Here is a 228,752-nt window from a genome sequence, read left to right on the forward strand (position 1 = left end):
ATCTCAAGCGTATTGGTGCGGCCCTGCGCGTCGATCTGGGCGGTGCCCACGATCTCGCTGGTGACGAAACCGCCCTGGTATGCGTTCCAATAGGTATCTTCGCCACCGGTCAGCTGGACGGCAGAGTCGGCATCCATCGCCTCGACCATGGTAAGCGACATGGGCCCGGCGGCGATGTCCACATGCCCGCCGCTGAGCGTGGTGATGATCATGTCCGGCGCATGGGTCATCTTCGCCAGCCGGTAGGCCACGTTGCCCAGGGGCGAAACGGCCCCGGCGCTGGCATAGCTGTCGTTGTCCAGCGTTCGGGCGATGCGCACCGCCATGATCTCGTCCACCGTGGCCGGGGTGTCGTCGGCCACCGCCAGTGGGCGGAACCGGTCGGCCCGCATGGCGGCGCGGGGGGCCTTCGCGGCCAGCCGCAGGCGGCGGGGCACCGTGCTACCGATTTCCTCGGCCGTGGCGCGAAGATCGCGGCTTTCGGCCAGACGGCGCAGGGCGGGCCAGTCGTTGGCGTAATGGGGCAGGCAGGAACAGGGATAGGCACCGCCCGGCACATGGGCGATGGCGCTGATCTTGTTGCGCCCGATCACCACGCCGCGCCCGTCGCGGTTGAGCGTTCCCACCGGCACGATCTCTTCGACCGTCACCAGAACCTTTGCCGCCGCGCCCGCCTGCACCTTGTCCAGAGCATGGGCGCCCACGATTTCCACGTTGCCCTGCGTATCGGCGCGGGCCGCGTGCATCAGGAACACGTCGATCTCGCGCGCTTCGACCAGCGCCATGTCGCGCCCCGAGACGGGATCGGTGAAGGGGTGCATCGCAGGGCAACGCTCCATCACCGAGGCGCCCTCGGGCACCTGCATGGGCAGGAAGGGCAGGTTCTGTTCACGGGCGCGGAAGGCATTGATCAGGGCCAGCGCGGGCCAGTCGTTCATCGGCACCTCGCCAGATTCCACCGCGCGGCGGAAACGGGGGGCCAGCCCGAAGATGTCGAGGCTGGAAAAACAGATGTCGATGCTGCCCACGGCGCCCGACTCCAGCAGGAATTCCAGCGGCAGGCCACCCGCCCAGCTTAGATACCGCAGGTCGCGCAAATCGCGCCCCGCCAACTCGCGGATCAGGGCCATGGGCAGGCGGGCAAAGTGGTGCCCGCCGATGGAAATGGAGCTGCCCGAGGTGACCTGATCGGCCAGTTCGCTCAGCGTCAGGAACGGGGGGCGGTTGGGTTTGACGAGGGTCTTCATGAACGCTCCAGTTCCGCCACCGAGATGCGATAGCGGATCGTGAGGGGGGTATCGAGTGTCAGCGGCACACAGGTGGGCGTGCCGGTCGCGTTGATGGGGTTTTCGGCGCGGGCCATGTCGGGCGACATGCCGAAGGGCGAACACAGCGGCTCCAACCCCACGCAGAGGTGCCGGCTCTTCCAGGGCGCGGCACTGCGGCCCCGGTTGGAATACCAGATCAGCAGGCTGGGCAGAACGTCGCGGTCCCAGTCAAAGGTCATGCGATAGCCGGCGTCGTGATTGGCCAGGGCGATTGGCCCCGCCATCCCGTCAAGCTCCAACAGGTCTTCGCCCGGCGCATCGAAGGGTAGCAGCGCGGCGTCGATCATGCCGCCGCTGCGCCCCGGCACGGCATTCAGGCTGTCGAACGCCTTGGCGCTGGCAAAGATCGGCGCCTCGGGTTCTACGGTGGCCGGGTGCGTCCAGCCGCGCATGAAGCGGCCCGGTTCGATCACCGCCCGCCCCACCGCGCGGGGCAAGGCGAAACAGCCATGCAGCGCCAGGGGTTCGCAGGACGCGCGGCGCATGGTCACGGTCAGTTCGAAATCCAGCGCGGCGGCATCCGGGTCGGGCCGCACCACCCGGCGCAGGCACTTCACCGCGTGATCCTCGGGGTAATCGACGCGCAGGGCGATGTGGTCTTCGGCCGCCGCCTCGAAGGTCCAATCGACGTTCGAGGCATAGCCGTGAGGGTGTTCCACCTCTGCCCGCGCCTCGATCTCGCCGGGCCAGTCGGCGGGATAGTCGTCGGAGGGAAAGGGATAGCCGAAGGGCACGCAGGGCCATTCACCGCGCAAGCCCGCCGTCAGCCCGCCCTGGGCCGTCACCTCGGGTTCGTCGAACCACGGGGCGATGTGGAACGGGCTGACCTGCCGCCCGTCCCCCAGAACGAAGGAGGTCGGCCCGATCATTCCGCCCAGGGCATTGACGCTGACGACGCCATGCCGCCAGGCAAGGGTGCGGGCCTTGTCCATCACGCCTCTTCCACGGTCAGGTCGCCCGCCTGTTCCAGCGCGGCGATCTCATCGGAATCGATGCCGTATTCGGCCAGTATCTCGCGCCCGTGTTCGCCGATCATCGGGGCCGGGCGGCGGATTTCAGGCTGCGTCGCGCTCATCCGCACGATGGGGCCGATGCCCTTCACTTCGCCCGCCTTGGGGTGGTGATAGCTTTGGATGATGCCCAGGTGTTCCACCTGCGGGTCCTGCGTTGCGCCGCGGAAATCCTTGACCTCGGCAGTCCAGACATCGGCGTCGAGAAGAATCTGCAACAGCTCTTCGCAGTCAAAGCCCTTCGTCACCTCGTTCACCGCCTCCCAGATCTCGTCGCGCTTGGCGTAAAGCTGATCGCGGGTGTCGTAGTGCAGCAGGTGCTCGGCCCCCAGCGTTTCCATCAGGTGCCGGAACGGGCTCATGGCGATGGAGACATATTTGCCGTCACGGGTGGCATAGATGCCGAAGGGCGCTTCGGCGCCCGGGTGGCCGATGCCGGAATTGGGGCGTTCGAAATCGCGGCCCAGGTTCATCACGGACACATATTCCTGGTTCAGATGCGCCATGAGCGAGGCCATGAGGTTCACCTCGATCTTCTGGCCCTTGCCCGACCGTTCGCGCCAGACCAGCGCGGCCAGGATGCCATAGACCATGTTCATCGCGCCCAACTGGTCGGGAAGGCCCGCGCCCAGCGGCACCGGCGGCTGATCGCCGCGCCCGGTGGCGGCGGCCACCCCCGTCAGCCCCTGAATTAGCATGTCCTGCCCGGGGCGTGACACGTAGGGCCCGCTTTCGCCATAGCCGGAACCGGAGCAATAGATGATCCTCTCGTTCACCTTGCGGAAATCCTCATAGCCATAGCCCAACCGCTCCAGCACGCCGGGGCGGAAGTTCTGCACCACCACGTCGGCGGACTTTGCCATGTCCATGATGATCTCATGCACCCGGGGCGATTTGAGGTTCAGGGCGATCGACCGCTTGTTGCGGTTCCACGACAGGAAGCTGGGGCTTTCACTGCCGCCGACCCATTCGTTGAAGAAGGTCATGCCGCGGAACATGTCGCCCTTGCCCGCGCGTTCGATCTTGATGATGTCGGCGCCCATGTCCCCCAGCATCTGCGTGGCCAGCGGCCCCTGCAACAGATGGCTGAAATCCAGGACCTTGATGCCGTCCAGTGCCTTTTCCATTTCGTTTCCTTCAACTTTCCCTTGGCATGAAGAATTCGGGCACGAAACGCGGTGCGCCCGACAATCCTCCGTCGACCTTCAGATCGACGCCTGTTGTGAATCCTGCGGCGTCCGAGGCCAGATAGATCGCGGCCTCGGCCACCTCTTGCGGTTTGCCGATCCGTCCGATGGGGTGCATCTTCACCCAGGTATCGGTCAGATGGGTGCCCAGCTCGGCCACCACCTGCTGGTTCATCGGCGTGTCGATCGTCCCCGGCGAGATCGAGTTGACGCGGATGCCCTTCGGCCCGAACTCAACCGCCATCTGGCGCGTCATCGACATGATCGCCCCCTTGGCGCCGGAATAGGCCGTCCAGCCATCAAGCCCGACATGCCCCTGGGCCGAGGCCATGTTGACGATGGCCCCCTTCCCCGCCGCGATCATGTGCGGCAGGGCGGCCTTCACGCCATAAAAGACCGAGCTGAGGTTGGTCGCGATCAGCTTGTCCCACTGCTCCAGCGTCATGTCATGCACCGGCATGCCGCCGATGGGCACGGCGGCGTTGTTGACCAGAACATCGATCCGGCCATGTTTCTGCACGGTGGCTTCGATCAGTGCGCTTACATCGTCAAAGGACGACACGTCGCAATGCCGGAAGGTGCCGCCGATGGCGCTGGCCACCGCTTCGCCTGCCGCGTCGTCGATATCGCCCAGCACGACCTGCGCGCCTTCCTGCGCCATGCCTTGGGCGATGGCATGTCCGATCCCGGCCGCGCCGCCGGTGACGACGACGACCTTGTCCTGCACTCTGCCCATGTCCGTTACCTCCATCGCTTCTTCAGGGAATCCAACGCCACGGCGGCGATGATGACAAGCCCGGTGATGACCAGTTGCCATTCCGTGGGCGCGTTGATCATGCCCAGCCCGTTCGACACGAAGGCCAGGATCAGCACCCCCAGCACGACGCCAAGAATATTGCCAACCCCGCCCGCCAGGCTGACGCCCCCCAGAACCACCGCCGCGATGGCCTGGAATTCGTATCCGTCGCCCGCCGTATGCACCGCCGCGCCAAGACGCGAGGCCAGAAGGATGCTGGCCAGCGTCGCCATCAGTGCGCTGATGATGAAACAGGCGAACTTGATGCGTGCCACGTCGAAGCCGGCCAGGCGCGCCACCTCGGCGCTGCCGCCCGCGGCATAGATGCGCCGCCCGAACCGCAGGTGCCGCATGGCCCAGATCACCGCGATCACAACCACCCCGGCGATCACGGCGGGATAGGGGAGGATGCCGAAAAGCCGCCCGTTGCCGATGGCAAAGAAACTGTCCAGATAGGCGGTATCGGCGGTGGCCCTTTTCCCGGTATAAAGATAGACGCCGCCGCGGATCAGGAACAGCGTGCCCAGCGTCACGATCAGCGAGTTGATCCGCATGTAGGCGGAAAGGTATCCGTTCACCGCCCCGATCAGCAGCCCCAGCGCCAGCGCCCCGGCAATGCCAAGGGTCAGCGATCCGGTGGCATTCATGATCCCGATCAGGGGAATGGCCACCGCCGCGACGGTGGAACCCACCGACAGATCAACCTCGCCCCCGATCAGCGCCACCGCAACGCCGGTGGCGATCAGCAGGATGATCGAGGCCTGGCCCAGCACATTGGTCAGGTTGCGCAGGGTGAAGAAATACTCGGACAGCCCGGAAAACACGGCGATCACCACGGCCAGCGTGACGATCAGCGCCACTTCGCCATTGGCGGCGACAATGCGCAGGGCCTTATTTGATTGCGGCATCCAGTACCCCTTCCTGCGTTGCCCCGGCACGGTCGAACGATCCGGTGATCCGCCCGCCCGACAGAACGAAAATCCGGTCCGACAGGCCCAGAAGCTCGGGCATTTCCGATGTCATCAGGATCACGGCAAAGCCCTCGGCCGCCAGTTCGTCGATCAGCGCGAAGATTTCCGCCTTGGCGCCCACGTCGATGCCGCGGGTCGGTTCATCAAGCACGATCACCTTCAGCCCGTGCATCAGCCAGCGTGACAGAAGCACCTTCTGCTGGTTGCCCCCCGATAGGGTGCGGATCGCCTGGTCCAGCCGCGCCATCTTGATGCGGAACCGGTCGGTATAACCCTGCGCCGCCTTCGTTTCGGCGGCGGTATCGACGAACCCGGCCTTTGTGAACCGGTCAAGCGTTGCCAGGGTCATGTTGCGGGTGACGCTGGTGTCCAGCATCAGCCCCTCTTCCTTGCGGTCCTCGGAGAGCAGCCCGATTCCCAGCGCTTTGCCGGTGCGGGTGTCGTGGGGCGACAGGGGCTTGTCGGCAATTCGGATCGTGCCTTCGGAAATCGGATCATATCCCACCAGCGCCTTGGCCAGTTCGGTACGCCCCGCCCCCATCAGGCCGAAGAACCCCACAACCTCGCCCGCGCGCACATCGAAGGACAGGTCTTTCAGAAGCCGGCGGGTCGAAAGCCCTTCGACCTTTACCAGCGTTTCGCCCGGCGTGCGGTCGGTGCGGGGGAACATGTCGGTGATCTCGCGGCCCACCATGTCGGTGACAAGGCTGGCGTTGGTGTGTTCGGCCGTCGGCTTGCTCGACACCCAGCGCCCGTCGCGCAGGACGGTGCAATGGTCGGCAATCTCGAAGATTTCCTCAAGTTTGTGACTGACGTAGATGATGGCGATGCCCAGGGATTTCAGCCGTTCGATCACCTGGAACAGGTGGCGCACCTCGGCCGGGGTCAGCGACGAGGTGGGTTCGTCCATGATGACGATCTCGGCCTCGTGGGCCAGGGCGCGCGAGATTTCGACAAGCTGCTGCTGGCTGATGGGCAGGTCGCGCACCTTGGCGTCGGGGTCGATGTCAAAGCCCGCGCGCTCGAATATCTCGGCGGCGCGGCGGCGGATTTCGCGCCAGCCCACCTTGCCGAAGCGCCCGGCCAGGTGATCTTCGAGGAAGATGTTCTCGGCCACGGTAAATTCGGGCACCAGCGCGATTTCCTGGAACACCACCTTGATACCGGCGGCCAGCGCATCGGCGGGCGAGGTGAAGTGGCGTTCCTGCCCCTTGGTTTCGATGGTGCCGCCATCGGGCACATAGACCCCGGCCAGCATCTTGATGAGGGTGGATTTACCGGCGCCGTTTTCGCCCAGCAGGGCCAGAACCTCGCCGCTGTGCACCTCAAGGCTCACGTCGTCCAGCGCCAGCACACCGGGAAAGCGCTTGGTCAGCCCGCTGACGCGCAGCGCGGGGGCCTGTTTCGTCTTATCCGGCATGATGCCCCCTCTTCCGCTGGTCCATGTAAAGCGCGAGGATCAGCACGATGCCGGGCACGATGATCTGAAGATCCTGGTTCCAGCGCAAAAGGATGATGCCGTTGTCGATCACCTTGAGGATCAGCACCGCAAGGATCGTGCCCAGCACCGTGCCGCGCCCGCCCATCAGGCTGGTTCCGCCCAGAAGGACGGCGGCGATCACGGTCAGTTCAAACCCCTGCCCCGCCGTCGGCTGCCCCGCGTTCAGAAGCGAGGCCAGGACGACCGCCGCCAGCCCCACCAACGCGCCGGTGACAACGAAGGCCACCGTCTTGAACCGTTCGGGAGAATATCCCGACAGGCGCGTGGCGCGGGGGTTGGCGCCGGTGGCCAGGAAGAGTCGCCCGATGCGGGTGCGCGACAGGGCGATCCAGCCCACGGCCGCCACCACGGCGGCAATCAGCACCGGCACCGGGATACCGGCGATGAAGCCGGTCGCGATCTTGGGAAAGAGCGGCAGTTGGTGATGGTTCTGCACCGCCTCGCGGGTGAACAGGTAGACCCCGCCGTTCAGCATCATCATCATGGCAATGGTGCCGATCAGCGAATTCACCCGCAGCACCGTGGTGACAAGGGCATTGATCAGGCCGATCCCCGCCCCGAAGGCCACCCCGGCCAGCGCCCCCAGTGCGATACTGCCCGTTGCGTTGATCGTGGCCATCACGATGCACGAGGCAAAGGCAAGGCTGGCCCCCACCGAGATGTCGACCTCGGCGGTGATCAGAAGCAGTGTCATCCCCACCGCCACGATCAACACCAGCGAGGATTGATGCAGGATCGCCACGGCGTTGCTGCCGGTCAGGAAACGGTCGGTCGCCAGGCCCAGCCCGACCACCAGAACGATCAGCACCAGCGCAAGAAAGCCATGTTCGGATTCCATCACACGGCGGAAAAGGCCGGGGGTATCGTGGGTTTCGGTGCTGGCCATGGGCAAACCCCTTGCAGTTCGGTGGTTCGGCGCGCCGGACTGCCCGGCGCGCCGTCACTTGGACAGATCAGAGATCCGAGGCGTATTTCATGCAGGCCTCGGGCACGGGCAGGGCATTGATGCCATCCCACTGGATCTGGCGCGATGTGCCGTCATAGCTGTAGAACTGGCCCACCTCGTCGAAGGTGACGGCGGTTGTCGGGCTGACCACATGCTCGGGCAAGTCTTCGCCCTGGAACAGCGACACGGCGGTATCGACAAGGGTATAGCCGATCTTTTCCGGGAACATCGCCGCCTCGATCTTGAAGGGGCCTTCGGTCTGCATCTCGTTCAGGAAGGCCAGGCCCTCGCTGCCGGTGCCCACCACCAGAAGATCGTCCTCGGGCAGGCCGGCGGCGCGCCAGGCCTGCAAGCCGCCAAGGGCCGAGGAATCGTTGATGCCATAGATCACGTCGATGTCGGAATCCGCGGCCAGGGCGGCCGAAGACACCTCTTGCGCGCGGTCCGGGTTGCCGCCGCCGTCAAGATCATGAACCATCTCGGCCTCGGGATAGATGGTCTGAATGCCATCCATGAAGCCCTGGCTGCGCAGGATCGTGGCCGAAAGCAGCGGGAGGCCCACGTTCATCACGCGCGGCGCGTCGTCGCCTTCACCCTTCAGCATCTCGCCCGCCACCACGCCGGCGGAATAGCCGGTATCGTAATCACAGATCGCAACCATGGTCTGCATGCCCGGAACGGGGTTGCCCTCGATCACCAGGGGCACGCCGTCGGCCTTGGCGCGCCGCACGATGGGCACGACACCCTGTTCGTTCACCGGCGTCATCACCAGCACGTCGATCTGACGCGCCATGAAATCCTCGGCGGCGGCCACCTGTTTCGCAATGTCGAGATTGGCGTCGATCACCTCGACCTCGATGCCCAGTTCGTCGGCACGGGCCTCCATGCCCTTGATGACGTTCTGATACCATTCGTGGGTGGCATAGTTCACGATATAGCCGATGCGCTTGGGCGTCTCCTGCGCCCAGGCGCCGCTGGCCGTCACGCCCACTGCAATCGCAAGGGCCGAAATCCGTCTTGTCGTCGCTTTCATGGGTCTTCCTCCTCCAGGGTTCACCGGCCCTCCCGCCGGCACTTTCGTCATGGGTGCCGCTAGCGGGCGGCGACCTTGCGCTTGTCGCGCAGGGCGTCATGGGTTTCTGTCTGCCAGTTCCAGTAATCGTCGTGGGACGCGCCATCGTTCACCACGGCGGCCAGGCGTTCGGTCGCGTCGTGAAAGAAGGGCACGAAACCGGGCAGGTTGGGCCGCAGGAAGGCATCGTCCATCGCCTTGAGGCAGCTTGAGAAAAAGCCGTTGGTCATGCGATCGCAGTCTTCCGATTGCCAGGCCGCGCGCATGCCGGGCTGCCCGCCGTTGGCAACATAGGGCCCGGCCTGGAATTCGGGGGCAACCAGCCGCATGGCATAGTCGAAGGCGCGCTTGGGATCGCCCGAGCGGGTGCTGATCCCGATACCGGCCCCACCCAGAAGCCCGCGCCCCGGCCCCGCCCCATGGCGCGGCGGCGCACCAAAGCTGAGCGGCCGTGTGGGATGGCTGGCGTAATTCACATAGTTGAAGGCATAGGGCGTATAGAGAACGTCGTCGGCGCTGGTCATGTGATCGAAAAGGCGGATCGGGTTCCAGCCCACCGATTCAGGGTGGATCACCTTTCTCAGGGCCACCAGCCGCGCAATCAGATCCTCGCTCAGATCCCGTGGCACGAAGGGGCCATCGCCGCTGCCCGGTTCATGGCCCAGGCTGACAGCCATGGCGATGTATCCGCACATCAGGTCGGTGGGTTTGGCGGGCCAGGCGATCCACTTGTCGTGGCGGCGCGCCTCGGCGCCCAGGGCCAGAACCTCTTCGAAGGTCACGGGCACTTTCTGCCCCATGTCGGCCAGTAGGTCGGCGCGCCAGGCGGCGGTGGTGGCCGCCGCATCCACCGGCAGGCCATAGATCCCGCCTTCAAACTTGTAGGAATCGAACGATCCGCCCACGGCGTTCCGTTCGAACACCGCGATATCATCGGGCGTCAGCCATTCGGTCAGGTCGTGCATCAGCCCGCGCCGGGCGACATCACCGGTGAAGGGATGGTCGAAGATCACCATGTCGGCGGCATCGCAGAAGGGCTCAAGATCGCCCTCGCCGAAGCTGAAAAGCGAGCGTCTTTCCCAGTTTACCGTCAGCCCACCCGACCGGGCCAGGCTGTTGGCATCGGCATCCAGAGGACCCCAGCAGCGTCGGTGGTCCCAGGCCACGCCCTTGACAGGTGAATCCGGCATCAATCGTTCCTCCCTGCCGCGATCCAAGCAGACAATTTTCTCAAATGCAAATTCTTTTTCGTTTGCGAAAAATGGAAGGGTAGAGAACCAGCCCTTCGAGGTGCCGGATTTGTGTCCGCGCGGCCCCACGGACGGGCACGCGAGTTGAAGCAAAACCCTTGCTGGCGGGGGATTTATGGCACTGCCAGGCGTGAATGCGAGCGGGATGGAGGGCGACAAGGCGGCACAACCGAGGCGCGCGGACTTTTACGAAGGGGGATGTCGGGCGGGCGGCCTGTTTCGAAAGGGTCGGCAATGGGGCGCCGGCCCGGGCGCGCGATCGGTGCATGGGTGCGCAGCCCCGGGGGATGCGCGCCACATGTTGATTCTCGGTGTTACCAGTCGGGGGCGGTTCCGAAGGCGCAGATGCCCGTCAGTTCATCGAAGACACCCGGACCGGCGCCCAGAACGGGGGCCGGGCGCACCAGGGCGTCGCCATCCGGGAAGGGCATCACCTTGCCCCCTGCCTCAAGGATCAGGCAATAGGCGGCCATGCAGTCCCAGGCGCTCATCCTTGGTTCGGCATAGCCCACCAGACGGCCCGCCGCGACCCAGGCCAGCATCAGCGCCCCCGAGCCATAGCGCACCCAGGCCGATTGCGCCGTCATCAGGTCGGTCAACATGCGGCCTACCTTTTCGGCCGGAATCCTGTCGTTCGCCCCGATGCCCAGAAGCCCCGAGCGCAGATCGCCTCCGGTCACGCGGATCGGCGCGCCGTTCAGGTTTGCCCCCTGCCCGCGCCGCGCGCTGAAGGTTTCGTCCAGAACCGGGGCCACGATCACGCCCAGGGCGGGGCCTTCGCTGTCGCAGCCGCCGATGGACACGCACCAGCCGGGCAGCCCGTTCAGGTAGGGCGCGGTGCCGTCGATCGGGTCGATCACCCAGGTGAAGCCGCTGGTCCCTTCGCTCAGCCCGTGTTCCTCGCCCAGTTGCGCATCGTCGGGAAAGGCGCGGGTCAGGGCATCGCGGATCAGGGTTTCGACCTCGCGGTCGGCCTCGGAGACCAGATCGGTGATATGGCGCTTGGTTTCGATCACCAGGGCATCGCGGCGGCGGAAGTAATCCAGCGCCAGGGCGCCCGCCTCCTGCGCAATGCGCTCCGCCACGCGCTGCCGTTCGGCCATCAATTCGGTATCGTTCATGTCCCCTCCGGGATCAGCGCCAGCCCCCGCGGGCGCAGTTCAAGTACCACCGCCGATCCGGGGCGCAATGGCGTTTCGCTTTCGTCGTCCACCACGAAGATGCGGCCAAGGGGGCCGTCGATCTCGTATTCGACGTGATCGCCCAGGTAGGCCGAAGTTGCAATCGTGCCCGCGATCCCCTGCCCTCCGGTGGTGACCCGCACGGCATTGGCGCGAAACGACACCCGCGCCGGGCCCGGTTGCAACCCGCGCGCCGGAAGCGCCACGGTTGCACCCCCGAGTTCAACTTGCGCCACATCGCCCTCGACCGAAACGACCTGGCCATCCACCACGTTCGCCTCGCCGATGAAATCGGCGATGAATTCCGAGGCGGGGGATTCGTACAATTCGCGCGGGCTGCCCATCTGCGCCACCCGGCCTTCCTTCATCACCACGATACGGTCGGAAACGGCCAGCGCTTCTTCCTGGTCGTGGGTGACATAGACGGCGGTGAAGCCCAGCCTTTGCTGCAACTCGCGAATCTCGGTCCGGACGCGGCGGCGCAGGCGTGCGTCGAGGTTGGACAGCGGTTCGTCCAGCAACAGGACCTGCGGTTCAAGAACCAGCGCCCGCGCCACGGCAACCCGCTGCTGCTGCCCGCCCGAAAGCTCGGCCGGGAGACGTTTTTCAAGGCCCGCAAGGCCCACCAGATCAAGGGTTTCGGTGGCGCGTTCGCGTGCGGGGCCGGGTTTCATGCCGCCGGATTCCAGCCCGTAGGCCACGTTCTGACCCACGGTCATATGCGGAAACAGGGCATAGCTTTGAAACACCATGGACACGTCGCGCCGGTCGGCCGGCAGCCGGGTGACATCCTGCCCGCCGATCAGGATCTGCCCGTCGCTGGGGCTTTCCAGCCCGGCCAGCATCCGAAGGGTCGTTGTCTTGCCACAGCCCGAGGGGCCCAGAAGCGTCACCAACTCGCCCGGTTCGATGGCCAGCGACAGGTCGGGAATGGCGGTGAAGGCGCCGAAGTTCTTGCGCACGGCGCGGAATTCGACCGCACCTCGTTTCTGGGTCATGTGGCTGCATCCTTTGCAAGGGGGGGCGCGGCTGAGGTATCGCCGGGGCGGCGCAGGCGGCGTTCGCCCACCAGCAACTGGAACCCGCCGATCACCGTGATCATCACCAGGATCAGGACCGAGGAATAGGCGATGGCGATGCCGTATTCCCCGTTCTCGACCAGCCCGACGATATAGGCCGTCGCCATGTTGTATTTCGCGCTGACCAGGAAGATCACCGCGGAAATCGAGGTGATCGCCCGCACGAAACTGTAGACCAGCGCGGCCAGGATCGCGGGGCGCATCAGCGGCAGGATCACCTTGCGCATGGTGCGGGCCGATCCCGCGCCAAGGGTCAGCGATGCCTCGTCCAGCGAACCGTCAAGCTGGGCCATGGCCGCCACCCCGCCGCGCACGCCCACCGGCATGTTGCGGAAGACGAAACAGGCAATCAGGATCACGGCGGTGCCGGTCATCTGCAACGGCGGCAGGTTGAACGCCATGATATAACTGATGCCGATGACGGTGCCGGGGATTGCAAAGCTCATCATCAGGGCGAATTCGAAGACCGAGCGGCCCGGAAATCGCTGGCGCACGATCAGCCAGGCGGTCAGCAACCCGACGGCGGCGGTCAGCGGCGCGGCGATCAGGGCGATTTCCATGGTGGTCCAGAAACTGTCCCAGGCCACGCCGGTCCAGCGGATGCCGCCGTCCCAGGCCACGCCGAAGGCGCGGATGTAGTGATCGAAGGTCAGCGAATGATCCAGCCCCCAGACCTTCACGAAGCCGCCAAAGACGATCATGCCGTAGACGGTGATGGTGAAGGCGGCCCAGGCCACGGCGACGGAAATCACCGGCCAGGCCACGCGGCGGGGCAGCGCGATATGTCGGCCGCCATCCCCCTTGCCGGTCACGGTCGAATAATTCTTGCCCGCCAGCCAAAGCCGTTGCGCCAGGAAGGCGGAAAGGGTGAAGACCAGAAGAACGCTGGCCAGAACGGCGGCGCGCGCCGGGTCGTTCTGGGCGCCGACGACGGCAAAGAAGATCTCGGTCGACAACACGCCGCCCGATCCGCCCAGAACCAGCGGGTTGCCGAAATCGGCCATGGATTCGATGAACCCGATGAGAAAGGCATTGGCCAGCCCGGGCGCCATCAGCGGCAGCGATACCTTGCGGAAGGTGCGCCAGCGGTCCGAGCGCAGGGTCTGGCTGGCCTCTTCCATGCTGGGGGAAATGCCTTCGACCACGCCGATCAGCACCAGAAAGGAAATCGGCGTGAAGCTGAGCATCTGGGCAATCCAGATACCGGTGAGCCCGTAAAGCCAGCGACCCAGCTCCCACCCGGTGGCGGATTCGATCACCTGGGTCAGGCTGCCCGAGCGGCCCAGAAGCATGGTCAGCGCCAGCCCCACCACGAAAGGCGGTGTGATGATCGGCAGCACCGTCAGCAGGCGCAGGGATTTCTTGAACCGGAACCCGGTGCGCGTGGCCACCAGCGCAAAGACCAGACCCAGCAGGGTTGTACCCGTCGCTGTGCAGATGGCCAGAAAGAAGGTGCGCCAGGCAATCCCGCAGTTGCCCCCCGCAAGACAGGCCAGCGACCAGATCTTGGGGTCGACGATGTTGTTGCGTACCCCCTCCGAGGTGAACGACCCGTCGAAATTCTGGAAGGCCCCGGTGAACATCGACACCAGCGGGTAGAAGACGAAGACCGCCACCAGCAGCACCAGCAGGGTGATCGACGCAAGGACGAAGGCATCCCCCTTCAGCGCCCCCCGCTCGGCCGCGCCGAAGGCGATCAGCAGGGCAAAGACGACGCCCACGATCACCGCGCCCGCCCCGAAGGCGGGCTGGCCCGCGACATCGCCGAAGGTCGCCTCAAGCAGGCCCCAGTTCCAGCCGCGCAGCCCGACCGACAGCCCCTCGGCCAGCATCCAGGCGATGCCGATGGCCCCGACCCAGGCCAGCGCCTTGCCGCGGGGCGGCCCCGCCGGGCGCATGAACCGCAGGCCCGCCGCCACGGCGATCAGCGCGATGACCGGCCAAAGCTGCCAACGCCCGGTCAGGGCCTGAACCGCGCCGGGTCGCACCTTGGCGGCACTGTACAACTCGCCCAGCCATTCCAGGCCGAAGAAGCCGCCGTTGAAGCGATACCAGGGCAATGCGACAAGCGCGATCAGCCCGGCCGCAAGGATCAGGTCAAGCCTGCGGTTGTCTTTCGATGTCATGGGATGTCCGGTGGTTCGCGGGCAGGATGGGGCGCGCGCAGGACACGCGCGCCCCGGTCACGATCATTGCAGCGGCAGGCTGCCGATTTCGTCATCCCAGCGCGACAACAGCGCCTTGCGCCGCTCGGCGCTGCCATATTCGCCGAAGTCATAGTCGATCAGCTTGATCGTCGACAGATCGGGTGCCTCCTTGGGGGCCGTGGCCGATGCGTTCGACGGGATCTGGAACGATCCGGCCTCGGGCATCAGGCCCTGCACTTCGGGGGTCAGCACCCAGTCGTAGAACACCTTGGCCTCGTCGGGGTTCTGGCCGCCCTCGACCAGCGACATCGAGCCGATTTCGTAACCGGTGCCTTCGCAGGGCGCCACGACGCCGATCGGGAAGCCGGCAACCGCCTGGGACACGGCATCATGCTGGAATACGATGCCCAGCCCGGTTTCGCCACGCGCCGCTGCCTTCACCGGGGCCGAGCCCGACTTGGTGTATTGCGACACGTTGGCATGCATCTTCTTGAGGAAGTCGAACGCCTCGTCCTCGCCCATCAGCTGAACCAGGGTGGCCAGCGCGGTATAGGCCGTGCCCGACGAGTTGGGGTCGGCGATCTGGATTTCGCCCTTCAGCGCCGGGTTCAGAAGATCGGCCCAGCACATCGGCGGCTCGATCCCCTTTTCCTTGAGGATATCGGTATTGTAACCCCAGCCAAGCGCGCCGGAATAGACACCCACGGTGCGGTATTCCGAGGTTTCGGCCTGGCCCTGCGCCCAGGGCTGCAACTGCTCCAGCATGGGTGACTTGTACTCGGCGGTCAGCCCGTCCTGCCCGGCCTGAAGGTGCGGATCGCCGGTGCCGCCCCACCACAGATCGGTCTGGGGGTTGCGCGCTTCGGCGCGGATCTTGGCATAGGCCTCACCCGAGGAGAGGCGCACCATGTTCACGTCGATGTCGGCATGGCTTTCCTCGAACGCGCTGACCAGCTTTTCGCAGATCACCACGTCGGCCGAGCAGATCAGGTTCATCTCTGCCGCCATCGCACTTGCGGGCAAAAAGGCCACTCCGCCCAGAAGGGCAACTTTCAATGTCTTCATTCTATCCTCCCATTTGCCCGCTTTGTGGGGCAGACTGCTTTGCACAGCTGTGCATCACGCTGCACATCGAATCGAATGTTGTCAACAAAACTTCATCCCCATATGACTGGAAGTCGGGAAATGGGATATGCACAGGAGTGCGCCGCACCATGGTCAAGCGACAGGTCAGCGCCCGTGACGTGGCCGAGGCGGCCGGCGTGTCGCGCACGGCAGTGTCGCGCGCCTTCACCCCCGGCGCTTCCGTTTCACCCGAAACCCGCGCCAAGATCGAGGCGGCGGCCGAACGGCTGGGCTATCAGGTCAACCACCTGGCGCGTGGGCTGATCACGGCGCGCACCGGGCTGGTGGCGCTGATCGCCGCCGAGATGAGCACACCCTATCGCGCTTCCCTGCTGGCCGCCCTGACCGAAAGGTTGCAGGCGGCGGGGAAGGTGGGGTTGCTGATCAACACCGACCGTTCCGACGACAGCGTCACCCTGGCCCTGCGCCAGGCCATCGCCTATCGCACCGACGCGGCCATCGTCCTGTCGGGGATGCCCAACATCTCGCTTACCGAAACCTGCCTGCGCAACGGCATGCATCTCGTGCTGATCAACCGTGACGAGGCGCGCAGCGGCACGCTGCTGATCCGGGTCGATGACGATCTGGCCGGGCGGCAGGCCTTCGCGGCGCTGCATGCGGCGGGGTGCAAGCGGCTGGCGTTGGCCAATTCGGGCGCCGGCACGCCCAGCCTGACCGACCGCGCGAACGGGTTTCTGGGTGCGGCACGAGAGGCCGGCATTCCGGTTCTGCAGGAACAGGGCGGGCCGACGTCATATCAGACGGGGCTTGATCTTGGCACCCGCCTGCTGGCCCGCCCCGACCGGCCCGACGGCATCTTCTGCGTGACCGACCTGATGGCCTGCGGGGTCATGGATGCGGCGCGGCAACGCTTTCACCTGGAGGTGCCGCGCGATCTTTCGGTGCTGGGCTTTGACGACATCGAACAGGCCGGCTGGGAAGGTTATGCCCTGACGACCTTTCGCCAACCGGTCGAAGAGATCGCCCGCACCGCCATTTCCTCGCTGGGGCAAGAGGGCGACACGCCGGGGCGCGTCACCCTGCCCACGCGGATGATCTGGCGCAACTCGGTCGGGCGCTGACGGGCCCTTACGCCGCGCTTTCGCTGGCGATCCTGTCACCGGTTCCGGCGTGGAACAGGTGCAGCTTGGCCCGGTCGAACCGCAGCGGCAGCGCCATGTCGCGCGCGACCGGCGTTTCCGGGGTCAGCCGGACAACCGCCATGGCACCGGCGATGCGGGCCGATACCATGGTGTCGGACCCTAACGGCTCGAACACCTCGACCCGCGCCACGAGGTCGGCCTCGCTTTCGGCGCAGGGGCAGATTGCCTCGGGGCGGGCGCCAAGATGCACCTTTTCGCCGTCCTGCGCCGCGATGCGGCCGAAGGGCAGGTTGACACCGTCAATCTCGACCCTCGGGGTGTCGCCCGCGTGTCGCACGACGCCTTCGAAAAGGTTCATCTGGGGCGATCCGATGAATTCGGCGACAAAGCGTGTTGCCGGAGATTCATAAAGGGTCAGCGGCGGGCCTTCCTGAAGGATGCGCCCTTCCTTCAGGATCACGACCCGGTCGGCCAGGGTCAGCGCCTCGACCTGGTCGTGGGTGACATAGATCGTGGTGCGCCCCAGCAGGCCGTGCAGGCGCTTGATTTCGGTGCGCATCTCGACCCGCAGCTTGGCGTCGAGGTTCGAAAGCGGTTCGTCGAACAGAAACGCCGAAGGGCGGCGCACGATGGCACGGCCCATGGCGACACGCTGGCGCTGACCGCCCGAAAGCTCGGCAGGGCGGCGCGCCAGAAGCTGCTCGATCTGAAGCATCTTGGCGGCCTCGGCAATGCGCGCCTTGCGGTCGGCGGCATCCGTCTTGCGCATCTTCAGCCCGAAACCGATGTTGTCGGCCACGCTCATGTGCGGGTAAAGCGCGTAGTCCTGAAACACCATGGCAATGTCGCGGTCGCGCGGTTCGACCGAATTCACGACCTTGTCACCGATCAGAAGCCGCCCGCCGGTGATGTCCTCCAACCCGGCGACCATCCGCAAAAGCGTTGACTTGCCACAGCCCGACGGCCCGACAAGGGCGACGAATTCGCCATCCTCGATGTTCAGGTCGATCCCGTGGATCGCCCGCGCCGCACCGTAATTCTTGACGATCTTGTCCAGCGTGATCGTGGCCATCCGCCGCTTCTCCCATCCTGCCCCGCATGATTGGGGCTTGCCAGTTTCCGGTTTCTTGTATTATCGTTATTGATAATGATAACGGAAAGCAAGTGAGCCGTCATGGCCGTCGAGAATTTTACCAGATCAGCGACAGCCGGCCCCGCAGCCCCGGCGGCGGGCAAGGCGCCGGCATCACGCCGGTCGTTCCTGATCTACACCAGCCTGCAACGCGAAATCGTGCTGGGCATGCTGGCGCCCCAGTCGGCCCTTCTGGAACTGGACCTGGCCCACCGGTTCGAGGTGAGCCAGGGCACCGTGCGCGAAGCACTGTTGCTGTTGCAGGAGGAAGGGCTGGTCCACCGCCAGCCCCATCGCGGCACCACCGTGGCCGATTGCCGGGCCGATGACGCCGAAGAACTGATCCGCCTGCGCCATGACATCGAATGCCGCGGCGTGCGTCGGGCCATCGCCCATCAGGGCAAGGCGCTGGCCGATGCCATGGGCGTTCACCTTGCGGCGATGCAAGCGGCGGCGAAAGACGGTGACGAATACCTGCTGTCGGTGCACGACCGGGCCTTCCATGCCGAACTTTTCGCCCATGCCGACCTGCCGCCGGTGCAGCCCGTTCTGGCCCGCGCCTTGGTCCACGCGCACCGCTACAAGATCCTGCACCCCGACCAAAACCGCGACCTGACCGAAACCGCGAATCGCCATGTCGTCATCATCGAGGCCCTGGCCGCCGAAGATCCCGACCGGGCGGCGCAGGCCCTGTCGCACCACATCACCACCATCGTAGATTTCGGCCCCAACATCCTGAACGGTGACACATGAGCGCTCTTCGTCCCTCGGCGGAAATGTCCGCCATCCTGACCCGGCTCGAGATCGAGGATGCCCACCTGCCCGATCCCACCCTTCTGCCGCCCGAAAAGGGGCGCGCGCAGGCCGCCGCCGGCACCGACCGCTGGAACGTCGATCTGCCGGAAATGCAGGCGGTGCGCGATGTGGTTGTGTCGGGTCCGGGCGGAGAAATTGCCTGCCGCATCCTGACCCCGAAAGGCGCGCCGCGCGGGACGATCCTGTTCATTCACGGCGGGGGCTGGGCCTTCGGGTCGCTCACCAGCCACGAACGCTGCGCCCGCGTTCTCGCCGATGAGGCGCAGGCCAATGTCATCCTGTTCGACTATCGCCTGGCCCCCGAACTCCCCCACCCCGCGGGGCTGGACGATTGCGGCGCGGTACTGGCTGCCCTTGCGGCGGGCGATGCGCCCTTCGACGGCCTGACGGGCCCCATTGCCCTTGCCGGTGACAGTGCCGGGGCGAACCTGGCCATGGGGCTGATGCTGTCCGACGCGCCCCGGGTGGCCTGCGGGCTGTTGTTTTACGGCGTCTATGGCACCGACTTCAATTCGCCGTCCTATGTGGAATGTGCCGATGGCCCGGGCCTGACGCGCGACAAGATGCGCCGCTACTGGGATTGGTACGCCGCCGACGCGCAGCGCGGCGATCCGCGCGTCGCGCCCCTGGCCGCCGGGGATGACGCGCTGGCCGCCCTGCCGCCGCTCTATCTCAACGCGGCCGAGATCGACCCGCTGCGTTCGGACACCGAAGCGATGTTCCGGCGCCTCTCGGGCCTTGGCCGGCGCGACCGGTTCCGCCTGCACCCGGGGGTGATCCACGGGTTCCTGCAAATGACGCTGGCCCTGGAAGAGGCACGCCAGGCGCTGGCCGATGCCGGCGCCGCCTTTCGCGAGATGACCGCACCGCGCGCGCAACGCGAAACATGAGTTAAATGGGAGGAGAGAAGATGAAACCTGAGACGCACAAGACCAGAACCCTGCTTGCGGGCCTTCTGACGGCTACGGCGCTGACCGGCACCGCACAGGCCCAGGAGGTGAACTTCTGGTATCACTTCGACAATGCCGACAACCCGATGTCGTCCCTTGTCGAGAAGTTCGAGGCCGAGAACCCCGGCATCACCGTGAACGCGGAAAACGTGCCCTGGAACAGCTATTACGATCAGCTTTATACCTCGATCGTGGCCGGCACCGGGCCGGATGCGGCGCTGGTCAAGCTGAACGCGCAGCCCCGCCTGATGGAAATGGGCGCGCTTGAACCGCTGGACGCCTGGCTTGAGGGCTGGGAGGGCACCTCGGAAATTCAGGACGACCTGCTGAAACTGACCGCCGCCTCGGATGGCAAGCAGTACTACCTGCCGGTGCAATATGTGATCCTCTACCTCTATTATCGCACCGACATGTTTCAGGAACTGGGCCTGACCCCGCCCACCACCTGCGATGAATTCCGCGACGCCGCCAAGGCGCTGACCCGCGATACCGACGGCGACGGGCAGACCGACGTTTACGGCTTTGGCTTTCGCGGCGGCAAGGGCGGCCACGATCACTGGGCCAGCCTGACCCTGTCGCGCGAAGGCGTGGGCTTTGGCCCCGGTGAGCTGACCTCGGAGGCCGGGGTGGCTGGCACGCAGTTCGTGCTGGACCTGTTCCAGAAGGACAAGGTGTTCCCGCCCTCGGCGCCCAACGACGGCTTCAAGGAAATCATCGGCGCCTTTCAGGGCGGCAACACGGCCATGACCATTCACCACATCGGTTCGTCCGCCGGCATGGTCGAGGCCCTGGGCGACAAGGTGTCGGCGGTGCCGGTGCCCGAATGCGGCGGCGACCACTGGACATCCTTCGGCGACGAAAGCACCGCCGTCTTCGCCGATGCCCAGGACAAGGAAGCCGCCTGGAAATGGATCGCGTTCCTGTCCAGCCCCGGCAACAACACCGAGTTCAACAAGGCCACCGGCCAGTTGCCGGTGACGAAAACCGACAGCGCGGGCTGGGACGTGCACGAAAAGCGCTTCGTGGATGCGACGGTTGCCTCGCTGCCCTTTGCGCAGCTGCTGCCCAACACCAGCGAAACGGCCGATTTCGCCAATACCGTCTGGCCCGTCGCCATGCAGCGCGCCCTGATCGGTGAAATCACCGCAGCGGAAATGAACGCCGAGATCGAGGCATTGTACAACGACTGATGCCCCTTGGCGGGCCCCTTGCCGGGCCCGCCGAACCGCGCAACCGAAAGCCCCGCCATGTCCGCCACGACCGCCCCGCCGGTGCCCCTGTCGCGCCGCGTGCTGCCCCTTGTCATGCTGTCGCCTGCCGTTCTGGTGACGCTGGCCATTGTCTTCCTGCCCATGGTGCAGGCCGTCTGGATGAGCCTGCATGACTATGTCCTGTTCCGCCCCAAGAATTTTGACTGGGTGGGGCTGAAGAATTTCACCGCCGCCCTTCAGGACCCGGTGTTCTGGACCTCGCTGCGCCACACCGTCCTTTGGATTGCCATCACCGTGCCCGCGCAGATGCTGCTGGGTCTGGCCACGGCGCTGTTGCTGAACCAGGAGTTCCCCTGGCGCGGACTGGCGCGGGCGCTGGTCATCATTCCCTGGGCCCTGCCGTCGGTGGTGATCGCGCTGATGTGGGTCTGGATCTACGATTCCAACTACGGCGTACTGAACGACCTCCTGTTGCGGCTGAACGTGATCGAAAGCTCGATTCCCTGGCTCGCCAATCCCGACACCGCCCTTTATGCCATCATCCTGACGCTGACCTGGCAGGGGTTTCCCTTCTTCGCGGTGATGATCCTGGCCGGGCTGCAATCCATCCCGAAAAGCTATTACGAGGCCGCCTCGATCGACGGCGCGTCGCAGTTCCGCCAGTTCTGGCACATCACCCTGCCCGGCCTGGCGGGGGTGCTGATGACGGCCACGCTCTTGCGGGTGATCTGGGTGGCCAATTCCATCGACGTGATCTTCGTGATGACGGGCGGCGGGCCGGGATATTCCACCTATACCCTGCCGCTCTATGCCTTCGTGAAGGCGCGCACCGGGCTTGATTACGGCTATGGCTCGGCCCTTGCGGTCAGCTTCACGATCCTGCTTCTGGGCTTCGTGATCCTGTACCTGCGCCGCGCCGGGAGGAACATCGGATGATGGTACGCAACCGTTCGCTTCTGCGGCGCATCCTGACCGTGGATCTGCCTGTCGCGCTGATCCTGGTCTTCACCCTCTCGCCCTATCTCTGGATGGCGCTTACCTCGGTGACGCTGGAAAGCAACCTCTTCACCCAGGGGCCATCGCTGGTGGGGGCGACGCTGGAAAACTACTGGCGGCTTTTCTCGACCGTGGGGTTCGGTGCCAACCTGCTGGACAGCTTCATCGTTGCCGGCGGCACCGTGATTGTCGGCCTGGCCCTGGCTGTGCCTGCCGCCTATGCTTTTTCGCGGTTCCGCTTCCGGGGGCGGCGCCTGCTGATGCTGCAATTCCTGGTCATCAACATGTTTCCGCTGGTGCTGCTGATCCTGCCGCTGTTCATCCTGATGAAGAACCTCGGGCTGGTCGATACCTATGCCGCGCTGATCGTCGCCAATTCCACCGTGGCGATCCCCTTCTCGGTCTGGATGATGACCAGCTATATCGACGGCATTCCACGTTCGCTGGACGAGGCGGCGATGACCGACGGCTGCACCCGCTTCGGAGCGCTGTTCAAGGTGGTGCTGCCGCTTTGCACACCCGGCATCATCGCCACCGGCGTCTACATCTTCATCACCGCATGGAACGAATACCTCTACGCGCTGACCCTGGGCGGGCGCAGCGTGAAACCCATCACCGTCGCCATCCAGACGCTGATCGGGGAATACCAGGTCGAATGGGGGCTGCTGACGGCGGGGGGGATCGTCGGCGCGATGCCCGCAACGCTGCTGTTCCTCGTCATACAGAAACGCCTGATCGCAGGCATGACCGCCGGCGCGGTCAAAGGATAAGGATAGGTCACTTGAAGAACCCCATAGGCATCATCTCCATGCAGTTCGTGCGCCCCTTCACCGGCGCCCACCTGCACCTGTTCCACGACATCAAGGCGATGGGTTTCGATTTCATCGAACTTCTGGTCCCCGAACCCGAAGACGGCATCGACCTGGCCAAGGCCAAGGGCGCGCTGGCCGAGGCGGGGCTGGGCGTGGTGCTGGCCGCGCGGGTGAACCCCGCACGCTCGATCTCGTCCGAAGACGCGGCGGCGCGGCAGGGTGGGCTCGATTACCTCAAGTCCTGCATCGACAGCGCCGCGGCACTGGGCGCCACCATCATTGGCGGCCCGCTTTACGGTGAACCCATGGTCTTTGCCGGCCGCCCGCCCCTGCCCCGCACGGCGGACGAGATGAAGGCCCGCGCCGACCGGATGATCGCAGGTCTGGCCGAAGTCGCGCCGCTGGCCCGCGCCGCCGGACAGGTGTTTGCGCTGGAACCGCTGAACCGGTTCGAAACCGACATGCTGAACACCACGCAGCAGGGCATTGCCGTGGTCGATGCCGTGGGCGACACCGGCCTCGGGCTGATGCTGGATACTTTCCACATGAACATGGAGGACCAGTCGATCCCCGACGCGATCCGCCTTGCCGGGTCGCGGACCGTCCATTTCCAGGCCAACGAGAACCACCGCGGCTTTCCCGGCACCGGCAACATGGACTGGCCCGCCATCATGCGCGCCCTGCACCAGGTGGGATATGACGGCCCGATCTCGCTTGAACCGTTCCGCCGCGACGATCAGCGCCTGGCACTGCCCATCGCCCAGTGGCGCGCCCCGGCCGAGGATGAAACCGCCAAGCTGAAGGCGGGCTGCGCCCTGATCCGGGCTGCCCGCGATTTCGCGGAGTTTGCCCAATGACCCTGAACATCGGATGGATCGGCTGCGGCCGCCACGCCACCTGGATGCTTCTGCCCCAGATCGGCCGCGCCGGGATGCGCATCGCCGCCCTGTGCGACCGCGACGAAACCGCGCTGGCGGCGACGGCGGGGCATTACGGCGTCACCGACACCTATACCGACTGGCGCGCGATGCTGGATCACCCCGGGCTTGATGCCGTCTGCATGGCGGTCGGCCCCGGTGTCCACCACGCGGCGACCCTTGCCGCGCTGGACAAGGGGCTGCCGGTCTTCATGGAGAAACCCCCCGCAGCCACCCACGCCCAGGCGCTGGAGCTGCAACAGGCATCCGAGCAGACGGGCGTGCCGGTCTTTGTCGGCTTCATGAAGCGTTATTCCACCGGCAACCGCATCGCGCAGAACATCCTGCGGGGGGCCGAATTCGGCCCGGTCCTGGGCATCACCGGCAGCTACATGACCGCCCCCACCTATTTCGAGGGAGAAGTGGATTATTCCGGCTTCTACCTGCATCACTGTGTCCACTACATGGACCTGATGCCATGGCTGGCCGGCAGTCCGATCGCGGAAATGTCGTTGCGCGCCAATACCCCCGCTGCGGGGCGCATCCTGTTCCACATGGGGTTCACCTGCGAAAACGGCGTGATCGGCAACGTGGTGATGGGCACCGTGCAATCGCGCGGCACCCCGATGGAGCAGATCACCGTCATGGGCGATCATAACCGGATCGAGGTGGACAACGTGATCAACGTCGCCTGGCACCGCGATCCGCCCTTCAAGGCCGAAGACCCCGCCGCAACGCTGGATGGCACCTGTGACAGCCTTGTCTGGCAGCCGAATTTCACCGCCGCCGCGAACGAGGATCACAAGGGCTATGCCGCCCTCATGGCCGATGTGGCGAAGGGGCTGGCCGGGAAGCCGACGCAGGCGCCGCAGATCGGCGATGGCGTCACGGCCATGGCCAATCTCGAACGGATGATCGCCGGGATCGAGCGCCGCTAGCGCCCCGCCAAGCTCAGGCGTGGTGGCACGATACGAACCGGCCCGGTGCAACCTCGCGCAGGGCCGGGGCCTCGGTGGCGCAGATCTCGGTGCGGCGCGGGCAACGGTCGCGGAAGGGGCAGCCTTCAAGTTGCGCGAAACGGCTGGGCGGTTCGTCGGCCTCGATGGCGCCGGTGATCCGCGTTGACGGGTCGGGGCGCGGAATCGCCGTGATCAGCAGTTCGGTATAGGGATGGCGCGGATCGCGGAACAGGGCCCGGGCGGGCGAGATTTCGACGATCCGCCCCATGTAAAGCACGGCAACCCGGTCGGAAATCTTGGCCACCACGCTCAGGTCGTGGCTGATGAACATCAGCGTCAGGCCAAGCCGCCCCTTCAGTTCGGCCAAGAGGTTCAGCACCTGCGCCTGAATCGACACGTCCAGCGCCGACACCGGTTCATCCGCGATCACCAGTTCCGGTTCGGGCAGGATCGCACGGGCGATGCCCACGCGCTGACGCTGCCCGCCCGAAAGCTCGTGAGGGAAACGGTCGGCGTATTGCGCGCCAAGGCCCACGCGGTCCAGCGCCTCACCCACCAGCCTTCTGCGTTCTTCGCCGGATTTGAAGATGCCGTGAATATCCCCCGCTTCGGCCACGGACTCTCCGACCGACCGGCGCGGGTTGAGCGAGGCATAGGGGTCCTGAAACACCATGCGGATGCGCAGCCGGGCCTGTGCCAGCGCCTGCCGCTCCATGGTCAGAAGATCGGTGCCGCCCAGCATGACCTGCCCGCCGTCGGCCTTGCTCAGCCCCATCACCGCCCGCGCGAGCGAGGATTTTCCACAGCCGCTTTCGCCCACGATGCCAAGGGTTTCGCCCGATTGCACCGCCAGCGAAATATCATCGACCGCGCGCACCTCGTGGCTCTTGCCGGCGCGGCGCACATGGTAGGTCTTGCGCAGGTTGCGAATGTCGAGAACGGGGTCGCTCATGGCGCCACCTCGCGGTTCAGGGGAAAGTGACAGCGCGCGGCCTGCCCGGTTTCAGTGTGGATCACGGGCACCACGCCGCGACGGCAGACATCCTGCACCCGCGGACAACGCGGCGCGAAGGGGCAGCCATCGGGCACCCCCCCGGGGCGCGGTGCGCTACCGGGAATGGTGGCAAGAAGCGGATCGTCGGATTCGGGGTCGGGCAGACACCCCATGAGACCGGCGGTATAGGGGTGCAGCGGTTGCCCGAACAGCGGCACGACGTCGCCGGTTTCCACCAGCCCGCCCGCATACATCACCGCCACCCGGTCGGCCAGCTGCGCCACGACGCCAAGATCGTGGGTGATGAACAGAACCCCCATGTCCAGCGTGTCGCAAAGTTCGCGGATCAGGCCCAGAACCTGGCGTTGCACGGTGACGTCCAAGGCGGTGGTGGGTTCGTCCGCAATCAGGACCGAGGGGCGGCAGGCCAGCGCAATGGCGATCATCACCCTCTGGCGCATCCCCCCGGACAGTTCGTGGGGAAAGGCCGAAAGCTGATGTTCGGCATCCGGAATACGCACGAGATCAAGCAGTTCGCGCGCCCTTTCCGCCGGGACGACATCGGGGTCGTGGACGCGGATCGCCTCTTCGATCTGGTCGCCGATGCGCAACACCGGGTTCAGCGATGTCATCGGCTCCTGAAACACCATGGCGATGCGCCCGCAGCCCTGTTCGACCCGCTCATGGGGGGCCAGGCGTGTCACGTCGGTTTCGCCCAGCCGGATACTGCCCCGCGACACGGCAAGCGCCGGGGGCAGAAGCCCCATGGCGGCCAGGGAGGTCATGCTCTTGCCGCAGCCGGATTCACCCACAAGCCCCAGGATTTCGCCTGGCGCGATATCGAAGGACACGCCGCGCACGATATCCACCGTGCGGGCCACGGAAACGACAAGGTCGTCGACGGAAAGGATCGGCGCGCTCATTTGCCCACCATCTCGCGGAACCGCGGGTCCATCCGGTCGCGCAGCCAGTCGCCGACCAGGTTCAGGGAAAAGGCCGTCAGCACGATCATCAGCCCGGGCCAGAGCAGAAGCCAGGACGCCCGCGTGATGTAGATGCGGGATTCGGCCAGCATGTTGCCCCAGGAGGGTACGTCAGGCGGTGCGCCAAGCCCCAGGAAATCCAGCGCGGCGGCACCAAGCTGGGCAAAAGCGAAGACAAAGCTGGCCTGCACCATCAGCGGCGAAATCATGTTGGGCAGGATATGGCGCGTCACCACCCACCAGGTGCCCGCGCCCATGCTCCGCGCCGCCTCGACGTAAGGTTCGGCACGCAGGCGCAGGGCCACGCCATAGACGATGCGCGCCGTGGTGGTCAGGTAGATCAGTCCGATGGCCAGGATCGCGTTGAACACCCCCTGCCCCAGGATCACGATCAGCCCCAGCGCCAGCAGAAGCGACGGAAAGGACATCAGAACATCCACCATGCGCATCAGCACCGTTCCCAGCTTGGGATAAAGCGCCGAAAGCACGCCGATGGGCACCCCCGAGGCCAGGGCGAAGGCCACCACCCCCACCCCGATCAGCAGCGCCAGCCGCGATCCGTAAACCACGCGGCTGAAGGTATCGCGCCCGAAATGGTCGGTTCCCATCAGGTGGCCGTCACCCGGCGGCAAGAGGCGGTTGACGGGGTCAATCTCGTCCGGGCCGAAGGGCGCGATCCACGGCGCGAAGATGGCGAACATCACGATCACGGCCAGAAAGGCCGCACCGATGCTGACCAGCGGGCGCGCGGCGATGGGTCGGGTCCAGTGTCGCAGGATATCGATCATTCCAGTTCCACCCGCGGGTCCAGCATCCGGTAGGACAGGTCCACCAGAAGGTTGATGACAAGGTATAGGCACACGATGATCAGGATCACGCCCTGGATCACCGGATAGTCCCGTCGCAGGATCGACTGCACCACCGTGCGCCCCACGCCCGGCAGGGCAAAGACGGTTTCGGTGACGACCGCCTCGGAGATCAGCGCGGCGAAGGTAAAGCCGAAGGCCGACACCACCGCCAGCAGCGCGTTGCGCAGGATATGGCGCACCACAACGCGCGACGGACGGATGCCCTTGGCCCGCGCCGTGCGCACGTAATCCTCGCGCGAGACATCCAGCATCGAGGCGCGGGTCAGCCGCAGGATCAGCGCCGCGTTGGGCGCGGCAAGCGCCAGGCTGGGCAAGACCAGGTAGCGCAGGTTCGAAAGGCCGCCCTCTTCGAAGATCGAGGGATAGCCCGAGGAGGGAAACCAGCCAAGGCCGACGGCGAAGATTAGGATCAGGTAAAGCCCCACCCAGAAGGTCGGCACCGAGGCCAGCAGCATCGCCAGCCCCGACAGGCCCTGATCCACCCATTTGCCCTGCCGGATCGCGGCCAGCACGCCCACGGGAATCCCGAAGGCGATGATCCAGACCATGGTGATCAGCGCAAGCAGGATCGAGGTTTCGGCCCCGTCGGCGATCACCTGGGTGACGGGGGTCTCGAAGAACACCGATTGCCCCAGGTCGCCCTGCAGGGCATTTCCGGCCCAGATGAAATACTGCGCGATCACCGGTTCATCCAGCCCCAGACGCTGGCGCAGGGCGGCCACCTGCTCGGGGGTGGCGCCGTCGCCCAGCATCACATAGACCGGATCGCCGGGGATCAGGTGGATGAAGGCGAAGATCACGATGGAGGCGGCGATCAGTGTCGCGATCGCCGCCCCCGTGCGCCGTATGATGTAACGGCCCATCTAGGGGGTTGTCCTGTGCGGGCTGTTCATCGACAGGCTCATTACTTCGACGCGCCGTAGAAGTGCGGGAAGGCCGGAGCGGCATCCCAGGGCGTGTTCAGATTGGGCGAGGCGATGTCGAAGGAATAGACGTTGCCCACCTTCACCGCCGGCACCTGTTCGTAGATCAGCGCCTGAAGCTCGGCCCAGGCGGCCTGGCGCTTTTCCAGGTCCGAGGTGCCGGTGAACTTCGCCGCCAGCTCGTGCTTTTCGTCGGTCTGCCACCAGCCGGGATAGCTGTCGTTCATCAGGGTCAGCAGCACCGGATCGGGGGCCGGGCCGTGGTGCGTCATGAACATGTCCCATTCGGCCGGTTGGCCACGAAGGGTCAGCAGGGTGGCCCAATCGACGACGACCATCTGCACGTTGATGCCCGCATCGGCCAGTTGCCGGGTAAAGACGGTGGCCTGGTCGTAATGCTCCTTGTAGTTGGTCGAAACCAGAAGCTTGATCGGCGTGCCGTCATAGCCCGCCTCGGCCGCCATCGCCTTGGCCTTTTCCGCGTCGCCCTGGTTATAGGCCTCGGTGCCCGCATCGGTGTTCCAGATGTTGCCTTCCGGGAAGAAGGCCCCTTCGGCCTTGAACAACTGGGGTTCGCCCACGGAAACCTGCAGGGCCTGTTCGTTATTCAGTGCGGTCGCGATCGCGCGGCGCAGGGCGTAGTTGTCTTTCAGCGGGCCTTCAGACGAGTTCATGAACATCAGGCCGAAGATCGGCGCGGCGCTGATGCGCACCTCGACCGCCGGATCGCCCTCGATCACGCCGAACAGGTCGCCCGAGATGTATTCGGCATAGTCGTAATCGCCGGCCTGCACGCCGCTGACACGGGTGCCGACGTCGGGAACGGGGATGAACTGCATCTTTTCGAAGTTGGCGTCGCGCCCGCCCGCCTCGCCGTCAAGCGGCGCGTCAAGCTTGGAGTAGTCGTCAAAGCGCACCAGTTCGACATAGCGGTTGGGGCGGATTTCGCCAAAGCGGTAGGGCCCCGTGCCGATATAGTTCTCGGGCGAAATCGTATCGCCCCCCGCCGCCGATACCACATCGGCCGGATAGATGACCGGGCCGCCGTTGTGATGGGCCAGCATGGATTTCCACGCGCCGTTGGGGGCGGCAAGGTTCAGCGTCACCTCAAGCGGGCCGGTCGCCTCGGCGCTTTCCAGGCCCAGGATCTTGCCGCGCGATCCGAATTCCGACCAGCGGTTCAGCGAGGCCGCCACGTCTTCGGCAGTCAGGTCGTCGCCATCGTGAAACTTGACCCCTTCGCGCAGCGTCAGGGTGATGGTCTTCTCATCCTCCGAGATCGTCTCGCCGCTAACCAGGAAGGGCTGAGGCTTGTTCGCCTCATCGAAGGCGTAAAGCGTTTCGAACATGTGCTGGCCGATGGTGGTCGCCAGCGTCGCCGTGCCCATCTGGATATCCAGGCTGGGCGGTTCGCTGACCGTGGCATAGCGCAGCGTCTGTGCCGAAATGGGCGAGGCCAGCAAGGCAGCGACCGCGACACCCCCAAGAATTCTTGCGTATTTCATTGTTATTCCTCCCTTTTTTCGCGCCTGTTGATCAGACGCAAGTATAACCGCCATCAATGACAAGGCTTGCGCCCGTCATGAAGCTGGCGGAATCCGATGCAAGGTAGACCGCCAGCGCGCCCATATCCTTGGGGTCGCCGGTCTTGCCCACCGGAATGTCGGCGATCCGTGCCTCGATCATGTCCGGGTATTCCCTCTGCCACCTCTGGTTCGGCTCGGTCATGAAGAAGCCCGGGCAGATGACATTGGCCGTTATCCCGTGCGGTGCCCAGTCCACGGCCAGCGTGCGGGTGAACTGCTGAACCGCCGCCTTGGCGGTTTCATAGTGCCGCCCGCCGATGCCCTTGCCCGCCACCATCGCATTGATCGAGGCGACATTGATGATCCGCCCGCCCTTGCCGGCCTTGATCATGGCACCGCCGATGATGCGCGAACACAGGAAGGTCGACGTCAGGTTGAGATGCATCATCTCGCGCCAGGTCAGCAGATCCAGATCCTCGGTCGCGACATTCACCCGCCGCCCGCCGACATTGTTGATCAGGATGTCGAAGGGCCCGATCTCCTCCAGCGCGCGCTGGCAAAGCGCGTCGGCGGACTCGGGGTCGCCCACGTCGCCCTCGACGGTCCAGGCGGTGCGCCCCAGGGCGCGGATATCGTTGGCCGTCGCGTTCAGCGCATCGGAAGGCCGCGCCACCAGCGCGATGTCGGCCCCCGCACCGGCCAGGCCCAGGGCCATTTCACGGCCCAGGCCTCGGCTTGCTCCGGTGATGAAGGCGCGTTTGCCGCTCAGGTCGAACAGGTCGTTCATGGTCCCTCCAGTTCCGCGATGGCGCGGTGCATCCAGTCAAGCCGGGCGCGTGGCACCAGACCAAGGTTGTAGAAGTTCAGGCCGTCCACCAAAGGCCCCGCCGCGCCGGTCCGCGCGACAAGATCGTCGGCATCGGCCACTTCGGGGTGAAACAGCTGATAGCCCGCGATCAGCGTCGCGCCCGGTTGCAGGGCGGCGCGGGCCGCCTCGATCTCGGGGCGCACCTTGTCGGCGGGCGTGAAATAGGCGCAGTAGAGCAGCCCGTCACAGGCGGCGGCGGCCTTTGCGCGGTCAACCCCGCCCTGCCAGCTGTCCTTCGCGTCGATCAGCAGGACCTGGGTGTCGGGGTGCGCCGCGTCACGAATGCGCGCGATCAGCGAGGTGACGGGTTCGCTGCGCCAATCCAGGTAGGCGGCAAGTGCCGGAAGGCCATCGAATGCCGCCAGCCCCTTCGCCGGAAAATCGGGAAACTGCGCTTCGGGCAGGGCGCGGGCAAAGGCGGCTTGCAGGTGATCGGCCACCACCTTGCGGGCCGCCGCGCCATCCACTCCGGCCGCCGAAGCCCGCGTCAGGCAGTGATCGCAGAAACAGAGGCCCATCAGGAACATGTCTTCGGGCAAAAGGCCCAGCCCGTCCTTTTCGTGGTGATAGCCGTGATCGAAGCCCAGGAAGTCGGGGCTTTCCAGTTCCACCCGGTCGGGGCGACTGGCCGTCGTGAATTCGGCCACCATGCCCGCCACATAGTCGCGCGCCGCCTCGCTGGACGGGCAGAGGCCATAGAAGGCCGGATCGCCGAAGGCATCGCGCAGCGCGTGGCCCGGGTGGGCCATGCCCAGCCGCGTGTTGTGCAGGCAGACCGTCCAGCACGACACGGCAGGCCCGCCCGCCTCGCGCGCCCGGACGGCATGGGCCAGCATGTCGCCCTCGGCCTCGACGATCGCGGCCTGTTTCGGCGCGATCTCGGCATCGGCCCAGCGGCCCGGATCGACGCTGTAATAGACGGTGCCATCCTCGGGGAAATAGCTGCGCCGTTTCGGGTTGCCCGGCTGAAGGAACCGCCCCGCATGGTAAGAGGTGGCAAGGCTGACGCAATTCGCCCCCGCATCGGTGATCGCGGCAAGGGCGGCGTCGGGGCCCAGGTCGTGCATGTCCCAGGGATATGTCCAGACCGAATGGCGCATCACGCCGCCTTCCACACGCCATCGACGGCAATGCCCACCGGTTCCAGCCGGCTGTCGTGCTGCACCACTTCGCCGCGCACGTCATCCAGCGCGAAATCGCCCGAAACCTCGCGGAAGACGCTGACATCCCCGGTCGCACCCTTGCCCAGGTGCCCCAGATCGTCGCGCCGGATGGCCCGGGCGGGGGCGATGCTGGCGGCTTCCACCACCTCGGGCAGGGTCCAGCCGAGGGCGCGGAACTTGTCCATCACGCGCAGGTTGTCGTGGGCGGGGCCATTGATGCAGAAGGCATGCACATCCGAGGATATGACATCGGGGCGGAACCCCTCGGCCAGCATGGCGCGGGCCGATTTCCAGGCGAATGACCCCTGACCATGGCCGATGTCGAACAGCACGCCGCGTTCGCGGGCGGCGCGCACCTCGTCCCGCACCCGACCATCGCCGTGCATCGGGGCGTTCGGGAAGGGGCGGAAGCAATGGGTCAGCACATCGCCCTTGCGCAGGCGCGACACCACCTCGCCGTAGCTGGGGGGCGGTTCGTCGATATGCACCATCAGCGGCAGGCCCGTGTCGTCGGCCACGTCCAGCGCCACGTCCAGCGGCATGATCCCCGAAGCCCCCGAAGCATGGCGCCCGATCCGCACCTTTATCCCGATCACCGTGTCGGGGTTGGCGCGGGCCACCGTCGCGGCCTCGCGCGCGGCCAGAAGGCGCATGTTGTCGCTTTCGCCCACCCGCATGCCATCGCCGAAGGCATAGATGCCCGCAAAGCTGACGTGGATATAGGCCAGCACCCGCGAATAGGCCGGTTCGATGATGTGCTTGGCAAAGCCGGGATAGTTGCCCGGCCCGGCGCTGCCCGCATCGACAAGCGTGGTGCAGGCCGATTTCAGCGCGTATTGATCCGGGTCCACGCCAAGCGAGGTCCCGCCCCAATAGACATGGGTGTGCAGGTCGATCAGGCCGGGTGTGACGATGGCCCCTTCCGCCTCGACCACCTGGGCGCCAGCGGGTGCCTCGGTGTCCAGGCCCGCGACCTTGCCGCCCGAGACGACCAGGTCGGCCACCTTGTCGATGCCGTTCGCGGGGTCGATCACGCGCCCGCCGCGAATGATGAGGGTGTCGGTCATGCGTAAACTCCTGGTCGGCGATGGCGCCATGGCATTTCGGTTTCAAGAAGGGCGGCGGCCTGCAGGATGTCCTGCTCGTGGCCATAGCGCCCGATAAGCTGCACACCTACCGGCAGGCCCGATCCCGTCTGCCCAAGGGGCAGGGACATGGCCGGTTGGCCGGAGATGTTGAAGGGAAAGGTGAAGGCCGCATCGGTCCAGAGCGCGTTGTAGGCATCCAGATCGGTCATCGACATATCATAGTATCCCACCGGGCGCGGCGGCTGGGTCAGCGTGGGGGTCAGCACGATGTCATAGGGCGCAAGCTCGGTCGCGATGTCGCGCCCGGCCTGGCGAAGCTGTTCGATCCGGCCGGCATGGGCGATGGCATCGGTGGCGCGGCCCCTCTGGATGATCGCCCAGGTGATCGGCTCTACCTCGTCCTCGCGCACCTCGTGGCCGACAAGACCCGCCAGGGCGCCATACATGCCCGCCGTTTCGACACAGGTCATGTCGGTATAGGTGCGCCACAGGGCGTCGAAATCCAGCTTCATCGCGTAGGGTTCGACGTGATGGCCCTGGGCCTCGAGCGTCCTGCCCGTGGCCCTGACCGCCGCCGCGACATCCGCATCGACCGCGCGGCCATGGGGCGCCTCGGTGATCACCGCCACCCGCAGGGGGCGGGGCGGTCTGGCGATCAGGCTGGCATAGGCTTCGCCCGGCTCGGGCGGCGTATAGGGTTCGCCCGGCAGCCCCCCCGACAGCGCGTCGAGATAGGTTGCCGTATCGCGCACCGTGCGCGATACGCAAAGGAAGTAGGCCCCACCGCACCAGTAATCGACGAAGGGCGCCAGGCTGACCCGCCCGCGCGACGGTTTCAGCCCGACCAGCCCGCAGCACGAGGCCGGCACCCGGATCGACCCAGCCCCGTCGCTGGCCTCGGCGATGGGCACGATCCCTGCGGCCACGGCGGCGGCCGACCCGCCCGAAGACCCGCCCGGCGTGACCGAGGCATCCCAGGGGTTCACCGTGGCGCCATAGAGTTTCGGTTCGGTCGCGATCGACCAGCCGTTTTCCGGCGCGTTCGACTTGCCGATCAACGAAAGCCCCGCCGCCTTGATCCGCTTCACCGGACCGCTGTCGGCATCGGCCACCACATCCTTGAGGAAGGCCGAGGAATTGGTGAGCGGCACCCCCGCCCAGGACGAGGCCAGTTCCTTCAGCAGAAAGGGCACCCCGGCCAGGGGCGCGGCGCCATCGCCCGCATCCGTCGCGCGGGCGGCGGCAAGGGCGATGTCGTCGGTACGGTGGATCACCGCGTTCAGCTTCGGGTTCAGGTCCTCGACAAGGGCGATGGCGGTTTCGGCCAGTTCCACCGCCGACACCTCGCGCTGGCGCACCAAAGCGGCCAGCCCGACGCCGTCGGTTTCCTTGTAGAGCGTTCTGAGATCCTGATCGGCCATGGCGCTATCCTCCGCCTCAATCCAACGTGATCGTTCGTTCCTCCTGGATGCTCTGCTCGGCCGCCAGGACGATCCGCAGGGAATTCACCGCCGCCTCCATCGAGTCGGTCAGGTCCAGATCCTCGGTGATGGCGCGCAGGAACAGCGCCTGTTCGCGGTCGCACAGCTCCTGGTGGCCCGGCTCGTCCTCCATCGACAGCATCTCGTCGGGCTTGGTGAAGTTCTTGTCGGGGCCGACGGCGGCATGGTGAATGCGGATCGCATCGGTCTTGGTGTGCTTGTCGATATCGGCACTGTCGGACAGGTCGATGTCATCGCCGCGGGTTTCGTTGTTGGCGACGATGGAAACCGCGCCCTTCGGCCCGATCACGTCCTTCACGAAGAAGGCTTCCTCGCTCATCATCGGGCCCCAACCCGCCTCGTACCAGCCGACCGATCCGTCATCGAAGGTGACATGCAGGTGGCCATAGTTCTGCTTTGCCGCCTCGTCCCACAGCTTGGCCCCGATACCGTGCACCCGCACAGGCTTGGCTCCCGTGAGCTGGCACATCACGTCGACGTAATGCACACCGCAATCGACGATGGGAATCAGGCTGTCGATCAGGTTCTTGTGCCAGTGCCAGGCATCGCCCGAGCTTTGCTGGTTCAGGTTCAGGCGCATGACCAGCGGCTTGCCCAGGGTCTGGCCCACCTCGATGAACTTCATCCAGCTTGGGTGCACCCGCAGGATATAGCCCAGCACCAGCTTGCGGTTACTGGCCTTCGCGGCATCCACTACCTTCTGCGCATCCGCGATATTGGTGGCGATGGGTTTTTCCATGAAGACATGGCACCCGGCATCGAAGGCGCGCAGGGCGTAATCGGCATGGGTATCAGGGTAGGAGTTGATCGAGACAGCGTCGGGTTGCGCCTCGGCCAGGGCCGTGTCGTAGTCTTCGAACAGGGGATAGCCCTGCAATTCATCGGGCATCTTCTTTGACTTGATCGACCGGCTCATGATGCCGACAATCTCGAACCCGTCATTGCGGTGATAGGCGCTGGCATGAGAGGCCCCCATGTTGCCCAGCCCCACGATCAATACACGCACCTTGTCGGCCATTTCACTTTCCCCTTTTCCAGATGTCACGCGCCGGGACGTGCCCCGGCGCGTGGAGTGGTCATATTGCCTGTGCGAACAGGTTGGCGCGGATCGCCTCGACATCGACGGCGGCCATGTCCTCGCTCAGCTCGGCGGCTTCGGCATCGGCCTTGACCTTGTCATGGTCGAAATCGTTGGCGGCGGCGATGAACTTGTTGGTCAGCACATCCTCGGCCTTGATCTCCTCGGTGCCGTTGATCTCGGCCATGAGACGGAACAGCGTCTGCCAGCTTTCCATGTCGTGATCGCCCCAACCGCCGCGATTGTCCATGTCACCACGGAAAACGTTGATCTGCTGGAGGATCGACATGGTGCCCAGCTCGGGGCCCAGGTTCGCGGCCAGCGACGGGAACTGTTCGAACACCGCCTGCACCGCCGCCCGCGGGTTGTGATGGGCAAATTCCATGCCCATGGCCCAACCGCGCAGGTATTTTTCCAGGAAGGCGGCCTTGTCGGGGTCTTCCACATCGGCGCTGCGCACCACGAAGGTGTTGGCCGGCAGGGGCGAATTCTGCACGCCCAGCCAGTATTCGAACTCAAGTCCGGTCGAAACCCACTCGGCACGCAGGCCTTCCCACGATAGGGCAGCGTCGCCCTGCCCGGCCGCCAGCGCGGTGCCCCAGGTGGGCCAGCCCGCTTCGACATAGGTGATCTTGCTCACGTCGACGCCCTGTGCGGCCAGCATCGGATCGACGATGCTTTGCCAGGCGGCCGAGCCCAGGAGGATCGTCTTGCCCTCAAGCTGTTTCAGGTCATTCACGCCCTCGCCCTTGCGGAAGGCGATGCTGAAGGTATCGAGCGCGCCCATGTGGAACACGCTGGTCAGGTCCATGCCGTTCTGCAGGCCAAAGGCAAAGACGCCGGGCGAGGGAAAGCCCATGTCGGCCTGGCCCACATCGACAAATTTCACCGTTGCCGTGCCGTCCGAGGGCCCCGGCTGCATCTCGATGTCGAGCCCGTCGAAATAGCCCATCTTCTTGCCGATCCAGTAGCCGTAATCGTCAAGCACCTCAAGCGTGCCGCGCGGGCTGATCCAGGTGAAGGTGCCGTCGTAGGGCTCGGCGTGGGCCAGGCGCGGCATGGCGCCCATGCTCACGATACCCGCGGCAGAGACCTGCAAAAGCCGGCGGCGGTTCAGTTTCGGTCCGTTCATCATCTCACTTCTCCCTGTTGTTGTTCGTTCACGCATCCCAGCTTGCCCACTTCTTGCCGATCAGGAAGAAGGTGACGTAGATGGCAATGCCCAGCAAAGACAGGATCAGCACCACCGCGAAGAACTGCGGCATCTGGATCATCGACGAATAACTGGTCAGCCGGTTGCCAAGGCCGAAACCGCCGCCCACCATCTCGGCCCCGACGGCGGTCAGCAGCCCGAAGATCGACCCGATCATCAGGCCCACCAGGATCATCGGCAGGGCCATGGGCGCGCGGATCTTCCAGAAGATCTGAAGCGTGCTGGCGCCATAGCTGCGCGCCAGGGCGATCTTGGCGGAATCCACCCGCCGAAACCCGGTGGCGGCGTTGATCATCACCATCGGACCGCTGGCCAGCGCCACCGCGATGATGCGCGGGGTATAGCCAAAGCCGAAGCGCAGGATCAGCAGCGGCACCAAGGCCAGCATCGGCGTGGTCACCAGCAGCAGGATATAGGGCGCGATGATCTTTTCGCTGAAGGGAAACTGGGTGATGACAGCGGCCAGAATCAGCCCGATGGACGCCCCGATGGCAAAGCCGGCGAAGAGTTCGACCAGGGTATGCCCCAGGTGCGGCGCGATGAAGGGAAAATCCTTGATCAGCGCCATGGCAATGGCCGAGGGCGGGGGCATGATGTAAAGCGGCACCTCGAACAGGCGCAGCGCCAGTTCCAGCCCGCCGATCACGATAATGGCCGTGGCGATGATCGCCACGATCTCGGCCTGGGTCCGGCTGGCCCCGCCGGCGGCAAAGGCCGACAGGTTGGTGACATCCACGCCACCGCCGCCGCGCTTCTTCTGGAACTCGGGGGTTATGTCGCCCATGAAACTCTACTCCGCCGCCTTTGTCCGGGCGCCCGCAATGCCGCCCTTGATCGCGTTCATCAGGTCGAACACCTGCCTGCTTGCCATCACCTCGTCCGTGCGCGGGCGCGGCAGGTCGATATCGTGAATCGCGGCCACCGAACCGGGCCGCCCGCTGAGAACCACCACCCTGTCCGAAAGGAACACCGCCTCTTCGATGGAATGGGTGATGAAAACGATGGTCGTCTTGCTTTCCAGCCAGATCTCCTCGACCAGGCGGTTCATGTCCTCGCGGGTGAAACTGTCCAGCGCGCCGAAGGGTTCATCCATCAGCAGCACGCTTGGATGCTGCGACAGGGCGCGCACGATCGACGCGCGTTGCTGCATTCCGCCCGACAGTGCGCCGGGCATGGCATCCTCGAACCCCTTCAGCCCGACCCGCTCCAGCAGGTGGGCGATCCAGTCGTGATCGGGGGTTTCGCCGGTGATCTCGTAGGGAAACAGGATATTGCCCCTGAGATTGCGCCAGGGCAGCAGGTTGGATTCCTGGAACACCAGCCCGATGTCGCGGTGCGGCTTGGTGATCGGCACGCCGTCCAGCCGAATTTCCCCGCCGCTGACCCCGTGCAGCCCCGACATCGACCACAACAGCGTTGTCTTGCCGCAACCCGAGGGGCCGACAATCGACACGATCTCGTTCCGGGCGACCGAGAAGTCACATTCGCGCAGCGCCAGGAAATCTCCGTAGGCCTTCGATACCTTGTCGATTTCCAGCTTCGGACGCTGATCGTCTGCCTTGGGTTCGCTCAAGTCTCGGCCTCCATTCACGGGGCGGCGCGGCCTTTCCGCTTACCCCTGCGTAAACTGTGTAAGTCACTTACAATTCTGTCAAGAGATTCTAATGGAAACCGCGAAACTGCCTGAAAACAGGGAAAAACACGCAATGGTTTCGTGATATTCCTACAAAATCGCTTGACCCAGGGTCATCTCTTGGCAACGATAGGCGCAAGAATGAGAGGTGCGCATGGACGTGAAGCCCCGGAAATCACCGCCCCGCGCGCCCCAGCCGCCTGCCTCTGCCCCACCGGGGTTGCAGGCCCGGGTTCCCGATATCGTCGGCCGCATAAAGGACAACCTCACCACGCTCAGCCCGGCGGAACGCAAGGTCGGTGCAGTGGTCCTGTCCGATGTCCGCCAGGCGGTCGAAGACAGCAATGCCACCCTTGCCCAACGCGCCGGCGTCAGCGAACCCAGCGTGACCCGCTTCTGCCGTGCCATCGGGTGCGACGGGGTGCGCGATTTCAAGCTGAAGCTGGCGCAGAGCCTGGTGGTGGGCGAATTGTACCTGAACGCCGACGCGGCCCCCGATGCACCCGACCGCGACGCCCCGGCCTTCTGGGCGCCGGTTCTGGGCGATGCCCGCGACGCCCTGCGCGAGGTTGAGCGACAGGTCTCGGCCTCGGCCGTCCTGGCCGCCGCCGAGGCGATCGCAGCCGCCGCGCAGGTGGTGACCTTCGGTCTGGGCGGCAGTGCGGCAACCCTGGCCCAGGAAACCCAGCACCGGCTGTTCCGCTATGGGGTGCGGGTGGCCTGCTGCACCGATCCCTACCTGATGCGGATGACGGCAGCGACCCTGCGGCGCGGCGACGTGGTGATCGCCGTTTCCGCCTCGGGCAAGACGGCCGAACTGATCGAAGCAGCGGCGCTGGCCCGGGGCTATGGCGCCACGACCATCGCCGTGACGGCCACCGCCAGCCCCCTTGCCGATACCGTGGAACACCCGCTGAGCGTGGCGATTCCCGAAAACGCCGATACCCTGACACCCACCGCGGCCCGCTTTGCCTATCTTGCGATCATTGACCTGATGTCGGCGGCGACGGGTTACGCCCTTGGCCCCTCGGCGCGTGAAAGCCTGCGGCGGATCAAATATACCGCGCTGAACCACCGCACGGGCAACGTACTGGAACCTCTGGGAGATTAGACATGGACGAGAAGAAGGCCCGGGAATGGCTGGACCGGTTCGCGCAGGCGCTGGCGGGCGGTGACGCCGGGGCGCTGTTTCACGACGATTGCCATTGGCGCGACCTGCTGGCCTTCACCTTCACCCTCGTCACGCTTGAAGGGTGCGACCGCGTGCAGGCCATGCTGCGCGACCGTGCCGATACGGTGCGCCCGGAAAACTGGCGCCTGACCGCCCCCCCCGAGGTGGACGAGGACGGGATGACCGAGGCCTGGTTCACCTTCGATACCGCCCTTGGCCCGGCCATCGGCGCGCTGCGGCTGGACGGAGGGCAATGCCGCCATTTCTATACCGCGCTTCTTGACCTGACCGGCTTCGAGGAAGCCGCCGGGCGCAACCGCCCCCTTGGCGTGCGCCACGGCGCCACCCGCGACCGCCAGACATGGGCCGAAACGCGCGCCGGCGAAACCGCCGCCATGGGGCGCGAGGTGCAGCCCCATACCCTGATCATCGGCGGCGGTCAGGGCGGGCTGGCGCTGGCGGCGCGGCTGCGCGCGCTGGGGGTGCCGGCGCTGGTGATCGAAAAGAATCCCCGCGCCGGGGACAGCTGGCGCAACCGCTATCGCACGCTGGTGCTGCATGATCCGGTCTGGTTCGACCACATGCCCTACATGCCCTTTCCCGGCAACTGGCCGGTGTTCACCCCGAAAGACAAGATGGGCGATTGGCTTGAGTCCTACGCGCAACTGATGGAACTGGCGATCTGGACCTCGACCAGTTGCGAAAGCGCCGAGTGGACCGGCGAGGGCTGGACCGTGCGCGTCAACCGCGAGGGCGAGGAACTGACGCTGCACCCCAGGCACCTTGTCTTTGCCACCGGCGCCTATGGCCCGCCCCGCCCGATCCCGTTTGACGGCGCCGGTGATTTCGCCGGAACCCTGATCCATTCGCGTGACTACAAGGGCGCGGAAGACTGGAAAGGGCGCAACTGCGTGGTGATCGGCGCGGCCAGTTCGGCCCACGACGTGGCCGTCGACCTGTGGGAGGCGGGGGCGCATGTCACCATGATCCAGCGCTCGCCCACCACTGTGGTCAAGTCGGCCACCCTGATGGACCTGGGGTTCGACACCTATTCCGAGGCGGCGCTGGAACGGGGCATCGACACCGACCGCGCCGATCACATGGCGGCCTCCCTGCCCTTCGGCCCCATGGCCGCGCGGCAGCGGCGGATGTACGACACGATCCGCACCCGCGACGCCGACTTCTACGACCGCCTGGCGAAGGCGGGCTTCGCGCTGGATTTCGGCGAGGACGACTCGGGCCTGATGATGAAGGCGCTGCGCACCGGGGCGGGATATTACATCGACGTGGGCGGGTCCGAACTGATCGCGTCGGGGCAGATCGGGGTGATTTCCGGCGTCGGGGTCGACCGCATGAACCGCGACGGCCTGACGTTGAGCGATGGGCGCGACGTGAAGGCCGATCTTGTGGTGGCCTGCCTTGGCTATCAGTCCATGCATGAAACCGTCGCCACCATCGTCGACCGCCCCACCGCCGACAGCGTCGGCCCCTGCTGGGGGCTTGGGTCGGGGGTGCGAGGCGATCCGGGGCCATGGGTGGGCGAACCGCGCAACATGTGGAAACCCGTGGCCCACGAAAACCTGTGGTTTCACGGCGGCAACCTGGCCATGTCGCGGTTCTATTCGAAATACCTGGCCATGCAGATCAAGGCCCGCAAGGAAGGCATCGCCCCCCCGGTCTGGCCGGGCGCCGCGCCGAAGGATCAGCGCAGCGCCTGAACCGCTCAGCGTGGCGGCGGCACACTGCGCCAGGGATGCACGGCACAGACCGCGCGGTCCAGCACCGACCCGAGCCCGGGGGCAGTGTGGGCCGAAAGGCATCCCCCTTCGGGCCGGACATGGCCACGCGACAGGATGCCATCGAAAAGCGGCGTTTCGCCGTGCTGCAATTCCAGCAGGTCGATGGCCGGATGCGCCGCCAGGTGAACCGAATGCGCCGCCGAGACCGGGCCGCTGGGGTTGTGGGGCGCAATCCGCGTGCCATGTTCCGCCGCCGCATCGGCGATGCGCAACATTTCCGCCGGGCCGCCGCAATATTTCACGTCGGGCATGATCACGTCGTTTAGCGCGATGAAAGGCGCGAAGGCCTCAAGCCCCATGCCCATCTCGGCCCCCGCCAGCAACATTCCGGCGTGATTGGCAGCCTTGCGCAGATCGGCCAGATTGGCGAATTGCGCCGGGATTTCCGCGATCGGGCATTCGATCCAGTAAAGGCCGGATGGCCGCAATTCATCCATCAGGGCGCGGGCGCGATCATGGCCAAAGCGCCAGTGGCAATCCACCATCAGCCCGGTCTGCCCCCCGATGGCATCGCGCACGGCGCGTATGCGGTCCATCCCCGCCTGCACCAGCGCCTCGTTCGCGGCGCCGTCGCCTGCCTTTGGCGCCACCCCGTCGAAGGGGGCAATCTTGATCCGGGCGAACCCGGCCGCCGCAACCTCGGCGGCGCGGGCGGCGAAGGTTTCGGGCCTGCGGTCCGGCAGCCCGCGGTTGATGTTGGCATAGACCGGCACCTTGGCCCCGGCTCGCCCGTAAAGCGCGCAAAGCGGCTTGCCCGCGGCCTGCGCCACCAGGTCGAGCCGCGCCTGTTCTAGCGCACTGATGGCCGAATGCCCGACCAGGCCCGCCGGCGTCACCTTGCCCGGGGTCAGCCGCGCGGCCAGCGCATCAAGCGTCAGCCCGCAGAGCGCCGGGCGATAGGTGTCGAACCAGCCCGTGACCAGCGGCTCATAGCCATGCAGCGTTGCCTCGCCGGTGCCGGTGGCGCCGTCCTCCAGCACCAGTTCGACGAAGATCCAGTTGGATTTCTCCGAGATGTTGGCCACCGTGACACGGATATCCCCGATCCGGCGGTCATCGCCGGTCAGATGCATGTGATCGGTCATGTCGGGCGCACCCTGTGTTGCGGGGCGAACCCGAAGGCATCGCGCGCCTTGGCGCAGTTCATGGGCGAGCCGTGGCCTGTGGGCGCGTCCGAAACGTCAAGGTCGGGGCAATGGCGGGCCAGCACGGTTCTGGTGTCCTCCTCGGTCAGCACCTCGGCGCCGGTTATGTTGTATTCGCCGGGCGGGGCCTGGTCGGCTTCGATGGCGGCCCGGCAGGCACCGGCCACGTCGCGCGCGTCGATCCGGGTCCAGAGCAGGAACCGCGCCGCCACCGGATCGCGCCGGACCATGGCGATCTGCGCTTCCATATCTTCGGCCAGGCGCGCGCCCATGATGCGAAAACTCAGAACATCGGTGTCGCTGTGGGTGCTGAAATAGCGCCCCGCCGTCTCGTTCGCGACCTTGGACAGGGCGTAGGAATTCAGCGGCCGCAGGGGGTGATCCTCGGTCACGGGAACGGTCAGGGGCGCGTGGCGTTCAAACCCGTAGACCTGGGCGCTGGACCCCTGGATCACCCGCCGCACGCCACAATCGCTGGCCGCCGTCAGCACATTGAAGGCGCCCGCGGTATTGTCGCGGTAGGTGCGGTGGTCGGCCACGATGCCGGGGTTGATCCAGGCGGCCATGTGAACCACCGCTTCGGGGCGAAAGCCCTGCATCGCGCCCCAGACATCGCCGATGTCGGTGACATTGCCGATGCGGTAATCGACCCCCGGCAGCCGGCTTTCGGGCAGGGCCAGATCAAGGCTGCGCACCTCGTGCCCTGCCCTTGCCATCTCGTCCACGATATGGCGGCCGATCTTGCCGTTGCCGCCTGTCACCAGAACCCGCATGTCAGGAGGCCGCCGCGATCTCGGGCTGGGCTGCGGCGGGGTCGCGCCGGGCAAGGCCGGTTTCATCGAACAGATGGCAGCCTTCGGGCGCGATCATCATGGTCACCCCGGTGCCGCTGCGCAGCTTCACCTGGCCGCGCACCTGGGCCACGATGGCGCCTTCGCTGCCCTTGACGGACAGGTGAACGTGGGTTTCATCGCCCAGCTGTTCGGTCAGAAGTACCGTGGCGGCGACGCCTTCATCCGCTGCACCGCCCAGGCTGACATGTTCGGGGCGCACGCCGATGGTGACGGGGGCGCCCACGGCGGGGGCATCGCGCAGCGGCAGGGCGACATGCCCGCCACAGGCCAGCGCCACGCAGCATTGACCGTTGCCCGCACCTTCGACCGTTCCGTCGAGAAAGTTCATCCCCGGCGATCCGATGAAGCCCGCCACGAACCGGTTGGCCGGCGCATTGTATAGATCGAGAGGCGAGCCGACCTGTTCGATCCGCCCGTCCTTCAGCACCACGATCTTGTCGGCCAGGGTCATCGCCTCGACCTGGTCGTGGGTGACATAGATCATCGTCGCGCCCAGGGTTTCGTGCAGGCGGGCGATTTCGATCCGCATCTGCACCCGCAATTCTGCATCGAGGTTGGACAACGGTTCGTCGAACAGGAAGATCTTGGGGTCGCGCACGATCGACCGCCCGATGGCGACGCGCTGGCGCTGCCCACCCGAAAGCGTCTTGGGGTAACGATCCAGCATGTGTTCGATCTTCAGGATCGCGGCGGCCTTGTTCACCCGGCGCGTCACCTCGTCCTTCGGGGTCTTGGCGATGCGCAGCCCGAAGGCCATGTTTTCGAAGATCGTCATATGCGGATAAAGCGCATAGTTCTGGAACACCATCGACAAGCCGCGCTCGGAACTGTCGGTGTCGTTCACTCGCGCGCCATCAATCAGGATGTCGCCCCCGCTCGATTCCTCCAGCCCCGCGATGGTGCGCAGCAGCGTGGACTTGCCACAGCCCGAGGGCCCCACGAAGACCGCGAATTCGCCGTCGGTAATTTCAAGATCCATCGGCTTGAGCACTTCGACGGGGCCGAAGGATTTGGACAGTTGGTTCAGGTTCAGTTTTGCCATTGCTTGGTTCTTGTCCTTTGAAATCAGCCTTTGACGGCGCCCGCCACGAAGCCACCGATCACCCGGCGTTGCGTGAACAGGAACAGCACGATGATCGGCACGGTCGTTATGGCGGCCAGGGCCATCGTGGCCTGGAAATCGATGCCCAGTTCGGTGTTCATCGACAAAAGCGCCACGGGCAGGGTGTATTGGTCGGGCGAGGTGGCGATGACCAGGATCGGCAGCCACTGCTTCCAGTTCAGCAGGAACCCGATCAGGAAAACGGTCGCCAGAATGGGCTTGGAGATCGGCAGCACGATCTTGCGGAAGATCTGCATCTCGGACGCGCCGTCCATCTTGGCGCTTTCGATCAGTTCCTTCGGGATCGAGCGGAAGAACTGGACCAGCATCAGGAACAGGATCGGCATCAGCGACAAAAACAGGATGATCCCCGCATAGGTGCCCAGAAGGCCCAGCTGGAACACCACGAGGTAGACGGGAATGACCAGCAGCATCGCGGGATACATCATCGTCATGAGGAACCCGAACTGGATGAACCTGAACCCCGGCAGATCGGGCTTGCGATAAAGCGCATAGGCCCCCAACGCCGTGACCCCGACGGCGATCAGCGTGGCCGCCACCGTGATGAAGACCGAGTTGAAGGTGTAAAGCCACAGCTTCACCCCGCCCAGGGTCTGGATGTCGCCATAGGCGCGGGTGTTGAAGGATTCAGGCAGCAGGCGGGTGGGCTCCAGCAGCATCGCCTCCTGGCTGCGGAAGGAACTGACGATCATCCACCAGAAGGGATAGAGGAAAAGGAAGGTCACACCGGCCATGAAGACCCAGGCCAGGAGGGCAACGGAGCGATCTTTCACGGATCGGGTTTTCATCGGTAATCCGCCTTTTCGTTATAGCGATAGACCACCACGGCCAGGCCGATGACGATGGCGAAAAGAACCGTCGCCATGGCCAGCGCCTGACCGTAATCGGCAAGGTTGAACTTGGAATAGGCGTAGAACGACAGGAAGTTCGTCGCATAGTTCGGCCCGCCGTTCGTCATGATCACGACCACGGCGAAGGTTTTCAGGAACTGGATCACGGCATAGATCGAATTGATGGCGATGGCCGGGCGCAGCTGCGGGATCCAGACGTTCCAGACCCGCTGCATGGTGCGCGCGCCGTCCATGCGGGCGGCTTCGTCCAGCGTCGGATCAAGCAGTTTCAGGTTGGTCAGGAAGATGATGGTGTAAAAGCCGACATGGTGCCACCATTCGACGAAGACCAGCGTAAAGAAGGCCTGAAGCGGCTTTGTCGTACCGGCGAAATCGGGCAGGCCCATGTCTTCGAGAAAGGCGTTCACGGCGCCGAAATCGATGCTGAACATCCATTTCCAGACGATGAACGTCGCCGCCTCGGGTGTGACCACCGGCAGGAACAGCGCCAGCCCGCAGATCGGCGCGGCCAGCTTCAGCGACCGGCTGGACAGGATCAGCGCCAGTGCCAGCGCCGTCGTGACGTTCAGCACCACCGACAGCACGGTGAACAGCAGCGTGCGCCAGAGCGAACTGAGGAACAGGTCGTCGCTGAAGATGTCGATGTAGTTCTGGAACCACACGTAGGTGGGTTCGGGGGTCAGCGCGGTATAGCTGTCGGTGAACGACACGATGATGCCCAGCACGATGGGCCAGACGCCCATCACCAGGGTCAGCGCCGCAAAGGGGGCGATCAGGATGTAGAAGATCCTGTTGCGCCAGATGTTGCTGCCCGCATGGCGCCAGCGGGCCGGGCGCAGGGCGGCAAGGAAAGGGATCGGTACTGCCGTGTCGGTTTGCATGTCGGTCTTCCGTTCAGGTGTCGTTCCCCCGGGGCCATCGCTCCGGGGGAACCTGTGTCACGGGGCGCGGATCAGTCTTTGAGATCGGCCACCTTGTCCTGCATCTTTTCCGCCGTCGCCTTGATCCAGGCGTCGAAATCGGCGGGCGGGTTGGCGATGGCGTCGGAAATCTCGCGATAGAACGCCTCCTGCAACTCGGGATACCAGGCGAATTTCGCCGACAGGAAATCGTTCGGATTCACCGGATATTGCGGCTTGGCAAAGAAGGCCTGGGTGTCGCTCAGACCGTCCAGCGGGATGTCGCCGCGCACGCCGCTGCCCTTGTTCTTCAGCATGATCGCCTGGGATTCGGGTTGCAGCGCGAAGGCGGCATATTGCGCCGCCAGCTCGGGATTGTCGGAACTGGGCGTCACCACGATGGACCGGACCGAGTGCATTTCCACCGCCGGCGGCTCATCCTCGAACAGCGACGGGATGGGGCCGATGGTGTAATCGCCCGCCAGCCCCTCGATGCCGTCCCATTTCACCACGTTGGCGTCCAGTACCCGAAACATGCCCGCGCGCCCGCCTTCGATCAGCTGGTACATGTCGGTGAAGACGTGGTTGATGGTGTCGGGCGACACCAGGCCTTCCTCCTGGAAGATGCGCAGGAAGGTCTGGATCAGCTTGGCATTGCGCGGATCGTCCAGCACGACGTTGCCTTCATCGTCGATGATCAGGTGATCCAGCCCGGCGCCAAAGCCGAACAGCTCCAGCATCTGGTGCGTGACCGACGGATTGCCCGCCTGAAGCGCCATGCCGAAGGTATCGTCGCTGCCGTTGCCGTCGGGATCTTCGGTGGCGAACTTCTTGCCGATGCGGAACACGTCTTCCCAGGTCTCGGGGTATTCCTCGCCCACCGCCTCAAGCCAGCTTGTGCGCACGCCGAAGGCACCGGTGGCCTGTTGCAGCGGCAGCATCAGCAGCGTGCCATCCAGCGTCGAGGCATCCAGCGCCCCTTCGGGAAGGGCGGCGCGGGTGGCGTCGTCCAGCCCGTCGACCATGTCCTGCACACCCGAAAGCTTGCCCGAGCTTTGCTGGATCACGTTGATGCGGAAGTTGTCGTTGAACAGCAGGTCGGGCGCGGTGTTGGTGTTCAGCGCGGCAATGCTTTTCGACAGCCACTGGTCGGTGGGAAACGACAGGGCGCGCACGGTGACGCCCGGGTGTTCCTCGGCGAACAGCTTGCCGATGTCCTCGAACATCACGGTGCCCAGGTCGCCCTTGTCGTGCCAGATCAGCAGTTCCTGCGCCGATGCCCCCACCGGCAGCGCCAGCAGGGCCGCCGCGGCAGCGCATTGTTTCAGTCCGTTTCTCATTTCTATTCCTCCCTTTTTCGTTTCTCAGCCGGATGACCGGCTGCCCGTCGTCTTCATTTCCTCGGCCCAGCGGCGATAGCGCGTGGCGCCGTCCACCAGGTGGCGGCGCATGGCGGCGCGCGCCTCGACCACGTCACCGACGCGGATCGCCTGTTCGATTTCCCCGTGTTCGCGTTGCAGCATCCGCAGGTATCCCGCATGGCCCACGGCCGGATCGGCCTGAAGGCGGATGCGCTGGCGCGGGATCAGCAGATCGCGCAGATAGCCCAGAAACTCCTCGAACCGCGGATTGTCCGAGGCCCGCGCCACCGTCAGGTGAAAATCGCGGTCGGCGGCGATCGAGGCTTCGGGATCGTCGATGGCATCCTCGATCCTGACCCATGCCGCGCGGATCATGTCGGCCTGTTCGCCGGTGCGCCGGGCAGCGGCCAGCCCGGCTGCCTCGATCTCGACCGCGGCGCGCAGCTCCAGCAGGTTCACGATGCCCGGGATCTGGTCCAGGTCATCCTCGGACAGGCGGAAGGCCGACGACGACAGCTTGGCCACGAAGACGCCTGCCCCCTGCCGGCTGGTCAAAAGCCCCTCGGCCTTCAGGGTTGCCACCGCCTCGCGCAGGACCGAGCGGCTGATGCCCAGCGTTTCGGCCAGGTTGCTTTGCGGCGGCAGCTTGTCACCCACGTTCCAGCGCCCGTTCGCAACGTAGCCGCGCAGCTTTTCGGCGGCGTTGGCCATGGTTCCGGCCGGGGTGGTCTGGTCTGGGTCGATGTGCATGACGGGGCCTAACTTGTCTGACTACTTATCCATATCGCTGCGATATAATCTGTCAACCCGCTCAATTTCGCTTTTTTCGCGCCAGCATTCCTGCTAACCCGTAAATTAGTAGGACAAGTTGGATCGGAGAAACGCATGATTGACCCCAGGGGATTTTACGTCGTCGCCCAGACGCCCTTTGCCGATGACGGCACGCTGGATGAAACCAGCATCGACAGCCTGTGCGATTTCTACATCCGCGGCGGCGTAAACGGCTTCACCGTCCTTGGCGTCAGCGGCGAGGCCTTTCGTCTGACGGTGTCCGAATCGCTGGCGGTGGCGAAACGCTATGTGGCGCGACGCGAAGGCCGGCCGGTGATCGTGGGTACCAGCAACGCCTCAATCGCGCATCTGGTCGAGATGTCGCAAAGGGTGATGGACCTGGGCGCCGAGGGGGTGATGATCGCCCCTGCCGCCGGATTGAAAACCGAAGCCGACCTGAAGAACTATTTCGATCAGGTGATGGGCGGCCTTGGCGACATTCCCGTGGTCTTGCAGGATTTCCCGTCGTCCACCGGGGTGAACATGTCGGTGGCTTCGATGGTGCAACTGGTGGCCGATCACCCGACGATATGCGCCATCAAGCATGAAGATGCGCCCAGCCTGCCGAAACTGTCGCGCCTGATCGATGCCATGACCCGCACCGTTCCCATCCTGACCGGATCGAACGCGCAATACCTGCCCGAGGAATTGCGCCGGGGCGCCACCGGCCCCATGGCGGGCTTCTCCTTCCCCGAGGTTCTGGCCCGCATCGAGGAATTGCACCGCAAGGGCGACGAAGACGGCGTGGACGAGATTTTCGCCACCTTCCTGCCGCTGATCCGGCACGAGGCGCAGGGCGTCTGGGGCCTTGCCGTCAGGAAAGAGATCATGCGGCGGCGCGGGGCCATGGCCTCGGCCTTCATGCGCGCCCCTGCCCCGCGGCTGGACGCCCGCGACATGGAGGAAATCGACCGCCTGCTGACCATGCTGGCGCGGCGAACCGACATGGTCAGCACCGATCTGGTGGGCCTTGGCCATGCATGATTGCCACGCCCACATCATCGGCCCCGCCCCACACGACCCCGATTGGCCCCATGACACCGAAGAGGCGACGCTGGCCGACTACATGGCGATGCTGGATGCCAACGACATCGAAAAGGGCGTGCTGGTTCAGCCCCGCGCCCATGGCACCGACAACAGCCTGATCCTGGATGCGATCCGCCGGTATCCCGACCGGTTGCGCGGGGTGGCCGTGGTGGCGCCCGACATGGGCGTCGAAGGGCTGCGCGATCTGCACCGCGCGGGCATTCGCGGCGTCCGGCTGGGTGGCAAGGTGCCGGTTTCTGCCCTGCCCGCGATGGCGCCCGACCTGGCGCGGGCCGGGCTGCATGTTCAGCTGCTGATGCGGGGCGATGACATCGTGACACACCGCGACGCCATCGCCGATTGCCCCGTCCCCGTGGTGATCGACCATCTGGCCCACCCCGATCCGGCCCCGGGCACCGATGGTGCGCCCTACCGCACGCTTTCCGACCTGCTGGACCTTGGCCATGTCTTCGCGAAGCTGTCGGCGATCTATCGCTATTCCGAACGCGCCGATTGGTCGGATGCCCTGCCCCTGCAACGCGACCTGGCCCGCCGCCATCCCGAGCGGTTGGTCTGGGGGTCGGATTGGCCCTTCCTGAACCAGCCCGCCCCGGGGCCGACACCCCCCCGCCTGCTGGCGGCGCTGCGCGATGCGGTGGCGCCCGAGGCCCTGGCGCGGATCACCGAAACCACCCCCCGCGTGCTTTACGGGTTCTGAAAGGGCCGGAACCTTGCAAGGGGGCCGGAATAGCGCTTGCTCGAAGGCATCATGCCGGTCGGGTGCGGCGCGGATGCAGGGCTGGCCTTGAACGACCTTGAAACCAAGAAACTGCGCTATTTCATCGCGATTGCCGAATGCGGTAGTTTCGCTGCGGCCTCGCGCCGGTTGAACGTGGCCCAACCCGGGCTCAGCCACCAGATGACGAATTTCGAATCCGACATCGGCGCGCCGATCGTCCTGCGCAGCAGCCAGGGGTGTCGCAGACCAAAACCGGCCAGCTTCTCATGAAGCACGCCCTGGCCATCACCGATCATCGCGCAGATGGTGGCCAGCGGCGAATGGCAGGGGGCGGGCGGCCAGAAGCGCCACCCTGTCGCGGGTGCTGCGATCGCGCCCAGACCATGGGAAATCATCAGGATCGTGATGCCGAAGCGCTGCCGCAGATCGTCCATCAGCGCCAGAACCTGCGCCTCGATCGTCACACCCAGCGCCGTCGTCGGTTCATCGGGCGCGGCTCGCAGGCCATGGCGATGACGACCTGCTGGCGCATCCCGCGAGAAAGCTGGTTGGGAAATTCATTCATCCGAAGGGCCGCATCGGGCACCTTCACCGCTTCCACCAACACCAGCGCTTCGGCCACTCGTCCCGCGCTGGCCAGCGTTCCGAACAACAGACCCAGGATCGCGCGACTGGGCACATCGCGCCCGAAACCGTGGGTTGCCGGCGGAGGGCGGATTCAGCCGATTGGCGGGGTCCAGTGCAAGGGGATCGTACGGCACGATCCAGGGCGCCAGAAGGGCGGCCAGCGTCAGCCGCCCCAGCCCCGGCATGGCAATGCCAGGGCCGATGGTGGTGGCGATGGGAATGGCCGCATTGCGCATGGCGTGAACCTTCAGCACATGGCGCGCCGGAACGCTCTTGGCCCGGGCGGTGCGGATGAAATCGGCCACCAGCGTTTCAATCACGGGTGAGCGCGTCATCTGCTGTTTCAACACGCAACAGGGCGCCCCTGAGCCAAGGAACAAAAGCGCCGCACGCTTTCCGATCTGGAAAATAGAAGTCTGTCATAGAGGATTGCGAAAACCCTGTTTCAACGTCCCCCGCTCCGCCGCCAGGCCTGGCCCGATCCAATGCCAGGGGAGAGCAGGCAGATGCCGGCGATTCATCCGAGTTCGAACCTGTCGTCGCCACGGCCGGACATTTCCCCGTCTGGCGGAAGGGCACGACGCCGTTCTATGCCGCGCCGGGCTTTCCCGGCACGTCCTGTTGCGCGGATATCCCCGGGGCGATGACACCGGGGCGGATCATCGTGGCCGTGCATGGCAGCGAACGTTCGTCCGAACTGATGCGCAATGCCTTTGCCGATGCCGCCGGGACCACCGGCAGCGTGCTGATCTGCCCGCTGTTTCCCATCGGCATCCACGGCAAGGGCGACGAACCGGCCGACAAGTTCATCCTCTGGAACGGGCTGCGCTATGACCACGCGCTTGAGGCAATGCTGGTTGACGCGGCACAGCGGTTCGGCTTTGCCCCGGCGCCGGTTCACATCTCCGGCTTCTCCGGCGACGCGCAGTTTGCTCAACGCTATCTGCTGGTGCGGCCCGAGAATGTCGCTTCGGCCTCGGTAAAGGGGCCGGGATATGTCTCCGCGCGCCCCTGGTGGACCGGCACCGCCGACATGGAGACGCATTTCGCCGCCCCCTGCCACCTTGCGGCCCTGCGAAAGGTGCCGGTTCAGGTGATCGTGGGCGCGCAGGACACCGGACAGGCCTTCATGACCATCGCGCGCGAGTCACCGATCCGGGCCGGGGGCGCGAACGACATGGGTGGCACCGGCATCGAAACGACGCGCCTGCTGACCATGAACCTGCAAAGCCAGGCCATCGCGGTGCGGTTCGACATGGCGGACCAGACGCGCCACGAGATGACCGCAAACGTCATCGCCGCCGTCACCGAACTCTGGCGCGAAGTCCTGGGGCCGACAGACCGCGACAGCGGCTGAAACCGCACCCGGCCCGGGCAAAGGCCACGGTTTCAGCCAGCCGAAAGGCCCCAGCATCATGAGCGAGCGGCGACAGGCGATGCCCCCGCGCAGCGCGGGCCTGGCCGGTCAGTCGTTCAGAATCGCCATGCTGTCGGCGTCCCAGCCGATCCACACGGGGCCGTCGCCCAGGCTGGTGCCGGTGGTGGTATCGACATAGGCCTTCAGCGTGGCATCCGCCGCGCCTTCGACCTGCAGGTCCAGCGCCATACGGCTGCCCAGGAAGGTCGCGCCGATCACCCGGCCCTGCACCGCGTTCTGGGTCGCAGGGCGCTCCTTGCCGAAACCCAGCCGCTCCAGCCGGATCGAGGCCGTGACGGGCCCCTGCGCCACCTTGCGCCCGGGCGCGACGTGGCCACGCAGGGTCTGGCCGTGCCAGTCCATGATCACGTCATCGCCCTCCATCCCGCGCACCTGCCCGTTCAGAAGGTTGGTTTCGCCGATGAATTCGGCCACGAAGCGGCTTGCGGGGTGGAAGTACAGCTCTTCCGGGGTGCCGTCCTGTTCCACCCGGCCCTTGTTCATCACCACGATCCGGTCGGACATGGTCAGCGCCTCTTCCTGGTCGTGGGTGACGAAGAAGAAGGTCTTGTCGGTGCGCCGCTGGATCGACTTCAGCTCTTTCTGGACCTGGCCGCGCAGCTTTGCATCCAGCGCACCCAGCGGTTCGTCCAGCAGAAGAAGGGCCGGATCGGGGGCAAGGGCGCGGGCCAGCGCGACACGCTGGCGCTGACCGCCCGAAAGTTGCGCCGGATAACGATCGCCGAAACCGTCCAGTTCGAGGAAGGACATGATTTCATCCAGCCGCGCCTTGATCGCCGACTTGCCCATGCCCTTCAGCTCCAGCCCGAAGGCGATGTTGCGGGCCACGGTCATGTGGGGAAACAGCGCATAGTCCTGGAACACCATGTTCACGTTGCGCCGGTCGGGGGGCAGCTTTGTCACGTCCTGGCCATCCAGGATGACGCGGCCCTTGTCGGGGGTTTCGAACCCGCCAAGGATGCGCAGGGTCGTCGACTTGCCACAGCCCGAGGGGCCGAGGAAGGTCACGAACTCACCCTGCGCGATGTCCAGGTCAAGGGCCTCAAGCGCCACGGTCTTGCCGAAGCTCTTGGAAATGCCGTCGATGCGAACAAGGGGGGTGGTGTCGGTCATGATTGGGAATCCTTGTTCATGCGGCGGGTGAAACGCTCGGCCCAGATGCCGATGGCTGCGGTGACGACAAGCGCGACCGTCGCGATTGCATTGATCTCGGGCGACATGCCCGAACGGAGTTTGGCAAAGATCAGCACCGGCAGCGTCGGATCGTACCCCCCAAGGAAGAACGAGCGGACGAAATCGTCAAAGGACAGCAGCAGGCAGAAGATGCTGGCGCCGACGATGGCCGGGATCAGGTAGGGCAGCGTGATGCGCAGGAAGACGACCATGGGATCGGCGCCCAGGTCGCGCGCCGCCTCAAGCTGGCTTTTGGGCAGGGTCGACAGGCGCGCCATGACGACCAGCACCACGAAGGGCACGTTGTGAACCGCGTGGGCCCAGATGATGGCGCCCATGCCCGGTTCGATCCCGAGACCCCGCGCATAGATGCGAAAGGCAATGGCCGAGATGATGCCGGGCACCAGCGCCGGCATGACCGCCAGCCCGAAGATCACGGCCCGGCCCACGAACTTGCGCCCCTCGAGCAGGACGGCGATCCAGGTGCCCACCAGGATCGACACCAGCGTGGACAGCACCGCGATGGCGATGGAGTAGCCAAAGGCCGACACAACGGCGCCGTCGTTGAACACCCCGGTGTACCAGTCCAGCGTCCAGGACCGGATCGGAAAGCCGATGAACTTGCTGTCCTTGAACCCCATCAGGATCATCAGGATCAGCGGCACGAAGACATAGAGAACGAAGGCCCAATAGATGCAGGCCATGAAGATGCGGTTGCCGCGGGTCATCGTGCGTCTCCCTTCCGCATCGCCTTGATGATGCGCTGGAACATGGCGGTCAGGGCCAGGGCGGCCAGGAACATGATCGTGGCAAAGGCGGCACCGGTGGGCCACTGGTCGCCCGCGACATGGAAGAACCCGGCGATGGTTTCGGCGAAAACCGTGGTCGAGGGGCCGCCCAGAAGAACGGGCGTGGCGTAAAAGCCGGTGGAGATCAGGAAGACCAGCGTACAGCCCGATCCGATGCCCTCAAGCGTCAGGGGCAGGGTGATCCGTCGGAACCGGGTCCAGGCCCCGGCGCCCAGGTCGGCGCCCGCCTCGTTATAGCTTTTGGGCAGTTTTTCCAGCGCCGAATACAGCGGCAGGAGCATGTAGAGCGCCGTCAGGTAAACCGTGCCGACCCCCATGGAAAAGCTGGTGTACATGAAGGGAATGGGCCGGTCGATCAGGCCCAGCGTCTTCAGCACTAGGTTCACGGCACCGGTATTGCCCAGCAGGATCATGATGGCATAGGTGCGCACGATCTCGCCCACCCAGAAGGGGATGAGCAGCAACAGAAGCATCAGCATCTGGTTGCGGCGGCTGACATGGCGGGCCAGGAAATAGGCCACCGGATAGGTGATGATCAGCGTGCAGAAGGTGAAGACGAAGGCAAAGGCCAGCGTGCGGAAGAACGGCTGCCAGAAGATGCTGTCCCCGAAGAACTTCATGTAGTGTTCGAGGGTGAAGAAGGTTTCGGTATCGGGGGCGACGGGATAGGCGCTGGTCAGGCTGACGCGCGCCATCTGCATCATCGGGCCCAGGTGCTGGGTCAGCACCCAGATCAGCGGAAAGATGGCCAGGATCAGGAACTGCCGGCGGGGCGAGCCATAGATGACATCGACCAGCGCACGGTACGGCGTCCAGCGCGTCATCCGACCCCAGAACGTCGGTGTCTCGGATGTGCCCGGTCGCTGGTGGATCTGGGCGGTGTCGCTTGGCATGACAGCCCCTTCTGTAGGAAAGCGTTGCGTCATCCGCCCCCGGATCACCGGGGGCGGGCTGTGACGGGTGGTGATCAGGCGGCCTTGATCGCCTCGACGGCCGGGTCCATCAGGCCGTACTTCAGTTCGTTCTCCTCGGCGCGGAAGAACTGGAGATTGGCCAGCTGCTCCTCGGGGAACGAGGTGGACTTGCGCTCAAGTTCGTTCAGGAACTTGTCGGCACCCTTGTAGGTCGAGATGAAGCCCGACGCCTTGGTCATCGAGGCACCGATCTCGGGCGAGGACAGCAGCGCATCAAGGAAGGTATAGGCGTTGTCGGCGTTCGGCGCGTTCTTGGCGATGTTGAACGTGTAGACAAAACCGTAGGACCCTTCCTGCGGGATGCTCATCGCCAGCGGGAAGCCATCGTTGATCAGGGCCGCGGCCGGGCCGTTCCAGCTGTGGCCCAGGAGGATGTCCTGGTTCACCATCATCTGCTGGAATTCGGCGCCGCCGTCATAGTACTTGCGCACCAGGGGCTTCTTCTCGATCATGAATTCCTGGATCTCGGCCATGATTTCGGCAGCGCGTTCGTGATCATCGGCATATTCGATGAAGTTGCCGTCATAGCCCTTCATCAGCATCACGATCGACAGCATGTCCTGGATGATATAGGCGGTCTGGCCCTTGTACTTCTCGGAAAACAGCGTGTCCCAGGTCTGGGCTTCCTCGGCGGTCACATAGTCGGTGTTGTAGGACAGAACTTCCATGCCCGACAGGATCGGCGCGCCCCATTTCTCGCCGTTGATCGTCGCCCAGTCGGACTCCGAGAAGGTGGGGTTGATCTTGTCCCAGTTGTTCAGGCGGCCCGTGTCCATCGGCGCCAGAAGGTCGCTTTCGATGAACTGAAGGAAGCGGTGGCCCGCAACCGTCATGATGTCGACGGTGGGGTTCGGCTGTTCGGCGGCCAGCAGATTGAACTGCTTGCCCTGGTCATCCACCAGGCGCACGTTCACCTTGATGCCGGTTTCGGATTCGAACTGTTCCTTGAAGGCCTGGGGCACGAAATCGTTGTAGGTCCAGATGTTCACCTCGCCGCTGCCCTGCGCCATCGAACGGCGCAGATAGGCGGGGCTGGCCAGAAGGCCGCCAGCGGCAACGGTGGTGCCGATGAAACGGCGGCGGTTCAGTTTCAGATTGGTCATCTTGTCTCTCCTTGTTGAGGAAGGTTCTTGTTCACGACGCCTTGCCGGCGCCTTCGGATGGCAACAGGCCGGTGCGGGCGGCCTGTTGCAGGTCGTCGAGGGAAAAGCGCGACAGATCAAGCGCGTTCAGAAGTTCGTTCTCGGCCATGAAATCACGTCCGTACATGGCCGAAAAGATGCGCACGCCCGCCTCGTGCAGCTTTGCCGGAATGCCGGACATTTCGCCCAGAACCACGGTCAGTGCCAGGCCATAGGGCACGTCTTCGGTCACATAGCGGCTGTCGGCGGTGGCCGGGCCGGTGCCGCCGTTGCCCTGGGCGTGCATCTGCTGGTTCATCTCGGAAATCGACGCGACCGGAACATGGAACGACAGGTGGAAGTGTTCGAAGATCGTGCGCACCTCCAGCCCCAGCGCCTTGGCGATGGCCAGGCGTTCGGCGTCCAGTTCCTCCAGCAGGCGGCCCACCTTGGGGGTGACGTTCTGCCCCTGGCTCCAGGTTTCGCCGCGCTCCATCCGGGTCATGTTGGCCAGGGCGATGCCCATGTGGTTCTGCGGGTTCAGGTTGGACAGGGAAATCGCCAGAAGCCCGTCGCGCACCATGAACCGGTCGCCGAACAGATCGCGGCACAGGTCCAGCCCGGCATCCGAGGCGGACTCGGGGACGGTGCAGATATCCACCCGGCTGCGGATGGTGTTCACCATGGTCACGGTACCCGACTGGCGCCGCCCGGTCACGATGGTGGTGCCCCATGCGGTAACCGGCGCATCCACGCCGCGCGCCGCCAGCGCCTGACGCAGGTAGACCGCCCCGAAGGACGCATGAGAGGAGATGATCACCGGCTGCCCCTCGCGGATATGGGGGATCAGCGCATCCAGCGCCGTCTTGTGGCCATAGCCGGGCAGCACGATCATCAGGACATCGTTCTGTTCGGCCAGTGTTCTGGCGCTGTCGGCAATGCGCGGCGTGAGGGTCGATTCGATGGCGCCGGTCGCGGTCAGTTCGCCCGCCTGCGCCAGTTCGGCCGTTCCGGCGCCCGAGGGCGACCACAGCATCGGATCATGTCCGTTCTGTGCCAGCAATGCCGCCGTGCCGAAGGCGATCGAGCCTGCCCCGGCAAGTCCTACCGTCCGTGTCATGTTATCGCTCCCCACATGCGCCGTTCATCATCCGGCGCACAAAACCCAAATCGTCCCCGTCTTTCAAGGCGGAAAGGCCCCTGCCCTTCACCCACCATCCCCCGTGCGCACCGGATCGCCCAGAACGTGCATCAGCCGGTTGGCCCAGCCGAACAGCGCGGTCGAAAGGATCAGGTCCAGGATCTCGGCCTCGTCCAGCCCGGCCTCTTTCAGCGCGGCCATGTCCTCGGGCCCGGCTTCGGAGGGGGCCTTTGACAGCTTCAGCGCGAAGGCGAAAATGGCGCTGTCGCGGAGCGACAGTTCGGCCTTGGCCCCGGCGGCAAAGATCTTGTCCGTCACCTCTTCGCTTTTCTCGATCTGGGCATGACGCGAGGCATGGACCGCCGCGCAATAGATGCAGTGGTTGACCATCGAAGCCCCGATGGCGCCCAGTTCGCGTTCCGCCCGCGACAGCCCGCCCGCATCGTACATGATGCCGTTGAACAGCGGCGAACGCACCTTGAGCGTTTCCACGTCATGGGCCAGCACCAGAACGTAATCCGACACCTTGGTGTTCGACGGCGTGACCTGAAGCGCCTCAAGCTGGGCCTCGCTGGCCTCTTGCAGGTTGACCGGTGTCACCCGCGGGCGCCAGCCCGGAACATTGCGGGTCCACTTGGTCACGACTTTGGCGTCGGGGCGGCTCATTGCGTTTCTCCCATCAGGCGAAGGCCCGCGATCAGGCGGATCTGGTAGGCCAGGAAGGCATTCAGCTCGGCCAGGCGGACGATATCGGCGTCGCCGATACCGGCGGATTTCAGGGTTTCCACGTCCTCGGCGCGCACCTCGGCGGTGCGGCCGGCGACCTTGTCCATGAAGGCAACCACGGCGCCCATGTCCTGGGCCGTGCCGTCATTGGCCGGATCGGCCAGCGCCGCGTCACCGCCGATGCGCCCGGCATAGCGTTCGGCCAGGTCGGCCTCGCCGTTCAGCCGGGCGATGCGCGCCGCCAGGGCCGCGCGCAGATCGTGCGAAAGACCGCCCGCTTCGGCCGGGGCCAAAACCGCATCCTCGGCGGCCTGGGTCATCTCGAATATCTTCGCGCGCCCCTCCACGGCAGCACCGATCGCGCTGTCGGCTGCAACGCCGCCCATGGTGAAGGCGGTGGTGTCCTGAAATCCGCTCATGCCACTTTTCCTGCCTTGATGTTGCTTTCCAGAACGCTGGGTTCCCATTCGTCGCCCTTCAGTTCGGGGGTGTCATAATCGACGAAACCCTGCCAGTGCTGTTCGACATCCTCGGCGTAAAGGGTGGCCGCGATTTCACGGGTCAGCCAGGCCGCCCCTTCCGACACGCCGGGAATGTCGCCGCTGACCTTGCCCAGGCTGGCGGTCGCGCCGTAGTTGAAGCAATAGACGTTCGACAGCCAGGGCGCCTTGCCGGCCACCTTTTCGCGAAAGCTGAAATCGGGGTTCAGATAGGGAAAGCGGCCCAGGTCGCGGTGCTCTTCGCCCTTGGGCGGTGCATAGACATCCTGCCACAGCAGGATATCGTCGGCGGCCTCGGCGAATTCGCTGCGCGCCATGGGATCGACGGTAAACCCGGTGCCCAGGATCAGGAAATCGGTTTCATAGGCGGTGCCGTCGGCAAAGCCGATCCGCAGGGCACCGTCGCGTTCCTCGGTGGTGGTGACGGCCTTGCCGAAGTGGAAATAGGCGTTGGGGTGGCGCGACACCCGCTTGGTGGAGCCATGGGGCGGCGGCGTTTGCGTCACAAAGCTGTAGCGCATGAACTGCCAGCGCCAGGCATCGGTCAGCCCGGCATATCCGGCGGTAAAGCCATAGCTGCCGATGCCCATCATCTTGTTGATGGTCGGCATTTCCTTGCGCCGGATCAGGTGGCGCACCTCGGCGGCACCATGCTCCAGCGCTTCGGCGGCGTTGTCCACCGCCGAGGCCCCGACCCCCACGACCGCGACGCGCTTGCCCTTCAGGGCGTCAAAGTCGATGTCGTCGGACGAATGCGCCCAAAGGGTCTTTGGCAGGTCTGCGACGAAACCGGGGATGTTCGGCTCGCCCGTGCCATCGCGGCCGGTGGCGAAGATCAGCTTGCGGGTCAGGATGCTGCTCTCGTCGGCCCCCGACAGGTGCAGACGCAGAAGGTCGCCCTCGGGTTCCACCCGGTCGACCGAAACGCCGTTTTCAACCGGTACCCCCAGCGCCTTGCGATACCAGCGCAGGTATTCCATCCACATCGGGCGCGGAATCTTGTCAAGGTTCTCCCAGGCCTCGGCCCCGTGCTGGGCGCGATACCAGGCCTGGAAGGTCAGCGCGCCATGGCCGAAGGCCGGACCGGTCAGCGTTTTCGGCGAACGCAGCGTCTCCATCCGGGCATAGGTCAGCCAGGGGCCCTCGCGGCCCTCGGGGTTGCGGTCGAGGATGCGGATATTGTCGATGCCCCCGGTGCGCAGGCCCAGCCAGGCCACCAGCCCGCACATCCCGCCCCCGATGATCACCACGTCGCGCACGCCCTCGCGGCGCGGCACCCAGGATTTGCCGGGATAGCACAGGCATTCGAGATCGGATTTCAGACGGGCTTCCAGCGCGGGAAGGCCGGTATCGTCGATGGTATGGGCGATGTCTTTGGGCATATCAGGCTTTCTGACGGGGCGAATGGAAGGGGCGGTCGGACAAGGCGCTCAGGCCCACCTTGGGTGAAGCTCGTCGATGTGGAACGCGTGACGATGGCTGTTGTCGTGACCGGGGTGATTGCGCAGATGCGGGTGATCCGGGGGCAGTTCGGGGTGCGAATGTTCGCGCTCCAGCGGGTCGTCGGCGGGCCAGATGCGCAGGCCGGCAAGGGCAACCGCCAGGGCAAGGGCACAGAGCACCACCAGCGCGGTTTCCAGTGACAGCGCGCCCCCCAGCCAGCCCGCCAGGGGATAGGCGATCAGCCAGCCGAAATGGCTGAGCGAGAACTGTGCGGCAAAAAGCGCGGCCCGGTCGCTTTTCCCTGCCGAGCGCACGATCACCAGACCGCCGGGCGTCATCACCAGAGACGAGGCAAGCCCGAAGCCGGCCCAAAGCGCCAGCAGCGCGGGATAGGACAGCGGCAGCAGGATCAGCGCACCAAGGGCGGCGAAGGCAAAAACGCCAAGGGCCATGACCCGCCGTTCGCTGAACCGGGCCAGGGCGCGCGGCACGATCAGGGCGCCCATGGCCGCCCCGGCCCCGTAAAAGGCCATGAGGATCGGGTATTTCCCCGCCGCATCGCCCAGCCGCAGCCCGGCAAAGCCGACAGTATTCACCAGAACCCAGGCCAGCATCAGCGACAGCGCCAGGTTCAGCAGGAACAGCCCCCGCAGGCGCGGCGTCTTGTGAAAGATGCGAAGCCCCGTCACCGCCCGCGCCAGGAACGGCCGCTTGCGCGCGTCCTGCTGTGCCGCCGGAAACCCGGTGATCGCAAGGGCCGCGACCGACCCCACGAAGGCCAGCGCCGAGATCAGGAACAGCGTCGAGGGCGCAATCAGTTGCAGCGCCACCGCCGCGATCACGGGGCTGAGCACGGATTCAAGCGTATAGGCAATGCGCGAGATGACCAGCGCCCGGGTATAGGTGCCCTCGTCGGTCAGAAGATCGGGAATCACCGTCTGGAACAGTGGCGTAAACCCCGAGGACACCACGAAGAAGGCAAAGGCCAGGGCGCCGATCTCCCAGGTCTGGGTGACGAAGGCCATGGGCAGCAGCAGGGCCAGGCGCGCCAGGTCCAGCGCCACCATCACCCGCTTGCGCGGCCAGCGCGACAGCAGGGGTTCGGCCAGGGGCGCAAAGCCGACATAGGCCACCATCTTCAGCGCGAAAAGCAGCCCCAGGATCTGACCCGCCGCAGCCGCCCCGCCGATCCGATAGGCGGCCATGGACAGCCCGACCGTCAGCAGGCCGACCGCCACCAGCGAACAGACCTGCGCCGCGAAAAGCGACCGGAAGGCGGGATATGCGAAGGGAGATTTCAAACTGCCGAACGCTCCTTGATATTGTCGAGCGGTGTATAACGCGCCGTTGCGGTATCGGCCACATAGAACGACCGGTAACCGGCAGCCTCGCGCGCCAGGCTGTCGACCGCGGCGATGATCGTGTCGACCTTGGCGTCGCTCATCAGGGCCGACAGGTTCAGGCGCACCCAGCCGGGCTTGTCGGTTTCGGCACCTGCCGCGATGGCCGCGAAGGTGGCGTCGGAGCTGGCCCGGTCCAGCCCCAGAAGGCGGTGCGCGTAAGACCCGGCACAGGCACAGCCGCCCCGCGCCTGCACGCCGTGCAGATCTGACAGCAGGCGGGTGAAGAACTGGTGGTGCACCCTCTCGCCTGCGTCATCGCTGAGCATGAACGAGAAGATCGGCAGGGCGGGGGCCGATCTTTCGCGCCCAAGGATCGTCATGTTCGGGTTCTTCGACCAGACCGCCAGCGCCCGTGCGCGCAGCTCGTCCTGCCGCCGGATCAGCCAGTCGGCCCCCAGCGCCTCTTTCACCATCAGGCACAGGGCGGCGCGGATGTCGCCGGTGACATTGGGCGTGCCGCCCTCTTCGCGGTGCGACAGGTCGGTGGAATAGGCATGGCCCCAGGGCGAAACGAAGCTGACCGTACCGCCCCCCGCCAGCGTCGGGCTTTGGCGCGTCGCGATGGCATCGCGGATCACCGTGACGCCCGACGCGCCGGGGCCGCCCGGAAACTTGTGGCTGGAATAGACGATGGCATCCTTGGCGGCGTCGGTTCCGGCGCGCATGTCCATGGGCAGGTAGGGGCCCGCACAGCCGTAGTCCCAGATCGCCAATGCACCGTGGCGCTTCAGCAGGCGGGTGACGGCATCGGTATCGGTGATGATCCCTGTCACGTTCGAGGCCGCCGAAAAGGCCCCCACGATCAGCGCCGCGCCCTGCGCCGCCTTCAGCGCCGCCGTCAGGTCGTCGGTGCAGGGGCCACCCTCGGGCGCCTCGGCGATCTCGATCACCTCGGCGCCGCTTTCGCGCCAGGGCAGCAGGTTGGAGTGATGTTCGTAAGGGCCGATCAGCACGACGGCACGTTCCCCCCGGCGGGTGATCGCGTCGATTTCCAGCAGGCCGACGATGCGGTTGATCCCGGCGGTCGATCCGGCGCCGGTAAAGATGACGCTGGTGTCCGGCCCGGCGCCGGTCAGCCGCGCGATGGTGGCGCGCGATGCCTCGCGCAGCTTCGTCATGAAGGCGCCGCAATAGGACGCCTGGTTGTGGCTGTTGGCGTAATAGGGCAGAACGCGGTCGCGCATGAAATCCTCGACCTGGGCCAGGGCACGGCCCGAGGCAACGTAATCGGCATAGATCAGCGGCTTGTCTCCGAAGGGGCCTTCGATCCGGGCATCGTCACCGATCAGCCCGCCGCGAATCCACGCGTGGACATCTTCGCGTTGCAGCGACCTGGCAAATTCGTCGAGGGGGGACATCGGGATTCCTCACACCTAGTTCAGCTTGGGGCAGTATGACACCTGATTGAAGATAATCTTCACATATTTCACCCTTGCAACACCCACAATTCTATCAAATGATAGGATATGGAACATAAGACCGATCATATTGACCGCCGCATCCTGGAAGAGCTTCAGCGTGACTCGGCACAGTCGCAACGTGACCTGGCCGACAGGATCGGGCTGTCGCAGAACGCCTGCTGGCGGCGGCTGAAGGCGCTTGAGGCATCGGGCATCATCCGCAACCGCACCGTAGTTCTTGACCGCGACCGCCTGGGCGCGGGCATGGTGGTTTTCGTGCTGGTGCGCACCCGCCACCACTCCACCACCTGGCTGAAGACCTTCCGCGCGCATGTCTCCTCGATCCCCGAGGTGATCGATTTCTTCCGCATCGGCGGCGATTACGATTACATGCTGAAGGTCATCACCCGCGACATGGCCAGCTATGACGAAGTGTACAAGCGGCTGATCGGCGAGATCGAGCTTGAGACCGTCACCTCCCTTTTCGCCATGGAAGCCATCGCCGAACAGCGGCCCATTCCGCTGCGCTGACACCGGCGCGGCGGCGCATTTCTGCGGTCCCGGACATCAGAACTGTTGACGTGACGGCCCCACGCGCCGTATTCATCCTACCAAAGCATTCGCAGAGACCTGGGAGGAGGGACTGTGAAACAGGCGCGTGACAACGGCTGGATGTCCGGCTCGGCCCTTGTGGCCGAACGGATCGGCAGCGCCATCGTCGGAGGCACCTATCCCGCGGGTGGACGCCTGCCGCTTGAGGCCGACCTGGCACGCCAATACGGCGCCTCGCGCAATACGGTCCGCGAGGCGATGCGCCTGCTGGCCGCCAAGAACCTGGTCGAAATCGCGCCCCGCCGTGGCACCACCGTTCAGCCGCGCGACACCTGGAACATCCTGGACCGCGACGTTCTGGCATGGTCGGCCTCCGAGTTGCGCGAAGACCCCGGCTTCATGGAAGAACTGGTGCGCATGCGGTTCGCCATCGAACCCTCGACCGCGCAAGAGGCGGCGCGCAACGCCACTGACGCCGAGATTGCCACGATCCGCGCGCGCTATGCCGCGATGGAGCAGCTTGTCGACCACCAGCACCAGCCCGAAAGCCTTGAGGCCGATCTGGCCTTTCACCTGGCCGTGGCCCAGGCCACGCACAACCGGTTTCTGAAGTCGGTCGCGGATTCGATCATCCACGCCATGCGGCTGAACTTCCAGCGGCTGTTCGAACAGCCCAACACCTTTGCCGACAACCTGGGCAATCACCGCCTGGTCATGGAGGCCATCTCGGCGCGCAACCCCGAGGCGGCCTTTTCGGCCAGCCTGCGGTTGCTGGAGCGCAGCCACGACGAAACCCGACGCCTTTTCCAAACCCCGCCCCAAGCGGGGAAAACCCCAACTGTCCAACATGGTGAAAGAGGAGATACCCCATGAAGAAAGCAGTCCTGATACCGGTCGTTGCCGCGCTGGCCGCCATTGCCGGCCCTGCTTTGGCCGATTATCCCGAACGCCCGATCACGCTGATCGTGCCGTGGTCGGCCGGTGGCGGCACCGATGCCGTGGGCCGGATGATCGCCGAGGGCCTGAGCCAGGAGCTCAACACCCCCGTCAACGTGGTGAACCGCACCGGCGCGGGCGGCATCGTCGGCCACACCGCGATGATCGAGGCCGATCCCGACGGGTACACCCTGGGCCTGGCCACCGCCGAGATCACGACCTATGCCGCCATCGGCACATCGCAGATCACCGCCGAAGACATGACACCCATCGGGCTGGTCAATTTCGACGCCTCGGCCTTCAACGTGCGCGCCGACAGCGCATGGGAAGATGCCAAACAGGCCCTGGACGACATCAAGGCCAACCCCGGCAAATACAAGGCCTCGGGCTTTCCCGTGGGCGCCGCCTATCACCTGGCCTTCGCCGGTTTCCTGAACCAGAACGGCATCGACCCGACGACGGTGCCCGTGGTGCCCAGCCAGGGCGCGGCGCCGGGGTTCCAGGAACTGGTGGCAGATGGCGTGGCGATCGTGCCCTCGTCGCTGCCCGAGGCGGCCTCGATGCGCGATGCGGGCCTGGTCAAGACGCTGGCAGTGCTGTCGGCCGACCGGCTTGACGCCTATCCCGACGTTCCCACCGCGGAAGAGGCCGTGGGCACCGCATCGGTGGGCGGCACCTGGCGCGGCGTCGTCGGGCCAAAGGGCCTGGGCGATGACGTGACCGGCACCGTGGGCGATGCGCTGGCCAAGGTCTATGAAAGCGACGCCTTCCAGGAGTTCATGGCAAACCGGGGCTTCGGCGTCCAATGGCTCCCGGCCGCGGAATTCGCGACCTTCATGGCCGATGCCACGGCCAGCAACGCCGACGTGATCGAAAAACTCGGCCTTAAGCAGTAACCCAAGGGAAAGGTCCGCCGATGAAACTGAATGATGCCATATTGGGCGCGGTATTCGCCCTGATCGCCGTGGTGGTCCTGTTTCAGGTGCGGACCTTTCCGACCCTGCCCAACCAGCCCTACGGGCCGGGCACCTTTCCCGGCATCATCGCGGTGATCATGCTGATCTGCGGTGGCGGCCTGATCCTGGGCGGGGTCAGATCGCGGGCGCCGGTACTGGTCCTGTCGGACTGGATACGCACACCGGGCGCGCCCCTGCGGATGGCGGCCATGGTGGGCTTTGTCGTTGTCTACATCTTCCTCAGCAAACCGGTGGGCTTTCCGCTGCTGGTGCCGGTCCTGATGACGGCGCTTCTGTGCATCATGAAGGTGCGCCCCGTCATGGCGGTGCCCATCGCGCTGCTGACCACCGGGGCCATCTGGCTGCTGTTCTCGAAACTCCTGCTGGTGCCGCTGCCACTGGGCCTGCTGACCGAGGTGATCTACTGATGGACGGAACCCTTCTTGCCGGTTTTGCCCAGGTTCTTCAGCCGGGCGTTTTCCTGATCATCCTGGGAGCGGCGGCCTATGGTCTGCTGATCGGGTCGATCCCCGGGCTGACGGCCACCATGGGCACCGCCCTTCTGGTGCCGCTGACCTTCTTTCTCGATCCGATCCCGGCCATCGGCGCCATCGTTGCCGCCACCACCACCGCCATCTTCGCCGGTGACATCCCCGGTGCCCTGCTGCGCATTCCGGGCACGCCGGCCTCGGCCGCCTACACGGATGAGGCCTACAAGATGCGCCAGAACGGCCAGGTCGAGCTGGCCCTTGGGGTGAACCTTGTCTGTTCCACCATCGGCGGGCTGGTGGGGGTTGCGATCCTGATCATTGCCGCGCCGCAGGTGGCGCGTTTCTCGCTGGGCTTTTCCAGCTATGAATACTTCTTCCTTGCCCTGCTGGGCCTGTCCTGCGCGATCCTGGTCAGCAACGGACCGCGCAGCAAGGGCGTGCTGTCGCTTTGTGCGGGGCTGATGCTGTCCACCATCGGCATTGACGTGGTCATGGGCATCCGCCGCTTCACCTTTGGAGATACCGAGTTGATCGGCGGCATTTCCATCATTCCGGTGCTGATCGGAATGTTCGCCATAACCGAGATTCTGCGCAAGGCGGCCGCGCCCGCCGATCTGCCCCCCACCCCGCCTTTGCAACTGCGCCGGGCCATTTCGGGCGTGGGCGCGACCCTGTGGAAATACAAGGGCGGCGTCGCGCGATCCTCGCTTCTGGGCAGTGGCATCGGCGCCCTGCCCGGCGCGGGCGCCGACATCGCATCGTGGATCGCCTTTGCCCTGGCGCGCAAATTCTCGCGCACGCCCGAGAAGTTCGGCACCGGCCACCCCGAGGGCATCGTCAGCGCCTCAAGCGCCAACAACGCCGCCCTGTCGGGGGCCTATGTGCCCAGCCTTGTCTTCGGCATTCCCGGCGATACGATCACCGCCATCCTGATCGGGGTGCTGCTGATGAAGGGGATCACGCCGGGGCCCATGGTCTTTGTCATGGATACCGGGTTGGTCAACGCCATCTTTGCCGTGTTCATCCTGGCCAACATTCTGATGCTGCCCCTGGGGCTGGGCGCGATCATGGTGTCGCGCCAGCTTTTGTCGGTGCGCCAGAACATCCTGTTCCCGATCATCCTGCTGTTCTGCGTGATCGGCGCCTTTGCGGCCAACAACACGCTGTTCGATGTCTGGGTGCTGCTGGTGCTGGGCCTCATCGCCTTCGTGATGGAGGAGAACGACTTTCCCCTGGCGCCGATGATCCTGGCGCTGATCCTCGGCCCGCTGATCGAGGAGAATTTCATGAAGTCGGTCATCAAGGCCGATGGCAACCTTCTGGAATTCTTCTCGCGCCCGATTGCCGGCACCCTCGGGTTCATCATGTTCGCCATCTGGGGCCTGATGATCGCGCTGTCCGTGGCGCGCCATTTTCGCAACCGCAAGACCGAAGGAGCACAGCAATGACGCGCAATGTCATCGTGATCGGCGGCACCAGCGGGATCGGCCGCGCCATCGCCGAGGGCTTTCTTGAGGCCGGCGACAGCGTGACGGTCTCGGGCCACGAGGCCGCCTGCGATCTGCCGGGCGGCATGGCGCAGGCCGTGCTGGACGTGCGCGATGGCGCGGCGGTGGCCGATTTCCTTTCCGGGGTCGCGGCGCTGGATGTGCTGGTCAACTGCGCAGGGGTGATCCGACGCGGCGGGGCCGAGTTCACCGCCGAGGGCTTTGCCGATGTCATCGACATCAACCTGAACGGCACGCAGCGCTGTTGCATCGCCGCCCACGGGGCGCTGAAGGCGGCGGGGGGCTGTGTCATCAACACCGCCTCGATGCTCACCTATTTCGGTTCGGCTGTCGCGCCGGGCTATGCGGCATCGAAGGGCGGCATCGGGCAGTTGACCCGCTCGCTGGCCATGGCCTGGGCGCCCGATGGCATCCGGGTGAACGCGCTGGCGCCGGGCTGGATCTCCACGGCGCTGACGCAACCGTTGGGCGACAATGCAGAACGTTCAGCCGCCATCACCGGGCGCACGCCGATGAACCGCTGGGGCAGGCCCGAAGACCTGGTTGGCCCGGCGCTGTTCCTGGCATCGCCCGCCGCGGGTTTCGTGACCGGGGCAATCCTCCCGGTCGATGGCGGCTATTCCGCCGCATGAAGAAGGAGAATACCCCATGAGCAAACCCTACGAGTCCGACGCCGACCTGTTCAAACTGATGCGCGAGCGGCTTTTCACCGCCGTTGTCGGCGACGTGATGGACCAGATGGGCCTGCGCCGCCAGTTCCTGCCCGCCGGGATCGCGCCCCTGCAACAGAACAGCAAGCTGGCCGGTCGCGCCATGCCGGTGCTTGAGGCCGACATCTTCGACGATGGCACCGACGATTCCCGCGGCCCGCTGGCGCGCATGCCTTTCGGCCTGATGCTGCACGCGCTGGACGATCTGAAGCAGGACGAGGTCTATATCGCCTCGGGCGCCTCGCCCCGCTATGCCCTTTGGGGAGAGCTGATGACGACGCGAGCGAAATACCTCAAGGCCGCCGGCGTGATCGTCGATGGATATGTCCGCGATGCCGAGGGCATCGAGGCGCAGAACTTCCCCACCTTCTGCCGCGGCGTCTATGCCCAGGATCAGGGCGTGCGCGGCAAGGTCATCGATTTCCGCACGGCCATCGAAATCGGCGGCATCCGCATCGAACCCGGCACCCTTCTTTATGGTGACCGCGAAGGCGTTCTGATCGTCCCGCGCGACGCCGAACAGGAGGTGATCACCCGCGCCCTTGAAAAGGTCGAAACCGAAGACGCCGTGGGCGAGGCGATCCGCGGTGGCATGTCGGCGGTCGAGGCCCTTGAAACCTTTGGCGTTATGTAAGGAACCCCCATGACACAGAGCGAAGACGAAAAGCGCATGCCCTATCAGCTGGACATGCCGAAAGAGGCGGGAACGGATATCGTCATTCCGCATGCGGTGCCCCAAGACGATCGCGTCTGGGTGCCCCAGGCCGACAACGTGTTCTTCCGGCCCCTCTGCCTGAATGCCTCGCAGGGGTACTGGGTGAACGTGCTGAAGGTGACGAAGGGCGGCGTTCTCAGCCGCCACCGCCACCCGCAGCCGGTGCATGGCTATGTCCTGAAGGGGCGCTGGCGCTACCTGGAACATGACTGGGTGGCCGAGGAAGGCGGCTATGTCTACGAACCGCCCGGAGAAACCCACACCCTGATCGTGCCCGACGACGTGACCGAGATGATGACGCTGTTCCAGGTGAACGGCGTGATGTGCTACGTCGATCCTTGGGGCAAGCAGGTGGGATACGAGGACGTGTTCACCAAGATCGACATGTGCCGCGCGCATTACACCGCGGTCGGGCTGGGTGCCGATTACGTCGATCAGTTCATCCGCTGACCCGATGTGGCGGGCGCGGGCATCCGGGCCCGCACCCGCCAACCCCTAGGCGAACTTGCCCGACAGGTAGGCGATATAGGGCGCGGTATCGCTGGCCGTCATGCCAAGCGCGTCGAAGATTTGCGCCCGGCTGCGCGAGCGGCCGTGCTGCCAGACGGTTTCGCCCAGGGCGGCGCGCAGCGGTGCGGTATCGGCCCCCGCCAGCGCGGTGCGGATCTCGGGGCGGGTGGCATCGAAGTGCGCCATCAACTGCGCCGCGGCGGCATTGCCGATGGTATAGGTCGGGAACGACCCGATATAGCCCGAGGACCAGTGCACATCCTGAAGGCAGCCCATGGCGTCGCTGTCCACGGTCACGCCCAAGTCGTTGGCCATGGCATCGGCCCAGACACCGGGAATGTCCGCCACCTCAAGGCTGCCGTCCATAAGTGCCATCTCGATGCGCACCCGCAGCATGATGTGCAGATCATAGGTCAGCTCGTCCGCCTCGACCCTGATCCTGCCCGGTTCGACCCGGTTCACGGCGGCGACGAATTCATTCACCGTCACATCGCGCAACTGTTCGGGGAAGGTATCGCGCAGACGGGCGAAATGGGCCTGCCAGAAGGATGCGGTGCGCCCGACATGGTTTTCCAGCAGCCGCGACTGGCTTTCGTGCATCCCGAAGCTGGTGCCGCCCACGGCGTAAAGGCCGATCATGTCGGTGGCAAAGGCGCTGCGGTCATGTTCGGGCGCAACGCCCTGTTCGTACAGCGCATGACCCACCTCGTGGATCGAGCCGAAGATCGACATGGGCAGGTAATTGCGCGGCCAGCGCGAGGTGATGCGCACGTCGTTGCGGGTAAAGCTGACCTCGAAGGGGTGAACAGCGGTGTCCAGGCGCCCCCGGTCAAAATCATAGCCCAGGGCGCGGGCGGTTTCATGGGCGAAGGCCTGCTGCAATTCTGGCGGGTAATCGCGGTAAAGGAAATCGGTGCGCGGCTTGTCCCGGCCCCGTGCCACGTCCAGCACCGGCAGGATGCCGGCGCGCAGTTCGTCAAAGAAGGTAGAGAGGCTGGCGGCGGTTTCGCCGGGCTCATAGATCTGCACCATGGGATCATAGGGGTGGCCGTCGTATCCCAGTGCCTCGGCCTGCTGGCGGGCCAGTTTCACCACCTTTTCAAGGTGCGGGCGGAACAGCGCGAAATCCGAGGTTTCCCGCGCCTTGGCCCAGGCGGCCCCGGCCACGGTGGAATGTTCGGCCTGGGCGCGCAACAGTTCGGCGGGCAGACGGGAATGATGGGTGATCGCCTCGCGCACATGGGCGGCGGCCGGATCGTCGCCCGCCGCTTCCACCGCATCGGCCATGCCCGGGTCCAGGATCATCTCGCGCGCGACGCCCATCAGGGTTGCCACCTGGGCGCCGCGGGTTTCGGCCCCGCCCGCGGGCATCTGGGTGCGCGCGTCCCAGTTCAGGGTATTCACCGCGCACAGCACATCGTTCAGCCGTGCAACCCGGTCGTTCAGTTCACTCATGCAGCCTTGTCCTTCAATTCCACGCCGCCGTCGTTCAGATGGCAGGCAACGGTGCGTGACGCCCCTGCCCCGGCCAGTTTCGGCACCTCGACCCGGCACCGCGGGCCCGCCAGCGGACAGCGCGGATGAAAGGCGCAACCGGGTGGCGGATTGATGGGCGAGGGGATTTCACCCTTGATCGCCTCGAATTCGCGCTTGCCGCTGCCCACGGTGGGAACCGAGGCGAAAAGCGCGCGGGTATAGGGGTGTTTCGGGTCGGAATAGAGAACATCCGCCGGCGCCAGTTCCACCAGCCGCCCCAGGTACATGATGGCGACCCGGTCACAGACATGGCGCACCACCGAAAGATCATGGCTGATGAACAGCGCGGTCAGGCCAAGATCGCGGCGCAGTTCCATGAACAGGTTCAGCACCTGCGCCTGGATCGACACGTCAAGCGAGGCAACCGCCTCGTCCAGGACCAGAAGCTCGGGGTCCATGGCCAGGGCGCGGGCAATGGCGATGCGCTGGCGCTGGCCGCCCGAAAACTGGTGCGGCAGGCGGTCGGCATAGGCGCCTTCAAGGCCCACCTTCTCGATCAGGGCGCGCACCCGTGCCTGCACTTCGCCGCGCGGGATGATCCCGTGATGGCGCGGCCCTTCGGCAACGGTTTCGCCCACCTTCATGCGGGGGTTGAGGCTGGCAAACGGATCCTGGTGGATCATCTGCACCCGCGTCGTCAGCTTTTCGACATTGCCGCCACGTTCGTGCGCCACGGGTTTGCCATCCAGCACCACGCGCCCGTCGCTGGGCGCGTAGATGCCCGAAACGACCCGGCCCAGGGTGGATTTGCCACAGCCCGATTCACCGACGATGCCGACAACCTCGCCCCGGGCCACGTCGAACGACACATCCGACAGCGCGTGGACGACCACCGGCTTGCCGCCGCCGGTCAGCCGCCCCACCAGGCGTTCGGCCAGGCCCGGCATCCGGGTGAACCGCTTCGATACATTCTCGATCTTCAACAGGGGCTGGGTCATGGGCGCTCCAACGGGTGATGGCACAGGACGATCTGCCCGTCGCGATCGTCGACGGGGGGTTCGGTCGCGCAGAGTTCGGTGGCCCGCGGACAGCGCGGGCGGAACGGACAGCCCGAGGGCAGGCGCGACAGTTGCGGCGTCGATCCGGGGATCTGCGGCAGCGGCTTGCCCGGTTCATGCTGGGCCGGAACGGAATCAAGCAACCCCTGCGTATAGGGATGGCGCGGCGCGGAGATGACCTGTTCGGCGGTGCCCCGTTCCACGATCCGCCCAGCGTACATGACGCAGATGTCATCGGCCAGCGACGACACCACGGCCAGGTCATGGGTGATCCAGACGATGGCGGTGCCGGTCTGATCGGCCAGGCGGCGCACCTCGGCCAGGATCTGGCCCTGGATCGACACGTCCAGCGCGGTTGTCGGTTCGTCGGCGATGATCACCGCCGGGCTGTGCAACAGGGCAATGGCAATCGCCACCCGCTGGCGCATCCCGCCCGAAAGCTGGTGGGGATAGGCCTTCAACCGTTCGGCGGGCGACGGGATGCCGACAATCTCAAGCGCACGGCGGGCCTCTTCGAGCGCCTTCGGCTTGCTCATCGGCCGATGCACCCGCACCGCCATGGCCATCTGGTCGCCCACCCGCAGAACCGGGTTCAGCGTCATCATCGGGTCCTGGAAGACCATCGACACCTTGCGCCCGCGCATGCCGCGCATGTCGTCGGGGGACAGCGCCCGAAGGTCGGTGCCTTCGATCAGGACCGATCCGCCCACGACCTTGCCGGGTTCGTCGATCAGACCGAGGATCGAGAAGCCCGTCACGCTTTTCCCCGATCCGCTTTCCCCGACGATGCCCAGGATGCGGCCCTTGTCGACGGAAAAGCTGACGTTGTTCACGGCGGTCACGCTGCCGCCGCGGGTGTCGAAACGGGTGGTCAGGCCCTTTACGTCAAGTGCGGCGGTCATCGGCTGTTCCTCGGGTCAAGAATGGTGCGGACCTGATCGCCCACCAGGTTGATGGCGACGACCGTGAACATCAGGAAGATCCCGGGATAGATCGAAAGCCAGTAACGCCCGGCGTGGATGTATTTGAACCCGTTGGAAATCAGCGTGCCCAGCGAAGGTTCGGTCAGCGGCAGCCCGACCCCCAGGAACGACAGCGTCGCCTCGAGCGAAATCGCGCTTGCCACCTGCACCGTGGCCACGACGATCAGCGGCGGCAGCACATTGGGCAGAAGATGCGAGAACAGCACCCGGCGCGTGGGCAGTGGCGTGGAACGCGCCGCCTCGATGTAGTCCTTGCGCCGCTCCACCGTGGCGGCGCCGTGGGTGGTGCGGGCGAAATAGGCGTATTGCGCCACCACCAGCGCCAGGATGATCTGGAACACCCCCTGCCCCAGCACCGCCACCAGCACCAGCGCCAGCAGGATTGCGGGCATCGACAGTTGCAGATCGACGACGCGCATCAGAAGCGCCTCGATCCGGCCACCGAAATAGGCCGCCGTCAGGCCGACGGTGATGCCGATGGCAAGGGCCAGCGCCCCGGCCGAAAGGCCGATCACGAAACTGGTGCGCAGCCCGTAAAGGATGGCCGACAGCATGTCGCGCCCGGCGTTGTCGGTGCCCAGAAGATGGACATAGCCGCCTGTCCCCACCTCGCCCGGCGTCAGGAAGGCATCCATCCAGTCGAGGTTGGCCAGATCATAGGGGTCTTGCGGAACAAGGAAGGGCGCGCCGAAGGCCCCGATGGCCAGCGCCACGATCACGGCGAGCGCGGCCAGCGCGACCCAGGACTGGCGGTAGTCCGACCAGAAGTTGCGCAGGCGCATGGCGCGGGTTTCGGCGGGCGGGGCGGCGGGCACGGCCAGGGTGCCGCCGGTCGTCGTGGCGGAATCGGCCATCACGAGCCTCCTTTCAGGCGCACACGGGGATCAAGCCGCGCATAGATCAGATCGACCACCAGGTTGATGATCACGAAAAGCATGACGACCAGCACCAGGTAGGCCACCATCACCGGGCGATCCAGCTGCATGATGCTGTCGATGATCAGCTTGCCGACCCCGGGCCAGTTGAAGACCGTTTCCGTCACCACCGCAAAGGCAAGGGTCGAGCCGAGCTCAAGCCCGAAGACCGTGACCACGGGAATCGAGATGTTGCGCAAAACGTGCGAGAACACGATCTGGCGATCCGGCAGGCCCTGCGCGCGGGCAAAGCGGACATATTCGGCGCCCATCGCCTCGACCATGCCGGCGCGGGTCAGGCGGATCAGAAGGCCCATCTTGAACAGCGACAGGTTAAGCGCGGGCATGATGACATGGGCCCAGCCATCGGATGTGGCCAGCGATGTCTTGAACCACAGGAACTGTGCTACCTCGCCGCGTCCGCCCGAGGGCAGCCAGCCAAGTTCGACGGCGAAGGCCATGATCAGCAGCATGCCGATCCAGAAGGTCGGCACCGAAAACCCAAGGACCGAAAGCGCCATGATCAGCTTTGCGCCGATGCTGTTGGGGCGATACCCCGCCCACAGCCCGGCGGGAATGCCGATGATGGTGGCGATAAAGACCGACACCAGAACCAGTTCGACCGTCGCCGGAAAGCGCGAGAAGACAAGCCCCGTGACCGAGGTGTTGTAGACCATCGAACGGCCCAGGTCGCCTTGGGCGACATTGGCGATGAAGGTGAAATACTGTTGCCAGAGCGGTTGATCCAGACCGTACTGGCGGATCAGGTTTTCGCGGATCTCTGCCGTGGCGCCCGGATCGATCATCACGTCGATCGGGTTGCCGATGGCATAGACGCCCACGAAAACGATGATCGACATGACGAAGACCACGACGACCGCCTGAGCAAGCCTTCCGATGAGATATCCGAACATCCTGTTCCTGCCTGCGTTCAGGCGCGGCCCCAGGGGGCGCGCGCCGGGGTTTTGGCGTTAGGTCCGCGCCGCGGGGGCGCGGACCTGCGGGCAATCACTCTTGCGGGGTGATCGCGTAGGCGCGGGTTTCCTGGTCGATGCGCGGAACGAAATCCAGCGTATCGGCGTCGGCAGCCCAGACCGTCTGAAGGATCACGGTCGGGATCAGCGCGCGATCCTCCATGGCGATTTCCGAGGCCTGTTCGTACAGCTTCTTGCGGGCCTCGGGCTCCAGCGTCTGTGCGCCTTCACCGAAGACCTTGTCGAACTCGGGGTTGGAATAGCCCGAACGGTTGAAGTTGCCGAAGCCCTTCTCGGGGTCTTTCGTGTGCACCAGCGCGCCGTAGGTATAGGCGGCCTCACCGGTCAGCGTACCCCATGCCGACATGGTCATGGTGTATTCCTCGCGCGCGGCGGCGGGGAAATAGACGGTGCCGTTCAGCGCCTGGGCGTTCACCTTCAGACCGGCCCGCGACCACATCTGCGCCAGCGCCTCGCAGACCACGGCATCGCCGGGAACGCGGTTGTTGGTGCAGGTGAAATCAATCTCGAACCCGTCGGGATAGCCGGCCTCGGCCAGAAGTGCCTTGGCCTGCTCGATGTCATACTCGGGTGCCGGAATATTGTCGGAATAGCCGAAGAAGCCTTCGGGCATCAGCTGATTGGCCGGGGTGCCCAGACCTTCGAGGACGATGTTCACCAGAACGTCGCGGTTGATGGCCAGATCCAGCGCCTTGCGCACGCGCAGATCCTGAAGCGGGTTGCCGTCAACTTCCTGGCCGTTCACCTTGATCGGCTGGGGCTCTTCGTCCTTCACCGACGGGGCGATGTTCAGGATGTAGACCGAATCCGACACGAAGGTTTCAAGGCTGCTGTCGTTCTGCATCGACAGGTAATCGGTGGCGGGCACATAGTTGATCAGATCCACCTGCCCCGATTTCAACGCTGCCACGCGGGCCGCATCATCGGGAATCTCGCGCCGGATCACCTTTTCCCAGACGGGTTTTTCGCCCCAGTAACCGTCGAACCGTTCGACGACCATGTCGCCCTTCGGTTCCCAGCTCACGAACTTGAACGGGCCGGTTCCGATGGCCTTCTCGCCCGAGTTGAACTCTTCGTTGCGCGCTTCCATGCCGGTTTCGCTGGGCACGACGAACAGGCGGGTGAAATCGTTGGGCAGCGACGGCGCCATGCCCTTGGTCTTCACGCGCAGGGTGTAATCGTCCACCACTTCGACGCTGTCCACGTATTTGGTATACAGCGTCATGGGCATCGGGCCGGTCACTTCGGGGATACGCTCGATGCTGAACTTCACGTCTTCGGCGGTGAAATCGCTGCCATCGTGGAATTTCACGCCTTCGCGCATCTTGAATTCCCAGGTGGTGTCGTCGATCGGCTCCCAGCTGACGGCAAGGCCGGGCTTCAGCTGCAGTTTCTCGTCAACGTCGACCAGGGTGTCGAACACATGGCGCAATGCTTCGGCCTGGCTGCCCAGGGTCGACCAGTGCGGGTCGATGGAATCGGGACCGGCACGCAGGCCGATCGTCAGTTCCTGCGCCATCGCGCCCGGCGCAACCGCCATCAGCGCAAGCGCGGCGATGCCGGACTTGAGTGTATTACGAAACATGAGTGGCTCCTCCATGTGTTATGGTTCTGTGTAACACTAAGCGTCGGATTTTTTAACCGTCAAGTTTTTTATTGCGCAGTATGGCTAAACAGGTGCTACAAACTTCCCCATGCGATAACACTCAAGGCAACATTTGCCCAAAATATGAGCTTGAGCGATAAATCGTTATGCTGCATTGATACTCTTATGACCGTTGATAAAACCGAACAAATGGATGCCGCCCTGTCGCGCATTGCCCGAGACATCGACGTCGATTCGTCGGTGTCCGTTTCGGTGCAACTGCGCGGTGCCCTGGAATACGGCATCGCCACGGGCGACATCCCGCCCGGTTCACGCCTGCCCTCGGTACGGCGCATGGCAGCCCAGCTTGGCCTGTCGCCGGTGACGGTCAGCGGTGTCTACAGCGCGCTTCAGGAACGGGGCCACATCGAAGGGCGCATCGGATCAGGCACCTATGTGGCCGAACGCGCAGCCCCTGCCCCGGGCGATGCCGGGCGGCTGGCCGCTTTCGAACGCAAGATCACCGAACTGGTGGATTTCGGCCAGACCATGGGCCTTTCGGCCCGCGACGTGGCCTTCCGCGTGTCTCTTGCCGTGCCCGCCGCACAACAGCCGGTGCGCCTGTTGATGCTGGGCACCTTCCGCGACGCCACCATCGCCTATGCCGAGGATCTGGCCCCCTACCTGCGCCCCGGCGATACCGTCACCGCCGCCAGCCTTGAAGAGGTGACCGCGCAGACGCCGGCGGACTATGATCTTGTCTGCTGCCCCCGCACCATCATGACCCGCGCGGGCGAGCTGTTTCCCGATCTTCCGGTGATCGGTGTCACGCTTATCCCGAACGAGGCGACGCGCATATCGCTGGCCACCATCGCCCCCGATGCCACGGTCGCCGTGGTTTCGTTCTTCGATGATTTCCTGACTGTCATGAAGGGCGGCATCAACCGTTTTGCCCCCCATGTCAGCCGGATCACCGCCGTGCCGCGCGGCTTTCCCGCCCTGGCCGAGGTTCTGGCGCAGGCCGATGTCCTGATCCATGCCACCGGCGCGGGCTACCTGCGCGAGGCGCTGCGCCCCGACCAGACCGCCATCGAATACCGACACACCCCCGACAGCAACGCCGTACGAACCGAGCTTTTGCCCGCCATCGAAGCGGCGCGCCTGTCAGCCACGCGAAAGGACAGACCCGATGAAGATAAGTCAAAGCAACTGGTTCGAGATCGAAGAGTGGCTGAAAACCGATGACGGCTGCGTGCTGCCCCTGGGCAGCACCGAACAGCACGCCTATCTCAGCCTCTCGGTCGATTCCATCCTGTCGGAAAAGATGGGCGCCGATGCCGCCGAACCCCTTGGCGTTCCGGTCTTTCCCGCCGTTCCCTATGGCCTGACCCCCTATTTCATGGCCTTTCCCGGCACCGTGTCCCTCCGGCTGACAACCTATGCCGCCGTGGTGACCGACATTCTCGACAGTCTCTATGCCACCGGGTTCCGGCGTATCCTGATCGTCAACGGCCATGGCGGCAATTCTCCGGTGCAGACCGCCTGCGCCGAATGGATGCAGGCCAACGACGGCGGGCGGGTGCGCTTTCACGACTGGTGGCGCGCGCCGAAAACCTGGGCCGCGGTGCAAGAGGTCGATCCCGTCGCCTCCCATGCCTCGTGGATGGAGAATTTCCCCTGGACCCGCCTGCCCGGCCGCGACCTGCCCACGCAGCAGAAGCCCTTCGTCGATTTCGACCGCCTGCGCGACCGCAACGCCCAGGGCGTGCGCGAATTGATCGGTGACGGCAACTATGGCGGCCACTACCAGAAACCCGACGAGGATACCGACCGCATCTGGGACATCGCCGTGAAGGAAACCCGCGCCCTTCTGGAAGGGGATTGGGCATGAGCGACGATCCGATCCTGATCTGGGGCGCCGGTGCCATCGGCGGCGTGCTGGGCGCCTATTTCCAACGTGCGGGCCATGCGGTTCACATGGTCGATATCGTGGAAGACCACGTTCAGGCCATGCGCACCACCGGGTTGCGCATAGAAGGCCCGGTCGAGGAACTGCACGAGGTGCTGCCCGCCGACACCCCCGATACCCTGAAGGGCAAGTTCCGCCGCGTGATCCTGGCGGTCAAGGCGCACCACACGGGCGATGCGCTGGACATGCTGGTGCCGCACCTGGCCGAGGACGGCTTCGTCGTTTCGGCCCAGAACGGCCTGAACGAGATGGAGATCGCCGAGCGTATCGGCGCCGGGCGCACCATGGGGTGTTTCGTCAACTTCGGGGCCGACTGGCTGGAACCCGGGCGCATCCTTTACGGCAACCGCGCCGCCGTGGCCCTGGGCGAACTTGACGGCACGATGACCCCGCGCCTTGAAGAGATGTTCAAGCTGTTCCAACTGGTCGAACCCGACGCGGTGATGACCGACAACATCTGGGGCTATCTCTGGGGCAAGCTGGGCTATGGGTCGCTTCTGTTTGCCACCGCGCTGACGCCGGAATCGATGTCCGATGCCATGGACCCGGCCGAATACCGCCCCGCCTATGCCGCCCTTGGGGCCGAGGTGATGGCCCTTGCCGCCGCCGAAGGGGTTTCGCCCCTGGGGTTCAACGGCTTCGATCCGGTGGGTTTCGGCAATCGCGATGCGGCGGCCATCGACGTGGCCATCGACAGGATGGTGGCCCACAACCGCAAGACGGCCAAGACCCATTCGGGCATCTGGCGCGATCTGGCCGTGCGCAAACGCAAGACCGAGGTTGACGCCCAGGTGGGCGTTCTGGTCACCCGCGGGGAACAACTGGGCGTGCCCACCCCGGCACTGGCACTGCTGCAAAGCCTGATCCACGATATCGAAAACGGCAAACGCGAACAATCGACCGACCTTCTGAAGCTCATGGTGCAATCATGCACATAAACCTTGAAGGCCAGGTCTTTGTCGTCACCGGCGCCGCTCAGGGCATCGGCGCCGCCATCACCCAGGGGCTTACCGATTCTGGCGCCACCGTCGCCGCCCTGGACGTGGACGCCAAGGGGCTGGGCCGCGTCGCCCCCCTGCCCCGCGTTACCACCCATGCCGCCGATCTGGGCGATCAGGACAGCGCGCACCGGATCTGCGATGAAATCGTCACGCAACATGGCCGGATCGACGGCCTTGTGACCGCCGCTGGCGGGGTGCGGGGCCAGGTGGGCCGCCCGTTGGAACAGATCGGGGTGTCCGACTGGCGGGCAATTTTCGCCGCCAATGTCGATGCCGCCATGTGGTGCGCCCAGGCCCTCGCGCCCGCCATGCGCGAACAGGGATCGGGGCGTATCGTCACCATCTCGTCTGGGGCGGGGCTGAAACCCAGCCTGACGGGGATTCAGGCCTATGCCAGCGCCAAGCACGCCCTTGTCGGGCTGACCAAACAGCTTGCGCTTGAACTGGGGCCTGCCGGGATCACCGTGAACTCGGTTGCGCCGGGGTTCATCCTGTCCAACCCGTCCACCGAAAAGCAGTGGGAGGCGTTCGGCCCCGAGCGGCAGAAACAGATCCTGAACAACATCCACATGCGCCGTCTGGGGCAGGCCCGCGATATCGCGGATGCGGTGACGTTCCTTTGTTCCCCACAGGCCGGGTGGATCACCGGCCAGATCCTTTCAGTCGATGGAGGTCACGCATGACCGAACCCCACGAATGGGACGAACCCACTTGGCGCGGCCGCGTCGAAGCGGTGCGCGCCGGGCGCAACCTGCTGCCCAAATCCTGGCCGGGGGGCGCACGCTGCGCCGTGGCCCTGTCCTTTGACAGCGATCACGAGACGAACGAGTTGCGCGACGGCGGAAATTCGGTCGCGCGCCTGTCCTGGGGCGAATACGGGGCGCGGCGGGGCATTCCGCGCATCCGTCAGGTGCTTGACCGCTACGACGCCAAGGCCAGCTTCTTCGTGCCCGCCGTTTCGGCCCTGTTGCACCCGGAAGAGCAGAAATCCCTTGCCGATGACGGTCACGAAATCGGCTTGCACGGCTGGATTCACGAGTTGAACACCAAGCTGGACGCCACAACGGAGCGCGACCTGATGCACCGCGCCGCCGACACACTGGAAAAGGTGACGGGCCGACGCCCCGTGGGCATGCGCACGCCCTCGTGGGATTACAGCCCCAACACCCTGACCATCGCGCAGGAATTGGGCCTTCTCTACGACAGCTCGCTGTTTTCGGACGACGACCCTTACGAGATCGTGGCAAATGGCACGCCCACCGGCATCGTCGAACTGCCGGTTGAATGGATCAGGGACGATGCGGTCTATTTCATGATGAACCGTTTCGGCGCGCAACGTCCCTATACGGCCCCCAGTGACGTTCTTGATATCTTCCTGCGTGAACTTGAAGGTGCCCGCGCCGAGGGCGGGCTGTTCCTGCTGACCATGCACCCCCATGTCACCGGATACCGCAGCCGGATCTTCATTCTGGAGGAAATTCTCAAGCGCGCGACCGAAGCGGGAGATTGCTGGATCGCGACTCACGCCGAGATCGCGCAGTACTGTGCCGAACAGGCCGGAATGACAGTTAAGGGTATGAAATGAAACGATTTTCTTTGGCCGTTCACGGCGGCGCAGGCACCATTCTGAGGGCCAACCTGACACCCGAGCTTGAGGCGGCCTATCACGCCGGCCTGCGCGCCGCTCTGGACGCCGGACAGGCGGTGCTGGCCAAGGGCGGTGCCGCGCTGGATGCCGTCACTGCCGCCGTCTGCGCGCTTGAGGATGAACCGCTGTTCAACGCCGGGCGTGGCGCGGTCTTTACCAGCGACGGCGTGCAAGAGATGGACGCCGCCGTGATGGAGGGCGCTAGCCGCCGCGCCGGAGCTGTGGGTGGCATCTTCGGCCCCCGCAACCCGGTTCTGGCCGCCCGTGCCGTGATGGAACGGACCGACCACGTCATGCTGATCGGGCCGAACGCCCTGAAGGTGGCCCGCGCCGCCGATGTCCCTTTTGACGAGGCGCCCTATTTCTTCACACAGGCGCGGTGGGATGCCCTGCAATCGACCCTAACCATGCGGCAAAAGGGTCTTGAAGACGACGATCCGGCCCGCCGTCACGGCACTGTCGGGGCTGTTGCCTGTGACATGGAGGGCAACGTCGCCGCCGCCACCTCGACCGGCGGGATGACGGCGAAGGCGCCGGGGCGCATCGGCGATACGCCGATCATCGGCGGCGGCACCTTCGCCGACAACGCCACCTGCGCCGTCTCGGGCACCGGCCACGGCGAGGTCTTCATCCGCTTTACAGCCGCCGCCGAAATCGCCGCGCGGATGCGCCACGCCGGCCAGTCGCTGGAGGATGCGGCAAGGCACGTCGTGATGGTGGACCTGGCCGACCACGACGGCACGGGTGGGCTGATCGCCGTGGACGCGAAGGGCAACATCACGATGCCCTTCAACTGCGAAGGCATGTACCGCGGCACCGTGACCGAAGCGGGCAACTTCGAAACCTTCATCTACCGCTGATCGGGGCAGGCGGGCGCCCTGCCCGCCTATTCCTTTTCCAACTCCCGCAGCAAGGCCTCGATCCCGGCCTGAAGCCGCGCTTTCGACACCACCGAAAAATCACGCGCCAGCCGCAGTTCGACCCGCCCGTCGGTGGCGATGACCCGCGCATCGCCTTCGGGACGGTTCAGCCTGAGCGAGGTTTTCGCGCTGCTCTGGCGCGGCGGTCTGCTTTGCGGGGCGGGCTTGGCCGCCGCAAACTGGCGCAGGATCTGCACCTCCTCATCGGGGGTATCGGCGGGGTGGCGGCGCAACTCGGCGCAAAGCTGCCCTGCCCGCTCGGGCTCGGCCTCGAACTGCTTGGCCAGGTCCAGCCCCAGGGCGCGCGGAATCGCCTCGGGGTGGCGGATCGCGCCCCCTGCCCCGTCCAGCATACGCGCGAACTGGCGGATATAGCTGCGCTTCTGCTTCAACGCCGAGGCATAGAGGATGCCAACCGCATCATCCGCCTCCATCCCCTCATCCCGGGCGTATGACAGGGCAAGCTGCGCCATTTCGCCAAAGGACACATCCTTGCGCACCAGGTTTTCGTCAACCATCTTGCGATAGAGATCGATCAGGGGTTCCCCGCGGGGAACCAGGGCCGCCGGAATCTTCTCGTACCGCGGATCGCCGGTCTCCTGCGCCAGCGCCCGAAAGGCCGACAAGCGCCGAAAACCCTGGATCAACTCGTATCCCGTGTCAGTCTGTTCCACCCTGATCGGGTTCGAAAGGCCCACAGCCTGGATCGACTGCTTCAACTCTTCCAGCTCGGGGTCGGCATTGGCCGACCGGTCGCGCGTGAGTTTCGACAGATGCACCTTGTCGGTCGGGATCAGGTCGGTGATCAGGCCCAGCTTTTTCAGCCGCACATGTTCATGGGCCAGGGCATCGTTTTCCGCCCGGATCTTCGCCTCGGTCAGGGCGCGGGTTGAATTGGCGTCGGCATTTTCGGAAATCGCGCTGGCCATGGGGCCACGGCGCGCCGGAGCCGGATCGCGGTTTTGCAGGGGGTGGCCCTGCACGTTGCCGAAAGACTTGGTCTCCAGCGGCGGGTTCCCCGCGGGGAACCCTTCATCTTCGTCATCCGCGACGAAATCGATGTCGAACACGCTACGCTTCTTGGCCATTCATCAATCCTCCAGCTTGTCCCAGGCGCCCAGCAGGGTGGCGCGAAATTCGTCATAGGCCCGGTCGAACGACATGCGTGCCCGCCGCCAGGTTTCACGGGTCATCTGCCGGTAGTCCATTTCATAGATCGACGACAGGAACCGCCCCGATTGTTCGACCGCGCGGGTCATCTCGATCGGGTGTTGGGTCACATGTGACTTGAAGACCTGACCAAAGGCTGACTGCATCGCGCGGTGCAGGTCGTTCGCCGGTTCGAACCGGGTCAGCAGGAACCGCACATCGGCGAACATCTTTTCGGGCGTCGCGCCGTCGGGCAGGGCGCCCGGAAAGCGCCCCAGATCCTCCAGCGCCTCGGACAACTGGCCGATGAAACTGGTGGTGCTGTCGTATTCCCAATAGCCGGGGCCCGAGGGGATATAGAGAACGTCCGCCGCGAAAACCGCATTCATCGACTGATAGCCGATGGCGGGTGGGCAGTCGAAAATCACCATGTCATAGGCATCGTCGGGCAGCGCATCCAGATAGCGGGACACGGCCGCGAAGAACGACCATTCGGGGTTCAGATGGCGGTACTGCGCGCTGGCGAATTCAACGAAGGCGGCGTTGGCACAGCTTGGCACCAGGTCGATGGTGGGCCAGCTTGTCGGCTTGATGAAATCGGTGACGCGCAGATCGCTCAGCCCCATGCCAGTGACCGAGGCGGGCAGCTTTCGGCGGGGCAGGGCGGTGCCGCTTTCGGCCCCCGCTGCGGCGTTGTTCATCCGCTCGGTCTCGCGAGTCAGGTCGCGCGCCATGATGCCCCAGACGGTGAACTCTTCGGCCACATCCGACAGCCCCATGGAGTGGCTGAGCGTCGCCTGCGGATCGAAGTCCACGCAAAGCACCCGGTAACCGTCCAGCGCGGCGGCATGGGCGAAATGCAGCGCCACGGTGGATTTCCCCGCGCCGCCCTTGAAGTTGGCAATGGCGGCGCGGATCGCCCGCTTGCCCGCCGGGCGGGGCGGCATCAGCGGTTGGTTCTTTATGCGCAGCTTGCGACGCAGCTCGTTGATTTCGTCCAGCGAATACCACCGCTGGCGCCCGTCCTCTTCAACCAGCCCCTGGGGAAGCGAGGGATCGGCAGCCAGTCGGCCGCGCAGGGTGGACGGGTTGATCTTGAAGATCAGCTCGGCCACCTCCCAGCTGGAAAAGCGGCGGAGGGTCTTCTCCATCTCGGGAGAGAAGGTGCGCTGACGGATATGGCCCTGCATCTTCAACGATTGCGATTGCAGTTTGGCAAGGTCGGCGTGGCTGTACATGTATCGTCCCCGGATCGTTTCGGTGGGGTTCCCCGCGGGGAACGGTCTGGCGCGGCGTTCACAACGCTAATTCTGTGTCTTTCCTGATTTACGCTGATTTGGCAAAGCGGGAAAAGAGGTATATCAAGATATCCACAAGCGCGTAAAACCCTGTGCGCTAAAGGCCACAGGCCCCGGCGCACCGATTCGAAAGGCAGCGCCGAAATGCGCCGGAACAGGCCCGCTAAAGGGGGCCGTCAGATTGATGTTTCCGCCGCAATAGGGGACATTTCCGCCCCAATACGGGACAGTCAAGATGGCCCCCAATACCATAACTACCGATTTTTTCTTCTCCATTGGTCAAGGTTCGAGGGTCAGGTGAAACGAAGCCTTGACAGAATCGTGGTTCAGGACGCAAATCAGGGGAGAGGTCGCAAAAGGCGTTGTCGAATGCCTGGCCCACCAATCGGCCCGGCAAGAGGCCAGACAAACGAGGCGGGCATCACCCCAGGGGTTCGATGCAAACGGGGGCAGACATGCTTTCACACAAGGCCGTTGGCCCCAATGCGGGTGCGCGCAAGTACGATATCATAACCGCCCTGGGGGCCCATGCCCTTTCCGGCGACAAGCACGATCACCGGCTGGTGTTGCGCCTGATCACGCTGATCACGGCGCGCTACAACTGGGCGCGCAATGAACTGGCCGTGGGCCAGCGCGAAATCGCGCGCCTCTGGTCGGTCGATGAACGCACGGTCAAACGCGAGATGGCAAAACTGCGCGCCAGGGGCTGGCTGGTGGTCAAGCGGCAGGGCGCGCGGGGCCGGGTAAGCGAATACGGCATCGACCACGAACGCCTTCTGGAGGACACGCGCCCCACATGGCCCAATGTCGGCCCCGATTTCGATCTGCGCATGCAGGGCACGCCCGAACCCTCGAGCGTGGTGCCGATGCCGGTGCGTGGCGCGGTCACGGCGCCCGATGTATCGGATGGCACGGAATGGACCCTGGCGCAGGCGGTGCTGCATGCCGAGGATGCCGGGCTTTACGGCAGCTGGCTGCGCGCCCTGGTGCGCGAGGGCAGGGCAGGGGGGCGGCTGAGCCTGCGCGCGCCCAGCCGGTTCCATGCGGCCTATGTGCAGACCCACCTGCGCAATCGCATCCTTGCGGCCTGCCAGACCGTGGACAGCGACGTGTCCGACGTGACGATCAGCGGCTAGCTCTCAGCCACCAACCACGGGCGCGACGTTCAGTGTGCGCGACAGCATGGCGAAAGACTCGATCGTCACGGGATCAAGGGGGATGCCCTCGGCAGCGCGGAGTTCGGCCTCGGCCCATTCACGGTCGCCCGGGGCCATGACGCGGGTGCCGGGGCGGGCGGGCGAGCTGCGCAGCAGTTCGAGATAGCGGGTGATGCCGGCCTGTACCAGTTCGGCGCCCGCAAAGGCCTGTGGGTCAAGCGCGATGACGAAGGCGCCCATGCCGCGCGGCGTGGAAAAATCGGGCCCGGCCATTGAGGGGATGTCGCGTGAAAGCTTCATGCCGGTCATGACGGCCGAAAACAGCTCGGCCACACCGCCGAGGGCCGCGCCCTTGAAGCCGAACATCCCCCCGAGGGGCGCCAGCATCACCGCGAGGTTCGGATCATCCACATCGGCGCCGCTATCGTCCGAGGCCACACCCTGGGGGAGGGAGGTGCCGAGCGAGCGGTAAAGCTCGACCCGGTTGTAGGGCACGGCGCTGGTGGCCATGTCCAGCAGCCAGGGGTTGCCCGGCGCCGGACAGGCGATGGAAATCGGGTTGGTGCCGTGAAACCGGTCGGCCCCGTCATGCAGGCGCACGAAACTGTCCGAGTTGCAGGTGACAAGCGCCATCATCCCTTTCTGCGCGGCGCGCAGGGCATAGGCCCCCGCCGGGCCGAAGTGGGATGAATTGGTGATGCCCACCGCGCCGATCCCGGCCTCGCGCGCCAGGTCGCAGGCGTGTTCGACGGCGGCGAAGGTGGCGCGCGCGCCCTGGGCATCGTCGCCGTTCAGCATCCCCGAACCGGCCCGCGTGCGGGTGAACTGCAACTTCGGCGCCTTGTTCAGCCGCCCGCCTTGCAGGGCCTTGGTGTAATGGCCCAGAAGACGCACGCCGTGGCTGTCCACCCCGTGGTTCGACCCGTGCATCATGGAATCGGTGCAGTCGCGCGCGGTTTCGGCATCCGCCCCGGCCGAAGTCAGAACGGCGCGGCAGAATTCGGCCAGCCGGGGGCCGGGAACGGAAACGGTATTGGTCATTGTGCCTCAGCGATAGATCAGGGTGGGCAGCCACATGGTCAGCCCGGGAATGAAGGTGATCAGCAACAGCACGATCACCAGCGGAACGAGGAAGGGCGCGGTGCCGACGACGCATTGTTCGAAGGGCACCTTGGCCACCCGCGACAGGACGTAAAGCACCATGCCCACGGGCGGCGTCAGCAGCCCCAGCATCAGGTTCAGCACCATGATGACGCCGAAATGCACCGGATCGATCCCGATGGTCACCGCGATGGGAAGAAGCACGGGCACCATGATCGTGATGGCGGCCACCGTCTCCATGAAACAGCCGACGATCAGCAGGATCAGGTTCATCAGCAGCAAAAGCACCCAGGGCCGGTCGGAAATGGTGAGAAGACCGGCGGCGAAATGCTCGGGCACGCGGTTGCTGGTCAGGATCCAGGCAAAGATCGCCGCGGCCCCCACCACCAGAAGCACGACAGCGGTGGTTTCGATGGTGTCGAAGCTGACCCGCAGGAACCGCGGCAGCGACAGGGTGCGATAGACGATCAGCCCCAGGAACAGCGCCCAGGCACAGGCGGCCACCGCAGCCTCGGTCGGGGTGAAGGCCCCCGACAGGATGCCGCCGACGATGATGACTGGCGTCATCAGCGACAGGAAGGCACGCTGGAAGGTGGACCACAGCACCGACCAGTCGAAAGACTGGTCGCGGCCAAAGCGCCTGCGCCGGGCCATGATGGCGATCATGATCATCAGCGACCCGGCCATCATCAGCCCCGGCACGAAGCCCGCGACGAAAAGCTGGCCGATGCTGGCCCCGGCGACGACCCCGTAGATCACCATGGGAAGCGAGGGCGGGATGATCGGCCCGATGGTCGAGGAGGCGGCGGTGATGCCGACGGCGAATTTCGCGTCGTATTTCGCATCGCGCATGGCCTTGATTTCAATGGCCCCCAGGCCCCCGGCATCGGCCACGGCGGCGCCGGACATGCCCGCGAAGATGACCGATGCGCCCACGTTCACATGGCCAAGCCCCCCGCGCATCCAGCCCACCATGGCCAGTGCGAAGTTGAAGATCCTTTCGGTGATGCCCGCGGTGTTCATCAGATTGCCTGCCAGGATGAAGAAGGGCACGGCCAGCAACGGGAAGCTGTCGACGCCATTGATCATCCGGTGGGCCACCACCATGGGCGGGGGCGTGCCGTTGAAGAAGATGAAGACGGCGGATGACCCCGCAAGCGCAACCGCCACCGGGACGCCGAAGATCAACATGCCGAACAGCATGACGAAGAGCCAGATGATGTCCAAGGGGCCGTCTCCTAGTCGATTGCGCGGACTTGATCCGCATATTTTTCAGGGTCGATAAGCTTGCTGGTGCCGGTGCGCAGATGGCGCCAGGTGTTCCAGGCGGAATAGAGCGCCATGCAGACGAAGGTGGCGGTCACGATCCAGTAGACGGTCGCCTTGGGAAATTCGAGCGAGACCATCATCTGCCGGGTGCGCGATGCGATCTGACCGCTCAGCACCGCAAGCATGAGAAAGAAACCGGTGCTCAGCACGTCGATGCAAAACTGTGCGATCCGCCGGCCGGTGCGCGGCACCCAGCGATAGATGAATTCGACGGCGATGTGGCTTTGCTTGCGGGTCGCCATGATCGAGCCGACGAAAGTGACCCCGATCAGCAGGAACCGGGCGATTTCCTCGGTCCAGGCGATGGAATCGTTCAGGATGTAGCGGGTGAAGAATTGCAGGAAAACGATGAACGCCAGCACCCAGAACAGGATCAGCACCGGCGCATCGACCCATTGCTGGTCCGACAGGTCGATCTTTTCCTCTTCCAGCACGATCGGCGCGGTGAGATGCGGTTCGTTGGGGGGCTGTCCGCTCATGGGATGTCCTTGCCTGGGGTGCAGGCGGGCCCCATGGCCCGCCCGCGCGTCGCTTATTCGATGGCCTGAAGCCGGTCATAGGTGGCCTGGTCCCAGGTGGCGGCCGGGCCGTTGTGCAGCTTTTTCACCGCTTCGATGAAGGGGCCGCGGTCAACCTCGTTCACCTGAACACCTTCGCCGCGGAACCACTCGGCCAGTTCGCCTTCGGCCTTGATGATGGCGTCGGTGGCGCAGACGGCGGTTTCCTCGGTCACCTTGCTCAGCGCCTGCTGGTCGGCTTCGTCCATGGCATCCCAGGCCGGGCCGCCCACGATGGTCAGCAGGGCGTCGGTGATGTGGCCCGTGAGGTTGATGTTGCTTTGCACCTCATAGAACTTCTTGGCCTGGATGGTGGGCAGGGGGTTTTCCTGTGCATCCACGGTGCCCTGCTGCAACGCAAGGTAGACCTCGGCAAAGGCGATGGGGGCCGGGTTGGCGCCGACGGCCTCGGGGAACATCATGTAGAGCGGCGCGTTCGGCACGCGGATCTTCATGCCCTTCATGTCCTCGGGTGTGAGAACCGGCTTGTTCGAGGTGACATGGCGCGCGCCATAATAGGTCATCGCCGTGATGTGGTGGCCGGTGGCGTCGGTATAGCCCTGCGACATCTCGCTGAAGAGATCGGAGTTGCGGTAGTGATCCCAGTGATCATAGTCGCGGAACATGAAGGGCGCGCCGCCGATGGCGATGGGGCCAAAGGAACGGCCGGCGAAAAGCTGACCGGTATAAATGATGTCGACGGTACCAAAGCCCAGGCCTTCGTTGATGTCCACTTCCTTGCCCAGCGACGAGGCCGGATAGACTTCGATGCCGTAACGCCCTTCGGTTGCGTCCATCAGCAGGTCGTTCGCGGCGACGGCGCAGGTGTGATAGGGTTCGCTTGTCTCGTAGACATGGGCCCATTTCAGCTTCGTCTCGGCCGAGGCGGCGGCCGGCAGAAGGCTGATGGCGGTGGCAATAGATGCGGTTGCACACAGCAGTTGTGCTGTTTTTTTCATGGTATTCCTCCCAAAAGATACCTTGGCGCAACAAGATGGCGCGCCAAGGTCACGCGATCACCTTATGGGTTGCGCCGCATGTGGCAAGAGAAGGCTTGCCGGGGCGTCTGATTTTTTTCGGACTCCCCCCGGAGTTGAGCCGTCCGGCAGGGGGCGGGATGTGCAATGACGGAAATACCCGCATGTCATACTTCTGCCTATTCACGGGGGGGTGCCATGGCCGCAACAAGCGTCACAGGGGCCGCGCTGGGAAGAATTCATCGCATTGATGCTGAAGGAAGGGCGCTACGGTTCCACAAGCGAGCGGATCCGCGCATCGCTCAGGCTGATGGAAGTGCAGGAGGGCGCGCGGCAGGCCGACAGTTGCCTGAACGATATCGACAGGGCGCTGAGTGGGCTTGCAGTCCACCCGCTGCCTGGGGCAGATTGTCCGGACCTGATGCAGGGTGCCCGGCGATTGGTCACCGGGCGCCATGTCGCGTTTTACAGGGTCGAGGGCGAGCGGATCTTCGTGATCCGTGTCCTGCACCAATCCATGGATGCGTGGCGCAGGCTTCGGGAGCGCTGAGCGGGAACGGAAAGCGCCGTTTCCCCCCGGCATGAAACTGGACGAAAGGAAGAGGCAGAATGTCGGGTTCCGAAGCGGCGGCAAGGCCCCCGACCACCTTTTCGCCCTTTCGCCACAAGACATACCGCACGCTTTGGCTGTCGTCCCAGGCCTCGAACCTGGGGGGGCTGATCCAGTCGGTGGGCGCCGCCTGGCTGATGACTGACCTGACGGATTCGCCCACGATGATCGCGCTGGTGCAATCGTCGATCACCTTGCCGATCATGGTGTTTTCCCTGACCGCCGGCGTCTTTGCCGATTCCTTCAACCGGCGGCGGATCATGCTGTTCGCCCAGTGTTTCATGCTGACCGTGTCCAGCATCCTGGCCGTGCTGGCCTATTTCGATTTCCTGAACGCCTGGCTTCTTCTGTCCTTCACCTTCCTGATCGGCTGCGGCGTGGCCCTTCACAACCCGTCCTGGCAGGCGTCGATCCGCGATCTTGTCCCGCGCGAGGAACTGCACGCTGCGGTGGCGCTGAACAGTGTCGGCTTCAACCTGATGCGCAGCATCGGTCCGGCCATCGGCGGCATGGTGGTGGCGGTGGGTGGCGCGGCCTTTGCCTTTGCCATGAACGCCGTCAGCTATGTCAGCATCATCATCGCGCTGACCGTCTGGTCCCCCCCGGACGAGGCGCGCCGCCTGCCCAACGAATCCTTCTTCGCCGCGCTGTCCACCGGTCTGCGCTATGTTTCCATGTCCCATCACCTGTTGCGGGTGATCCTGCGGGGCGGGCTGTTCGGCTTTGCGGCGGTCAGCATCCTTGCGCTGATGCCGGTGGTGGCGCGCGATTCCCTTGGAGGCAGTGCCATCACCTATGGCATCCTTCTGGGCTGTTTCGGGCTGGGGGCCATCGGTGGCGCCTTCAGCAGCGGCTGGTTGCGGGTGCGGCTGGGCAACGAACGGCTGGTGGAACTGGGGTTCGGGTCATACGCCCTGGGCACGCTGTGTTTCGCGCTCAGCCCGAATGCGGTTCTGGCCGGCATTTCGCTTCTGGGCTGCGGCTGTGGCTGGGTTCTGGTGCAATCCACCCTGAACGTGTCGATCCAGCGCGGGTCGCCCCGCTGGATTCTGGGCCGGGCGCTTTCGATGCACCAGACCACGGTTTTTGGCGGCATGGCCATAGGGGCCTGGATGTGGGGGCGGGTCAGCGACGAATGGTCGACAACCGCCGCCCTGCTGGTGGCCACGGCGATTCTGGTCTGCGGGATCGTCCTTGGTGTGGTGTCGCGCATCGTGGATGTGGATTCGGACGAACTTGAACCTGCCGAGGGGTTTTCCAGCGCCCGCCCGCGCATGAACCTGATGGCGCGCAGCGGGCCGATCCTGATCTCGGTGGAATACGAGATCGACCACGACAGCGAAGAGCAGTTCCTGGCCGTGATAAAGGAACGGCGCCGGATGCGCATGCGCGACGGCGCGCGGCACTGGACCCTGGCGCGCGACCTTGAAAACCCCGACCTCTGGACCGAATCCTTCTATTTTCCCACCTGGTCGAAATACCACCTCTACAACCTGCGCCGCACCTCGCACGAGCTGCTGATCGAACAGCGCCTTGCCACGATGACCCGCGATCACGGCGGCATCCGCGAACGCCGACAGCTTGAAAGGCCGCATTTCTGGCTGGATGGTCATCACTGAGCGGGGCGATTGTGCCGGCGCCCCGGCTTGCCTATAAGCGGCCGATCGGGGCGAACCCGCCGCAGGGCCGGTTCCCCGCGGGGACCAGGACGGAGACAGGACAATGACGATAACGCCGGTGAAGATGGTGATCGATACCGACCCCGGAGTCGATGACGCGATGGCGATCCTCTATGTCGCCCACATGCCCGAGATCGAGCTTCTGGGCCTGACATCGGTTTTCGGCAATGTCTCGGTGGAAAAGGCAACACGCAACGCCCTGCGCCTGGTCGAGGATGCGGGCCTGAACGTGCCGGTGGCGGGTGGCGCCGCCGGGCCGCTGGCCCGCGATGCCCAGCCCCATTCCTATCATGTCCACGGGGCCGAGGGGTTCGGCGACATCCCGGCGCAGACCCCGAAGGGCAGGGCGCTGGACGAGGATGCTGCCGATTTCCTGATCCGCATGGCGCGCGAACATGCCGGGGAACTGGTGGTCTGTGCCATCGGTCCGATCACCAACCTGGCCGAGGCGATCAACCGCGACGCCGGTTTCGCCAAGAACGTGAAGCGGATCGTCTTCATGGGCGGTGCGGCCTTCGTGCCGGGCAATGTCACCCCCCATGCCGAGGCGAACACCTTCAACGATCCCCATGCCCTGAACGTGGTTCTGCAATCGGGCGCGCCCGTCACCATGGTCGGGCTGGACGTGACGATGCAGATCCTGCTGGACGGCGATGACTTCGCCGCGCTTGAACGGGCAAACCCGAACCACGGCGGGTTCCTGAACCGCGCCAGCGCCTTCTATCTTGAGTTCTACCGCCAGGTGGTGGGGGTTGCGGGCTGTGGGCTGCATGATCCGGCGGCGGTGATCGCCTGTCACCGGCCCGACCTGTTCGAGTCCCGCAGCGTCGCGATCCGCGTCATCGAAGAAGGCGAGGAGATCGGCCGCACCCTGCCCGTGGACGAGGGCGCGCCGATGGTCGAGGTTCTGACCGGCGGCGACATGGACGGCGTGAAGAACCTGTTCCTGCGCGCCTTCGGCCCCGCGACCGCGACGGCCTAACCGCCGACGCCGCGTCCGGTATTGCCGAAGCCGCCGCGCGATGCGGCGGTTGCGCGGGTCATCGGCGGTTTGCCCACGGTGGCGGCAGGGCGGGCGAACTGCCCCGCGCCCAGCTTGGCCTTGCCGGAATTGCTGCTGTAGGTGGTGTTTCCGGCCGGTGCCGCAAAACCGCCGCCCGGCGTGCGATAGAGCGGCTGGGACCGCGCCGCGCCGGCCCGGTTCGACAGCATGTTGCCCACCAGGTAACCGGCCAGCAGCGGCATGAAGATGCTGCCCGATCCGCTACCGCCGGTGGCAGAGGCCTCGTCTCCGCAGGCGCCTTCGCCGTGCTGTTCCTCGCAGACGGCCAGGCTGTCATAGCGGGGGGCGGTTTCGACGTGCAGCTCCTGGGCCTCGGCAAAGGCCTTGTCGCAATCCTCGGCGCTCAGCAATCCACCGCTCAGCGCGGCCTTTTCGCAGCTTTCGCGATCGGGATAGGCCTGGGCGTCGACCTGTTCTTCCTGGCAACCGGCAAGCGTGAAGGCCGCAGCCCCGACGATGCACAGCGCGACCCTGTTCGAACGTTTCCTCATATCGCGTCCTTTCTCGTCGTCAGTCTTGTATATAGTGCGGTTTGAACCGCGACAAATCCCGCGTGATGCGGCTGGCGTCGTCGCGCAGCCCCATCCCGACACAGGTTTCCCCCACGATCCAGGCCCCGATCACCGGGCGGAAGCCGTCGAAGACGGGCAGGGGGGCATAGGCCTGCACGATGCGGGGGTGTTCGCCGTAATCGCCATCGGGCGAGATTTCCAGCGCCGTGCCGTTCTGCATGATCCGCACGCCGGCCCCTTCGCGCGAAAAGATCGGCTTTGTCACATGGCCATGGGTCAGCAGGTCGCGCGCCCGGCCAAAGGCATCGGCCACCGAGGGGGCAGGTGCACCGGCCCCGCTGAGCGCGTCGCGCACATCGCTTTCGAAGAAGGCCGGCAGAAGATTGGGGTGCCCCTCGAACATCTGCCACAGCACCGGCAGAAGGCCCTTGTTGGACACCAGCGCCTTCCAGGGCGGTTCGATCATCCGGCAGCCCGATCCGGCGATGTATTCGGCATAGTCGCCGCGCAGCAGGTCTTCCCAGGGGAACAGCTTGAACAGGGCGCCGATCACGCGGTCCTCGTCATCCAGGAACTGGGCCTCGGTGCTGATGGCGATCTGTTCCAGGTCGGTATATTGGGCGCCAAGCCCGGCTTCGCGCGCGGCCCAGCCCAGGCATTCGACGGTGCTGTAATCCTCGGGGTTGCCCGCCGCGGCCGAGAAATGCACGTCGGTGCCGGGTTCGAAAATCTCGCCGAAGCGGGCCACCAGGGCCTCGTGGATGCCGTTGAACTGGTCGCACCCCTCGGGCAGGACGCCGCGTTCAAGCTGGCCCTCAAGCCAAGCCCATTGGAACGACGCGCTTTCGTAAAGCGAGGTTGGCGTGTCGGCGTTGTATTCCAGCAGCTTCGCATCGCCCTTGCCGTCATAGGCCAGGTCGAAACGGCCATAAAGCTCGGGGTCGCCGCGTTGCCAGCTTTCGGCAACCAGGTCGCGGTGGGCCTCGGGAATGGCGAGCCGCTCCATCAATTCCTGGCTGGTGACGATTTGCGCCACCGCCTCGCGGCACATGGCGTGCAGCTCGGTCGAGGGGTCTTCGATGCGGTCCTCGACCTCGGACAGGGTGAACCGGTAGGCCGAGGTTTCATCCCAGTAGGGTTCGCCATGCATGTCGGCAAAGGTAAACCCCAGGCGCTCGGCCTCGTCCCGCCAGTCGGGGCGTTCGGGAAGATCGGTCTTTTGCATGGGCAGCCTCCGGTTCGCTTCCCTCTACCTAGGGGTGCGGCGGGGCGAATAACAGGGCAAATCAGGGCAGGGGGCGTGGTTCGCCCCCTTTGGCGGCCGGGTCGGAGGCCGCCTTTTCACGGCGTGCCTTCAGGGCCCATTGCACGACACCTGCGATGCACAGGCCAAGGCAGATCACCAGGAGGGTGGCGGCGATGGGGCGCTCCACGAAGATCCACAGCCCGTCGCGCGAGATCAGCAGCGACCGGCGCAGGTTGTTCTCGACGATGGGGCCCAGGATCGTGCCGATCACCACTGGGGCCAGCGGATAACTGGCGGTGCGCAGAAACACCCCCAGGATGCCGAAGCCGAACATCACCCAGAGATCGAAGATCGAGGATTGCAGCGCGAAGGTGCCCACGGCGCAGAGCACCAGGATCGTCGGGATGAGCACGGATTTCTGCAACCGCAGCAGGTGCACGAAAAGCGGCACCAGCAACAGCCCGGCGACCAGCAGCACGATATTGGCGAAGATGTAGACAAGGAAGATGCCGCCCACGATCTCGGGCTGGTTCTCGAACAGCGCCGGGCCGGGAAAGAACCCGAGGATCAGCAGCGCCCCCATGAGAACCGCCGTCGTCGCATCGCCCGGAATGCCAAGCGACAGGGTGGGGATAAGCGCGCCGCCGCAGGTGGCGTTGTTCGCGGCCTCGGTGGCGACGATGCCGCCCTCGGCCCCTTCGCCGTACCCCTCTTCGGGGCGGGCGGCGGCCTTGGCGATGGCGTATGAGGTGAAGGCGCTGACATCGCCGCCCGCGCCGGGCAGGGCGCCGAAGAACGTGCCGATCAGCGACGACCGCAGCAGGTTGAAGCGATGGCGCAGCGTCAGCAGCAGCGCGCCGAAACCGGTGCGGGCGATCTCGGGGCGGGCCGCCGCCGTCAGGTTGGGCTGGACGACCTGGAACACCATCTCGGACACGGCGAACAGCCCCACCACGATGGCCACGATGTGAAAACCGTTCAACATCAGGTAGCTGTCGAAGGTGAAGCGATAGCCGGTGGAGAGCTGATCTGTTCCGATGGTGGCGATCAGCATACCCAGCGCGCCGGCCAGAAGCCCCTTCAGCGTGTCCTCTTTCGACACGACGGCGATGGACAAAAGGCCCATGACGCCAAGCAGGGTCAGTTCCGGGGGCGAGAACCGGGTGGCGAAGGCCGCCAGCAGGGGCGCGAAAAGGATCAGGAGAAGCCCGCCGAACAACCCGCCAAGCGCCGAGGCGCTGACCGCGATCCCCAGCGCATCCGACGCGCGCCCCTTCTGCGCCAGCGGATAGCCGTCGAACAGCGTTGCCGCGGCGATGGGGGTGCCGGGAATGCGCAGCAGGATCGCGGCAATCGCCCCGCCGCAACTTCCCCCGACGAAGACCGAAATCAGCAGCCCCAGCCCCGCCAGCGGTTCGACATAAAGCGCGACGGGCAAAAGCAGGACGACACCCATCAGCGGTCCGAGCCCGGGCAAGGCGCCGATCAGCAACCCGAGGATCACCCCCAGCACGGTCAGCCCCAGAACCTGCGGGGTGGCCAACAGCGCGCTGCCGGCGACAAGCATCTCAGAAATCATGTTTTCCTCACCAAGGTAGGGCGATGCCGAACTGTCCGCGCGGCAGAACGACGTTCACAAGCCCGCCGAACACGATGGACAGGCCGAAGGTCACGACAAGCGGAACGCCGATCAGCCAGAGAAGCCGCCGTTCCCCGCAAAGCGCCAGAACCGCCGTCACCAGAACCAGGCTGGACAGCAGATAGCCCACCGTCCCCAGCCCCACGAGATAGAGCGCGAAGAGTGCAAGCAGCGCCAGCGCCCGGCCCGCCCTGGCGCCAAGGGCCGCTGCCTCTTGGTCATATGGCGCGGCCATTGCGCGCCGGTGACGCAGCAGCGCAAGGCCGAACCTGGCCGCCAGAAGAACGGCAATCGCAATGGCCAGCGCCCGTGGATAGCTGGCGGCGTCGTTGTAGGCGCCGCCCGATGCGATGCCCTGGTCGGCCATGTTCGTCGCGATCTGCTGAAAGACGATGGCAACGATGATCAGAAAGATCACCGCCACCACCCATTCCGCGACAAGGCGCGCCGTCACCGGACCGTCTTCCGTTGACTGGATGCCCATCAGTTCAGAGAGCGCAGACGCTCTTCCTCCCAGAGCAGGGCATCACCCATTGCGCCCAGCTGATCGACGACGGGGCCGACGATGCTGTCGTAATCCTCGGGCGGATAGGCCAGGACGTTGAAGCCCATGTTGGCGATCTGCTCTTTCACCTCGGGCCGTTCCAGCGCGCGGCCCATGGCATCGGCCAGCACCTTGACGCGGTCGGCGGGGGTGTCGGGATGCACGACCCACCATGTCCACCCCATGGGGGCCAGGCCGGAAAGGCCAAGGTCGATGTCCATCTCCGCGATGGTCGGTGCGCCGTCATAGGTTTCCTTGGCGTCGGCCAGTTCCGACAGCACAAGCAGGACATTCGCCTTTTCCTTGTTCTGGCGATAGTCGGCCGGACCGTGGAAGGCGAAATCCAGCACCCCGGCATAGAGATCCTTGTGGGAATCCGGGTCGGACGGATAGGGGATGTTCTGCGCCACGACATCGTAGGATTGCAGAACCTTCGCGATCACCATGTGCGGCAGGTTGTTGCGCGATCCGGTGGAATAGCGCAGTTCGCCGGGGTTCTCGCGGCCCCAGGCCATCATGCCCTCGAAATCGTCCCAGCGGGTTTCATCCTTGCGCCCGACAATCGAAAAGGCGTTGGACACGGCCCCCCAGAGCGGCTTGAAATCCTGATAGGTCCAGTCGGCCTTGCCCAGCACCGGCATCAGGACCAGCGGCGCGACATAGCCGTCGATCACCGTGTATCCATCGGCGGGCTTGGACAGCCCGGTCTGCAGGGCCTTCGTTCCGGCCGCCCCCGGGGTCGAGATGACGGGCATGGAGACGCCCAGTTCCTCGCTCATCGCCTGGGCGATGATCTGGCTTGCCGCCATGGCCGCGCCCGGCGCCCAGGGGAACACGTTTTCCACCGTGCGCGTGGGAAAGTCCTGGGCCGTGGCGGCCCCGGCCATGCCGGCAGTGATCGCCACGGCAAGGCTGATTGCATTCAGGGTGCGTTTCATGTGGTCTCCTCCTTGGTTGTTTCGGCCCTGCCCTGCGAACGCGCGACGATGGGCGCGCCCTCCTCCTTGGAAAGGCCGTAGTGATCGAAAATCTCGGGTGGTGCGTGGTGTTCGGCCAGGTGGCGAAAAGCGGCCTGGCGCAGGCGCGATTTCACCGCCTCGTCGTCGATAGGCCGCATCTGGCCCGGGTCGGTTTCCAGGTCGTAAAGCGGCGAAGATGCGGGGCGCCGCGCCGCGGCCTCGAACCCTGCTTCGCCGATGGTCTGGCGGGCGGGAATGCGCAGCACCGGCGCGCCCTTGGTAAAGGGCAGGGGGGCGGAAAGTTCTGCGGTGGCCAGTTCCCCAGGGTCGAAGGCCCGGTCGATATGGGAGGGCGCCAGCGTGTAGTGCGCCAGGCCCTCGGCCGTCTCGCTTTGCGGGTAGAGGTAATAGGTATGGCGCCCGTCGGTGATGCAAAGTGGCCCGGCGAACATCCCCAGAACGGCACTGTCACGCCCCACCGATTTGCCCTGAAGGGCAGGCATCAACGATTTGCCCGTCACCTCGGGGGGAATATCCACCCCGGCCAGTTCAAGAAAGGTGGGCATCAGGTCGGTTGTCTGGGTCAGGCCGTCGTGACGGCCCGGTTTGCAATCAGGATGCGCGATCATCAGGGGAATATGCGCGATTTCCTCGTAATAGGGCATCTTGTTCTTGCCCCACCATTCATGTTCGCCCAGCAGGAAACCGTGATCGGTGGTCAGCACCACGCAGGTATCCTTCCAGGCGTCGGTGGCATCCATCCAGTCCAGCAGCCGGCCGAAATGTTCGTCACACATGGCAGTCAGCGCCGCATAGTTGCCGCGGATCTCGGCGATCTCCTCGGCCGAATTGGTGACCTGTTCGTAGATCGGCCAGTCGAGAATGCGACCGGTCTGCCCGACGTCATAGGCATCGCGGAAGCGTTGCGGCGCGCGGAACGGTTCGTGGGGGTCGAAACATTCAAGTTGCAGGAACCACTGGTCCGACTCGCCGTTGGTGCGCAGGAAATCGAAGGCCGCCTCGAAACACCGGGCCGTGGGCCAGTCGGCCTCGTCCTCCATGCTCAGCGCGTTGATGGCGCCGCGCGACCGGCGCCATGCGGTCTGCGAAACGGTGCCGCGCGTGGTGGGGCGGTCGGTGGGCAGGTCGTCCAGCGGGTAATGGCGCGGGTCGAACCTTTCCTTCAGCCGCTCGACCGGGGGGGTGACCATGACCTTGAGGGGGTCGTATTCCTGCCCGCGCACGAAATGCCAGCTGTCGAAGGCATTTACATAGCCCGCGCCGCCTTCCTCGAAATAATGCAGGTGATCCGACACGATATGCGTATAGGTTCCGGCCCCGCTCAGCAGGCGGGCATAGGAATTGTCGAAGGGTTCCAGCGGCCCCCACGAGCGGTGCAGGAAATTCAGCCGCCCGGAATGCATGTCGCGCCGGGCGGGCATGCAGGGCAGCGAGCCGACATAGTGCCGGTCAAAGACCATGGAGCGGCGCGCGAAGCGGTCAAAGTTCGGCGTTGCAACGGCCGTTCCGCCATAGGCGCCAATCGCCGAACGATTGAGCGAGTCGAACATCACGAAAATTGTCTTCATGCTGAATTCCTGTTGCCTGGGCTTCAGCATGTCACAGGGGCGTACATCCGAAAATTGAATTTATGGACGACATTCTATAAACTCATGGAATGGACAGGCGACTCAAGACATTTCTGGAAGTGGCGCGGCGCGGCAGCCTGACGGCGGCGGCCCAGCACCTGAACATGACGCAATCTTCGCTGACCAAGCGTTTGCAGCTTCTGGAAGAGGATTTCGGCCACAAGCTGTTCGAGCGGGGCGTTCATGGCGCCACGCTGACCGCCCCGGGCGAGGTTCTCTGGCGCCATGCCGAACGGATCGAGACGGAACTTCTTCAATCGCGCGAGGCCATGGCGGCCGCCGGGGGGGCGGGGCTGGCGCTGTTGCGGATCGGGGCGGGGCCGCTGTTCCATCTGCGCTATCTTGCCGATGCCCTGCTGACCCTGCGCCGGGCGCATCCCGAAACCTCGGTCGAACTGGTGACGGGGCTTTACCGCGAAACCATGCCGCGTCTGTCCGAGCGAACGCTGGATATCGTCTTCGGTGCCGACGAGGGCGTGCCCTTCTCCGACGAACTGGTTTTCGAACCGCTGACCACGGTTGCCCAGGGGGTCGCCCTGCGCCGCGACCATCCCAGCCTTTCGCGCGCTCCGCTGACCGCCGGCGCCCTTCAGGAGCTGGATTGGGTGATCTACGGCGACCGGCCCGAGGATTCGGCACTGGTCAATGCCTTCTTCGCCCGCGAAGGGCGGGCCGCGCCCTCGGTTTCGCTGTTGACGCGTTCGTTCACTCTGGGGCTTCAGACCGTGGCCAGAAGCGATTGCGCGATGATGGTGCCGCTGACGCTTGCCTCGAAGCTGACGGTCGAAAACGTGGTGATTGCCCAGACCCGGCCGGCCATCGCCAACCTTCCCGCGGGGGCCTTCCTGCGGCGGTCGAGCCGGGGGTTTGCGCCGGTGAAGCTGCTGGTCGAGGCCGTGCGCGCCGGTATCTGTTGAGGGGGCGCGAGGCCGACGCGCCACTCAGGCGGCGTTGATGGTGCGCAGCAGCATGTGGAACTTGTCGCCCTGAACGGCCACATGGGCGCGCAGGGCCTCGGCCGCCCCGGCGCCATCGCCCTGGCGCAGGTATTGCGCGATCGACCGGTGTTCGGCCAGCGAATCCGCCATGCGCCCGCGCAGTTGCAACTGTGACCGGCGATAGGGGCGCAGCCGGTCGTGCAGGCGCTGGGTTTCGCGTTCCAGAAAACCGTTGCCGGTCTGGCCATAGATGGTGGCGTGAAAGACCGCGTTCTCGATGTAATAGAGATCGGCATCGCCCGCCTCGGCCGCCCGGGCGCAGCGGTCGTTCGCGGCATCCAGGACGTCCAGCGCCGCGGGGGTGATCCGCGCGGCGGCCAGGCGGCCGGCAAAGGCCTCGTACTCGGCCATGACCTCGAACATTTCCAGAAGTTCGGCGGCGCCGGGTTGGCGCACGAAGACACCGCGGCGCGGTTCGTGGCGGATCAGCCCCGTGGCGTTCAGCAGCCCAAGCGCCTCGCGCACGGGGGTGCGGGACACGCCATAGCGTTCGGCCAGGGCCGATTCATCCAGCCGCGCGCCCTGGGCCACCTCGCCCGAGATGATGCGGGCTTCGATGTCGCGGGCAATCTGTTCGGCGCGTGTCATGGGGCGGCTCCGCATACCAGTGATTGGTTCTTGTATACAAAAGAGTTGACTTGGTGTGCAACTCCTGTTTCGCTGCCGCCAACCGGCGAAAACGCCACATTCGGGAGGAACCAACCATGAAACTCAGAACCGCCATGCTGTGCGGCACCATCGCCGCGACCACCGGCTTTGCCGCCCATGCCGAAACCCTGCGCCTGTCGCACCAGTGGAGCACCCAGGACGTGCGCCACAAGGTGGCCCAGATGATCGCCGATGACGTGGCGGCCGCCGATGTCGATCTCGACATCCGCATCTTCCCCTCGTCCTCGCTGTTCAAGGCGCGCGAGCAGTATACCCCGCTCAGCCGTGGCCAGCTGGACATGACGGTTCTGCCCCTGTCCTATGCGGGCGGGCAGCGTCCGGCCTATAACCTGACGCTCATGCCGGGGCTGGTGAAGAACCACGATCACGCGGCGCGCCTGAACGACAGCCCTTTCATGGACGACATCAAGGGCATCCTGGCCGAGGATGATGTCGTCGTCCTGGTCGACGGCTATCTGGCGGGCGGATTCGCCGGCAAGGACAAGTGCATCACCGGGCCCGACGACATGCCGGGGTTGCAGACCCGTGCGGCGGGCAAGGCGTTTGAACAGATGCTGGCGGGGGCTGGTGCCTCGATTGCATCCATGGCCAGTTCGGAAATCTACAACGCCATGCAGACCGGCGTTCTGGATGCCGCCAATACCTCGTCCTCGTCCTTTGTCAGCTATCGCATCTACGAACAGGTGGCCTGCTATACTCCGCCGGGCGAATATGCGCTGTGGTTCATGTATCAGCCGCTTTTGATGAACAAGAGCATGTATGACGGCCTGAACGACGAACAGCGCGCCGCCCTGGATGCCGCCAGCGAAAAGGCCGAAGCCTTCTATCTTGAAGAGGCCAAGAAGGAAGACGCCGCCAGCCGCCAGGTGTTCCAGGACAACGGCGTTGAAATTGCCGACATGACGGCCGAGGAATTCGAGGCATGGCGCGCGCTGGCCGCCGAAACCTCCTATGCCGCCTTCGTCGAGGAACTGCCCGACGGGCAGGCCCTGTTGGACAAGGCCCTTGCGGTCGAGTGAGCACTGGGCGCGCGGGGCCGACCCTGCGCGCCGCAACAGCGGGAAGTTTCCATGACACAAGACGAACCTCGCGCCGGGTCCGACCCGTTCCTGCGTATTGTCGGGGCCATTTCCACGCTGGCGGGCTGGATTTCGGCTGCGATGATCGTGGCGGCGGTGGTGATCACCTGCCAGATGATCTTCGTGCGTTTCGTGCTGAACGGTTCGACCATCTGGCAGACGGAAATGGTGATCTATCTTGTAATCGCCGCCACCCTGATCGGCCTGCCCTATGTGCAGCGGCTGCGCGGGCATGTGAACGTCGATCTCATTCCCATCGCGATGAAGCCGGGGCCGCGCCGCATTCTTTGCCTCAGCACGCTGGGGGCTTCGGCGCTCATCATGGGGGTGATGACCTCTTATGGCTTCGAATTCTGGCATTTCGCCTTCGAGAGGGGCTGGAAATCCGACACGGTCTGGGGGGTCAGGCTGTGGATACCCTACATGGCGATCCCCGTCGGGTTTGGCCTGATGACGCTGCAAATCCTTGCCGATCTCTGGGCGGTGGTGAAGGGGCATGATGCGCCTTTCGGCATCGGTGACGATCCGCTGAACGCCCGCGCGACAGGAGAACTGTGATGGACCCGCTTGTTCTTGGGGCGGTTGTGGCGCTGGTCACGATCCTGGTCCTGTTTTCGGGGATGTCGGTGGCGGTGGGCCTTCTGGTCGTCTCGGCCGGATTCCTGATCGTCTTCGACGGGATGCGCAGCCTTGAGTTGATGCCTGAAATCCTGTTCGGCAAGCTGGACAATTTCGCGCTGCTGGCCATTCCGATGTTCATCATCATGGGCGCCTCTATCGCCTCGACCCGGGCGGGCGCCGATCTTTACGAAGCATTGGAGCGTTGGCTGACCCGCATTCCCGGCGGGCTGGTCATTTCCAACCTCGGGGCCTGTGCGCTGTTCTCGGCCATGTCCGGTTCATCCCCCGCCACATGTGCCGCCATCGGAAAGATGGGCATCCCGGAGATGCGCAAGCGGGGATACCCCGATGGAGTGGCCGCCGGGTCCATCGCGGCGGGGGGCACGCTGGGTATCCTCATTCCGCCCTCGGTGACGATGATCGTCTATGGCGTGGCGACGGAAACCAGCATCGGGCGGTTGTTCCTTGCGGGGGTGATGCCCGGCCTTCTTCTGGTGGGGCTGTTCATGGCCTGGTCGGTCTTTTCCACCTGGCGGTCGGGCAATGCGGCGGTGCTGTCGCCCACCGTCTATTCCTGGCGCGAACGGTTCGAGATCCTGCCGCGCGTCCTGCCCTTCCTGGCGATCATCCTTGGGGTGCTTTACGCCATGTACGGCGGTATCGCCACACCCAGCGAAACCGCCGCCGTTGGCGCCCTGCTGTGCCTTGTCATCGCCATGGTGATCTACAAGCTGTGGTCGCCCGCGGCCCTTTGGGTGGTGCTGCGGGATTCCACCCGGGAATCGGTGATGATCCTCTTCATCATCGCGGCGGCGGGGGTGTTCAGCTACATGCTGTCGTCGCTTTACATCACCCAGAGCATCGCGGAATGGATCGGCACGCTTGAGGTGAACCGCTGGGTGCTGATGGGGGCGGTCAACATCTTCCTGCTGATTGCCGGGTTCTTCCTGCCCCCGGTCGCGGTGATCCTGATGGCGGCGCCGATCCTGCTGCCGATCATCCTGACCGCCGGGTTCGATCCGATCTGGTTTGCGGTGATCCTGACGATCAACATGGAAATCGGGCTGATCTCGCCCCCTGTCGGGCTGAACCTCTATGTCATCAACGGCATCGCGCCCGATATCAAGCTGAAGACGATCCTCTATGGTTCCCTGCCCTATGTGGCCTGCATGGTTCTGGCCATCGTGCTGCTGTGCCTCTTTCCGGGCATCGCCACCTGGCTGCCCGACGTGGTCATGGGTGAGGCGCTGTGAGCCTTCTTGCCGATCTGTTGGGCACGGTGTTCGACCGGCGCTATGCCGGGGCCAGCGGTGACGATCCGCGCCCGGTGGCCGACCTGGCCCGCGCCCTGATCGACGCCCGCGACGAGGTGACGGGCATGGAACTGGCCCGCCGCATCCTTGACCGCTATGCCGCGATGGATGACGGGGCGCGGCTGGCCTTCTTCGGCTTCGTCACCGAAGAGATGGATCTTGACCTGGCCGGCCTGCGCGATGCGCTGACCGCCTATGAAACCGCGCCGGATGCCGGGGCCTATCGCAGCCTGATGGCCGCCGCCGAACCGCCCCGCCAGGAACTGGCCCGCCGGTTGAACCGGGTGCCCGGGGCCACCGCGCGGCTGGTGGCGATGCGGGCCGATCTGCTGCGGCTGGCGCGCGATCATCCGGGGCTTGGGCGGCTGGATGCCGACCTGCGGCACCTGTTCCGGTCGTGGTTCAACCGGGGGTTCCTGGTACTGCGGCCCATCAACTGGGAAAGCCCGGCCAATGTGCTGCAAAAGATCATCGCCTACGAGGCGGTGCACCAGATCAACGGCTGGGAGGATCTGCGCCGCCGGCTGGAGCCGCCCGACCGGCGCTGTTACGCCTTTTTCCATCCTGTCATGCCCGACGATCCGCTGATCTTCGTCGAGGTCGCGCTGACCCGTGGCACCCCCGGCGCCATCGACGATCTTCTGGCCGAGGGGCGCAGCCCCCTTGCGCCGGGGCAGGCCGATACCGCCACCTTCTATTCCATCTCGAACTGCCAGCCGGGGCTGGCGGGCATTTCCTTCGGCAACTCGCTGATCAAGCAGGTGGTGTCGGACCTGGCGCAGGAATGCCCCGAGCTGCGCAATTTCGTGACGCTTTCGCCCATTCCGGGGCTGGCCGCCTGGATCGAGGCGCAGGGCAGGGGGGCCGACAGCCCGGAAACCCTGCAACGCCTGGCCGCCCATTACCTGATGGACCGCAGCGGCGAGAGGCCGCGTGATCCGGTGGCGCGGTTCCATCTGGGCAATGGCGCCGAAATCCACGATATACACCTGAACGCCGATGCATCGCCCTCGGGGCAGGCGCAATCCCATGGGGTGATGGTGAATTACCTCTACGATCCCGCCCGCATCACCCGAAACCTCGAACGCTTTGCCGATGGTCAGACGATGGCCAGCCGCAAGGTTCTGACCCTGGCGCGCCAGGCCGAAGTGAAAGACCCCGCATGAACCCGCTTTACGACACCCTCTTTGCCCGCCACAAAAACAGCGATGCGCCCTTCCTTCACCTGCCATCCGGCGAGACGGTGAGCTATCGCGCCTTTCTGGACCGGGCGGCGCGGATGGGGGGGGCGCTGTGCGACTTGGGCCTTGCGCCGGGCGACAGGATCGCGGTGCAGGTGGAAAAATCGCCCGATGCGGTGGCGCTCTATGCTGCCTGCGCGGCGCAGGGCATCGTGATGCTGCCGCTCAACACTGCCTATACCCCGGCCGAACTGGCCTATTTCGTGTCCGATTCCGGCGCGAAGGTCTTGCTGGGCGATCCGGGCCGGGCCGATGCGCTGCGCGATGTGGCGCGGGATGCGGGTGCGCGGCTGGAAACCCTGGGCGTGGCGGGCGACGGGTCGCTGGCCGCAGCGACCGATGGCGCGGCGCCAAAGGCCCCGGTCGAACGGCAGGCCGGGGATCTGGCGGCCTTCCTTTACACCTCGGGCACCACGGGGCGGTCGAAGGGCGCGATGCTGAGCCAGGACAACCTGTTGTCCAACGCCGAAACCCTGACCGAACACTGGCGCTTCACGGACAAGGACACGCTGGTTCACGCGCTGCCGATCTTTCACACCCACGGGCTGTTCGTGGCCATAAACGTCACCCTGATCGCCGGGGGGGCAATGATCTTCCTGCCGCGCTTCGATGCCGATGCGGTGCTGGCGGCGCTGCCGCGTGCCACGGCGATGATGGGGGTGCCAACCTTCTATACCCGCCTTCTGGCGGATGATCGGTTCGACAGGGACAGCGCCGGGCATATCCGCCTTTTCGTCAGCGGCTCGGCCCCGATGCTGGCCGAAACCCATCACCGCTTCGAGGCGCGGATCGGCCAGCGCATCCTTGAACGTTATGGCATGACCGAAACCAATATGAACACGTCAAACCCCTACGAGGGCGAGCGTCGGCCCGGCACCGTGGGCTTTCCGCTGCCGGGGGTCGAGTTGCGCATCTGCGCGCCGGGGTCCGACCGGGTGCTGCCCGACGGTGAAACCGGCATGATCGAGGTGCGCGGGCCCAACGTGTTTCAGGGCTATTGGCAGATGCCGGAAAAGACGGCTGCCGAACTGCGCCCCGACGGCTGGTTCATCACCGGCGATCTGGGGGTGATCGCCGCCGACGGCTATGTCTCGATCGTGGGGCGCGACAAGGATCTGGTGATCTCGGGGGGCTACAACATCTATCCGCGCGAGGTGGAACAGGTGATCGACGCGCAACCGGGCGTGTCGGAATCCGCCGTGATCGGCGTGCCGCACCCGGACATGGGCGAAGGCCTGGTGGCGGTGGTGGTGGCCGAACCCGGCGCCAGCCCCGATACCGATGCCATCGCGGCGGCAGTGGCCGGGGAACTGGCCCGGTTCAAGCAGCCGCGCCACTATGTGTTGGCCGAGGCCCTGCCGCGCAACACCATGGGCAAGGTGCAGAAGGCGGAGCTGCGCCGCCTTCACGCCGGGGCCTTCACCTAGCCGGCATAACCGAAGAGGCGCGGCAGCCAAAGCACCACCCCCGGCGCCAGCGCCATCCACAGAAGCGCAATCAGCAGCACCCCCAGGAAGGGCCAGATTTCGCGGATGATCTCGCCCAAGGGGATTCGTGTGACCGCGTTGATCACGAACAGCAGAACGCCATAGGGCGGGGTGATCAGGCCGATCATGCAGTTGATGATGGCCACGACTCCGAAATGCACGAGGTCGATCCCCAGCTCGCGGCAGGCGGGCAGGAACAGCGGGATGATCACGAGGATGATCGTCGTGGCATCCAGAACGCAGCCCAGCAGAAGCAGCAGGACCATGACCCCCAGCATGAAGGCGGTGGGCGACACGTCCAGCCCCACAAGGCGGGCGGCCAGAAGCGAGGGGATGTTTTCAGAGGCGACGACATAGTTCAGGATCAGCGCACCACCGATCACGATGCCCACGGCGGCCGAGGACCGGGCGCTTTCCACCAGGATGTGGAACAGGGCGCGCAGCGACAGGGCCCGGTAGAACAGCGCGCTGAGCAGCAGGGCATAGAAGGCCGCAACCGCCGCCGCCTCGGTTGGCGTGGTGACGCCGCCGTAAATGCCGTACAGCAGGATCGCGGGCATCAGCAGCGCGGGAAAGGCGTTGACCGCCCGGCGCGGCAGCTCGGAATAGGGAACGGGTTCTTCCAGGGCGAAATCGCGCCGGTGCGCCAGGAAGGAATTCATCGCCATCAGAACCAGCCCCATCAGCAGGCCGGGCAGGATGCCACCCAGAAACAGGTAGCCGATCGAGGTGTTCGAGACGAGCGCGTAAAGCACCATGGGAATCGACGGCGGAATGATCGGCCCGATGGTGGCCGAGGCGGCGGTGATCGCGGCGGCATAGCCGCGCGGATACTGGCCGCTTTTCGTCATCATCTGGATGATGATCTTGCCGATACCCGCCGCATCGGCGACGGCCGAACCCGACATGCCCGAGAAGATCAGCGAGGCAACGACGTTGACATGGCCCAGCCCCCCGCGGAACCGCCCCACCAGCGCGACGCAGAACGACAGCAACCGGTCCGAGATGGTGCCGGCGTTCATCACGTTGGCGGCGACGATGAACAGGGGCACGGCCAGCAGGATGAAGCTGCCGTAAAGCCCGTCCATCAGGATCTTGCCGGCAATCCCGATGCCCTGGCCGTCAACCGCCAGATAGGCGAATGAGGCGATCAGGATGGCATAGGCAATGGGCGCGCCGATGGCGGCCAGAACGAAGATGACCGTCAGGCAGATCAGGAAGGCGATGCTCATGTGTCATGCTCCGGCACTTCGACGCCGTAGCGGAAGGCATGGTAGACCCCCCAAGCATAGCGCAGCGCGACAACCCCGAGGAAAAGGATATAGACGGAATAGATGTCGCGCATCCTGATCCAGTCGCCGAACAGGCTTGACAGGGTGGCGGTCTTCTTCAGGCGCAGGATGTGGAATTTCTCCATGGTGGGGCCGATCGACAGCAGCAGGCCGATGCAGATGGCCAGCCCGCCGATGATCGCGAACCAGCGGCGCAGACCCGGCGGCACCGTCAGGTAGAGGATATCGAAGGTCACGTGATCGCGGTTGCGCACCACGAAGGCGTTGCCCCAGAAGACAAGCCAGATCCACAGCAGCAGGCAGAATTCCAGCGTCCAGCCGTAATGCGACGGGTCAAGCAGCGGAAACCGTTCGGCCAGCCCGCCGATCCGCGCCGAATAGCGCACGGCGATCTGAAGCACGAAGGTCAGGAACATCAGCGCCATCATCGCGGCGGCGACAGCCTCGGCCATGGTGCGCAGGGTCGTGGCAAGTTTCATGGGGTTCGGTCCTGAAGGTCGGGGCGCAGGGGGCGGGAAATGACCGCCGCCCCCTGCGCGTTCAGCAGGGTATCAGACCAGGATCATTCGCCCAGGGCGTTGATCTGCTCCAGCACGCCTTCGGGCCAGGAGGCCGCGAATTCCGAACCGACATACTGCTGCTGCACATGCTCGCGGAAGGCCTTCAGGTCGGGCTCGTAAACGGCCATGCCTTCGCCTTCCAGGAAGGCGACCAGCTCTTCCTCCTTGGCCAGCTGCTTCTGACGGCCGTTCTCGGCGGCATCGTCGGCGGCCTTCTGAACGGTGGCCTGCTGCTCGGGGGTCAGGTTGTCCCAGACTTCCTTCGAGAAGGCGATATAGTTCAGGTCAACCAGGTGCGCGGTCAGCGCGATCTGGTTGGTCACCTCGTAGAACTTGGCGTCCACCACGGTGGGCAGGGGGTTGTCCTGGCCATCGACCGATCCGGTCTGAAGCGCGGTGTAGATCTCGGTGAAGGCCATCGGCGTCGGGTTGGCGCCCAGGGCCTTGCCCAGGAACTGCCAGGCGTCGGTGCCGGGCATCCGCAGGTTCACGCCGGCAAGATCGGCGGGGGTGGTGACCGTCAGCTCGTCCTTGGTCTGGCGCAGGTTCACGTGGCGCTTGCCCAGGTACATGATCGACAGAAGCTTGACGCCCAGTTCGTCCTCGACCGTCTTCTTGAACGGGTCCATCAGCGGATCGTTGAACACGGCGACCTGGTGCTCGGCGCTCTGGTGGACATAGCCGGTGGCGAAGATCGAGAATTCGGGGAAGAACTGTGCCAGTTCCTGGGCCGAGGTGATCGACATCTCGAGATCACCCGAGGCGATGGATTCAAGCTCGGACCCCTGCGCGATGAGCGAGCCGTTGTAGTGCGGTTCGTAGGTGGCGAAATCGGCGACGGCGGGTGCGAAAACCTCGGCCAGCGCGACCGAGCGCTGATCGGTTTCGGATGCCGGGGTCGACATGCGCAGCTTGACCGTATCCTGGGCAAAGGCCGGAACGGCCAGGGTGGCCACGGTCAGCGCCATGAGGGCGCGGCGGGTAAGTGTTGCTTTCATTGTGTTTCCTCCTCTTGGATTTGCGGTATTCCAACCGCTTTTTCCCACAGGTTTCCCCTGCGAAAATCGGTTACATGCCAAGCGCGCGGCGTTTGGCGCTGTCGATATGGGCGTGAATCGCCGCCACGGCGCGTGACGGATCACGGGCCGTCAGGGCGTCGATCACCGCCAGGTGTTCGTCCATGACCGAAACGGCCAGTTCCGGCAGCATCCGGGTGTCGGCGTTGCGGATCAGCCTGATCTTGATGGCGTTGACGCGGTGAACGTCGGAAATGATCTGGTTTCCCATGGCGTCGACCACGTGGTCGTGAAACGCCCAGTCGATCCTCTGGGCCTGTTCCAGAAGTTCGGGCGTCACATGGTCCAGAGCCCTTTCGCGGATCATCCGGTGTTCATCGGCAAGCCTTTTCAGGTCGTCGCCGGGGGCATTGGCGCAGAAGACAGATATCGCCTCGCCCTCGATGATGCGCCGCAGCTGAAAGGCGTTCTGCACCAGGCTCAGGTCGATGCTGAGCACCTGAAGCCCCCGCTTGGGCACCGTCTTGATCAGGCCGTCGGCCTCGAGCCGCGGAATCATCTCGCGGATCGCGCCAAGGGGCATGCCGGTCAGTTCCACCAGCTCGCGCTGGGACACGATCTGGCCCGGCGCGATCTCCTTTGCCAGCAACCTTTCGGTAAAGCTTGAATAGGCGTAATCGCGCTGGCGAAGATCGGGGGCGTTAGACACTGACGGGATCATCCGCACCGTGGGCCAGCAGCTTTTCGCGCGCGGCGTCGGGCAGGGGCGCCAGCGGGCCGCGCATCCGTTCCCAGGCGGCGTTGCCGCTGTTGCGGGCCATCAGGATCTTCAGCGCGGGAATGACAGGCCCCGAGACGACAAGCCCCACTTCGCGCGAAAGGGCCTCGTCCTCGGTCGAGGTGTCGAATAGCGCGCGCAGGCGGGCGGGGTGCAGGTTCGCCATGCCGCAGATCGATCCGGCAGCGCCCAGCGGGAAGGCCCGGTGCAGCAGGCGTTCGTCGCCCACCAGCACCGGCAGGTTGCCTTCCTTCAGCAGCCGCTCGGCGTTGTCCCAGCTGCCCGAACTGTCCTTGATGCCCACGACCCTTTCGGGGAAATCGCGGCGCAGCCCGGTGACCAGATCAAAGGACAGGGGCACGGCGGTGACCTGGGGGATATGGTAGAGGATGAATTTTGCCCGCGTATCGGCCTGCGCGAAGAGGTCTTCGTGCCAGGTGCGAAGCCCCGCATCACCGGGTGCGGGGAAATAGAAGGGGGGCAGCAGCAGGAAGGTCTGGATCCCGAACTCCAGCGCCTGATCCACCTGCGCCAGAACGTCGCCCACCGAAGTTGCGCAAAGCCCGACGACCACCCTGGCCGGGTCGATCTGATCGGCCACCAGCGCGGCGACGACGGCGGCAATGGCGGCCTTGCGTTCGGCCAGCGCGATCGAGGCGCCTTCGCCCGTGGTGCCGAACAGCGTGACGCCGTGGGCGCCCTTGGCGATCACGTCCCTTGCATGGCTTGCCATGAGCGCGGTGTCGATCGCGCCATCCGCGTCGAAGGGTGTAAGCATCGCCACCGAGATTCCGAACTTCGCCATTGTGGCCCCCTGTTGTCAGTTCCGATTGAACATTGCTCACTGCACGTTGACTGTCAACCTGACATGTCAGATAGGGTGCCAGAGTTTCCAGCGGAGGTTCTCATGCCCCATATCGTCTGTGCCGGCTTGATAACGGTGGATTTCACCTTTGAAATCCCCGGCTATCCCGTCGAGGGCACCAAGATGCGGGCCGAGGGGGCGCGCATGGTGGCGGGGGGCGGTGCGCTGATCGCCGCTTCGGCGGTAGCGGCACTTGGCGGTCAGGCCAGCCTGGCGGGGGCCGTGGGTGATGACGCGCTGGGGGCCTTCCTGCGCGACACCTTCGCCGCGCGGGGCATCGGTGATGAGCTGGTGCAGGTCGTTCCCGGTGTCGGCACGGCCCATTCCGCCGTCCTGATCAGCGCGGGGGGCGAGCGGACCATCATCAACCACCGCGATGCCGCGCTGTTCCCCGAGGTTCTGACGCTGGCCGGCCCCTTCGGTTTTGACGCCGCGCTTGCCGATACGCGCTGGCCCGCGGGTGCCGCCGCCCTGCTGCACGGTGCGCGGGCGGCAGGCAAACCCGCCGTTCTGGATGCCGAAGCACCGGTGCGCCTGGCACAGGAGGCGCTGCACCTGGCCAGCCATATCGTCTTTTCCCAGCAGGGCCTGCGGGATTATGCGGGTGCCGACGATGCCGCCACGCTGGCCGCCGTCGCGCAGGAAACCGGGGCCTTCGTCGCCGTGACGCGCGGCGCGGCCCCGGTCCTCTGCCACGAGGGCGGCGCGACCTTCGAGGTGGCGACCTTCCCCGCCCGGGCGGTGGATACCCTGGGGGCGGGGGATGTCTGGCACGGGGCCTTCACCCTTGCGTTGGCGCGGGGCCAGGCCGCCCGCGATGCGGTGCGCCATGCCAATGCCGCAGCGGCGGCCAAGGTTGCCCTGCCCGCCGGAGTTCTGCCAGGCCCCGATGACCTGATCGCGATGGCCTAGGGCGATCCGCCCTCAGATCAGGCCGTTTTCTCTGAGGAAGCTGGTCAGCTGGCCCTGTTGCCGGTCGGTCAGCGGCCATGCCGAAGGCGGGCGGGTCGGGCCGCAGTCGTCGCCCATGGCGGCCAGTGCCGCTTTCACGCCGGTCACGTTGGTGCCGTTCATCTCTTCGGCGCGGATGTCCTCGAAGGCTTTCATGCCGTCGATCAGGCGGTTCGCCTGCGCATAGTCCCCGCCTTCAAGCGCGCCGTGAATCGCCATCGACCGCTTGGGCCAGACGTTGATCAGCCCCGAGGTGAAGCCCCGCGCGCCCACGGCATAGAAGGTTGGCGCCCAGACCTCGGCCAAGCCGCCGACCCAGACGATGGCAGGGTCGCAGGCCGCCTTGGCCGCAGCCAGTTTCAGGGGGTTGGGCGTGGCCCATTTCACGCCCTTCACGCCGGGCAGGGCGCAAAGGTCGGCAATCGCGCCGGTACCGATGGCATCGTTGCGCAGGTACAGCATCATCGGCAATCCGCCCGAGGCATCGCTGACGGCTTTCAGGTAATCGACAACGCCGCGCGGCGCGACGAAAGGATCGGGCGGCTGATGCACCATCAGCGCCGTCGCCCCCGCATCGGCCGAGGCTCGGGCCAGCGCACAGGCATCGCGGATACCCCGCCCCACCCCGGCCAGCACGGGCGCGCGGTCATCGACCATGGCAATCACCTCGCGTGCCATGGTGCAGGCTTCGTCGGTGGTGAGGGCGTAGAATTCGCCGGTGTTGCCGTTTACCACGGGCATGTGCAGCCCGGCCGCCAGGGCGCGGTCGATGATCGGGTTCAGCTTTCCGGGCGCGATGTCGCCGCTGTCGTCATAGGGCGTCACCAGGATGCCGGAAATCCCGGTGAGGGCCGCGTCTAGATCATGTGCCATGTCGGCCCCTTTCAGAAAATGTCGGGTTCGCCGGCTGCCTTGCCGAAATCGCGTTCGAGGTAATCGAAATCGCATCCCTTGTCAGCCTGGCTGACGTGCTTGCTGAACATATGGCCCCAGCCCCGCTGGAACCTCGGTTCGGGGGCCACCCAGGCGGCGCGGCGGCGCTCAAGCTCGTCCTCGTCCACCAGCATGTCGAGGGTGCGGTTGGGCAGGTCCATCCGCACGATGTCGCCGGTCTGCAGCAATGCCAGCGGCCCGCCGACAAAGCTCTCGGGCGCGACGTGCAGAACGCAGGCCCCGTAGGATGTGCCCGACATCCGGGCATCCGATATGCGCAGCATGTCGCGGTGCCCCTGTGCGATCAGCGCCTTGGGAATGGGCAGCATCCCCCATTCCGGCATCCCCGGCCCGCCCTGCGGCCCCGCGTTGCGCAGCACCATCACATGATCGGGGGTGACTTCAAGGTCGGGATCGTCGACTGCCTTCTTCATCTCGGAATAGTTGTCGAAGACCAGCGCCGGGCCTTCGTGGACGTGGTATCGTGGATCGCAGGCGGCGGGTTTGATGATCGCCCCCGAGGGCGCGAGGTTGCCACGCAGAACGGCCAACGATCCTTCCTTGTAGACCGGGTTGGACAGCGGGCGGATCACGTCGTCGTTGAAGACCTGCGCGCCTTCAAGGTTCTCGCCCAGGGTCTTGCCGTTGACGGTGATGCAGGAGGTGTCGAGCCTGTCTTCCATCTGTTTCATCAGGGCGCGCAGGCCGCCGGCATAGAAGAAATCCTCCATCAGGTAATCCTTGCCCGAGGGGCGGACATTGGCGACCAGCGGCGTGGTGCGCCCCAGCGCGTCGAGGTCGTCAAGCGAAAGATCGACACCCGCCCGCCGCGCCATGGCGATCAGGTGCACGACCGCGTTGGTGGAGCACCCGGTGGCCATGGCCACGATCGCGGCGTTCTGGAAGGCGGCGGGCGTGGCGATACGCTCGGGCGTCAGATCCTCCCAGACCATGTCGACGATGCGCCGCCCGCAGGCCGAGGACATGCGCTGGTGGCCGGAATCGGCCGCCGGGATCGACGAGGCACCGGGCAGGGTGAACCCCAGCGCGTCGGTGATGCTGGTCATCGTGCTGGCGGTGCCCATGGTCATGCAGGTGCCTGCCGAACGGGCGATGCCGCCCTGGATGCCCAGCCATTCCTCGTCGGAAATGTTGCCCGCCCGCCGTTCGTCCCAGTATTTCCAGGCGTCCGAGCCCGAGCCCAGGATCTTGCCCGCATAATGGCCGCGCAGCATCGGCCCCGCAGGCAGATAGATCATCGGCACCCCGGCCGTCAGCGCGCCCATGATCAGGGCGGGGGTCGTCTTGTCGCAGCCGCCCATCAGCACCACGCCATCCAGGGGATGCGAGCGGATGATCTCTTCGGTCTCCATGGCCAGAAGGTTGCGATAAAGCATCGAGGTGGGCTTGGTGAAACTCTCGTCCACCGACAGCGCCGGCATCTCGACCGGAAAGCCGCCAGCCGCCGTCACCCCGCGCTTCACGTCCTTCACCCGTTCGGGAAAGTGGCTGTGGCAGGAATTGAGATCGGACCAGGTGTTGAGGATGCCGATGATCGGCTTGCCGCGAAACTCTTCCTCGGCAAAGCCCAGCTGCATCATCCGTGAGCGGTGGCCGAAACTGCGCAGATCGTCGGGGGCGAACCAGCGCGCGCTGCGCAGGGTTTCGGGGGTCTTGCCGCGGGATTCGGTCATCATCGTCTCCGTTTTATTATCTCTGTATGCGCTGTCATTCGCCACTGTCAACGCCGATGGAGCGCAGATTGCCGGAGTTGCCCGTACCGGACATTCTTCTTGACTTGAATCGGCTGCTGTGGCGGTGTGGCGTGTATGCGCATACATAGCGATGCACAGGGCGGTCTCCGGCCGTCACAGGGAACAGAAAGACCGCAGCAGCGGTCACGAGGGGAGGAAACCATGACCTTGAACCGCCGAACACTTCTTGCCGCCGCCAGCGCCATTGCGCTTGCCGCCACGTCCTTTGCCGCCGCCGCGCAGGAACTGCCGCGCAACGTGCGCCTTGTCATCGGGTCAAGCTCGACCGGGGGGGATACCTATCAGAACTCGGCCATCGTCGCCGAGGCGCTGGCCGAAAAGCTGGGCATCCGCATCAAGGTGGATGCCGTGGGCGTGGGCGAAGCCTACAAGGCGCTTGACCGCGACAGCCGCGGCACCACCCTGATGATGTTCCATGACCAAGCTTATCTCGGCAATCTTTACGGCGTGACCGGCTATGCCGACCCGTTCGAGAATTACATCATCGGCCCCAGCGTGGCGATCAACCCGGGCAACGCCTATCTGGTGCCCAAGAATTCGCCCTATCAGTCGATGGAAGACATCCTGACCGCCGCCGAGAACGGCGAAAAGGTGCGCGTCGCGATCCAGCCTGGAGGGGTGAGCGAGATCGGCTTCACCGCCATGAAGAACGCCGCCCGCGTCCGCGCCCCCGGTTCGGAAGAGAACATCGTGGCCCTGAACACCGGGTCGCAGTCGGACAAGAACCAGGCCATGTGGGACGGGCTGGCCGATGTCATCAACGGCTCGATCCAGGCGAACGAACAGTTCACCCAACTGCCCGAGGACGACCAGAAGGCGATGCGCTTCGTCTGGATCACCGCCGGCGGCGCGGTTCTGGAGCAGGCACCGCCCGAGGGCATGGGCGACACCACGCGCGACCAGTTGCTGAAGTATGCCTCGCCCGAAACCAGCGTGACGCTGGACGGCGAGAAGGATTTCACCTTCGACAAGGAATTCTTCTTCCTCTTCAACAAGGATATGGACCCGGCGATCATCGACCAGATCGACGCCGCCCTGACCGAGGTGTTCGAGGAGGGCGCAATCCAGGAGCGCCAGAAGGCCAGCTTCTTCATCCCCAACTTCCGCGCCTCGGATGAATCGCGCGCCCATTTCGAGGAAAAGCGCGACACCTACCGCCGCGTGATCGACGAGCTGAAAAGCGGTTCGTAAACCCGATGGCCCGGCCGGACAGGCCGGGCCAACCAAGGCCGCAGGGAGAGACGGATGGGCGAGCTGACCCGCATCACCATAGATTTCCAGACATCGCACCTGATCTTCCCGACCCTCGTGGGCGGGGTTCTGGCCCTGCTGGGGCTGGCGATCCTGCTGACACGCTGGCGGGGCATCGTGGGCGCGGGTGGCCATTGGGCCGGGATCTGGTCGCAGATGGACAAGCCGCGCCTTCTGGGCACCGTGGTGCTGACGGTGATCTATTTCTCGCTCATGGTGCCGGTGGGCGATGTCTGGCCCAACCGCGGCTTCGGCTTCCTGATCTGTTCCATTCCCTATGTCTTCCTGACCGGGCTGCTGTTTCTGCACGACCGGGGCTGGCGCGACATCCTGCCCGTGGCGGTGATGGCGCTGATCGCGCCCAGCCTCGTCTGGTGGACCTTCACCGAGCTTTTCTTCCTCACCCTTCCCTGAGCAGGCCCCATGGAAATTCTTGACATCATCACCCCCCTGTTCCTGGCCCTGGCGGTGGGGGGCACCTTCGTGGGCATCGTCTTCGGGGCCATCCCGGGGATGACGGCCACCATGGCCATCGCCGTCTGCCTGCCGCTGACCTATTCGCTGGGCCTTGAAAACGGGCTGGCGCTGTTGCTGGGGCTTTACGTCGGGGGCATTTCCGGCGGACTGGTGCCCGCGATCCTGCTGGGCATTCCCGGCACCCCCAGTTCGATCACCACCACGTTTGACGGCTACCCGATGAGCCAGAAGGGCGAGGGCGAAAAGGCCCTGCGCATCGGCATCATCGCCTCGCTTGTCGGGGGGCTGATCAGCCTTGGCATCCTTTACTTCTTCGCGCCGGTCCTGGCCGATTTCGCGATCCGCTTTTCCTATGTCGAAAAGTTCCTGATCATCCTCTTTGCGCTGACGGTCATGGCCGCGCTCAGTTCCGATCTGCTCATGGGGATATTCTCGGGGTTTCTTGGCATCTTCATCAGCCTGATCGGGGTCTATGACATCACCGATGGCGGCAACGGTGAACTGCGGCTGATCCCTCCGGGGCTGGAATACTGGCTGGACGGTGGGTTTTCCCTTTTGCCGGTGCTGATCGGGGTCTTCGGCTTGGCGGCGATCCTGGAACAGGCCGAGGTGGGCGTGCCAAAGGGGCAGAGCATGGCCGACGTGAAGATCGGCCGCGACTCGTCCTTCTCATTCTCGATCTTCCGGGGGCAGGTCGGCAACCTTGTCCGGTCTTCGGGGATCGGAACCTTCGTGGGAATTCTGCCCGGTGTCGGCGGTTCGGCGGCCTCGATCCTGTCCTATTCGGCGGCCAAGACCTTTTCCAAGACGCCCGAACGCTTCGGCAAGGGCGAACCGGCGGGCATCGTTGCGTCGGAATCCGCCAACAACGGGCTGACCGGCGGCGCGCTGGTGCCGCTTCTGTCTCTGGGCATTCCGGGCGATGCTGCCACCGCCATCCTGATCGGCGCCTTCACCCTTCAGGGAATTCAGGTCGGCCCGCTGTTCATCGGCAACAACCCCCAGACCTGGGAGGCCATGGTGATCGCCATGATCGTGGCCAACCTGGCGATGTTCACGATGATGTATTTCGCCATCCGCATGTTCGCCCGCGTGGTCACCGTGCCCAAACACATCCTGTTCCCGATCATCCTTATGATGTGCGTCATCGGCGCCTATACCATCAACTATGGCATCATGTTCGATGTCTGGACCCTGCTGATCTTCGGGCTGTTCGGCTGGCTGGGCGTGAAGCTGCGGCTTGAGATCGCGCCCTTCGTCATCGGCTTCATCCTTGGCCCCTCGGCCGAGATCTATTTCGTCAAAAGCCTGGAAGCCTTCGGTGACGCGACGATCTTCTTCACGAAAAGCTGGATCGCCGTTGTGCTGTGGGTGCTGATCCTTGGATCGCTGACGGCATCGGTGTATCTGGCCAAACGCGGCAAGGGCGGCGAAGCCACCCCGTGAGGGCGGTCGAAAGGGGGTTGGTGTGGGTGCGGAAGACAACAGGGCAGGCGGGCGACGTGTGACCATGGCCGCCATCGGGCGTCTGGCGGGCGTCAGCCAGGTGACGGTGTCGCGCGCCCTGTCCAATCCGTCGAAGGTGTCGCCCGAAACTCTGGCCCGCATTCGCGAGGCGATCGACCTGACGGGCTTCGTGCCCAATGCCCTGGCGGGCGCGCTGGCCTCGCGGCGCAGCATGCTGATCAGCGCGCTGGTCCCTTCGATCACCAACATCATCTATTCGTCGATGGCGCGCGCCTTTTCCGAAGGGATGCGCGCGCGCGGCTATCAGATCCTGTTGTCGGAAACCGGCGAAACCCCCGAGGACGAGGAACGGATGATCGCCCTGCACCTGTCGCGGCAGCCCGACGCGGTGATGCTGACCGGCATCCACCACACGGCCCGGGCGCGCAAGGCCCTGCTGGGCGCGGGCATTCCGGTGGTGGAGCTTTGGGACATTTCCCAGACGCCCATCGACATCTGTGTCGGCTTTTCGCACGGGGCGACGGGCCGGGCCGTGGCCGATTTCGCCTGCGATGCCGGCCATGGAACGGCGGCGGTGATCCACGCCGGCGATGAGAGGGCCGTTCGCCGGATGGAGGCCTTTAGCCAGCGGTTCACCCAGCGCACCGGGCGGGCCGTGACCGACATAAACCTACGCACCCCGGCCTCGCTTGGGCAGGGGCGGCGGGGGCTATCGCTGTTGCTGGAGGGCGGAGGCCTTGCCGGGGGTGGCCTGATCTTCTGCAGTTCCGATCTTCTTGCCCATGGGGTGATCACCGAGGCGCAGGTGCGCGGGCTGCGCATCCCTGACGATCTGGCTGTTGTCGGCTTCGGCGATCAGGAATTCGCCGCCGACGTGGTGCCGGGGATCACCACCGTGCGCGTCGACCGTGACGCGCTGGGGCGCCAGGCGGCGCAGGCCCTTCTGGCCCGGATCGAGGGCCAACCGGCCGAACGCCCGGTCTTCGACGTGGGATTTCGCCTGCTGCGCCGGGGATCGGCATGACAATGTCGCCCCACCATGATGATGCCAACCAAGGGAGATAGCCTTCATGATTGCCCCCACCGACCTGCGCGAGATCATACGCCACGGTCTTTTGTCCTTTCCCGTCACCCCTTTCGACCAGGATGACAATTTCGCCAAGGCGCCGTTCCAGGCGCATCTCGAGTGGCTGTCACAATACAAGGTGGAAGGGCTCATCGTGGCGGGCGGCACCGGCGAGATGTTCTCGCTTTCCCCGTCCGAGATTGTTGAGGTGGTGCGCGCAACCCGACAGGTTGCCGGGCAGGGGCCGGTCCTGGCCGGTTGTGGGTATGGCGTGCGGATGGCCTGCGATCTTGCGCGCGAGATCGAGGCGGCGGGCGGCGATGGCATTCTGTTGCTGCCCCACTACCTGACCGAGGGCCCGCAAGAGGGGATCGCCGCACGGGTGCGCGCGGTGTGCAAGGCCACGAACATGGCTGTCATCTTCTACAATCGCGGCCAATCGCGGATCTCGGTCGAGTCGCTTGAGCAACTGGCCGAGGACTGCCCCAACCTGATCGGGTTCAAGGATGGTTCGGGCGATATCGACACGGTGCGCCGCGTCACCGCCACCCTGGGCGAGCGGCTGTCCTACATCGGTGGAATGCCAACCCACGAACTGTTCGCGCAGGCCTATCGCGGTGCCGGGATGGCGACCTATTCATCGGCGGTGTTCAATTTCGTTCCCGAAACGGCCCTGGCCTTTCATGCGGCCTTCAGCGCCGGTGACGATGCCACCTGCGAACGGATGCTGCGCGAGTTCTACTATCCCTTCGCCCGCATCCGTGACCGCAAGGCGGGATATGCGGTTTCGGCCGTCAAGGCAGGGGTTGGCCTGCGCGGGTTCGAAACCGGCCATGTCCGTGCGCCCCTGACCGATCTCACCGGGGAAGAACGCGAGATGTTGCAGGACCTGATCCGCGACCGAAGCTGATGTGATGGACCGAGCAAAAAGGGGGCGGGCACAGGTGGCCCGCCCCTTTTCGAGGACCGGTTGGCGTCAGAAACGCGGTCTTCGTGAATCCCACTCGGGCCACATGCGGCGCATGAAGATCGTGTCGTCCCGGTGGGGCGTTCCGTGGGTTTCGAAGTCGGCGTTCATCCGGGCCAGGGCGTCATGGTCAAGCGTCACGCCGTTGCCCGGTGCATCGGTCAGGTGGACGGCGCCCTGATGGAACGCGATCTTGCCGCCCGTCACCACATCGCTGTCGACCCAATTGTAATGGGTGTCGCAATCGTGGGTCAGGTGCGGGCAGGCGGCGGTGACATGGGCCATCGTCATCAGGCTGACCCCGAGGTGGCTGTTCGAATGCATCGAGAGCCCCATGCCAAGGCTGGCGCAGAGGGTATCAAGCGCCGTCGTGGCCTGAAGCCCGCCCCAGAAATGGTGATCGGCCAGGACGATCTGAACGGATTTCCGGGCCACCGCCTCGCGGATGTCGCGGAACCCGGTGACACACATGTTGGTGGCCAGGGGCAAACTGGTCTGTGCCTGAACCTGCGCCATGGCCTCCAGCCCCAGAACAGGATCCTCAAGATAATCGAGAAGCCCCTCCATCCGCCCGAGGCGCGCCAGGGTGGTTTCAAGGGTCCAGTTTCCGTTGGGATCGAACCGCAGGGGATGGTCGGGATAGGCGCGGGCCAGCGCCTCCATGGCATCCAGTTCGAGGTCGGGATCAAGAACGCCGCTTTTCAGCTTGAGTGAGCGGAAACCATAGCCATCGATCATCCGCCCGGCGAGGCCGACCAGTTGATCGGGCGTCAGGACTTCGCCCCAGGGGTCATCCAGGTCGAGCCCGGGGTGACCGTCGGGCTTGAAGAACAGGTAGGCGGCAAAGGGAATCTCCTTGCGCCAGGCGCCGCCGAGAACCTCGTAAAGCGGAACCCCCAGATGGCGGGCAAATGCATCAAGGCAGCCCACCTCGAAGGCCGCGTAAAGGCGCGGCACCCGCAACGCGGGTTCGGTGCGGGGCGACACGACGCTGGATTGATGGGCCAGCGTGTTCAGCGACTCTGCCACGGCGACGATCCGCTTTTTGACGCCGGACAGATCGGTGATGCGCATCCCGCGCAGGGCCGGGGCGGCGGCGCGCAATTCCTCGATGGTGGCAGTATCGCCATAGGTTTCCGAAAGGCCGGTGGTGCCGTCTTCGCAGATCACTTCGATGATGGTGCGTGCCGTCCAGGGTTCATGCATCCCCGAGGCGGCCAGAAGCGGCGGATCGCGGAAGGCGACCGGAGTGATGCGGATTTCTTCGATGACGGGAATGGGATGGGCGCGCTGCCCGCTGGACTGTGACATCAGTTATCGCTTTCGGTCGCTTGTTTGGCATCGAGAAGGGCGTCACCGGTGAAATTCAGGCCCAGCACCGCGATGAAGATTGCAAGGCCGGGAAAGATGCTCATCCACCAGGCGTCCCAGTACTGCATCGCCGTGGCCAGCATCGACCCCCAGGTCGGCGTCGGTGGCTTCACACCCAGCCCCAGAAACGCCAGCGCGCTTTCGGTGATCAGGGCGGCCGAGGCCCGCAGGCTTGCATAGACGATGACGTTGCCGCTGACATAGGGCAGGATATGGCGCAGCAGGATCGCGGCGGGGCCAAGACCGATCGACCGGGCGGCCTCGACGAACTCATGCTCGCGCACGGAAAGAACCTGTCCGCGCACGACACGGGCGAAACCGGGTATGTTGACGACTGCGATGGCCAGGATGGCATTGGTCAGCGTCGGCCCGAAGACGGCGATGATGCCAAGGGCAAGGATCAGCATGGGGAAGGCCAGGATGGCGTCGTTGATGCGCATGATCACGTCATCGACCACGCCGCCCACATACCCCGAGATCAGCCCGATCAGGCTGCCGATCAGCAGGGCGATCCCGATCGAGCAGATCACGACCCAGAGGGAAACGCGGGCGCCCCAGATGACCCGGCTCAGGATGTCGCGGCCCAGTTCGTCGGTGCCGAACAGAAAGGTGGCCGAGGGCGGCTGCTGGATATGATCCCAGAATATCTCGGTCGGGTCGTGGGGGGCGATGAACGGCGCGAGAATGGCGCAGAAGATCAACACGCCCAGAATGGTGGCGCCGGTGACCCCAAGCGGGCTGGTGAAGAACCGGTGAAGGATCGCCCGTCCGGGTGATGTGATGGCGGGGGCCGCCGGGGAAGCATCGGTCATGACAGCCTCACTCGGGGGTCGAGAATGGAATAGGCAAGATCCGTGACCAGGTTCACCAGCAGCACGAAGAAGACGATGACGACAATGCCGCCCTGCACCACCGGGAAGTCACGCCAGAAGATGCCGTTCACGATCATCCGGCCCAGCCCGGGCAGGGAAAAGATCGTCTCGGTCACGACGGCACCGCCGATCAGGGTGCCGATCTGAAGGCCGATCACCGTGGTGACGGGAATCAGGCAGTTGCGCAGGCCGTGGCGGTACACCACGCTGCGCGGCCTGACACCCTTGGCGCGGGCGGTGCGGATGAAATCCTGCTCCATCGTTTCACACATGGCGGCGCGGGTCTGGCGCATCACCAAGGCGGCCATGGCGGTGCCGATGGTGATTGACGGCAGGATCATCGCGCGCAGGTTGCCAAAGGGGTCGATATGAAACGGCACATAGCCCGACGAGGGCAGCCACCCCAGTTTGACCGCGAACAGCATGATCAACAGCATTCCGGCCCAGAAATAGGGCACCGCCATCGATGACATGGCCAGAAAGGATATGCCCAGGTCGGCCAGGCTGCCGCGGCGGGTTGCGGCGAAAACGCCGGCGGGAATCCCGATGAGAACCGCCAGCACCATCGACAGCACCGTCAGTTCGACGGTGATCGGCACCCGCAGGGCCAGCATGTCGGCCACCGGTTCACCGGTCTTGAGCGAGGTGCCGAAATCGCCGGTCGCCATGCCGCCCAGCCAGACGACGTATTGAACCGCGGCGGGCCGGTCCAGCCCCAGTTTTTCGCGCAGGATCTCGCGTTGTTCGGCGCTGGCATCCTCGCCAAGGATCGCCGTTGTCGGATCGCCGGGCAGGGCCAGCGTCATCATGAAGACCAGGAACGTGACAATCAGCGCCGTCGGCAAAAGCTGTGAAATGCGGCGCAGCAGCAACCGTGCCGTCATGCCCCGACCCCCTTGTTCCGCTGGGCCTGGGCGTAAAGCTCGAGGATATCGTCCAAAGTGCCGCGAACGTGGCTGCCCGAGGCTGCCGCGGCCGCGTCGGCATCTCCGGCCCGCAGCGCGGCCAGAATTGTGAAATGTTCCTGGGCAGCCTGTTCCGCGCGCAGGTCGCTGCGCCCAAAATCGTGGCGCATCATCATGGCGACACCCCGGTGGCGGTCGAGGATGGCGGCGATTTCCGCGTTTCCGTCGTGGCGGATCATCACGTCATGGAATTTGATGTTCACCTGCGAAGACCGGCGGGCATCCCCGGTCTTCACCAGGGTTTCGAACTCATGGGCAAGCTGCTCGAGGCGGTCCAGGTCTTCGGGGCGGGCAACTGCTGCAAAGCGGCGTGTCTGGTGCGATTCGAATGCCTCGCGGACGCTGAAGATGTTGCGCAGCTCGGTGGGGCCGAACACCCTCGCAACGGCGCCCCGGTTGGCCTGCATGTCGATATATCCCTCGGAGGCAAGCTGTACCATCGCCTCGCGCACCGGGGCGCCGCTGACGTCATAGCGGGTGGCGATCTCGCTTACCGTCAGGCGGTCGCCCGCCGCGATCCTGCGCGAAACGATTTCGCGGCGCAGTTCCTCGACGATCCAGGCCGAGGTCGTCTTGATCCGCTGTCCGCGCTTGCCGCTTACCATGCTCATGGCGTTCTCCTGCTTTCGGTTCTGGATACATGGGCGGTTTCGGAGCGTCCACTAAAATCGGTTATCGATTATCGATTATTTATTTTACAGATGGCGCGGCCTTGCCTATGGTCGCCCCGTGCCCCTGCGCATTGGTGGGCGAAAAACGGGAGGAACATGACAATGGTTGTATTGAAGGCTTCACGCCGCCTGGTGATCGGGGGATGTGCCGCGCTTGCCATCCTGGCGGGCGGTGTTCCCGCCCTGGCGGCGCCGGTGCAGGGTGGCGATCTGGTGGCGACCCAGGACATCGAGATTGCATCGCTGGACCCCTTGTTCGGGTCTGCCGTCGGCTATGACCGCTCGGCGCTGAACCTGTTCTACGAAAACCTTTATATACTGGATGCCGAAGGGGAATTCGTTCCGCGACTGGCGACCGGGTGGCAGATTGCCGAGGACGGTCTGTCGATCACGTTCAACCTGCGCGAGGGCGTGACATTCTCGGACGGAACGCCGTTCGATGCTGCGGCGGTCAAGGCGAATATCGACCGCGTGGTGGCCCTGCAGGGCGAAAGCCGCGCCGCGACACAGGCCTCGGCCATCTCGGGGGCCGAGGTGGTCGACGACATGACCGTGAAGATCAATCTCGCCCGTCAGTCGGGGTCGATCCTCAGTATCCTCGCCAGCGAATCGGCGATGATGGTATCGCCCGCCGCGATGGATGATCGCGAGGCGCTGCGCCGCAATCCTGCGGGAACGGGGCCGTTCCTTCTGGAGGATTGGCAGGGTGGGTTCCAGCTGAAGGCGGTGAAGAACCCCGACTATTGGCGCAAGGACGATGCGGGCAATGCACTGCCCTACCTCGACAGCGTCACCCTGCGGTTCATCGCCGATACCTCGGTTGCCATCGTCGAGGCACAATCCGGCGCCGCCCATATCGCGGACCGTATCCAGTCACGCGATTTCGACCGGGTCGAGGCCATGGAGGGCCTGACGCTGAATCCGCGGCCCAGCCAGATCACCCAGTTCCTGGTCTTCAACAACTCGGGCGAACCCTTTGCCGAAAACGAGAAACTGCGCAAGGCGGTCAGGGCCGCAATCGATCCGGCGCGGGTTGAAAGCGTGGTGTCGCGTGGACGGGGACGGGTGAACCCGACCTGGGTGCCGCACACGTCATGGGAATACACCGAAGACCTGGACACGCCATCCTACGATCCGGAACTGGCAAAACGGCTTTACGCCGAAAGCGGCCACGAAGGCCCCCTGACCATGAGCATCATCCAGCGCGATCCCGATACCCAGATCGCCCAGATCGTGCAGGCGCTTCTGGCCCAGGCCGACATTCCGATGGAGATCGAGGTGCTGGAGCGCGAGGCCTGGCTGGACAAGACCCGCGGGCGTCGGCACGAAATCGCCATGCTGCGGTCGACCGCGCCGCTGGCCGACCCCGATATCCGCTTTTCGGGCTATTACCTGCCGGAAAGCGGCGGCAACTACTCGGCGATCCAGGATGATGCGCTGATTGGTATGGTGAAGGCCGCCGAGGCCGAGACAGACTTTGACGCCCGCAAGGCGCAGTACAAGGACATCCAGCAACGCCTTCTGGACAAGGCCTACGAGGTTTACCTGTTTGCCCGGCCTGCCGCCGAAGTCCTGCGCGAAGAGGTGAAGGGGTTCGATACCGAACTGGTAAACTCCTGGCGGCTTGAAGAAGTGTATCTGGAGCAGTGATGCCGCGCCGGGGCCGCGATGGCGCGGCCCCGGCCTGAGCAGGGAGACCAGGATGAGCGAACACGAACCGGTGCTGTCGGTGCAGGATCTGAGGGTTGATTTCTCCATCGGCGGGGCATTTGTGCCGGCGCTTGAAGGGGTGTCCTTCGACGTGGCACGCGGCGAAACGCTGGCCGTCGTCGGCGAAAGCGGTTCGGGCAAGACAATCACAAGCCTTGCCCTGATGAACCTGCTGGGGGCCCGGGGCGCACGTCGTCAGGGCCGTGCCATACTGCACCGCGCATCGGGGCCGGTCGATCTTCTGGCGCAATCGGAACGGGCAATGTGCGATATCCGAGGCGCCGAGATTGCGATGATCTTCCAGGAGCCGATGACATCACTGAACCCGGTCCAGACCGTGGGCGACCAGATTTGCGAAGCCATCATCCTGCACGAGAAATGCAAGCGCAAAGAGGCGCTGGAGCGGGCGGGCGATCTTGTCGCGCTGGTGCGGATGCCCGACCCGAAACGCCAGCTTCGGGCCTATCCGCACCAGTTGTCGGGCGGGATGCGGCAAAGGGTCATGATCGCCATGGCGCTGTCCTGTTCGCCCCGGCTGCTGATCGCCGATGAACCGACCACCGCGCTGGACGTCACCATTCAGGCGCAAATCCTGTGGCTGCTGCGCGAATTGCAGGAAAAGCTGGATATGGGCATGATTTTTGTCACCCACGATCTTGGCGTGGTCAATCAGGTCGCCAGCCGGGTCTGCGTGATGTATTCCGGCCAGATCGTGGAACAGGGGCCGGTGCGCCAGGTGTTCGATACGCCATCCCACCCCTATACACGCGGCTTGATCCGGTCGATCCCCAGGGGGCGCAGCGCCGCGCGGCTTTATGCCTTGCCGGGCCGGGTTCCGCCGATTGCCGCCCGGCCCCGGGGCTGCCTGTTCGCGCCGCGGTGCCAGCATGCGCTTGATGGCCTTTGCACAACCGAGCGCCCCGCGCCGGTCGAGGTGGCGCCGGGGCATGCGGCCCGCTGCAAACGGCTCGATCACCTGCCTGCATTCGAAAGGGCCCCTGCCGATGTCGCGTGACCTGCTGGTGGAAATCGACGGTCTGAACAAGCACTTTCCGGTGCGCGGCGGCACCGTGAAGGCGGTGCAGGATGTTTCATTCGCAATTCACCGTGGCGAAACGGTTGGCCTTGTGGGCGAAAGCGGGTCGGGAAAATCGACCTTGGGCCGGCTGTTGCTGCGGCTGATCGAACCGACAAGTGGTGAAATCACGTTTGACGGGCAGTCTGTCAGCGGCGCAAGGGCACGGGAATTGCGGGCCTTGCGCCGCAGGATGCAGATGATCTTCCAGGATCCCTATGCCTCGCTCAACCGCTATTTCACGATCGAGAGAACCCTGACCGAGCCGCTGCATCTGCACGGTATCGGCCGCAATGCCGACGAGCGGCGCAGAATCGCGGCCGAAATGCTGGAGAAGGTCGGCTTCGGCCCCGAGGTTCTGCAACGCTATCCCGCGTCGTTCTCGGGCGGCCAGCGGCAAAGGATCGGAATATGCCGCGCGCTGATGTTGCGCCCGGATCTGGTGGTGGCGGATGAACCGGTTTCGGCGCTGGACGTGTCGGTTCAGGCGCAGGTTTTGAACATCCTCGGCGATCTGCGCGCAGAGATGAACCTGACGATGCTGTTCATCACCCACGATCTGGCGGTGGTGCGTCAGATCGCCCACCGTGTCGTGGTTCTGTATCTGGGCCGGGTGATGGAGATCGGCCCCGTCGAAGCCATGTTCGATTGCGCGGCGCATCCCTATACGGAAACGCTTGTCGCGGCGGCGCCGTCGATCGATCATGTCATCCGTCCGGCCGAACTGGTGGGCGAAATCCCCAATCCCCTGTCTCCGCCGTCGGGTTGTCCGTTCCGTACCCGGTGTGCCCACGCGGTTTCCGCATGCGCGTCGGCGGACATGAGCCTGCGGGAGATCGCGCCAAACCGGTTCACGTCCTGTATCCGCGCGGCGGCGCCGGGGGCATTCGGCCAGGCGCCCGGTGTGCAGGTACCGGCATGAGTCGCGGCAGGCTTCTGGTGACCGGCGCGGCCGGGCGCGTCGGCTCGCATCTTGTTCCGGGCCTGCGCGAACTTGGCTGGGCCGTGGAAGCCACCGACCGGACCGACGGGGCGGGCATCGTTTCCGCTGATTGTCATGACGTGGCGCGGATGAGCGAACTGGCGCGCGGGTGTCGCGGCATCGTTCATCTGGCGGGTTCGCCGGGGTTCATGACCGACTGGGCCGATCTGGCGCATGCCAACATCGACGGGACCCTCGCGATGCTGGAAGCGGCGCGCCTGTCCGGGGTGCCGCGCTTCGTCCATGCAAGCTCAATTCATACTGTGGGCGGCCATGATGTGCGGGCCGCCTTCACACCCGATCTCTGCGATCTTCCCAGCGGCCTTTACGGCGTGACCAAGATCGCCTCCGAGGCGCTGGTGCGGGCCTACACGTTGAAATGTGCCCTTACCGGCATCGCCGTGCGCATATGCACCCACGCCGAGGCGCCGCGAAATGCCCGTGAACTGAAGACATGGCTGGCACCGGCCGACCTTGTTGCGCTGGTGGATCGCGCCCTTCTGGCCGACATCGCGGGGTTTCGCCGTATCTGGGGCATCTCGGCCAATGACCGGGCCACGGTGAACGACCCCGCCGCCCGCGAAATCGGCTATGCGCCGCGCTTCAACGCCGAAACACATGCAAGGCGGTTGGAAAAGGCCGGGGTCGATACCTCGGGTGTGGGCCAGTGGCACACCCTTGGCGGGCGCCAGACGGATGAGTTTGAATTGCCGCAGGCCTTCCGACAGTCATAGTTTCCACGGGTGCGGCGATCGGGGCACCGCAGGGCTGGCGCCCTGGCGGAAGCCGTCCTTGGCACGCGCCGGTGCCGATACCCTCCCGCGCAGGTCTGGATACGCGGGAGGGGGATTCAGATCGTGTGCCGGATGCCACGCTGCATCGGGCGGCTTACTGTGTCACCTCGGCGATGATCCTGCTTGCCTGATCGACCCATTCCTGGCCGCCGATGTCGTCGGCGAAGGACGGCCAGAGGGCGCGGGCGGCTTCCTGCCATTTCTCTTCGTCCTCGGGGGCGCCGCTTAGTGTCATGCCCATTTCAACCAGTTTCTGCATGGCCTTCTCGGTTTCTTCGGCACTGTTCTGGCGGCCGTAAAGCGCGGCTTCGCGCCCGGCCTTGTTCAGCGCCTCCTGAAGATCGGCATCCAGACCCTGATACCAGCGTTCCGACACGATCAGCGGGCCGGACCAGATCAGGTAGTGGATTTCGGTGATGTAATCCTGCACCTCGTTGAACTTCATCGAAACGGCGGTGGTATAGGGGTTCTCCTGACCGTCGATCACGCCCTGCTGAAGCGCGGGAAAGACCTCGGCCCAGGCCATGGGCACCGGGTCAAGCCCCCAGGAGCGGAAGGTTTCGATGGCGATATTGTTCTTGGAGACGCGGATCTTCAGCCCCTGAAGGTCATCCAGGTTCTTCACCTCGCGTTCACCGTTGGTCAGGACACGGAAGCCCTTTTCAAGATAGCCCAGAATCCTCACCCCGGCCTCGCGCGGGAGCCGTTCGTTCAGCGGATCGGTCAGGGCGTCCATCGCCGCATGCGCCTGATCGGTCGAAGTGAACGCATAGGGCAGCATCATCACGCCCACCGACGGGGCCAGCGGCACGAGATTGCCGGTATAGACGATCTCGGACTCGATCGAACCGGTGCGCACCGCCTGCGCGACCTCCTGTTCGCTGCCCAGCTGGTTGGACGGAAAGATCTGAACGTCGATACGCCCGTCGGTGTATTTCTCCACCAGTTCCTCGAACTTCAGGGCGGTGACATGGGTGGGGTTGTTTTCGTTGTCTCCATGGCTGAGCCGCATGGTGTAATCGGCGGCAAAAGCGGCGCTTCCCATGGTCAGGGCAACGCCCAGCGTGAGTGTAGTCAGCAGTTTCATGATCTCTCCTCCTTGGATCAATTGACGAAGCCCAACAGCCGCGGCAGCCACAGCGACAGTTCGGGAACGAAGGCCACCAGCGCCATCACGGTGGTTTCGGCGGCCAGGAACGGGATCGACGCCTTCGAAATCCGTTCCATCGTGGTGTCGCCAATCTCGGCGGCGACGAACAAATTCACCCCGAGGGGCGGCGTGGAGTATCCGATTTCGCAGGCGATCACGAAGACGATGCCGAACTGGATCGGGTGCATTCCCAGCCCCATCACCACCGGCAGCAGAAGCGGTGTCAGGATGATGATCTGGGTCAGCGTCTCCATCCACATGCCGATGAAGATCAGCAAGAGCAGGATCAGCAGGACCAGGACGACAGGGCTGGACACCGATTCAAGCAGGTAAGCCGAAACCGTCTGCGGCACCTGGTTGATCGACAGCAGCCGACCGACAATGCGCCCCGTCACCAGCACCAGAAGGACGGTTCCGGTGATCCGCACGGTATAGACCATGGCGTCGAAAAACACCGGAAAGGTGATCTGGCGAAACAGGACGACTCCGGTGAGAAGGGCATAGACCACGGCGACGACCGAGGCTTCGGTCACGGTGAACACACCGCCATAGATGCCGCCAAGGATGATAACCGGTGCCAGAAGCGCCCATTTTGCCTGCCACGCGGCGCCCCCGATGCCCCGCAGGCTGCGCGACACCGTGGAATGCGACACCCAGCCACGACGTTTCGAGATGAAGGCCGAAACCATCCACAGGGCGAAGGCCAGCAGCAGGCCGGGGATCACACCCGCCAAGAACAGCCCCGAGATCGAGGTTTCGGCGGTGATGCCGTAGATGATCATGGGGATCGACGGCGGGATCACCACGCCGATGCCCCCCGCCGATGACGATATGGCGGCCGAGAAATCGCGCCCGTAGCCATCGCGCACCATGGCCGGAATCATGATCGATCCGATGGCGGCAGTCGTCGCCGGGCCCGACCCCGAGATCGCCGCGAAGAAGGTGCAGGCCACGATGGTGACGGTGGCCAGACCGCCGGGTGCCGGGCCGACCAGCGCGCGGGAAAAATCGATAAGCCGTTCGGTCAGCCCGCCCTTTTCCATCAGCACCCCGGCCAGGATGAACATCGGCACCGCGATGATGGTGAATTCATCGACGGCGCTATAGGCGGTCTGCACCAGATAGGACGCCGGGAAGTTCGCAACCGCCATCGACAGCACGGCAGACAGGCCGATGGACACGGCCACCGGTACCCCGATCAACAGGAAGACGATAAAGGTGACGACAAGTACGGTAATCGGATCCATGGCTCAGTCCCCCAGCCGCGCGTCGTGCAGATCGACGCCCCTGCGCCAGCGCGCGATCATCACCTGGATCACCCGGACCGAGATGAACACGAACCCCAGCGGCACGATCATCTGAACCCAGACAAGGTTGATGCCGGTGGTCTGCGAGATGTAGGGAAATTCGAACATCGACATGGTGAAGAAATATCCGTGCCAGATGACCACGGCGTTGAAGGCCAGCCAAAGAAGATCGGCAAGCGTCAGCATCAACAACCGCCCTTTCGGCGGAAGTAGCTGCAGGTGCAAGGCCACGCGGATGTGGCGGTCGGCCTCGGCGGCGACCACGAAGCCGAAATAGACCGCCCAGACAAAGGCGAAGCGTGTGACCTCTTCCAGCCAGGAAAAGGACCGCCCGAAACCATAGCGGGCGACAACCTGCACGCTGAGAAAGACCACGACAAGCGACAGCAGGAGGACACCCGCCCACTGTTCCGGCGTGCGGCGGGGGCGTTTTCCGTCCTCGCTCATGACGCGGCCTGCCATATCAGGGGGGGCATCATGTCTGGGCTCCGTGTTCGTCAAGCATCGATGCGCCCGGCCCAGGCCGGATCTGTGCAGGGCAGCGGCCCATGATGACCATGCCCAGCACCTCGTCCTTGGTCACCTCGCTGATCCGTCCCGAACCCACCTCCTGCCCGCCCTTCATCACGATGAACCGGTCCGCCAGGTCGAACACGTCGTGCACGTCGTGACTGATCAGGAAGATCCCCAGCCCCTGCGATTTCAACCGGCGCGTCAGATCGGCGACCATGGCGGTTTCATGCGGGCCAAGTGCGGCGGTGGGTTCGTCCATGATCAGGATCCGCGCATCGAACTGAAGGGCCCGCGCGATCGCTATGGTCTGGCGTTGACCGCCCGAGAGAGACCGGCAGGGAACATCCAGAGCGTCGAAATGGGGGTTCAGCCGGGCGATGACCTGTGCGGTCTGATCCCGCATCCGGGCCTGATCCATCACGCGGAACGGGCCGAACCGCCAGGCGATCTCGCGCCCCAGGAACAGGTTGGCCGAAGCGTCCAGATTGTCGGCCAGCGCCAGCGTCTGATAGATGGTTTCGATGCCCAGATCATGGGCCTCGGCGGGCGAGGACAGGGCAACGGACTGGCCGTGAACCTGGATATCGCCCAGGTCGCGCTGATAGGCGCCTGCCAGCATCTTCATCAGGGTGCTTTTGCCCGCACCGTTGTGGCCCAGCACGGCAACGACCTCGCCGGCGTCCAGGGTCAGGTCGATCCCCTTGACCGCGTGAATGCCGCCAAAGGATTTGGACACGCCTTGCATGTTCACCAAATGTGGTTGGGTCATTCCTTCGCCTCCCGGGCAAACTGATTGTCGGCAAAGACGGCGATCGTCAGGATCAGGCCGATGGCGATCATCCGCATGGAACTGGACGCGCCGACAAGAACCATGCCGCTGTCCAGGCTCTGGATCACCAGCGCGCCGATCACGGCCGCCGCCACCGATCCGCGTCCGCCCGAAAGGGACACGCCGCCGATCACGGCCGCCGCGATCACGCTGAGCTCCAGCAGCTCGCCGGTGGAGCTGGTGCCCGCGTTCAGCCGTGCCGTGGCGATGACGGCGGCGACTGCGGCAAGGACCCCCATCAGCACGTAAACGAAGAACACCGTCTTGCGGGTGTTGATGCCGACCAGCCGCGAGGCCTCCATCCCGCCGCCGATGGCATAGCTGTGACGCCCGAAGGTTGTTGCCCGGCCGATCCATTCCATCATCAGAACGATCGCGATCAGGACAAGTGCCGGCACCGGAATGCCGCGCCCGATGTCGGACCGAGGAAGGTTGTAGGCATTCATGATCCAGACGAAAGCGCCCATCACCAGCAGGACGGCAAGCACCTTGAGCACCCGCCGGCGCACCGGTTCGTTGCGGCTCATGCGGGCTGCGCGAAGATGCGCGACCACCTGTGTCACGGCATAAAGCGCGACACCGACAAGGCCGACCATCCAGCTTGCGCTTTCGCCGATTGCGCCCTGAATGCCGCCACCGAACACCAGGTATCCATCCTGGAAGGGGGCAAGCGTCCGGCCCTGGGCCGTTTCAAACGCCATTCCGCGAAAGATCAGCAACCCGCCCAGCGTCACGACGAAGGACGGCACCCGTGCATAGGCGACCCAGAGACCGTTCCAGGCCCCGATGAGCGCACCACAGGCCAGCCCCGCCAAAATGGACAGCGGCCAGTTCCACGCCGCGTCCCCTGGCAGCCACTTGATCTGCACCAGGGCGATGACCATGCCGATCAGCCCAAGGGAAGAGCCGACCGACAGGTCGATGTTGCGGGTCACGATCACGAAGGTCATGCCCGTGGCCATGATCGCGACGACACTGGTCTGAACGACAAGGTTATAGATATTGCGCGGTGTCAGGAACAAGCCGCCCGACGCAATGTGAAAGCCGACGGCGATGACGGCAAGCAAGGCGAGCAGCGAAAGGATCCGCGCTCCCTCTGTCCCAAGTTTCATGGCAATTACAGCCCCTTGTAAGGCCCGGGCGGCGGTTCACCACCCGGGCGATGTCGGCTTACTTGCAGGCGTCGGGCGCATCTTCGGTGACCCCGGCGCACAGATCCTCGCGCGAGATCCAGCCGGCATCGACCACCACCTGAAGGTTGTCGCGGGTGATCGCCACCGGCGCCAGAACCACGGCGTTCTGCGCTTCACCCTTCGGCCCCTGGTCCCACAGGACGCGATCGGTCACTTCCGCCGGGGCGGTGCCATCGGCCAGTTCCGCGGCAACCCGGGCAGCAAGCCGGCCCAGATCGCGGGCGTCCTTCCAGGCCGTGACGGTCTGGCTGCCCCTGGCAATGCGGTTCAGCGCGGCAATGTCGCCATCCTGTCCCGACACCGGAATGCCCTCCAGCCCGACCGAGGCCAGCGCCGCAACGACGCCGCCCGCCGTGCCGTCATTGGAGGCAAGAACCGCGTCCACGTCGTCGCTTACGGCGGTCAGGATGTTTTCCATGTTCTTGCGCGCGACGTCCGGCACCCAGCCTTCGGTCCATTGTTCGCCCACGATCTCGATCTTGCCTTCGGCGACAAGCGGATCGATGATTTCCTTCTGACCGGTCAGAACGTAATGGGCATACTGATCGGTCGGGCTGCCCTTGATGAGAACGTATTTCCCCTCGGGCTGTACCTCGACCAGACCGCGGGCCTGAATCCGGCCAACCTCGATCGGGTTGAAGGCGACGTAGAAGACATCGGGGTGTTCGATCTGGCGCTCGTAGGCGATGACGGGAATGCCTTCGGCAAGCGCCTTTTGCACCGACGGCAGGATCGCTTCGCTGTCCCAGGCGACAATCGCCAGAACGTCGACGCCGCGCGCGATCAGCCCTTCGATATCGGCCGCCTGCTGCGAATTCGAGCTTTGCGCGTCGGCGGTGACAAGGGTTGCACCCATTTCGTCCAGCGCTTCGCGCAATCCGCTTTCGTCGATCTTCCAGCGTTCTTCCTGGTAGTTGGCCCAGCTCATCGCGACCGTCAGGCCGTCTTGCGCCGCGACCGGCAGTGCGCCAAGCATCGCGATCGAGGCCACGGCACCCATCAGAGTTCTGCGTTTCATGTTTCTCTCTCCCTGTTTTTCTGGTTTGTGATCCCTCGCTCCCCGGGATCCGGGGGTCATGCCGCTCCGGGGTTGTCGTCCACGGTTCCGGCGACAAACTGGTCCAGATCGATGATGGCGCCCGTCATCATCGCCGCGTCGGGGGATGCAAGGAATGCGATCAGCCCCGCCGGATCGTCGGGCATCAGAAGGCGCCCGAACGGTTGTTGCGCCCCCACGGTTTCACGCCAGTTTTCGGGCAGACCGTGGGTTTCAACCTGCGTGCGCTGCTCTCCGGGGGTCCAGGTCCAGCCCAGGTTGATGCCGAAGGCGCGGATACGGTCGCGCTTGAGGGTGTTGGCCGTGCTTTTCGTCAGGGCCACGAGGGCCGCCTTGCTGGCCGAATAGCTGGCCAGGAAGGGCGGGCCACCATAGGCCAGCATCGAGGTGATGTTGACGATCGTGCCGCCCTGCCGCATGAGCGGCGTCGCAAGCTGCGTCAGGAAGAATGGCGCGCGCAGGTTGACGGCAAGGATCATGTCAAAGGTTTCGGGCGTGGTGTCGGCGATGCCCCCACGCGCGGTGGTTCCGGCGGCGTTGACCAGCATGTCGACGGCGCCCAGATCGCCGATGGCTCTTGCACCCCGGTCCATCAGCGCGTCGATATCCCCAAGATCAAGAGCGAGGGTGCGAACATCATGGCCCTGCAGCGTGCTGGCCACATCGCCAAGCGCGTCTTCCGCGCGATCGATCAGGAGGAAGCGGTTGAAGCCTTCCCTTGCCAGCCGTTGGGCGGTGGCCGCGCCGACCCCCTGGGCGGCCCCCGTGATGATGGCGGTTTTCCCTGTCATCTGCGCGTCTCCTATCCTGCGAAACGGGGTTCGGGGCGTCCGGCAACTCCCAGTCCGTCGATACGGAAGGTCGCGCCGCGCTGCGGCCCGTCGCCGGGGTATTTGGGCAAGGGCGGTTCGGCCATCGAGGTGACGAAGAGGGTGGTCAGGTCATGGCCGCCGAAGGCCAGGCTGGTGATCTTGCGCACCGGCATCTCGATCACCCGGTCGACCGTGCCGTCCGGCGCGAAGCGGAATACCCGGCCATCGAAGACGCAGGCCGACCAGACGCAGCCTTCGGCATCGACGGTGGCGCCGTCGGGCGCCCCGCCCCGGACGGCCGGCATCTGCGCAAAGCTGCGCCGGTTCGTGGCGTCACCTGTTGCGGGGTCGTAATCGAAGGCGCTGATCGTGCCCGAGAAACTGTCGGCGAAATAGAGCGTCGTGCCGTCCGGCGAAAAACACGGCCCGTTCGAACAGATGATCCCGTCTTCCAGCCGGTGCACCGACAGGTCGGGGTCCAGCCGCCACAGGGTGCCGGTGGGGTCGGTTTCGCCCTTGTCCATCGACCCGCAGAGGAACCGCCCCGCCGGATCGACCTTGCCGTCATTCAGCCGATTGCCCGGCCTGTCCGGTTCCGGATCGATGATCGGGCGGGTTTCCCCGGAATCGAGGTCAAGCGCGTGAAAGCCATCCTCAAGCGCCACGATGGCCCCGCCGTTTTCGCGCAGCGCCATGGAGCCGATGGCCGACGGGACGGTCCAGGCCCGCATTTCGCCCCCCTCGGCCGTACAGCGGAACACCCGTTTTCCCAGGCTGTCGATGAACCACAGCCGTTCGCGGTCGTGGTCCCAGATCGGGCCTTCGCCCAGCAAGGGCTTCACATCGCAGACGACCGAGATTTGCATCAGAAGTTCACTTTCTCTGATCCCTTGAGGTCAAGGATGTCGCGGGCCTCGTCGGGGGTGGCGGCACTGAGCGACAGGCCCTTCAGCAGCGAATGCACAAGTGCGATCTGCTCGGCCCCCGAGGTGGCAAGCTTGCCGGGTCCGGCCCAAAGCGAATCTTCCAGCCCGACCCGCACATGCCCGCCGTTCGCGGCAGACATCGCGGCAATGCGCATCTGGTTCGACCCGGCACCCAGCACCGACCAGCGATAATCATCGCCCAGCAGGCGGTCGGCGGTGCGGCGCATCATCATGACATCTTCGGAATGGGCCCCGATTCCGCCCAGCAACCCAAAGACCGACTGAACGAAAAGCGGCCCCGAAACCTTGCCGCGCCCCTTCATGTGGGCCAGGGAATAGAGATGGCCGATATCGTAGCATTCGAACTCGAACCGGGTGCCATTCGGGCTGCAAGCGTCCAGCACATGCTCGATGTCCTTGAAGGTGTTGCGGAATACCAGATCCCGCGAGTTTTCAAGATGGGCGTTTTCCCAATCGCGCCCCAGATCGGGATACCGGGCCTTCATCGGATAAAGCCCGAAGTTCATCGACCCCATGTTCAGCGATGCCAGTTCGGGTGCGAAATGTGCTGCGGGCTGGACCCGTTCCTCGACATTCATGAAGGGGCTGCCGCCGGTGGTGATGTTGATGACCGCGCCCGTTTCCTTGAGCGCGGGCAGGATGCGACCGAAGGCTTCGACCGATTGATCGGGCTGGCCGGTTTCCGGGTTGCGCGCGTGAACGTGCAGGATGGCGGCCCCCGCCTCGGCGGCGCGGCGCCCTTCGGCGATGATCTGGTCGGGCGTCGCGGGCAGATGCGGCGACATGCCGGGGGTGTGGATCGCGCCGGTCAGCGCGCAGGTGATAATGACCTTGCCGGTGGGCATCGGTGTCAATCCTTCCGTGTCGTGAGAAATTGGGCCAGTGCGGCAAGCCGGTCGTCACGCTGGTTGCTCAGGGCTGCGCGGTCGCGGCCCGCGCAGGCTGCCGTTACGGTTTCGCGCAACCTGCCTTCCCAGCGGGCGCGGTTGGGACGTTCCGCGCCGATGTGGTCATAGGCCGGCCCGTATCGGTCGATGAAATCGGACACACCGCCGGGGGCGTTCAGGTCGATTGTCTGAAACGGCCCCATGAACACCCAGCGCCGGGCCAGACCGTCGCGCACGGCGGTGTCGATGTCCTCGACGCTGGCCAGACCCTTGTCGACAAGGGAAAACGCCTCGTCCAGCAACGCGCCCTGAAGGCGGTTCATGATGAAACCCTCGACTTCGCGGGTTGTCGTGACCGGGCTTTGGCCGATGTCGCGCATCAACTCAACAGTCCGCGAGACGGTCTCGCGGGAGGTTGCCGGGCCGGGAACGATCTCGACCGCCGGAATGAGGTGCGGCGGATTGAGGGGGTGGGCAATCAGGCAGCGGTCGGCGCCATCCAGGCCCCGGGTGAATTGCGAAGGCAGCAAGGCGGAGCTGGAACTGGCGATGACCGCCCCGGGAGAGGACAGCGCATCGAGTTGCGCAAAGACCCCGGCCTTGATGGTTGCGTCCTCGGGGGTGTTCTCCTGAATGTGGATCGCGTCGGCGACCGTCTCGTGCAGGGTTTCGGCGTGGGAAATGCGGGCGCACAGGTCATCGGATGACTGCCCGCCCAGAAGGTCGCGCGCGGCCAGCGCCCGGCATTTTTCGGCTATCGCGTCCTTGGCCGCGCGTGCGGCCGCAGGATCATGATCGTGGAGCGAGACCGGATGATTGGCACGGGCGAAAGCGATTGCCCAGGCCTGTCCGATCAATCCCGCGCCGACAACAGCGATCTTTCCCGACATGGTTTCTCCTGCAGGCCTGAAACGAATCTTCTTCCTCAAGGCATCAAGTAAACGTTTACATAAGTCAAGCGTCGGGTTTTGCAGTGGACATTGGCACGGTTCGGCACCGTTCATGAAAATATGGGCCATATCGGCGTGAAGGTTGACAGGGGCGGTTCGTCGGCACAGGATTGAAAAGTAAACGATTACATTTCGGGTTCGGGTTGTCAGCATAATTCGGGGGACGACAGCGATGGCGCAATCGGGCGGCGGGCGCGTGGATCTTGACAGGACGTTCCGACACACTGCGCTTGGGCGTGGGCTTGCCGACATCCGGCAAGTCACCGTTGCTGACGGAGCGGGGAGCGGTGGCCGACTGCTTGAGGTGCGCACGCCATCGGGCCTCGTGGCGGATATCGCGCTTGATCGCGGTGGCGACCTGCTGAGACTGGCCTATCTCGGCCGCGAGGTGGGATGGCATTCGCCCACCGCTGCGCCCCATCCATGGCCCGATCCCGACGCGGAACACGGACTGGGTTTCATGCGCGGTTTCGATGGCTTCATGGTCACTTGCGGGCTGGATCATCACGGATTGCCGGCAGAAACGTCGGCGCAGCAGATGCGCTATCCGCCGCGTGCGGTGAACGTGCATCCCTTGCATGGCCGTATCGCCACCCAGAAGGCCGAGCTTTGCGCAAAGACCATCGGCTGGTCCGAAGGTCTGGCCCGGATCGATCTCTGCGTTCGCCAATCCTCGGTCTTCGGGGAAACGCTGCAACTGACGCGGCGCTACACCTTTGCACTGGATGCGGCGCGCATCGACATCGACGACAAAGTGGTGAACTTCGGCTATCGCCCCGCCCGTCACGGGATGCTCTATCATGTCAATGTCGGCTATCCCTTTCTATCGTCGGGGGCGCGGCTGACAGGTGAGCGGTGGTCATTGCGCGACCGGCTGAACGATGGTTCGGCGCAGCCATCGGACGATCATGTCGAGATCGTCGATGCGGAAACATCACCCTCGGACGGTGTTGTCGGGCTGTGCGCAGCGGATGGTACGCGGCTGCAACTGACGTTCGATCCGGCGGTCTTGCCTGTCACGGCGTTGTGGCGGGCGTTCCGGTCAGGCATATTCGCCCTTGGTCTTGAACCGCAGACCCGCCTCGACGATCCGGCGGCCTCGGTGCTGTATCCCGGGGCGTCCCGGCGTTATGGGTTGCGGGTCGAGCTAAACTAGGGTTCCGCGTCGCCACGTCCCGCGCCCCGCCTCAGGAAAGTGACCGCATGAGCGCGATGAAGCGAAAAACATCCATCAAGGAAGTCGCCAAGGCCGCGGGCGTCTCGATTGCCAGTGTGAGCCGCGTCATCAACAGTGAGACCGGCAAGGTCTCGCCCGCGGTGCGCACGAGGGTGGAGAAGGCGATTGCGGATCTGAACTACAGGCCGAACTGGATTGGCCAGGCTCTCAGGGGGCAGACCAACAACACCTATGCCATGGTCATATCAAGCATCCAGAACAACTTTTTCTCGTCGGTCGCATGGGAGATCGAAAGCCGCCTGAACGACAGGGGCGCGGCCATGCTTCTGTTCAATTCGAACGAGGATGCCGCGCTGCAAGAGCGCTGCCTGAAAGAAGTGCGGTCGCGTCAGGTGGCGGGTGTCTTCATGCTCTGCGCGCTGGACAGTCCGCAATTGCACGCGATTGCCGGTCAGACGCCGATGATCTTCATCAACCGCAAGGTGCCGTCATTGCCCGATGTTCCGTTCATCGGCATCGACGACCGGTCGGCGGCAATGGAACTGGCGCGCGCGATCCTGCAGGAACATGAGGGTGAGATTGCCCTGGTATCCGGACCGCAGAGTTCGGCCACCAGTCGGGCAAGGCTGGATGGATTCCGCGCCGAGTTCGAGGCCCGGAACCGGCCCGTGGCCGATGAAAGCATCAAGGAGGCCGAGCTTTCCATGGAAAGCGGCTATGCCTGTGCAGTTGCGCTACTTGAAGATCGGCGCAGATATTCGGCGATTGTCTGCGGCAACGACCAGATTGCCTATGGCGTCTATCGCCGGTGCCGGGAACTGGGGCTTTCGATCCCGGTCGAGACGGCGATCTACGGGTTCGATGACAACCCGCTCAACCAGTGGCTGGCGCCCTGGCTGAACACGGTGCGCGTTCCCTACAGGGAATACGCCGAAGCCGCCATCGGCGTGATGGACAAGCTTCACAAGGGCGATGCCGTCGGGCCGACCATCCTGCCCTATGATCTGGTCCTGCGAAGGTGAAGGAGACTGGCTTTCGCGTTTGGGGGGCCTTGGGCGATGCGTCGGCGCGCGGTTAAATCGACAGGATGCGGCCCCCGGGGTGCATTTCAACGCGCGTTTGCGGATGTCCCGGTCAGGGGGCCAGCCGGGCCGTTGCCGATGCGGTCTTCAGCTTCCAGTCCTCGATCAGGGTGCCTTCGGTCTCCAGGCGGCTGGCCAGATAGTAAAGCCGCCGTGTTGCCGGGCCCTCGGGGGCGGTTTCGAAACGCTGCTTCAGGAAATAGGGCGGCATGGCCTGGGAATAGAGCGTTGCGCTGACCGTCACCGTGGCCGGATCGACACCCTCGGGCAGGGTGATGCGATAGGTGGTCACGTCGCCCTCGGGGCCGAAATCGGGGTCGTTCAGGGCGCGGCCTTCGGGGAGGGTGGCCTTCATGAAGGCGGCGGTCACCTCGCTGTCGCCGAACTTGGCGCGGAAGGCATCGGTGCCCGGCTCCAGCGCGCCGGGCGGCAGCAGGCGGTTGTCCTTGGGGTGGTAGACCCGATTGACAAAGCTGGTGGTGAAGGCGCCCTTGGCGTTCTGGGTCAGCTCTTCGTAGATCTGCACCTGGTCCTGGCTGGCAATCTCGCGATGATGCGGCTGAAACAGCGCCTCGCTTGCGCCTTCCGGCACCACGTCGAGAAACTCGGTCGCCAGAGGCGTGCCGTCCGCGCCCAGGATCACCCCGGCGCCATCGGTGCAGCCCGAACACCACAGCACGGTGCCGTCAGCCGCGCTTGCCTTCACCTCGAAAAAGGCGCGCCGGAACCCGACGCCCGAGGGCAGGCGGTGACCGGTCTTGTTGACCACGCCGACCCGGGCGATCAGCGCGCCGCCGTCAGGTGCAAGATCAAGGGTGACATCGGCGGTTTCATTGGCGGCCTGAAGCGCGATGGTATCCAGCGAGAGCTGCGCGCCATTGTCGGCCGAGGTCATGGGATCGGCGCCGCCCATCCCCATTTCGCTGCGGAACTGGCGGATCATCTCGATCATGAAGGCATTCAGCCCGACGAAATTGTGCCGCTTGTACCCCTCGCGGAAGGGCACATCGACCTCGTCGGCGGGCAGCAGGTTGGCCACGGTGGGCAGGTTGGTGTCCTGGATCGAGGCGATCTGGGTGGTCAGGCTATCCAGTGAAACCGTGCCATCCCGGCTTTGGAAACTGCCTTTCATGTGGCAATCCTGACAGGTCTGTTCGGTTGCCGCGTCGGAATAGAGGCTGTTCTGCCATTCAAGGAAGGTGGCCTGTTCGACCGAATGCTGGAACTGCGTCAGCGGCTGGGGATAACTGGCATCGTATTGCGCCTTGAGGAAGGCGGCACCGTTGCGGGCGGCCTGGTTGAACACCTCCTGATCGGCGCGGGTATATCCCTCAAGCGGTTCATCGGGGTCGGCATCGACGTTGGGCAAGTTGATCGTGTGGCAGGTGCCGCACAACTGGCTGTCGTTCACATAGGGATCATGCACCGGGGTGATGCCCATGGCGTTCTCCATGGGCTTTTCGCGCACGTCGTCATAGGGGCCGATCAGCTTGTCGGCATCGGTGGTGCGGAAGACACCCGTGGTGCCGTTCATCAGATAGGTCTCAAGCTTGTTGTAATCCGGCTGGCCCTCGGCGCGTTCGGGCGGGGCCATGCGGTGACAGACGGCACAGGAAATCCCCTCGCGCGCGAGGTTGCCGTACTCGTGGTAGGGATAGGTGCCATCCGTCTGTTGCGCCGCCTTTTCGGCACCGGTCAGGGGATCGTGCAACAGGGTGTAGGAGGGTTTGAAGTTGTCGGGGTCAAGGCCCGCCTCGGGGTTGGCCTTGGCGTCGATCATCAGCTGCCGCTGCCCCATGGCGCCGTGGCAGGACAGGCAGGTGGTGCCCAGGTTCGCCGCCAGATCGCCCGACCCGGCCTGTTCCAGCAGGGCGAATTCGCTTTCCAGCTGGGCAAAGAACACCGGATCGCGCCCGGCCAGCCCCATGGGCGACCAGCGCCATTCGCCGTATTCCGAGATATTGTATCCCTCGCCGTATTCGGGGCCGGTCTGCAGGAGCATCGTCGTGCCATAGGGCGGGCCGCCCAGCCCGCCGTGACAGCCAAGGCAATTGTCCGACGACAGGAAATGCTGCGGATCGTCGGGGCGCGCCGGCACATGATCCAGCCATTCGCTGGGCAGGGTCTGAAGCTGGGCATGGGCGATGTCGATGCCGCCCCGGGGCGGGAAGGTGGCGGCAAACGCCGGGTTGATCGCGGTGGGCGAGGGTTCACTGGCCGCAGCGGCCACGGCCTTTTGCGCCGTCTTGTCGTGGAAATACCCCTCGATCAGTTGCAGTTGCGATTCCCCCATGGCGGGGCGCTGCCAGGGCGGAAGGTTCAGCGGGCCGGGCGGCTGCGCGGCATCGTTGCGCCAGCTTTCATCGACGCGGAAGATCAGCGGCTCGCCCGGGTAGCCCTCGATATTTTCGAGGGTGGCAAAGATCAGTTCCTCGGTGGCCGAGGCATGGCAGCGGATGCACATGCCGTCGCCCGCCTGGGCCGAGGGCGGGGCGTAGGGCGGTTCGAAACTGTCGATTGCCGCGTCTTGTCCGACATAGGCGAAGAACCAGCCGCCATGGGACAGGGCGCTGTCCTTGACCATCACGGTCCAGCCAAGGCCGCCGGTGGATTTGGCAAAGGCCAGCATTTCTTCGGCCACCCTGTCGGGGTTGTCGGGATGCAGGTATTCCAGCGTGGCGCGATAGTCGCGGTATCGGTCGGCGGGCGGGTTGACCATTTCCTTGACCAGGATCGCCCCGTCGGGCACCGCGCCCCTGCGACCGCCCTCGAGCCAGGTGATGACGTCGGGCGAATAATACATGCGCACCGTGGGATGCACGCCATAGTTCGCGCCAAGGATGAAGGGCCCGATGTCGCGCCAGTCCTTGTCCTGCGCCCAGCCTTCGGCGGCAAATTCACGCTTGGCGATGAAGGGATAAAGCACCGCCTCGTAGTCGAGCAGGGGCAGGGATGACGGCAGGGGCAGATCGCTGCCCGCCACGTCGGCCAGGGCGGGGGCGGCGACAAGCCCCGAGAAAAGAACCGTGAGGGCAAAGCGGGGCATCTTCATGAAAATCTCTCTGGTCTGGGTGCAATGCGGCTTGGGTGTCTGAAAAAGACGCGGGCTTAACGGTTGGCGAGGGTGCCCAGAAGCTGGGTGGCGAAACTGGCCATGGCCTCGGCGGCGGCGAAATCGAACCGGTTGATGGTGACGAAAACCGCCGTGTGGCGGGTTGGGGCGATGGCGACAAAGGACATCTGCCCCTGAAGCGCCCCGGCCTTTTGCAGGATGAAGGGCCGCGTATCGGTGGCGTTCATCACCACCCAGCCCAGCCCCATGGCATCCATGAAGCCGGATTCATCCATGGCCAGCACGCTTTGCGCCTGACCGCGCGGCACATAGGCGGCATGATCAATGAACCGCGCCTCGGCCTCGGGGCCGCCGTTGTCCAAGTGCCATTCCAGCCAGCGCAGCATGTCGTCGGCGGTGGTGCGCAGCCCGCCCGACCCGGTGATCACATGGCCCGAGGGCACTTCGGGCAGGGGTGCGCCGTCAAATCCGTGGCCCGTCATCAGGCGGCCCTGCATGTCGTCGGTGACGGCAAAGCCGGTGTCGTTCATCCCGAGGGGGGCGGTGATCCGTTCCTTCAGCAGGGTTTCATAGGTCTTGCCCCCGACCGTGGAAAGGGCGGTGGACAGCAGATCGAAGCCGAAGTTGGAATAGGAGATCGCCCGCCCCGGTTCGAAGGACAGCGGGTTTTCGGCCAACCAGCCTGCGAAGGCATCCAGCGTGATCGGCGCGAAGGGATCGTCGGGCGGGCCCTCGGGGTGCGGCACCTCGCGCGGGAGGCCACCGGCGTGGGTGGCCAGATCGACCAGCCGGATCGCCGGGTGGCGCGCCGCCGCCTGCCCCAGCGCTCCGGGCAGCAGGGGCGCAACCGGCGCCGTCAGCCCGGTTTCGCCCCGTGCCACGGCATGGGCCAGCATCAGACCGGCAAAGACCTTGGTGATGGACCCGACACGTAAAACCGTGTTGCCACCAGGGGCGATGCCATTGCCTCGGCGGGTTTCGCCAAACCCGAAGACGGCGGTTTCGCCATCGTGAACCGCGCCGACAATCACGCCGGGAACGCCCGATTGCAGATGGAAGATCGTGCCGCCAAATGACAGCGCCTCGTCCAGAAGGGCATCGGCCCGCGCGCCTGACGACCAGAACGCTAGGGCAGCGGTGAACAGGGCGCCGACAAGTGACCGGCGCAGGCGCCCTTTCTGTCGGGGGGCAGGGCGGGACGAAACGGAATCGGAGGGGAGATTTGAAACGGGCATGACTTTCGCAACAGTGTTCGACCGGGGGAAACCCCCGTTGATTTCATCAAACAGCCAGTTGCCTGCGTTGGGACGGCCTGCGCCGCCTGATCGTCACGATGCCAACATCTCCACGGTGAGGCCTATATGGCACCGTGCGTTCTCAGACACTTCAAGGTTAGCAGAGCTTTGTCGCGAGGCAAACCGCGATGTGCCCGGAGGGGGTGGTTTTTTCTACCCTGGGTTGTGGTTGGCGCCAGTCAGGTCAAGCTGACTGTCCAGGGTCTGGATGCAAAGATCAGGGCTGGCCAGAACCGGAACCGCCAGTTCCCCGTCAAGCGTTTCGCGCAGGTGGGCGATGGACGCCTGCGCGAGAACCACGGTATCGACATGGGGTGCCAGATCGCGGGCGGCCTGGGTGACGATCCGGTCGTGGGTGTCGCGGTCGCCGCCGATCAGGGCGTGATAGGCGCTGTCGCAAAGGCGGGTTTCAACCTCGATCTTCCGCCGTGCGCCCTTTGCATGGTCAAGCAGCAGATCGCGGCTTGGCCCCTGGGTGCTGGTGGTGGTGCAGATCACCCCGATCCGGTTGCCAAGGGTCACGGCCTTTGCGGCCATGGCATCGTCGATCTTGACGATGGGAATCGACACGACACGCCGCGCCACATCCACCGCCGGCGAGGTCGACGAACAGGTGAACAACAGTCCCGTCGCGCCGGCCCTTTCGGCCAGTTGGGCGTGGCCCACAACGCGGGCCACGATACCGGCCGAGGGGCCGTCGCGCATCAGGTCTTGCAACAGGCTTTCGTCCAGCATGTGAAAGCTGTCCAGATCCGGAAAACGGTCGGCGATGCGGGTCTTGAACCGTTCGGCCAGCAGGGCGACGGTGTGCAGCACGGCAAGGCGGGGGCGTGGCATGGCGTGTCCTCTCGGGTTTCAGATCAGGGGCCGGATGCGTGCGATGGCCTGTTGTGCCATGGCCGGGCTGATGTCGCGGTGGAATACGAAGCGGAGCCTGTCGCCCTTGGGTGGGTTCACGCGGATTGCGGCATCGGCCAGGCGGGTGCGCAGATCCTGCGCCGCCCTCGCACCCTTCGGAATGCGCACATAGACGATGTTGGTTTCAACGCTCGCGGGGTCAATATCAAGCCCGCCCTCGTGCAGCATTTGGGCCAATTGCCGGGCATGGGCGTGATCGGCGGCCAGATGGGCGGTGCCCGATTGCAGCGCGACAATGCCGGCGGCCGCAAAGACACCCGCCTGACGCATTCCCCCGCCCACCATCTGGCGATAGCGGCGGGCGGCATCGATGGTGTCGGCCGGCCCGCAGAGCATGGACCCGACCGGCGCGCCCAGCCCCTTGCTGAGGCAGAAGGTGACGGTATCGCAGGGCGCGCAAAGGCTGGCCACGCTTTCGCCCAGGCTCTCGGCGGCGTTGAAGATGCGGGCGCCGTCCATGTGAACCACCATGCCCCGGGCATGGGCGGCATCCGCCAGCCGCGCGGTGGTGGTGGCCGACATGCACCGCCCGCCCGCAATGTTGTGGGTGTTTTCAAGGCAGAGCAGGTTGGCGCGCGGGTGGTTCAGCGCGCTTTCAAAGACATCCTCGTTGGCAAAGGCGGTGTGTTCGGGCCGTTCGCTCCAGGCAAAGGGGCGTGGTGTGATCCCGCAGATGGATGAAAGATGCCCCGACTCCAGCCGATAGATGTGGGACTGTTCCTCGATCAGGGCGGCATCGCCGTTGCGCAACTGGGTCATCACGGCGACAAGGTTTCCCATGGTGCCGCTCAGCACCAGAAGCGCTGCGGCCTTGCCGGTGATATCAGCGGCAAGCGATTCCAGCGCGGCGACGGTGGGATCGTCGCGGTAGCCGTCATCGCCAACATCGGCGCGGGCCATGGCCGCGCGCATCTCGGGCGTCGGCCGGGTAACGGTATCGCTGCGCAGATCAATGATGTCGGTCATGATGGTCCTTCGCTGGATAATGTGTCGACTAGATCGATGTAATTGTCAATTTCACGAGAAACCGCACACCTTGGCCGCGCTCAGAACCTTCTGGCCGATGATTCCCTTGCAATCAGGCGGGGCGCGACGATCATCCTTTCGGGGGGCTGATCGGGGTTTTCGATCCGGGCCAGAAGGGCGCGGGCGGCCATACGGCCGATATTCTCGGCGTCGATGGAAATGGTGGTCAGGGATGGCGTCCAGAGCACGGATTCGGGAATGTCGTCAAAGCCGGTGACGGCAATGTCCTTGCCGGGGGTCAGCCCGCGCCGGATCATCGCCAGCATGGCCCCGAATGCCATCAGATCGTTGTAACAGACAAGCGCGGTGGGTGGGTCGCCCGCATCCAGCAGGGCAAGGCAGGCGCCATGGGCCGCCTGCCGGTCGATCGTCGGCACCGCGACAACATGTTCGGCGCGCGGTGTCAGGCCATGATCGCGCATTCCTTGCAGGAAACCGTCCAGCCGCTCCTGACCCGACGACCGTTTCGGCGGCCCGCCGACAAACCCGATGCGGCGGTGCCCCTGTTCCACAAGATGGGCGACCACGGCCCGCATTCCGGCCACGTTGTCGGGCCCGATATAGCTGGCGTCATAGCCCTGGATATGGCGCATGAACAGAACCGAGGGGATGCCGACCTCTTGCAGGCGGTCCAGGTTCTGCGCCGAGTCGTTGCCCGAGGGGCAGAGGAAAATGCCGGCCACGTCGTTTTCGATGAAGCGGTTGACGATCATCGTCTGCGTATCGGCATCTTCCCGGGCGTCGGCAAAGACGGTGACATAGCGATGCTGGCCACATTCGCTTTCGATGCCCGAGGCAACAAGGGCGTAGAAGGGGTTCGACAGGTCGGCGATGATCATGCCCAGGGTCTTGCTGCGCTGGGTGCGCAGGTTGGCTGCCGCCTGATTGTAGGTATAGCCAAGCGCGGCGATCGAACGGCGTACCTTCTTCGTCGTTTCGGCCGTGATCAGCTTGCTGTTGCGCACCACGAGAGAGGCCGTCGAGCGCGAAACTTCGGCATGTGCGGCGACATCATCCAGCGTAACACGGCTGCGCTGCGGTCTGCTCAGGCCGCGGCCCGGTGGTTTATCCGACATGATCTCTTCCCGCTTCCTTTGGCGGTTCTTTAGCACAACTGGAGACTGGACAAATACAATTATATCGATCTAACATGCAAATATGTGATTGAATGAGGCCGCACGCATGGAAACTCGAACCGGCTCTGACGCGCGGCTTGCTGCCGATATCGGGGGCACATTCACCGACGTTGCGCTTGAATGGTCGGGTCGGCGGATGACCGCCAAGGTTCTGACTGATCACGTCGCGCCGGAAAAAGGCGTGATCGCGGCCGTCGCCCAGGTTCTGGAAAAATCCGGGCTGGGCTATGGCGACATCGGGGCCTTCATCCATGGCACGACACTGGCCACCAACGCCCTGATCGAAAAGCGCGGCGCGAAGACGGCGCTTGTCACCACCCGCGGCTTTCGAGACGTGATCGAGATTGGCCGCGAGAGCCGGTTTGACCAGTACGACCTGTACCTGACCAAGCCCGAGGCCATCGTGCCGCGCCACCTGCGCCTGACGCTGGACGAAAGGATCGCCGCTTCGGGCGATGTCGCGCGGCCCCTGGATGAAAGCGGGCTGGATGCGATTGTCGAAACCCTGCGCGCGCAGAAGGTGGGCAGCGTCGCCATCGGGTTCCTGCACAGCTATGCCAACCCCGATCACGAAAACCGCGTGGCCGAGGTTCTGGGCGCGCGGCTTCCCGGGTTGCATGTGTCACGCTCCTCTGTCGTTTGCCCCGAAATCCGCGAATATGAACGCCTGCTGACCACCTGCGCCAATGCCTATGTGAAGCCCATCATCTCGTCCTATCTTGGGCGGCTGGCGGCGGACCTGGCGGATCTGGGCATGGGCTGTCCGGTGTTGTTGATGACGTCGGGCGGCGGGCTGACCACGCTGGAGAATGCCCGCGAAATCCCCATCCGGCTGGTCGAATCCGGTCCGGCGGGCGGCGCCATCCTGGCCGCCCATGTGGGCGAGAAATGCGGCGAGCGGCGGCTTTTGTCCTTCGACATGGGCGGCACCACCGCCAAGATTTGCCTGATCGACGATTACGAGCCGTTGAAGTCGCGCACGTTTGAAGTGGCGCGGTCGAAACGCTTTGCCAAGGGGTCGGGGATGCCGATCCGCATTCCGGTGATCGAAATGGTGGAAATCGGCACCGGTGGCGGATCGATGGCGCGGATCGACGAGATGGGCCAGATCCGTGTCGGGCCGCAAAGTGCCGGGTCGATGCCCGGCCCGGCCAGCTATGGGCGCGGTGGCACGGCGCCCACGGTGACGGATGCCGATCTGGTTCTGGGCAAGATCGACCCCGAGGTGTTCGCCGGCGGGTCGATCCGACTGGACGCCGCCCTGGCCGAATCCGTGCTGGATTGCGACATCGCAGGGCCCGGCGGGTTGGCGCGCACCACGGCGGCGCTGGGTATCGTCGAAATCGCGGAAGAGAACATGGCCAACGCCACCCGCGTTCATGCGGCCGAGCGGGGCAAGGACGCGACCGACCGCACGCTGATCGCCTTCGGCGGCGCGGCGCCGCTGCATGCCGCGCGCCTGGCCGAAAAGCTGGGCATCGCCCGGGTGATCGTGCCGCGCGATGCGGGGGTGGGTTCGGCCCTGGGGTTCCTGCGCGCGCCGGTGGCCTATGAACTGGTGCGCAGCCGCTTCGTGCAGATGGCGCGGTTCGACCCCGACGAAACCAACGCCCTGTTCGCCGGGATGGAGCGGGATGCCGTCGCCGTGGTCGCCGGCGCCGCCGATCCGGCAACCGTGACCGTCACGCGCCATGCCTATGTGCGCTATTCAGGGCAGGGGCACGAGATCGAGGTGGACCTGCCCTCGCGCGATCTGGGTGCCGGAGATGCTCAGTTGATCCGCGATACCTTCGATGCCCGCTATGTCGATCTGTTCGGGCGCAGCATCCCGAACGCCGGGATCGAGGTTCTGAGCTGGGTCGTGGTGGCCACCGCCGCCCGCCGGGCGGGCGAAACGGCGCGCCCCGCGCCGCCCTCCGCGCAGCGGGGCGCGCAGGTGCGCACCACGCAGATGTACGACGCCGCCCTGCGTCGCTTTGCCGAGGCCGAGATATGGCAGCGCGATGCCATCGCCCCCGGCCAGCGTATCAGCGGCCCGGCGATCATCGTCGAACCGGCCACATCCACCATCGTGACCTCGACCTTTGACGCCACGCTGGACGATCACGGCTATATCATCCTCAACGCCAAGGCCGCCCCATGACAGATGCGCCGCAGATCGAACCCGAGCTGGACAAGATCCACAACCAGGTGATGTGGAGCCGCCTTGTCGCCATTGTCGAGGAACAGGCGCAGACCCTGATGCGCACGGCCTTCAGCCCCATCGTGCGCGAATCCGGCGATCTTTCGGCCGGGTTGTTCGATACCCGGGCGCGGATGCTGGCCCAGGCGGTGACGGGTACGCCGGGGCATGTCAATTCCATGGCCAATTCGGTGCGCCATTTCCTGGCGGCCTTTCCGATCGACACCATGCGCCCCGGCGATGTGTTCATCACCAACGATCCCTGGAAGGGCACCGGCCATCTGCACGACATGGTGGTCGTCACCCCCGCCTTCCGGGCGGGCAAGGTGGTGGGGCTGTTCGCCTGCACCAGCCACCTGATCGACATCGGCGGCATCGGGTTCGGCCCCGACGGGCGCGACGTGATCGAAGAGGGGCTGTATCTGCCGTTCCTGCGTCTGGCCGATGGTGGCGCGTTGAACCAGACGCTGCTGGACATCCTGCGCGGCAATTCCCGCTATCCGCTCGAGGCCGAGGGCGACGTGCTGTCGCTGGCCGCCTGCAACGAGGTGGGCGTGCGGCGGCTGGACGTGATGATGGCCGAATTCGACATGGACGATCTGGACGCCCTGGGCGAACATATCATCAGCGCGTCCCGGAGCGCCATGCTGGCCGAGATCGCCCGCCTGACCCCGGGGCGGTACGAGGGTTCGATGCGCATCGACGGATACGAGGCGCCAATCGATCTTGTGGGCGCCGTGACGATCGCGCCGGAAAAGATCACCATCGACTTCGCCGGAACCAGCCCGCCGTCGGACAAGGGCATCAACGTGCCCATGGCCTATACCGAGGCCTATTCCAGCTATGGCGCACGGATGCTGATCGGCCCCGAAGTGCCCAACAACGCCGGATCGCTTTCGGTGATCGAGGTGGTGGCGCCCGAGAATTGCATCCTGAACGCGCAACGCCCGGCACCGGTATCCTCGCGCCATGTGGTGGGGCAGATGCTGCCCGACGTGGTCTTCAACTGCCTGTCGAAATCGCCGGATTTCGACACCCCAGCCGAGGGCACGTCGTGCCTGTGGAACCTGATCCTGGAAAGCCACGAAACCCGGCGGCACGGGGGCGAAACCGCGCCGACGCGGTTTTCCATCCTGTCGGTGCAGACCGGCGGCACCGGGGCGCGGCCGGGGGTGGACGGGCTTTCGGCCACGGCCTTTCCCAGCGGCGTGTCGGGCGTGCCGGTGGAAATCATCGAGTCGATCTCGCCCCTGCTGTTCCGCCGCAAGGAGTTGCGCGAAGACAGCGGCGGCGCGGGCAGGTGGCGCGGCGGGCTGGGCCAGGTGATCGAGATCGAGAACCGCGAACCCCACCCCTTCGCCATTTACGCCGCCCTTGACCGGATCGACCACGCGCCGCGCGGCCGGGCCGGGGGCGGCGACGGGGCGCAGGGCTATGTCGGCCTTGGGTCGGGCAACCGGCTGGCGGGCAAGGGGCGGCAGTTGATCCCGGCGGGCGACAGCCTTGTCGTGAAGACGCCGGGCGGTGGCGGCTATGGCGACCCCGCCGCGCGGGACGGCGCACAGCGCCGCCACGATGTGTTGAACGGATACGCGAAACCCGAAGGGCAATGAAATCTCACCGGTCCTCGCCGGGCCGGACCACAGGACGAGGAAAGGCAAGACCATGACCAAACCGATCAACGCCGGCGTTGCCGGGCTGGGCCGATCCGGCTGGCGGATGCACGCGCTGACATTGGACCATCTGAAGGGGCTCTACCGTGTCGCGGCAGTGACCGACCCGATGCCCGAACGCCGCGCCGAGGCCGAGGCAGCCTTCGGCTGTGCCAGCCACGCAGATTTTGCCGCAATGATCGCCCAGCCGGATCTGGAACTGGTGGTGATTGCCACGCCCTCGCATATGCACGCCGACATGGCCGTCGCCGCGCTTGAGGCCGGAAAGCACGTTGTTGTCGAAAAGCCGCTGGCCGCCAGCGTCGCCGATGCCGACCGGATGATCGCGGCGGCAAAGGCCAACGACAGGGTGCTGACCGTGGGCCAGGATCTGCGGTTCGAGGCGGACTTCCTGAAGATCCGCGAGGTGATCGCGTCGGGCAAGCTGGGCAGGATCCTTCAGATCAACATCAAGTGGCACTGGTTCCGGCGTCGCTGGGATTGGCAGACGCTGACGAAATTCGGCGGCGGCTGTCTGAACAACGACGGCAGCCATGTGGTGGATCAGGCGTTGCAACTGTTCGGTGACTCCGACCCCGATGTGTTTTGCCGCATGGCCCGCACCCCGCTGACCGCCGGAGATGCCGAGGATCACGTCAAGATCCTGCTGAGTGCGCCGGGCGCCCCGCTGATCGACATGGAGTTCAGCAACGCCGTTGCCTATCCCCAGGAACAATGGCTGATCACCGGCACGCAGGGCGGGCTGGCGGGCGGCCATCACAAGCTGCGCTGGCGCTATATCGAACCCGCCCTGCTGCCGGTGCGCGAGGTGGACGACAAACCTACGCCCGAGCGCAACTACAACAAGGAAGACCTGAACTGGACCGAGGAAAGCTGCGATCTTCTGTCCGAACAATGGACCTCGAAGAACCAGAGGATGTACGCCGACCTCTACCGCACCCTGCGCGAAGGCGCACCGCTGGCCATCACCGCCGAAAGCGTGCGCCGGCAGCTTGTGGTGCTTGAGGAATGCCGCCGGCAGGCCGGTCCGCTGGATACGGGAGAGAACGCATGAAACTTGCCTATTCCACACTGGCCTGTCCCGACTGGACATGGCAGCAATGCATCGATGCCGCCGTCGACTACGGCTATGACGGGATCGAATGGCGCCTTGTCGATGGCGAGGTGGTGAACCCCGATTTCCCCGAGGGAAAGGCGCGCGAGATCGCCGCGGCGGTTGCGGCGGCGGGGCTGAAGACCTGCGCCCTGGACAGCGGGATCAAGCTGACCATCCCGCCGGGGGGCGACCGCGACAGGATGCTGGCCGATTGCAAGAGGATGCTGGATCTGGCCCGGGCCTTCGGCGCCGAAGAGCTGCGCGTCTTTCCCGGTGCCTACCCGGAATCGGTGTCGGATGACGATGCCCGCACATGGCTGGGGCAGTCGCTGGATGCGCTGGACGATGCGGCCGTGGCGGCGGGGGTGCGGATTTCGCTGGAACTGCACGACATGTTCGACTGGCGGCGGCGCGAATTGCGCGGCACCACCACCAGTTCGCTGACCACCGCCGTGCTGAAGGCGAACCCGGACCGGCGCGGTGTCGGCATTCTCTGGGATATCGGCAACCCCTATATGGAGGGCGAGAACGCCACCGAAACCTGGGAGAATATCGAAGGCTCAAGGCACCTGAGCCTGGTCCATATCAAGGATTTCGACCAGACGGGCGACAAGCTGAAGTACCGGCTGATGGGGCAGGGCGAGGCGCCGCTGGACCGGATCATCGGCAATATCCGCGAGTCGGACTACGACGGCTGGATCAGCTTCGAGTGGGAAAAGAAGTGGCAGCCCGACATCGAAGAGCCGGAAATCGCCCTGCCGCATTTCGTGCGCTACATGCGGGGGCTGTGACATGGCCGACAAGGTTCGCATCGGCCTGATGGGGGCCGGGTTCGTCGCAAGGGTCCATGCCGATTGCTATTCCGCGATCCCAGGGGCGCAGGTGACATGCGTGGCCGCCGGGGGGCTGGACAGCGCCCGCGCCTTTGCCGGCGAAACCGGAATTGCGGATACGGTCGCGGCTGACGCGCTGGTGGCGCGCGACGACGTGGATGTGGTGGATATCTGCGCGCCCAACCGGTTCCACGAAAACTTGGCGCTTGGGGCGATCGCGGCGGGCAAGCATGTGATCGTCGAAAAGCCCCTGACCGGGTTCTTCGACACCCCCGACGGCGCACAGGACGTGTCGCGCGCCACCATGCTGAAACAGGCGCTGGCCAGTGCCGACCGGATCATCGACGCGGCCGCTGCGGCGGGGGTAAAGGTGATGTATGCCGAAAACTGGGTCTATGCCCCGTCGGTGCAGAAGGCCCGGCGGTTGCTGGCGGCCTCGGGTGGCGCGATCCTGGAAATGCGCGGCGAGGAAAGCCACCACGGTTCGCATTCGCCCAAGGCGAAACGCTGGGCCGATGCGGGGGGCGGCGCGCTGATCCGGCTGGGTTCGCACCCCATCGGCGTGATGCTGCACCTCAAGGACATCGAGGGGCGGCGGCGCACGGGCGAACCGATCCGCCCCGTATCGGTCAGTGCCGATGTCGCCGACATGACCCGCGACGTGGCCAGCGGCGCGGATGAGCGCAAGTGGATCGTTCACGATTGGGTGGACGTCGAAAATTGGTCGACCGCGATCATCCGGTTTTCCGACGGATCGCGCGGCGTGGTGTCGGCCAACGACATCTGCCTGGGCGGGATGCGCGACACCATCGACATCTTCGCTTCCAACTGCCGGGTGCATTGCGATTTCTCGCGTTCCAGCTTGCTGAGCGCCTATGCCCCCGATGCCGAGGTCTTCGCCGACGAATACCTGGTGGAAAAGCTGGAAACCAAGGCGGGGTGGAGCTTTCCGAACGTCGATGAGCATTGGATGCTGGGGTATCACCACGAATTGCAGGATTTCGTCGGGGCGGTGCATGACGACCGCGCGCCGGTGTCCGATGCCGGGCTGGGGCGCAGCGTGCTGAACGTGATCTACGGCGCCTATCTTTCGGCGCACGAAGGCCGGGTGGTGACATTGTGAACGATCCGGTTGCACGTTTCCAGAGGGACCGCCTCAACGTCACCCTATGGCCCGACCGCGCGGCCTTGGGGCGGGCGGCGGCCTACCTGGCCGCGTCGATCCTGCGCGACCGGCTGAAAGCCGCGCGCCGGGTGGGCGTGATGCTGGCCGCCGCGCCGTCGCAGGATGAATTCCTGGCCGCCTTCCGGCAAGCGCAAGGCATCGACTGGCCCCGGGTCGAGGCGTTTCACATGGACGAATATGTCGGGCTGTCGGCGGATGCGCCGCAATCCTTCCGCCGATTCCTGGACGCGCGGTTCTTCTCGCAACTGAACCTGGGCGCCGCGCATCTGATCGAAGGCGATGCGCCCGACCCGGACGCCGCCTGCGCCCGCTATGCCGCCGCCTTGCAGGCCCTGCCGCCCGCCCTGATCTGCGCCGGGATCGGGGAAAACGGCCACCTGGCGTTCAACGATCCGCCCGTCGCGGATTTCGACGATCCGGCGTTGGTGAAACCCGTGACGCTGGACCACGCCTGCCGGGTGCAGCAGGTGAATGACGGTTGTTTCCCGACGATCGGCGATGTGCCGGAACGGGCGCTGACCGTGACGATCCCGGCGTTCATGGGGGTGCCTCATGTTGTGCTCTGCGTGCCGGGCGCGGCGAAGGCCGCGGCGGTGGCCGCCACGCTGAACGGGGCTGTCGAAACCTCCTGTCCGGCCTCGGTGCTGCGCGGGCATGGCGACGCGCATTTGTTCCTTGATCCTGACAGCGCGGCTCATCTGGGGGAGTATCGCAATTGACCGGCCTGATGCATGTTGACGAAACCCGCCTTGCGGCGCTGCGCGACGGGCGCGATCCGGTGCTGGCCGGATACCGCGATGCCCTGGTTGACTGGGTAGACCGGCACCGCGACTGGACGCCGCCGCGCGACCTGACGTCGGGGTCGCGGACCATGGAGGTATTGCTTGAGGAATCGGCGGCCTATCTGACCAATGCCGCCCTGGCCGCCCTGATCACGCAAGAGCCGCGGCATCTGGACCTGGCCCGAACCTGGGCGCGGGCGCTGGCCCGGCTGCCGGGCCAGGGGGTCTGGGCCAACAACTATGCCTTCGGTGTTCATGCCGCGGGGTTGGGCCGGGCGCTGGTCTGGCTGCACGACGATCTGGACGAAACCGACCGCGCGGCGATTGCCGGTTGCATCGCACATTGCGTGACCGACATGGTTGCCGGGTCGTATCGCGGGCATGAAAAGGCCCAGTGGTGGGCCGAGGCCTATCTGCACCACGATCACTGGATCGCCACCGGCGGCTATGGCGAGGCGGCCCTTGCCGTGATCGACCATTTCCCCGAGGCGGGGGATTGGGCGGAACGGGCGCGGGACGAGTTTGCAACCGCCCTGTCCTGGCTGGGTGACGATGGCGGCTGGCTGGAAGGGGTGGCAGACCTTGTCTATGCGTGGTCGCCCCTGCTTGCCTTCTATGGCGCCTATCGGGCGGTCACGGGGCAGGATCTGCACGGGGCGCACCCATGGCTCCAGGCCTCGGCGCGGTTCCGGCTGCACCACCTGCTGCCCGATGGCAGCTATGTCTATTGCAACGATTCCTTTCGTTCGGGCCGCTACAACACCGGCGGGGCGGCATCCTGCCACGTGCTGCGCCGGTTGGCCTCGGTCTTTGGCGACGGGCATGTGCAATGGCTGGCCGACCATGACGAAGCCTTCGATATGTCGGACTCGGCGCAGGGGGTGTACGAAGCGGCCTATGAGGGCCATTCCGTCGCCTCGGACTGGCAGCCCTATGTCGACCGGCAATCGGTCTGCGTGGCGTGGAATGCCCTTTGGCACGATGGCCGCGTGGCGGCCGTAGCCCCCGGCGATCTGGACCCGCTGGCGCATTTCGACAATCAGGGCATGGTGGTGATGCGGTCAGACTGGACGGGCGCGGCGACGCTTGCCACCCTGTCCTGCGGGCCGCTGGCCGGGCACCGGGCGGCGGATCTCTATGCCGCGTCGGATGGCACCGTGCCGGATGTGAACATCAACCACGCCCATATCGACCACGGCGCCATCACGCTTTTCACCAAGGGGCGCTATGTGCTGATCCCGGCGGGATACGGGCGGCGCGACAGCGGCTATCAGAACACGTTAAGCGTGGATGGCGCGCATTTCGTCACCGATCCGGCGGCGCGCCCCCGCATACAATGCGTTGCGCGCGAGGGCGACGCCGTTTTCACCGTTGCGGATTTCACCGAAGGATTCGGCAAGGTCCACGGCATCGAAAGCTGCCGGCGCAGCCTGCTGTCACTTGGGGGTGACACCCTGTTTCTGGTGGACGATCTGCGCCGCCGCCGTCAGCCTTCGCGGATCTTTGGGCGCATGGGCTGGCACCTTCACCACGATCCGCGTGTGCATAGCATCCGGATTGACGGTGCCACCTGCGACTGGGTGCACGGGGACGCAATCGATTTGCGCCTGACGGTTCTTGCGCCGGCCAAGATGGCCTGGGAAACCGCCGAACAACACGACGTGCGAACCGGTGAACCCTTTCTTGGCCGCACCTCGATCATGATGCCGGAATGGCGCGAACAGGAAATGACGATTGTCACTGTTCTTGCGCCGCCGGATGTATCGGCGGTCGCCCATCCGGTTGCGGGTGGTCAGGGCGTGTTGTTGCAGCGCGACGGGAGGCTGACTCTGGCGATCATCGCCCAGCCGGGTGATGGGGAGCTTCGTTATACCCTTGATTCGCCGCACGACCTTGTGCTGGCCGCTGGCGGGCCGGTGCGGGTGCATCTGATGGCCGAAGGGGCGGTTCGGGTGGATGGAATTGACGTTGCGGCAGGTGGCAGGCTGTTGCGCACCACGATTGATCGGAAATGATGCGAAAGTGGCTGAAAAATGGACAAACTGCGCAATTGCATCGATATAATAAAGATGTTATTTCATAATTGCCGGTCCCCGGCGGTAAGCGGAGAGTTTTGAAATCGTCTGTCCGGGGTTGGGACGATGCAACGAAAACCGCGCTTGCAATGTCGGATTTGGACGTTGTCAAAACGCCAAGTGCAGGGAAGTAAAATGCTGAAAATTCCATTCACCTTGACGCTGGGGGCGGCGGCGGCCGCCGTCCTCACCGTTGCGCCGCTGGGCGCACAGGAATACCGACAGGCGCCGCAACTGGCCAAGATGGCCGAAGAGGGAACGCTGCCGCCGGTGGCCGAGCGTCTGCCGGACGACCCGATGGTCGTTGCGATGGACGAGATCGGCGATTACGGCGGCGATTGGCGCACGGCCATCGTCGGCGGGCTGGACAACAGTTGGCTGATCCGCACCATCGGGTACGAACACCTTGTGCGCTGGACGCCCGACTGGACCGGCATCATTCCCAATGTCGCCGCCAATGTGACGGCCAGCGACGATGCGACCGAATTCACCTTCGATCTGCGCCCCGGCATGAAATGGTCCGACGGCGAACCCTTCGGTGTCGATGACATCATGTTCTGGTACAACGACGTGCTGATGAATCCCGATCTGACGCCCTCGGTTCCGGCCTCGTTCACCGCGGCAGGCGAGCCGGTGACAGTGACGAAGGTGGATGAAGACACGGTTTCGTTCAAATTCGCGGGGCCGAACGGGTTGTTCCTGCGGTTCCTTGCCTCGGTTCACGGATGCGGGCCGACCAGCTATCCCAAACACTATTTCGAAACCTTCCATCCCACCTATAACGAAAACCTCGACAGCCTTGTGAAGGACGAGGGCGTTTCCGGCTGGGTCGACCTGTTCGAACGCAAGGGTGGCGTGCAATCCTGCATTTCGTCCAACCCGGCCTTCTGGCAGGCCACGGAAATTCCGACGCTGCATCCCTGGGCCATGGCAACGCCCTACGGCGATTCCTCGGGTCAGGTGGTGGCCGAACGCAATCCGTTCTACTGGAAAGTGGACGAGGAAGGCCGGCAACTGCCCTATATCGACCGGGTGGTCTATGCCGCGCTGGAAGACAAGCAGACACTGCTGCTTCAGGTTCTGAACGGTGACATCGACATGATGTCGCGGGGGTTCAACACCACCGACAACCGCCGCGTCGTGGTCGAGAACGAAGAGCGGGGCAATTACCACCTTGCCACCAAGATCGCCGAAAGTGGCAACGTCATGGCGCTGGCGCTGAACCTGACGCACAAGGATCCGGTCAAGCGCGAGATCTTCAACAACAAGGATTTCCGCATCGGCCTGTCCCACGCCATCAACCGGCAGGAAATTTCGGACATCGTCTATGCCAGCCAGTTGAAGCCCCGCCAGCTTGCTCCGCTGCCCGACTCGCCCTTCTATGACGAGGAAATGGCCCAGCAATACGCCGCCTACGACGTGGACAAGGCGAACGAGTATCTGGACAAGGCCGGCTATGGCGACCGTGACGGCAACGGCGTGCGGCTGGGCCCGGACGGCAAGCCGATCAGCTTTGTCGTTGAAGTGGCGGATGTGTTCAACAACTGGCCCGATACCCTGGAACTGATCAAGGGGTACTTCCAGAAGGTCGGCATCGACATGGAACTGCGGGTGATCGACCGGTCGCTTCTGGTGAACCGCAAGACCAGCAACGACCATGACGCCGCCGTCTGGGGCATGGTCGGGGGCTTCGATGTCTTCCTCAGCCCGGTCTGGTATCTGCCCATCGACGGCGTCGAAAGCGCCTATGGCATCCCCTGGGCGCAATACTGGAACAACCCCGACCAGGGCCAGGAACCGCCCGAGCATGTGAAGAAGCAGTTCGACCTTTACCGCCAGATCGCCGCCACGGGTGACGAGGCCAAGCAATCCGAGCTGATGAAAGAGATCCTGGCGATCGCTAAGGAGCAGTTCTATGCCATCGGCATTGCGTCGAACCCCGACAGCTATACGGTGGTGAAGAACAACTTCCACAACGTGCCGGATGTGTATTTCGACGGCTGGACCTATCCCGACCCGGCGCCGCTGAACCCGGCTGCCTTCTGGATCGGTGAATAACGACTGACCCACGTCGCGGGCGGACCACCGCCCGCGGCATTCCGGTTTCAGAGGGTGTCATGGCCATCTATATCTTCAAGCGCATCCTTCTGATGATCCCGACGCTGATCCTGGTTTCGATGATCGCCTTCGCCATCATCCAGGCGCCGCCGGGCGATTTCCTGACCACCCTGATGAGCGGCGAGGCGGGCGAAACCGTCGATGTCGTGCAGATCGAGGCGATGCGCGCGCGCTATGGTCTGGATCAGCCGATCTGGGTGCAATACTGGAAATGGATCAGCGGCATCGTCTTTCACGGCGACTTCGGCGAATCCTTTGAATGGAAGCGCCCGGTCAACGAACTGATCTGGGACAGGTTCGGCCTGACCGTCCTCATCAGCTCGATCACCCTGGTGTTCATCTGGGTGGTGTCGATCCCCATCGGCATCTATTCGGCCACCAACAAGTATTCCGCCGGCGATTATGTCTTCACGGTCTTCGGCTTCATCGGCCTGGCGATCCCGAATTTCCTTCTGGCGCTGGTTCTGATGTACATCTCGTTCCAATATTTCGGGCAAAGCGTCGGCGGGCTGTTTTCACCCGCCTTCGTTCAGGCGCCTTGGTCGTTTGCGCGCGTTGGCGATCTGCTGGCGCATCTTTGGCTGCCGGTGATCATCATCGGCACGGCCGGTACGGCCAGCCTGATACGGATCATGCGGGCGAACCTGCTGGACGAACTGCCCAAACCCTATGTCGAGGCGGCGCGGGCGCGTGGCCTTTCTGAGTTCAGGATCCGGGTCAAATATCCGGTCCGCATTGCCCTGAACCCCCTGGTCAGCGCGCTGGCCTGGGTGTTTCCGGCGCTGGTGTCGGGGGATGCGATCACTTCGATCGTTCTGAACCTGCAAACCACCGGGCCGCTTCTGTACCGTGCCCTGCAATCGCAGGACATGTACCTGGCGGGCAGTCTTATCCTGATCCTCAGCGTGTTGACCGTGATCGGCACGCTTCTGTCCGACCTATTGCTGGCCTGGCTCGATCCGCGCCTGCGGGCCGAGGTGTAGCCCATGGGAAACGCACAGAACCAAGCCGCCGTCACCGATGCCCTGGCCGAGGAATCCGCGATGAAGGCTGCCGAAACCGGGTTTCGCGTCGCCACTCCGTGGGAGCTGTTCTGGTGGAAATTCAAGAGCCACAAGCTGGCGCTGATCAGTGCCTTCGTGGTCCTGTTTCTTTATGTCATGGTGGCCTTTGCCGAATTCATCGCGCCGGTGTCGCCCGCAACCTACAACGGGCGCTATGTCTTCGCGCCGCCCCAGGGCATCCACCTGTTCATGACCGACGACGAGGGCTGGCATTTCAATCCGCACGTCAAGGGATACAGCATCGAGGTCGATCCGAAAACCTATGGCAAGACCTTTGTGCAAGACCCCGAACAGGTTTTCCCCGTCCGTCTGTTTGCCAGGGGTGAATCCTATCGGCTGTGGGGGCTGTTCGAAACCGACCGTCACCTGATCGGCCCGGTCGATCCCGGTGCACCGTTCTATCTGCTGGGGGCGGACCGGCTGGGCCGGGATGTGTTCAGCCGCTTGGTCTATGGCACCCGGATCAGCATGTCGATCGGGCTGGTCGGGGTGGCGATCAGCCTGATTCTGGGCGTCTTTCTGGGTGGAGTGTCGGGGTTTTACGGCGGGGTCATCGATTCAGTGATCCAGCGCCTGATCGAAATCCTGCGCTCGCTGCCCACGATTCCGCTGTGGATGGGGCTTTCGGCGGCGATCCCGCTGGCCTGGCCGCAATGGCAGACCTATCTGGCAATCACCGTCATCCTGTCGCTGATCGGCTGGACGGCCCTGGCGCGCGAGGTGCGCGGGCTGTTCCTTTCGGTCAAGAACGAGGATTTCGTATCCTCTGCCCGGCTTGAGGGGATGGGCGAATTCCGCATCACCCGCAAGCACATGCTGCCGCTGTTCACCAGCCACATCATCGCCACGGTCAGCCTGACGATTCCGACGATGATCCTGGCGGAAACCGCCCTCAGCTTTCTGGGGATCGGGCTGCAACCACCCACCGTCAGCTGGGGCGTGTTGCTGCAAGAGGCGCAGAACATCCGGTCGATCGCCGTGGCGCCCTGGCTGTTCGCGCCGGGTGTCATCGTGGTCATCGCGGTGCTTGCCCTGAACTTTCTGGGGGACGGGGTGCGCGACGCGGCCGACCCTTACCAGACATGAGGACCGAAGGGATGGTGGCCGACAGCCCCGATAGTGACACCCAAAGCCCGATCCTGAGCGTGCGGGGATTGCAGGTAGAATTCAGCATCTTCGAGGGCAAGCTGCGGGCGCTGGAAAGTGTCGACTTCACCGTGGCCGAGGGCGAAACGCTCTGTGTCGTCGGCGAGTCGGGCAGCGGCAAATCGGTGACGGCGCGGTCGATCCTGAACATGGTTCCGCCGCCCGGAAAGATCACCCGTGGCGAAATCCTGCTGCGGCGTGAAACGGGCGAAACCGTCGACATCCTGGCGCAGAAGCCGCGCGGCAAGGCGATGCGCGGCATTCGCGGCAACGATATCGGCATGGTGTTTCAGGAACCCATGGCATCCCTCAGTCCGGTCCACACCATCGGCAGCATCTTCATCGAGGCGGTGCAGGCCCACCGCAAGGTCGGCCGCGCCGAGGCCCGCGAAATGGCGATTGCGGCAATGGCCGACATGGGCATCCCGAAGCCCGCGCAACGGATCGATTACTACCCGTTTCAGTTGTCGGGCGGGATGCGACAGCGCGCGATGATCGCCATCGCCCTGGCCAACCGACCCCGCCTGTTGATCGCTGACGAACCGACGACGGCGCTGGACGTGACGACCCAGGCCAATGTTCTGGACCTGATGATCGACATTCAGGACAGCACGAAGATGGCGCTTCTGTTCATCACCCACGACCTGGGGGTGGTGGCCGAAATTGCCCACAACGTGGTGGTCATGTACCTGGGCCGGATCGTGGAATCCGGCACGGTCCACGAGATTTTCGAGGATGCCCGCCATCCCTATACCCAGGCCCTGCTGCGTTCGATCCCGGGCACGCCCCTGTCCGAGTCGGGCGGTCTTTACACGATCAAGGGCAGCATCCCCAGCCGGGGCCGGCGGCCGCAGGGTTGCCCGTTTCATCCGCGGTGCGATCAGGCGGTTGCCGGTGTGTGCGATGTCGAAGCGCCGCCGCTGCGCCGGCTGCGGGGCAACCGAACCTATGTCTGCCACCTGCCGCTGGAGCTGAAGGGATGACCGTGCAAGAGGAACCGCAAGACCTTCTGAGGGTGCGCAACCTGTCGATGTCCTTTGCCCTCAGCAAGGGGTTTCTGGGCCGGGTCCACAGCACGGTGGACGCCAACGCCGATGTTTCCTTTACCGTGAAAGAGAGCGAAACCCTCAGCGTGGTCGGTGAATCCGGCTGCGGCAAGACAACGCTGGGCCGCTGCATCGTGGGCATGTACCGCCCCACAGGCGGCTCGGTCGAATTTCGCGGCGAGGACGGCAGGTTTGTCGATCTTGTGCCGCTGTCCACCGCCGAGATGAAACCTTACCGCTCGCAGATCCGCATGATCTTTCAGGATCCGTTTTCGTCGCTGAACCCGCGCATGTCAGTGTTGGAGCTGATCGGCGAGCCCCTGCGCATTCAGCGCGGCATGTCGGGCCGCCCGTTGGAAGACCGGGTGGTGGAACTGCTCGAACGGGTCGGCCTGCCCGGATCCTACGCCCAGCGGTATCCTCACGCCTTCAGCGGTGGCGAACGCCAGCGCATCGGCATCGCGCGGGCCTTGGCGCTGAACCCCCGGCTGGTGGTGGCGGATGAATGCGTTTCGGCACTGGACGTATCGATCCAGGCGCAGGTGCTGAACCTGCTGGGCGAGATCCAGAAGGAATTCGGCATCGCCTATCTGTTCATCAGCCACGACCTGACCGTGGTGCGCCATATCTCGGACCGGGTGGCGGTGATGTATGCCGGAACGCTGGTGGAACTGGCGGATGTGAAGGCCTTGTTCGACCGGCCCATGCATCCCTATACCCAGGCGCTGCTGTCGGCGGCGCCGCGCCCGGTGCCCGGCGCGCGCGGCAAATCCCGGCGCATCAGGCTGGAGGGCGAGGTGGCCGACCTGGCGAACAAGCCGTCCGGCTGCCTGTTTCATCCGCGCTGCCGCCACGCCCGCGACCGGTGCAAGGTGGATGCGCCGGCGCTGCGGGCCATGCCGGACGGGCGGACAGTGGCCTGCCATTTCGCCGAGGAGATCGCGCAGACCCCCGCGTCAGACGTCTGAGGGCGGCGCCAGGCCAAGCCGCGCAAACGCTTCGGGCGGGGCATGGTTCTGCGCCATCAGGGCGGCCATCTTTCCGGCCAGCCGGGCTTCCAGCGCGGGATCGTCCAGCGGCGCGGCCTGCGCCGGATCGTTGGCCATGTCGAAGATCAACGACGGGCTGTCGATCATCCGGTCCGGGCCATGGGCGCGATACCAGGGGGAATCGCGGATCACCGGCACCTTCAGCACCGGCATCCCGCCGGTCCAGGCATCGCCTTGGGTCAACGTCGCGCCCGCCAGTTCGGCCGCCGAAAACGGCTGCGTCACATGGGATGGCATCAGCGTGTATTGGTAAAGCTCGGGGTCGTGCAGCGTGGGCGGATAGCGGAAATAGCTGTGCCGCCCGTCGGCCAGGTTCACCGCGCCGCCGAAATAGCCGAAGATCACCGCATCGTGCCCCGGCGCCGTTTCATCCGCCATCAGCGGCAACAGCGACCGCCCCCGGACCGAGGCGGGAACAGCGCAGCCATGGGCCGACAGGACCGTGGGCATGATATCGATGGTCTGGGTCAGGGCGGTGCGGCGTTGCCCGGCCATTGCGGCATGGTTCGGGTGGTGGATGAACAGCGGAATATGCGCGATTTCGGCATAGGCTGGCATCCGTATCTTGGCCCACCAGTCATGTTCGCCGGTCAGGAACCCGTGGTCGGTGGTGACGATCAGCATCGTGTCGTCCCAGAGGTTCAACGCGTCCATGCGGTCTAGCAACCGCCCCAGTTGCGCGTCGCAATGGGCCAGCAGGGCGGCATAATTGGCGCGAAGCTCGGCGATCTCTTCGGGTGTTTCGCTGACCGGGGCATAGGGGGGCCAGTCCAGGATCGGGCCGTCGTACCCGGTGGGCAGGGCGTCGCGGAACCCGGGCGGTGCGGTGAAGGGTTCGTGGGGATCGAAGGTTTCGATCTGAAGAAACCAGTCGTCTGCGTCCCGGTTATCGTCAAGAAACGCCAGCCCGCTGTCAAAGCAACGGGTCGAGGGGAAATCGGATGTCTCGACGATGCGTTCGCGATTGGCAAGGTTGTGATACCTCAGGCTGCCGCGCGTTTCGCTGACCTGGCCGGGGTGATAGCGGGCGCGCCAGGTGTCGCTGTCGGGGGCGATCTTCACCACCCAGGGGTCGCCCTCCTGGCCGCGCAGAAAATCATAGCTGGTGTATTTGCCGACATACCCCGCACCGCCATCCTCGAAGTAGTGGTAATGGTCGGTGATGAGATGCGAATAGACGCCGGATTGGCGCAGGATCTGCGGCAGGGAAATGTCGAAGGGTTCCAGCGGGCCCCAGCTTCGGTGCAGGAAGTTCAGCCGCCCGGTGTGCAGGTCGCGCCGCGCGGGCATGCAGGGCAGGCTGCCGACATGGTGGGCATCGAAGGTCACCGCCCGTTCGGCAAGCCGGTCGAAACCCGGCGTTGCCACCTGCACCCCGCCGTAGGGGCCCAGGTTGTGGCGGTTCAGCGTGTCGAAAAGTACGAAGATGGTCCGCATGGCGTTTCCGGGGGTTGTCCGCGTCATTCATGGCACATTGGCCCGTTCAGAAGAAGGCGTGATCGACCCCGGATGGGCTTCTGCGGCGGGTCGGGCCGGACAGAAGCGACAATTTGCCTTCCCGGGCGCGTTTGACTTCGGCAGGATAAGACATCATTTTGAGTATGCTTGTCGGAACACGGGTGGAGCTGGATGAATCACGGGCGCAAGGCCACCCTGAGCGAGATCGCGCGGCTGGCGGGCGTGTCGAAGGCCACCGTTGACCGGGTGATGAACAACCGTGGTTCGGTGCAGCCCCAGACGCGCTTGATCGTGATGCAGGCGGCCAGCCGTGCCGGCCATCCCGGTGCCACCGACCCGCTGCCCGAGGTTGCCAGCGCGGTTGCACCGCCCGTCACCGTCTTGTTGCCGCAACTGAACGCCGGGTATCTTTCGACGCTGACGCGGAAATTGCAGGACAGCCACGCCGCAGGAACCCTGGCCCCGGACATCGTGACCGTCCCGCGCGTATCCCCCGAGAACTATGCCGCCGCCATTGACCGGGCCGAAACGCCCTATCTGGCCATCATCGCGGTTGATCATCCGCTGGTGCGCCAATCCTGCGCTGCCTATGCGCGGCGCGGTGGCAAGCTTGTCACGCTGCTGTCGCGGATTTCGGATATCCCCTGCCTAGCCCATGTGGGCGTGGACAACCGGGCCGAGGGGCGCCTGGCCGCATGGTTTGCCCAGGTCTTTCGCGGCAGCGGCACCGGAGAGATCGCGTTTCTGCACGGACTGAGCACATTTCAAAGCCAGGAACAGCGCGAACTTGGCTTCCGTTCGGCAATTCAGGAGTCCGGCAACCTGTCGATCACCGCAGCCTTCGAGACGGCGAACACCACCTCGGAGGCGGTGATCGACGCGGTCACCAATCTGCTGGCCGGGCATCCGAACCTGACGATCCTTTACAACATGTCGATCAGGAACCGCGAAGTGGCCGAAGCCGTGGCGCGCAGCGGTCGCAAGGTGGTTCTGATCGGCCACGACCTGACGGATACGACCAAGCAGCTTTTGCTTGAAGGGCGCATGGCCGTGGTGCTGGATCAGAACATCGGAATGCTGATCGACCAGCTTGGGACGGGCATCGCCCGGGACCACGCCGGGCTGGCCTGGCCGACCGAGAGAATCGAGCCGCGCTTCTTTTGCCGCGAGAACCTTCCGATATAACATCAAAATGATGCTCATGCACCTCTTGTTGCGCGCGAGATGGCGGCGCAATCCCTGTAATCGTTGGCAAATTTGCCAATCATGCTGAAATGTGCCGTCTCAGACATGGTGTGTTGACCTCAAGATGATACTTCGCATATCAATATGATGTAAGGCGTGCGCATGACACGTCATCGGGAGGAAAAGATGTACAAAACCGTTTCAATGGCGTCGCTTCTGGCAGGCCTTTTTGCAGGGCCGGGTTTGGCCGAAACCGAGGTGAGGTGGCTGCACCTTGAGGGCGACGGTCCGGTTGTCGAGTTCATGGAGGAACTTGAGGCCGGGTTTGAGGCGAAGAACCCCGGCGTGGACGTCAAGATGCAATTCCTTGGCCCCGAAGCCTTCAAGGCCCGTCTGACCACCATGCTCCAGTCGGATGACCGTCCGCACCTGTTCTATACCTGGGCAGGTGGCGTGATGCGCGCGCAGGCCGATGCGGGCTTTCTGAAGGACATCACCGCCGATGTGGAAGGTGCCTGGAAAGACAGTTTCAGCCCCGGCGCGCTGAGCGCGTATGAGTATAACGGCGCCTATTATGGCGTGCCGCAAGAGATCAACCAGGTTGGGTTCTGGTACAACCGGCGCCTGTTCGACGAAGCGGGCGTGGACCCCGAGAGCATCAAGACCTGGGACGATCTGCTGGCCGCTGTTGCCAGGTTCAAGGAGGCCGGGATCACGCCGATTGCCACCGGTGGTGCCGACAAGTGGCCGTTGCATTTCTACTGGACACATCTGGCCGGGCGCATCGGCGGGAAAGAGGCCTTCGATGCCGCCCTTGCCGGTGAGGGCGACGGCTTTGCCGCCGCGCCCTTCGTGGCTGCGGGCGAACGCTTTGTCGAACTTGTGACGCTTGAGCCGTTTCAGGACGGGTTCCTGGCTGCCGGCCACAGCGATGCCGCCGGGGTATTCGGGGATGGCCAGGCGGCAATGCAGCTTCAGGGCAGTTGGAACCGGTTCTCGCAGGTCAGCAACAGCGCGAATGGCAAGGGCCTGCCCGAGGATGAACTGGCCTGGATGCCATTCCCCATGGTCGAAGGTGGCGCGGGTAATGCAACCGACACGCTGGGCGGCATCAACGGCTGGCTGGTCGGGGCAGGCGCCCCGCAAGAGGCGGTGGATTTCCTGCGCTTCATCACCTCGCCCGAAAATCAGCGCGAAGCCGCCGCGCGGGGGCTGCATGTGCCGCCGATGAAAGGCATGTCCGATGTGATCGAGGATCCCTTCTCAAAGCAGTTCGCTGAGAAACTCGCCGCTTCGACCTATCACCAGATCTTCTGGGATCAGGACCTTGGCCCATCGGTCGGCCGGGTCGTCAATGATGTTTCGACCGAACTGGCAGCAGGATCGACAACGCCCGAACAGGCGGCGCAAACGATTCAGGATGCCTGGTCGTTCGAGAACATGTGACCGCACAACGGCGGGCTGGGAACGCCCGCCGAACCACCACGAAGGAAAGAACGATGAGCCAGACCAGCACCTCCGCCCCGCGGACCCAATCCGCCTGCGCGCAACCCGTCGCAGCCGGCACGATCCCAAGCCAGGCAAGGGCCGACTACGAGCAGACGGGATTTTGCGTCCTGCCGGGGATCATTCCCGCCGAACTCCTGAACCTGCTGCGCGACGAATGCAGTGGTTTTATCGAACGCAAGCATGCGGAAATGGACGCCGCCGGAACCGACTCGGTCGGGATCAGCCACCGTGGCCGGCGCTATTTCGTTGAACGGACATTGCAACAGAATCCGCGCATGGCCGAATTCCTGTTCAGCCCTCTCATGGCGGGGATATGCCGTGACATCCTGGGCCCCGATGCCTGGCTGTTCTACGATCAGTATGTCGTGAAAGGGGCCGACCCCAACAGCCGTTTCGCCTGGCACCAGGATTCGGGCTATGTGGCCGCCAACGGGGGCGATGCCGCGCACAGGCCCTACCTGACGTGCTGGTGCACGCTGGACGACGTGACCGAGGAAAACGGCACCGTCTACATGCTGCCCTATGACAAGGCGGGCACCCGAGATCTGGTCCCGCACCGCAAAGACCCCGAGATGAACGACTGGGTCGGCTATCATGGGGATGAACCGGGAACGCCGGTGATCGCGCCGGCCGGGTCGATCGCGCTGTTCAGCTCGATGACCTTTCACCGCAGCGGTCCCAACCTGACCACCAACATGCGCCGGGCCTATCTGGCGCAATATTCGGCCGAGCCGATCATGGCGACCGGGGGCGACAGGCTTTGGGGGCAGGCGGTGCCGTTCCTGAAGGACGGCAGCAACATCTCGGGCGGCGCGGCATGACCGAGCGCGGTGGCCGAAGGGCTGCGCCAGCCAAGTCTCCATGACCATGCTGGAGGCATCCCGATCGGGCCGGGCGCCGACCAGGCGGCCCGGCCTGCGGGCCCGGCTGATGAAGTCGGACCGGTTTGTCACTGCGGTGGTGTTTCTTGTGCCGGCGCTGACGCTGTTCACGCTGTTCGTGATGATGCCGATTGGCGAGGCGGCCTGGTACAGCCTGTTCCGCTGGAACGGTTTCGGTGCGCCGACGAACCATGTCGGGCTGAAGAACTTCCAGATGCTGATGCAGATGGATGCCTTTCACACCGCGCTGAAGAACACCGGCCTGATCATCTTCTTTTCGCTGATCGTGCAACTGCCGCTGGGGCTGTATCTTGCGTTGATCCTGTCGCAGAAGTTTCGGGGCGTGGTTCTTTGGCGGTCGCTGTTCTTTCTGCCCTACATCCTGGCCGAGGTGGCAACCGGCCTGATCTGGAAGTTCGTCTATGACGGCCGGCATGGCCTGGCAGCCGGAATCACCGATGCGCTTGGCGTCGATCCGGTCTATGTGCTGGCGGATCAGGAGCTTGCCGTCTACGCGGTGATCGTGGTGCTGGTGTGGAAATTCTTCGGATTCCACATGATGCTGTATATCGCCGGCTTGCAGAACATTCCGCGGGATGTGGTGGAAAGCGCGCAGATCGACGGGGCAAGCTGGTGGCAGATTGCCCGCCGCATCAAAATTCCGATGATCGCCCCGGTGATCAAGCTGTCAGTGTTCTTTTCCATCCTCGGCGGGTTGCAGGTGTTTGATCTGGTATGGTCGCTGACGCGCGGCGGTCCGGTCAACTCGTCGCATACGGTTGTCAGCTTTCTCTATGACTTCGGCATCATGCGGATGCGCATCGGCTTCGGCAGCGCGGTGGGCGTGGTTCTTTTCGTCGTCTGCGTCGGGTTCGCCTTCAGCTATCGGCGCATTTTCATGAAGGAGGATTAGATGGGCATCGGCTCTGGACGCGCGCACAGGCTCTATCACGATCTTGCACTGGTTGCCGTCGGCATTTTTGTCGCCACGCCGTTGCTGGTGACGTTTCTCGGCGGGTTCAAGGATCAGGGCGAATTGCGCGCCAACCCCTTTGGCCTGCCCAGCACGCTGAACCTGTCGAACTTTGCGCAGATCCTGTCGCAGCCCGACATCTGGGTCTATGTCGGCAACTCGCTTGTGGTGGCCGGGATGACGGTTGCCCTGACGCTGATCATCGGCGCGATGGCCGCCTTTGCCTTTGCGCAGATCCGGTTCTTCGGGTCGCGGATGCTGCTGAACTATGTGCTGCTGGGCATGATGTTTCCCTTTGCCACTGCAATCTTGCCGCTCTTCGTGCGTCTGCGGGATTTCGGGCTTCTCAACTCCTATGCCGGGCTGGTTCTGCCGCAGGTGGCCTTCGGGCTGGGGTTCTCGATTCTGCTGATGCGAAGCTTCTTCAAACAACTCCCCTCCGAGCTTTGGGAGGCCGCGCAGATCGACGGGTGCAGCTATGCCGGGTTCTTCTGGAAGGTCACCCTGCCGCTTTCCACCCCGATCCTTGCGACGGTGGGCGTTTTCGTTCTTGTCCAAAGCTGGAACAACTTCCTGTTGCCACTTGTCGTGCTGAACGATGAATCGCTTTACACTTGGCCCATCGGGATCATGCAGTTTCAGGGTGAATACAACACCGAGTGGAGCCTGATCCTGGCTTTTGTAACGCTGACGCTGATTCCGGCCGTGATCTTCTTTGCCTTCGCGCAGAAATACATCGTCGAAGGCCTGACCGGCGGCGCCGTCAAGGGCTGACGCCGGATCGCCAGGGCGGAGGCCCGTTCTACCCTTGTTGCGCAAAAATCTGGCCCGGTCCCTGAAAAAGGGGCCGGGCCTTTTGGTGGGCGGGGCGGATCACCGCGCCCGCCCCGTTGGCGAAATCAAACCTCGTTCTCGAAGTCGAACCATTCGAAATCGGCGGCGTGGCCACGCCCGCCGATGTCATGGGCGGCCATCCCCACGAATGCCCCGGTAAAGTTGTTGCCTTCACCGACGCCGCCTTCATCCGACAGGATGCTGGCATCCAGCACCGGACCGACATCCTGCCATTCGCCATCTGTGGTGCGCCAGGCAAATTGCTGGGCGGCATCCGTCACCGTGACCCGCAGATCAAGCGGCCCATCGGGAACGGCAACCGGATCGCAGGCGAACTGGACCTTGCCGAAGGGAAAGTCGCCAAGCGCGGACATGATCCGCAAGGCCCGCGTTCCGTCGTCCTCGCGGCAGATTGCCAGGTAATGATACTGGCAGGTATTGTACCAGCAGATCAGGCCCGCGAAGGTCTGGAAATCGACAGGGTCGTAATGAACGCGCGTCGAAGCCGTATAGCGGTGTTCGGTCTGGCGTCGCGCCAGTAGCGCGTGGTCGAACTTGCTCCCCGGGGACTGGCGGCCGAAAATCCGCAACCTACCCGGCGCGGCATCAAGCGAAAACAGATAGGCCGGATCGGGCGTGCGCAGCCACTGAAACGCCGCGGGCAGAGCGCCGGGCGCAAAGGTTGTGTGTTCCTTGACGCGGACAGGGCCCGCAACGCTTTTGCCGCCGGGCGCCGGTGTCGTCAGGCCTTGGGGATAGTTGCCGCCTTCGGCCAGGCGCAACCAGCCGTCCGCGTCCCAGCGCATTTTCTGGATTCCCGTTTCCCGCCCGAGGGGCGAGCGGTATTTCGACACTTCCGAACCAGGCAGGGTGCGCCGGTATTCGGCGTGGCCCAGCGTTCCCTCGACGTTCAGTGGCCGGGAACACAGATGCACCATGTAGGTTTCGCCCTCGGGCGTATCGACGATGTCGGCGTGACCGCACCGTTGAAGCGGGGCCTGGGGCGCATCCTTTGTGGTCAGAACGTGAACATCCGGGTGCATTTCGTAGGGGCCGAACAGATCGCGCGACCGCGCCATTGTAACCGCGTGGCTATAACCGGTGCCGCCTTCCGCCGTGATCAGGTAATACCAGCCATCGCGCCAATAAAGATGCGGCGCCTCGGTCAGCTTCAGGTCGCTGCCGGCAAAGATATTGCGGATCGGCCCCACCAGGCGCTGTTCCTCGACCGAGTATTCCTGGCAGACGATCCCGGCAAACTGGTTGCCGTGACCCTTGGTGCGGTGATCCCAAAGCATGTTGACCAGCCATTTGCGCCCGTCCGGGGCATGAAACAGTGACGGGTCGAAGCCGCTGGAGTTCAGGTAGACGCGGTCGCTCCACGGGCCTTCGATGGACGGTGCGGTCGTCAGATAGTTGGGCGCGTCCTTGAAGCTGCCGCTCAGCCGCTTCACGTCGGTGTAAATCAGCCAGAACAACCCGTCGGCGTGGGTCAGGCAGGGGGCCCAGATGCCGCCGGAATCGGGATTTCCGCGCATGTCCAGCAGGTCGGCGCGATCAAGCGGGCGGGCCGCAAGGGTCCAGTTCGCAAGGTCGGTCGAATGGTGGATCTGCACGCCGGGCGCATATTCGAATGTCGACGTTGCGATGTAATAGTCATTGTCGACCCGGACGATCGACGGATCGGGGTTGAACCCGCGCAAGATCGGGTTGTGAATCACTGTATCTTTCATTCTACTCTCTGCTGGTTTTTAGTTTTGGGTTTCGGCGGGATCGGCCCGGCCTTGCGGGCTAGGCGGTTTCGCCCCGGATCAGGCTGAACTTCACGTCGATCCGTTTTTCGGTGGGTTGGCCGCGCAGGCGTCGCAGGATCTGTTCGGCGGCGACACGGCCGATTTCCTCGCGGTTCGAACTGATCGTGGTCAGCGGCCGGGGCAGGTTCTGGCCCACTTCCAGGCCATTGAACCCGGCAATGGCAATGTCGCCGGGCACGTCCAGCCCCTTGACCATGCATTCGAAGAAGCCGCCGACGGCCATGTCGTCATTCGAGAAATAGACAACCCTCGGACGCTCGGAGGTCTCCAGCGCCCGGGTGATCCCCTTGCGGCCCAACCCGATGGACGAGGGTTCGTCCATCAGAATGGTTTGCTCCAGCACCACGCGCGCCTCGGCCAGGCCGTGGCGGAATCCGTCAAGCCGGTCCAGCGCGCGTCGGTCGATTGAAATGTCATGGCCGACATAGGCAAAGCTGCGATAGCCCAGCCCGGTCAGATGGCGCGCCGTCTCCTTGCCGGCGTCGAAGTGCGACATGCCCACGGAAATGTCGATGGGATCTTCGGCCAGCCCCATGATCTCGACAATGGGCAGCTTCGCGTCCCGCAGAAGACGCCGCGATGCATCGGTGAGGTTGGACGGCGCAATGACGATTCCGGCCGGGCGCCAGGACAGCAAGCTGCGGATCAGCCGCTCTTCCTGGTCGCGGTCATAGTGCGAAACCCCGAGGACGGGGTGAAAATCGGCGGTCTCAAGTTCGGTTTCGAGGCCTTTCAGGACGTCCGGGAACACGATGTTCGACAGGGAGGGCAATATCACGCCGACCTGGTTGGACGCCGCGCCAGCCAGTGCGCCCGCCACCCGGTTCTGGACATAGCCGATAGCCCGTGCCGCATCCTGCACCTTTGCGGCGGTCTTGGACGAAACGTTTGGCGCGCCGCGAATGGCCCGGCTGGCCGTGATTTCGCTGACGCCCGCAAGTCTTGCGACCTGTGCCAGTGTAGCTGCCATCGCAACGCTCCTGCGTGGGTGGGTGGCGACGTCAAACAGGCGCCGACAGACTCAGTATAGGGAGAATGCTAGGCGCTGTCACGAGTTCTGGCCCGCAATTCTTGCAATTATGAAATGGTCTTGACAGCGCTGTCAATTAAATCGCTACATGTGCGCGCATCGTTTGAGGCGGGCGCAAGGCCGGTATCGTCCTGTGGCTGGCCCGGGTGCGAACAGGATACAGATCGGAGTGAGGCCCTATGAGAACGATTGGCATTGTCGGCGTTGGCGGCATGGGTGGGGGCGTGGCCGAGCGTCTGCTGGACGAAGGGTGTGGCCTTGTGCTGTGGAACCGCTCGGGTGCCGCGCTTGATCCTTTCCGGGGCCGTGATGCCGTGGAAATCGCGGCCAGTCCGGCCGAGGCGGCCGCGTCGGGGGTCGTCATCTCCTTTGTCGCAAATGACGCCGCGTTGACGGACGTGACCGAGTCGGAGGATGGCATTCTGGCCGGTCTGCCCGCGGACGGCTGCCATATCTCGATGAGTTCGGTCAGTCCGAAGCTGGTTGGAGAGCTTGTCGGCAAACATGAAGTTGTGGGCCGCCAGATGATCGCGGCGCCGGTATTCGGGCGCCCAGAGGCCGCGCAGAAAGGGCTTTTGTGGGTGGCCGTGTCGGGCGCGGCGGGTGCCGTCGCCACTGCTAGGCCGGTGCTGGAGTGCATATCGCGGTCGATTACCGACTTCGGCGAGAACCCGGTCAATGCCGCCAGCGTCAAGATCGCAGGCAACTTCATGATTGCCTCGGCCATCGAAGCAATGAGCGAGGCCTTCGCCGTGCTGGAAGCGCAAGGAATCGATTCGCGCGCATTTCACGAGATGATGTCCGAAACGATTTTCGGATCGGTCATTCATCAGAACTATGGCCGGATCATCCTGGATCAGGCCTTCATGCCGCCCGGGTTCAAGCTGGCGCTGGGTGGCAAGGACGTCGGGCTGGCGCTGGATATGGCCGCCGCCGCGGATACCCCGATGCCCTTCGGAGAGATCCTTCGCGACCGGTTTGCCGCGGCCGTTGCGGCCGGGCGTGGGGATGAGGACTGGAACGCTATCTCAACCGAGGTGCGGCGTGGGGAGTCCGGCGATTAGGGCGTCGTCGGTCGGAATCTGGATGATTCCATTGACATCAAGAAATGAAAAAGAAAAAGATAGTAATAATAATAGGTTAAATAGTAATTCTGGTATCCAACTCCGTTGTTGACATTTATGACAGCGCTGTCATAGATGAAATCGCACGCCGCCGCAGGGAGAGTGGTGAGCTGCGCCAACAACAAGACCGAAGAAACGTCGGCGTGGGGGCTGCCCTCCACTGCCATTGGTCGCGATCTCAATCGCACGAACGGGAGGATAAGATGAATTCGAGACTGGCTAGTTTATTGACCGCGCAAACGGTTTCGGCCTTTGCGGTGGCCGCGATCCTGGCAATGCCGTCGGCGGCTGTGGCTTTCACCGAAGCGCCTGAACTGGGCGAGGCTGTGGCCTCTGGTGCCCTGCCGCCGGTGGATGACCGGCTTCCCGAGACTCCCTTGACCGTCGAGGTCGTCGATTCGATAGGGCAGTATGGCGGAACCTGGCGCAACGCCATTCTGGCCGGTGACAGCCACCAGTGGGTCTATCGCAACCTTGGCTACGAACAGCTTGTCCGCTGGTCCAACGATTTCACCAAGGTCGAGCCGAACATCGCTGAATCCTTCGAAGCGAACGAGGATGCGACCGAATTCACCTTTCACCTGCGCAAGGGCATGCGGTGGTCAGATGGCGCGCCGTTCACTTCGGCCGACATCCGTTTCTGGTTCGACGATATCGTCAGCAACGCCGACGTAACCCCGACCTTCCCCGCCTGGCTGATGGTCAACGGCGAGCGGGTGACGGTGGAAACGCCCGACGAACACACTGTGATCTTCCGGTTCGCCAACCCGAACGGCTTGTTCATGGCGCAGATGGCCGGGCAGAATGGCCTGGGCGTGGCCATGGCGCCGCGCCACTACCTGGAAAAATTCCACATCAAGTACAATCCCGATGGCATGGATGCGCTGGTTGCGGAATCCGGCGCCAACAGCTGGGTGACGATGTTCACGGTGACGGCCGGTATCGGCGACGGGTCGCCCAGCACCGGCAACGACATGTTCTTCGACGAAGAGCGCCCGGTGCTTTTCGCATGGAAGCCGGAGAACAGCCTGGGCAGCGGCGAGCGGTTCACGCTGGAGCGCAACCCCTATTACTGGAAGGTCGACGCCGAGGGGCAGCAGCTGCCCTATATCGATGACGTGGTCTACAACGTGGTGGGCGATGCCGAGGTCATGCTGCTTCAGGCGCTGAACGGTGAAATCGACCTGATGAGCCGCTGGATCAACGAACTGTCGAACAAGCCCGTGCTGGCCGAAAACCGCGAGCGGGGCGACTATCGCTTCTTCACGCTGGGCGAAACCGGTCAGAACTATTTCGTCCTGTCGCTGAACCTGACCAGTGAAAACCCGGTCCTGAACGAGGTGTTCAACAACAAGGATTTCCGCATCGGCCTGTCCCATGCGCTGAACCGGCAGGAAATCATCAACCTGGTCTTCCTGGGGCAGGGGACGCCGTCGCAGATCGCGCCGCGCCCCAACAGCACCTTCTATGACGAAGAGCATTCGACCCAGTACACGCAATACGATGTCGATCTTGCCAACAAGCACCTGGACGATGCCGGTTATGCCGATCGCGACGCCGACGGTTTCCGCCTTGGCCCCGACGGCAAGCGGATTTCCTTCATCGTCGAGGCCTATTCCTTCATGGGGCAGTGGGCGGACGCGCTGGAACTGATCGAAAAGTACTGGAAAGCCGTCGGTATCGACATGCAGTATCGTACCGTCGATGGCGGCCTTCTGGATGAGCGGATGCGTGGCAACCAGCACGACGCCAACCTCTGGTGGAGCGGTGCGGGTCTTCAGGACATCCTGCTGGAGAACTTCAACCACGTGCCGAAAGAATGGTCTTCGACCTGGGCCGTCGGCTGGGGCAACTACATTCAGGGCGCTCCGGGTGGTGTGAAGCCGCCGCAGGCCGCGCTTGACCAGGTGGCCCTGATGGAAGAACTGCGCGCCGAAGCCGACCCCGACGAACAGAACCGCCTGATGCGCGAAGTGCTGCGCATCTCGAAAGAGCAATTCTACAACATGGGAATCAGCGTTTCCGCGGATGAATACGGCATCGTTTCGAACCGGTTCCAGAACGTTCCCGACTATATCGTTGGCGTTCCGGCCATCGGCCCGGGCCAGGTTGCGTCGTCCCAATTCTGGATCGACGAGTCCAAGTAACCTTGTCTCCGCTCTCCGGCCACTGGCCGGGGGGCGGCTCGGCCCCCCCTGCGAGGAGCGACCCGTGTTCGCCTATATTCTCAAACGGCTGCTCTATACGATCCCGACATTGTTCGCGATCTCGATCATGTCGTTCATCATCATCCAGCTTCCACCCGGCGACTACTTCAGCGTGCTGGCGTCGAAGATGGCCAAGGAAAGCGACACGATCGCCAATACCGCCGCACTTGAGGCGATGGGCGCGCGCTATGGCCTGAACGAACCGCTGTATGTGCAATACTGGAAGTGGATTTCCGGCATCGTCCTGCGCGGCGACTTCGGGCAGTCCTTTGAATACAACCGCCCGGTCAGCGTGCTGTTGTGGGACAGGCTGGGGCTGACGTTCCTGCTGTCGTTCTCGACGCTGATCTTCGTGTGGGCCGTGTCCTTTCCCATCGGTATCTATTCGGCGGTGCGCAAGTATTCGATCGGGGATTACCTGGGCACGTTCATCGGCTTTGTCGGGCTGGCGATCCCGAATTTCCTGATGGCGCTGGTGCTGATGTATGTCTCGTTCAAGTACTTCGGGCGCAGCGTGGGCGGGCTTTTCTCGCCCGAGTTCGTCAATGCCGAGTGGAGTTGGGCGCGGCTGATGGATTTTCTGGCCCACCTGTGGATTCCGGTGATCGTGCTGGGCACCGCCGGGACCGCCGGTCTGATCCGCATCATGCGGGCCAACATGCTGGACGAGATCTATAAACCCTATGTCGTCACCGCGCGGGCCAAGGGGCTTTCCGAAATCCGGCTGTTGTTCAAGTATCCGGTTCGGGTTGCGCTGAACCCGTTCATCAGCACCGTCGGCTGGGTTCTGCCCGAACTGGTGTCCGGCGCGACGATCACGGCCATCGTGCTGTCGTTGCCCACCACCGGCCCGCTGTTGCTGCGATCCCTGATCAGCCAGGACATGTATCTTGCCGGGTCCTTCATCATGATGCTCAGCGTTCTGACCGTTCTGGGCACCCTGATCTCCGACATTCTGCTGGCGTGGCTCGATCCGCGCATCAGGTTCAAATAGAGGCGTCCCCACCATGACCCCGACCAAAACCACATCGGACGTCACCGACAGCCGTGACGCCGGCCTGGCCATTCCTGCCGACGATCCACCCACCAGCCGCCGCCATGACGACCGCGACATCGACCGTGCCGACGATCTTCCGGTGGCGAACGAGGACCGCACGGTTCTGGTTGCCGGTCAGTGGAAGCTGATCTGGTGGAAATTCCGCAAGCACAAGCTGGCCATGCTGGGCGGCATCATCACGCTGTTCATCTACTTCGTGGCAGTCTTCGTTGAGATCCTGGCACCCTTCCCGCCGGATCAATACAATTCGACCTACCCCTACGCCCCGCCGCAATCGTTGCACCTGGGGCAGGTCGAGGGTGAATTCGGTCTTTACGTCAACGGCTATGCCGTGTCGTTCGACCCCGAAACCCTGGCCCGAACATTCGTCATCGACGAAGAGGTCCGCCATCCTGTCAGCCTGTTTGCCAAGGGCGCGCCCTACCGCCTTTGGGGCCTGATCCCGATGGAGCGTCACCTGATTGCCCCCGACGATCCATCGCATCCGATGTATCTGCTGGGCGCCGACCGCCTGGGCCGCGACATGCTCAGCCGTCTGATCCATGGCACCCGGATTTCCATGTCCATCGGCCTGATCGGCGTCGCCATCAGCCTGTTCCTGGGCGTGCTTCTGGGCGGCATCTCGGGCTATTACGGCGGGGCGACCGACAACCTGATCCAGCGGGTCATCGAATTCCTGAACTCGATCCCGAAAATCCCGCTCTGGATGGGCCTTGCGGCGGCGATCCCGCTTAGTCTGCCACCGCTGCACGTCTATTTCCTGATCACGCTGATCCTGTCACTGATCGGCTGGACGGGGCTGGCTCGGGTGGTGCGGGGGCGGTTCTTCTCGCTCAAGACCGAGGATTTCGTCACGGCGGCCCGCCTGGATGGCAACAGCGAGTTGCGCATCATCATGCGCCACATGGTGCCATCCTTCACCAGCCACATCATCGCGTCGATTTCTCTGGCGATCCCGTCGATGATCCTTGCAGAAACCTCGCTCAGCTTCCTGGGCATCGGCCTTCGCCCACCGGTCGTCAGCTGGGGCGTTCTTCTGGAAGAGGCGCAGAACGTGCGTTCCATCGCCCAGGCTCCGTGGCTGTTCTGGCCGGGCGCCGCGGTTGTGGTTGCTGTTCTTGCAATGAATTTCCTTGGCGACGGCCTGAGAGACGCGGCAGATCCCTATGCATGATACAACTCCCCTGATCGAGGTGAATGGCCTCCAGACCCAGTTCTTTACCGACGAAGGCGTTGTGCGTTCGGTCGAGGGGGTCGATTTCACGATCCCCGCCGGCAAGACGCTGTGCGTGGTCGGCGAAAGCGGCTCGGGCAAATCGGTGACGGCCCGCAGCATCCTGCGGATCGAAAACCCCGGCCGGATCGTCGGTGGCGAAATCCTGTACCACAAGGATGGCGAGGTCATCGACCTTGCCAGGATCGGGCCGAAGACGAGGCAGATCCGCCAGATCCGCGGTCGTGACATCGCCATGATCTTCCAGGAACCGATGAGCGCGCTTTCGCCCGTCCACACCATCGGCGATCAGATCGTCGAGGCGCTGACCCTGCATTTCCCGATCTCGAAGGACGAGGCCAAGCGCCGCGCCATCGAGGTTCTGGGACGGGTCGGCATCCCCAAGGCGGCGGACCGGTTTGGCGCCTATACCTTCGAACTGTCGGGCGGGATGCGTCAGCGGGTCTGCATCGCCATGGCCCTGTCCTGTGAGCCCCGCCTGTTGATCGCGGATGAACCGACAACGGCGCTGGATGTGACGACCCAGGCCAACATCCTGGACCTGATCGCCGACCTTCAGAAGGAAACCGGGATGGCGGTGATGTTCATCACCCATGACCTGGGCGTGGTGGCCGAAATCGCAGACGAAGTGGCCGTCATGTATCTGGGCCAGGTGATGGAGCGCGGCGACGTCGACAGCATCTTTCACGACCCGAAACATCCCTACACCCGGGCGCTGCTGGATTCGATCCCGCGGCTGGGCCAGCGCGGTGCCCATCGGCTTGCCTCGATCCGGGGCATGGTGCCGCATCCGTTCGACCGGCCCTCGGGCTGTCCGTTCCATACCCGGTGCGACAGCTACATGCCGGGGCGCTGCAACCGGATCGACCCGCCCGCCGTCAGCTTCGGACCGGGCCGCGAGGCGAAATGTCTGCTTCACACGAAGGAAGAGGGTGTCGCATGACCGTCAAGACCGGCAAAACCCTGATGGAGGTGCGCAATCTGAAGATGCACTTCCCGATCACCAAGGGATTCTTCAAGCGCACCATCGGCCATGTGAAGGCCGTTGACGATGTGTCCTTCGACATCATCGAGGGCGAGACCCTGGGCGTCGTGGGGGAATCGGGCTGCGGCAAGACAACGACGGGCCGTTGCCTGATGCGGATCCTCCAACCCACCTCGGGCGAGATCCTCTATCGCCGTGAAGATGGCGAAGTCGTCGATCTGACCTCACTGTCATCGCGCGACCTGAAGCCCTATCGCCGCGACATCAGGATGATCTTCCAGGACCCGCAGTCGTCGCTGAACCCGCGGATGCCGGTGGTGGAACTGGTGGGCGAGGCCATGCGCCTGAACGGGATCGCCGAGGGAAAAGAGCTGGAGGACCGGGTTGCCGAACTGCTGAAGAAGGTGGGTCTGCGCCCGGAATACATGCGCCGTTTCCCCCATGCGTTTTCGGGCGGCGAACGTCAGAGGATCGGAATCGCCCGCGCCCTGTCGCTGAATCCCCGACTCGTGGTGGCGGACGAGGCGGTATCGGCACTGGACGTTTCGGTGCAGGCGCAGACCCTGAACCTGATGCAGGATCTTCAGGACGAATTCAAACTGACCTATGTGTTTGTCGCCCACGATCTTTCGGTCGTCGAACATATCGCCGACCGGATCGCGGTGATGTATGTCGGCAAGCTGGTCGAGATCTGTTCGACCGAGGCGCTGTTCGACCGCCCGATGCATCCCTATACCGCCGCGCTGCTGTCGGCGGTGCCAAAGCCCGATCCGCGCCTGCGCGGCAAGGGCAGCCGCACCCGCCTGACCGGCGAGGTCGCCGATCCGTCGAACCCGCCGCCGGGCTGCCCGTTCCATCCCCGCTGCAGCTTTGCCACCGATCTTTGCAAAACCGACGTGCCGCCGCTGCGCAGGGTCGAAGACGGCCACATGGCCGCCTGCCACTATGCCGGCGATCTGCCGATAAAGGGCGTCGCCGCGCTTGCCGGCTGACCACCTCATCCGACCGAACCATATCTGAGAAAGGGCCATACATGGCGACCATGACCGAACCCCAACGCGATCTGCCCATTGCAGGTGAATACGATGTTGTCGTCTGCGGCGGGGGCACCGCGGGCGTTCCGGCGGCCATCGCCGCGGCCCGGCAGGGGGCCAAGGTGGCCCTGATCGAACGCTACGGCTTTGTCGGCGGCGTGCCGGCCTATTCCATCATGCCCTGCTGGCATGGTCTGCGCGGCAACCATTCGGGCATCCTGACGGAATTCGTCAACCGCGTGGTCGAATTTGGCCAAGGCCCGAACCCCCTGACCGAACACGATCATATGGAGCCCGAGACGGTCAAGATCATCGGGCTGAAGATGCTGCTGGAAGCGGGCGTCGAAATCCACCTGCACAACTGGCTGGCCGGCGTCATCAAGGAGGGCGACCGCATCGTCGCCGCGGTGACCGAAAGCAAGTCGGGGCGCCGGGCGTTCAAGGCCAAGACCTTCGTGGACGCCACCGGTGACGGCGATCTGTCGGCCTATGCCGGGGCCGGATTCACCAAGGGCGTCGATGGCAAGATGCAGGGGGTTACGCTGCGGTTCCGCATCGGCCATGTCGATTTCGACCGCTACTTCGACTGGGTCGGAGAGAACATGGAGTACTACAAGACGATCTCGACCGCCGAGGACGTCGCCCGCCTGCGCCAGCATTCAAAGGATGGCACCGCGTTCTACCTTGGGGCGGATCTGACGCCGCTTTACAACGAACACCCCGAACGCGACCTGCCCGCCCATACCTATTTCAACTGTTCGTCCATCCGGCCGGGGGAACTGTCGGTGAACTCGACCCGGATCTACGGCATCGACGGCACCATCGAGGAAGACCTGACAAAGGCGGAAATCACCTGCCGGCCCCAGGCCTATGCCATCTGGCAGTTCCTGCGGGATTTCATCCCCGGTTTCGAAAAGTCGATGATGGTCGATGTTCCGGCCCAGGTGGGGGTGCGCGAAACCCGGTCGATCATCGGCGAATACATCCTGAGCGAGGCCGAGTGCCGGGCCAACCAGGAATTCGAGGATTCGATCATGACCGCGCAGATCATGTTCGATGCCCACGACATCGACAGGTATCTTCTTGAGGTCCTGAAAGGCGCCGTGGACATTCCAATCGGATGCTTCCTGCCTAAGGGAACCGAAGGCCTCGTGGTCGTGGGGCGGTGCATCTCGTCCGACCACATCGCCAACAGCGGTATCCGCAAGATGGAAAGCGTGTTCCAGACGGGCCAGGCGGGTGGCACCATCGCTGCCATGGCCGCGCTGAAACAGCAGCCGCTGCGCGATCTGGATGTCACCGAAGTTCGTGACGTTTTGAAGAAAGGCGAATTCAGGGTAAGTCAGGAGAACCGATATCTGCATCAGGACGATGTGATCGGGTTGAAGCGCGAAACCTGGCTGGCCAACCGCAAGCCCAAGAAATGGGCCAATGAGATGTTCAAGGCCGAATGACCCGGCATCGCGCCGGGCCGCCCCGAAGGATGGCCCGGCGTTCGGAAGATCTGCCTGTGTGACGCACCAGCAGACAAACTGGAATTTGGAGGCTGATTTGGCACGAATCGTTGTTGTCGGGCTTGGATCGATGGGCTTGGGCATGGCCCGTGTCCTTGTCGGGGCCGGCCATGAAGTGTTCGGACAGGACATAAGCGCCGAAAGGCTGGACGCCTTCCTTGCGTCCGGCGGCAAGGCGGTGCCCGACAACAGGGCGGATGCCGCGCCGGATGTCATTGTCTGCGTCGTGCTGAACGCGCAACAGACCGAAGAGGTTCTGTTCGATCCCGAAAGTGGCTGGGCCGGGCACATGGCGCCGGGATCGGTCATCGTATCCTGCGCAACCGTTCCCCCGGGCTTCGCCTGCGAAATGGAGGACCGCGCCACCCGGGCGGGGCTGCTTTACCTTGATGCACCGATTTCCGGTGGCGCGGCCAAGGCGGCGAAGGGGGCGCTGTCGGTCATGGCATCGGGAAGCGAGGCCGCGTTTGCCAAGGCGGCCGGGGTGCTGGATGCCGTGGCAGAAACGGTTCACAATCTGGGCCCGAAGGCCGGCATGGGGTCGGCGATGAAATCCGTCAACCAGCTGCTGGCCGGTGTCCACATCGCCGCCATGGGCGAGGCCCTGGCCCTGGCCGTGTCCCAGAACCTGGATCTGCGGCAGGTGGTCGAGGTTGTCTCGGCGTCGGCGGGCACGTCATGGATGTTCGAGAACCGCGCCCCCCACGTTCTGGATGGCGATTATACACCGCGCTCGTCGGTCAGCATCTGGCCAAAGGATCTGGGGATCGTTTCGGATATTGCGGGCGGTGCGGGATTGCCGGTTCCCATGGCGCGTGCCGCGCTGGAACAGTTCAAAGCCGCAGCGATGGCAGGTGATGCACAGGCCGACGATGCAGCCGTGACACGGGTTTACGCCCGGGCGGCCGGTCTTTCCCTGCCAGGAGAAGGCTGATGCTGCTTGGATGTATCGGAGACGATTTCACCGGTTCCAGCGATCTGGGGAACACGCTGACCAAAAGCGGGTTTCACACCGTCCAGTATGTCGGCGTGCCCGGCGAACCGGCCGCGCCGGGGGTCGAGGCGGGGATCGTCGCGCTGAAATCCCGCACGATCCCGGTCAGGGATGCGGTTGAGCAATCGCTGGCCGCACTGGAATGGCTGCGTGCGCAGGGCTGTACGCAGTTCATGTTCAAGTACTGCTCGACCTTCGATTCAACGCCCGAAGGCAATATCGGCCCCGTGTCCGAGGCGCTGGCCCAGGCACTTGGTGCCCGCAAGGTCATCATGTGCCCCGCCTTTCCCGCCGCCGGGCGGTCGATCTGTCAGGGCCATCTCTTTGTGGGCGATCGCCTGCTGAACGAAAGCGGCATGCAGAACCACCCGCTGACGCCCATGGTCGATGCCGATCTGCGCCGTTGGCTGTCGTCCCAGATCGACGGCACCGTCGGCCATCTGCCGATCGAGGTGGTGTTGCAGGGCCCGGCGGCGATCCGCGACCGGCTGACGGCCGAAGATGAGGCCGGGCACCGGCTGATCGTGGCCGATGCGATCCGCGACGACGACCTGTTCGCCCTGGGCAAGGCGGTGCGCGATCTTCCCCTGCTGACCGGCGGATCCGGCATCGCCATGGGGCTGTTCGATAACTTTGCGGAACACATCGACAGGTCCGGACAGGGTGCGGCCTGGAGAGGGCAGGGCGGGCGGGCCGCCATCCTGTCGGGGTCATGTTCGACCGCCACCCAGAACCAGGTCGCCCTGCACCGGCGCGACAATCCCGCGCTGGAAATCACCGCCGCCGATGTGATGGCGGGCCGCATGACCGGTCAGACCATCGCCGATTGGGCCATGGCCCAGCCGGGTCTGCCCATCGCCTATTCCACTGCCGATGCCCAAGCCGTCGCCAGCGCCCAGACCGCGTACGGGAAGGACGCAGTCGCCCACCGGATGGAGCAGGTCTTTGCCGAGGCTGCAAAGGCGCTGGTTGCGGCGGGCGTGACCCGGCTGATCACGGCGGGTGGCGAAACCTCGGGGGCGGTGGTCGAGGCGCTGGCCCCCGGATCGCTTGCCATCGGCCCCGAGATCGACCCGGGCGTGCCCATGGTGCGGGCCAGCGAAACCCTGGTGCTGGCCCTGAAGTCGGGCAACTTCGGCGCACCCGATTTCTTTGCCAAGGCCGCAGCCATGATGGACACCCAACCATGAGCGATGCCCGCCTGCGCGAGGATATCTGTTACTGGGCGCAGTCGATGTTCGCGCGGGGCCTTACCGGGGGCGCTTCGGGCAATATATCGGTGCGCACCGAAGATGGCGGGCTTCTGGTCACGCCGACGGGCTCGTCCTTCGGGCGGCTCGATCCGGCCCGGCTAAGCCGGTTCGACGAGCGTGGCCAACTGATTTCGGGCGATGCCCCCACCAAGGAAATGCCTCTTCATACCGCCTTTTACGAAACGCGGTCTTCGGCCGGCGCCGTGGTGCATCTGCATTCTACCCATTCGGTGGCCCTGTCGATGCTGCCCGACACCAACCCCGACGATATGGTGCCGCCGCTGACGGCCTATTCGGTGATGCGGCTGGGGCGGGTCAAGCTCTTGCCCTACTTCCGGCCCGGCGACGCGGCGATGGGGGATGCGGTGCGCAGTCTGGCGGGGCGGCGTTCGGCGGTGGTTCTGGCCAATCACGGACCGGTGGTGGCGGGCAAGGATCTTGAAGCGGCGGTTTTTGCCATGGAAGAGCTGGAAGAAACCTCGAAGCTGGCATTGCTGACACGGGGGCACAGCCCCATCGGTCTCACCGATCCACAGATCCGTGACATCGTACAACATTTCAAACTGGACTGGGACGCATGAATTTTTCCGCCAACCTTGGTTTTCTGTTCACCGAGCTGACACTTCCCGAGGCGATCCGCGCCGCAAAGACGGCGGGGTTTGCCGCGGTTGAATGCCACTTTCCCTACGATGTACCGCCCGCCGACGTGAAGGCGGCACTTGATGAAACCGGCCTGCCGATGCTGGGGCTGAACACACGGCCCGGCGACACGGCCAGCGGCGATTTCGGGCTGGCGGCCCTGCCGTCGCGCCGCGACGAGGCGCGTCAGGCCATCGAACAGGCCGTCGCGTACGGGGCGGCCATCGGGGCGCGGAATGTCCATGTCATGGCTGGCAAGATCGGTGTCGCGGGCGAAGCCACCTTTCATGAAAACCTGGCCTTCGCCTGTGATCTGGCGGCAGGCCATGACATCGGCATTCTGATCGAACCGATCAATCAGCGCGATGCGCCCGGCTATCACCTGTCACGGGTCGAACAAGCCGCTGATGTGATCGCCGCCGTCGGCAAGCCGAACCTGCGGATGATGTTCGACTGTTATCATACACAGATCATGCAGGGCGATCTGACCCGCCGGATCGAAAGGCACCTGCCGCTGGTCGGGCATATCCAGATTGCTGCGGTGCCGGACCGGGGCGAACCCAATGAGGGCGAGGTGAACTTTCCCGCGCTGCTGAACAGCATCCGCGCGCTGGGGTATACCGCGCCCATCGGGGCCGAGTACAGGCCGCGTTCGGGCAACACGCACGACGGGTTGGGCTGGCTGACGGCCTATCGGCCTTAGCGAAGACACCGCGCCACGGTCTGCATGACATGAAAAAGCCCGGCCTTTCGGCCGGGCTTTTCCTGCTTGGGGTCTGATCCGATCAGAATGCGGGTTCCACGTCTTCGACGTTTTCCTTGGTCACGACGGTCAGCGGGATCGGCAGGCGGGCGTCCACCTCTTTGCCGTCCAGGATATTGGCCATGGTTTCGATGGCCAGCTTGCCGTCTTCCACCGGCGATTGCACGATGGTCGAATACATCTCGCCCGAGCGGATGGAATCGAAGGCGTCGCGCTGGCCGTTGATGCCTACGATCGGCGGCGTGGGCTTGTCGCCGTGGGCCTCTTTCCAGGCGTCGATGAAGCCGCGGGCCATGGTGTCGTCGTTGGCATAGACGCCCATGATCTTGTCTCCGAAGCGGGTGATCAGGTCGCGGCTGGCCACCAGCGCCTTCTGCTGGTCGAAATCGGCGTTGACGGTGTCGAGGATCTCGATCTTGCTGTCCAGTTCCTTCAGCCGGTCGACGAACCCGCCCACGCGCCCGATGGTGGTGCCATTGCCGGCCTGACCGGCAATCACGATCACCGAGCCTTCGCCGTTCATCGCATCGCTGAGCGAGTCGGCCGCCAGCGCGCCCTCTTCATAGACATCTGGGCCGGTGAACGACTTGATGAACTCGTTGGCCTGCTCGCTCATGGGCGAGTTGATGAGGATCGACGGGATGCCGGCCGCCTGGGCGCGAGCCAAGCCGGGGATATAGGCCTGCGGGTCGAGCGGCCAGAGGATGATGCCGTCGGCCTTGCGGGCGATGCAGGTGTTCAGCTGCTCGGTGCCGGTCTGCACGTCGAAGTTCTGGCTGAGGGTCAGAACCTCAAGCCCCAGTTCGTCGGCGCGGGCCGACAGCGCCTCGTTGGCCGGGGTGGCATAGGCGTGGGCATCGGCGGCCGTGACATAGCAGACGGTCTTTGCCTCTGCGGTGCCGACGGCGGCCATCAGCGCAAGCGCGCTGACCAATGATGTGGTGATCCGATGTGCCATGTTATTCCTCCTGTTGATGGCGACGATTTTGATGTTCACGGGGCGGGCGCGCCAGCGCTGTGGGCGCGCGTGCGCGGTTTGACTGTGCGGTCAAGGACCACCAGCAGGATCAGGATGAACCCGGCGACGACCTGCTGGAAATAGGCGGGAACGGATGAGAACTCCATCGCCGTGGTCAGCGAGGCGATGGTCAGAACACCGCCCAGCGTGCCAAGCGCCGATCCGCGCCCACCCTCAAGCCGGGTGCCGCCGACGACGACCGCGGCGATGACCATGACCGTCAGTTCCGACCCGAAGACCGGCGATCCGGTGTTCGTGGCAAGGCTTTGTAACACGCCCGCGACGCCCGCCATGGTGCTGGCAAAGATGAACCCGGCCGCCATGGTCCAGCCGACGGAAATGCCGCTGGCCTCGGCCGCGGGGGCGCTGGACCCGACGGCGAAAAGGTTGCGCCCGGCGACCGCGCGGGTCAGCCAGATATGCAGCAGGACGATGCCGACAAGGAACATCGCGCTGCGCACGGTGAAGAGGTTGAGATAGATCTTCGCCAGCGTGATCGAGAACATGATGTCGGTGCCCGCCACCGGCTGACTGTCGGTCAGCCAATGGGCGATCGAGCGGAAGATCAGCATGGTGGCCAGCGTTGCCACCAGCGCGTTGACCTTGAAGACCACCGACAAAAGCGCGTTGAAGGCGCCACAGGCGGCCCCTGCCAGAACGCCCACCACCGCCGCCGGGCCAAGGCCAAGGCTGGGTTGCAGTGTAACGGCGACGATCCCCGACAGGGCAAAGACCGAGCCGACCGACAGGTCGATCTGGCCGGCGATCAGAAGCACGGTCAGCCCGATGGCGATCAGCCCGATGGTCGAGGCGCGGTCAAGCCCGAGGCTGAGCGTGGTGAGGCCGAAGAAACCCGGCACCAGGGCCGAGGCGACGATGATCGTCAGCCCCAGGATGATCCCCACACGGTAGCGGACGAATTGCGACAGAAGATCCATTACGCCACCCCCCGGCGGCGCAGGGCCACATCGGCGGCCACCGCCACGGCGATCAGCAGCCCCAGAACGAAGCCCTGGGTGGGGGTGCGTACGCCCTCAAGAACCATCACGTTGGTCAGGACCGATACGAAGATCAGCCCGACAATCGCGCGCGGCACCGAACCAAAGCCCCCCATGATCGACACGCCGCCCACGACAACGGCGGTGATGGCGCTGAACTCGTATCCCGTGCCCACCAGCGGGCGCGCGCTTTGCAGGGTCAGGCCCAGCAGGCCGCCGCTCAGCCCCGCGCAGAGGCCGGTGATCACGAAGGCGCCCGCCTTGACGGCCCGCACCGGAACGGCGCTGGCCTTGGCGGCGTTGGCATTGCTTCCGGTGGCAAAGGTCCAGCGGCCCCAGGTGGTGCGCCCCAGGACGAAATGCCCGACCAGTGTGACCACAAGGAAGATCAGCACGATGGTCGGTATGCCGAAGACCCGGCTTTTCACGAAATCGGCCGAGGCCGGGTTGGTGCCATAGACGATCACGCCCCCCACGGCGGCCTGAACGATGCCCAGAACGATGGTGCCGACGCCAAGGGTGGCGATGATCGGGTTGATGCCGACATAGCCCACCAGAAGCCCGCTGATCAGCCCGCAGAACCCCGCCAGCGCGATGGCCAGCGCAAAGGCGGGCACAGCACCGATGCTGGGCTGCAACGCCAGCGAAAGGATCGCCCCGCAGGCGATGGTGGCAGGCACCGAAAGATCGGCCAGCCCGCCGACCACCAGAACGAATGTCATGCCCACCACGACGATTCCGACGATGGCCATCGAGGTGAGGATGTTCACCATGTTGCCGGTGGTGAAGAACACCGGACTGCTGAGCGCGCCGTAAAGGATCACCACGAGGATCGCGAGGCCAAGCCCGGCCTTTGACAGCAGCTCGAGCATGGCCGAGTTGCGTTGAAAGCGGCTGCCGGTTCCCTGTGCCGGTTCGCTCGCACTGCTCATGCTGTCTCCTCACCTGTTGCAAGTGCCATGATGCGTTCCTCGCTGAGTTCGGCGCGGTCCAGCGGCGGCGAGGCATGGCCGTCGCGCATGACGACGACCCGGTCGCAGACGCCCAGCACCTCGGGCAGTTCCGATGAGATCATGACCACGGCCATGCCCTGGGCCACCAGTTCGCCGATGATGCGGTGGATTTCGGCCTTGGCGCCCACGTCGACGCCGCGGGTGGGTTCATCGAGTATCAGGACCGACGGATTGGCGGCCAGCCATTTCGACAGAACTGCCTTCTGTTGGTTGCCCCCCGACAGAAGGTTGATGCGCCGTTCCGGGTCGGGCGGCGCGATGCCCAGATCGGCGGCATATTTCGCCGCCAGCGCCTTGTCGGCCTTCAGGCTGACATAGCCCAAGCGCGACAGGTGTTTCAGAACCGGCAGGCTGATGTTTTCGCGCACCGACATGGCGGGCACGATACCTTCGCCCTTCCGGTCTTCGGGGACATAGACGATTCCGGCTTCCACCGCCGCAGCGGGCGAAGTGATGGTCACCGCCTTGCCGTTGATTTCCAGCGTGCCCTTCGCCACGGGCAGCAGGCCGAAGATGGCCTTGGCCACCTCGGTGCGCCCGGCACCCACAAGGCCGGTCAGGCCGAGGATTTCACCGGCCCGCACATCAAAACTGACGTTGTCGAAGCTGTCGCCATCGCCCAGCCCCGTGACCTTCATCACCGGCGCGCCGATTTCCGACTGGACCTTGGGAAAGACGTTCGCCACCTCGCGCCCCACCATGAGGCGGATCATCTCGGCGGCGGTGATGCCTTCGGCGGGGCGGGTCTCGATCATGGCGCCGTCGCGCAGGATGGTGACGTCGTCGGCGATGTCCAGCACCTCTTTCAGGCGGTGGCTGATATAGATGATGGCGATTCCCGCCGCCTTCATCTTGCCCAGGATGCGGAACAGGGCGGCCGCCTCGTGTTCGCTGAGGCTGGAGGTGGGTTCGTCCAGAACGATGATGCGCGGCGAAGCGGCATAGGCCTTGGCGATCTCCACCAGTTGCTGCTGGCTGATAGACAGGTCGCCAAGCCGCGCGGCGGGGTCGATGGTGGCGCCGATCTCCGACAGGATTGCCCGCGCGCCGCTGATCATCGCGGCACGGTTCGCCAGGCCAAGCCGGCGCGGCATCCGGCCCAGATAGACGTTTTCGGCAACGCTCAGGTCAGGGGCAAGGTTCAGTTCCTGGTGCACCATGCGGATGCCGTGGCGTTGGGCGTCGGCGGGCTTGCGCATCCGCACCTCGGTGCCCGCGATCTCGGTCGTGCCGCTGGTGGGAAGGTAGATGCCGCTGAGAATCTTCATCAGCGTCGACTTTCCGGCGCCGTTTTCGCCGACGATGGCATGGACGCGGCCGTAGTCGACCTGGAAGTTCACATCCGACAGCGCCTTGACCCCCGGAAACGTCTTGGTGATGCCCCGCATCCTGAGGGCGGTCGTCTGGTCTTTCACGAAATCCCCCCGGCGTCACGCCGTCCTCGCCTTCATTTCCGCTTGGTGTTACACTAATATAATGCCAAGTCAACTCGGGGAGGCAGGCTCCCCGCTGAACAGGATCAAGCGTCATGCCGCCAAGACCGGAAGCCTCGGGCGATCAATCCACCCTGAACGGATACCTCTCGGGAGTCAGCCTGAACCGGGCGGTGCCATTGCGCGATCAGATCTATCTTCTGGTGCGCCGGGCGATCATTACCGGCAAACTGGCCCCCGGCGCCCCGATCAACGAGGTCGAGATCGCGGCGAAACTGGGAACGTCCCGCACGCCGGTGCGCGAGGCGGTGAAGAAGGTCAGCGACGAAGGGCTGGTGAATGTCTTTGCGCAGAACGGCACCTTCGTGGCCGAGATCAAGCGCAACCAGGTGGAAGAGGCCTATATCATCCGCATCGCCCTGGAGCTTGAAAGCATTCGCCGCGCGGCCAGCGTCATCACCCCCGAACAGATACAGGATCTGGAAGACATCGTTCATGCCCACGAGGTGGCCTTCAACCGCGCCCGTTTCGACGAGGCAATCCTGCGCGATGACGATTTTCACCGCTATATCGCCGAGGTGAACGATCTGGCGATGCTGTGGAAGGTGGTGGATGTGTCGAAGGCGCAGATGGACCGTTGCCGCCTTCTGACCCTGCCCTCAGAGGGGGCGGCGCAACAGACCATCGCCCAGCACCGGATCATTCTCGAAGCGCTGCGGCGAAACGATGTGGCGGCTTCGACGGCGGCCCTTCAGACCCACCTGGAAACCTCGCTGCACAACACACAGACCTATCTGAACAGCCTGTGATCGGTTGCCCCCGCGCCCCGTAAGGCGGGCGCAGGGGCGGTTCGTTTCCGCGCGATCAGTCGAGATCGGGGATCAGCGCGGTCGGGATGTTCTGATAGCAGACCGGGCGCAGGAAGCGGCGGATCGCCAGCGTGCCCACCGACGTGGCGCCGAAGTTGGTCGAGGCGGGGTAGGGCCCGCCATGCACCATGGCATCGCATACCTCGACCCCGGTGGGGAAGCCGTTGGCCAGAACCCGGCCCGCCTTGCGTTCCAGCAGGGGCATCAGGCCCGAGGCGATGTCGTGATCGGCCTCGTCCATCTGCAGGGTCAGGGTCAGCTGGCCCTCAAGACCGCGGGCGATCTCCTCGGCCTGGGCGGCGTCCTTCACCAGCACGACAAGGCCAAGAGGGCCGAAGACCTCGTGATGCAGATCGGGGTTGGCCAGCCAGTCGTCGCCCGAAACGGTGAACAGGTAAGGGGCGGCGGTGCGGTCGGTGGTGGCGGTGCCGGCCTTCTGTTCGGTCTTGCCGTTGTCGGCGATCTGCGCGGCACCCTTGCGATAGGCATCGGCCATGCCGTCGGTCAGCATGGTCTGGGGGGCGACCTCGGCCAGGGCCTCGACCGTGGCGGCAATGAAGGCATCGGCCTGGGGTCCGGCCTGCACCACGGCGACGCCGGGGTTGGTGCAGAACTGACCGGCACCCATGGTCAGCGACCCGGCCCAGCCCTTGCCGATCTCGGCTGCGCGGTTTTCCAGCGCGGCGGGCAGCACGAACATCGGGTTGACCGACCCCAGTTCGCCGAAGAACGGAATCGGGTTGGGGCGCTGTGCGCACAGATCGAACAGCGCGCGACCCCCACCCAGCGACCCGGTGAACCCGACGGCCGAAATCAGCGGATGAGTGACAAGGGCGGTGCCCACGTCACGCTTGCCGCCCTGCACCAGGCTGAACACGCCTTCGTGCAGGCCACAGGTCTTGCGGGCGGCGTCGATGGCCTGGGCCACCAGTTCGCCGGTGCCGGGATGGGCCGAGTGGCCCTTGACCACGACGGGGCAACCGGCGGCCAGTGCGCTGGCGGTGTCGCCACCGCCCACCGAGAAGGCCAGCGGGAAGTTCGACGCACCGAAAACCGCGACCGGGCCGATGGGCCGCTGCACCATCCGCAGGTCGGGGCGGGGCAGGGGGGCGCGGTCGGGCAGGGCGGCATCGTGGCGGCGATCAAGGTAGTCGCCCTTTTCGATGTGATCGGCGAACAGTTTCAGCTGGCCGGTGGTGCGGCCGCGTTCGCCCACAAGGCGCCCTTCCGGCAGGCCGGATTCCTGTGTGCCCAACTCGGTGATCTCATCACCGCGGGCGTCGATTTCCTTGGCGATCTCGCGCAGGAAGGCGGCGCGTTCGGCGCGGGTGGTGGCGCTGTAGCTGGCAAAGGCTTCTTCGGCGGCCTTGACCGCGGCATCCACCAGGTCAGGGGTGCCGACGGCGAAGTCACGGGCCGGGCCGTGGGCGGGTTCCGAGGAGAAGGTCGTGTTGCCGTCGCGCCATTCGCCCGCGATCAGGTGTTTTCCAGTCAGCATGATAGTCCTCTTCAGATCAGGTTGCGCGCAGCCAGGTTGCGCATCATTGCGGTGGGTCCGAACGTCCATTCGGGGCATTCGGTCGACAGGCGCACCGTGTTAACAAGCTGCCCCAGTTCGGGGCATGACACGGTAACTACATCGCCAAGCTTGTGAGTAAACCCCTTGCCGGGGGCGTCACGGTCCTTGGTGGGGGCGAAGAGCGTGCCCAGGAACAGCACCAGGCCGTCGGGATACTGGTGATGGCGCCCGATGGTCTGCGACACCAGGTCGGCGGGATCGCGGCTGATCGCGCGCATGGCGCTATGCCCGTTCAGGACGTAACCGTCGGTGCCCTCGATGGTCAGTTCGATTTCAAGGCCGCGCACGGTGTCCAGCGTGAAGGCGTCGTCAAACAGGCGGATCATCGGCCCGATGGCGCAGGAGGCGTTGTTGTCCTTGGCCTTGGACAGAAGAAGCGCCGAGCGGCCTTCGATGTCGCGCAGGTTCACGTCGTTGCCCAGGGTCGCGCCCAGGATGCGACCCCTTGAATCGACGGCCAGCACCACCTCGGGTTCGGGGTTGTTCCAGGTGGAGGAGGGGTGCAGCCCCACGTCGGCGCCATGGCCGACCGATGACAGCACCTGCGCCTTGGAGAATACCTCGGCGTCCGGGCCGATCCCGACCTCCAGGTAGGCCGACCACAGGCCCTCGGCCATCAGCGCCTTCTTCACGTCCATCGCCTCGGGCGAGCCGGGGGTGATGTTGGACAGGCTGTCGCCAATGCGTGCGGCCACGCGCTTGCGGATGCCATCGGCCTTGTCGGGGTCGCCCGCGGCCTGTTCCTCGATCACGCGTTCCACCATCGACCCGGCGAAGGTGACGCCGCAGGCCTTGACGGCCTGGAAATCGCAGGGCGCCAGCCAGGACCAGTCGCCGGACACAGGCGTGCCTTCGGCGGTGCGCACATGGTCTGCCGGGTTGTCCAGCTCCAGCACGTCGCGCACCGTCGGCGCGGTGGCCGAGGTGATGTCGACCAGCGCCCCGTCGCGCAGGGTGACGACGCAGGGGCCGCCCCCCTCGCGCTCGATACGGCCCAGAAGCAGGCCCTCCGAAGGGAGGTGGGAATAGGTCATGACATTTTCTCCGGAAGCTATGACTTGGGCGGGTTGGTCGTTCGGGCGCAAGACTTTGGGGAAATCACACCCCTTGTCAACCGGCGCTGCGGGATTGTCTGCGGGAAACCTTGCCGTGCTCCGCGTCCCGCGTTTCAGGCGGGCAGGTGCCTTGGGCAATGTGCCGCCAAAGCGCGGATAGGATGTTGTGTAGCCCCCCATCAGCTTCTGCCCCTCGCCCTCTGACAGGCGATGAACTGGGGTCGGGTGACGCAGGCGGTGCGCTTCGACCGGCAGGGGCATATGCGCCCGAATGCGGTGGGGCGCCCCTTTGATGCGGACATCAACCGTCAGGCGCGCGTCCGGGCGCGCCTGACGGTGTCTGGTGATGGCGGCGGTGGGCCGGACTCTCGGTCAGCCCTGCTTCACACCTTTTTCGATACGCTCACCAAGGGTCTGGTCCACGTTGCGCCAGTATTCGAACGCGCGTTCCAGCACCTTGTCGGACACGCCCCCTTTCAGATGGCCGACGATATTGCCCACCAGCCGGTCGCGGGCGGCATCGTCGAGCACGTCGCGCACGAGGGTGCCGGCCTGGCCCCAATCGTCGTCATCCTCGCGCAGGGTATAGGCGCGGCGCACCATGTCGCCGTCGGCGTACCACAGCCCGGCGTCATCGGTCAGCGACGGGTCGGCGGCGGGGCCACCATAGGAATTGGGCGCATAGACCGGGTCCGAGACATTCTGGACCCGCATCGCGCCATCCTTGCTGTAGCTGTGCACCGGGGATTTCGGCCGGTTGACCGGGATCTGCTTGTAATTCGCGCCGAGCCGCGCGCGGTGCGCGTCCGAATAGGAAAATCCGCGCCCCAGCAGCATCTTGTCGGGGCTCAGGCCGATACCGCGCACCAGGTTGCTGGGTTCGAAGGCGGCCTGTTCGATCTCGGTGTGGAAATCCGTCGGGTTGCGATCAAGCGTCAGCTTGCCCACCTCGATCAGCGGGTAATCGGCGTGGGGCCAGACCTTGGTCAGATCGAAGGGGTTGAACCGATAGGTCCGCGCCTCTTCGAAGGGCATGATCTGCATGTGCAGGGTCCAGCTGGGGTGATTGCCGTCGCGGATGGCGTTGAACAGATCGCGGCGGTGATAATCGGCATCCTCGCCGGCGATCCTGTCGGCCTCGGCCTGGGTCAGGAACTCGTTCCCCTGATCGGTCTTGAAGTGATACTTCACCCAGAACTTTTCGCCCTCGGCGTTCACCCACATGTAGGTGTGGCTCGAGAATCCGTCCATGTGGCGCCAGGTTTTCGGGATGCCGCGATCCCCCATCAGCCAGGTGACCTGGTGTGCGGATTCGGGGGACAGCGTCCAGAAATCCCACTGCATGTCATGGTCGCGCAGGCCGGAATCGGCGCGCCGCTTCTGCGAGCGGATGAAATGCTGGAACTTCATCGGATCGCGCAGGAAGAAGATCGGCGTGTTGTTGCCGACCATGTCATAGTTGCCCTCGGTCGTGTAGAACTTCAGCGAGAAACCGCGGGGATCGCGCCAGGTGTCGGGGCTGCCCTGTTCGCCCGCCACGGTCGAGAACCGGATCAGCGTTTCGGTTTTCGTGCCCGGCTGGAACAGCGCGGCGCGGGTGTACTTGCTGACATCATGGGTCACCTCGAAATGCCCGAAGGCACCGCCGCCCTTGGCGTGGGGCTGGCGCTCGGGGATACGCTCGCGGTTGAACTGGGCCATCTGCTCGATCAGGTAGTGATCGTGCAGGACGATGGGGCCGTCCGGGCCAACCGTGAGCGAATGTTCGTCACTCGCGACGGGGCTTCCCGCATCGGTGGTCGTGGGTTTTCCGGGTCCCTTGGTCATGGTCAATTCTCCCTTTCTTGCGTCGGATCGCCTGCATCGTCGCCGGGTCGGGCTGACGGCAGCAGGTGTTTCACCAATCGCCCCGAGTGTGTCGCAATCGCGATGGAAAGCCAAGCTTGGCGGCGGTCACGAAACGCTGTCGGCGGGGCGGCGTCACTCCATCCGCGACAGGTAGGGCGGCACCACCCCCTCGGGCGGTTCCGGCCGGCGCGAGATGTAGGCGATTGTCGTACGTTCGCCCTGAAGAAGGTGGCGGCGCATCTGGTCCTTCGTTTCAGCCACCCGACCGCTGGCGAGGGTTTCAAGGATGTCCTGGTGATCGTCCAGGACGCGCAGCATCTCTTCGGGGTTGTCGTAGCGGGCAAGGGCCATGTGGGATGCGATCAGCGGCAGCTGGCTGCGGTGGATCGTGTCGCGCATCTGCGGATTGGGGCAGGATTGCACCAGCGTTCCGTGCAGGTCGCGTTCGATGGCGCTGATGGTGTCGAAGTCATGGTGTTTTTTCAGCCGCGCATCCTCGATCCGCTTCAGCGCCGCCGCGACGATACCGGGGTCGGGGTCGGCCATCACGTCTTCCAGGGCGGCCGGTTCCAGAAGGCTTCGGATCTGGTAATGGTGGTGGACGCCGGTTTCCGTCATGCGCGGCACGATCCAGCGTCCGTTGGGGGCCTGTTCCACCAGGCCCACCCGTTCCAGCCGGCTGAGGATTTCATTCGAGGTGGTGCGGCTGACGCCCAGGTGACGGGACAGAGCGACACCGCTCATGGTGAAGGTGCCATAGCTCATGCAGCCGGCGACGATGGTTTCCACCTGCGGATAGAGGATTTCCCGCCAGTTGCGCGTGTCCAGCGGCCCGGTCCGCTGTGCGGCTTCGGCCAGGGGGGTGTCTTCCAAGGGGGTGCGGACGGGCTCTCGCTCGCTGGTCCCGACCATGTAGCCGCGCCCCTGAAAGCGGAACACGAGGTTCTCGTTCTCAAGCCAGGCCAGCGCCTCGGACGCCGGGGCGCGGCTGACATTGAACAGGCGCGCCAGGCTGCTTTCCGTCAGAACCAGCCCGACAGGCAGCTTGCCCGCCACCAACAGCGCCCGCACTGCGGCGAAAATCTGGTGATTGCGCCGCAGCGGTTCTTTCGGGTGCCGTTTTTCGTTCATGTCACCTGGCCCTGGGCAGATCCCGCCTAGTTGAAGGCCGGCAATTCATCCATTTCAATCTGCGCAATGATGTCGAGCCCATTGTGATACTTCAACGGCAAAGTCAGCAGCAGGTTGTCGTCCTTGACCTGCCAGTCGATCTTGCCTTCGGTCAGAAGCGTGACAGACCGCACCGATGCGCCGTTCAGCCGCAGGGTGAGGGTGTCGTGCATTTCGGGCCAGGCCAGCGCATGCAGGAAGACGGTATTGCCGCGATGGGTGGTGCCGCCCCAGACCCAGCGGGGCCAGGGGCCGCCACGGGTTTCATAGATGGTGTGCCCATAGTCGCGCAGCCAGGCGCCGACGCTGTCCATCACGCGGGCCTGTTCGGGCGGGACAAGGCCGTGCCGGTCGGGGCCGATGTTCAGCACGAAGTTGCCGCCGCCGCAGGCGCATTTCACGATGCTCTGGATCACCTCTTCGGCGGGCTTGACGATCTCGTCGAAGGAATAGGCCCACTGGGCGCCCAGGGTGATCGTGCTTTCCCAGGGGTTTTCGGTATCGTAGGGGCCGACGCGCTGCTCGGGTGTGCGGAAATCGCAGGGCAGGGCGCAACGCTCGTTGATCACCATGTCGGGCTGCCATTTGCGCATCTTGCGGATCAGGTTCTCGGAATCCCAGCGTTCGGGCGCGGGGGCAAGGCGATAGGGCTGGGGCGTCGGAACCCCCTGGATCTGGCTGTCACCGGCCAGACCGTCGAACCACCAGGCGTCGATTTTGCCGTAGCGCGTGCAAAGCTCTTCGACCTGGGCGTGCAGGTAGGCGATGTAGCGGTCGTGGTTCTCGGTGCGGTAATCGGGGTGGTGCCAGTCGGGTTGCGAATAGTAGACCCCGAAGCCCATGTCGGCGGCATGGCAGGCATCGGCCAGTTCCCGTGTCAGGTCGCGGCCCGCCGGACATTCCGGCGCGGTGACCTTGTAGTCGCTCTGGTCGGTGTCGAAGTTGCTGAACCCGTCGTGGTGCTTCGTCGTCAGATAGATATAGCGGAAGCCCCAGTCCTTCGCCCTGCGCACCAGCGCCTCGGCATCCCAGTCCGAGGCATCGAAGTATTTGTAAAGGCTGTCATAAAGTTCGGCCGGAACGCTGACCCGCGGATTGACCTCGCTGTTGCGGGTTTTGTTGAAGATCTCGGGCTTGTCGCATTCGCGTGACCAGCTGATTTCGTGGCCGACGACGCTGGAGGGGTTCCAATGCAGGAAAAGCCCATAGCGCCAGTCCATGAAGGTGTCGATCTGCGGGGTTGCTCCGAATTCGTTGGCCATTCTTCGTCCATGTGTTGTGGGTCGGCACGACCCGGGGTGGAAATCGATTGCGTTGCCGTCGGAGACGGCGCCGCGCCTTGCATCGGTCAGGTGATCGGGCTGGCGCATGCCGCCCGACGCCTGCCCGCGCCCGGCACCATCATTGAGAAACCGCCGGTTTGGTGGCGCGAAAACTGCATCATGCGATCCTCGATCGTATCGGGGTCTTGTGGTCCGTCATGTTGCGGTATAAATCTTTTGCATAGTGCACGCAATACTCGGAATTAGTGAATGGCCAAAATCGAACATGTCGAGATTTCCCTCGTGAACCTTCCTCCGAAGGTTCTGCGCGAGGATGCGACCCAGACCTTCGAACTGCAGGAAACCCCGATCGTCACCATCACCGACAGCGACGGCGCCCAGGGCACCGGTTACAGCTACACGATCGGGACGGGTGGGCATTCGGTTGTGGCGCTTCTGGAAAAGACGCTGGCACCGGCGCTGATCGGGCGCGATCCGGCCCGCATCACCGGGCTTTGGCATGACCTGCTGCGCCGGACCAATGCCACCTCGGTCGGGGCGATCACGTCGCTGGCCCTGGCGGCGATCGACACCGCGCTTTGGGATCTGGCCTGCCGCAAGGCGAACCTGCCGTTGTGGAAGGCGGCCGGCGGGGCGAGGGACCACATCCCGGTCTATTCGACCGAGGGCGGCTGGCTGAACCTCGAGACATCGCAACTTGTCGAGGATGCGGTCGAGAAAAAGCGCCAGGGCTTTCGCGGCTGCAAGATCAAGATCGGGCGGCCCCTGCATGAAGACGCCGCCCGCCTTGCGGCCATGCGCCAGGCGGTCGGCGATGACTTCGAGATCATGGTCGATGCCAACCAGAGTTTCAGCCTGTCAGAGGCGCTGCGCCGCACCTCGGTTCTGGAGGATCACGGGGTCGGCTGGTTCGAAGAGCCGCTGCGTGCCGACAATGTCCATGCCCATGCAACGCTTGCCCGGTCCACCCGCGTTCCGGTGGCCGTGGGCGAAAGCATGTATTCGCTGTCGCAGTTCAACGAATATCTTGCGGCCGATGCGGCCTCGATCATCCAGGTGGATGTGGCCCGGATCGGGGGAATCACGCCCTGGCTCAAGGTTGCGGCCCTGGCCGAGGCGCATGGCGTGACGGTCTGCCCGCATTTCCTGATGGAACTGCATCTGTCGCTGGTCTGCGCCATCCCGAATGCGCAGTGGTTAGAACATATTCCGCAGCTTGACCTGATCACCACCGGCGAAGTCGCCATCGTCGACGGCATCGCCCGCCCGCCCGAAACCCCCGGCATCGGCATCGACTGGAACCCCGAGGCCATCGCGGCCCGGTCCGAACTGACCCTGCACATAGGAAAGGCAAACACATGAAGCGTATGGGAATGGCCATCGGTATCCGCCCCGAGAAGATCGCGGAGTACAAGCGCCTGCACGCCGACGCCTGGCCCGGCGTGCTGCGCCAGATCCGCGAAAGCAACATCCGCAACTACGTGATATACCTGCTGGAGCCCGAGAACATGCTTTTCGCCCATCTCGAATATCACGGCGACGATTTCGACGCCGACATGGCCCGCATGGCCGAAGACCCGGAAACCCGCGAATGGTGGACCCATACCGATCCGTGCCAGACCCCCCTGGCGCGGGCGGGGCAGTTGGGCAACTGGGTTCAGCTTGAAGAGGTTTTCTTTACCGAATAGGGCGCTTGACCGATTGCCGAAAGGGCCCGGACCGTTGTTGCGGTCCGGGCCCTTTTTCCTGTGCGGTTCCGTGAGGGGGGGCGGCGCGCGGGCCCTACTTGTTCATGCCGGCAAAGGCGCGCACGAAGTATTTCTGGCTGACAAGGTAAAGCAGGATCAGGGGCACCATCACCACGTTGACCACCGCCAGGATGCGGGGCCAGTCGCTGCTGTATTCGCCCTGAAACTGCATGATGCCGGTGGTCCAGGGCCGAACCTCATCGCCGGTGGTCGAGATCGAGGCCCAGAGGAATTCGTTCCAGACGTTCACCGTCTGCAAGATCACCACGCTCAGCACCACCGGGGCCGAAAGCGGCAGCACGACCGAGAACAGGATGCGCCAGGGCGAACAGCCGTCAAGGCGCGCCGCCTCTTCCAGTTCGGCCGGGAAGTCGCGGAAGAACGAATAGAAGATCATCACGCTGAACGGGATGCCGATGGCGATATTGGGCAGGATCAGACCCGCGAAGGTGTTGAGAAGCCCCAGCGCGTCGACCATCCGGTAAAGCGGCACCAGGATCGAATGGAACGGGATGGCGAAGGTCAGCACGATGACCACATAGACCAGCCGCCGCCCCAAAAAGACCCGCCGCGCCAGGACATAGCCCGCCATCAGGCTGAAGATCACCATGGGCACCACCGACCCGACCGTGATGATCACCGAGTTGGCGATGTTCGCGGGAAAGGCGGTTTCCAGGATCTGGGTGTAGTTCTGCCATTGCGGAACCGCAGGCAGGCCCAGCGGTTCAAGGAAGACCTCGCGCCGGGTCTTGAGCGAGGCCAGCACCACCCAGACAATCGGGATGAGGATGGCGATGCAGACCAGGATCAGCGCGCCATAGGCCATGCCGCCGCGCAGGCGCCGACCGAACCAGCGCTTCTTGCGGCCTGTTTCGCGTTGCGGTGTCATCTGGGTCGCGGCGCTCATGTCTTCACCTTGCTTTCACGGTTGTACACCTGAAGCGAGCCGAAGAGGATCGCCACCAGAAGCACGATCACCGACATGCCCGCGGCATAGTTGGGCTGGAACACCAGGAAGGCGCTTTCGACGATGTAGGTGCCCAGGACCTGGGTCGCGTTGCCCGGTCCGCCGGCGGTCAGCACATAGACCAGTTCGAAAGTCTTGAACGACCCGACGATCACGATCAGACCGCAGAGCACCAGCGCATAGCGCACACCCGGAAGGGTGATCGAGATGAACGTCTGCACCGCCGAGGCACCGTCGATCCGGGCCGCCTCGTAGACATCCTTGGAAATGCCCTGCATGGCGGCCAGCATGATGGTCATCATGAAACCGACGTAGTTCCAGACGCCGACGCCGATGATGGCGGGAAAGGCCAGGTAGGGGTCGCCCAGGATGCCCTGGGTGGGGAAGGGAAGGCCGATGCCGTCGGCCAGTTGCCGCAACAGCCCGAAGTTCGGCTCGAGGATCATCTTCCACATCACGCCGATGGCCACGGGCGCAATCACCAGCGGGGCGAAGATGATCGTTCTCATCAGGGTCGATCCGCGCCGGATGCCCCGATCAAGGATCGCCGCCAGCACGGTGCCAAGCCCGACCTGGAGCACCAGGTTGGCCAGGATGAAGATCAGGTTGTTGCGCAGGGCGATCCAGAACACCGGATCGCCCATCATTTCACGATAGTTGCCCAGCCCGATGAAGGCGCCGCCCTTGGTCGGTTCGGCGAACAACGAGGTATAGAGCGTCTGGATCGCCGGCCAGACGATGAAGACCGAAAACAGGACCACCGCCGGGCCGATCATGATGTAGTCGAAGATGGGCCCACGCAGGGCGCGGTTTATCGTGCGTGTCGATGCCATGGTCCGTTTCCCGTGTTCCTGTCCTCTGGCCGGCGTCATTTCAGGGCCTTGCCGCTTTCACGGCGGCGTCACGCACACGCTGCATGAAATCCTCGGGCGTGATCGTGCCGTTGACCAGATCCTGACCCGACTTCAGGGTCACGTCGCTGACCGTGGTTTCCATCACGGTGTTGAGCGGCGGCGACGAGACCGAGGATTCCGCGATCATCTGAAGCAGGCGGGTGTTGGCCGCGCCCAGCAGATCCTCGGGCACCATCGACCCGTTGGCGGGAAGCTGGCCGACCATCTCGACCATCAGCGCCTGCTGCTCGGGTTCGTTCATGAAGCTGAGGAAGCGCATGGATTCCTCGGGGTATTTCGAAGCCGCCGAAATCTGATAGCCCGATGCGCCGACAAGGATGCCGTCCTGCACCCCGCCCGCGCCCTCGATGGCGGGGAAGTGGAAGGGCGAATAGCGGCCTTCGAAACCCTGCTCATCGAATTGCGGCGGGCACCAGCTGCCGCAGAATGTCATCGCGGCCAAGTCGCTGGCGAACATGGCGCGCGAAACTTCCGGCGTGACCGAGTTGATGCCGGCATTGAAGCAATCGGCATCCACCATTTCCTGGAAATCCTTCAGCGCCTCAAGATAGCCGGGATCGGTATAGAGTGCCTCGGCATCCCCTTGCAGCCGGTGATCGGCGGCAATGCGGGCCGGGTCGACATGGCGCTGGAACAGCACCGTCAGATAGTGGTTGATGGTCCAGCTTTCCGAGGCGCCAAAGGCAATCGGGGTCATCTGCGGATCGATCTCGCGCACCTTCGAGCAGAGGCCGAGAAGTTCGTCAAAGGTTTCGGGTGCTTCCAGGCCGTTATCGGCGAAGAAGGAATCGTTCTTCCAGAAGGCCTTGGTGTAGATCCGCGTGGGAATGCCCCACAGACCCTCGGGATTGCGGAACTGGTCGGTGATCGACATCGGCATGTCGCGGGTCCAGCCGTCGCCGCGGGTTTCGGATTCGGACAGGTCACGCACCACGCCGGCATCGACGAAATCGAAAACCGTGGTGCCCGCCCAGTTGAAGAAGACATCGGGGGGCGAGTTGGAATCCAGCATCACCTTGATACCGGTCTTGTAGGGTTCGTTGGCCTGCCAGATGTAGTTGACCTTGATGTCGGGATTGGCCGCTTCGAACTGGCGGACGATCTCTTCGTTGAACGCGATCCGCTCGGGGCCAAGGTCCATGTAGGTGATCTGGGTCTGGGCCTGGGCCACGGCGGGCCCAAGAAGCGCGGTGCCCAGGATGGCCGCGGCCGAGATGCGGCAGATTCCGGTTTTCATTGTACGAGTCCTCCCTTTGGTTTTTCAGTTGATGCGTGCGCCGTCGGCCGCATCGAAGACGTGCAGCTTCGACAGGTCGAAATTGAAGCTCAGCCGTTCCCCCGGCGCGACGGGCCGCGGGCTCAGCATGCGCGCCGTCCATTCCTTTCCGGCCAGTTCGAAGAACAGCAGCGTCTCGGCGCCCAGCGGCTCGGAGATCGAAACCGGCACGTCGAGCGACCAGGGCGCCGCCATGTCGAGCCCATGGCCCGCCGGTGCGATGTCTTCGGGGCGCAGGCCCAGCAGCACCTTGTCATGGGATGCCGGAAGGGTGCGCAGCGTCTCGGGCAGGGGCAGCCTGGTGCCCCCGTCCAGCACCAGCGCATCGCCTTCCACATCGGCGCCCACCAGGTTCATCGGCGGCATGCCGATGAATTCCGCAACGAAGCTGGTGGCGGGGCTGGCATAGACCTCGGCGGGGGTGCCCACCTGTTCGATCCGCCCGTTGTTCATCACCACCACGCGGTCGGCCAGGGTCATCGCCTCGATCTGGTCATGCGTGACATAGATCGTGGTGGCGCCGACATTCTGGTGGATGCGCTTGATCTCGGTGCGCATCTGGACGCGCAGCTTGGCATCCAGGTTGGACAGCGGTTCATCGAACAGGAAGACATCGGGCCGGCGCACGATCGCCCGCCCCATGGCGACCCGCTGTCGCTGCCCCCCCGAAAGCGCGGCCGGGCGACGGTTGAGAAATTCGGTCAGCCCGAGGATGCGCGCCGCCTCGTTGACGCGGCTGTCGATCTCTTCGCGGGGGCGGCCGGCCACCCGCAGGGCGAAGGACATGTTCTTTGCGACGCTCATGTGTGGATAAAGCGCATAGGACTGGAACACCATGGCGATGCCACGTTCGTCGGGCTCCAGATCGTTCACAACCCGCCCGTTGATCGAGATCGTGCCCCCCGAGATTTCCTCAAGCCCGGCGATCATGCGCAGGGTCGTGGATTTGCCGCAGCCCGAAGGCCCGACCAGCGCCACGAACTCGCCGTCACCGACCGAGAGCGAGATGTCGGGGACAACCAGAAGGCCACCATACCGCTTGGACACATTCGAAAGTTCTAGCTCAGCCATTCATCAACGCCTATTTTCGACTTTATTCAATAATCCATGTATTGCCTACTGTCGTCAAGATGCATTAAGTGACAGGCCAAAGGTTGATCAGATCCCGAGACTCCCGGAAGGAAACCGCCCATGGCCAGCTGCCACCCCCTCACCGCCCGCATCTCGCCCTGCGGGCATTTCTTTCGGCGGGGCGATGACAGCCCGCTGTTCTTGGCGGCGGATACGGCCTGGCTGCTTTTCACCCGGCTGAGCGATGACGAGATCGAGCACTACCTGGCCGATCGCGCCGCCAAGGGGTTCGCTGCGGTGCAGGCCTGCGTCTTCCGCGACCTACACGACCCCAACACCGCCAATATCGAGGGCACCCGCCCGTTCGCCACCGAGGCCGACCTTCAGGCGGTGCAGATGAACCCCGACTGGATCGCCCGGGTGCGCCGTATCGTCGGACGTGCCGCGGCCCACGGGCTGATCGTCGCGCTGCTGCCCACCTGGGGCGACAAATGGAACGATCATTCCAATTCCGTCGGACCGGTGATCATGAACCGGGCGCGCGCACAGGCCTATTGCCGGTTCCTGTCCGACGAACTGGGGGATTGCCCCAATGTGATGTGGGTGCTGGGCGGCGACAGCCCGATCCAGACCACCGAACATGTGGCCATCATGCGCGCCATGGCCGAGGGTCTGCGCGCGGGGCGTTCGGCGGACAAGCTGATCACCTTCTACCCGACGGGCCTTGGGTCATCCGAGATTTTCCATTCCGAGCCCTGGCTGGATTTCAACGCGCTGCAGACCGGCCATTACAAGCCCAATGTCGCCGGCTATGTCTTTGTCGAACGGCTGTTCCACACCTTGCCGCGCAAGCCGGTGATGGACATGGAGGCGAATTATGAGAACGCCGGCATGTTCGCCATGTGCGCCCGTACCGAAAGGCACGGTTTCGCCACGGGGCATCTGCCCTGGCTGCCCCGTTTTACCGCCTACGACACCCGCAAGAGCCTGTGGCGTACGGCGCTGGCCGGGGCGGCCGGGTTTTCCTATGGCCACGATTCCGTGCGCCAACTGTTCCGGCCGGGCGACCGTGTTCATGCCTACCAGGATGCGGACTGCCTGCCGTGGTGGGAAGGGCTGACCGCCCCCGGCTCGGGGCAGGTGCGGCTGGTGGCCGACATTCTTCTGCCTCGCGCCCCGGAAACCCGCCGGCCCGCGCAGGACCTTCTGAAACCCGTGCAACTGTCCGGTGCCTGGCCCGACAAGCTTTCGGTCGGGCTGCCGTTTGTCGGGCAACGCAACGAAGATCCGGTGGCGCGTGTTTCTGTCATGGCGACGGATACCGCGATCATCGCCCACGCCCCGGTACGAACGATGATCGATCTCGACACCACGTCCCTTGGTGCGCGGCTTTCGGTATCGGTGTTCGATCCTGAAACCGGCGAATGCCAGCGCCACTACGAAACCGCCAACAAGGGCGAGCTGCGCATCACCCCCGACCGCGATCTCGATTCAGTCGTGGTGATCGACACGATCTGAACCCCATCGCCGGGGCAGGGGCCAAAGCCCCCGGCGCATCGACAGCAAGAGGCAGGACAGATGACAGGAAAGCGGATCTTCTTCACCGGTGGGGCAGGCAAGGCGGGGCGTCATGTCACGGCCTGGCTGCTGAAACAGGGCCATCACATCCTCAACGTCGATCGCGTCGCCTCGCCGGTGGCGGGGGTCGACAACCTGATCGCCGATATCACCGATGCCGGCCAGATGTACGACGCGATGAGCGGCCATTCGAACCTGTCCGAGCTTGCCCGCGCCGATGGCCCGGCGGGCTTTGACGCCGTGGTGCATTTCGCCGCCGTGCCGCGCATTCTGATCACCACCGACGCCGAGATGTTCCGCATCAACACGCTGGGCACCTACAACGTGATAGATGCCGCGCTGAAACTGGGCATCCGCAAGGTGATCATCGCCTCCTCCGAAACCGCCTATGGCATCTGTTTCGCGAATGGCCGCGTCGCCCCCCAATACCTGCCCCTTGACGAAGACCACGATACCGACCCGATGGATGCCTATGGCCTGTCCAAGGTCGTCGGCGAGGCGACCGCCCGCAGCTTTGCCCGGCGCAGCGGCGCCGACATCTATGCGCTGCGCCTGGCCTACGTGGTGGCACCGGATGAATATCCGACCTTCACCAGCTTCCGGGATGACCCCGACAGCCGCTATCGCAGTACCTTCAGCTATCTCGACGCCCGCGACCTGGGCCAGATCGTGCATCGCGCGCTGAAGACCGACGGTCTGGGCTTTCAGGTGTTCAATTGCGGCAACGACGACAATTCCTCGGATATCCCCACGGATGGCCTGCTTCGGCGGTATTACCCCGGCGTGCCGGTGACCCGCCCGATGGGAGAGAACGAGGCGCTCTACTCCAATCGCAAGATCCGCGAACAACTGGGCTTTCGCGAACAATACAACTGGCGCAACCCCGCACCGGACTAGGGCGCCCCAGTCTCGATTGGTGAAGTGCCCCATCGGCGATTCCGTCCCGGACGCCGCGGGGCGGCCCATCGCGATCTGGATTCACCTGTGCAGCGGCGGGGCCGAACCTTTCGTGCCCATCCTGTTGTCCATCGGCTGGCACATTACGGGTTCTGCCCGATCGATAGAATACATAAGACGGATTATTATTAAGGATGCATTAACCTAGTCACCTGGAACTGAATTTGGCATCATTGATTTGATGTAAGTTCGGAGTTTAGACGATGCGTGGACGGGAGTCGGTTGTCATTGACCTCAGCGTTGAGGAGCGCCGCTTTCTCGAATCTCAGTTGCGCCGGCACAAGGCGGCGCGGTCTCTGTCGGACAGGTGCCGGATCGTGCTTCGATGCGCGGATGGTCTGAACAGCAAGGAGGTCGCGGCTGAGCTTGGTCATTCGGAACATACTGTCGGCAAGTGGCGGCGGCGCTTTGCGGAGCATCGTATTGAAGGCCTCTCTGATGAGTATCGCGCAGGCCGACCGCGCACTGTGTCTGATGAGCAGGTTGCCGACGTCATCACCCGCACATTGGAGACCACACCGAAGGACGCCACCCATTGGTCGATCCGTTCCATGGCTGCGGCAACGGGGCTTTCGCACACCACCATTCGCCGGATCTGGGTCGCATTTGGCCTGCAACCGCACCGGAGCGAGACGTTCAAGCTTTCCACCGACCCGCTGTTTGTCGACAAGGTGCAGGATATCGTCGGCCTTTACATGTCACCGCCGGACCGGTCCATCGTCCTGTGCGTAGACGAAAAATCGCAGTTCCAAGCGCTCGATCGGGAGCAGCCGGTATTGCCATTGGCACCGGGCGTCGCGGAGCGCAGGACCCATACCTATATCCGCCACGGCACGACCTCGTTGTTTGCCGCACTCGACATCGCGACCGGGGCGGTGATCGGCAAATGCTACAAGCGCCACCGCTCGGCCGAGTTCCTCGCCTTCCTGAAGCAGATCGACACGGCGATGCCGAAAGATCGGGATGTGCATCTGGTGATGGACAACTATGCCACGCACAAGACGCCCAGGATCAAGGCCTGGCTCGCCCGCCACCCGCACTGGCATGTCCACTTCACGCCCACATCGGCATCTTGGATCAACCAGGTCGAGCGCTGGTTCGCGGAACTCACCCGCAAGCAGTTGCAGCGCGGCGTCCATCGCCCGACTGCCGAACTGGAGGCCGACATCGCCGCCTTCATCGAAGCCCACAACGAAAATCCAAAGCCCTATCGTTGGGTCAAATCCGCCGATGAAATCCTCGCTTCCGTCAAGCGGTTTTGCCAGAAGACGATGGCAGGGACTTCCGATTCAGGTGACTAGGGGGTGCGCGCTCCCTGGAAATGCGGCTGCCACTGCAAGCCAATGGGGTGTCCAGTCAGGAGACTGTGCCGTGGAACCCGTTTTCTCACTGACGATGCCGCCCACCGACGCCAGCTTTCTGCATTGATGGTGCGGATACGCGCCCCGCATCATCGCGGCCTTCCGGCAGGGTCCGGTATCGTCGGTGGATCACTCCCTCCGCACCAGCCGGCCTGCTGCCTGCGTTTGGAATTGCACTGATTGTTGACCGCCCGGAGTTGACCTAGTAGGACCGTTTGGAACGTTCCATACTGCCCTGACCCGAGGGGCGAGGCATCGCAGCGAGAGTGGATTCAATCGTGAAAGACAGTATTCCCCAAGCCATCCTCGACGACCTTACCGATGTCGGCATGCCTCGTCTTCCGGAGGAACCCATCTTCGACCACAGCCTTGAGATGGGCGATCAGGCGCTGCCCATGCGGCGTTGCGGCTGTGTCGTGGTGGGCAGCGGTGCCGCCGGTCTGCGCGCGGCGGTCGAATTGAAGCGACGGGGCGTTGATGTCACCGTCATCAGCCAGAGCGCATGGGGCGGCACATCGGCCTGCTCGGGCTCGGACAAGCAGACGTTGCACACCGCCAACACCTCGGACCGGGGTGACGATTACCGCGCCATGGCCCGGGCCATCGGTGCGGGCGGGGCGATGGACGAGGACATCGCCTATGTGGAATCGGTCGGGTCGGGCCGGTCCATGGCATCGCTGCAGTACCTGGGGCTGCCGCTGCCGCAGGATACGCTGGGCGGCACCCTGAGGTATCAGACCGACCACGACGAGACGGGCCGCGCCACAAGCTGTGGCCCCCGCACATCGCGTCTTATGGTCAAGGTGCTGGCAGACGAGGCGATCCGCCTGGGCGTTGCGATCCACAACCAGACGACGGCTCTGCGCATCCTGACAGACGGCACCGGCGATGGTGCGCGAACGGTTGGCATCCTGGCGATCCGCACCAGGGACCGCAGCGCCGCAAACCCCATGGGCCTGGTCGTTTTCCACGCTCCGGTGGTGGTTCTGGCGGCGGGTGGCCCGGGTGAGCTGTATCGCGACAGCGTCTTTCCCAACGGCTGCTTCGGTTCGCTGGGCATGGCGCTGGAGGCGGGGATCGAGCTGGTGAACATCACCGAAAGCCAGTTCGGCATCGGCACCCGGCGCGAAGGATTTCCCTGGAACCTGTCGGGGACCTATGTTCAGGCGATGCCGCATATCTACTCGGTGGACGATGCAGGAAAGGAACACCATTTCCTGGCCGATTACTACCGAACGACGCAGGAACTGGCCAGCAATGTCTTCCGCAAGGGGTATCAGTGGCCGTTCCATTCGACCCGGATGCTGGATTTCGGCTCCAGCCTGGTGGACCTGGCCATCTTCCGCGAGGGCGAGGCGGGCCGGCGCGTTCTCATGGATTTCAACCGCAACCCCCTGCCCGTTCCCGGCGACCGGCCCTTCAGCCTCGACCGGCTGGACGACGATGTCGCCACCTATCTGCGCACGGCGGGTGCGGGGCAGGAAATGCCCATCGACAGATTGCGTCACATGAACCCATTGGCGATCGAGCTGTACCGGCGCTACAAGATCGACATTGCCGCCGAGCCTTTGGAATTCGCGGTAAACAACCAGCACATGAACGGTGGCGTCGCGGTCGATATCTGGGGTCAGAGCAACCTGCCCGGCGTCTATGCCATCGGCGAGGCGGCCGGTACCCACGGCGTGACGCGCCCCGGGGGCTCGGCCCTGAATGCCGGACAGGTCTTCGGCACCCGTGCCGCCGAACACATCGCTGGCACAGGCAAGGCGCTGCCCCCGTCAGAGCAAAATGTCGAAGGGCCGGTGGCCGATGCGCTGGCCGCCATCTCGGCGGTGCTGCGCGACGGCAGCCCGCTTTCGGCCGACGCCCTGCGCAGTGAAATCCAGACGCGGATGAGCGAAAAGGCCGGTATTCTCTGCCGTCCCGACGAGGTGCGCGAGGCACTGGCCGGGGCGCGGGCCCTCTGTGCGCGGATCGATGCGCAGGGTATCGCCCCTGCCCGCCCGTCCGAAGCGGGCCGGGTCGTCCAGTGGCAACAGATGGCGTTGGCCAGCCAGGCGGTTCTGGCGGCCCTGGATCACTTCATAGCAGCGGGCGGCGGCAGCCGTGGCGCGCGGGCGATCTGCGATCCGGCGGGCGAATGCGTTCCCAGCGTGCCGGGAAAAACCCTGGAAGGCTACCGCTTCCGCATAGAAAAGCCCGAGCACCAGGACGAACAACTGATCGTGCGGATGCAGGGTGGCGAAATCCAAGTCACCCCCCGCCCCGTGCGCCGGATGCCCGGCGATGCCAAGTCGTTCTTCGAACGGGACTGGCCCGACTGGCTGACCGGGCGCATTCACGATTGCACGGGTGCCGGTCCGCGCTAACGCACCCGCAGCCGGGGCGCCAGGATGATGGCCAGCCCCGCGAGCGCGGCCAGCACCGCGAAGGACACCCGCAGCCCTGTCACCTGGGCGATGAACCCGATGACCGCGGGACCAAGAAGCATCCCGCCATAGGCCAGCGTCGCCACCGCCGCGATGGCGGGACCGGGGCGCATTCCGGGTTCGCGGGCGGCACGGGAAAACACCAGGGGCATCACAACGGCATAGCCCACCCCGACAAGGGAAAATCCGGCCAGCGCGGGGACAAGGCGATCCGACAGGATGGCGATTGCCAGACCGCAGAATGCCACCGCCCCGCTGGCCCGGGTCACCGACACCGGACCGAACCTTTGCACGCCGATGTCTCCGGCAAGCCGTGTAGCCACCATCGCCGTGCTGAACACCGCATAGCCAAGCGCGGCCTGTGCCTCGGTCGCGCCGGTGGCAAGGCGCAGGAACACCGCGCTCCAATCCGCCATCGCACCTTCGCCCATGGAGATGGCAAAGGCGATCAGACCGACAAGGAACAGCGGCCCCGTGGGCAGCGCGATCAGCGGCGTATCCTCGCCCGGGACAGGCCCTGCGCCGACCCCCCGCGCCGCCGGGATCATCGCCGCAAGGGCAAGCACCCCGCCCGGCATGGCGACGACGGCGAAATGCGCCAAGGGGTCCAGCCCCAGGCGCACGGCCAGGAAACCACTGGCCGCGCCCAGACCGGCCCCGAGGCTGAACAGCGCGTGAAAAACCGACATGGTGCTGCGCCCGAGGCGCGTCTCGACCCGCGCAGCCCAGCCGTTCATCGCCACATCCATCGCCCCGTGAAAGGCGCCGAACAGGAACAGTGCCCCGCCAAGTGCCAGCGGGCCAGGCATGAGTGCCAGCAGGACCAGCGCGGGCACATAGCCCATGGCGCAGCGCACCGACAAACGCTCGGGACCCCAACGCTCGGACAGGAGACCGGCCAGAGGAAAGGAGAGGATCGCCCCCCCGGCAAGCGCCAGCAACAGGAACCCAAGCGCGGCAGGTTCAAGCGCAAAGCCCTCTTTGAAGGCCGGAACCCGCGCCGCCCAGGCACCGAACAGCAGGCCGTTGAGCACGAAGGCAGCGGCGACCGCCCGCCATCCGGCATCAAGGAACAGGGGGCGACGCGGGTGGGCGAGGTCTGACATGGAACTGTCCTGCATACGGAAAGGGGTTCAGCGCCCGAGACTCGACTCGCGCAGGGCGATGGTAACCGGGCTGCGGGTTTCGGGCGGCGGCGTTTCGCCGTCTTCCAGCCAGCGCAACAGGGTGTCGGCGGCACCTGCGCCGAACCCCGCGATATCGCAGCGCACCGATGACAGGGGCGGAAAGGCCTGCGCCGCCTCTTCGATGTCGTCAAAACCGACGATTCGAAAGTCGCGCCCGGCCCGTACCCCCGCCGCGTTCAGCCCCGAGAGCATTCCCAGCGCCACAAGATCGTTGAAACAGACCGCGCCGTCCACCTGCGGATGGTCCGCCAACAGCCGCTGCACGCTTTCACGCCCGAACCTGCGGCTGGACCGACCGGTCAGCACCAGGGGTTCCAGCCCAAGGCTGGCAACCACTTCGCGGTAGCCGGCCATGCGTTCTTCGGTGATGCCGCGCCCGTCAAGGCCCCCGACAAAGGCAATGTGGCGTGCCCCCAGATCCACGAGATGCCGGGTGGCCTGTCGGCTGCCATCCAGATAATCGGGTGCGGCGAAGGGAAAGCTGGCCAGACGCGGATCGACGCCGCGCAGCATCTGCATGGCCGGAATGCCCGCCCTTGCGATGGCGTCGAACGTTTCTCCGCCGTCGCCATAGGTGGGGCACAGGATGAAGGCCGACACCCCGTGTTCGATCATCGACACCACCACCTGAACCTGAAGCGCGGGGTTCTCATCGGTATTGGCCAGAACCGTGGAATAGCCCCGTTCCGACAAGGCCATCTGAAGCGAGGTGGCGAATTCCGTGAAAAAGGGATTGCGCAGATCGTTGATGACCAACCCGATCAGCCCGCCGTTCGCGGCCCTCATGTTGGCCGCCGCACGGTTGTAGACATAGCCGAGGTCGGCCATGGCCGCGCGCACAAGGTCGCGGGTGTCAGAGCGGACCGCCTCGCTGTTGCGCAAGACAAGGCTGACCGTGGATTTCGACACCCCGGCCTTTCTGGCAACGTCGATGATGGTGGGGCGTCGCTGGGGCATGGGGGTCTAGCCTTCCGTGCCGAGTCCGTGGTCGGCCTTGATCATGTCTGCCGCCTTTTCCCCGATCATGATCGCGGCGGCGTTGGTGTTGGACGAAATCACCTTTGGCATGATCGAATTGTCGACGATGCGCAAGCCGTCGATGCCGTTGAACCGCAGGCGCGTATCGGCCACCGCGCCATCGTCCGGCCCCATCCGGCAGGTACCCGCGCAATGGTGCGAGGTCTTGGAATGGGCGCAGATGAAATCGAAATATTCCGCGTCGCTGCGCACCTCCGGGCCAGGAAGACGTTCGGCCAGAATGTATTTCGCCAGGGGCGCCTGCGCCAGGATCTGCTGGGTCAGCTTCAATCCCCGGATCGACATTTCGCGGTCCAATGGTTCGGACAGGTAGTTCGGATCGATCAGCGGCGCTTTGGCGGGATCGCTGCTTTGCAGGCGGACCGTGCCGCGCGACCGGGGGCGCAGGTGGCAGGAGTTCAGCGTGATCCCCCCCTCGGGCATCGCCGCCACGCCGTGTTCGATTCCGGTGCCCAGCCCCAGATGCAGCTGGATGTCGGGCGATCGGGCGTCCGGGTCGGCATACCAGAAACCGCCCGTTTCAAACAGTGACGAAGCAACCGGCCCCTTGCGCGCCAGCATGTACTGCAATCCGGCCAGCACCGCCCAATGGGGTTTTGCATAGCGGTCATAGCTGTGCGGCCCGCTGAGTTCGCAGATGCAATAGAGGTCGAGATGATCCTGAAGGTTGGCCCCCACCTGCGGCTGGTCGCAAACAACCTCGATCCCGAGGTCCTCCAGGTGGTCGGCCGGGCCGACGCCCGACAGTTGCAGCAGGCGTGGCGTGCCGATGGCGCCGCCGCACAGCAAGAGTTCGCGCGCCGCGAGAAAGCGGGTGCCATCCATCAGTTCGGCTCCGACAGCGCGGCCCCGCTCCACCACGATCCGGCGCACCTGCGCCCCCAGCTTGACCGTCAGGTTCCTGCGGTGGCGGTTCGGCGCGACATAGGCCATGGCCGCGGATGAGCGGCGCGTGCTGCGCTGGGTCAACTGGTAATAGCAGACACCGTCCTGCGTTGCGCCATTGATGTCGGGATTGCGCGGAATGCCAAGCGCTGCCGCGGCTTCGAAATAGGCTTCACAGATCGGCAAGGCTGCCCTGGGCTCGCTCACCCCCAGGGGCCCGCCCTGACCGTGGAATGCGTTGTTCCAGGTTTCGTTGTCTTCGGCCTTGCGGAAATAGGGCAGCACATCGTCATAGCCCCAGCCGGTACAGCCCATTTGCCGCCAGTCGTCGTAGTCCTGCGCATTGCCGCGGGTGTAGATCTGGGCGTTGATCGCGGACCCGCCGCCGATCACCTTGGCCTGGGTATAGCGGAACACCCTGTTCTGCATGTGCCGTTGCGGCACCGTTTCCCAGCCCCAGCTTCCGATACCCTTGGTCATCTTCGCAAAACCGGCGGGCAGATGGTAGAAGGGATGCCGGTCGCTGCCCCCCGCCTCAAGCAGCAGGACGCTGACCGCCGGATCCTCGGAAAGGCGCGCCGCCAGAACCGCGCCCGCGGATCCGCCCCCGACAATGATGAAGTCATATCCCGTGGCCATGGAGCCTCCTCAGGTTGCCAGCGCGCTTCGTTCGATGTGCCGGGCCGTACGCAGGGCCAGGGCCGCCACGGTCAGCGAAGGGTTCACCGCCGCCGAGGTTGGCAGGACCGAGGCATCGGCTATGTAAAGGTTGGGGTGATCGTGGCTGCGGCAATCGGTGTTCACCACGCTTTTCGCCGGATCGCGCCCCATCCGTGCCGTGCCGCACTGATGGGACGGGGTGCGCCGGTCGAACCCGCGCGACAGCAGGATGGGAAAGCCGGCCCGCCGCAACGCCGATTTCAGCGCCCGTACCAGGGCGTCATGGGCCTTCTGGTTCGAGCGTTTCCAGTCCAGAACGATTTGCCCGCCACGCAGGGTGACCCGGCTTTCAGGGTCGGGAAGGTCTTCGGACATGGCATAGAAATCCAGCGCCCGCGCGGCGATCCAGCGGGCGGCGACCGCGGGCAATGCCGAATTGGCCGCCAGGATCGTGCCCGAGATCTTGCCCAGCATCTGCACGTTGCCCATGGGCGTATCTCCGGGTCCACCGCCCAGATAGAAATCGTTGAACATGAGGGTTTTCTGATAGATGGCGGTGTTGCGCCGCAGGGGATGCAGCGCCAGCACCGCCGAGGTGTTGTGGTTCATGAAGTTGCGCCCCACCTGGTCAGACCCGTTGGCCAGGCCCCGGGGGTGGCGCTCGTCCCCCGAGGCAAGCAACAGTGCCGCCGACTGGACCGCCCCCGCGGCCAGAACGACGATGCGCGCGCCAATCGTTTCGCCGCTCTCCAGCCTCACGTCGGTGATCCGCCCTGAACCATCGGTCCTTAGCCCCACCACCCGGCACCCCGTGCGCAGGGTCACGTTGTCATGGGCCAGCGCGGCGGTCAGCCCCACGGTTTCGGCATCCATCTTGCCGCCACAGGTATCTGGAAAGGCATCCCAGGGCGTGTTCCCCCCTGCCAGCCAGCGGTCGATGTCGACGCCCAGCGGGATCGGCGCGGGATGCAGCCCGACGGCCGCCAAGCGCTTCGCCAGATCCGCGATGGCGGGTTCATGGGGCACGGGCGCATATGCATAGGGCGTGGAATGGGGCGGCTCCGTGGGATCGTCGCCAAGGGCTCCCCTTACGCGGTAAAGGGTTTCGGCCGCGCTGTAGAAGGGTTCCAGCGTGTCATAGGAAATCGGCCAGCCCGGAGTGCGCCCGCCGGCATGGGCAACGGGCGAAAAATCCTCGGCCCTGTAACGCATCAGGACCGCGCCGTAGAATTTGGTATTGCCCCCGACGTGGTAATAGTTGCCGGGGTTGAACGCCCTGCCCTGCCCGTCCAGCCATTCTTCGCGGGGACGGAATGCGCCACGGGCGAAGATCGCCGCTTCGTCGCGGTCATCCGGGCTGGGGCGCAGGCGTTCGCCCCTTTCAAGGATCAGGATGCGCGCCCCGCTCGGGGCGAGGGCCGCCGCCAGGGTGGCGCCCCCCATCCCCGAGCCGATGACCACGACATCCGGCCGGCTCATGGTGCGATCCGGTCTTCCGTTTCGGGGTCGAAGGCCACCGCCTTGTCCATGTTCACGGCGAATTCGAAATCGGCGCCGGGGGCCACGTTGGCGTCGGCCCGCATCCGCGCGACGATATCCTTGCCGCCCAGTTCCATGGTCACATAGGTATCGGCACCCGCAGGTTCGGTCACGCCGATACGGTTGGTCAGGGCAACGATATTGCGCGAATTGCGGTCGGCGCCGTCAGGATCGGTGATCGCTTCGGGGCGGATGCCCAGCAGGATCTCGCGCCCCTCCCAGGCGGCCATGTTGGCCTGGGAAAACTTCAGAAACCTGTTCGCCCCGTCCCGAACGGCAATTTCGGCGTGGGGCACGCCATCCCGCATCGTCACGCGGGCGGGCAGGACGTTCATCGCCGGACTGCCCATGAAGGTTGCGACATAGACATTGGCCGGCGCATCGTAGATTTCGCGCGGGGTGCCCAGTTGCTGCACGTATCCCCTGTACATCACCGCGATCCGGGTCGACAGGGTCATCGCCTCGATCTGGTCGTGGGTGACATAGACGATGGTGGTCTTCAGCTTTTCATGAAGCTTCTTGATCTCGGTGCGCATGTCGACGCGCAACTTGGCATCAAGGTTGGAGAGCGGTTCGTCGAACAGGAACACATCGGGATCGCGCACCAGGGCCCGGCCCATGGCCACCCTCTGGCGTTGCCCGCCCGAAAGCTGCCCGGGCTTGCGGTCCAGCAGGTTCTCGATCTGCAACAGCCGTGCCACATCGGCCAGCGCCTTTTCACGCTCGGCCTTGGGCACGCCGTGCATTTCCAGACCGAAGGTCATGTTCTGGCCCACCGTCATGTTCGGATAAAGCGCATAGCTTTGAAACACCATGGCGATGTTGCGTTTCGACGGATGCACCCCGTTCACCACCCGCCCCTTGATGGCGATGTCGCCCGAGGTGATGCCCTCAAGCCCCGCGATCATGTTCAGCAGTGTGGATTTGCCACAGCCCGAAGGGCCGACCAGCACGAGGAACTCGCCCTCTTCCACCTCGATGTCGACCTGGTGCAGAACCTTGACCGAACCATAGGACTTGGTGACGTTGCGGATATCGAGAAAACCCATGGATCAACCTTTCACTGAGCCGGCCATCAGGCCCCGGACGAAATAGCGCCCGGCGACGATGTAGACGACAAGGGTTGGCAGCGCGGCAAGGATCGCGCCGGCGAAGTGGACGTTGTATTCCTTTACCCCGGTCGAGGATTGCACGAGGTTGTTCAGCGCCACCGTCATCGGCTGGCTCTGGCCCCCGAAAGAGGCCCCGAACAGGAAATCGTTCCAGATGTTGGTGAACAGCCAGATCACCGAAACGACCGTGATCGGCCCCGACACCGGCAACATGATGCGAAAGAAGATGCGGAAGAACCCGGCGCCGTCGATCATCGCCGCGCGCACCAGTTCGGTGGGAAAGGCGGCATAGTAGTTGCGGTAATACAGGGTGGAAAACCCGATGCCATAGACGCAATGGACCAGGATCAGCCCCGGTATCGATCCGGCCAGCCCCAGTTTGCCCAGCACCGTCGCCATGGGGATCAGGACGATCTGGAACGGGATGAAACAGGTGAACAGCAGAAGCCCGAAGATGATCCTGTGGCCCGGGAAGGTCCATTTGGTCAGGACATAGCCGTTCAGCGCACCCAGCACCGTGGTGATCGCCACGGCCGGAACGACCATCAGGAGGGAGTTGACGAAGTAGGGTTTCAGGCCGGTTGGCTGCACCCCGATCTGGGCCGATGACCAGGCCTGGCGCCAGGGTTCCAGTGTCCAGGCGCGCGGCAAGGCCATCATGTTTCCGTCGGTGATTTCAGACAGCGGCTTGAGGGAATTGACCAACATCACGAAGAAGGGCAGAAGATAGAACAGCGCGAAAACCAGAAGCACGACATAGATGAAGGTTCGTGCGATCCGGCCGGTGTGCACGGCGGTGTCCTGCTGGGCGGGGGCCATCACGTCTTCTCCTTCAGCTCGGCATAGAGATAGGGCGTCATGATTGCCGCGATGGTCATCAGCATGATCACCGCCGAGGCGGCGCCGATGCCCATGGAATTGCGGGTGAAGGTATAGGAATACATGAACGTCGCGGGTAGTTCGGTGGCCCGCCCCGGCCCGCCGCCCGTCAGCGCGACGATCAGGTCGTAGGATTTGACGGCCAGATGGGCGAGGATCACGAAGGCCGACAGGAAGGCCGGGCGCAACAGCGGGATGACGATGCGCCGGTACAGGCTCCAGCTTGAGGCGCCGTCGATCTGCGCTGCCTTCAGGATCTCGTTGTCGATCCCGCGCAGCCCCGCAAGAAACATCGCCATGACAAAGCCCGAGGTCTGCCAGACGGCGGCGATCACCACGGTGTAGATCGCCATGTTCCTGTCCTTGATCCAGTCGAATTCGAAACTGGTCCAGCCCCAGAGATGCATCGAATTCTCGATCCCGATGCCCGGGTCCATGATCCATTTCCAGGCGGTGCCCGTCACGATGAAGCTGAGCGCCATCGGGTAGAGGTAGATCGGTCGCAACATGCCCTCGCCGCGGATCTTCTGATCCAGGAAGATCGCAAGGACCAGGCCGATCGCCGTGCAGGTGACGATGTAGAGCGAGGCGAAGATGCCCAGGTTGACGATGGCCGTCCACCAGGCCGACAGGCCCCAGAGCTTGGCGTAGTTCCCGAAGCCCACCAGATCGTAACTGGGCAGCATCCGTGAATCCGAAAAGCTGAGGTAGACGGTGAAGGCGATGAACCCGTAGACGAACACGACCATGGCCGCGACCGAGGGTGACAGCACCAGTTTGGGTATCCATTCCTGAAGACGGGTTCGAAAATCCGGCTCCCTGGCGGCCTGGGCCATGGGGTCTCCTTTCCCGCGCGGGCGGGTATTCATGGGGGAACGCAGAGTGGGAAGGCGGTTTACCGCCTTCCCGGCGCGGATATGTTACTGTGCGGCCTCAACGGCGTTGACCAGTTCGTCGGCGGCCTCCTCGGCCGTGAATTCGCCGTTGAAATGTGCCGTGATGACATCGTACATCGCGTTCTTCACCGCGGCGCGGTTTGCATGGCCGTGGCCCATGGACCCCACCAGGCTGCCGGATTCGCTGGCTGCGGCCAGTTGCTCCATGCCCTTCTGCGCGCAGCTGTCGAAGGGCGATGCATCGACATCGGTGCGTGACGGAACCGAACCCTTCACGGTGTTGAAGGCAATCTGGAACTCGGGTGACATGATGGCCGAGGCCATCTTCGCCTGTGCCTCTTTCGCCGCATCGTCGCCCTGGGCGAACATGGCGAACTGGTCGGACAGGAAGGAAACCGCCCCATCCGATCCGGGCACCCGGAAGCACAGGAAATCTTCGCCCGGCACCTTGCCGGCATTCACGAACTCACCCTTGGCCCAGTCGCCCATGATCTGGAAGGCGGCATCGCCGTTGATCACCATGGCCGAGGCAAGGTTCCAGTCGCGCCCCGAGAAGTTGTCGTCGACGAAGGACCGCAGGGTGCCCATGCGGTTGAAGGCCTCGACCATCTGCTCGCCCCCCAGGGCCTCGGCGTCGAGATCGATCAGGGCCGCGCGATAGAATTCGGGGCCGCCCACCGAAAGGACCACGCCGTCAAAGATCGTGGCTTCCTGCCAGGGCTGTCCGCCATGGGCCAGGCCGGTCTTGCCCGCATCCTTGGCCGCCTGAAGTGCCGCGACGAACTCCTCCCAGGTCTTGGGCTCTTCGATGCCCAATTCGTCGAGCACCGCCTTGTTGGCCCAGACCCAGTTGGAACTGTGGACGTTCACGGGCGCCGCCACCCAGTTGCCGTCATACTTGGAGAATGCCTGAAGCGCCTCGGGAACCACAGCGTCCCAGCCCTCGGCCTCGGCCACGTCATTCAGGTTGCCCAGCACGCCTTCGGCCGCCCAGTCCTGGATATCGAAGCCCAGCATCTGAACCGCGGTCGGCGCATCGCCCGAGGTGACGCGCGCGCGCAGCGTGGTCATCGCCGCCTCGCCGCCACCGCCGGCGACCGGCATGTCGATCCAGCCGATCTCTTCCGTCTCCAGGTTCTGCTTCAGCACGCTCAACGCGGCCGCCTCGCCGCCCGATGTCCACCAGTGCAGAACCTCGACATCCTCGGCCTGTGCCATTCCGGTGGTTGCCGCCAGTACGGCGGCCATCGCTGTGGTCTTTCCGAACGTATTACGCATTTGGTGTCCTCCCTTGTTGCGTATCGCGATTGCCCCCGGTCGTCAGGGGGCCTTTACCCAGGGCGTGCGGGTCTTCCCCACCCGCATCACCACAGATTTCAGTTCCATGAATTCATCCAGCCCGTATCGGCCCAACTCGCGCCCCTGGCCCGATTGCTTTACCCCGCCGAACGGGACGTCGGGGAAGCCATCCATCCAGGTGTTGGTCCAGACCGTGCCCGCCTGCGCCCGCCGGGCGAATTCCAGGCAGGTATGGACGTTGTCGCTCCAGATGCCGGCGGAAAGGCCATAGGTGGCATCGTTGGTCAGGGTGATGGCCTGGTCCAGGGTCTTGAACGTCTGCACCGACAGGACAGGCCCGAACACCTCTTCGCGGGCGATGGCCATGTCGGGCGTAACGCCCCGCAGCACCGTGGGCTGATAGAACTGGCCGCCGATCCCCGGCACATCAAGCGCCGCGCCGCCAAGGCAGACTTCTGCACCAGCCTCGACCGCGCCCTTTACATGGGCGTCGATCTTGGCTTGGTGATCCTTGGTCACGATGGCGCCGACCTGGGTGTCCGGGTTCATCGGATTGCCGAAGGCCACTTGGCGCGACAAGGCGACCACCCGTGCGACGAAATCATCGGCGATATCTTCGTGCACGATGATCCGGCTTGACGAATTGCAGCATTGGCCGACGTTGAAATACACGCCGAAGGTCACCGCATCGGCGGCCTGTTCCAGATCGGCATCGGGGAAAATCACCTGCGGGTTCTTGCCCCCCAGTTCCAGCGCCACCTTCTTGAGCGTATCGCCAGCCGCCTTTGTGATCGTCTTGCCCACGCCGGTCGAGCCGGTGAACGTGACCATGTCCACGTCGTCGTGCCTGGCCATCAGCGCACCCACCGGATCGCCATGGCCAAGGACGATGTTGCACACCCCGGCGGGCAAGCCCGCTTCGGTCAGCATCCCGGCCAGCATGGCGGTGGTCGATGGCGTCATCTCGGACGGCTTGACCACGCAGGTGCACCCGGCGGCCAGCGCGAAGGGCAGCTTCTGGCCCAAAATCCAGAACGGGAAGTTCCACGGCGTGATGATCGACACCACACCGATGGGTTCCTTGAGGACCATGGCAAGCATGTCATCGCCCAGGGCGTTGTGGCTGTCGCCCTGCACCGTGCGCGCAAGCGAGGCGGCATGGCGCCACAGATCCGCCGCGCCGCCACATTCGCCCCGCGCCTGGGTGAGCGGCTTGCCGCTTTCCAGTGTTTCGATCACCGCCAGCCGCTCGGCGTTCTGCTCGATCAGGTCCGCCACGCGGTTCAGCACCTCGGCCCGCGCCTTGCCGGAAAGGCGGCTCCAGCGGCCATCGTCGAAGGCGCGGCGCGCGGCCCCGATCGCCGCCTCGGTTTCACGCGGTCCGCCCAGGGCGGCGGTGCTGACCAGAACCCCGTGCGAGGGCGAAATCCGTTCGGACGTGGCGCCATCTGCGCTGTCGCAGGCGGCGCCGTCGATGAAATGCCGCGCGTGGTAGGGTGACGCCGGCAGCGCCACGGTCTGCTCGCTCAGGACATTCAGGTCTTTCATCGTCAGTTCCCCGTGAAATCTGGTTTGCGTTTTTCGCGGAAGGCGGTGACGCCTTCGTTGCGGTCTTCGCTGGCCGAAATCGCGGCACTTCCCAGTGCCTCGACCATGGCGGCCCGGTCTTCGCCCTGGGCCGCGTGGATCATGTGCTTGGTGATTTCCACGGCCCGCGGCGAAAGGGCCACGGCCCGTTCCAGCAGGGAAAGGGCGGCGGCGCGCGGATCGTCGTCAACGGCGGCAGCAAAGCCGAAGGCCAGGGCACGATCGGCCTTGATCCGATGACCGAACAGGGCCATCTCCTTCACCACCGGTTCGGGCAGCAGGCGCAACAGGCGCTGGGTGCCCGACCAGCCCGGAACGATGCCCACCGCCGGTTCCGGCAGGGCCAGCGCCGCCTTGGGCGCCATCACCCGGATATCGCAGGCGGCGGCCAGCTCCAGCCCCCCGCCGAAGGCATGGCCGTTCAGAACCGCAACCGTCGGCTTGCACAGCCGCGCCAACCTGTCGAAAATCCGGTGCCCGTTGCGCACCCAGTGGCGCGAAAATTCCGCGGGCGTCAGATCGCCCCAGCCGTTAATGTCGGCGCCCGTACAAAAGGCACGCTCGCCCGTCGCGGTCAGCATCACGGCTGCAATGCCACGGTCGCGTTCGACGGTCTCAAGATGATCCGCCAGTTGCGCCAGCATCTCGACCGTCAGCGCATTCATCTTGTCGGGGTTGTCGAGCCGCAGTTCGGCGACGCGGCCCTCGGTGGTCAGGTGAACAGCGCTCATGCCGGCCACCCCATGCGCCCTTCGGTCAGCAGAGAAAGGGGCATCGTCACGGCATCATCCGCAATGCGCACCCGCCCGTCCGAGGCCGCCACGATGTCGCGCTCCGGGTCGATACCCGGCATGATCTCGGTCGCCACGAGGCCGCTGTCATCCAGGACCATCACGCAGCGTTCGGTGACATAGATCACCTCCTGCCCCAGTTCGCGGCCCCGCCGACCCGAGAAGGTGACATGCTCCACCGCCTCGACCATCTTGGTGAACTTGCCCTGCGTGGCGATGTTGACACCGCTCTTGGTCAGTTCGACCTTGGCGCCTGCCTCGAACCAGCCGGAAAAGACGATCTTTTTCGCCCCCGAGGTGATGTCGACGAAGCCGCCGCATCCGGCGGTGAGGTACGGCTTCTTGCCCAGTTTCGACACGTTCACGTTGCCCTCCACATCGACCTCCATGAACGACAGGAACGACACGTCGAACCCGCCCCCCTGGAAATAGATGAACTGTTGGGGTGAGGGGACGAAGGCATCGGCGTTGGACGCGCAGCCGAAGGCGAAACCGGTCAGCGGCATCCCCCCCACCGCGCCCTGTTCGATGGCCCAGGTCACGGCTTCGGGGTGGCCTTCCTCAAGCAGGATGCGCGGCACCATGGCGCTGATGCCGAAACCCAGGTTGGCGGCCATGCCGGGCTTCAGCTCCATCGCTGCGCGGCGGGCGATCACCTTTTCCACCCCGTGTTCGGCCAGGGTGAAACTGTCCCAGGGGCGCATGATGCCGCCTGAGATCGCGGGATCGTATGGCGTTTCGGTGGTTTGTTTCTGATCGGCATCGACGACGACGCAATCCACCAGGTGGCCCGGCACCCTCACATCATGGGGGCGCAGCGATCCGCGGCGCGTCACACGCTTGACCTGGGCGATGACGATGCCGCCGTGGTTGCGCACGCAGATCGCCTGCTCCAACCCGCCAAGGTAGGCGCCTTCGTGTTCATAGGTCAGGTTGCCGTGTTCGTCGGCGGTGGTGGCGCGCAGGATGGCGACGTTGGGTACAATGTTGGGAAAATGCAGCCAGGTGTCGCCCGCAAACTCCACCCGGTCGACGATGGGGGTTTTGGCCGCGCGGTCGTTCATGGCGCAGCCCTCGCGCCGGGGATCAACGAAGGTGTGCAGCCCCACCTTGGTCAGAACGCCGGGCCGGCGCGCCGCTGCCTCGCGGGTCATGTCGAACAGGATGCCCGACGGCACGTTATAGGCGGCCACCCGGTTGTCCACGATCATCTTCCAGATCTCGGGCATCGGCATCGACGAAGGCCCGGAAGGATAGGAGCCGCCCAGGATACGCGACAGCAGACCGTCCTTCGCGATGTAATCAACGCCGCGAACGCCGTACATGTCGCCGGCGGCAATGGGGTGGATCGTGGTCAGATCGCGGGGATGCCCTTCGGCATCGAACCGTGCGCCGATGGCTTTCAGCACCGCGTCCGGGCAACCAAGGGCCGAGGACGAGGAAACCGTCACAACGCTGTTGTCGGGGATCTGTCTGACGGCCTCTGCCGCGCTGACAACCTTGCTCATGTCGTCTCTCCATAATTCACCCGTATGCGCCGGCCCCCTTCGGCCGCCTCGCGCACCGCGATTGCCACGGCCAGGGATTTCACACCGTCCGCACCGCTGGCAGCCGGCTCGCCTTTGCCCCGTGTCGCGGCCAGGAACTGTGCCACGCCAGTCGTGTAAAGATCGCTGTTGTCGAAGGGCACGGCGATGCGGCCCGCTTCGGTCACAAGTTCGATTTCGCCCAGGGGGCGCTGGGTCATCACGCCCCGCGCAAAGATCGACCCGGCACTGCCGTGCACTTCAAATCCCGAGCCCGCGAAGGGATGCGAGAAGCTTTCATGGCTCATCACCATCGCGCCCGATGGCATGGACCAGACCGACATGGCCGAATCCTCGACCCCCTGCCCCATCCCCGAAACGCATTTCTGCGCCACGACGTTTTCGGGATCATCGTTCAGGAGAAACCGCGCCACATCTGCATCATGCACCGTGATGTCCGGGATGACCCCGCCCCCCGACGCCGGATCGTCAAGCCGCCAGCCCCGCAGGTGCTCGGGCAGGTGAACGGCGTGAAAGATGCGCAGCGACAACACCCGGCCGATCCGTCCGTCGCGGATCAGCGCGCGCACCGCGCGGTGGCTTCCGGAACAGCGCAGGTGATGGTTCGTGGCCAAGATCACGCCGGCAGCGCGGGCGGCCTCAACCATCTCGTTCGCTTCGGCCACCGTCATGGCCAGAGGTTTCTCGCAGATCACATGCTTGCCCGCCGCGATCGCCGCCAGCGTCTGGGCGCGGTGCTTCTCGTTGGTGGATGATATGTAGACCGAGCCAACCTGCGGATCAGTGAGCGCCCGGCCGAGATCGGTTGTCGCGCCATCGATGCCGTTGCGCGCGGCATAGGATTCGGCATGGGCTGCATCTGAACTGACCACCCAGCGGATGCGGTTGCCCGCCTGCGCGCGGATGGCGCGGATCATGTGTTCTTCAGCAATTGTGCTTGCCCCGATCAGCGCCCAGTTCATTGCGGCCTCATTGTTTCCGGGAACGTTCCAAAACATGTCAACATCTTCACGCCACGGGTGTTTCATCACCCGCTGACCAGTCGCGGAATGAATGTGGTAATTCCCGGCACGAAGATGATCAGCAAAAGGATAAGTGCCGTGACAAGGAACATCTTCATGGTGTCGACGATGGCCTGGTGCATCTCGATCTTGCCGATGGCGCAGGCGATCAGCAGGCACAGGCCGTAGGGTGGCGTGATAAGCCCCATGGCCAGCGCAATGCCCGCCACGATTCCGTAATGCACCGGGTCGACCCCTGCCTCGATCATAGAGGGAAGGAACAGCGGCCCGATGATGATGGCGATGACCAGCGCATCAAGGAAGGTGCCCAGCACGATGCAGAGCAGCGCAAAGATCGGCAGAACGGCCCAATAGGGAAGGCCCGATGTCCAGGCGAGCAGAAGATCGGGCAGTTGATAGAAAGCCAGAAGCCAACCGAACAGCCCTGCCGAACCGTAGCAGAACAACGACAGGCTCACCAGTTTGGCGCTGTCCGACAGCACGTCGATGGACCGTTTGATCGTCAGGTTGCGATAGACGAAGAACCCCAGCCCGAAAGCGTAAAGCACGGCAAGGATGGATGCTTCGGTGGGCGTCGCGAAGCCGAACATGATCCCGCCGACGATGATGATCGGCGCCCCCAGGCCCAGGATCGCCCCCCGAAAGGCGGCGACGAACTCGGCCCGGTCCGCGCGGGGCTCTACCGGCCAGCTTTCGATCCTGGCCCGCCGCGCCACATAGGCCATCTGCGCCAGGGCGATCATCAGGCCGGGGATGATTCCGGCGGCGAATAGCTGCGCCACCGACGTGCCCGTGATCGCGCCCCAGATCACGAAGAAGATGCTGGGTGGAATGATCGCACCCAGAACCGATGAAGCGGCCGTTATCGCCACCGCCACCGATTGCGAATATCCCTTGCGGCCCATCGCCGGGATCAGCACGGCGCCCACCCCGGCGGTATCGGCGGTGGACGACCCCGACACGCCCGCAAACAGCATGCTGACCACGATGTTGATATGGGCCAGCCCGCCCCGGAAGTGCCCGACAATGGCATAGGCGAAACGGATCAACCGCTCGGTGATCCCGGTTTCGTTCATCAGGGAACCGGCCAGCAAGAACAGCGGCACCGCCAGCAGGACGAAGGAATCGAGACTGGAATAAAACCGGCGCGCCAGCATGAAAACGGTCAGATGCGGTTCGATAACCAGCACGGCGGCCGAGGCCGCCATCAGCGACACCCCAATGGGCACTCCGATGGCAATGCAGACGCCGATGATGATCATCATGAGAAGGACAAGTTCCATGGCGTCACTCTCCTCCGATGCGCAGGGGGCCGCCCCGCGCCATGCGCAAGGCATTCACGCAGATCGCCACGCATCCGATAAGCGCCCCGACCGGCAGCGCGGCATAGCTAGACGCCTGCGGCAGGCCGGTGACCAGGGAGTGGCGGCGGAACCCCTTGAGAAAGAACTCGTATCCTGACCAGGCGAAGAAGATCATCACGGCGAGGGTCAGCACGACGATCACAAGCCCGAGTGAGCGTTGCGCCCCGGCGGGCACGGCGCCGATCAGGAAGTTGAACGAGAAATGCGTGCCCTCGACAAACCCATAGCCCGCCCCGATCATGACCATCCACATGAAAAGCAGACGTGCGATTTCCTCGGTCCACAGGAACGGAGGGATAAAGGGGATGTATCGGGCGAAAACCTGATAGGCCACCAGCAGGCAGAGACCCGCCAGCATTGCCGCCAGGGCTGCACGAAATATTCGTTGGATCATGGCAGGCCCTCCCTTGCGCTGCGCCACAGGACATATGCGACCCCCGTTACACTCGTCCCGGTGCGCAAAATGCTGCCTGATCGTTTAAACGATTAATCTTATCCTGTCCACAGGGCAGAATGCGACGGCAGCAAGTGCCGCAATATATGGCAGGGTTCTGGTTTAACGGTTCATCGAAACCCCTCACCAGCGATGGATCCGCCGTTCCGCCCTGGCCCTCGTCCCCTGATTTGCTGTTGGGACCGTAAAACAAGACCGGTGGACAACCGTTGGCGCCGCGGCACCCATGGCAGCGAGGTCTGGTTGTCAGAGGATCGTCCAGCTGATCTGTGGCGTCGATACCGATCGCAGGCCTTTGCAGGTGCTTCCCGAAGCCAAAGGGCGACACTGGTGGCGAATCACCGGCGGGCATGGTCTTTCACTGGGCGAGGTGCATTCGCAAAGCCATGTCCCCTACCGGTTCGGCCGCCGTCCAGGGCGTGGCGTGATCGTCAGGGTGCGCGTTGAAATCCGCACCTTGGATATTTTCGCCGAATCTGGCCGGCAAGACTTTGTTTTCCGGCCAATACCATGCAGACTGGTTAAACCTTTAAGTAACCATCCGCCCGAATTCTCAGGAGCAGGAGCGATGAAGCCACGCGTCAGCATCAAGCAGGTAGCCGCGAAGGCCGGGGTTTCGGCCGCGACCGTATCGCTTGTGCTGAACGACAAGGGTCGCATTTCAGAACAGACCCAACGGAAGGTGCGCAAGGCTGCGCAAAGCCTCGGCTTCATCCTCAACAAGAGCGCGTCGCGTCTTCGGTCGGGGCGGTCGCTTCTGATCGGGCTGGTGGTGAACGATATTTCCAACCCGTTCTTCGCGGAACTGTCGTCGGACGTGGAAACCATCGCCGCCGAGAAGGGCTATCTTTCCGTGATGGCGAACACCCGCGACGACATCGAGCGCCAACACGCCGTGATCGAAACGATGATCGGTCAGGGGGTGGCCGGGCTGATCATCAGCGCTGCAAGCGGATCGGATGATCGGTCGTTCAAGCTGATCCGCGACCACGGCATTCCCTATGTCCTCTGCGTGCGTGAAATCAAGGATTATGCGGCCGACTTCATCGGTTTTGACAATCACCAGGCAGGGGTGATTGCCGCCGAGCACCTGATCGCCCAGGGTTATCGCAACATCGCCTTCATCGGTGGGATGGAGCACAACGAGAACCGCCGCCGCAGGTTCGAGGGCGTTTCCGATGCCCTGACCCGTCACCGGTTGACCATGCCCGAGTCCTGGGCGCTGTCCGGCCCCGCCACGCGCGAGTTCGGCGCACAGGCCGCGACGGCCCTTCTGTCGCACCACCGCGAAATCGAGGCGCTGGCCTGCT

Annotated in this window: 206 protein-coding genes (2 of these 206 cut by a window edge); 87 read left to right on the forward strand and 119 right to left on the reverse strand. The window is 64.7% G+C overall.

Annotation, left to right across the window (positions count from 1 at the left end; genetic code table 11):
* The 13 genes from H7828_RS11455 to H7828_RS11515 form a co-directional block, all read right to left on the reverse strand.
* Positions 1-1,247, reverse strand: partial view of a CoA-transferase gene (locus H7828_RS11455; protein ID WP_226781172.1) — the 5' portion only. Its footprint begins 529 nt before the window's first position; the window shows 1,247 of its 1,776 coding nt (coding positions 1-1,247); it begins with the start codon at positions 1,245-1,247; the stop codon falls past the left edge of the window.
* Positions 1,244-2,260, reverse strand: a complete 1,017-nt coding sequence (locus H7828_RS11460; RefSeq protein ID WP_226781173.1) for a hypothetical protein — start codon at positions 2,258-2,260, stop codon at positions 1,244-1,246. Before H7828_RS11460 ends, H7828_RS11455 begins: the two co-directional genes overlap by 4 nt.
* A complete protein-coding gene (locus H7828_RS11465) occupies positions 2,260-3,465 on the reverse strand; it encodes a CaiB/BaiF CoA transferase family protein (protein ID WP_226781174.1) in 1,206 nt (401 codons plus the stop codon). Before H7828_RS11465 ends, H7828_RS11460 begins: the two co-directional genes overlap by 1 nt.
* Positions 3,466-3,475: 10 nt before the next feature.
* Complete coding sequence (locus tag H7828_RS11470; RefSeq protein WP_226781175.1) at positions 3,476-4,261, reverse strand: SDR family NAD(P)-dependent oxidoreductase; 786 nt, start codon at positions 4,259-4,261, stop codon at positions 3,476-3,478.
* A gap of 5 nt (positions 4,262-4,266) precedes the next feature.
* The gene (locus H7828_RS11475; RefSeq protein WP_226781176.1) at positions 4,267-5,229 is read right to left on the reverse strand and encodes an ABC transporter permease; all 963 of its coding nucleotides are present in this window, start codon (positions 5,227-5,229) and stop codon (positions 4,267-4,269) included.
* On the reverse strand, positions 5,213-6,712 hold the full coding sequence (locus H7828_RS11480) for a sugar ABC transporter ATP-binding protein (protein ID WP_226781177.1): 1,500 nt from the start codon (positions 6,710-6,712) through the stop codon (positions 5,213-5,215). The genes H7828_RS11475 and H7828_RS11480 overlap by 17 nt, the downstream gene beginning before the upstream one ends.
* On the reverse strand, positions 6,702-7,679 hold the full coding sequence (locus tag H7828_RS11485) for an ABC transporter permease (protein ID WP_226781178.1): 978 nt from the start codon (positions 7,677-7,679) through the stop codon (positions 6,702-6,704). The genes H7828_RS11480 and H7828_RS11485 overlap by 11 nt, the downstream gene beginning before the upstream one ends.
* A 67-nt stretch (positions 7,680-7,746) precedes the next feature.
* Positions 7,747-8,772, reverse strand: a complete 1,026-nt coding sequence (locus H7828_RS11490) for a sugar ABC transporter substrate-binding protein (protein ID WP_226781179.1) — start codon at positions 8,770-8,772, stop codon at positions 7,747-7,749.
* A 59-nt stretch (positions 8,773-8,831) separates the two neighbouring features.
* Positions 8,832-10,001 (reverse strand): extracellular solute-binding protein, encoded by a 1,170-nt coding sequence (locus H7828_RS11495; RefSeq protein ID WP_226781180.1) that lies wholly within the window; start codon positions 9,999-10,001, stop codon positions 8,832-8,834.
* A 374-nt stretch (positions 10,002-10,375) separates the two neighbouring features.
* Positions 10,376-11,182, reverse strand: coding sequence for an inositol monophosphatase family protein (locus tag H7828_RS11500; protein ID WP_226781181.1), 807 nt, complete (start codon positions 11,180-11,182; stop codon positions 10,376-10,378).
* Positions 11,179-12,240, reverse strand: coding sequence for an ABC transporter ATP-binding protein (locus H7828_RS11505; RefSeq protein ID WP_226781182.1), 1,062 nt, complete (start codon positions 12,238-12,240; stop codon positions 11,179-11,181). The genes H7828_RS11500 and H7828_RS11505 overlap by 4 nt, the downstream gene beginning before the upstream one ends.
* Positions 12,237-14,447, reverse strand: a complete 2,211-nt coding sequence (locus H7828_RS11510) for an ABC transporter permease (protein ID WP_226781183.1) — start codon at positions 14,445-14,447, stop codon at positions 12,237-12,239. Before H7828_RS11510 ends, H7828_RS11505 begins: the two co-directional genes overlap by 4 nt.
* Positions 14,448-14,510: 63 nt before the next feature.
* Positions 14,511-15,533 (reverse strand): ABC transporter substrate-binding protein, encoded by a 1,023-nt coding sequence (locus H7828_RS11515; RefSeq protein ID WP_226781184.1) that lies wholly within the window; start codon positions 15,531-15,533, stop codon positions 14,511-14,513.
* 149 nt (positions 15,534-15,682) lie between these two features.
* On the opposite strand from H7828_RS11515, the gene H7828_RS11520 reads away from it, so the two are divergent.
* A complete protein-coding gene (locus tag H7828_RS11520; protein WP_226781185.1) occupies positions 15,683-16,675 on the forward strand; it encodes a LacI family DNA-binding transcriptional regulator in 993 nt (330 codons plus the stop codon).
* Positions 16,676-16,682: 7 nt separating this feature from the next.
* Here H7828_RS11520 and H7828_RS11525 read toward each other — a convergent pair whose 3' ends face one another.
* Positions 16,683-17,768, reverse strand: coding sequence for an ABC transporter ATP-binding protein (locus H7828_RS11525; protein WP_226781186.1), 1,086 nt, complete (start codon positions 17,766-17,768; stop codon positions 16,683-16,685).
* A 102-nt stretch (positions 17,769-17,870) separates the two neighbouring features.
* Here H7828_RS11525 and H7828_RS11530 point away from each other — a divergent pair, with 102 nt between their 5' ends.
* The 7 genes from H7828_RS11530 to H7828_RS11560 are packed head-to-tail and all read left to right on the forward strand — an operon-like array spanning position 17,871 to position 24,468.
* Positions 17,871-18,581: a GntR family transcriptional regulator gene (locus H7828_RS11530; protein WP_226781187.1), complete on the forward strand. Its 711-nt coding sequence runs from the start codon at positions 17,871-17,873 to the stop codon at positions 18,579-18,581.
* Entirely contained in the window at positions 18,578-19,534 is a 957-nt protein-coding gene (locus tag H7828_RS11535; protein WP_226781188.1) for an alpha/beta hydrolase fold domain-containing protein, read from the forward strand. Before H7828_RS11530 ends, H7828_RS11535 begins: the two co-directional genes overlap by 4 nt.
* Positions 19,535-19,554: 20 nt before the next feature.
* Positions 19,555-20,784 (forward strand): ABC transporter substrate-binding protein, encoded by a 1,230-nt coding sequence (locus tag H7828_RS11540; RefSeq protein WP_226781189.1) that lies wholly within the window; start codon positions 19,555-19,557, stop codon positions 20,782-20,784.
* Between the two features lie 57 nt (positions 20,785-20,841).
* Positions 20,842-21,741: a carbohydrate ABC transporter permease gene (locus H7828_RS11545; RefSeq protein WP_226781190.1), complete on the forward strand. Its 900-nt coding sequence runs from the start codon at positions 20,842-20,844 to the stop codon at positions 21,739-21,741.
* On the forward strand, positions 21,738-22,571 hold the full coding sequence (locus H7828_RS11550; protein ID WP_226781191.1) for a carbohydrate ABC transporter permease: 834 nt from the start codon (positions 21,738-21,740) through the stop codon (positions 22,569-22,571). The genes H7828_RS11545 and H7828_RS11550 overlap by 4 nt, the downstream gene beginning before the upstream one ends.
* A gap of 11 nt (positions 22,572-22,582) precedes the next feature.
* Positions 22,583-23,470 carry a sugar phosphate isomerase/epimerase family protein gene (locus H7828_RS11555; RefSeq protein ID WP_226781192.1) on the forward strand — a complete coding sequence of 296 codons (888 nt, stop codon included), beginning with the start codon at positions 22,583-22,585 and terminating at the stop codon, positions 23,468-23,470.
* Positions 23,467-24,468: a Gfo/Idh/MocA family protein gene (locus H7828_RS11560; protein ID WP_226781193.1), complete on the forward strand. Its 1,002-nt coding sequence runs from the start codon at positions 23,467-23,469 to the stop codon at positions 24,466-24,468. Before H7828_RS11555 ends, H7828_RS11560 begins: the two co-directional genes overlap by 4 nt.
* 13 nt (positions 24,469-24,481) lie before the next feature.
* On the opposite strand, the gene H7828_RS11565 is transcribed toward H7828_RS11560, so the two are convergent.
* Genes H7828_RS11565 through H7828_RS11625 form a run of 13 tightly spaced genes read right to left on the reverse strand, consistent with a single transcriptional unit; the run spans position 24,482 to position 38,269 of the window.
* Entirely contained in the window at positions 24,482-25,441 is a 960-nt protein-coding gene (locus tag H7828_RS11565) for an ABC transporter ATP-binding protein (RefSeq protein WP_226781194.1), read from the reverse strand.
* Positions 25,438-26,406: an ABC transporter ATP-binding protein gene (locus H7828_RS11570; protein WP_226781195.1), complete on the reverse strand. Its 969-nt coding sequence runs from the start codon at positions 26,404-26,406 to the stop codon at positions 25,438-25,440. Before H7828_RS11570 ends, H7828_RS11565 begins: the two co-directional genes overlap by 4 nt.
* Positions 26,403-27,254 carry an ABC transporter permease gene (locus H7828_RS11575; RefSeq protein WP_226781196.1) on the reverse strand — a complete coding sequence of 284 codons (852 nt, stop codon included), beginning with the start codon at positions 27,252-27,254 and terminating at the stop codon, positions 26,403-26,405. The genes H7828_RS11570 and H7828_RS11575 overlap by 4 nt, the downstream gene beginning before the upstream one ends.
* A complete protein-coding gene (locus tag H7828_RS11580; RefSeq protein ID WP_226781197.1) occupies positions 27,251-28,198 on the reverse strand; it encodes an ABC transporter permease in 948 nt (315 codons plus the stop codon). Before H7828_RS11580 ends, H7828_RS11575 begins: the two co-directional genes overlap by 4 nt.
* A gap of 41 nt (positions 28,199-28,239) precedes the next feature.
* Positions 28,240-29,763 carry an ABC transporter substrate-binding protein gene (locus H7828_RS11585; RefSeq protein WP_226781198.1) on the reverse strand — a complete coding sequence of 508 codons (1,524 nt, stop codon included), beginning with the start codon at positions 29,761-29,763 and terminating at the stop codon, positions 28,240-28,242.
* Positions 29,764-29,794: 31 nt separating this feature from the next.
* Positions 29,795-30,571 carry an SDR family NAD(P)-dependent oxidoreductase gene (locus tag H7828_RS11590; RefSeq protein WP_226781199.1) on the reverse strand — a complete coding sequence of 259 codons (777 nt, stop codon included), beginning with the start codon at positions 30,569-30,571 and terminating at the stop codon, positions 29,795-29,797.
* Positions 30,568-31,752 (reverse strand): hypothetical protein, encoded by a 1,185-nt coding sequence (locus tag H7828_RS11595; protein ID WP_226781200.1) that lies wholly within the window; start codon positions 31,750-31,752, stop codon positions 30,568-30,570. Before H7828_RS11595 ends, H7828_RS11590 begins: the two co-directional genes overlap by 4 nt.
* The gene (locus H7828_RS11600; protein ID WP_226781201.1) at positions 31,752-32,882 is read right to left on the reverse strand and encodes an amidohydrolase/deacetylase family metallohydrolase; all 1,131 of its coding nucleotides are present in this window, start codon (positions 32,880-32,882) and stop codon (positions 31,752-31,754) included. Before H7828_RS11600 ends, H7828_RS11595 begins: the two co-directional genes overlap by 1 nt.
* Positions 32,879-34,324 (reverse strand): amidase, encoded by a 1,446-nt coding sequence (locus tag H7828_RS11605; RefSeq protein WP_226781202.1) that lies wholly within the window; start codon positions 34,322-34,324, stop codon positions 32,879-32,881. Before H7828_RS11605 ends, H7828_RS11600 begins: the two co-directional genes overlap by 4 nt.
* A gap of 16 nt (positions 34,325-34,340) precedes the next feature.
* Complete coding sequence (locus H7828_RS11610) at positions 34,341-35,423, reverse strand: Gfo/Idh/MocA family protein (RefSeq protein ID WP_226781203.1); 1,083 nt, start codon at positions 35,421-35,423, stop codon at positions 34,341-34,343.
* 58 nt (positions 35,424-35,481) lie between these two features.
* The gene (locus tag H7828_RS11615; RefSeq protein ID WP_226781204.1) at positions 35,482-36,618 is read right to left on the reverse strand and encodes an ABC transporter substrate-binding protein; all 1,137 of its coding nucleotides are present in this window, start codon (positions 36,616-36,618) and stop codon (positions 35,482-35,484) included.
* Between the two features lie 25 nt (positions 36,619-36,643).
* Positions 36,644-37,480 carry an ABC transporter permease gene (locus H7828_RS11620; RefSeq protein WP_226781205.1) on the reverse strand — a complete coding sequence of 279 codons (837 nt, stop codon included), beginning with the start codon at positions 37,478-37,480 and terminating at the stop codon, positions 36,644-36,646.
* A gap of 6 nt (positions 37,481-37,486) precedes the next feature.
* Complete coding sequence (locus H7828_RS11625; RefSeq protein ID WP_226781206.1) at positions 37,487-38,269, reverse strand: ABC transporter ATP-binding protein; 783 nt, start codon at positions 38,267-38,269, stop codon at positions 37,487-37,489.
* Positions 38,270-38,483: 214 nt separating this feature from the next.
* Between H7828_RS11625 and H7828_RS11630 the strand changes: the two genes are divergently transcribed.
* Entirely contained in the window at positions 38,484-39,440 is a 957-nt protein-coding gene (locus H7828_RS11630; RefSeq protein ID WP_226781207.1) for an SIS domain-containing protein, read from the forward strand.
* A 2-nt stretch (positions 39,441-39,442) separates the two neighbouring features.
* Positions 39,443-41,218 (forward strand): flavin-containing monooxygenase, encoded by a 1,776-nt coding sequence (locus H7828_RS11635; RefSeq protein ID WP_226781208.1) that lies wholly within the window; start codon positions 39,443-39,445, stop codon positions 41,216-41,218.
* 5 nt (positions 41,219-41,223) lie between these two features.
* On the opposite strand, the gene H7828_RS11640 is transcribed toward H7828_RS11635, so the two are convergent.
* The 7 genes from H7828_RS11640 to H7828_RS11670 form a co-directional block, all read right to left on the reverse strand.
* On the reverse strand, positions 41,224-42,384 hold the full coding sequence (locus tag H7828_RS11640) for an enolase C-terminal domain-like protein (protein WP_226781209.1): 1,161 nt from the start codon (positions 42,382-42,384) through the stop codon (positions 41,224-41,226).
* A complete protein-coding gene (locus H7828_RS11645; RefSeq protein ID WP_226781210.1) occupies positions 42,381-43,217 on the reverse strand; it encodes an NAD-dependent epimerase/dehydratase family protein in 837 nt (278 codons plus the stop codon). The genes H7828_RS11640 and H7828_RS11645 overlap by 4 nt, the downstream gene beginning before the upstream one ends.
* A 1-nt stretch (position 43,218) precedes the next feature.
* Complete coding sequence (locus H7828_RS11650) at positions 43,219-44,340, reverse strand: ABC transporter ATP-binding protein (protein ID WP_226781211.1); 1,122 nt, start codon at positions 44,338-44,340, stop codon at positions 43,219-43,221.
* Positions 44,341-44,363: 23 nt separating this feature from the next.
* Entirely contained in the window at positions 44,364-45,209 is an 846-nt protein-coding gene (locus tag H7828_RS11655; protein ID WP_226781212.1) for a carbohydrate ABC transporter permease, read from the reverse strand.
* Entirely contained in the window at positions 45,206-46,153 is a 948-nt protein-coding gene (locus H7828_RS11660) for a carbohydrate ABC transporter permease (protein WP_226781213.1), read from the reverse strand. Before H7828_RS11660 ends, H7828_RS11655 begins: the two co-directional genes overlap by 4 nt.
* A 71-nt stretch (positions 46,154-46,224) precedes the next feature.
* Positions 46,225-47,511, reverse strand: coding sequence for an ABC transporter substrate-binding protein (locus H7828_RS11665; RefSeq protein WP_226781214.1), 1,287 nt, complete (start codon positions 47,509-47,511; stop codon positions 46,225-46,227).
* A gap of 24 nt (positions 47,512-47,535) precedes the next feature.
* Positions 47,536-48,282 (reverse strand): FadR/GntR family transcriptional regulator, encoded by a 747-nt coding sequence (locus H7828_RS11670; RefSeq protein ID WP_226781215.1) that lies wholly within the window; start codon positions 48,280-48,282, stop codon positions 47,536-47,538.
* A gap of 135 nt (positions 48,283-48,417) precedes the next feature.
* On the opposite strand from H7828_RS11670, the gene H7828_RS11675 reads away from it, so the two are divergent.
* From H7828_RS11675 to H7828_RS11695, 5 genes are all read left to right on the forward strand, one after another.
* The gene (locus H7828_RS11675) at positions 48,418-49,347 is read left to right on the forward strand and encodes a dihydrodipicolinate synthase family protein (protein WP_226781216.1); all 930 of its coding nucleotides are present in this window, start codon (positions 48,418-48,420) and stop codon (positions 49,345-49,347) included.
* Entirely contained in the window at positions 49,340-50,107 is a 768-nt protein-coding gene (locus tag H7828_RS11680; RefSeq protein ID WP_226781217.1) for an amidohydrolase family protein, read from the forward strand. Before H7828_RS11675 ends, H7828_RS11680 begins: the two co-directional genes overlap by 8 nt.
* A gap of 51 nt (positions 50,108-50,158) precedes the next feature.
* Positions 50,159-50,398, forward strand: a complete 240-nt coding sequence (locus H7828_RS22985; protein ID WP_226781410.1) for a helix-turn-helix domain-containing protein — start codon at positions 50,159-50,161, stop codon at positions 50,396-50,398.
* Positions 50,365-51,081, forward strand: coding sequence for a hypothetical protein (locus H7828_RS22990; protein WP_425354947.1), 717 nt, complete (start codon positions 50,365-50,367; stop codon positions 51,079-51,081). Before H7828_RS22985 ends, H7828_RS22990 begins: the two co-directional genes overlap by 34 nt.
* A gap of 317 nt (positions 51,082-51,398) precedes the next feature.
* Complete coding sequence (locus H7828_RS11695) at positions 51,399-52,112, forward strand: hypothetical protein (protein ID WP_226781218.1); 714 nt, start codon at positions 51,399-51,401, stop codon at positions 52,110-52,112.
* A gap of 108 nt (positions 52,113-52,220) precedes the next feature.
* On the opposite strand, the gene H7828_RS11700 is transcribed toward H7828_RS11695, so the two are convergent.
* From H7828_RS11700 to H7828_RS11745, 10 genes are all read right to left on the reverse strand, one after another.
* Complete coding sequence (locus H7828_RS11700) at positions 52,221-53,306, reverse strand: ABC transporter ATP-binding protein (protein WP_226781219.1); 1,086 nt, start codon at positions 53,304-53,306, stop codon at positions 52,221-52,223.
* Positions 53,303-54,094: an ABC transporter permease gene (locus tag H7828_RS11705; protein ID WP_226781220.1), complete on the reverse strand. Its 792-nt coding sequence runs from the start codon at positions 54,092-54,094 to the stop codon at positions 53,303-53,305. Before H7828_RS11705 ends, H7828_RS11700 begins: the two co-directional genes overlap by 4 nt.
* On the reverse strand, positions 54,091-55,068 hold the full coding sequence (locus tag H7828_RS11710) for an ABC transporter permease (protein ID WP_226781221.1): 978 nt from the start codon (positions 55,066-55,068) through the stop codon (positions 54,091-54,093). The genes H7828_RS11705 and H7828_RS11710 overlap by 4 nt, the downstream gene beginning before the upstream one ends.
* 74 nt (positions 55,069-55,142) lie before the next feature.
* Complete coding sequence (locus H7828_RS11715) at positions 55,143-56,252, reverse strand: ABC transporter substrate-binding protein (RefSeq protein WP_226781222.1); 1,110 nt, start codon at positions 56,250-56,252, stop codon at positions 55,143-55,145.
* A 31-nt stretch (positions 56,253-56,283) separates the two neighbouring features.
* Positions 56,284-57,390 (reverse strand): NAD/NADP octopine/nopaline dehydrogenase family protein, encoded by a 1,107-nt coding sequence (locus H7828_RS11720; RefSeq protein ID WP_226781223.1) that lies wholly within the window; start codon positions 57,388-57,390, stop codon positions 56,284-56,286.
* Positions 57,391-57,477: 87 nt separating this feature from the next.
* A complete protein-coding gene (locus H7828_RS11725; RefSeq protein WP_226781224.1) occupies positions 57,478-58,077 on the reverse strand; it encodes a peroxidase-related enzyme in 600 nt (199 codons plus the stop codon).
* The gene (locus H7828_RS11730; RefSeq protein WP_226781225.1) at positions 58,074-58,556 is read right to left on the reverse strand and encodes a hypothetical protein; all 483 of its coding nucleotides are present in this window, start codon (positions 58,554-58,556) and stop codon (positions 58,074-58,076) included. The genes H7828_RS11725 and H7828_RS11730 overlap by 4 nt, the downstream gene beginning before the upstream one ends.
* The gene (locus tag H7828_RS11735) at positions 58,553-60,019 is read right to left on the reverse strand and encodes an NAD(P)-binding domain-containing protein (RefSeq protein ID WP_226781226.1); all 1,467 of its coding nucleotides are present in this window, start codon (positions 60,017-60,019) and stop codon (positions 58,553-58,555) included. The genes H7828_RS11730 and H7828_RS11735 overlap by 4 nt, the downstream gene beginning before the upstream one ends.
* A gap of 48 nt (positions 60,020-60,067) precedes the next feature.
* Positions 60,068-61,381, reverse strand: a complete 1,314-nt coding sequence (locus H7828_RS11740; protein ID WP_226781227.1) for an MFS transporter — start codon at positions 61,379-61,381, stop codon at positions 60,068-60,070.
* On the reverse strand, positions 61,378-62,841 hold the full coding sequence (locus tag H7828_RS11745; protein ID WP_226781228.1) for an aminotransferase class V-fold PLP-dependent enzyme: 1,464 nt from the start codon (positions 62,839-62,841) through the stop codon (positions 61,378-61,380). Before H7828_RS11745 ends, H7828_RS11740 begins: the two co-directional genes overlap by 4 nt.
* Before the next feature lie 108 nt (positions 62,842-62,949).
* Between H7828_RS11745 and H7828_RS11750 the strand changes: the two genes are divergently transcribed.
* The 8 genes from H7828_RS11750 to H7828_RS11785 all read left to right on the forward strand — a co-directional run bounded on the left by H7828_RS11750 (position 62,950) and on the right by H7828_RS11785 (position 69,201).
* Entirely contained in the window at positions 62,950-63,414 is a 465-nt protein-coding gene (locus H7828_RS11750) for an Lrp/AsnC family transcriptional regulator (protein WP_226781229.1), read from the forward strand.
* Positions 63,415-63,528: 114 nt separating this feature from the next.
* On the forward strand, positions 63,529-64,308 hold the full coding sequence (locus tag H7828_RS11755; RefSeq protein WP_226781230.1) for a FadR/GntR family transcriptional regulator: 780 nt from the start codon (positions 63,529-63,531) through the stop codon (positions 64,306-64,308).
* Positions 64,305-65,267 (forward strand): tripartite tricarboxylate transporter substrate binding protein, encoded by a 963-nt coding sequence (locus tag H7828_RS11760; RefSeq protein ID WP_226781231.1) that lies wholly within the window; start codon positions 64,305-64,307, stop codon positions 65,265-65,267. Before H7828_RS11755 ends, H7828_RS11760 begins: the two co-directional genes overlap by 4 nt.
* Before the next feature lie 20 nt (positions 65,268-65,287).
* Complete coding sequence (locus H7828_RS11765) at positions 65,288-65,755, forward strand: tripartite tricarboxylate transporter TctB family protein (RefSeq protein WP_226781232.1); 468 nt, start codon at positions 65,288-65,290, stop codon at positions 65,753-65,755.
* Entirely contained in the window at positions 65,755-67,266 is a 1,512-nt protein-coding gene (locus H7828_RS11770; RefSeq protein WP_226781233.1) for a tripartite tricarboxylate transporter permease, read from the forward strand. Before H7828_RS11765 ends, H7828_RS11770 begins: the two co-directional genes overlap by 1 nt.
* On the forward strand, positions 67,263-67,958 hold the full coding sequence (locus tag H7828_RS11775) for an SDR family NAD(P)-dependent oxidoreductase (protein WP_226781234.1): 696 nt from the start codon (positions 67,263-67,265) through the stop codon (positions 67,956-67,958). Before H7828_RS11770 ends, H7828_RS11775 begins: the two co-directional genes overlap by 4 nt.
* Before the next feature lie 16 nt (positions 67,959-67,974).
* On the forward strand, positions 67,975-68,670 hold the full coding sequence (locus H7828_RS11780; RefSeq protein WP_226781235.1) for an RraA family protein: 696 nt from the start codon (positions 67,975-67,977) through the stop codon (positions 68,668-68,670).
* 9 nt (positions 68,671-68,679) lie between these two features.
* On the forward strand, positions 68,680-69,201 hold the full coding sequence (locus H7828_RS11785) for a 2,4'-dihydroxyacetophenone dioxygenase family protein (RefSeq protein WP_226781236.1): 522 nt from the start codon (positions 68,680-68,682) through the stop codon (positions 69,199-69,201).
* Between the two features lie 45 nt (positions 69,202-69,246).
* On the opposite strand, the gene H7828_RS11790 is transcribed toward H7828_RS11785, so the two are convergent.
* From H7828_RS11790 to H7828_RS11815, 6 genes are all read right to left on the reverse strand, one after another.
* Positions 69,247-70,716: a carboxypeptidase M32 gene (locus tag H7828_RS11790; protein ID WP_226781237.1), complete on the reverse strand. Its 1,470-nt coding sequence runs from the start codon at positions 70,714-70,716 to the stop codon at positions 69,247-69,249.
* The gene (locus H7828_RS11795; RefSeq protein WP_226781238.1) at positions 70,713-71,735 is read right to left on the reverse strand and encodes an ABC transporter ATP-binding protein; all 1,023 of its coding nucleotides are present in this window, start codon (positions 71,733-71,735) and stop codon (positions 70,713-70,715) included. The genes H7828_RS11790 and H7828_RS11795 overlap by 4 nt, the downstream gene beginning before the upstream one ends.
* The gene (locus H7828_RS11800; RefSeq protein ID WP_226781239.1) at positions 71,732-72,697 is read right to left on the reverse strand and encodes an ABC transporter ATP-binding protein; all 966 of its coding nucleotides are present in this window, start codon (positions 72,695-72,697) and stop codon (positions 71,732-71,734) included. Before H7828_RS11800 ends, H7828_RS11795 begins: the two co-directional genes overlap by 4 nt.
* On the reverse strand, positions 72,694-73,632 hold the full coding sequence (locus H7828_RS11805; RefSeq protein ID WP_226781240.1) for an ABC transporter permease: 939 nt from the start codon (positions 73,630-73,632) through the stop codon (positions 72,694-72,696). The genes H7828_RS11800 and H7828_RS11805 overlap by 4 nt, the downstream gene beginning before the upstream one ends.
* Positions 73,632-74,606 (reverse strand): ABC transporter permease, encoded by a 975-nt coding sequence (locus H7828_RS11810; RefSeq protein WP_226781241.1) that lies wholly within the window; start codon positions 74,604-74,606, stop codon positions 73,632-73,634. The genes H7828_RS11805 and H7828_RS11810 overlap by 1 nt, the downstream gene beginning before the upstream one ends.
* Positions 74,607-74,700: 94 nt before the next feature.
* Complete coding sequence (locus H7828_RS11815) at positions 74,701-76,272, reverse strand: ABC transporter substrate-binding protein (protein ID WP_226781242.1); 1,572 nt, start codon at positions 76,270-76,272, stop codon at positions 74,701-74,703.
* 186 nt (positions 76,273-76,458) lie between these two features.
* On the opposite strand from H7828_RS11815, the gene H7828_RS11820 reads away from it, so the two are divergent.
* From H7828_RS11820 to H7828_RS11845, 6 genes are read left to right on the forward strand one after another with little or no spacing between them, the layout of a single operon-like run.
* The gene (locus tag H7828_RS11820) at positions 76,459-77,517 is read left to right on the forward strand and encodes a GntR family transcriptional regulator (RefSeq protein WP_226781243.1); all 1,059 of its coding nucleotides are present in this window, start codon (positions 76,459-76,461) and stop codon (positions 77,515-77,517) included.
* Positions 77,462-78,163 (forward strand): creatininase family protein, encoded by a 702-nt coding sequence (locus H7828_RS11825; protein WP_226781244.1) that lies wholly within the window; start codon positions 77,462-77,464, stop codon positions 78,161-78,163. Before H7828_RS11820 ends, H7828_RS11825 begins: the two co-directional genes overlap by 56 nt.
* Positions 78,160-79,179 (forward strand): ketopantoate reductase family protein, encoded by a 1,020-nt coding sequence (locus H7828_RS11830; protein ID WP_226781245.1) that lies wholly within the window; start codon positions 78,160-78,162, stop codon positions 79,177-79,179. Before H7828_RS11825 ends, H7828_RS11830 begins: the two co-directional genes overlap by 4 nt.
* Positions 79,170-79,925, forward strand: coding sequence for an SDR family NAD(P)-dependent oxidoreductase (locus tag H7828_RS11835; RefSeq protein WP_226781246.1), 756 nt, complete (start codon positions 79,170-79,172; stop codon positions 79,923-79,925). The genes H7828_RS11830 and H7828_RS11835 overlap by 10 nt, the downstream gene beginning before the upstream one ends.
* Positions 79,922-80,827: a polysaccharide deacetylase family protein gene (locus H7828_RS11840; RefSeq protein WP_226781247.1), complete on the forward strand. Its 906-nt coding sequence runs from the start codon at positions 79,922-79,924 to the stop codon at positions 80,825-80,827. Before H7828_RS11835 ends, H7828_RS11840 begins: the two co-directional genes overlap by 4 nt.
* Positions 80,824-81,750, forward strand: coding sequence for an isoaspartyl peptidase/L-asparaginase family protein (locus H7828_RS11845; protein WP_226781248.1), 927 nt, complete (start codon positions 80,824-80,826; stop codon positions 81,748-81,750). The genes H7828_RS11840 and H7828_RS11845 overlap by 4 nt, the downstream gene beginning before the upstream one ends.
* A gap of 26 nt (positions 81,751-81,776) precedes the next feature.
* Here H7828_RS11845 and H7828_RS11850 read toward each other — a convergent pair whose 3' ends face one another.
* Positions 81,777-82,898 carry a ParB/RepB/Spo0J family partition protein gene (locus tag H7828_RS11850; protein ID WP_226781249.1) on the reverse strand — a complete coding sequence of 374 codons (1,122 nt, stop codon included), beginning with the start codon at positions 82,896-82,898 and terminating at the stop codon, positions 81,777-81,779.
* A gap of 3 nt (positions 82,899-82,901) precedes the next feature.
* The gene (locus tag H7828_RS11855) at positions 82,902-84,197 is read right to left on the reverse strand and encodes an AAA family ATPase (RefSeq protein WP_226781250.1); all 1,296 of its coding nucleotides are present in this window, start codon (positions 84,195-84,197) and stop codon (positions 82,902-82,904) included.
* 515 nt (positions 84,198-84,712) lie between these two features.
* Between H7828_RS11855 and H7828_RS11860 the strand changes: the two genes are divergently transcribed.
* Positions 84,713-85,393, forward strand: a complete 681-nt coding sequence (locus H7828_RS11860) for a hypothetical protein (RefSeq protein ID WP_226781251.1) — start codon at positions 84,713-84,715, stop codon at positions 85,391-85,393.
* A 3-nt stretch (positions 85,394-85,396) separates the two neighbouring features.
* Here the strand turns inward: H7828_RS11860 and H7828_RS11865 are convergent, their stop codons facing one another.
* The 4 genes from H7828_RS11865 to H7828_RS11880 are packed head-to-tail and all read right to left on the reverse strand — an operon-like array spanning position 85,397 to position 89,360.
* Positions 85,397-86,455: an Ldh family oxidoreductase gene (locus tag H7828_RS11865; protein ID WP_226781252.1), complete on the reverse strand. Its 1,059-nt coding sequence runs from the start codon at positions 86,453-86,455 to the stop codon at positions 85,397-85,399.
* Between the two features lie 6 nt (positions 86,456-86,461).
* Entirely contained in the window at positions 86,462-87,742 is a 1,281-nt protein-coding gene (locus tag H7828_RS11870) for a TRAP transporter large permease (protein WP_226781253.1), read from the reverse strand.
* Positions 87,743-87,753: 11 nt separating this feature from the next.
* The gene (locus H7828_RS11875) at positions 87,754-88,323 is read right to left on the reverse strand and encodes a TRAP transporter small permease (RefSeq protein ID WP_226781254.1); all 570 of its coding nucleotides are present in this window, start codon (positions 88,321-88,323) and stop codon (positions 87,754-87,756) included.
* 53 nt (positions 88,324-88,376) lie between these two features.
* Complete coding sequence (locus H7828_RS11880; RefSeq protein WP_226781255.1) at positions 88,377-89,360, reverse strand: sialic acid TRAP transporter substrate-binding protein SiaP; 984 nt, start codon at positions 89,358-89,360, stop codon at positions 88,377-88,379.
* Positions 89,361-89,628: 268 nt separating this feature from the next.
* Here H7828_RS11880 and H7828_RS11885 point away from each other — a divergent pair, with 268 nt between their 5' ends.
* The 3 genes from H7828_RS11885 to H7828_RS11895 all read left to right on the forward strand — a co-directional run bounded on the left by H7828_RS11885 (position 89,629) and on the right by H7828_RS11895 (position 92,649).
* Positions 89,629-89,928, forward strand: coding sequence for a type II toxin-antitoxin system RelE/ParE family toxin (locus tag H7828_RS11885; protein ID WP_245398692.1), 300 nt, complete (start codon positions 89,629-89,631; stop codon positions 89,926-89,928).
* A gap of 59 nt (positions 89,929-89,987) precedes the next feature.
* Positions 89,988-91,607, forward strand: a complete 1,620-nt coding sequence (locus H7828_RS11890; protein WP_226781257.1) for an MFS transporter — start codon at positions 89,988-89,990, stop codon at positions 91,605-91,607.
* Positions 91,608-91,710: 103 nt separating this feature from the next.
* Positions 91,711-92,649, forward strand: coding sequence for a nucleoside hydrolase (locus H7828_RS11895; RefSeq protein ID WP_226781258.1), 939 nt, complete (start codon positions 91,711-91,713; stop codon positions 92,647-92,649).
* Here the strand turns inward: H7828_RS11895 and H7828_RS11900 are convergent.
* The 6 genes from H7828_RS11900 to H7828_RS11925 all read right to left on the reverse strand — a co-directional run bounded on the left by H7828_RS11900 (position 92,646) and on the right by H7828_RS11925 (position 99,219).
* Positions 92,646-93,221, reverse strand: a complete 576-nt coding sequence (locus H7828_RS11900) for a DUF1190 domain-containing protein (RefSeq protein ID WP_226781259.1) — start codon at positions 93,219-93,221, stop codon at positions 92,646-92,648. The two genes, H7828_RS11895 and H7828_RS11900, sit on opposite strands and share 4 nt — an antisense overlap.
* A 19-nt stretch (positions 93,222-93,240) precedes the next feature.
* Entirely contained in the window at positions 93,241-94,467 is a 1,227-nt protein-coding gene (locus H7828_RS11905) for a glutathionylspermidine synthase family protein (protein WP_226781260.1), read from the reverse strand.
* 61 nt (positions 94,468-94,528) lie between these two features.
* The gene (locus H7828_RS11910; protein ID WP_226781261.1) at positions 94,529-96,067 is read right to left on the reverse strand and encodes a tripartite tricarboxylate transporter permease; all 1,539 of its coding nucleotides are present in this window, start codon (positions 96,065-96,067) and stop codon (positions 94,529-94,531) included.
* A 7-nt stretch (positions 96,068-96,074) separates the two neighbouring features.
* The gene (locus H7828_RS11915) at positions 96,075-96,611 is read right to left on the reverse strand and encodes a tripartite tricarboxylate transporter TctB family protein (protein WP_226781262.1); all 537 of its coding nucleotides are present in this window, start codon (positions 96,609-96,611) and stop codon (positions 96,075-96,077) included.
* A complete protein-coding gene (locus tag H7828_RS11920; protein ID WP_226781263.1) occupies positions 96,611-97,609 on the reverse strand; it encodes a Bug family tripartite tricarboxylate transporter substrate binding protein in 999 nt (332 codons plus the stop codon). Before H7828_RS11920 ends, H7828_RS11915 begins: the two co-directional genes overlap by 1 nt.
* Positions 97,606-99,219, reverse strand: coding sequence for a sulfatase family protein (locus tag H7828_RS11925; protein WP_226781264.1), 1,614 nt, complete (start codon positions 99,217-99,219; stop codon positions 97,606-97,608). Before H7828_RS11925 ends, H7828_RS11920 begins: the two co-directional genes overlap by 4 nt.
* A gap of 89 nt (positions 99,220-99,308) precedes the next feature.
* On the opposite strand from H7828_RS11925, the gene H7828_RS11930 reads away from it, so the two are divergent.
* The gene (locus tag H7828_RS11930) at positions 99,309-100,196 is read left to right on the forward strand and encodes a LysR family transcriptional regulator (RefSeq protein ID WP_226781265.1); all 888 of its coding nucleotides are present in this window, start codon (positions 99,309-99,311) and stop codon (positions 100,194-100,196) included.
* Positions 100,197-100,220: 24 nt separating this feature from the next.
* On the opposite strand, the gene H7828_RS11935 is transcribed toward H7828_RS11930, so the two are convergent.
* Complete coding sequence (locus H7828_RS11935; RefSeq protein ID WP_226781266.1) at positions 100,221-100,865, reverse strand: GntR family transcriptional regulator; 645 nt, start codon at positions 100,863-100,865, stop codon at positions 100,221-100,223.
* A 134-nt stretch (positions 100,866-100,999) separates the two neighbouring features.
* Here H7828_RS11935 and dctP (H7828_RS11940) point away from each other — a divergent pair, with 134 nt between their 5' ends.
* From dctP (H7828_RS11940) to H7828_RS11960, 5 genes are read left to right on the forward strand one after another with little or no spacing between them, the layout of a single operon-like run.
* A complete protein-coding gene (gene dctP / locus H7828_RS11940; RefSeq protein WP_226781411.1) occupies positions 101,000-101,965 on the forward strand; it encodes a TRAP transporter substrate-binding protein DctP in 966 nt (321 codons plus the stop codon).
* A 51-nt stretch (positions 101,966-102,016) separates the two neighbouring features.
* The gene (locus H7828_RS11945; RefSeq protein ID WP_226781267.1) at positions 102,017-102,583 is read left to right on the forward strand and encodes a TRAP transporter small permease; all 567 of its coding nucleotides are present in this window, start codon (positions 102,017-102,019) and stop codon (positions 102,581-102,583) included.
* Positions 102,583-103,899 (forward strand): TRAP transporter large permease, encoded by a 1,317-nt coding sequence (locus tag H7828_RS11950; RefSeq protein WP_226781268.1) that lies wholly within the window; start codon positions 102,583-102,585, stop codon positions 103,897-103,899. The genes H7828_RS11945 and H7828_RS11950 overlap by 1 nt, the downstream gene beginning before the upstream one ends.
* Positions 103,896-105,125: a malonyl-CoA decarboxylase domain-containing protein gene (locus tag H7828_RS11955; RefSeq protein WP_226781269.1), complete on the forward strand. Its 1,230-nt coding sequence runs from the start codon at positions 103,896-103,898 to the stop codon at positions 105,123-105,125. The genes H7828_RS11950 and H7828_RS11955 overlap by 4 nt, the downstream gene beginning before the upstream one ends.
* The gene (locus tag H7828_RS11960; protein WP_226781270.1) at positions 105,122-106,627 is read left to right on the forward strand and encodes a malonate--CoA ligase; all 1,506 of its coding nucleotides are present in this window, start codon (positions 105,122-105,124) and stop codon (positions 106,625-106,627) included. Before H7828_RS11955 ends, H7828_RS11960 begins: the two co-directional genes overlap by 4 nt.
* Here H7828_RS11960 and H7828_RS11965 read toward each other — a convergent pair.
* From H7828_RS11965 to H7828_RS11985, 5 genes are all read right to left on the reverse strand, one after another.
* Positions 106,624-107,919 carry a TRAP transporter large permease gene (locus tag H7828_RS11965; protein WP_226781271.1) on the reverse strand — a complete coding sequence of 432 codons (1,296 nt, stop codon included), beginning with the start codon at positions 107,917-107,919 and terminating at the stop codon, positions 106,624-106,626. The genes H7828_RS11960 and H7828_RS11965 overlap by 4 nt on opposite strands.
* On the reverse strand, positions 107,916-108,458 hold the full coding sequence (locus H7828_RS11970; protein ID WP_226781272.1) for a TRAP transporter small permease: 543 nt from the start codon (positions 108,456-108,458) through the stop codon (positions 107,916-107,918). The genes H7828_RS11965 and H7828_RS11970 overlap by 4 nt, the downstream gene beginning before the upstream one ends.
* 83 nt (positions 108,459-108,541) lie before the next feature.
* On the reverse strand, positions 108,542-109,537 hold the full coding sequence (gene dctP / locus H7828_RS11975; RefSeq protein ID WP_226781273.1) for a TRAP transporter substrate-binding protein DctP: 996 nt from the start codon (positions 109,535-109,537) through the stop codon (positions 108,542-108,544).
* 70 nt (positions 109,538-109,607) lie between these two features.
* The gene (locus tag H7828_RS11980) at positions 109,608-110,264 is read right to left on the reverse strand and encodes a GntR family transcriptional regulator (protein ID WP_226781274.1); all 657 of its coding nucleotides are present in this window, start codon (positions 110,262-110,264) and stop codon (positions 109,608-109,610) included.
* Positions 110,257-111,138, reverse strand: coding sequence for a dihydrodipicolinate synthase family protein (locus H7828_RS11985; protein ID WP_226781275.1), 882 nt, complete (start codon positions 111,136-111,138; stop codon positions 110,257-110,259). Before H7828_RS11985 ends, H7828_RS11980 begins: the two co-directional genes overlap by 8 nt.
* Positions 111,139-111,240: 102 nt before the next feature.
* Between H7828_RS11985 and H7828_RS11990 the strand changes: the two genes are divergently transcribed.
* A complete protein-coding gene (locus H7828_RS11990) occupies positions 111,241-112,110 on the forward strand; it encodes a PfkB family carbohydrate kinase (protein ID WP_226781276.1) in 870 nt (289 codons plus the stop codon).
* Between the two features lie 12 nt (positions 112,111-112,122).
* Here H7828_RS11990 and H7828_RS11995 read toward each other — a convergent pair whose 3' ends face one another.
* Together H7828_RS11995 and araD are read right to left on the reverse strand one after the other, a co-directional pair.
* Positions 112,123-113,022, reverse strand: coding sequence for a dihydrodipicolinate synthase family protein (locus tag H7828_RS11995; protein WP_226781277.1), 900 nt, complete (start codon positions 113,020-113,022; stop codon positions 112,123-112,125).
* Positions 113,023-113,033: 11 nt separating this feature from the next.
* Positions 113,034-114,776, reverse strand: a complete 1,743-nt coding sequence (araD, locus tag H7828_RS12000; RefSeq protein WP_226781278.1) for an L-arabinonate dehydratase — start codon at positions 114,774-114,776, stop codon at positions 113,034-113,036.
* A gap of 222 nt (positions 114,777-114,998) precedes the next feature.
* Between araD and H7828_RS12005 the strand changes: the two genes are divergently transcribed.
* Genes H7828_RS12005 through H7828_RS12025 form a run of 5 tightly spaced genes read left to right on the forward strand, consistent with a single transcriptional unit; the run spans position 114,999 to position 120,028 of the window.
* Positions 114,999-116,048 carry a type 2 periplasmic-binding domain-containing protein gene (locus H7828_RS12005; RefSeq protein WP_226781279.1) on the forward strand — a complete coding sequence of 350 codons (1,050 nt, stop codon included), beginning with the start codon at positions 114,999-115,001 and terminating at the stop codon, positions 116,046-116,048.
* Between the two features lie 54 nt (positions 116,049-116,102).
* Positions 116,103-116,522, forward strand: a complete 420-nt coding sequence (locus H7828_RS12010; RefSeq protein ID WP_226781280.1) for a tripartite tricarboxylate transporter TctB family protein — start codon at positions 116,103-116,105, stop codon at positions 116,520-116,522.
* Positions 116,523-116,531: 9 nt separating this feature from the next.
* The gene (locus H7828_RS12015) at positions 116,532-118,031 is read left to right on the forward strand and encodes a tripartite tricarboxylate transporter permease (protein ID WP_226781281.1); all 1,500 of its coding nucleotides are present in this window, start codon (positions 116,532-116,534) and stop codon (positions 118,029-118,031) included.
* A 22-nt stretch (positions 118,032-118,053) separates the two neighbouring features.
* The gene (locus tag H7828_RS12020; protein WP_226781282.1) at positions 118,054-119,076 is read left to right on the forward strand and encodes a LacI family DNA-binding transcriptional regulator; all 1,023 of its coding nucleotides are present in this window, start codon (positions 118,054-118,056) and stop codon (positions 119,074-119,076) included.
* A gap of 49 nt (positions 119,077-119,125) precedes the next feature.
* Positions 119,126-120,028 carry a 5-dehydro-4-deoxyglucarate dehydratase gene (locus H7828_RS12025; RefSeq protein ID WP_425354948.1) on the forward strand — a complete coding sequence of 301 codons (903 nt, stop codon included), beginning with the start codon at positions 119,126-119,128 and terminating at the stop codon, positions 120,026-120,028.
* Positions 120,029-120,094: 66 nt separating this feature from the next.
* On the opposite strand, the gene H7828_RS12030 is transcribed toward H7828_RS12025, so the two are convergent.
* From H7828_RS12030 to H7828_RS12045, 4 genes are read right to left on the reverse strand one after another with little or no spacing between them, the layout of a single operon-like run.
* Positions 120,095-121,396 carry an enolase C-terminal domain-like protein gene (locus H7828_RS12030; protein ID WP_226781284.1) on the reverse strand — a complete coding sequence of 434 codons (1,302 nt, stop codon included), beginning with the start codon at positions 121,394-121,396 and terminating at the stop codon, positions 120,095-120,097.
* Positions 121,396-122,268, reverse strand: coding sequence for an ABC transporter permease (locus tag H7828_RS12035; RefSeq protein ID WP_226781285.1), 873 nt, complete (start codon positions 122,266-122,268; stop codon positions 121,396-121,398). Before H7828_RS12035 ends, H7828_RS12030 begins: the two co-directional genes overlap by 1 nt.
* Positions 122,265-123,212 (reverse strand): ABC transporter permease, encoded by a 948-nt coding sequence (locus H7828_RS12040; protein ID WP_226781286.1) that lies wholly within the window; start codon positions 123,210-123,212, stop codon positions 122,265-122,267. Before H7828_RS12040 ends, H7828_RS12035 begins: the two co-directional genes overlap by 4 nt.
* Positions 123,209-123,904, reverse strand: coding sequence for a GntR family transcriptional regulator (locus tag H7828_RS12045; RefSeq protein WP_226781287.1), 696 nt, complete (start codon positions 123,902-123,904; stop codon positions 123,209-123,211). The genes H7828_RS12040 and H7828_RS12045 overlap by 4 nt, the downstream gene beginning before the upstream one ends.
* Positions 123,905-124,066: 162 nt before the next feature.
* On the opposite strand from H7828_RS12045, the gene H7828_RS12050 reads away from it, so the two are divergent.
* From H7828_RS12050 to H7828_RS12065, 4 genes are read left to right on the forward strand one after another with little or no spacing between them, the layout of a single operon-like run.
* Entirely contained in the window at positions 124,067-125,614 is a 1,548-nt protein-coding gene (locus H7828_RS12050; protein WP_226781288.1) for an ABC transporter substrate-binding protein, read from the forward strand.
* 52 nt (positions 125,615-125,666) lie between these two features.
* Positions 125,667-126,689: an ABC transporter ATP-binding protein gene (locus H7828_RS12055; protein WP_226781289.1), complete on the forward strand. Its 1,023-nt coding sequence runs from the start codon at positions 125,667-125,669 to the stop codon at positions 126,687-126,689.
* Positions 126,679-127,671 carry an ABC transporter ATP-binding protein gene (locus H7828_RS12060; protein WP_226781290.1) on the forward strand — a complete coding sequence of 331 codons (993 nt, stop codon included), beginning with the start codon at positions 126,679-126,681 and terminating at the stop codon, positions 127,669-127,671. Before H7828_RS12055 ends, H7828_RS12060 begins: the two co-directional genes overlap by 11 nt.
* A complete protein-coding gene (locus tag H7828_RS12065; protein ID WP_226781291.1) occupies positions 127,668-128,465 on the forward strand; it encodes an NAD-dependent epimerase/dehydratase family protein in 798 nt (265 codons plus the stop codon). Before H7828_RS12060 ends, H7828_RS12065 begins: the two co-directional genes overlap by 4 nt.
* A gap of 154 nt (positions 128,466-128,619) precedes the next feature.
* On the opposite strand, the gene H7828_RS12070 is transcribed toward H7828_RS12065, so the two are convergent.
* From H7828_RS12070 to H7828_RS12115, 10 genes are read right to left on the reverse strand one after another with little or no spacing between them, the layout of a single operon-like run.
* The gene (locus H7828_RS12070; protein WP_226781292.1) at positions 128,620-129,612 is read right to left on the reverse strand and encodes a TRAP transporter substrate-binding protein; all 993 of its coding nucleotides are present in this window, start codon (positions 129,610-129,612) and stop codon (positions 128,620-128,622) included.
* Positions 129,613-129,629: 17 nt separating this feature from the next.
* Positions 129,630-130,922, reverse strand: coding sequence for a TRAP transporter large permease (locus tag H7828_RS12075; RefSeq protein WP_226781293.1), 1,293 nt, complete (start codon positions 130,920-130,922; stop codon positions 129,630-129,632).
* Between the two features lie 3 nt (positions 130,923-130,925).
* Positions 130,926-131,429, reverse strand: a complete 504-nt coding sequence (locus tag H7828_RS12080; protein WP_226781294.1) for a TRAP transporter small permease — start codon at positions 131,427-131,429, stop codon at positions 130,926-130,928.
* Between the two features lie 28 nt (positions 131,430-131,457).
* Positions 131,458-132,264, reverse strand: coding sequence for an ATP-binding cassette domain-containing protein (locus H7828_RS12085; protein WP_226781295.1), 807 nt, complete (start codon positions 132,262-132,264; stop codon positions 131,458-131,460).
* Positions 132,261-133,436, reverse strand: a complete 1,176-nt coding sequence (locus tag H7828_RS12090; RefSeq protein WP_226781296.1) for a sugar ABC transporter permease — start codon at positions 133,434-133,436, stop codon at positions 132,261-132,263. The genes H7828_RS12085 and H7828_RS12090 overlap by 4 nt, the downstream gene beginning before the upstream one ends.
* Positions 133,437-133,494: 58 nt before the next feature.
* Positions 133,495-134,535 carry a substrate-binding domain-containing protein gene (locus tag H7828_RS12095; protein WP_226781297.1) on the reverse strand — a complete coding sequence of 347 codons (1,041 nt, stop codon included), beginning with the start codon at positions 134,533-134,535 and terminating at the stop codon, positions 133,495-133,497.
* Between the two features lie 56 nt (positions 134,536-134,591).
* Complete coding sequence (locus H7828_RS12100) at positions 134,592-135,365, reverse strand: oxidoreductase (protein ID WP_226781298.1); 774 nt, start codon at positions 135,363-135,365, stop codon at positions 134,592-134,594.
* An 11-nt stretch (positions 135,366-135,376) separates the two neighbouring features.
* Positions 135,377-136,252 carry an SMP-30/gluconolactonase/LRE family protein gene (locus tag H7828_RS12105; protein WP_226781299.1) on the reverse strand — a complete coding sequence of 292 codons (876 nt, stop codon included), beginning with the start codon at positions 136,250-136,252 and terminating at the stop codon, positions 135,377-135,379.
* Entirely contained in the window at positions 136,252-137,178 is a 927-nt protein-coding gene (kce, locus tag H7828_RS12110; RefSeq protein WP_226781300.1) for a 3,5-dioxohexanoate:acetyl-CoA acetone transferase, read from the reverse strand. The genes H7828_RS12105 and kce overlap by 1 nt, the downstream gene beginning before the upstream one ends.
* 5 nt (positions 137,179-137,183) lie before the next feature.
* On the reverse strand, positions 137,184-138,224 hold the full coding sequence (locus H7828_RS12115) for a 3-hydroxyacyl-CoA dehydrogenase (protein ID WP_226781301.1): 1,041 nt from the start codon (positions 138,222-138,224) through the stop codon (positions 137,184-137,186).
* A gap of 118 nt (positions 138,225-138,342) precedes the next feature.
* Between H7828_RS12115 and H7828_RS12120 the strand changes: the two genes are divergently transcribed.
* The gene (locus H7828_RS12120) at positions 138,343-139,326 is read left to right on the forward strand and encodes a DUF4432 family protein (protein ID WP_226781302.1); all 984 of its coding nucleotides are present in this window, start codon (positions 138,343-138,345) and stop codon (positions 139,324-139,326) included.
* Positions 139,327-139,373: 47 nt separating this feature from the next.
* On the forward strand, positions 139,374-140,369 hold the full coding sequence (locus H7828_RS12125) for a LacI family DNA-binding transcriptional regulator (protein ID WP_226781303.1): 996 nt from the start codon (positions 139,374-139,376) through the stop codon (positions 140,367-140,369).
* A gap of 112 nt (positions 140,370-140,481) precedes the next feature.
* Here the strand turns inward: H7828_RS12125 and H7828_RS12130 are convergent, their stop codons facing one another.
* The 5 genes from H7828_RS12130 to H7828_RS12150 form a co-directional block, all read right to left on the reverse strand.
* A complete protein-coding gene (locus H7828_RS12130; protein WP_226781304.1) occupies positions 140,482-143,481 on the reverse strand; it encodes a hypothetical protein in 3,000 nt (999 codons plus the stop codon).
* 56 nt (positions 143,482-143,537) lie between these two features.
* On the reverse strand, positions 143,538-144,737 hold the full coding sequence (gene ampH / locus H7828_RS12135; RefSeq protein WP_226781305.1) for a D-alanyl-D-alanine-carboxypeptidase/endopeptidase AmpH: 1,200 nt from the start codon (positions 144,735-144,737) through the stop codon (positions 143,538-143,540).
* 213 nt (positions 144,738-144,950) lie between these two features.
* The gene (locus tag H7828_RS12140) at positions 144,951-145,634 is read right to left on the reverse strand and encodes an aspartate/glutamate racemase family protein (protein ID WP_226781306.1); all 684 of its coding nucleotides are present in this window, start codon (positions 145,632-145,634) and stop codon (positions 144,951-144,953) included.
* Between the two features lie 18 nt (positions 145,635-145,652).
* On the reverse strand, positions 145,653-146,681 hold the full coding sequence (locus H7828_RS12145; protein WP_226781307.1) for a GntG family PLP-dependent aldolase: 1,029 nt from the start codon (positions 146,679-146,681) through the stop codon (positions 145,653-145,655).
* A gap of 80 nt (positions 146,682-146,761) precedes the next feature.
* Positions 146,762-147,817: a LacI family DNA-binding transcriptional regulator gene (locus tag H7828_RS12150; protein WP_226781308.1), complete on the reverse strand. Its 1,056-nt coding sequence runs from the start codon at positions 147,815-147,817 to the stop codon at positions 146,762-146,764.
* A 106-nt stretch (positions 147,818-147,923) separates the two neighbouring features.
* On the opposite strand from H7828_RS12150, the gene H7828_RS12155 reads away from it, so the two are divergent.
* The 12 genes from H7828_RS12155 (at position 147,924) to H7828_RS12210 (ending at position 164,046) form a co-directional block, all read left to right on the forward strand.
* Positions 147,924-150,020 (forward strand): hydantoinase/oxoprolinase family protein, encoded by a 2,097-nt coding sequence (locus H7828_RS12155; protein WP_226781309.1) that lies wholly within the window; start codon positions 147,924-147,926, stop codon positions 150,018-150,020.
* Complete coding sequence (locus H7828_RS12160) at positions 150,017-151,672, forward strand: hydantoinase B/oxoprolinase family protein (protein WP_226781310.1); 1,656 nt, start codon at positions 150,017-150,019, stop codon at positions 151,670-151,672. The genes H7828_RS12155 and H7828_RS12160 overlap by 4 nt, the downstream gene beginning before the upstream one ends.
* A 52-nt stretch (positions 151,673-151,724) precedes the next feature.
* Positions 151,725-152,786: a Gfo/Idh/MocA family protein gene (locus H7828_RS12165; protein ID WP_226781311.1), complete on the forward strand. Its 1,062-nt coding sequence runs from the start codon at positions 151,725-151,727 to the stop codon at positions 152,784-152,786.
* Positions 152,783-153,619, forward strand: a complete 837-nt coding sequence (locus H7828_RS12170) for a sugar phosphate isomerase/epimerase family protein (RefSeq protein WP_226781312.1) — start codon at positions 152,783-152,785, stop codon at positions 153,617-153,619. Before H7828_RS12165 ends, H7828_RS12170 begins: the two co-directional genes overlap by 4 nt.
* Before the next feature lies 1 nt (position 153,620).
* Positions 153,621-154,784, forward strand: coding sequence for a Gfo/Idh/MocA family protein (locus tag H7828_RS12175; protein ID WP_226781313.1), 1,164 nt, complete (start codon positions 153,621-153,623; stop codon positions 154,782-154,784).
* Positions 154,781-155,566, forward strand: coding sequence for a 6-phosphogluconolactonase (locus tag H7828_RS12180; protein WP_226781314.1), 786 nt, complete (start codon positions 154,781-154,783; stop codon positions 155,564-155,566). The genes H7828_RS12175 and H7828_RS12180 overlap by 4 nt, the downstream gene beginning before the upstream one ends.
* Positions 155,567-155,574: 8 nt before the next feature.
* A complete protein-coding gene (locus tag H7828_RS12185) occupies positions 155,575-157,644 on the forward strand; it encodes a heparinase II/III family protein (RefSeq protein WP_226781315.1) in 2,070 nt (689 codons plus the stop codon).
* A gap of 195 nt (positions 157,645-157,839) precedes the next feature.
* The gene (locus tag H7828_RS12190; RefSeq protein WP_226781316.1) at positions 157,840-159,762 is read left to right on the forward strand and encodes an ABC transporter substrate-binding protein; all 1,923 of its coding nucleotides are present in this window, start codon (positions 157,840-157,842) and stop codon (positions 159,760-159,762) included.
* A 59-nt stretch (positions 159,763-159,821) separates the two neighbouring features.
* Positions 159,822-160,805, forward strand: a complete 984-nt coding sequence (locus H7828_RS12195; RefSeq protein ID WP_226781317.1) for an ABC transporter permease — start codon at positions 159,822-159,824, stop codon at positions 160,803-160,805.
* A 3-nt stretch (positions 160,806-160,808) separates the two neighbouring features.
* Positions 160,809-161,972 (forward strand): ABC transporter permease, encoded by a 1,164-nt coding sequence (locus tag H7828_RS12200; RefSeq protein WP_226781318.1) that lies wholly within the window; start codon positions 160,809-160,811, stop codon positions 161,970-161,972.
* 11 nt (positions 161,973-161,983) lie between these two features.
* Positions 161,984-163,015 (forward strand): ABC transporter ATP-binding protein, encoded by a 1,032-nt coding sequence (locus tag H7828_RS12205; RefSeq protein ID WP_226781319.1) that lies wholly within the window; start codon positions 161,984-161,986, stop codon positions 163,013-163,015.
* Positions 163,012-164,046 (forward strand): ABC transporter ATP-binding protein, encoded by a 1,035-nt coding sequence (locus H7828_RS12210; protein WP_226781320.1) that lies wholly within the window; start codon positions 163,012-163,014, stop codon positions 164,044-164,046. The genes H7828_RS12205 and H7828_RS12210 overlap by 4 nt, the downstream gene beginning before the upstream one ends.
* On the opposite strand, the gene H7828_RS12215 is transcribed toward H7828_RS12210, so the two are convergent.
* Positions 164,035-165,591 carry a sulfatase family protein gene (locus tag H7828_RS12215; protein ID WP_226781321.1) on the reverse strand — a complete coding sequence of 519 codons (1,557 nt, stop codon included), beginning with the start codon at positions 165,589-165,591 and terminating at the stop codon, positions 164,035-164,037. The two genes, H7828_RS12210 and H7828_RS12215, sit on opposite strands and share 12 nt — an antisense overlap.
* Positions 165,592-165,756: 165 nt before the next feature.
* On the opposite strand from H7828_RS12215, the gene H7828_RS12220 reads away from it, so the two are divergent.
* From H7828_RS12220 to H7828_RS12240, 5 genes are all read left to right on the forward strand, one after another.
* Positions 165,757-166,770 carry a LacI family DNA-binding transcriptional regulator gene (locus H7828_RS12220; RefSeq protein ID WP_226781322.1) on the forward strand — a complete coding sequence of 338 codons (1,014 nt, stop codon included), beginning with the start codon at positions 165,757-165,759 and terminating at the stop codon, positions 166,768-166,770.
* Positions 166,771-166,956: 186 nt separating this feature from the next.
* Positions 166,957-168,216 carry an ABC transporter substrate-binding protein gene (locus H7828_RS12225; protein WP_226781323.1) on the forward strand — a complete coding sequence of 420 codons (1,260 nt, stop codon included), beginning with the start codon at positions 166,957-166,959 and terminating at the stop codon, positions 168,214-168,216.
* Between the two features lie 53 nt (positions 168,217-168,269).
* Positions 168,270-169,100, forward strand: a complete 831-nt coding sequence (locus H7828_RS12230; RefSeq protein ID WP_226781324.1) for a phytanoyl-CoA dioxygenase family protein — start codon at positions 168,270-168,272, stop codon at positions 169,098-169,100.
* Between the two features lie 109 nt (positions 169,101-169,209).
* Entirely contained in the window at positions 169,210-170,073 is an 864-nt protein-coding gene (locus H7828_RS12235; protein ID WP_226781325.1) for a carbohydrate ABC transporter permease, read from the forward strand.
* Positions 170,074-170,907 carry a carbohydrate ABC transporter permease gene (locus tag H7828_RS12240; protein WP_226781326.1) on the forward strand — a complete coding sequence of 278 codons (834 nt, stop codon included), beginning with the start codon at positions 170,074-170,076 and terminating at the stop codon, positions 170,905-170,907.
* 125 nt (positions 170,908-171,032) lie between these two features.
* On the opposite strand, the gene H7828_RS12245 is transcribed toward H7828_RS12240, so the two are convergent.
* Both H7828_RS12245 and H7828_RS12250 read right to left on the reverse strand, forming a co-directional pair.
* Positions 171,033-172,700 (reverse strand): glycoside hydrolase family 43 protein, encoded by a 1,668-nt coding sequence (locus H7828_RS12245; RefSeq protein ID WP_226781327.1) that lies wholly within the window; start codon positions 172,698-172,700, stop codon positions 171,033-171,035.
* Positions 172,701-172,758: 58 nt separating this feature from the next.
* The gene (locus H7828_RS12250) at positions 172,759-173,751 is read right to left on the reverse strand and encodes a LacI family DNA-binding transcriptional regulator (RefSeq protein ID WP_226781328.1); all 993 of its coding nucleotides are present in this window, start codon (positions 173,749-173,751) and stop codon (positions 172,759-172,761) included.
* Positions 173,752-173,990: 239 nt separating this feature from the next.
* On the opposite strand from H7828_RS12250, the gene H7828_RS12255 reads away from it, so the two are divergent.
* From H7828_RS12255 to H7828_RS12305, 11 genes are all read left to right on the forward strand, one after another.
* The gene (locus H7828_RS12255) at positions 173,991-174,875 is read left to right on the forward strand and encodes an NAD(P)-dependent oxidoreductase (protein WP_226781329.1); all 885 of its coding nucleotides are present in this window, start codon (positions 173,991-173,993) and stop codon (positions 174,873-174,875) included.
* A 263-nt stretch (positions 174,876-175,138) separates the two neighbouring features.
* Positions 175,139-177,082: an ABC transporter substrate-binding protein gene (locus H7828_RS12260; RefSeq protein WP_226781330.1), complete on the forward strand. Its 1,944-nt coding sequence runs from the start codon at positions 175,139-175,141 to the stop codon at positions 177,080-177,082.
* Positions 177,083-177,146: 64 nt separating this feature from the next.
* Positions 177,147-178,136, forward strand: a complete 990-nt coding sequence (locus tag H7828_RS12265; RefSeq protein WP_226781331.1) for an ABC transporter permease — start codon at positions 177,147-177,149, stop codon at positions 178,134-178,136.
* Between the two features lie 13 nt (positions 178,137-178,149).
* Positions 178,150-179,373, forward strand: a complete 1,224-nt coding sequence (locus H7828_RS12270; RefSeq protein WP_226781332.1) for an ABC transporter permease — start codon at positions 178,150-178,152, stop codon at positions 179,371-179,373.
* A complete protein-coding gene (locus H7828_RS12275) occupies positions 179,366-180,376 on the forward strand; it encodes an ABC transporter ATP-binding protein (RefSeq protein ID WP_226781333.1) in 1,011 nt (336 codons plus the stop codon). The genes H7828_RS12270 and H7828_RS12275 overlap by 8 nt, the downstream gene beginning before the upstream one ends.
* A complete protein-coding gene (locus tag H7828_RS12280; protein ID WP_226781334.1) occupies positions 180,373-181,410 on the forward strand; it encodes an ABC transporter ATP-binding protein in 1,038 nt (345 codons plus the stop codon). The genes H7828_RS12275 and H7828_RS12280 overlap by 4 nt, the downstream gene beginning before the upstream one ends.
* A 41-nt stretch (positions 181,411-181,451) precedes the next feature.
* Positions 181,452-182,906 (forward strand): FAD-dependent oxidoreductase, encoded by a 1,455-nt coding sequence (locus tag H7828_RS12285; protein ID WP_281070735.1) that lies wholly within the window; start codon positions 181,452-181,454, stop codon positions 182,904-182,906.
* A 97-nt stretch (positions 182,907-183,003) separates the two neighbouring features.
* A complete protein-coding gene (gene ltnD, locus H7828_RS12290; protein WP_226781335.1) occupies positions 183,004-183,900 on the forward strand; it encodes an L-threonate dehydrogenase in 897 nt (298 codons plus the stop codon).
* Complete coding sequence (gene otnK / locus H7828_RS12295; protein WP_226781336.1) at positions 183,900-185,150, forward strand: 3-oxo-tetronate kinase; 1,251 nt, start codon at positions 183,900-183,902, stop codon at positions 185,148-185,150. The genes ltnD and otnK overlap by 1 nt, the downstream gene beginning before the upstream one ends.
* A complete protein-coding gene (gene otnC / locus H7828_RS12300) occupies positions 185,147-185,794 on the forward strand; it encodes a 3-oxo-tetronate 4-phosphate decarboxylase (RefSeq protein WP_226781337.1) in 648 nt (215 codons plus the stop codon). Before otnK ends, otnC begins: the two co-directional genes overlap by 4 nt.
* Positions 185,791-186,555, forward strand: a complete 765-nt coding sequence (locus tag H7828_RS12305; protein ID WP_226781338.1) for a hydroxypyruvate isomerase family protein — start codon at positions 185,791-185,793, stop codon at positions 186,553-186,555. Before otnC ends, H7828_RS12305 begins: the two co-directional genes overlap by 4 nt.
* Positions 186,556-186,637: 82 nt before the next feature.
* Here H7828_RS12305 and H7828_RS12310 read toward each other — a convergent pair whose 3' ends face one another.
* Genes H7828_RS12310 through H7828_RS12325 form a run of 4 tightly spaced genes read right to left on the reverse strand, consistent with a single transcriptional unit; the run spans position 186,638 to position 191,059 of the window.
* Positions 186,638-187,573 carry a sugar ABC transporter substrate-binding protein gene (locus H7828_RS12310; protein WP_226781339.1) on the reverse strand — a complete coding sequence of 312 codons (936 nt, stop codon included), beginning with the start codon at positions 187,571-187,573 and terminating at the stop codon, positions 186,638-186,640.
* 35 nt (positions 187,574-187,608) lie between these two features.
* On the reverse strand, positions 187,609-188,571 hold the full coding sequence (locus H7828_RS12315) for an ABC transporter permease (RefSeq protein ID WP_226781340.1): 963 nt from the start codon (positions 188,569-188,571) through the stop codon (positions 187,609-187,611).
* Entirely contained in the window at positions 188,571-189,563 is a 993-nt protein-coding gene (locus tag H7828_RS12320; protein ID WP_226781341.1) for an ABC transporter permease, read from the reverse strand. The genes H7828_RS12315 and H7828_RS12320 overlap by 1 nt, the downstream gene beginning before the upstream one ends.
* On the reverse strand, positions 189,560-191,059 hold the full coding sequence (locus tag H7828_RS12325) for a sugar ABC transporter ATP-binding protein (RefSeq protein WP_226781342.1): 1,500 nt from the start codon (positions 191,057-191,059) through the stop codon (positions 189,560-189,562). Before H7828_RS12325 ends, H7828_RS12320 begins: the two co-directional genes overlap by 4 nt.
* Positions 191,060-191,172: 113 nt before the next feature.
* Between H7828_RS12325 and H7828_RS12330 the strand changes: the two genes are divergently transcribed.
* Entirely contained in the window at positions 191,173-191,886 is a 714-nt protein-coding gene (locus H7828_RS12330; RefSeq protein WP_226781343.1) for a GntR family transcriptional regulator, read from the forward strand.
* A gap of 55 nt (positions 191,887-191,941) precedes the next feature.
* Here the strand turns inward: H7828_RS12330 and H7828_RS12335 are convergent, their stop codons facing one another.
* The 5 genes from H7828_RS12335 to H7828_RS12355 all read right to left on the reverse strand — a co-directional run bounded on the left by H7828_RS12335 (position 191,942) and on the right by H7828_RS12355 (position 198,860).
* On the reverse strand, positions 191,942-193,444 hold the full coding sequence (locus tag H7828_RS12335; RefSeq protein ID WP_226781344.1) for an aldehyde dehydrogenase (NADP(+)): 1,503 nt from the start codon (positions 193,442-193,444) through the stop codon (positions 191,942-191,944).
* Between the two features lie 11 nt (positions 193,445-193,455).
* Positions 193,456-194,559: a fumarylacetoacetate hydrolase family protein gene (locus H7828_RS12340; RefSeq protein ID WP_226781345.1), complete on the reverse strand. Its 1,104-nt coding sequence runs from the start codon at positions 194,557-194,559 to the stop codon at positions 193,456-193,458.
* 393 nt (positions 194,560-194,952) lie between these two features.
* On the reverse strand, positions 194,953-196,407 hold the full coding sequence (locus H7828_RS12345; RefSeq protein WP_226781346.1) for a catalase: 1,455 nt from the start codon (positions 196,405-196,407) through the stop codon (positions 194,953-194,955).
* A gap of 153 nt (positions 196,408-196,560) precedes the next feature.
* Positions 196,561-197,559, reverse strand: coding sequence for a GntR family transcriptional regulator (locus tag H7828_RS12350; RefSeq protein ID WP_226781347.1), 999 nt, complete (start codon positions 197,557-197,559; stop codon positions 196,561-196,563).
* Positions 197,560-197,585: 26 nt separating this feature from the next.
* Positions 197,586-198,860 (reverse strand): alpha-L-fucosidase, encoded by a 1,275-nt coding sequence (locus H7828_RS12355; RefSeq protein WP_226781348.1) that lies wholly within the window; start codon positions 198,858-198,860, stop codon positions 197,586-197,588.
* 270 nt (positions 198,861-199,130) lie between these two features.
* On the opposite strand from H7828_RS12355, the gene H7828_RS12360 reads away from it, so the two are divergent.
* Positions 199,131-200,243, forward strand: a complete 1,113-nt coding sequence (locus H7828_RS12360; RefSeq protein WP_226781349.1) for a mandelate racemase/muconate lactonizing enzyme family protein — start codon at positions 199,131-199,133, stop codon at positions 200,241-200,243.
* Positions 200,240-200,569 carry an L-rhamnose mutarotase gene (locus H7828_RS12365; protein WP_226781350.1) on the forward strand — a complete coding sequence of 110 codons (330 nt, stop codon included), beginning with the start codon at positions 200,240-200,242 and terminating at the stop codon, positions 200,567-200,569. Before H7828_RS12360 ends, H7828_RS12365 begins: the two co-directional genes overlap by 4 nt.
* A gap of 94 nt (positions 200,570-200,663) precedes the next feature.
* On the opposite strand, the gene H7828_RS12370 is transcribed toward H7828_RS12365, so the two are convergent.
* The 4 genes from H7828_RS12370 to H7828_RS12385 are packed head-to-tail and all read right to left on the reverse strand — an operon-like array spanning position 200,664 to position 204,857.
* Positions 200,664-201,536 carry a carbohydrate ABC transporter permease gene (locus H7828_RS12370; protein ID WP_226781351.1) on the reverse strand — a complete coding sequence of 291 codons (873 nt, stop codon included), beginning with the start codon at positions 201,534-201,536 and terminating at the stop codon, positions 200,664-200,666.
* On the reverse strand, positions 201,533-202,429 hold the full coding sequence (locus tag H7828_RS12375) for a carbohydrate ABC transporter permease (RefSeq protein WP_226781352.1): 897 nt from the start codon (positions 202,427-202,429) through the stop codon (positions 201,533-201,535). The genes H7828_RS12370 and H7828_RS12375 overlap by 4 nt, the downstream gene beginning before the upstream one ends.
* Before the next feature lie 40 nt (positions 202,430-202,469).
* Complete coding sequence (locus tag H7828_RS12380) at positions 202,470-203,747, reverse strand: ABC transporter substrate-binding protein (RefSeq protein WP_226781353.1); 1,278 nt, start codon at positions 203,745-203,747, stop codon at positions 202,470-202,472.
* A gap of 24 nt (positions 203,748-203,771) precedes the next feature.
* Positions 203,772-204,857, reverse strand: coding sequence for an ABC transporter ATP-binding protein (locus H7828_RS12385; protein ID WP_226781354.1), 1,086 nt, complete (start codon positions 204,855-204,857; stop codon positions 203,772-203,774).
* A 120-nt stretch (positions 204,858-204,977) separates the two neighbouring features.
* On the opposite strand from H7828_RS12385, the gene H7828_RS12390 reads away from it, so the two are divergent.
* From H7828_RS12390 to H7828_RS12405, 4 genes are all read left to right on the forward strand, one after another.
* The gene (locus tag H7828_RS12390) at positions 204,978-206,375 is read left to right on the forward strand and encodes a glycoside hydrolase family 140 protein (protein WP_226781355.1); all 1,398 of its coding nucleotides are present in this window, start codon (positions 204,978-204,980) and stop codon (positions 206,373-206,375) included.
* A 60-nt stretch (positions 206,376-206,435) separates the two neighbouring features.
* Complete coding sequence (locus tag H7828_RS12395; protein ID WP_226781356.1) at positions 206,436-207,332, forward strand: NAD-dependent epimerase/dehydratase family protein; 897 nt, start codon at positions 206,436-206,438, stop codon at positions 207,330-207,332.
* A 263-nt stretch (positions 207,333-207,595) separates the two neighbouring features.
* The gene (locus tag H7828_RS12400; protein ID WP_226781357.1) at positions 207,596-208,693 is read left to right on the forward strand and encodes an IS630 family transposase; all 1,098 of its coding nucleotides are present in this window, start codon (positions 207,596-207,598) and stop codon (positions 208,691-208,693) included.
* A gap of 389 nt (positions 208,694-209,082) precedes the next feature.
* Positions 209,083-211,122: an FAD-dependent oxidoreductase gene (locus H7828_RS12405; RefSeq protein ID WP_226781358.1), complete on the forward strand. Its 2,040-nt coding sequence runs from the start codon at positions 209,083-209,085 to the stop codon at positions 211,120-211,122.
* Here H7828_RS12405 and H7828_RS12410 read toward each other — a convergent pair.
* The 14 genes from H7828_RS12410 to H7828_RS12475 form a co-directional block, all read right to left on the reverse strand.
* Positions 211,119-212,288, reverse strand: a complete 1,170-nt coding sequence (locus tag H7828_RS12410; RefSeq protein WP_226781359.1) for an MFS transporter — start codon at positions 212,286-212,288, stop codon at positions 211,119-211,121. The two genes, H7828_RS12405 and H7828_RS12410, sit on opposite strands and share 4 nt — an antisense overlap.
* Positions 212,289-212,315: 27 nt before the next feature.
* Positions 212,316-213,326, reverse strand: a complete 1,011-nt coding sequence (locus H7828_RS12415; RefSeq protein WP_226781360.1) for a LacI family DNA-binding transcriptional regulator — start codon at positions 213,324-213,326, stop codon at positions 212,316-212,318.
* A gap of 6 nt (positions 213,327-213,332) precedes the next feature.
* The gene (locus H7828_RS12420) at positions 213,333-214,931 is read right to left on the reverse strand and encodes a GMC family oxidoreductase (protein ID WP_226781361.1); all 1,599 of its coding nucleotides are present in this window, start codon (positions 214,929-214,931) and stop codon (positions 213,333-213,335) included.
* 9 nt (positions 214,932-214,940) lie between these two features.
* Entirely contained in the window at positions 214,941-216,431 is a 1,491-nt protein-coding gene (locus H7828_RS12425; protein ID WP_226781362.1) for an FAD-dependent oxidoreductase, read from the reverse strand.
* Positions 216,428-217,540: an ABC transporter ATP-binding protein gene (locus tag H7828_RS12430; RefSeq protein ID WP_226781363.1), complete on the reverse strand. Its 1,113-nt coding sequence runs from the start codon at positions 217,538-217,540 to the stop codon at positions 216,428-216,430. Before H7828_RS12430 ends, H7828_RS12425 begins: the two co-directional genes overlap by 4 nt.
* Before the next feature lie 3 nt (positions 217,541-217,543).
* Entirely contained in the window at positions 217,544-218,422 is an 879-nt protein-coding gene (locus tag H7828_RS12435) for a carbohydrate ABC transporter permease (RefSeq protein ID WP_226781364.1), read from the reverse strand.
* Positions 218,422-219,318 (reverse strand): carbohydrate ABC transporter permease, encoded by an 897-nt coding sequence (locus tag H7828_RS12440; protein ID WP_226781365.1) that lies wholly within the window; start codon positions 219,316-219,318, stop codon positions 218,422-218,424. Before H7828_RS12440 ends, H7828_RS12435 begins: the two co-directional genes overlap by 1 nt.
* 84 nt (positions 219,319-219,402) lie before the next feature.
* Complete coding sequence (locus H7828_RS12445; protein WP_226781366.1) at positions 219,403-220,656, reverse strand: ABC transporter substrate-binding protein; 1,254 nt, start codon at positions 220,654-220,656, stop codon at positions 219,403-219,405.
* Between the two features lie 42 nt (positions 220,657-220,698).
* Positions 220,699-222,225, reverse strand: a complete 1,527-nt coding sequence (locus tag H7828_RS12450; RefSeq protein ID WP_226781367.1) for an aldehyde dehydrogenase family protein — start codon at positions 222,223-222,225, stop codon at positions 220,699-220,701.
* A gap of 2 nt (positions 222,226-222,227) precedes the next feature.
* Positions 222,228-222,995: an enoyl-CoA hydratase/isomerase family protein gene (locus H7828_RS12455; RefSeq protein ID WP_226781368.1), complete on the reverse strand. Its 768-nt coding sequence runs from the start codon at positions 222,993-222,995 to the stop codon at positions 222,228-222,230.
* Entirely contained in the window at positions 222,992-224,563 is a 1,572-nt protein-coding gene (locus tag H7828_RS12460) for an acyl CoA:acetate/3-ketoacid CoA transferase (protein ID WP_226781369.1), read from the reverse strand. The genes H7828_RS12455 and H7828_RS12460 overlap by 4 nt, the downstream gene beginning before the upstream one ends.
* Positions 224,560-225,564 (reverse strand): Gfo/Idh/MocA family protein, encoded by a 1,005-nt coding sequence (locus H7828_RS12465; protein ID WP_226781370.1) that lies wholly within the window; start codon positions 225,562-225,564, stop codon positions 224,560-224,562. The genes H7828_RS12460 and H7828_RS12465 overlap by 4 nt, the downstream gene beginning before the upstream one ends.
* A gap of 65 nt (positions 225,565-225,629) precedes the next feature.
* Positions 225,630-226,907: a TRAP transporter large permease gene (locus H7828_RS12470; RefSeq protein WP_226781371.1), complete on the reverse strand. Its 1,278-nt coding sequence runs from the start codon at positions 226,905-226,907 to the stop codon at positions 225,630-225,632.
* Between the two features lie 4 nt (positions 226,908-226,911).
* Positions 226,912-227,382, reverse strand: coding sequence for a TRAP transporter small permease (locus tag H7828_RS12475; protein WP_226781372.1), 471 nt, complete (start codon positions 227,380-227,382; stop codon positions 226,912-226,914).
* Positions 227,383-228,010: 628 nt separating this feature from the next.
* Between H7828_RS12475 and H7828_RS12480 the strand changes: the two genes are divergently transcribed.
* Positions 228,011-228,752, forward strand: the 5' portion of a protein-coding gene (locus tag H7828_RS12480; RefSeq protein ID WP_226781373.1) for a LacI family DNA-binding transcriptional regulator. It continues 260 nt past the right edge of the window; the window shows 742 of its 1,002 coding nt (coding positions 1-742); the start codon lies at positions 228,011-228,013; its stop codon lies beyond the right edge, outside the window.

The sequence above is a fragment of the Oceaniglobus trochenteri genome (assembly GCF_020529025.1).
GTDB lineage: Bacteria > Pseudomonadota > Alphaproteobacteria > Rhodobacterales > Rhodobacteraceae > Oceaniglobus > Oceaniglobus trochenteri.

What these genes read in the sequence shown, in the direction of transcription:
- H7828_RS11535 (WP_226781188.1), top strand. Translation starts at nt 18,578, where the DNA reads ATGAGCGCTCTTCGTCCCTCGGCGGAAATGTCCGCCATCCTGACCCGG.
- H7828_RS11890 (WP_226781257.1), top strand. Translation starts at nt 89,988, where the DNA reads ATGTCGGGTTCCGAAGCGGCGGCAAGGCCCCCGACCACCTTTTCGCCC.
- H7828_RS11620 (WP_226781205.1), bottom strand. Translation starts at nt 37,480, where the DNA reads ATGGGCGACATAACCCCCGAGTTCCAGAAGAAGCGCGGCGGCGGTGGC.
- H7828_RS12005 (WP_226781279.1), top strand. Translation starts at nt 114,999, where the DNA reads ATGACCTTGAACCGCCGAACACTTCTTGCCGCCGCCAGCGCCATTGCG.
- H7828_RS11780 (WP_226781235.1), top strand. Translation starts at nt 67,975, where the DNA reads ATGAGCAAACCCTACGAGTCCGACGCCGACCTGTTCAAACTGATGCGC.
- H7828_RS12390 (WP_226781355.1), top strand. Translation starts at nt 204,978, where the DNA reads ATGGCCAGCTGCCACCCCCTCACCGCCCGCATCTCGCCCTGCGGGCAT.
- H7828_RS11585 (WP_226781198.1), bottom strand. Translation starts at nt 29,763, where the DNA reads ATGAAATACGCAAGAATTCTTGGGGGTGTCGCGGTCGCTGCCTTGCTG.
- H7828_RS11490 (WP_226781179.1), bottom strand. Translation starts at nt 8,772, where the DNA reads ATGAAAGCGACGACAAGACGGATTTCGGCCCTTGCGATTGCAGTGGGC.
- H7828_RS11565 (WP_226781194.1), bottom strand. Translation starts at nt 25,441, where the DNA reads ATGAGCGACCCCGTTCTCGACATTCGCAACCTGCGCAAGACCTACCAT.
- H7828_RS11595 (WP_226781200.1), bottom strand. Translation starts at nt 31,752, where the DNA reads ATGCGCCATTCGGTCTGGACATATCCCTGGGACATGCACGACCTGGGC.
- dctP (WP_226781411.1), top strand. Translation starts at nt 101,000, where the DNA reads ATGCTGTGCGGCACCATCGCCGCGACCACCGGCTTTGCCGCCCATGCC.
- H7828_RS11835 (WP_226781246.1), top strand. Translation starts at nt 79,170, where the DNA reads ATGCACATAAACCTTGAAGGCCAGGTCTTTGTCGTCACCGGCGCCGCT.
- H7828_RS11920 (WP_226781263.1), bottom strand. Translation starts at nt 97,609, where the DNA reads ATGAAACGCACCCTGAATGCAATCAGCCTTGCCGTGGCGATCACTGCC.
- H7828_RS12345 (WP_226781346.1), bottom strand. Translation starts at nt 196,407, where the DNA reads ATGACCAAGGGACCCGGAAAACCCACGACCACCGATGCGGGAAGCCCC.
- H7828_RS12165 (WP_226781311.1), top strand. Translation starts at nt 151,725, where the DNA reads ATGACCAAACCGATCAACGCCGGCGTTGCCGGGCTGGGCCGATCCGGC.
- H7828_RS12415 (WP_226781360.1), bottom strand. Translation starts at nt 213,326, where the DNA reads ATGCCCCAGCGACGCCCCACCATCATCGACGTTGCCAGAAAGGCCGGG.
- H7828_RS12450 (WP_226781367.1), bottom strand. Translation starts at nt 222,225, where the DNA reads ATGAAAGACCTGAATGTCCTGAGCGAGCAGACCGTGGCGCTGCCGGCG.
- H7828_RS12175 (WP_226781313.1), top strand. Translation starts at nt 153,621, where the DNA reads ATGGCCGACAAGGTTCGCATCGGCCTGATGGGGGCCGGGTTCGTCGCA.
- H7828_RS12060 (WP_226781290.1), top strand. Translation starts at nt 126,679, where the DNA reads ATGTCGCGTGACCTGCTGGTGGAAATCGACGGTCTGAACAAGCACTTT.
- H7828_RS12335 (WP_226781344.1), bottom strand. Translation starts at nt 193,444, where the DNA reads ATGCTGACTGGAAAACACCTGATCGCGGGCGAATGGCGCGACGGCAAC.
- H7828_RS12030 (WP_226781284.1), bottom strand. Translation starts at nt 121,396, where the DNA reads ATGTCACAGTCCAGCGGGCAGCGCGCCCATCCCATTCCCGTCATCGAA.
- H7828_RS11840 (WP_226781247.1), top strand. Translation starts at nt 79,922, where the DNA reads ATGACCGAACCCCACGAATGGGACGAACCCACTTGGCGCGGCCGCGTC.
- H7828_RS12125 (WP_226781303.1), top strand. Translation starts at nt 139,374, where the DNA reads ATGAGCGCGATGAAGCGAAAAACATCCATCAAGGAAGTCGCCAAGGCC.
- H7828_RS11485 (WP_226781178.1), bottom strand. Translation starts at nt 7,679, where the DNA reads ATGGCCAGCACCGAAACCCACGATACCCCCGGCCTTTTCCGCCGTGTG.
- H7828_RS11580 (WP_226781197.1), bottom strand. Translation starts at nt 28,198, where the DNA reads ATGGGCCGTTACATCATACGGCGCACGGGGGCGGCGATCGCGACACTG.
- H7828_RS11715 (WP_226781222.1), bottom strand. Translation starts at nt 56,252, where the DNA reads ATGACCAATCTGAAACTGAACCGCCGCCGTTTCATCGGCACCACCGTT.
- H7828_RS12100 (WP_226781298.1), bottom strand. Translation starts at nt 135,365, where the DNA reads ATGACAGGGAAAACCGCCATCATCACGGGGGCCGCCCAGGGGGTCGGC.
- H7828_RS12225 (WP_226781323.1), top strand. Translation starts at nt 166,957, where the DNA reads ATGTACAAAACCGTTTCAATGGCGTCGCTTCTGGCAGGCCTTTTTGCA.
- H7828_RS12240 (WP_226781326.1), top strand. Translation starts at nt 170,074, where the DNA reads ATGGGCATCGGCTCTGGACGCGCGCACAGGCTCTATCACGATCTTGCA.
- H7828_RS11825 (WP_226781244.1), top strand. Translation starts at nt 77,462, where the DNA reads ATGAAGATAAGTCAAAGCAACTGGTTCGAGATCGAAGAGTGGCTGAAA.
- H7828_RS11575 (WP_226781196.1), bottom strand. Translation starts at nt 27,254, where the DNA reads ATGATCGATATCCTGCGACACTGGACCCGACCCATCGCCGCGCGCCCG.
- H7828_RS11800 (WP_226781239.1), bottom strand. Translation starts at nt 72,697, where the DNA reads ATGACCGCCGCACTTGACGTAAAGGGCCTGACCACCCGTTTCGACACC.
- H7828_RS11590 (WP_226781199.1), bottom strand. Translation starts at nt 30,571, where the DNA reads ATGAACGACCTGTTCGACCTGAGCGGCAAACGCGCCTTCATCACCGGA.
- H7828_RS11735 (WP_226781226.1), bottom strand. Translation starts at nt 60,019, where the DNA reads ATGCCCAAAGACATCGCCCATACCATCGACGATACCGGCCTTCCCGCG.
- H7828_RS12425 (WP_226781362.1), bottom strand. Translation starts at nt 216,431, where the DNA reads ATGAGCCGGCCGGATGTCGTGGTCATCGGCTCGGGGATGGGGGGCGCC.
- H7828_RS11660 (WP_226781213.1), bottom strand. Translation starts at nt 46,153, where the DNA reads ATGCAAACCGACACGGCAGTACCGATCCCTTTCCTTGCCGCCCTGCGC.
- H7828_RS12235 (WP_226781325.1), top strand. Translation starts at nt 169,210, where the DNA reads ATGAAGTCGGACCGGTTTGTCACTGCGGTGGTGTTTCTTGTGCCGGCG.
- H7828_RS11470 (WP_226781175.1), bottom strand. Translation starts at nt 4,261, where the DNA reads ATGGGCAGAGTGCAGGACAAGGTCGTCGTCGTCACCGGCGGCGCGGCC.
- H7828_RS11810 (WP_226781241.1), bottom strand. Translation starts at nt 74,606, where the DNA reads ATGTTCGGATATCTCATCGGAAGGCTTGCTCAGGCGGTCGTCGTGGTC.
- H7828_RS11905 (WP_226781260.1), bottom strand. Translation starts at nt 94,467, where the DNA reads ATGCAAAAGACCGATCTTCCCGAACGCCCCGACTGGCGGGACGAGGCC.
- H7828_RS11545 (WP_226781190.1), top strand. Translation starts at nt 20,842, where the DNA reads ATGTCCGCCACGACCGCCCCGCCGGTGCCCCTGTCGCGCCGCGTGCTG.
- H7828_RS11860 (WP_226781251.1), top strand. Translation starts at nt 84,713, where the DNA reads ATGCTTTCACACAAGGCCGTTGGCCCCAATGCGGGTGCGCGCAAGTAC.
- H7828_RS12435 (WP_226781364.1), bottom strand. Translation starts at nt 218,422, where the DNA reads ATGGCCCCCGCCCAGCAGGACACCGCCGTGCACACCGGCCGGATCGCA.
- H7828_RS11510 (WP_226781183.1), bottom strand. Translation starts at nt 14,447, where the DNA reads ATGACATCGAAAGACAACCGCAGGCTTGACCTGATCCTTGCGGCCGGG.
- H7828_RS12120 (WP_226781302.1), top strand. Translation starts at nt 138,343, where the DNA reads ATGGCGCAATCGGGCGGCGGGCGCGTGGATCTTGACAGGACGTTCCGA.
- H7828_RS12355 (WP_226781348.1), bottom strand. Translation starts at nt 198,860, where the DNA reads ATGGCCAACGAATTCGGAGCAACCCCGCAGATCGACACCTTCATGGAC.
- H7828_RS12115 (WP_226781301.1), bottom strand. Translation starts at nt 138,224, where the DNA reads ATGAACGGTGCCGAACCGTGCCAATGTCCACTGCAAAACCCGACGCTT.
- H7828_RS12385 (WP_226781354.1), bottom strand. Translation starts at nt 204,857, where the DNA reads ATGGCTGAGCTAGAACTTTCGAATGTGTCCAAGCGGTATGGTGGCCTT.
- H7828_RS12185 (WP_226781315.1), top strand. Translation starts at nt 155,575, where the DNA reads ATGCATGTTGACGAAACCCGCCTTGCGGCGCTGCGCGACGGGCGCGAT.
- H7828_RS11605 (WP_226781202.1), bottom strand. Translation starts at nt 34,324, where the DNA reads ATGGCCGATCAGGATCTCAGAACGCTCTACAAGGAAACCGACGGCGTC.
- H7828_RS11785 (WP_226781236.1), top strand. Translation starts at nt 68,680, where the DNA reads ATGACACAGAGCGAAGACGAAAAGCGCATGCCCTATCAGCTGGACATG.
- H7828_RS12310 (WP_226781339.1), bottom strand. Translation starts at nt 187,573, where the DNA reads ATGGCACATCGGATCACCACATCATTGGTCAGCGCGCTTGCGCTGATG.
- H7828_RS12155 (WP_226781309.1), top strand. Translation starts at nt 147,924, where the DNA reads ATGGAAACTCGAACCGGCTCTGACGCGCGGCTTGCTGCCGATATCGGG.
- H7828_RS12055 (WP_226781289.1), top strand. Translation starts at nt 125,667, where the DNA reads ATGAGCGAACACGAACCGGTGCTGTCGGTGCAGGATCTGAGGGTTGAT.
- H7828_RS11925 (WP_226781264.1), bottom strand. Translation starts at nt 99,219, where the DNA reads ATGAAGACAATTTTCGTGATGTTCGACTCGCTCAATCGTTCGGCGATT.
- H7828_RS11960 (WP_226781270.1), top strand. Translation starts at nt 105,122, where the DNA reads ATGAACCCGCTTTACGACACCCTCTTTGCCCGCCACAAAAACAGCGAT.
- H7828_RS12220 (WP_226781322.1), top strand. Translation starts at nt 165,757, where the DNA reads ATGAATCACGGGCGCAAGGCCACCCTGAGCGAGATCGCGCGGCTGGCG.
- H7828_RS12400 (WP_226781357.1), top strand. Translation starts at nt 207,596, where the DNA reads ATGCGTGGACGGGAGTCGGTTGTCATTGACCTCAGCGTTGAGGAGCGC.
- H7828_RS11645 (WP_226781210.1), bottom strand. Translation starts at nt 43,217, where the DNA reads ATGCGGGTTCTGGTGACAGGCGGCAACGGCAAGATCGGCCGCCATATC.
- ampH (WP_226781305.1), bottom strand. Translation starts at nt 144,737, where the DNA reads ATGCCCGTTTCAAATCTCCCCTCCGATTCCGTTTCGTCCCGCCCTGCC.
- H7828_RS12010 (WP_226781280.1), top strand. Translation starts at nt 116,103, where the DNA reads ATGGGCGAGCTGACCCGCATCACCATAGATTTCCAGACATCGCACCTG.
- H7828_RS11480 (WP_226781177.1), bottom strand. Translation starts at nt 6,712, where the DNA reads ATGCCGGATAAGACGAAACAGGCCCCCGCGCTGCGCGTCAGCGGGCTG.
- H7828_RS11465 (WP_226781174.1), bottom strand. Translation starts at nt 3,465, where the DNA reads ATGGAAAAGGCACTGGACGGCATCAAGGTCCTGGATTTCAGCCATCTG.
- H7828_RS11750 (WP_226781229.1), top strand. Translation starts at nt 62,950, where the DNA reads ATGGAACATAAGACCGATCATATTGACCGCCGCATCCTGGAAGAGCTT.
- H7828_RS11500 (WP_226781181.1), bottom strand. Translation starts at nt 11,182, where the DNA reads ATGAACGATACCGAATTGATGGCCGAACGGCAGCGCGTGGCGGAGCGC.
- H7828_RS12050 (WP_226781288.1), top strand. Translation starts at nt 124,067, where the DNA reads ATGGTTGTATTGAAGGCTTCACGCCGCCTGGTGATCGGGGGATGTGCC.
- H7828_RS11795 (WP_226781238.1), bottom strand. Translation starts at nt 71,735, where the DNA reads ATGACCCAGCCCCTGTTGAAGATCGAGAATGTATCGAAGCGGTTCACC.
- H7828_RS12380 (WP_226781353.1), bottom strand. Translation starts at nt 203,747, where the DNA reads ATGAAAACCGGAATCTGCCGCATCTCGGCCGCGGCCATCCTGGGCACC.
- H7828_RS12445 (WP_226781366.1), bottom strand. Translation starts at nt 220,656, where the DNA reads ATGCGTAATACGTTCGGAAAGACCACAGCGATGGCCGCCGTACTGGCG.
- H7828_RS12370 (WP_226781351.1), bottom strand. Translation starts at nt 201,536, where the DNA reads ATGAGCGCCGCGACCCAGATGACACCGCAACGCGAAACAGGCCGCAAG.
- H7828_RS11985 (WP_226781275.1), bottom strand. Translation starts at nt 111,138, where the DNA reads ATGGCGAAGTTCGGAATCTCGGTGGCGATGCTTACACCCTTCGACGCG.
- H7828_RS11725 (WP_226781224.1), bottom strand. Translation starts at nt 58,077, where the DNA reads ATGAGCCGCCCCGACGCCAAAGTCGTGACCAAGTGGACCCGCAATGTT.
- H7828_RS12150 (WP_226781308.1), bottom strand. Translation starts at nt 147,817, where the DNA reads ATGTCGGATAAACCACCGGGCCGCGGCCTGAGCAGACCGCAGCGCAGC.
- H7828_RS12330 (WP_226781343.1), top strand. Translation starts at nt 191,173, where the DNA reads ATGCCGCCAAGACCGGAAGCCTCGGGCGATCAATCCACCCTGAACGGA.
- H7828_RS11530 (WP_226781187.1), top strand. Translation starts at nt 17,871, where the DNA reads ATGGCCGTCGAGAATTTTACCAGATCAGCGACAGCCGGCCCCGCAGCC.
- H7828_RS11550 (WP_226781191.1), top strand. Translation starts at nt 21,738, where the DNA reads ATGATGGTACGCAACCGTTCGCTTCTGCGGCGCATCCTGACCGTGGAT.
- H7828_RS11915 (WP_226781262.1), bottom strand. Translation starts at nt 96,611, where the DNA reads ATGGGCATCCAGTCAACGGAAGACGGTCCGGTGACGGCGCGCCTTGTC.
- H7828_RS11745 (WP_226781228.1), bottom strand. Translation starts at nt 62,841, where the DNA reads ATGTCCCCCCTCGACGAATTTGCCAGGTCGCTGCAACGCGAAGATGTC.
- H7828_RS11790 (WP_226781237.1), bottom strand. Translation starts at nt 70,716, where the DNA reads ATGAGTGAACTGAACGACCGGGTTGCACGGCTGAACGATGTGCTGTGC.
- H7828_RS12255 (WP_226781329.1), top strand. Translation starts at nt 173,991, where the DNA reads ATGAGAACGATTGGCATTGTCGGCGTTGGCGGCATGGGTGGGGGCGTG.
- H7828_RS11475 (WP_226781176.1), bottom strand. Translation starts at nt 5,229, where the DNA reads ATGCCGCAATCAAATAAGGCCCTGCGCATTGTCGCCGCCAATGGCGAA.
- H7828_RS12260 (WP_226781330.1), top strand. Translation starts at nt 175,139, where the DNA reads ATGAATTCGAGACTGGCTAGTTTATTGACCGCGCAAACGGTTTCGGCC.
- H7828_RS11845 (WP_226781248.1), top strand. Translation starts at nt 80,824, where the DNA reads ATGAAACGATTTTCTTTGGCCGTTCACGGCGGCGCAGGCACCATTCTG.
- H7828_RS11910 (WP_226781261.1), bottom strand. Translation starts at nt 96,067, where the DNA reads ATGATTTCTGAGATGCTTGTCGCCGGCAGCGCGCTGTTGGCCACCCCG.
- H7828_RS12475 (WP_226781372.1), bottom strand. Translation starts at nt 227,382, where the DNA reads ATGATCCAACGAATATTTCGTGCAGCCCTGGCGGCAATGCTGGCGGGT.
- H7828_RS12315 (WP_226781340.1), bottom strand. Translation starts at nt 188,571, where the DNA reads ATGGATCTTCTGTCGCAATTCGTCCGCTACCGTGTGGGGATCATCCTG.
- H7828_RS11760 (WP_226781231.1), top strand. Translation starts at nt 64,305, where the DNA reads ATGAAGAAAGCAGTCCTGATACCGGTCGTTGCCGCGCTGGCCGCCATT.
- H7828_RS11675 (WP_226781216.1), top strand. Translation starts at nt 48,418, where the DNA reads ATGATTGACCCCAGGGGATTTTACGTCGTCGCCCAGACGCCCTTTGCC.
- H7828_RS12065 (WP_226781291.1), top strand. Translation starts at nt 127,668, where the DNA reads ATGAGTCGCGGCAGGCTTCTGGTGACCGGCGCGGCCGGGCGCGTCGGC.
- H7828_RS12215 (WP_226781321.1), bottom strand. Translation starts at nt 165,591, where the DNA reads ATGACGCGGACAACCCCCGGAAACGCCATGCGGACCATCTTCGTACTT.
- H7828_RS11495 (WP_226781180.1), bottom strand. Translation starts at nt 10,001, where the DNA reads ATGCCGGATTCACCTGTCAAGGGCGTGGCCTGGGACCACCGACGCTGC.
- H7828_RS11505 (WP_226781182.1), bottom strand. Translation starts at nt 12,240, where the DNA reads ATGACCCAGAAACGAGGTGCGGTCGAATTCCGCGCCGTGCGCAAGAAC.
- H7828_RS11720 (WP_226781223.1), bottom strand. Translation starts at nt 57,390, where the DNA reads ATGACACGGACGGTAGGACTTGCCGGGGCAGGCTCGATCGCCTTCGGC.
- H7828_RS11700 (WP_226781219.1), bottom strand. Translation starts at nt 53,306, where the DNA reads ATGACCGACACCACCCCCCTTGTTCGCATCGACGGCATTTCCAAGAGC.
- H7828_RS11520 (WP_226781185.1), top strand. Translation starts at nt 15,683, where the DNA reads ATGGTCAAGCGACAGGTCAGCGCCCGTGACGTGGCCGAGGCGGCCGGC.
- H7828_RS12350 (WP_226781347.1), bottom strand. Translation starts at nt 197,559, where the DNA reads ATGAACGAAAAACGGCACCCGAAAGAACCGCTGCGGCGCAATCACCAG.
- H7828_RS11950 (WP_226781268.1), top strand. Translation starts at nt 102,583, where the DNA reads ATGGACCCGCTTGTTCTTGGGGCGGTTGTGGCGCTGGTCACGATCCTG.
- H7828_RS11515 (WP_226781184.1), bottom strand. Translation starts at nt 15,533, where the DNA reads ATGAAGACATTGAAAGTTGCCCTTCTGGGCGGAGTGGCCTTTTTGCCC.
- dctP (WP_226781273.1), bottom strand. Translation starts at nt 109,537, where the DNA reads ATGAAAGCAACACTTACCCGCCGCGCCCTCATGGCGCTGACCGTGGCC.
- H7828_RS11815 (WP_226781242.1), bottom strand. Translation starts at nt 76,272, where the DNA reads ATGTTTCGTAATACACTCAAGTCCGGCATCGCCGCGCTTGCGCTGATG.
- H7828_RS11990 (WP_226781276.1), top strand. Translation starts at nt 111,241, where the DNA reads ATGCCCCATATCGTCTGTGCCGGCTTGATAACGGTGGATTTCACCTTT.
- H7828_RS12045 (WP_226781287.1), bottom strand. Translation starts at nt 123,904, where the DNA reads ATGAGCATGGTAAGCGGCAAGCGCGGACAGCGGATCAAGACGACCTCG.
- H7828_RS12455 (WP_226781368.1), bottom strand. Translation starts at nt 222,995, where the DNA reads ATGAGCGCTGTTCACCTGACCACCGAGGGCCGCGTCGCCGAACTGCGG.
- H7828_RS11880 (WP_226781255.1), bottom strand. Translation starts at nt 89,360, where the DNA reads ATGAAAAAAACAGCACAACTGCTGTGTGCAACCGCATCTATTGCCACC.
- H7828_RS11885 (WP_245398692.1), top strand. Translation starts at nt 89,629, where the DNA reads ATGCTGAAGGAAGGGCGCTACGGTTCCACAAGCGAGCGGATCCGCGCA.
- H7828_RS12360 (WP_226781349.1), top strand. Translation starts at nt 199,131, where the DNA reads ATGGCCAAAATCGAACATGTCGAGATTTCCCTCGTGAACCTTCCTCCG.
- H7828_RS11900 (WP_226781259.1), bottom strand. Translation starts at nt 93,221, where the DNA reads ATGAGGAAACGTTCGAACAGGGTCGCGCTGTGCATCGTCGGGGCTGCG.
- H7828_RS12145 (WP_226781307.1), bottom strand. Translation starts at nt 146,681, where the DNA reads ATGACCGACATCATTGATCTGCGCAGCGATACCGTTACCCGGCCGACG.
- H7828_RS11705 (WP_226781220.1), bottom strand. Translation starts at nt 54,094, where the DNA reads ATGACCCGCGGCAACCGCATCTTCATGGCCTGCATCTATTGGGCCTTC.
- H7828_RS11865 (WP_226781252.1), bottom strand. Translation starts at nt 86,455, where the DNA reads ATGACCAATACCGTTTCCGTTCCCGGCCCCCGGCTGGCCGAATTCTGC.
- H7828_RS11930 (WP_226781265.1), top strand. Translation starts at nt 99,309, where the DNA reads ATGGACAGGCGACTCAAGACATTTCTGGAAGTGGCGCGGCGCGGCAGC.
- H7828_RS11640 (WP_226781209.1), bottom strand. Translation starts at nt 42,384, where the DNA reads ATGACCGATCACATGCATCTGACCGGCGATGACCGCCGGATCGGGGAT.
- H7828_RS12465 (WP_226781370.1), bottom strand. Translation starts at nt 225,564, where the DNA reads ATGAACTGGGCGCTGATCGGGGCAAGCACAATTGCTGAAGAACACATG.
- H7828_RS12130 (WP_226781304.1), bottom strand. Translation starts at nt 143,481, where the DNA reads ATGAAGATGCCCCGCTTTGCCCTCACGGTTCTTTTCTCGGGGCTTGTC.
- H7828_RS11730 (WP_226781225.1), bottom strand. Translation starts at nt 58,556, where the DNA reads ATGAGCGGATTTCAGGACACCACCGCCTTCACCATGGGCGGCGTTGCA.
- H7828_RS12395 (WP_226781356.1), top strand. Translation starts at nt 206,436, where the DNA reads ATGACAGGAAAGCGGATCTTCTTCACCGGTGGGGCAGGCAAGGCGGGG.
- H7828_RS11460 (WP_226781173.1), bottom strand. Translation starts at nt 2,260, where the DNA reads ATGGACAAGGCCCGCACCCTTGCCTGGCGGCATGGCGTCGTCAGCGTC.
- H7828_RS11805 (WP_226781240.1), bottom strand. Translation starts at nt 73,632, where the DNA reads ATGGCCGATTCCGCCACGACGACCGGCGGCACCCTGGCCGTGCCCGCC.
- otnC (WP_226781337.1), top strand. Translation starts at nt 185,147, where the DNA reads ATGAGCGATGCCCGCCTGCGCGAGGATATCTGTTACTGGGCGCAGTCG.
- H7828_RS12200 (WP_226781318.1), top strand. Translation starts at nt 160,809, where the DNA reads ATGGGAAACGCACAGAACCAAGCCGCCGTCACCGATGCCCTGGCCGAG.
- H7828_RS11775 (WP_226781234.1), top strand. Translation starts at nt 67,263, where the DNA reads ATGACGCGCAATGTCATCGTGATCGGCGGCACCAGCGGGATCGGCCGC.
- H7828_RS11695 (WP_226781218.1), top strand. Translation starts at nt 51,399, where the DNA reads ATGACACCGGGGCGGATCATCGTGGCCGTGCATGGCAGCGAACGTTCG.
- H7828_RS12460 (WP_226781369.1), bottom strand. Translation starts at nt 224,563, where the DNA reads ATGAGCAAGGTTGTCAGCGCGGCAGAGGCCGTCAGACAGATCCCCGAC.
- H7828_RS11765 (WP_226781232.1), top strand. Translation starts at nt 65,288, where the DNA reads ATGAAACTGAATGATGCCATATTGGGCGCGGTATTCGCCCTGATCGCC.
- H7828_RS11995 (WP_226781277.1), bottom strand. Translation starts at nt 113,022, where the DNA reads ATGGCACATGATCTAGACGCGGCCCTCACCGGGATTTCCGGCATCCTG.
- H7828_RS11635 (WP_226781208.1), top strand. Translation starts at nt 39,443, where the DNA reads ATGGACGAGAAGAAGGCCCGGGAATGGCTGGACCGGTTCGCGCAGGCG.
- H7828_RS22985 (WP_226781410.1), top strand. Translation starts at nt 50,159, where the DNA reads ATGCCGGTCGGGTGCGGCGCGGATGCAGGGCTGGCCTTGAACGACCTT.
- H7828_RS12340 (WP_226781345.1), bottom strand. Translation starts at nt 194,559, where the DNA reads ATGACCTATTCCCACCTCCCTTCGGAGGGCCTGCTTCTGGGCCGTATC.
- H7828_RS12210 (WP_226781320.1), top strand. Translation starts at nt 163,012, where the DNA reads ATGACCGTGCAAGAGGAACCGCAAGACCTTCTGAGGGTGCGCAACCTG.
- H7828_RS11855 (WP_226781250.1), bottom strand. Translation starts at nt 84,197, where the DNA reads ATGTACAGCCACGCCGACCTTGCCAAACTGCAATCGCAATCGTTGAAG.
- H7828_RS11600 (WP_226781201.1), bottom strand. Translation starts at nt 32,882, where the DNA reads ATGACCGACACCCTCATCATTCGCGGCGGGCGCGTGATCGACCCCGCG.
- H7828_RS12085 (WP_226781295.1), bottom strand. Translation starts at nt 132,264, where the DNA reads ATGACCCAACCACATTTGGTGAACATGCAAGGCGTGTCCAAATCCTTT.
- H7828_RS12430 (WP_226781363.1), bottom strand. Translation starts at nt 217,540, where the DNA reads ATGGGTTTTCTCGATATCCGCAACGTCACCAAGTCCTATGGTTCGGTC.
- H7828_RS12440 (WP_226781365.1), bottom strand. Translation starts at nt 219,318, where the DNA reads ATGGCCCAGGCCGCCAGGGAGCCGGATTTTCGAACCCGTCTTCAGGAA.
- H7828_RS12305 (WP_226781338.1), top strand. Translation starts at nt 185,791, where the DNA reads ATGAATTTTTCCGCCAACCTTGGTTTTCTGTTCACCGAGCTGACACTT.
- H7828_RS11525 (WP_226781186.1), bottom strand. Translation starts at nt 17,768, where the DNA reads ATGGCCACGATCACGCTGGACAAGATCGTCAAGAATTACGGTGCGGCG.
- otnK (WP_226781336.1), top strand. Translation starts at nt 183,900, where the DNA reads ATGCTGCTTGGATGTATCGGAGACGATTTCACCGGTTCCAGCGATCTG.
- H7828_RS11770 (WP_226781233.1), top strand. Translation starts at nt 65,755, where the DNA reads ATGGACGGAACCCTTCTTGCCGGTTTTGCCCAGGTTCTTCAGCCGGGC.
- H7828_RS12405 (WP_226781358.1), top strand. Translation starts at nt 209,083, where the DNA reads ATGCCTCGTCTTCCGGAGGAACCCATCTTCGACCACAGCCTTGAGATG.
- H7828_RS12015 (WP_226781281.1), top strand. Translation starts at nt 116,532, where the DNA reads ATGGAAATTCTTGACATCATCACCCCCCTGTTCCTGGCCCTGGCGGTG.
- H7828_RS12285 (WP_281070735.1), top strand. Translation starts at nt 181,452, where the DNA reads ATGGCGACCATGACCGAACCCCAACGCGATCTGCCCATTGCAGGTGAA.
- H7828_RS12035 (WP_226781285.1), bottom strand. Translation starts at nt 122,268, where the DNA reads ATGACCGATGCTTCCCCGGCGGCCCCCGCCATCACATCACCCGGACGG.
- H7828_RS12410 (WP_226781359.1), bottom strand. Translation starts at nt 212,288, where the DNA reads ATGTCAGACCTCGCCCACCCGCGTCGCCCCCTGTTCCTTGATGCCGGA.
- H7828_RS11655 (WP_226781212.1), bottom strand. Translation starts at nt 45,209, where the DNA reads ATGAAAACCCGATCCGTGAAAGATCGCTCCGTTGCCCTCCTGGCCTGG.
- kce (WP_226781300.1), bottom strand. Translation starts at nt 137,178, where the DNA reads ATGCCCACCGGCAAGGTCATTATCACCTGCGCGCTGACCGGCGCGATC.
- araD (WP_226781278.1), bottom strand. Translation starts at nt 114,776, where the DNA reads ATGACCGAATCCCGCGGCAAGACCCCCGAAACCCTGCGCAGCGCGCGC.
- H7828_RS11610 (WP_226781203.1), bottom strand. Translation starts at nt 35,423, where the DNA reads ATGGCCGACAAGGTGCGTGTATTGATCGTGGGGCTGGGCAACATGGGG.
- H7828_RS12090 (WP_226781296.1), bottom strand. Translation starts at nt 133,436, where the DNA reads ATGAAACTTGGGACAGAGGGAGCGCGGATCCTTTCGCTGCTCGCCTTG.
- H7828_RS12275 (WP_226781333.1), top strand. Translation starts at nt 179,366, where the DNA reads ATGCATGATACAACTCCCCTGATCGAGGTGAATGGCCTCCAGACCCAG.
- H7828_RS12205 (WP_226781319.1), top strand. Translation starts at nt 161,984, where the DNA reads ATGGTGGCCGACAGCCCCGATAGTGACACCCAAAGCCCGATCCTGAGC.
- H7828_RS12420 (WP_226781361.1), bottom strand. Translation starts at nt 214,931, where the DNA reads ATGGCCACGGGATATGACTTCATCATTGTCGGGGGCGGATCCGCGGGC.
- H7828_RS11570 (WP_226781195.1), bottom strand. Translation starts at nt 26,406, where the DNA reads ATGAGCGCGCCGATCCTTTCCGTCGACGACCTTGTCGTTTCCGTGGCC.
- H7828_RS12365 (WP_226781350.1), top strand. Translation starts at nt 200,240, where the DNA reads ATGAAGCGTATGGGAATGGCCATCGGTATCCGCCCCGAGAAGATCGCG.
- H7828_RS11895 (WP_226781258.1), top strand. Translation starts at nt 91,711, where the DNA reads ATGACGATAACGCCGGTGAAGATGGTGATCGATACCGACCCCGGAGTC.
- H7828_RS12170 (WP_226781312.1), top strand. Translation starts at nt 152,783, where the DNA reads ATGAAACTTGCCTATTCCACACTGGCCTGTCCCGACTGGACATGGCAG.
- H7828_RS12095 (WP_226781297.1), bottom strand. Translation starts at nt 134,535, where the DNA reads ATGAAACGCAGAACTCTGATGGGTGCCGTGGCCTCGATCGCGATGCTT.
- H7828_RS12230 (WP_226781324.1), top strand. Translation starts at nt 168,270, where the DNA reads ATGAGCCAGACCAGCACCTCCGCCCCGCGGACCCAATCCGCCTGCGCG.
- H7828_RS12190 (WP_226781316.1), top strand. Translation starts at nt 157,840, where the DNA reads ATGCTGAAAATTCCATTCACCTTGACGCTGGGGGCGGCGGCGGCCGCC.
- H7828_RS12245 (WP_226781327.1), bottom strand. Translation starts at nt 172,700, where the DNA reads ATGAAAGATACAGTGATTCACAACCCGATCTTGCGCGGGTTCAACCCC.
- H7828_RS12075 (WP_226781293.1), bottom strand. Translation starts at nt 130,922, where the DNA reads ATGGATCCGATTACCGTACTTGTCGTCACCTTTATCGTCTTCCTGTTG.
- H7828_RS12320 (WP_226781341.1), bottom strand. Translation starts at nt 189,563, where the DNA reads ATGAGCAGTGCGAGCGAACCGGCACAGGGAACCGGCAGCCGCTTTCAA.
- H7828_RS12250 (WP_226781328.1), bottom strand. Translation starts at nt 173,751, where the DNA reads ATGGCAGCTACACTGGCACAGGTCGCAAGACTTGCGGGCGTCAGCGAA.
- H7828_RS11650 (WP_226781211.1), bottom strand. Translation starts at nt 44,340, where the DNA reads ATGGCAAAACTGAACCTGAACCAACTGTCCAAATCCTTCGGCCCCGTC.
- H7828_RS11850 (WP_226781249.1), bottom strand. Translation starts at nt 82,898, where the DNA reads ATGGCCAAGAAGCGTAGCGTGTTCGACATCGATTTCGTCGCGGATGAC.
- H7828_RS11615 (WP_226781204.1), bottom strand. Translation starts at nt 36,618, where the DNA reads ATGATGAACGGACCGAAACTGAACCGCCGCCGGCTTTTGCAGGTCTCT.
- H7828_RS12470 (WP_226781371.1), bottom strand. Translation starts at nt 226,907, where the DNA reads ATGGAACTTGTCCTTCTCATGATGATCATCATCGGCGTCTGCATTGCC.
- H7828_RS12280 (WP_226781334.1), top strand. Translation starts at nt 180,373, where the DNA reads ATGACCGTCAAGACCGGCAAAACCCTGATGGAGGTGCGCAATCTGAAG.
- H7828_RS11710 (WP_226781221.1), bottom strand. Translation starts at nt 55,068, where the DNA reads ATGCCAAGCGACACCGCCCAGATCCACCAGCGACCGGGCACATCCGAG.
- H7828_RS11680 (WP_226781217.1), top strand. Translation starts at nt 49,340, where the DNA reads ATGCATGATTGCCACGCCCACATCATCGGCCCCGCCCCACACGACCCC.
- H7828_RS11965 (WP_226781271.1), bottom strand. Translation starts at nt 107,919, where the DNA reads ATGAGCATCGCCTTCCTGATCTGCCTGACGGTCATCTTCGTTCTGGCC.
- H7828_RS11970 (WP_226781272.1), bottom strand. Translation starts at nt 108,458, where the DNA reads ATGAAACTTGCCACGACCCTGCGCACCATGGCCGAGGCTGTCGCCGCC.
- H7828_RS11560 (WP_226781193.1), top strand. Translation starts at nt 23,467, where the DNA reads ATGACCCTGAACATCGGATGGATCGGCTGCGGCCGCCACGCCACCTGG.
- H7828_RS12080 (WP_226781294.1), bottom strand. Translation starts at nt 131,429, where the DNA reads ATGAGCGAGGACGGAAAACGCCCCCGCCGCACGCCGGAACAGTGGGCG.
- H7828_RS11935 (WP_226781266.1), bottom strand. Translation starts at nt 100,865, where the DNA reads ATGACACGCGCCGAACAGATTGCCCGCGACATCGAAGCCCGCATCATC.
- H7828_RS12105 (WP_226781299.1), bottom strand. Translation starts at nt 136,252, where the DNA reads ATGCAAATCTCGGTCGTCTGCGATGTGAAGCCCTTGCTGGGCGAAGGC.
- H7828_RS12160 (WP_226781310.1), top strand. Translation starts at nt 150,017, where the DNA reads ATGACAGATGCGCCGCAGATCGAACCCGAGCTGGACAAGATCCACAAC.
- H7828_RS11540 (WP_226781189.1), top strand. Translation starts at nt 19,555, where the DNA reads ATGAAACCTGAGACGCACAAGACCAGAACCCTGCTTGCGGGCCTTCTG.
- H7828_RS11820 (WP_226781243.1), top strand. Translation starts at nt 76,459, where the DNA reads ATGACCGTTGATAAAACCGAACAAATGGATGCCGCCCTGTCGCGCATT.
- H7828_RS12070 (WP_226781292.1), bottom strand. Translation starts at nt 129,612, where the DNA reads ATGAAACTGCTGACTACACTCACGCTGGGCGTTGCCCTGACCATGGGA.
- H7828_RS11665 (WP_226781214.1), bottom strand. Translation starts at nt 47,511, where the DNA reads ATGAGAAACGGACTGAAACAATGCGCTGCCGCGGCGGCCCTGCTGGCG.
- H7828_RS11945 (WP_226781267.1), top strand. Translation starts at nt 102,017, where the DNA reads ATGACACAAGACGAACCTCGCGCCGGGTCCGACCCGTTCCTGCGTATT.
- H7828_RS11875 (WP_226781254.1), bottom strand. Translation starts at nt 88,323, where the DNA reads ATGAGCGGACAGCCCCCCAACGAACCGCATCTCACCGCGCCGATCGTG.
- H7828_RS12195 (WP_226781317.1), top strand. Translation starts at nt 159,822, where the DNA reads ATGGCCATCTATATCTTCAAGCGCATCCTTCTGATGATCCCGACGCTG.
- H7828_RS12140 (WP_226781306.1), bottom strand. Translation starts at nt 145,634, where the DNA reads ATGCCACGCCCCCGCCTTGCCGTGCTGCACACCGTCGCCCTGCTGGCC.
- H7828_RS12375 (WP_226781352.1), bottom strand. Translation starts at nt 202,429, where the DNA reads ATGGCATCGACACGCACGATAAACCGCGCCCTGCGTGGGCCCATCTTC.
- H7828_RS12040 (WP_226781286.1), bottom strand. Translation starts at nt 123,212, where the DNA reads ATGACGGCACGGTTGCTGCTGCGCCGCATTTCACAGCTTTTGCCGACG.
- H7828_RS11830 (WP_226781245.1), top strand. Translation starts at nt 78,160, where the DNA reads ATGAGCGACGATCCGATCCTGATCTGGGGCGCCGGTGCCATCGGCGGC.
- H7828_RS12270 (WP_226781332.1), top strand. Translation starts at nt 178,150, where the DNA reads ATGACCCCGACCAAAACCACATCGGACGTCACCGACAGCCGTGACGCC.
- H7828_RS11670 (WP_226781215.1), bottom strand. Translation starts at nt 48,282, where the DNA reads ATGCACATCGACCCAGACCAGACCACCCCGGCCGGAACCATGGCCAAC.
- H7828_RS11630 (WP_226781207.1), top strand. Translation starts at nt 38,484, where the DNA reads ATGGACGTGAAGCCCCGGAAATCACCGCCCCGCGCGCCCCAGCCGCCT.